The 230,686-nt window shown below is 33.1% G+C and carries 237 protein-coding genes, 12 pseudogenes, 1 riboswitch and 1 other annotated feature (2 of these 251 running past the window's edge); of the genes and pseudogenes, 127 read left to right on the top strand and 122 right to left on the bottom strand.

From position 1 onward, the window contains the following. The 4 genes from F0362_RS14060 to dltD form a co-directional block, all read left to right on the top strand. On the top strand, nt 1–81 hold the 3' end of the coding sequence (locus F0362_RS14060) for a dipeptide epimerase (protein ID WP_000704541.1). 966 nt of this gene lie to the left of the window's left edge; only the last 81 of its 1,047 coding nucleotides appear in the window; its start codon lies off the left edge, out of view; it ends in the stop codon at nt 79–81. A 45-nt stretch (nt 82–126) separates the two neighbouring features. Further along, nucleotides 127–1,128 (top strand): C40 family peptidase, encoded by a 1,002-nt coding sequence (locus F0362_RS14055; protein WP_000755463.1) that lies wholly within the window; start codon nt 127–129, stop codon nt 1,126–1,128. Nucleotides 1,129–1,148: 20 nt separating this feature from the next. Continuing rightward, entirely contained in the window at nt 1,149–2,771 is a 1,623-nt protein-coding gene (locus F0362_RS14050) for a peptide ABC transporter substrate-binding protein (RefSeq protein ID WP_149889836.1), read from the top strand. Nucleotides 2,772–3,115: 344 nt separating this feature from the next. Further along, nucleotides 3,116–4,297: a D-alanyl-lipoteichoic acid biosynthesis protein DltD gene (gene dltD, locus F0362_RS14045; RefSeq protein ID WP_149889835.1), complete on the top strand. Its 1,182-nt coding sequence runs from the start codon at nt 3,116–3,118 to the stop codon at nt 4,295–4,297. A gap of 40 nt (nt 4,298–4,337) precedes the next feature. Here the strand turns inward: dltD and F0362_RS14040 are convergent, their stop codons facing one another. Next, nucleotides 4,338–4,562 carry a hypothetical protein gene (locus F0362_RS14040; RefSeq protein ID WP_000558696.1) on the bottom strand — a complete coding sequence of 75 codons (225 nt, stop codon included), beginning with the start codon at nt 4,560–4,562 and terminating at the stop codon, nt 4,338–4,340. Nucleotides 4,563–4,809: 247 nt separating this feature from the next. Between F0362_RS14040 and F0362_RS14035 the strand changes: the two genes are divergently transcribed. Beyond that, the gene (locus F0362_RS14035; protein WP_002093687.1) at nt 4,810–5,016 is read left to right on the top strand and encodes a hypothetical protein; all 207 of its coding nucleotides are present in this window, start codon (nt 4,810–4,812) and stop codon (nt 5,014–5,016) included. Between the two features lie 159 nt (nt 5,017–5,175). Here the strand turns inward: F0362_RS14035 and F0362_RS14030 are convergent, their stop codons facing one another. Next, complete coding sequence (locus F0362_RS14030) at nt 5,176–5,781, bottom strand: undecaprenyl phosphate transporter UptA (protein ID WP_000952909.1); 606 nt, start codon at nt 5,779–5,781, stop codon at nt 5,176–5,178. Nucleotides 5,782–6,055: 274 nt separating this feature from the next. Between F0362_RS14030 and F0362_RS14025 the strand changes: the two genes are divergently transcribed. The 3 genes and pseudogenes from F0362_RS14025 to F0362_RS14015 all read left to right on the top strand — a co-directional run bounded on the left by F0362_RS14025 (nt 6,056) and on the right by F0362_RS14015 (nt 8,566). After that, nucleotides 6,056–7,171 (top strand): HD domain-containing protein, encoded by a 1,116-nt coding sequence (locus F0362_RS14025; RefSeq protein ID WP_000557836.1) that lies wholly within the window; start codon nt 6,056–6,058, stop codon nt 7,169–7,171. Between the two features lie 38 nt (nt 7,172–7,209). After that, nucleotides 7,210–7,707 (top strand): GNAT family N-acetyltransferase, encoded by a 498-nt coding sequence (locus F0362_RS14020; RefSeq protein ID WP_000383784.1) that lies wholly within the window; start codon nt 7,210–7,212, stop codon nt 7,705–7,707. A gap of 54 nt (nt 7,708–7,761) precedes the next feature. Further along, nucleotides 7,762–8,566, top strand: a pseudogene (locus F0362_RS14015) (metallophosphoesterase). Between the two features lie 174 nt (nt 8,567–8,740). Here F0362_RS14015 and F0362_RS14010 read toward each other — a convergent pair. Then, nucleotides 8,741–9,505: a DUF1836 domain-containing protein gene (locus F0362_RS14010; RefSeq protein WP_000447232.1), complete on the bottom strand. Its 765-nt coding sequence runs from the start codon at nt 9,503–9,505 to the stop codon at nt 8,741–8,743. 258 nt (nt 9,506–9,763) lie between these two features. Here F0362_RS14010 and F0362_RS14005 point away from each other — a divergent pair, with 258 nt between their 5' ends. Together F0362_RS14005 and F0362_RS14000 are read left to right on the top strand one after the other, a co-directional pair. After that, entirely contained in the window at nt 9,764–10,213 is a 450-nt protein-coding gene (locus tag F0362_RS14005) for a hypothetical protein (RefSeq protein WP_000914475.1), read from the top strand. Continuing rightward, on the top strand, nt 10,201–10,509 hold the full coding sequence (locus F0362_RS14000; RefSeq protein ID WP_000447764.1) for a YxcD family protein: 309 nt from the start codon (nt 10,201–10,203) through the stop codon (nt 10,507–10,509). The genes F0362_RS14005 and F0362_RS14000 overlap by 13 nt, the downstream gene beginning before the upstream one ends. 24 nt (nt 10,510–10,533) lie before the next feature. Here the strand turns inward: F0362_RS14000 and F0362_RS13995 are convergent, their stop codons facing one another. From F0362_RS13995 to F0362_RS13980, 4 genes are all read right to left on the bottom strand, one after another. After that, nucleotides 10,534–11,769 carry an NAD(P)/FAD-dependent oxidoreductase gene (locus F0362_RS13995; RefSeq protein WP_149889834.1) on the bottom strand — a complete coding sequence of 412 codons (1,236 nt, stop codon included), beginning with the start codon at nt 11,767–11,769 and terminating at the stop codon, nt 10,534–10,536. Beyond that, on the bottom strand, nt 11,766–12,098 hold the full coding sequence (locus F0362_RS13990) for a (2Fe-2S)-binding protein (protein WP_000087054.1): 333 nt from the start codon (nt 12,096–12,098) through the stop codon (nt 11,766–11,768). The genes F0362_RS13995 and F0362_RS13990 overlap by 4 nt, the downstream gene beginning before the upstream one ends. After that, complete coding sequence (locus tag F0362_RS13985) at nt 12,095–12,367, bottom strand: (2Fe-2S)-binding protein (RefSeq protein ID WP_000182283.1); 273 nt, start codon at nt 12,365–12,367, stop codon at nt 12,095–12,097. The genes F0362_RS13990 and F0362_RS13985 overlap by 4 nt, the downstream gene beginning before the upstream one ends. A 224-nt stretch (nt 12,368–12,591) precedes the next feature. Then, entirely contained in the window at nt 12,592–14,253 is a 1,662-nt protein-coding gene (locus tag F0362_RS13980) for a sigma-54 interaction domain-containing protein (protein WP_149889833.1), read from the bottom strand. A gap of 181 nt (nt 14,254–14,434) precedes the next feature. On the opposite strand from F0362_RS13980, the gene F0362_RS13975 reads away from it, so the two are divergent. From F0362_RS13975 to F0362_RS13945, 7 genes are all read left to right on the top strand, one after another. After that, the gene (locus tag F0362_RS13975) at nt 14,435–15,610 is read left to right on the top strand and encodes an NAD(P)/FAD-dependent oxidoreductase (RefSeq protein WP_149889832.1); all 1,176 of its coding nucleotides are present in this window, start codon (nt 14,435–14,437) and stop codon (nt 15,608–15,610) included. Next, a complete protein-coding gene (locus F0362_RS13970; protein ID WP_001257494.1) occupies nt 15,607–16,644 on the top strand; it encodes a proline racemase family protein in 1,038 nt (345 codons plus the stop codon). Before F0362_RS13975 ends, F0362_RS13970 begins: the two co-directional genes overlap by 4 nt. Next, a complete protein-coding gene (locus F0362_RS13965) occupies nt 16,641–17,582 on the top strand; it encodes a proline racemase family protein (RefSeq protein WP_001025531.1) in 942 nt (313 codons plus the stop codon). Before F0362_RS13970 ends, F0362_RS13965 begins: the two co-directional genes overlap by 4 nt. A 22-nt stretch (nt 17,583–17,604) precedes the next feature. Continuing rightward, entirely contained in the window at nt 17,605–18,501 is an 897-nt protein-coding gene (dapA, locus tag F0362_RS13960) for a 4-hydroxy-tetrahydrodipicolinate synthase (protein WP_001169442.1), read from the top strand. 18 nt (nt 18,502–18,519) lie between these two features. Beyond that, nucleotides 18,520–20,004 (top strand): aldehyde dehydrogenase family protein, encoded by a 1,485-nt coding sequence (locus tag F0362_RS13955; RefSeq protein ID WP_000958339.1) that lies wholly within the window; start codon nt 18,520–18,522, stop codon nt 20,002–20,004. A gap of 154 nt (nt 20,005–20,158) precedes the next feature. After that, nucleotides 20,159–21,649, top strand: a complete 1,491-nt coding sequence (locus F0362_RS13950) for an alanine/glycine:cation symporter family protein (RefSeq protein WP_000413791.1) — start codon at nt 20,159–20,161, stop codon at nt 21,647–21,649. 124 nt (nt 21,650–21,773) lie between these two features. After that, entirely contained in the window at nt 21,774–22,139 is a 366-nt protein-coding gene (locus F0362_RS13945) for a carboxymuconolactone decarboxylase family protein (protein WP_000431413.1), read from the top strand. On the opposite strand, the gene F0362_RS13940 is transcribed toward F0362_RS13945, so the two are convergent. Continuing rightward, on the bottom strand, nt 22,136–22,429 hold the full coding sequence (locus F0362_RS13940) for a ribosome small subunit-dependent GTPase A (protein WP_149889831.1): 294 nt from the start codon (nt 22,427–22,429) through the stop codon (nt 22,136–22,138). The genes F0362_RS13945 and F0362_RS13940 overlap by 4 nt on opposite strands. A gap of 61 nt (nt 22,430–22,490) precedes the next feature. Beyond that, complete coding sequence (locus F0362_RS13935; RefSeq protein WP_149889830.1) at nt 22,491–23,132, bottom strand: HD domain-containing protein; 642 nt, start codon at nt 23,130–23,132, stop codon at nt 22,491–22,493. Nucleotides 23,133–23,238: 106 nt separating this feature from the next. On the opposite strand from F0362_RS13935, the gene F0362_RS13930 reads away from it, so the two are divergent. The 4 genes from F0362_RS13930 (at nt 23,239) to ppaC (ending at nt 26,534) form a co-directional block, all read left to right on the top strand. Further along, nucleotides 23,239–23,742: a GNAT family N-acetyltransferase gene (locus F0362_RS13930; protein WP_001245264.1), complete on the top strand. Its 504-nt coding sequence runs from the start codon at nt 23,239–23,241 to the stop codon at nt 23,740–23,742. Nucleotides 23,743–23,899: 157 nt separating this feature from the next. Next, nucleotides 23,900–24,415: a DinB family protein gene (locus tag F0362_RS13925; protein ID WP_000915556.1), complete on the top strand. Its 516-nt coding sequence runs from the start codon at nt 23,900–23,902 to the stop codon at nt 24,413–24,415. A 372-nt stretch (nt 24,416–24,787) separates the two neighbouring features. Next, entirely contained in the window at nt 24,788–25,453 is a 666-nt protein-coding gene (locus F0362_RS13920) for a lytic polysaccharide monooxygenase (RefSeq protein ID WP_000753783.1), read from the top strand. Between the two features lie 151 nt (nt 25,454–25,604). Further along, nucleotides 25,605–26,534: a manganese-dependent inorganic pyrophosphatase gene (gene ppaC, locus F0362_RS13915; protein ID WP_000416867.1), complete on the top strand. Its 930-nt coding sequence runs from the start codon at nt 25,605–25,607 to the stop codon at nt 26,532–26,534. 272 nt (nt 26,535–26,806) lie between these two features. Here ppaC and F0362_RS13910 read toward each other — a convergent pair whose 3' ends face one another. Further along, nucleotides 26,807–26,995, bottom strand: coding sequence for a DUF4017 family protein (locus F0362_RS13910; protein ID WP_000789480.1), 189 nt, complete (start codon nt 26,993–26,995; stop codon nt 26,807–26,809). Nucleotides 26,996–27,311: 316 nt separating this feature from the next. Here F0362_RS13910 and F0362_RS13905 point away from each other — a divergent pair, with 316 nt between their 5' ends. Continuing rightward, on the top strand, nt 27,312–27,761 hold the full coding sequence (locus tag F0362_RS13905) for a DUF6884 domain-containing protein (RefSeq protein WP_149889829.1): 450 nt from the start codon (nt 27,312–27,314) through the stop codon (nt 27,759–27,761). A gap of 259 nt (nt 27,762–28,020) precedes the next feature. Next, a complete protein-coding gene (locus F0362_RS30945; protein WP_073990641.1) occupies nt 28,021–28,212 on the top strand; it encodes a hypothetical protein in 192 nt (63 codons plus the stop codon). Nucleotides 28,213–28,252: 40 nt separating this feature from the next. On the opposite strand, the gene F0362_RS13895 is transcribed toward F0362_RS30945, so the two are convergent. The 4 genes from F0362_RS13895 to F0362_RS30570 all read right to left on the bottom strand — a co-directional run bounded on the left by F0362_RS13895 (nt 28,253) and on the right by F0362_RS30570 (nt 30,949). Continuing rightward, on the bottom strand, nt 28,253–28,705 hold the full coding sequence (locus F0362_RS13895) for a hypothetical protein (RefSeq protein WP_149889828.1): 453 nt from the start codon (nt 28,703–28,705) through the stop codon (nt 28,253–28,255). Between the two features lie 137 nt (nt 28,706–28,842). Next, nucleotides 28,843–29,199, bottom strand: coding sequence for a hypothetical protein (locus F0362_RS13890; protein ID WP_000606238.1), 357 nt, complete (start codon nt 29,197–29,199; stop codon nt 28,843–28,845). A 286-nt stretch (nt 29,200–29,485) separates the two neighbouring features. Continuing rightward, nucleotides 29,486–30,109 (bottom strand): hypothetical protein, encoded by a 624-nt coding sequence (locus F0362_RS13885; RefSeq protein ID WP_000287721.1) that lies wholly within the window; start codon nt 30,107–30,109, stop codon nt 29,486–29,488. A 684-nt stretch (nt 30,110–30,793) separates the two neighbouring features. Next, nucleotides 30,794–30,949: a hypothetical protein gene (locus F0362_RS30570; RefSeq protein ID WP_000682737.1), complete on the bottom strand. Its 156-nt coding sequence runs from the start codon at nt 30,947–30,949 to the stop codon at nt 30,794–30,796. A gap of 274 nt (nt 30,950–31,223) precedes the next feature. Between F0362_RS30570 and recQ the strand changes: the two genes are divergently transcribed. The 3 genes from recQ (at nt 31,224) to F0362_RS13870 (ending at nt 36,087) form a co-directional block, all read left to right on the top strand. Next, complete coding sequence (gene recQ, locus F0362_RS13880; protein WP_149889827.1) at nt 31,224–33,341, top strand: DNA helicase RecQ; 2,118 nt, start codon at nt 31,224–31,226, stop codon at nt 33,339–33,341. Nucleotides 33,342–33,366: 25 nt separating this feature from the next. After that, nucleotides 33,367–33,747: a gamma-glutamylcyclotransferase family protein gene (locus tag F0362_RS13875; RefSeq protein ID WP_000274911.1), complete on the top strand. Its 381-nt coding sequence runs from the start codon at nt 33,367–33,369 to the stop codon at nt 33,745–33,747. A gap of 264 nt (nt 33,748–34,011) precedes the next feature. Beyond that, entirely contained in the window at nt 34,012–36,087 is a 2,076-nt protein-coding gene (locus F0362_RS13870) for a HelD family protein (protein ID WP_079519375.1), read from the top strand. Between the two features lie 132 nt (nt 36,088–36,219). Here F0362_RS13870 and F0362_RS30565 read toward each other — a convergent pair whose 3' ends face one another. Both F0362_RS30565 and F0362_RS13865 read right to left on the bottom strand, forming a co-directional pair. Next, complete coding sequence (locus F0362_RS30565; RefSeq protein WP_000882914.1) at nt 36,220–36,357, bottom strand: hypothetical protein; 138 nt, start codon at nt 36,355–36,357, stop codon at nt 36,220–36,222. Nucleotides 36,358–36,387: 30 nt separating this feature from the next. After that, complete coding sequence (locus tag F0362_RS13865) at nt 36,388–36,636, bottom strand: hypothetical protein (RefSeq protein ID WP_000358553.1); 249 nt, start codon at nt 36,634–36,636, stop codon at nt 36,388–36,390. 82 nt (nt 36,637–36,718) lie between these two features. On the opposite strand from F0362_RS13865, the gene F0362_RS13860 reads away from it, so the two are divergent. The 17 genes from F0362_RS13860 to F0362_RS13780 all read left to right on the top strand — a co-directional run bounded on the left by F0362_RS13860 (nt 36,719) and on the right by F0362_RS13780 (nt 48,808). Then, the gene (locus F0362_RS13860) at nt 36,719–37,051 is read left to right on the top strand and encodes a DUF952 domain-containing protein (protein ID WP_000629053.1); all 333 of its coding nucleotides are present in this window, start codon (nt 36,719–36,721) and stop codon (nt 37,049–37,051) included. Nucleotides 37,052–37,219: 168 nt separating this feature from the next. Then, nucleotides 37,220–37,567 carry a PadR family transcriptional regulator gene (locus tag F0362_RS13855; protein WP_000380297.1) on the top strand — a complete coding sequence of 116 codons (348 nt, stop codon included), beginning with the start codon at nt 37,220–37,222 and terminating at the stop codon, nt 37,565–37,567. Further along, nucleotides 37,554–38,561, top strand: coding sequence for an HAAS signaling domain-containing protein (locus F0362_RS13850; RefSeq protein WP_000052360.1), 1,008 nt, complete (start codon nt 37,554–37,556; stop codon nt 38,559–38,561). The genes F0362_RS13855 and F0362_RS13850 overlap by 14 nt, the downstream gene beginning before the upstream one ends. Before the next feature lie 74 nt (nt 38,562–38,635). Further along, nucleotides 38,636–39,148, top strand: coding sequence for a GNAT family N-acetyltransferase (locus F0362_RS13845; protein ID WP_000617533.1), 513 nt, complete (start codon nt 38,636–38,638; stop codon nt 39,146–39,148). 156 nt (nt 39,149–39,304) lie between these two features. Continuing rightward, nucleotides 39,305–40,081, top strand: a complete 777-nt coding sequence (locus tag F0362_RS13840; RefSeq protein ID WP_000450777.1) for a serine hydrolase — start codon at nt 39,305–39,307, stop codon at nt 40,079–40,081. Then, entirely contained in the window at nt 40,078–40,449 is a 372-nt protein-coding gene (locus tag F0362_RS13835) for a hypothetical protein (protein WP_098628185.1), read from the top strand. The genes F0362_RS13840 and F0362_RS13835 overlap by 4 nt, the downstream gene beginning before the upstream one ends. A gap of 34 nt (nt 40,450–40,483) precedes the next feature. Beyond that, complete coding sequence (locus F0362_RS13830) at nt 40,484–40,900, top strand: GNAT family N-acetyltransferase (RefSeq protein ID WP_000680422.1); 417 nt, start codon at nt 40,484–40,486, stop codon at nt 40,898–40,900. 35 nt (nt 40,901–40,935) lie between these two features. After that, nucleotides 40,936–41,340 (top strand): GNAT family N-acetyltransferase, encoded by a 405-nt coding sequence (locus F0362_RS13825; RefSeq protein ID WP_000288960.1) that lies wholly within the window; start codon nt 40,936–40,938, stop codon nt 41,338–41,340. A gap of 15 nt (nt 41,341–41,355) precedes the next feature. Continuing rightward, nucleotides 41,356–41,709: an MmcQ/YjbR family DNA-binding protein gene (locus F0362_RS13820; RefSeq protein WP_000994633.1), complete on the top strand. Its 354-nt coding sequence runs from the start codon at nt 41,356–41,358 to the stop codon at nt 41,707–41,709. A gap of 21 nt (nt 41,710–41,730) precedes the next feature. Next, entirely contained in the window at nt 41,731–42,438 is a 708-nt protein-coding gene (locus tag F0362_RS13815; protein ID WP_000650686.1) for a class I SAM-dependent methyltransferase, read from the top strand. Nucleotides 42,439–42,503: 65 nt separating this feature from the next. Then, on the top strand, nt 42,504–42,890 hold the full coding sequence (locus F0362_RS13810; RefSeq protein ID WP_001022591.1) for a ribosomal maturation YjgA family protein: 387 nt from the start codon (nt 42,504–42,506) through the stop codon (nt 42,888–42,890). 26 nt (nt 42,891–42,916) lie between these two features. After that, nucleotides 42,917–43,840, top strand: a complete 924-nt coding sequence (locus F0362_RS13805) for a phosphotransferase enzyme family protein (RefSeq protein ID WP_000389476.1) — start codon at nt 42,917–42,919, stop codon at nt 43,838–43,840. Between the two features lie 2 nt (nt 43,841–43,842). After that, nucleotides 43,843–44,352 (top strand): DNA topology modulation protein, encoded by a 510-nt coding sequence (locus F0362_RS13800; RefSeq protein ID WP_002106312.1) that lies wholly within the window; start codon nt 43,843–43,845, stop codon nt 44,350–44,352. Nucleotides 44,353–44,388: 36 nt separating this feature from the next. Further along, nucleotides 44,389–45,084, top strand: a complete 696-nt coding sequence (locus F0362_RS13795) for a formylglycine-generating enzyme family protein (protein WP_001091311.1) — start codon at nt 44,389–44,391, stop codon at nt 45,082–45,084. Nucleotides 45,085–45,158: 74 nt separating this feature from the next. Then, nucleotides 45,159–46,355, top strand: coding sequence for a macrolide family glycosyltransferase (locus F0362_RS13790; RefSeq protein ID WP_000101093.1), 1,197 nt, complete (start codon nt 45,159–45,161; stop codon nt 46,353–46,355). A 76-nt stretch (nt 46,356–46,431) separates the two neighbouring features. After that, complete coding sequence (locus F0362_RS13785) at nt 46,432–46,968, top strand: phosphatase (RefSeq protein WP_149889826.1); 537 nt, start codon at nt 46,432–46,434, stop codon at nt 46,966–46,968. Nucleotides 46,969–47,440: 472 nt separating this feature from the next. Beyond that, complete coding sequence (locus F0362_RS13780; RefSeq protein WP_001065212.1) at nt 47,441–48,808, top strand: lytic polysaccharide monooxygenase; 1,368 nt, start codon at nt 47,441–47,443, stop codon at nt 48,806–48,808. A 301-nt stretch (nt 48,809–49,109) separates the two neighbouring features. On the opposite strand, the gene F0362_RS13775 is transcribed toward F0362_RS13780, so the two are convergent. The 5 genes from F0362_RS13775 to F0362_RS13755 form a co-directional block, all read right to left on the bottom strand. Continuing rightward, nucleotides 49,110–49,574 carry a hypothetical protein gene (locus tag F0362_RS13775; RefSeq protein ID WP_000024959.1) on the bottom strand — a complete coding sequence of 155 codons (465 nt, stop codon included), beginning with the start codon at nt 49,572–49,574 and terminating at the stop codon, nt 49,110–49,112. A gap of 296 nt (nt 49,575–49,870) precedes the next feature. Next, nucleotides 49,871–50,374, bottom strand: coding sequence for an exosporium protein ExsF (exsF, locus tag F0362_RS13770; protein WP_000953228.1), 504 nt, complete (start codon nt 50,372–50,374; stop codon nt 49,871–49,873). A 650-nt stretch (nt 50,375–51,024) separates the two neighbouring features. Further along, nucleotides 51,025–51,459 (bottom strand): GNAT family N-acetyltransferase, encoded by a 435-nt coding sequence (locus F0362_RS13765; protein ID WP_001190886.1) that lies wholly within the window; start codon nt 51,457–51,459, stop codon nt 51,025–51,027. 114 nt (nt 51,460–51,573) lie between these two features. After that, a complete protein-coding gene (gene rpiA / locus F0362_RS13760) occupies nt 51,574–52,236 on the bottom strand; it encodes a ribose 5-phosphate isomerase A (RefSeq protein WP_149889825.1) in 663 nt (220 codons plus the stop codon). 4 nt (nt 52,237–52,240) lie between these two features. Continuing rightward, entirely contained in the window at nt 52,241–52,561 is a 321-nt protein-coding gene (locus F0362_RS13755; RefSeq protein WP_001125384.1) for a 2Fe-2S iron-sulfur cluster-binding protein, read from the bottom strand. 143 nt (nt 52,562–52,704) lie between these two features. On the opposite strand from F0362_RS13755, the gene F0362_RS13750 reads away from it, so the two are divergent. After that, nucleotides 52,705–53,391 carry an RNA polymerase subunit sigma-70 gene (locus tag F0362_RS13750; protein WP_000337530.1) on the top strand — a complete coding sequence of 229 codons (687 nt, stop codon included), beginning with the start codon at nt 52,705–52,707 and terminating at the stop codon, nt 53,389–53,391. 21 nt (nt 53,392–53,412) lie between these two features. After that, on the top strand, nt 53,413–53,994 hold the full coding sequence (gene clpP, locus F0362_RS13745; RefSeq protein ID WP_000991620.1) for an ATP-dependent Clp endopeptidase proteolytic subunit ClpP: 582 nt from the start codon (nt 53,413–53,415) through the stop codon (nt 53,992–53,994). A 44-nt stretch (nt 53,995–54,038) separates the two neighbouring features. Here the strand turns inward: clpP and F0362_RS13740 are convergent, their stop codons facing one another. After that, nucleotides 54,039–54,896 (bottom strand): glycine betaine ABC transporter substrate-binding protein, encoded by an 858-nt coding sequence (locus tag F0362_RS13740; protein ID WP_001227651.1) that lies wholly within the window; start codon nt 54,894–54,896, stop codon nt 54,039–54,041. Between the two features lie 171 nt (nt 54,897–55,067). Between F0362_RS13740 and F0362_RS13735 the strand changes: the two genes are divergently transcribed. Continuing rightward, nucleotides 55,068–56,273: a quaternary amine ABC transporter ATP-binding protein gene (locus F0362_RS13735; protein ID WP_000370604.1), complete on the top strand. Its 1,206-nt coding sequence runs from the start codon at nt 55,068–55,070 to the stop codon at nt 56,271–56,273. Further along, a complete protein-coding gene (locus F0362_RS13730; protein ID WP_001084772.1) occupies nt 56,266–57,102 on the top strand; it encodes an ABC transporter permease in 837 nt (278 codons plus the stop codon). Before F0362_RS13735 ends, F0362_RS13730 begins: the two co-directional genes overlap by 8 nt. Before the next feature lie 50 nt (nt 57,103–57,152). Here F0362_RS13730 and F0362_RS13725 read toward each other — a convergent pair whose 3' ends face one another. Next, on the bottom strand, nt 57,153–57,389 hold the full coding sequence (locus F0362_RS13725) for a hypothetical protein (RefSeq protein ID WP_000283217.1): 237 nt from the start codon (nt 57,387–57,389) through the stop codon (nt 57,153–57,155). 211 nt (nt 57,390–57,600) lie between these two features. Here F0362_RS13725 and F0362_RS13720 point away from each other — a divergent pair, with 211 nt between their 5' ends. From F0362_RS13720 to F0362_RS13705, 4 genes are all read left to right on the top strand, one after another. Further along, a complete protein-coding gene (locus tag F0362_RS13720; protein ID WP_001213777.1) occupies nt 57,601–57,777 on the top strand; it encodes a glycine zipper domain-containing protein in 177 nt (58 codons plus the stop codon). A gap of 116 nt (nt 57,778–57,893) precedes the next feature. Further along, complete coding sequence (locus tag F0362_RS13715; protein WP_002093704.1) at nt 57,894–58,379, top strand: HIT family protein; 486 nt, start codon at nt 57,894–57,896, stop codon at nt 58,377–58,379. Then, nucleotides 58,357–59,199, top strand: a complete 843-nt coding sequence (locus tag F0362_RS13710) for a PP2C family serine/threonine-protein phosphatase (RefSeq protein WP_002093707.1) — start codon at nt 58,357–58,359, stop codon at nt 59,197–59,199. The genes F0362_RS13715 and F0362_RS13710 overlap by 23 nt, the downstream gene beginning before the upstream one ends. 265 nt (nt 59,200–59,464) lie before the next feature. Further along, nucleotides 59,465–59,848: a DUF4181 domain-containing protein gene (locus F0362_RS13705; protein ID WP_000528453.1), complete on the top strand. Its 384-nt coding sequence runs from the start codon at nt 59,465–59,467 to the stop codon at nt 59,846–59,848. Between the two features lie 76 nt (nt 59,849–59,924). Here F0362_RS13705 and F0362_RS13700 read toward each other — a convergent pair whose 3' ends face one another. Next, nucleotides 59,925–60,770: an oxidoreductase gene (locus F0362_RS13700; RefSeq protein WP_001034822.1), complete on the bottom strand. Its 846-nt coding sequence runs from the start codon at nt 60,768–60,770 to the stop codon at nt 59,925–59,927. A 209-nt stretch (nt 60,771–60,979) separates the two neighbouring features. Here F0362_RS13700 and F0362_RS13695 point away from each other — a divergent pair, with 209 nt between their 5' ends. The 5 genes from F0362_RS13695 (at nt 60,980) to lpdA (ending at nt 66,303) form a co-directional block, all read left to right on the top strand. Next, complete coding sequence (locus tag F0362_RS13695) at nt 60,980–61,459, top strand: DinB family protein (protein WP_000233795.1); 480 nt, start codon at nt 60,980–60,982, stop codon at nt 61,457–61,459. A gap of 168 nt (nt 61,460–61,627) precedes the next feature. Continuing rightward, complete coding sequence (gene acoA / locus F0362_RS13690) at nt 61,628–62,626, top strand: acetoin:2,6-dichlorophenolindophenol oxidoreductase subunit alpha (RefSeq protein WP_149889824.1); 999 nt, start codon at nt 61,628–61,630, stop codon at nt 62,624–62,626. A gap of 17 nt (nt 62,627–62,643) precedes the next feature. Next, nucleotides 62,644–63,678, top strand: a complete 1,035-nt coding sequence (gene acoB, locus F0362_RS13685) for an acetoin:2,6-dichlorophenolindophenol oxidoreductase subunit beta (RefSeq protein WP_000198878.1) — start codon at nt 62,644–62,646, stop codon at nt 63,676–63,678. 27 nt (nt 63,679–63,705) lie between these two features. Further along, nucleotides 63,706–64,908 carry a dihydrolipoamide acetyltransferase family protein gene (locus tag F0362_RS13680; protein ID WP_149889823.1) on the top strand — a complete coding sequence of 401 codons (1,203 nt, stop codon included), beginning with the start codon at nt 63,706–63,708 and terminating at the stop codon, nt 64,906–64,908. Between the two features lie 15 nt (nt 64,909–64,923). Further along, a complete protein-coding gene (gene lpdA / locus F0362_RS13675) occupies nt 64,924–66,303 on the top strand; it encodes a dihydrolipoyl dehydrogenase (RefSeq protein ID WP_001038361.1) in 1,380 nt (459 codons plus the stop codon). Between the two features lie 61 nt (nt 66,304–66,364). On the opposite strand, the gene F0362_RS13670 is transcribed toward lpdA, so the two are convergent. Next, nucleotides 66,365–66,958 (bottom strand): hypothetical protein, encoded by a 594-nt coding sequence (locus tag F0362_RS13670; protein WP_000914451.1) that lies wholly within the window; start codon nt 66,956–66,958, stop codon nt 66,365–66,367. A 220-nt stretch (nt 66,959–67,178) separates the two neighbouring features. On the opposite strand from F0362_RS13670, the pseudogene F0362_RS13665 reads away from it, so the two are divergent. Next, nucleotides 67,179–67,810: pseudogene (locus F0362_RS13665) on the top strand (DUF4085 family protein). Nucleotides 67,811–67,906: 96 nt separating this feature from the next. Here the strand turns inward: F0362_RS13665 and F0362_RS13660 are convergent. Beyond that, nucleotides 67,907–68,404: a hypothetical protein gene (locus tag F0362_RS13660; RefSeq protein WP_000838463.1), complete on the bottom strand. Its 498-nt coding sequence runs from the start codon at nt 68,402–68,404 to the stop codon at nt 67,907–67,909. 250 nt (nt 68,405–68,654) lie between these two features. Between F0362_RS13660 and F0362_RS13655 the strand changes: the two genes are divergently transcribed. From F0362_RS13655 to F0362_RS13635, 5 genes are all read left to right on the top strand, one after another. Continuing rightward, a complete protein-coding gene (locus tag F0362_RS13655) occupies nt 68,655–69,440 on the top strand; it encodes a DeoR/GlpR family DNA-binding transcription regulator (RefSeq protein WP_149889822.1) in 786 nt (261 codons plus the stop codon). Continuing rightward, nucleotides 69,437–70,033: a GNAT family N-acetyltransferase gene (locus F0362_RS13650; RefSeq protein ID WP_000635700.1), complete on the top strand. Its 597-nt coding sequence runs from the start codon at nt 69,437–69,439 to the stop codon at nt 70,031–70,033. The genes F0362_RS13655 and F0362_RS13650 overlap by 4 nt, the downstream gene beginning before the upstream one ends. Next, entirely contained in the window at nt 70,006–70,344 is a 339-nt protein-coding gene (locus F0362_RS13645) for an NIPSNAP family protein (protein WP_149889821.1), read from the top strand. Before F0362_RS13650 ends, F0362_RS13645 begins: the two co-directional genes overlap by 28 nt. Before the next feature lie 462 nt (nt 70,345–70,806). After that, nucleotides 70,807–72,657 (top strand): sigma-54-dependent Fis family transcriptional regulator, encoded by a 1,851-nt coding sequence (locus F0362_RS13640; RefSeq protein WP_000881390.1) that lies wholly within the window; start codon nt 70,807–70,809, stop codon nt 72,655–72,657. A 115-nt stretch (nt 72,658–72,772) separates the two neighbouring features. Next, nucleotides 72,773–73,018 carry a DUF3977 family protein gene (locus tag F0362_RS13635; protein ID WP_000873854.1) on the top strand — a complete coding sequence of 82 codons (246 nt, stop codon included), beginning with the start codon at nt 72,773–72,775 and terminating at the stop codon, nt 73,016–73,018. Nucleotides 73,019–73,150: 132 nt separating this feature from the next. Here the strand turns inward: F0362_RS13635 and F0362_RS13630 are convergent, their stop codons facing one another. Beyond that, a complete protein-coding gene (locus tag F0362_RS13630; RefSeq protein WP_000799614.1) occupies nt 73,151–73,762 on the bottom strand; it encodes a TetR/AcrR family transcriptional regulator in 612 nt (203 codons plus the stop codon). 159 nt (nt 73,763–73,921) lie between these two features. Between F0362_RS13630 and kynU the strand changes: the two genes are divergently transcribed. The 5 genes from kynU (at nt 73,922) to F0362_RS13605 (ending at nt 78,391) form a co-directional block, all read left to right on the top strand. Further along, complete coding sequence (kynU, locus tag F0362_RS13625; RefSeq protein WP_000276279.1) at nt 73,922–75,208, top strand: kynureninase; 1,287 nt, start codon at nt 73,922–73,924, stop codon at nt 75,206–75,208. 2 nt (nt 75,209–75,210) lie between these two features. Continuing rightward, nucleotides 75,211–75,840 (top strand): arylformamidase, encoded by a 630-nt coding sequence (kynB, locus tag F0362_RS13620; RefSeq protein WP_000858202.1) that lies wholly within the window; start codon nt 75,211–75,213, stop codon nt 75,838–75,840. 32 nt (nt 75,841–75,872) lie between these two features. Beyond that, complete coding sequence (gene kynA, locus F0362_RS13615; RefSeq protein ID WP_000661948.1) at nt 75,873–76,712, top strand: tryptophan 2,3-dioxygenase; 840 nt, start codon at nt 75,873–75,875, stop codon at nt 76,710–76,712. A gap of 121 nt (nt 76,713–76,833) precedes the next feature. Beyond that, nucleotides 76,834–77,751: a serine hydrolase domain-containing protein gene (locus F0362_RS13610; RefSeq protein ID WP_000346271.1), complete on the top strand. Its 918-nt coding sequence runs from the start codon at nt 76,834–76,836 to the stop codon at nt 77,749–77,751. A 16-nt stretch (nt 77,752–77,767) separates the two neighbouring features. Next, nucleotides 77,768–78,391, top strand: coding sequence for a Pr6Pr family membrane protein (locus F0362_RS13605; RefSeq protein WP_001204118.1), 624 nt, complete (start codon nt 77,768–77,770; stop codon nt 78,389–78,391). Between the two features lie 201 nt (nt 78,392–78,592). Here the strand turns inward: F0362_RS13605 and F0362_RS13600 are convergent, their stop codons facing one another. Then, nucleotides 78,593–78,925, bottom strand: a complete 333-nt coding sequence (locus F0362_RS13600) for a YqzG/YhdC family protein (RefSeq protein ID WP_000811610.1) — start codon at nt 78,923–78,925, stop codon at nt 78,593–78,595. Between the two features lie 145 nt (nt 78,926–79,070). On the opposite strand from F0362_RS13600, the gene sleB reads away from it, so the two are divergent. The 6 genes from sleB to F0362_RS13565 all read left to right on the top strand — a co-directional run bounded on the left by sleB (nt 79,071) and on the right by F0362_RS13565 (nt 83,500). Continuing rightward, nucleotides 79,071–79,850 (top strand): spore cortex-lytic enzyme, encoded by a 780-nt coding sequence (sleB, locus tag F0362_RS13590; RefSeq protein ID WP_001249060.1) that lies wholly within the window; start codon nt 79,071–79,073, stop codon nt 79,848–79,850. A 15-nt stretch (nt 79,851–79,865) separates the two neighbouring features. Then, the gene (gene ypeB, locus F0362_RS13585; RefSeq protein ID WP_000943731.1) at nt 79,866–81,206 is read left to right on the top strand and encodes a germination protein YpeB; all 1,341 of its coding nucleotides are present in this window, start codon (nt 79,866–79,868) and stop codon (nt 81,204–81,206) included. A gap of 26 nt (nt 81,207–81,232) precedes the next feature. Beyond that, a complete protein-coding gene (locus F0362_RS13580; protein WP_000698005.1) occupies nt 81,233–81,829 on the top strand; it encodes a YhcN/YlaJ family sporulation lipoprotein in 597 nt (198 codons plus the stop codon). A gap of 107 nt (nt 81,830–81,936) precedes the next feature. Beyond that, complete coding sequence (locus F0362_RS13575) at nt 81,937–82,293, top strand: hypothetical protein (RefSeq protein ID WP_000976449.1); 357 nt, start codon at nt 81,937–81,939, stop codon at nt 82,291–82,293. Nucleotides 82,294–82,318: 25 nt separating this feature from the next. Further along, nucleotides 82,319–82,816, top strand: coding sequence for a GNAT family N-acetyltransferase (locus F0362_RS13570; protein WP_001020893.1), 498 nt, complete (start codon nt 82,319–82,321; stop codon nt 82,814–82,816). Between the two features lie 147 nt (nt 82,817–82,963). Continuing rightward, on the top strand, nt 82,964–83,500 hold the full coding sequence (locus F0362_RS13565; RefSeq protein ID WP_000158250.1) for a DUF1697 domain-containing protein: 537 nt from the start codon (nt 82,964–82,966) through the stop codon (nt 83,498–83,500). 42 nt (nt 83,501–83,542) lie between these two features. Here the strand turns inward: F0362_RS13565 and F0362_RS13560 are convergent, their stop codons facing one another. Next, nucleotides 83,543–83,947 carry a DUF2178 domain-containing protein gene (locus tag F0362_RS13560; protein ID WP_001080325.1) on the bottom strand — a complete coding sequence of 135 codons (405 nt, stop codon included), beginning with the start codon at nt 83,945–83,947 and terminating at the stop codon, nt 83,543–83,545. A gap of 209 nt (nt 83,948–84,156) precedes the next feature. Between F0362_RS13560 and F0362_RS13555 the strand changes: the two genes are divergently transcribed. Continuing rightward, a complete protein-coding gene (locus tag F0362_RS13555) occupies nt 84,157–85,326 on the top strand; it encodes a ParM/StbA family protein (protein WP_000025612.1) in 1,170 nt (389 codons plus the stop codon). 11 nt (nt 85,327–85,337) lie between these two features. Continuing rightward, nucleotides 85,338–85,673 (top strand): hypothetical protein, encoded by a 336-nt coding sequence (locus tag F0362_RS13550; protein ID WP_001257765.1) that lies wholly within the window; start codon nt 85,338–85,340, stop codon nt 85,671–85,673. Nucleotides 85,674–85,803: 130 nt separating this feature from the next. Here the strand turns inward: F0362_RS13550 and F0362_RS13545 are convergent, their stop codons facing one another. After that, a complete protein-coding gene (locus tag F0362_RS13545; protein WP_000136875.1) occupies nt 85,804–86,658 on the bottom strand; it encodes a BCA family alpha/beta fold macrolide esterase in 855 nt (284 codons plus the stop codon). Nucleotides 86,659–86,869: 211 nt separating this feature from the next. Between F0362_RS13545 and F0362_RS13540 the strand changes: the two genes are divergently transcribed. Beyond that, nucleotides 86,870–87,796: an NADP-dependent oxidoreductase gene (locus F0362_RS13540; RefSeq protein WP_000644559.1), complete on the top strand. Its 927-nt coding sequence runs from the start codon at nt 86,870–86,872 to the stop codon at nt 87,794–87,796. A 131-nt stretch (nt 87,797–87,927) separates the two neighbouring features. Here the strand turns inward: F0362_RS13540 and F0362_RS13535 are convergent, their stop codons facing one another. Continuing rightward, entirely contained in the window at nt 87,928–89,361 is a 1,434-nt protein-coding gene (locus F0362_RS13535; protein WP_000706569.1) for a MocR-like pyridoxine biosynthesis transcription factor PdxR, read from the bottom strand. A gap of 147 nt (nt 89,362–89,508) precedes the next feature. Between F0362_RS13535 and F0362_RS13530 the strand changes: the two genes are divergently transcribed. After that, complete coding sequence (locus F0362_RS13530; RefSeq protein WP_000234345.1) at nt 89,509–90,426, top strand: DMT family transporter; 918 nt, start codon at nt 89,509–89,511, stop codon at nt 90,424–90,426. 84 nt (nt 90,427–90,510) lie between these two features. Here the strand turns inward: F0362_RS13530 and secY are convergent, their stop codons facing one another. Continuing rightward, nucleotides 90,511–91,815, bottom strand: coding sequence for a preprotein translocase subunit SecY (secY, locus tag F0362_RS13525; RefSeq protein WP_000490108.1), 1,305 nt, complete (start codon nt 91,813–91,815; stop codon nt 90,511–90,513). Nucleotides 91,816–92,339: 524 nt separating this feature from the next. Here secY and F0362_RS13520 point away from each other — a divergent pair. The 7 genes from F0362_RS13520 (at nt 92,340) to F0362_RS13485 (ending at nt 110,779) form a co-directional block, all read left to right on the top strand. After that, entirely contained in the window at nt 92,340–92,855 is a 516-nt protein-coding gene (locus F0362_RS13520) for a DinB family protein (RefSeq protein WP_001091625.1), read from the top strand. A gap of 557 nt (nt 92,856–93,412) precedes the next feature. Then, a complete protein-coding gene (locus F0362_RS13515; protein ID WP_149889820.1) occupies nt 93,413–95,365 on the top strand; it encodes a bifunctional metallophosphatase/5'-nucleotidase in 1,953 nt (650 codons plus the stop codon). Nucleotides 95,366–95,709: 344 nt separating this feature from the next. Beyond that, a complete protein-coding gene (locus F0362_RS13510) occupies nt 95,710–97,413 on the top strand; it encodes a M4 family metallopeptidase (RefSeq protein ID WP_000799180.1) in 1,704 nt (567 codons plus the stop codon). Between the two features lie 483 nt (nt 97,414–97,896). Further along, nucleotides 97,897–100,467 (top strand): type I pullulanase, encoded by a 2,571-nt coding sequence (gene pulA / locus F0362_RS13505; protein WP_001223299.1) that lies wholly within the window; start codon nt 97,897–97,899, stop codon nt 100,465–100,467. 781 nt (nt 100,468–101,248) lie between these two features. Next, nucleotides 101,249–102,226 (top strand): SagB/ThcOx family dehydrogenase, encoded by a 978-nt coding sequence (locus F0362_RS13495; protein WP_001290973.1) that lies wholly within the window; start codon nt 101,249–101,251, stop codon nt 102,224–102,226. 32 nt (nt 102,227–102,258) lie between these two features. Continuing rightward, entirely contained in the window at nt 102,259–109,269 is a 7,011-nt protein-coding gene (locus tag F0362_RS13490; protein WP_149889819.1) for a non-ribosomal peptide synthetase, read from the top strand. Nucleotides 109,270–109,324: 55 nt separating this feature from the next. Then, entirely contained in the window at nt 109,325–110,779 is a 1,455-nt protein-coding gene (locus F0362_RS13485; RefSeq protein ID WP_000164819.1) for a pyridoxal phosphate-dependent decarboxylase family protein, read from the top strand. A gap of 88 nt (nt 110,780–110,867) precedes the next feature. On the opposite strand, the gene F0362_RS13480 is transcribed toward F0362_RS13485, so the two are convergent. From F0362_RS13480 to F0362_RS13465, 3 genes are all read right to left on the bottom strand, one after another. After that, on the bottom strand, nt 110,868–111,824 hold the full coding sequence (locus F0362_RS13480; RefSeq protein WP_000857948.1) for an alpha/beta hydrolase: 957 nt from the start codon (nt 111,822–111,824) through the stop codon (nt 110,868–110,870). 910 nt (nt 111,825–112,734) lie between these two features. Further along, complete coding sequence (locus F0362_RS13470) at nt 112,735–113,736, bottom strand: alpha/beta hydrolase (protein ID WP_000577689.1); 1,002 nt, start codon at nt 113,734–113,736, stop codon at nt 112,735–112,737. Between the two features lie 406 nt (nt 113,737–114,142). After that, the gene (locus F0362_RS13465) at nt 114,143–114,604 is read right to left on the bottom strand and encodes a GNAT family N-acetyltransferase (RefSeq protein WP_000140903.1); all 462 of its coding nucleotides are present in this window, start codon (nt 114,602–114,604) and stop codon (nt 114,143–114,145) included. Between the two features lie 480 nt (nt 114,605–115,084). Here F0362_RS13465 and F0362_RS13460 point away from each other — a divergent pair, with 480 nt between their 5' ends. Beyond that, on the top strand, nt 115,085–116,515 hold the full coding sequence (locus tag F0362_RS13460; protein WP_001010237.1) for an ABC transporter permease: 1,431 nt from the start codon (nt 115,085–115,087) through the stop codon (nt 116,513–116,515). 11 nt (nt 116,516–116,526) lie between these two features. Next, entirely contained in the window at nt 116,527–117,204 is a 678-nt protein-coding gene (locus F0362_RS13455; RefSeq protein ID WP_000447845.1) for an ABC transporter ATP-binding protein, read from the top strand. Between the two features lie 294 nt (nt 117,205–117,498). Here F0362_RS13455 and F0362_RS13450 read toward each other — a convergent pair whose 3' ends face one another. Both F0362_RS13450 and bla read right to left on the bottom strand, forming a co-directional pair. Then, the gene (locus F0362_RS13450; protein WP_000273228.1) at nt 117,499–117,681 is read right to left on the bottom strand and encodes a hypothetical protein; all 183 of its coding nucleotides are present in this window, start codon (nt 117,679–117,681) and stop codon (nt 117,499–117,501) included. 326 nt (nt 117,682–118,007) lie between these two features. Continuing rightward, nucleotides 118,008–118,940 (bottom strand): class A beta-lactamase, encoded by a 933-nt coding sequence (gene bla, locus F0362_RS13445; protein WP_000636871.1) that lies wholly within the window; start codon nt 118,938–118,940, stop codon nt 118,008–118,010. Nucleotides 118,941–119,174: 234 nt separating this feature from the next. On the opposite strand from bla, the pseudogene F0362_RS31420 reads away from it, so the two are divergent. From F0362_RS31420 to F0362_RS13415, 5 genes and pseudogenes are all read left to right on the top strand, one after another. After that, nucleotides 119,175–119,339 (top strand): annotated as a pseudogene (locus tag F0362_RS31420) (helicase); the annotation flags it as partial. A 218-nt stretch (nt 119,340–119,557) separates the two neighbouring features. After that, nucleotides 119,558–120,082, top strand: a complete 525-nt coding sequence (locus F0362_RS13435) for a DUF6843 domain-containing protein (RefSeq protein ID WP_001246652.1) — start codon at nt 119,558–119,560, stop codon at nt 120,080–120,082. A 32-nt stretch (nt 120,083–120,114) separates the two neighbouring features. Further along, the gene (locus F0362_RS13430) at nt 120,115–120,348 is read left to right on the top strand and encodes a hypothetical protein (protein ID WP_000979111.1); all 234 of its coding nucleotides are present in this window, start codon (nt 120,115–120,117) and stop codon (nt 120,346–120,348) included. 453 nt (nt 120,349–120,801) lie between these two features. After that, the gene (locus F0362_RS31415; RefSeq protein WP_079519526.1) at nt 120,802–120,942 is read left to right on the top strand and encodes an RHS repeat domain-containing protein; all 141 of its coding nucleotides are present in this window, start codon (nt 120,802–120,804) and stop codon (nt 120,940–120,942) included. Between the two features lie 258 nt (nt 120,943–121,200). Further along, nucleotides 121,201–121,650, top strand: a complete 450-nt coding sequence (locus F0362_RS13415) for an NUDIX hydrolase (RefSeq protein ID WP_001202617.1) — start codon at nt 121,201–121,203, stop codon at nt 121,648–121,650. A gap of 329 nt (nt 121,651–121,979) precedes the next feature. Here F0362_RS13415 and F0362_RS13410 read toward each other — a convergent pair whose 3' ends face one another. Together F0362_RS13410 and F0362_RS13405 are read right to left on the bottom strand one after the other, a co-directional pair. After that, on the bottom strand, nt 121,980–123,452 hold the full coding sequence (locus tag F0362_RS13410) for a sensor histidine kinase (RefSeq protein ID WP_001084880.1): 1,473 nt from the start codon (nt 123,450–123,452) through the stop codon (nt 121,980–121,982). Then, nucleotides 123,445–124,110, bottom strand: a complete 666-nt coding sequence (locus tag F0362_RS13405) for a response regulator transcription factor (protein ID WP_000800729.1) — start codon at nt 124,108–124,110, stop codon at nt 123,445–123,447. The genes F0362_RS13410 and F0362_RS13405 overlap by 8 nt, the downstream gene beginning before the upstream one ends. Nucleotides 124,111–124,551: 441 nt before the next feature. Here F0362_RS13405 and F0362_RS13400 point away from each other — a divergent pair, with 441 nt between their 5' ends. The 6 genes from F0362_RS13400 to F0362_RS13370 all read left to right on the top strand — a co-directional run bounded on the left by F0362_RS13400 (nt 124,552) and on the right by F0362_RS13370 (nt 129,580). Beyond that, entirely contained in the window at nt 124,552–125,244 is a 693-nt protein-coding gene (locus F0362_RS13400) for an HAD family hydrolase (RefSeq protein WP_149890059.1), read from the top strand. A gap of 198 nt (nt 125,245–125,442) precedes the next feature. Further along, a complete protein-coding gene (locus F0362_RS13390; RefSeq protein WP_000403457.1) occupies nt 125,443–125,811 on the top strand; it encodes a DUF4180 domain-containing protein in 369 nt (122 codons plus the stop codon). A gap of 134 nt (nt 125,812–125,945) precedes the next feature. After that, nucleotides 125,946–126,449, top strand: a complete 504-nt coding sequence (locus F0362_RS13385) for a MepB family protein (protein ID WP_149889818.1) — start codon at nt 125,946–125,948, stop codon at nt 126,447–126,449. Nucleotides 126,450–126,635: 186 nt separating this feature from the next. Continuing rightward, the gene (locus F0362_RS13380; RefSeq protein WP_000183393.1) at nt 126,636–127,403 is read left to right on the top strand and encodes an arylamine N-acetyltransferase family protein; all 768 of its coding nucleotides are present in this window, start codon (nt 126,636–126,638) and stop codon (nt 127,401–127,403) included. Nucleotides 127,404–127,685: 282 nt separating this feature from the next. After that, entirely contained in the window at nt 127,686–128,339 is a 654-nt protein-coding gene (locus tag F0362_RS13375; RefSeq protein WP_000110838.1) for a YdeI/OmpD-associated family protein, read from the top strand. A gap of 125 nt (nt 128,340–128,464) precedes the next feature. Next, nucleotides 128,465–129,580, top strand: a complete 1,116-nt coding sequence (locus F0362_RS13370; protein ID WP_000844376.1) for an NAD(P)/FAD-dependent oxidoreductase — start codon at nt 128,465–128,467, stop codon at nt 129,578–129,580. Between the two features lie 338 nt (nt 129,581–129,918). Here F0362_RS13370 and F0362_RS13365 read toward each other — a convergent pair whose 3' ends face one another. Next, complete coding sequence (locus tag F0362_RS13365; protein ID WP_000173573.1) at nt 129,919–130,176, bottom strand: hypothetical protein; 258 nt, start codon at nt 130,174–130,176, stop codon at nt 129,919–129,921. Nucleotides 130,177–130,313: 137 nt separating this feature from the next. Between F0362_RS13365 and F0362_RS13360 the strand changes: the two genes are divergently transcribed. The 4 genes from F0362_RS13360 to F0362_RS13345 all read left to right on the top strand — a co-directional run bounded on the left by F0362_RS13360 (nt 130,314) and on the right by F0362_RS13345 (nt 133,488). Then, nucleotides 130,314–131,744 carry a PQQ-dependent sugar dehydrogenase gene (locus F0362_RS13360; protein ID WP_149889817.1) on the top strand — a complete coding sequence of 477 codons (1,431 nt, stop codon included), beginning with the start codon at nt 130,314–130,316 and terminating at the stop codon, nt 131,742–131,744. Between the two features lie 122 nt (nt 131,745–131,866). After that, nucleotides 131,867–132,439, top strand: coding sequence for a YybS family protein (locus tag F0362_RS13355; protein WP_001079202.1), 573 nt, complete (start codon nt 131,867–131,869; stop codon nt 132,437–132,439). Nucleotides 132,440–132,466: 27 nt separating this feature from the next. After that, nucleotides 132,467–133,030 (top strand): GNAT family N-acetyltransferase, encoded by a 564-nt coding sequence (locus F0362_RS13350; RefSeq protein WP_000282923.1) that lies wholly within the window; start codon nt 132,467–132,469, stop codon nt 133,028–133,030. 77 nt (nt 133,031–133,107) lie between these two features. After that, the gene (locus F0362_RS13345) at nt 133,108–133,488 is read left to right on the top strand and encodes a nucleotide excision repair endonuclease (RefSeq protein WP_001048938.1); all 381 of its coding nucleotides are present in this window, start codon (nt 133,108–133,110) and stop codon (nt 133,486–133,488) included. A 58-nt stretch (nt 133,489–133,546) separates the two neighbouring features. Here the strand turns inward: F0362_RS13345 and F0362_RS13340 are convergent, their stop codons facing one another. After that, nucleotides 133,547–133,753 carry a hypothetical protein gene (locus F0362_RS13340; protein ID WP_000269008.1) on the bottom strand — a complete coding sequence of 69 codons (207 nt, stop codon included), beginning with the start codon at nt 133,751–133,753 and terminating at the stop codon, nt 133,547–133,549. A gap of 132 nt (nt 133,754–133,885) precedes the next feature. On the opposite strand from F0362_RS13340, the gene F0362_RS13335 reads away from it, so the two are divergent. The 5 genes from F0362_RS13335 (at nt 133,886) to F0362_RS13315 (ending at nt 137,673) form a co-directional block, all read left to right on the top strand. Further along, nucleotides 133,886–134,665 carry an undecaprenyl-diphosphate phosphatase gene (locus F0362_RS13335; RefSeq protein WP_070173295.1) on the top strand — a complete coding sequence of 260 codons (780 nt, stop codon included), beginning with the start codon at nt 133,886–133,888 and terminating at the stop codon, nt 134,663–134,665. 81 nt (nt 134,666–134,746) lie between these two features. Then, the gene (locus F0362_RS13330) at nt 134,747–136,069 is read left to right on the top strand and encodes an NAD(P)/FAD-dependent oxidoreductase (protein ID WP_149889816.1); all 1,323 of its coding nucleotides are present in this window, start codon (nt 134,747–134,749) and stop codon (nt 136,067–136,069) included. A 63-nt stretch (nt 136,070–136,132) separates the two neighbouring features. Continuing rightward, entirely contained in the window at nt 136,133–136,660 is a 528-nt protein-coding gene (locus F0362_RS13325; RefSeq protein ID WP_000409226.1) for a GNAT family N-acetyltransferase, read from the top strand. A gap of 16 nt (nt 136,661–136,676) precedes the next feature. Next, a complete protein-coding gene (locus F0362_RS13320) occupies nt 136,677–137,198 on the top strand; it encodes a YfiT family bacillithiol transferase (protein WP_000999060.1) in 522 nt (173 codons plus the stop codon). Between the two features lies 1 nt (nt 137,199). Next, nucleotides 137,200–137,673 (top strand): GNAT family N-acetyltransferase, encoded by a 474-nt coding sequence (locus F0362_RS13315; protein WP_001021465.1) that lies wholly within the window; start codon nt 137,200–137,202, stop codon nt 137,671–137,673. A gap of 119 nt (nt 137,674–137,792) precedes the next feature. On the opposite strand, the gene F0362_RS13310 is transcribed toward F0362_RS13315, so the two are convergent. Beyond that, nucleotides 137,793–138,170 carry a PH domain-containing protein gene (locus tag F0362_RS13310; protein ID WP_000522467.1) on the bottom strand — a complete coding sequence of 126 codons (378 nt, stop codon included), beginning with the start codon at nt 138,168–138,170 and terminating at the stop codon, nt 137,793–137,795. Nucleotides 138,171–138,349: 179 nt separating this feature from the next. Here F0362_RS13310 and F0362_RS13305 point away from each other — a divergent pair, with 179 nt between their 5' ends. The 5 genes and pseudogenes from F0362_RS13305 to F0362_RS13285 form a co-directional block, all read left to right on the top strand. Then, a complete protein-coding gene (locus tag F0362_RS13305) occupies nt 138,350–139,201 on the top strand; it encodes a patatin-like phospholipase family protein (protein WP_000789300.1) in 852 nt (283 codons plus the stop codon). Nucleotides 139,202–139,213: 12 nt separating this feature from the next. Further along, complete coding sequence (locus F0362_RS13300) at nt 139,214–139,585, top strand: YxiJ-like family protein (protein WP_000765928.1); 372 nt, start codon at nt 139,214–139,216, stop codon at nt 139,583–139,585. Between the two features lie 375 nt (nt 139,586–139,960). Further along, nucleotides 139,961–141,000 (top strand): annotated as a pseudogene (locus F0362_RS13290) (alpha/beta hydrolase); the annotation flags it as partial. Nucleotides 141,001–141,021: 21 nt separating this feature from the next. Then, on the top strand, nt 141,022–141,363 hold the full coding sequence (locus tag F0362_RS30940; RefSeq protein ID WP_253265941.1) for a DnaJ family domain-containing protein: 342 nt from the start codon (nt 141,022–141,024) through the stop codon (nt 141,361–141,363). 5 nt (nt 141,364–141,368) lie between these two features. Continuing rightward, a pseudogene (locus F0362_RS13285) lies at nt 141,369–141,767 on the top strand (YwqG family protein); the annotation flags it as partial. 723 nt (nt 141,768–142,490) lie between these two features. Here the strand turns inward: F0362_RS13285 and F0362_RS13280 are convergent. Then, nucleotides 142,491–142,892: pseudogene (locus F0362_RS13280) on the bottom strand (RidA family protein). 53 nt (nt 142,893–142,945) lie between these two features. Continuing rightward, entirely contained in the window at nt 142,946–143,719 is a 774-nt protein-coding gene (locus tag F0362_RS13275; protein ID WP_001165395.1) for a helix-turn-helix domain-containing protein, read from the bottom strand. Nucleotides 143,720–144,015: 296 nt separating this feature from the next. On the opposite strand from F0362_RS13275, the gene F0362_RS13270 reads away from it, so the two are divergent. Beyond that, nucleotides 144,016–144,978 carry an MBL fold metallo-hydrolase gene (locus tag F0362_RS13270; protein ID WP_149889814.1) on the top strand — a complete coding sequence of 321 codons (963 nt, stop codon included), beginning with the start codon at nt 144,016–144,018 and terminating at the stop codon, nt 144,976–144,978. A gap of 141 nt (nt 144,979–145,119) precedes the next feature. On the opposite strand, the gene F0362_RS13265 is transcribed toward F0362_RS13270, so the two are convergent. From F0362_RS13265 to F0362_RS13210, 13 genes and pseudogenes are all read right to left on the bottom strand, one after another. Further along, a complete protein-coding gene (locus F0362_RS13265; RefSeq protein ID WP_149889813.1) occupies nt 145,120–145,602 on the bottom strand; it encodes an NUDIX hydrolase in 483 nt (160 codons plus the stop codon). Between the two features lie 22 nt (nt 145,603–145,624). Next, nucleotides 145,625–146,755, bottom strand: coding sequence for a DNA polymerase III subunit beta (gene dnaN / locus F0362_RS13260; RefSeq protein ID WP_000394495.1), 1,131 nt, complete (start codon nt 146,753–146,755; stop codon nt 145,625–145,627). 30 nt (nt 146,756–146,785) lie between these two features. Beyond that, a complete protein-coding gene (locus F0362_RS13255) occupies nt 146,786–147,229 on the bottom strand; it encodes an NUDIX hydrolase (protein ID WP_000757645.1) in 444 nt (147 codons plus the stop codon). Nucleotides 147,230–147,383: 154 nt separating this feature from the next. Then, nucleotides 147,384–147,800 (bottom strand): GNAT family N-acetyltransferase, encoded by a 417-nt coding sequence (locus F0362_RS13250; protein WP_000706728.1) that lies wholly within the window; start codon nt 147,798–147,800, stop codon nt 147,384–147,386. Nucleotides 147,801–147,933: 133 nt separating this feature from the next. Further along, a complete protein-coding gene (locus F0362_RS13245) occupies nt 147,934–149,142 on the bottom strand; it encodes an L-lactate MFS transporter (protein WP_000815141.1) in 1,209 nt (402 codons plus the stop codon). A gap of 280 nt (nt 149,143–149,422) precedes the next feature. Next, the gene (locus F0362_RS30560) at nt 149,423–149,566 is read right to left on the bottom strand and encodes a hypothetical protein (protein WP_000653682.1); all 144 of its coding nucleotides are present in this window, start codon (nt 149,564–149,566) and stop codon (nt 149,423–149,425) included. Nucleotides 149,567–149,597: 31 nt separating this feature from the next. Beyond that, nucleotides 149,598–150,614, bottom strand: coding sequence for a serine hydrolase domain-containing protein (locus F0362_RS13240; protein ID WP_000288924.1), 1,017 nt, complete (start codon nt 150,612–150,614; stop codon nt 149,598–149,600). Between the two features lie 98 nt (nt 150,615–150,712). Next, nucleotides 150,713–150,979, bottom strand: a complete 267-nt coding sequence (locus F0362_RS13235) for a heterocycloanthracin/sonorensin family bacteriocin (RefSeq protein ID WP_001071376.1) — start codon at nt 150,977–150,979, stop codon at nt 150,713–150,715. 197 nt (nt 150,980–151,176) lie between these two features. After that, a pseudogene (locus F0362_RS13230) lies at nt 151,177–151,567 on the bottom strand (NUDIX domain-containing protein). A gap of 80 nt (nt 151,568–151,647) precedes the next feature. Further along, nucleotides 151,648–152,106 (bottom strand): GNAT family N-acetyltransferase, encoded by a 459-nt coding sequence (locus F0362_RS13225; protein WP_001102693.1) that lies wholly within the window; start codon nt 152,104–152,106, stop codon nt 151,648–151,650. 76 nt (nt 152,107–152,182) lie between these two features. Next, nucleotides 152,183–153,106, bottom strand: a complete 924-nt coding sequence (locus F0362_RS13220; protein WP_000416770.1) for a nucleoside hydrolase — start codon at nt 153,104–153,106, stop codon at nt 152,183–152,185. Nucleotides 153,107–153,269: 163 nt separating this feature from the next. Further along, nucleotides 153,270–154,631 carry a family 8 glycosyl hydrolase gene (locus F0362_RS13215; protein WP_149889812.1) on the bottom strand — a complete coding sequence of 454 codons (1,362 nt, stop codon included), beginning with the start codon at nt 154,629–154,631 and terminating at the stop codon, nt 153,270–153,272. Between the two features lie 138 nt (nt 154,632–154,769). Continuing rightward, a complete protein-coding gene (locus tag F0362_RS13210; RefSeq protein ID WP_000932797.1) occupies nt 154,770–155,684 on the bottom strand; it encodes a DMT family transporter in 915 nt (304 codons plus the stop codon). Nucleotides 155,685–155,834: 150 nt separating this feature from the next. Here F0362_RS13210 and F0362_RS13205 point away from each other — a divergent pair, with 150 nt between their 5' ends. After that, on the top strand, nt 155,835–157,268 hold the full coding sequence (locus F0362_RS13205) for a MocR-like pyridoxine biosynthesis transcription factor PdxR (protein WP_149889811.1): 1,434 nt from the start codon (nt 155,835–155,837) through the stop codon (nt 157,266–157,268). 45 nt (nt 157,269–157,313) lie between these two features. Here F0362_RS13205 and F0362_RS13200 read toward each other — a convergent pair whose 3' ends face one another. After that, nucleotides 157,314–157,844 (bottom strand): DUF4269 domain-containing protein, encoded by a 531-nt coding sequence (locus F0362_RS13200; RefSeq protein WP_000495195.1) that lies wholly within the window; start codon nt 157,842–157,844, stop codon nt 157,314–157,316. Between the two features lie 173 nt (nt 157,845–158,017). On the opposite strand from F0362_RS13200, the gene F0362_RS13195 reads away from it, so the two are divergent. Continuing rightward, a complete protein-coding gene (locus F0362_RS13195; RefSeq protein WP_000021721.1) occupies nt 158,018–158,479 on the top strand; it encodes a DUF2306 domain-containing protein in 462 nt (153 codons plus the stop codon). A gap of 108 nt (nt 158,480–158,587) precedes the next feature. Continuing rightward, complete coding sequence (locus F0362_RS13190) at nt 158,588–159,001, top strand: magnetosome magnetite crystal formation protein family (protein WP_061529776.1); 414 nt, start codon at nt 158,588–158,590, stop codon at nt 158,999–159,001. A 133-nt stretch (nt 159,002–159,134) separates the two neighbouring features. Here F0362_RS13190 and F0362_RS13185 read toward each other — a convergent pair whose 3' ends face one another. Together F0362_RS13185 and F0362_RS13180 are read right to left on the bottom strand one after the other, a co-directional pair. Further along, nucleotides 159,135–160,010 carry a glycerophosphodiester phosphodiesterase gene (locus F0362_RS13185; RefSeq protein WP_000724033.1) on the bottom strand — a complete coding sequence of 292 codons (876 nt, stop codon included), beginning with the start codon at nt 160,008–160,010 and terminating at the stop codon, nt 159,135–159,137. 46 nt (nt 160,011–160,056) lie between these two features. Then, the gene (locus F0362_RS13180) at nt 160,057–160,857 is read right to left on the bottom strand and encodes a GNAT family N-acetyltransferase (RefSeq protein ID WP_149889810.1); all 801 of its coding nucleotides are present in this window, start codon (nt 160,855–160,857) and stop codon (nt 160,057–160,059) included. A gap of 495 nt (nt 160,858–161,352) precedes the next feature. On the opposite strand from F0362_RS13180, the gene F0362_RS13175 reads away from it, so the two are divergent. Beyond that, the gene (locus F0362_RS13175) at nt 161,353–162,063 is read left to right on the top strand and encodes a hypothetical protein (protein ID WP_002038924.1); all 711 of its coding nucleotides are present in this window, start codon (nt 161,353–161,355) and stop codon (nt 162,061–162,063) included. A 58-nt stretch (nt 162,064–162,121) separates the two neighbouring features. Here the strand turns inward: F0362_RS13175 and F0362_RS13170 are convergent, their stop codons facing one another. From F0362_RS13170 to F0362_RS13090, 16 genes are all read right to left on the bottom strand, one after another. Continuing rightward, on the bottom strand, nt 162,122–163,417 hold the full coding sequence (locus F0362_RS13170) for an MFS transporter (protein ID WP_000533145.1): 1,296 nt from the start codon (nt 163,415–163,417) through the stop codon (nt 162,122–162,124). Between the two features lie 113 nt (nt 163,418–163,530). After that, a complete protein-coding gene (locus F0362_RS13160) occupies nt 163,531–164,754 on the bottom strand; it encodes a methyltransferase domain-containing protein (RefSeq protein WP_000703296.1) in 1,224 nt (407 codons plus the stop codon). Nucleotides 164,755–165,099: 345 nt separating this feature from the next. After that, on the bottom strand, nt 165,100–165,525 hold the full coding sequence (locus F0362_RS13155; protein ID WP_000472921.1) for a DUF4879 domain-containing protein: 426 nt from the start codon (nt 165,523–165,525) through the stop codon (nt 165,100–165,102). Between the two features lie 499 nt (nt 165,526–166,024). Beyond that, nucleotides 166,025–166,450: an ester cyclase gene (locus tag F0362_RS13150; RefSeq protein ID WP_000801762.1), complete on the bottom strand. Its 426-nt coding sequence runs from the start codon at nt 166,448–166,450 to the stop codon at nt 166,025–166,027. Between the two features lie 567 nt (nt 166,451–167,017). Further along, nucleotides 167,018–167,398 carry a hypothetical protein gene (locus F0362_RS13145; RefSeq protein WP_000584988.1) on the bottom strand — a complete coding sequence of 127 codons (381 nt, stop codon included), beginning with the start codon at nt 167,396–167,398 and terminating at the stop codon, nt 167,018–167,020. A 38-nt stretch (nt 167,399–167,436) separates the two neighbouring features. After that, nucleotides 167,437–167,910, bottom strand: a complete 474-nt coding sequence (locus F0362_RS13140) for a helix-turn-helix transcriptional regulator (protein ID WP_001030626.1) — start codon at nt 167,908–167,910, stop codon at nt 167,437–167,439. A gap of 243 nt (nt 167,911–168,153) precedes the next feature. Continuing rightward, on the bottom strand, nt 168,154–168,960 hold the full coding sequence (locus F0362_RS13135; RefSeq protein ID WP_000831953.1) for a DegV family protein: 807 nt from the start codon (nt 168,958–168,960) through the stop codon (nt 168,154–168,156). Nucleotides 168,961–169,159: 199 nt separating this feature from the next. Further along, nucleotides 169,160–169,666 (bottom strand): DUF3189 family protein, encoded by a 507-nt coding sequence (locus F0362_RS13130; RefSeq protein WP_000576345.1) that lies wholly within the window; start codon nt 169,664–169,666, stop codon nt 169,160–169,162. Nucleotides 169,667–169,745: 79 nt separating this feature from the next. Further along, complete coding sequence (locus F0362_RS13125) at nt 169,746–170,213, bottom strand: CcdC protein domain-containing protein (RefSeq protein ID WP_000353192.1); 468 nt, start codon at nt 170,211–170,213, stop codon at nt 169,746–169,748. A gap of 207 nt (nt 170,214–170,420) precedes the next feature. Beyond that, nucleotides 170,421–171,041, bottom strand: a complete 621-nt coding sequence (locus F0362_RS13120; protein ID WP_000275660.1) for a VanZ family protein — start codon at nt 171,039–171,041, stop codon at nt 170,421–170,423. Nucleotides 171,042–171,196: 155 nt separating this feature from the next. Next, entirely contained in the window at nt 171,197–172,222 is a 1,026-nt protein-coding gene (locus tag F0362_RS13115) for a serine hydrolase domain-containing protein (RefSeq protein WP_000598072.1), read from the bottom strand. 110 nt (nt 172,223–172,332) lie between these two features. Beyond that, nucleotides 172,333–173,571 carry an MFS transporter gene (locus tag F0362_RS13110; protein WP_000722090.1) on the bottom strand — a complete coding sequence of 413 codons (1,239 nt, stop codon included), beginning with the start codon at nt 173,569–173,571 and terminating at the stop codon, nt 172,333–172,335. A 65-nt stretch (nt 173,572–173,636) separates the two neighbouring features. Continuing rightward, nucleotides 173,637–173,894 (bottom strand) — a binding site (T-box leader). Between the two features lie 176 nt (nt 173,895–174,070). Next, a complete protein-coding gene (locus tag F0362_RS13105; protein WP_000549377.1) occupies nt 174,071–176,209 on the bottom strand; it encodes a penicillin-binding protein in 2,139 nt (712 codons plus the stop codon). 735 nt (nt 176,210–176,944) lie between these two features. Beyond that, nucleotides 176,945–177,544 (bottom strand): undecaprenyl-diphosphatase, encoded by a 600-nt coding sequence (locus tag F0362_RS13100; protein ID WP_001110144.1) that lies wholly within the window; start codon nt 177,542–177,544, stop codon nt 176,945–176,947. Nucleotides 177,545–177,807: 263 nt separating this feature from the next. Then, nucleotides 177,808–178,797, bottom strand: coding sequence for a zinc-binding dehydrogenase (locus F0362_RS13095; protein ID WP_149889809.1), 990 nt, complete (start codon nt 178,795–178,797; stop codon nt 177,808–177,810). Between the two features lie 189 nt (nt 178,798–178,986). Then, complete coding sequence (locus F0362_RS13090) at nt 178,987–179,493, bottom strand: GrpB family protein (protein ID WP_000372152.1); 507 nt, start codon at nt 179,491–179,493, stop codon at nt 178,987–178,989. 127 nt (nt 179,494–179,620) lie between these two features. Between F0362_RS13090 and F0362_RS13085 the strand changes: the two genes are divergently transcribed. Both F0362_RS13085 and F0362_RS13080 read left to right on the top strand, forming a co-directional pair. Beyond that, the gene (locus F0362_RS13085; protein ID WP_000651961.1) at nt 179,621–180,502 is read left to right on the top strand and encodes a serine/threonine-protein kinase; all 882 of its coding nucleotides are present in this window, start codon (nt 179,621–179,623) and stop codon (nt 180,500–180,502) included. Nucleotides 180,503–180,543: 41 nt separating this feature from the next. Then, nucleotides 180,544–181,845 carry a sensor histidine kinase gene (locus F0362_RS13080; RefSeq protein WP_002106283.1) on the top strand — a complete coding sequence of 434 codons (1,302 nt, stop codon included), beginning with the start codon at nt 180,544–180,546 and terminating at the stop codon, nt 181,843–181,845. A gap of 99 nt (nt 181,846–181,944) precedes the next feature. Here F0362_RS13080 and F0362_RS13075 read toward each other — a convergent pair whose 3' ends face one another. The 4 genes from F0362_RS13075 to F0362_RS13060 all read right to left on the bottom strand — a co-directional run bounded on the left by F0362_RS13075 (nt 181,945) and on the right by F0362_RS13060 (nt 185,240). Next, nucleotides 181,945–182,052, bottom strand: a complete 108-nt coding sequence (locus tag F0362_RS13075) for a YjcZ family sporulation protein (protein WP_000120182.1) — start codon at nt 182,050–182,052, stop codon at nt 181,945–181,947. A gap of 135 nt (nt 182,053–182,187) precedes the next feature. Continuing rightward, on the bottom strand, nt 182,188–182,988 hold the full coding sequence (locus tag F0362_RS13070) for an energy-coupling factor transporter transmembrane component T family protein (RefSeq protein ID WP_000552028.1): 801 nt from the start codon (nt 182,986–182,988) through the stop codon (nt 182,188–182,190). Further along, the gene (locus tag F0362_RS13065; RefSeq protein WP_098142144.1) at nt 182,981–184,681 is read right to left on the bottom strand and encodes an ABC transporter ATP-binding protein; all 1,701 of its coding nucleotides are present in this window, start codon (nt 184,679–184,681) and stop codon (nt 182,981–182,983) included. The genes F0362_RS13070 and F0362_RS13065 overlap by 8 nt, the downstream gene beginning before the upstream one ends. 10 nt (nt 184,682–184,691) lie before the next feature. After that, a complete protein-coding gene (locus F0362_RS13060) occupies nt 184,692–185,240 on the bottom strand; it encodes an ECF-type riboflavin transporter substrate-binding protein (RefSeq protein WP_001038217.1) in 549 nt (182 codons plus the stop codon). Nucleotides 185,241–185,379: 139 nt separating this feature from the next. Further along, nucleotides 185,380–185,495, bottom strand: a riboswitch (SAM riboswitch). A 151-nt stretch (nt 185,496–185,646) separates the two neighbouring features. On the opposite strand from F0362_RS13060, the gene F0362_RS13055 reads away from it, so the two are divergent. Next, a complete protein-coding gene (locus F0362_RS13055; protein ID WP_000978599.1) occupies nt 185,647–186,330 on the top strand; it encodes an aspartate/glutamate racemase family protein in 684 nt (227 codons plus the stop codon). Between the two features lie 49 nt (nt 186,331–186,379). On the opposite strand, the gene F0362_RS13050 is transcribed toward F0362_RS13055, so the two are convergent. From F0362_RS13050 to F0362_RS13020, 7 genes are all read right to left on the bottom strand, one after another. Beyond that, the gene (locus F0362_RS13050) at nt 186,380–187,558 is read right to left on the bottom strand and encodes a macrolide family glycosyltransferase (RefSeq protein WP_000932110.1); all 1,179 of its coding nucleotides are present in this window, start codon (nt 187,556–187,558) and stop codon (nt 186,380–186,382) included. A gap of 253 nt (nt 187,559–187,811) precedes the next feature. Further along, nucleotides 187,812–188,342, bottom strand: coding sequence for a signal peptidase I (gene lepB / locus F0362_RS13045; protein WP_000811461.1), 531 nt, complete (start codon nt 188,340–188,342; stop codon nt 187,812–187,814). A gap of 76 nt (nt 188,343–188,418) precedes the next feature. Continuing rightward, complete coding sequence (locus F0362_RS13040) at nt 188,419–190,545, bottom strand: peptidoglycan D,D-transpeptidase FtsI family protein (protein WP_000726031.1); 2,127 nt, start codon at nt 190,543–190,545, stop codon at nt 188,419–188,421. A gap of 219 nt (nt 190,546–190,764) precedes the next feature. After that, complete coding sequence (locus tag F0362_RS13035) at nt 190,765–192,552, bottom strand: PAS domain-containing sensor histidine kinase (protein WP_000994069.1); 1,788 nt, start codon at nt 192,550–192,552, stop codon at nt 190,765–190,767. Nucleotides 192,553–193,007: 455 nt separating this feature from the next. Further along, the gene (locus F0362_RS13030) at nt 193,008–193,859 is read right to left on the bottom strand and encodes a Cof-type HAD-IIB family hydrolase (RefSeq protein WP_000766360.1); all 852 of its coding nucleotides are present in this window, start codon (nt 193,857–193,859) and stop codon (nt 193,008–193,010) included. Nucleotides 193,860–194,036: 177 nt separating this feature from the next. Continuing rightward, nucleotides 194,037–194,615, bottom strand: coding sequence for a cysteine dioxygenase family protein (locus F0362_RS13025; RefSeq protein ID WP_000954447.1), 579 nt, complete (start codon nt 194,613–194,615; stop codon nt 194,037–194,039). A gap of 113 nt (nt 194,616–194,728) precedes the next feature. Then, complete coding sequence (locus tag F0362_RS13020; RefSeq protein ID WP_000378115.1) at nt 194,729–195,943, bottom strand: cytochrome P450; 1,215 nt, start codon at nt 195,941–195,943, stop codon at nt 194,729–194,731. 141 nt (nt 195,944–196,084) lie between these two features. On the opposite strand from F0362_RS13020, the gene F0362_RS13015 reads away from it, so the two are divergent. Then, nucleotides 196,085–196,582, top strand: a complete 498-nt coding sequence (locus F0362_RS13015; protein ID WP_000289114.1) for a PadR family transcriptional regulator — start codon at nt 196,085–196,087, stop codon at nt 196,580–196,582. A gap of 102 nt (nt 196,583–196,684) precedes the next feature. Here the strand turns inward: F0362_RS13015 and F0362_RS13010 are convergent, their stop codons facing one another. The 6 genes from F0362_RS13010 to F0362_RS12985 form a co-directional block, all read right to left on the bottom strand. Then, nucleotides 196,685–196,840 carry a DUF1540 domain-containing protein gene (locus tag F0362_RS13010; protein ID WP_000046090.1) on the bottom strand — a complete coding sequence of 52 codons (156 nt, stop codon included), beginning with the start codon at nt 196,838–196,840 and terminating at the stop codon, nt 196,685–196,687. A 73-nt stretch (nt 196,841–196,913) separates the two neighbouring features. Continuing rightward, nucleotides 196,914–197,543: a Vat family streptogramin A O-acetyltransferase gene (locus F0362_RS13005; RefSeq protein ID WP_001069238.1), complete on the bottom strand. Its 630-nt coding sequence runs from the start codon at nt 197,541–197,543 to the stop codon at nt 196,914–196,916. After that, nucleotides 197,533–198,816, bottom strand: coding sequence for an MFS transporter (locus tag F0362_RS13000; protein ID WP_149889808.1), 1,284 nt, complete (start codon nt 198,814–198,816; stop codon nt 197,533–197,535). The genes F0362_RS13005 and F0362_RS13000 overlap by 11 nt, the downstream gene beginning before the upstream one ends. Before the next feature lie 268 nt (nt 198,817–199,084). Beyond that, on the bottom strand, nt 199,085–200,320 hold the full coding sequence (locus F0362_RS12995) for a cytochrome P450 family protein (protein WP_000062110.1): 1,236 nt from the start codon (nt 200,318–200,320) through the stop codon (nt 199,085–199,087). A 159-nt stretch (nt 200,321–200,479) separates the two neighbouring features. Further along, nucleotides 200,480–200,884, bottom strand: a complete 405-nt coding sequence (locus tag F0362_RS12990) for a hypothetical protein (protein WP_000282699.1) — start codon at nt 200,882–200,884, stop codon at nt 200,480–200,482. Between the two features lie 142 nt (nt 200,885–201,026). After that, a complete protein-coding gene (locus F0362_RS12985; protein ID WP_000565713.1) occupies nt 201,027–202,031 on the bottom strand; it encodes a DUF1835 domain-containing protein in 1,005 nt (334 codons plus the stop codon). A gap of 298 nt (nt 202,032–202,329) precedes the next feature. Here F0362_RS12985 and F0362_RS12980 point away from each other — a divergent pair, with 298 nt between their 5' ends. After that, a complete protein-coding gene (locus F0362_RS12980; protein WP_000416832.1) occupies nt 202,330–202,542 on the top strand; it encodes a hypothetical protein in 213 nt (70 codons plus the stop codon). A 249-nt stretch (nt 202,543–202,791) separates the two neighbouring features. On the opposite strand, the gene F0362_RS12975 is transcribed toward F0362_RS12980, so the two are convergent. Beyond that, entirely contained in the window at nt 202,792–202,995 is a 204-nt protein-coding gene (locus tag F0362_RS12975; protein WP_149889807.1) for a hypothetical protein, read from the bottom strand. 628 nt (nt 202,996–203,623) lie between these two features. On the opposite strand from F0362_RS12975, the gene F0362_RS12970 reads away from it, so the two are divergent. Next, nucleotides 203,624–203,815 carry a hypothetical protein gene (locus F0362_RS12970; RefSeq protein WP_000369809.1) on the top strand — a complete coding sequence of 64 codons (192 nt, stop codon included), beginning with the start codon at nt 203,624–203,626 and terminating at the stop codon, nt 203,813–203,815. Nucleotides 203,816–204,006: 191 nt separating this feature from the next. On the opposite strand, the gene F0362_RS12965 is transcribed toward F0362_RS12970, so the two are convergent. The 14 genes and pseudogenes from F0362_RS12965 to F0362_RS12895 form a co-directional block, all read right to left on the bottom strand. Beyond that, nucleotides 204,007–204,423 carry a DUF3995 domain-containing protein gene (locus tag F0362_RS12965; RefSeq protein WP_000905313.1) on the bottom strand — a complete coding sequence of 139 codons (417 nt, stop codon included), beginning with the start codon at nt 204,421–204,423 and terminating at the stop codon, nt 204,007–204,009. Nucleotides 204,424–204,566: 143 nt separating this feature from the next. Next, entirely contained in the window at nt 204,567–205,340 is a 774-nt protein-coding gene (locus F0362_RS12960) for a DUF3959 family protein (RefSeq protein ID WP_149889806.1), read from the bottom strand. A gap of 207 nt (nt 205,341–205,547) precedes the next feature. Continuing rightward, the gene (locus F0362_RS12955; protein WP_000413657.1) at nt 205,548–207,938 is read right to left on the bottom strand and encodes an RNaseH domain-containing protein; all 2,391 of its coding nucleotides are present in this window, start codon (nt 207,936–207,938) and stop codon (nt 205,548–205,550) included. Between the two features lie 1,610 nt (nt 207,939–209,548). Further along, nucleotides 209,549–210,052: a hypothetical protein gene (locus F0362_RS12940; RefSeq protein ID WP_000343310.1), complete on the bottom strand. Its 504-nt coding sequence runs from the start codon at nt 210,050–210,052 to the stop codon at nt 209,549–209,551. A gap of 232 nt (nt 210,053–210,284) precedes the next feature. After that, nucleotides 210,285–210,518 (bottom strand): annotated as a pseudogene (locus F0362_RS31245) (hypothetical protein); the annotation flags it as partial. Between the two features lie 31 nt (nt 210,519–210,549). Continuing rightward, entirely contained in the window at nt 210,550–211,341 is a 792-nt protein-coding gene (locus F0362_RS12930) for an exosporium leader peptide-containing protein (RefSeq protein ID WP_149889805.1), read from the bottom strand. A 41-nt stretch (nt 211,342–211,382) separates the two neighbouring features. Then, nucleotides 211,383–211,915, bottom strand: a pseudogene (locus F0362_RS12925) (N-acetylmuramoyl-L-alanine amidase); the annotation flags it as partial. Further along, nucleotides 211,906–212,655 (bottom strand): annotated as a pseudogene (locus tag F0362_RS12920) (terminase large subunit); the annotation flags it as partial. The pseudogenes F0362_RS12920 and F0362_RS12925, both read right to left, overlap by 10 nt. 956 nt (nt 212,656–213,611) lie before the next feature. Beyond that, the gene (locus F0362_RS12915; RefSeq protein WP_001188942.1) at nt 213,612–215,576 is read right to left on the bottom strand and encodes a M6 family metalloprotease domain-containing protein; all 1,965 of its coding nucleotides are present in this window, start codon (nt 215,574–215,576) and stop codon (nt 213,612–213,614) included. A 330-nt stretch (nt 215,577–215,906) separates the two neighbouring features. Further along, on the bottom strand, nt 215,907–216,449 hold the full coding sequence (locus tag F0362_RS12910; RefSeq protein ID WP_149889804.1) for a site-specific integrase: 543 nt from the start codon (nt 216,447–216,449) through the stop codon (nt 215,907–215,909). After that, nucleotides 216,449–216,931 (bottom strand): ArpU family phage packaging/lysis transcriptional regulator, encoded by a 483-nt coding sequence (locus tag F0362_RS12905; RefSeq protein WP_000166148.1) that lies wholly within the window; start codon nt 216,929–216,931, stop codon nt 216,449–216,451. Before F0362_RS12905 ends, F0362_RS12910 begins: the two co-directional genes overlap by 1 nt. Nucleotides 216,932–216,958: 27 nt before the next feature. Next, the gene (locus F0362_RS30555; RefSeq protein WP_090863497.1) at nt 216,959–217,129 is read right to left on the bottom strand and encodes a hypothetical protein; all 171 of its coding nucleotides are present in this window, start codon (nt 217,127–217,129) and stop codon (nt 216,959–216,961) included. Between the two features lie 116 nt (nt 217,130–217,245). Beyond that, entirely contained in the window at nt 217,246–217,443 is a 198-nt protein-coding gene (locus F0362_RS12900) for a hypothetical protein (RefSeq protein WP_000901425.1), read from the bottom strand. Nucleotides 217,444–217,612: 169 nt separating this feature from the next. Next, nucleotides 217,613–218,074, bottom strand: a complete 462-nt coding sequence (locus tag F0362_RS12895; RefSeq protein ID WP_090863494.1) for a nucleoside 2-deoxyribosyltransferase — start codon at nt 218,072–218,074, stop codon at nt 217,613–217,615. Nucleotides 218,075–218,843: 769 nt separating this feature from the next. Here F0362_RS12895 and F0362_RS12890 point away from each other — a divergent pair. From F0362_RS12890 to F0362_RS30930, 3 genes and pseudogenes are all read left to right on the top strand, one after another. Further along, nucleotides 218,844–219,572: a hypothetical protein gene (locus F0362_RS12890; RefSeq protein ID WP_098831336.1), complete on the top strand. Its 729-nt coding sequence runs from the start codon at nt 218,844–218,846 to the stop codon at nt 219,570–219,572. 392 nt (nt 219,573–219,964) lie between these two features. Next, nucleotides 219,965–221,119 carry an exosporium leader peptide-containing protein gene (locus F0362_RS30740; protein ID WP_149889803.1) on the top strand — a complete coding sequence of 385 codons (1,155 nt, stop codon included), beginning with the start codon at nt 219,965–219,967 and terminating at the stop codon, nt 221,117–221,119. A gap of 79 nt (nt 221,120–221,198) precedes the next feature. Beyond that, nucleotides 221,199–221,305: pseudogene (locus F0362_RS30930) on the top strand (RNA methyltransferase); the annotation flags it as partial. A 145-nt stretch (nt 221,306–221,450) separates the two neighbouring features. Here F0362_RS30930 and F0362_RS12875 read toward each other — a convergent pair. The 8 genes from F0362_RS12875 to F0362_RS30550 form a co-directional block, all read right to left on the bottom strand. After that, nucleotides 221,451–221,906, bottom strand: a complete 456-nt coding sequence (locus F0362_RS12875) for a nucleoside triphosphate pyrophosphohydrolase family protein (RefSeq protein ID WP_090862955.1) — start codon at nt 221,904–221,906, stop codon at nt 221,451–221,453. A gap of 15 nt (nt 221,907–221,921) precedes the next feature. Further along, nucleotides 221,922–222,350 carry a hypothetical protein gene (locus F0362_RS12870; protein ID WP_090862957.1) on the bottom strand — a complete coding sequence of 143 codons (429 nt, stop codon included), beginning with the start codon at nt 222,348–222,350 and terminating at the stop codon, nt 221,922–221,924. A gap of 12 nt (nt 222,351–222,362) precedes the next feature. After that, entirely contained in the window at nt 222,363–222,617 is a 255-nt protein-coding gene (locus F0362_RS12865) for a hypothetical protein (RefSeq protein ID WP_090862960.1), read from the bottom strand. Nucleotides 222,618–222,631: 14 nt separating this feature from the next. Further along, complete coding sequence (locus F0362_RS12860; RefSeq protein WP_000761511.1) at nt 222,632–222,805, bottom strand: DUF3954 domain-containing protein; 174 nt, start codon at nt 222,803–222,805, stop codon at nt 222,632–222,634. 26 nt (nt 222,806–222,831) lie between these two features. Further along, nucleotides 222,832–223,026: a hypothetical protein gene (locus tag F0362_RS12855; RefSeq protein ID WP_000332432.1), complete on the bottom strand. Its 195-nt coding sequence runs from the start codon at nt 223,024–223,026 to the stop codon at nt 222,832–222,834. Nucleotides 223,027–223,041: 15 nt separating this feature from the next. Further along, nucleotides 223,042–223,692, bottom strand: coding sequence for a P-loop NTPase family protein (locus tag F0362_RS12850; protein ID WP_002050290.1), 651 nt, complete (start codon nt 223,690–223,692; stop codon nt 223,042–223,044). After that, nucleotides 223,671–223,943 carry a hydrolase gene (locus F0362_RS12845; RefSeq protein WP_090862966.1) on the bottom strand — a complete coding sequence of 91 codons (273 nt, stop codon included), beginning with the start codon at nt 223,941–223,943 and terminating at the stop codon, nt 223,671–223,673. Before F0362_RS12845 ends, F0362_RS12850 begins: the two co-directional genes overlap by 22 nt. 62 nt (nt 223,944–224,005) lie before the next feature. Then, nucleotides 224,006–224,173: a hypothetical protein gene (locus F0362_RS30550; protein ID WP_001293570.1), complete on the bottom strand. Its 168-nt coding sequence runs from the start codon at nt 224,171–224,173 to the stop codon at nt 224,006–224,008. Nucleotides 224,174–224,815: 642 nt separating this feature from the next. Here F0362_RS30550 and F0362_RS12840 point away from each other — a divergent pair. Beyond that, nucleotides 224,816–225,121 (top strand): WGxxGxxG family protein, encoded by a 306-nt coding sequence (locus F0362_RS12840; protein WP_149889802.1) that lies wholly within the window; start codon nt 224,816–224,818, stop codon nt 225,119–225,121. Nucleotides 225,122–225,532: 411 nt separating this feature from the next. Here the strand turns inward: F0362_RS12840 and F0362_RS12835 are convergent, their stop codons facing one another. Further along, nucleotides 225,533–226,063, bottom strand: a complete 531-nt coding sequence (locus F0362_RS12835; protein WP_000429651.1) for a hypothetical protein — start codon at nt 226,061–226,063, stop codon at nt 225,533–225,535. 271 nt (nt 226,064–226,334) lie between these two features. Next, a complete protein-coding gene (locus F0362_RS12830; RefSeq protein ID WP_090862969.1) occupies nt 226,335–227,432 on the bottom strand; it encodes a YheC/YheD family endospore coat-associated protein in 1,098 nt (365 codons plus the stop codon). A 130-nt stretch (nt 227,433–227,562) separates the two neighbouring features. On the opposite strand from F0362_RS12830, the gene F0362_RS12825 reads away from it, so the two are divergent. Further along, nucleotides 227,563–228,786, top strand: a complete 1,224-nt coding sequence (locus F0362_RS12825) for an ATP-grasp domain-containing protein (protein ID WP_097859392.1) — start codon at nt 227,563–227,565, stop codon at nt 228,784–228,786. A gap of 190 nt (nt 228,787–228,976) precedes the next feature. On the opposite strand, the pseudogene F0362_RS12820 reads toward F0362_RS12825, so the two are convergent. From F0362_RS12820 to F0362_RS12805, 4 genes and pseudogenes are all read right to left on the bottom strand, one after another. Further along, nucleotides 228,977–229,066 (bottom strand): annotated as a pseudogene (locus tag F0362_RS12820) (site-specific integrase); the annotation flags it as partial. Continuing rightward, the gene (locus tag F0362_RS12815; protein WP_000166178.1) at nt 229,066–229,548 is read right to left on the bottom strand and encodes an ArpU family phage packaging/lysis transcriptional regulator; all 483 of its coding nucleotides are present in this window, start codon (nt 229,546–229,548) and stop codon (nt 229,066–229,068) included. The gene F0362_RS12815 and the pseudogene F0362_RS12820, both read right to left, overlap by 1 nt. 27 nt (nt 229,549–229,575) lie before the next feature. After that, a complete protein-coding gene (locus F0362_RS30545; RefSeq protein ID WP_000866207.1) occupies nt 229,576–229,737 on the bottom strand; it encodes a hypothetical protein in 162 nt (53 codons plus the stop codon). 282 nt (nt 229,738–230,019) lie between these two features. Next, a protein-coding gene (locus F0362_RS12805) for a C1 family peptidase (protein ID WP_000097507.1) crosses the window boundary here: on the bottom strand, nt 230,020–230,686 show its 3' portion. Its footprint extends 134 nt past the window's final position; only the last 667 of its 801 coding nucleotides appear in the window; its start codon lies off the right edge, out of view; the stop codon is at nt 230,020–230,022.

Below are 230,686 nucleotides of genomic sequence, written 5' to 3'. Positions count from 1 at the left end.
CCGCTATGGTTAATGGAAGAACCGGAAGGAATGACTTACTCCGGCTCAAAGGTAAACCTTCATTCTAAAGTGAATATGTAATCTTAGAAGAAATGACTAGTAACTTACCTTTTAAGGAGGATATATATGAAAAAAGTAGGAACTGCATTATTAACAACTCTATTTATATTTTCATCGTTTACATCGGCAAATGCTGAAGAGAAGAAAGATAGCAAAGCGTTTATAGATGTATCTGCCGCAACGTTATGGACTGCACCTGATTCGTTACGGCCAATTGATGCACCGAGTGCAACAAATCCAGTTGATTTATGGAAATGGACGAAATCAATGACGCTCGATGAAAAACTATGGTTAACAAATGCAAATAAATTAGAAACGCAAGCACTACTCGGTCAAGAAGTAACGGTTGTTGATAAGAAAGGTGACTGGGTAAAAGTGTTAGTACACGGACAACCGACACCGCGAAATGAAGAAGGTTATCCGGGATGGATGCCGGAAAAACAATTAACGTATAATCAAGAGTTTGCAGATAAAACAAACGAACCGTTCGTATTAGTAACGAAACCGACCGCAATTTTATATATAAATCCTTCTGAAAAACAAAAAGCACTTGAAGTTAGCTATAATACGCGACTGCCGCTACTAAGTGAAGATAGCATTTCATACCGCGTATTGTTGCCAAATGGACAGAAAGCATGGCTACGAAAAAATGATGGAGCGGTTTACCGTTCTCAAGAGGATATTCCAACACCGACAGCCGATGATTTAATCAACACAGGGAAAATGTTTTTAGGTTTACCATATATATGGGCTGGTACAAGTGGGTTTGGATTTGATTGCTCTGGATTCACACATACGATTTATAAATCGCACGGTATTACAATACCGCGCGATTCTGGACCGCAATCAAGAGCGGGGGTTGCCGTTGATAAAGAAAACTTACAAAAAGGGGACTTAATCTTCTTTGCGCATGATCAAGGGAAAGGTAGTGTCCATCACGTTGGGATGTATATTGGTGATGGTAATATGATTCACTCACCAAGAGCTGAAAGATCAGTTGAAATAATCCCGTTAAATACACCAGGATATATAGAAGAATACGCTGGTGCTCGCCGTTACTTACCGTAAAAAATAGAGGGGGTTTGGAAATGAAAAAGGTAGTTCGCTACTCGTTAGTTAGTACTCTATTAGTTTCTTCATTTTTAGTTGGTTGCGCAAAAGAAAAAACAGTTACAAAGCCGAAAGATGAGAAAAAAGTATTGCAGCTACTAGAAACGGGTGAAATTCCATCATTAAATTCAGGGAAAGTAACAGATGCGATATCATTTAACGTTTTGAATAACGTAATGGAAGGGCTATTCCGATTATCGAAAAATGATGAAGTAATTGAAGCTGGAGCGCAAAAATATGAGGTTAGTAAGGATGGAAAGACTTATACATTTCATTTACGTGATGCGAAATGGTCTAACGGAGATTCAGTAACGGCTCACGATTACGTATATGCTTGGAAGCAGCTTATTAATCTAGATACAGCTTCTCAATATGCATATATTGCGTATGATGTGAAAAATGCGGAGAAAATAAATAAGAAACAACTAGGATTAGATGAATTAGGAGTAAAAGCAAAGGATGATAAAACATTTGTCGTAGAGCTGGAACATCCTGTACCGTATTTTACGAAACTACTCATTTTGCCATCTTTCTATCCGATTAATGAAAAATATGCGAAAGAGCAAGGTGATAAATACGGATTAGAAGCAAATAAAACGGTATATAATGGACCGTTTACATTATCAGAATGGAAACATGAAGCTAGCTTTACAATAAAGAAAAATGATAAGTATTGGGATAAACAAGAAGTGAAGTTAGATGAAGTAAACTATCAAATTGTTAAAGAAATTTCAACTGCGGTAAATTTATATGAAACAGATAAGGTTGATAGAGCGGTCATTTCTACAGAATTTGTAGATAAATATAAAACGAATAAGGAACTGAAACAATATACAGATCCAGTCATGTATTTCTTCCGTTTCAATGAAAATGTACCGATTCTTAAAAATAAAAATGCGCGTCTGGCACTAAGTACAGTGTTTGATAAGAAGGGCCTTGCGACTTCATTTTTAAATGATGGTTCTGTTGCTGCAAACTACTATGTACCAAAAGGGTTTTTAAAAGGGCCAGATAAGAAAGACTTTAGAAGTACAGCGGGCGAATTTAATAAGACAGACGTAAAACTGGCAAAAGAATATTGGGAAAAGGCAAAGCAAGAAACAGGAACGAATGCAGTAACGCTTGAGTTATTAAACTATGACTTAGAAAACTTTAAAAAAGTAGGCGAATATATTAAAGAACAGCTTGAGAAAAACTTATCTGGCTTAAAAGTAAATGTGAAATTACAACCACATACGCAAAAACTAGCGTTAGAGAAGAAAAAAGAATATGAAATGTCGTTGTCGCGCTGGTTACCTGATTATCCAGATCCGATGACTTACTTAGAAGTATTCCTTTCAGGAAGTACTGTAAATAATACAGGGTATGCAAATCCAGAATATGATGCGTTAATTAAGAAGATAAAAACTGAATTAGGTAACGATGAAAAAGCACGTTGGAAAGCACTGCAAGATACTGAAAAAATGCTTCTGGATGATGCAGTAATTGCACCGGTATTCCAGCGCGGTCTATCTTACTTACAAAAACCATATGTGAAAGACTTATATGTGCATCAATTCGGTCCAGCTACAAGCTTAAAATGGGCAGAGGTACAAAAATAAAGTGATGAAGAAACAGACTTCACGTATGTGGTGGTCTGTTTTTTTCTTATGTAATACATAATCGGATGAATTATAGACATTTCATTTGTTTTTTCGACGTTTAAAAATAAAATTATTACTAAAATTCCAGTGTGAAATTTATGTAGAATCTTGTATAATTAACGTGTTTCTATGGAAACATTTGCTTGCGCTATTTGTATAGGACTTAATAGAACAAGGAAGGAAATACATACATGTATATAATAGATAAATAGAATGGAACATGTATAGAGAAAAAGGAGAGAAAAGATGACGTGTCAAAAACAAGGGTTACAATTTAATAGTAATGGAATGAGGAATATTTAATGAAGATGAAGCATGCTTTCGGACCAATTATTTTAGCCTGTGTACTTTTTTTCATTGTATTGCTTATTCCGTCTAAAAGTTTAGTATCGCTAATTAGTGATAAAAAGATAGAAGATGCGGCAACGTCCTTACAAAAAGAAAAACTACAAAGTGTTTTCTTACAACAGAAAATGTTAGAGAATTCGCAGTATTTACCGATGTACGGTTCATCTGAATTTTTACGAATGGATGCATACCATCCATCTAACTATTTCAAAGTAAATCCAGCAGGTTTTACACCATTTTTAATTGGAACTGGCGGTACGCAAAGTTTAGCTCATATTTTAAATATGACGTCTACAATGGATGATTTGGAAGGTGAAAAAGTCGTCTTTGTTCTTTCGCCACAATGGTTTACAAAAACGGGTGTATCACAAGGAGATTTTACTAATAATTTCTCCAAACAACAAGCATATCATTTTATTTTTAATGATGACATTAAACCTGAAATGAAGAAGCAGATCGCGAAACGACTATTAGATTATAAAGTTGTGCAAAAAGATGATATATTAAAAAATTCATTAGAAGGTATTGTTTATAATGATACGAAACATAACATAAAAGCAGGTCTAGCCAAACCACTTGCTTATATGTACCGAAACATTTTAGATCATAGAGATTTATTTAATTCTTTATTTAAGATTGAACCGATGAAAGAGAAAACAAATATGGGACTACGTTCAATTTCTTGGGAGAATGCACGTAAACATGCGGAACAAGAAGGGCAAGCGGAGTCTACTACAAATACATTTGGAATTGAAAACCCGTATTACTATAAACATAATTTAAAGAAAAAATTAAAAGGCCTAAAAAATTTTAGAGCAAATGAATCGTATGATGAATCACTAGAATATGATGACTTACAAATTGTTTTAGATCTTTTCAAAGAAAAAAATGTTAAGCCACTCTTTATCTCTGTACCTGTAAATGGACCTTGGTATGATTACGCTGGTTTCCCGAAAGAACGCCGTGAAGTGTATTATACAAAGGTTAGAGAGCAAGTTGAGAAAGCAGGGTATCCAGTAGTCGATTTCTCTAGCCATGAATATGATAAGTATTTCTTAAAAGATACGATTCATCTAGGCTGGAAAGGCTGGATCTATTTTGATGAAGCTGTGCAGAAGTTTTATTCTGAGAAATAACAACTAAGAAACAGGAACGGCTATGAGCTGTTCCTGTTTCTTAATAAAGAGGATTTTGATGTGGGCAATTCGGAAATGCGTGTATATCTTGAATTTGTCTGAAATCATAATGTTTCATCGCGAACTGAGATTGGTAAAGGTATTCATACACATATAATTGGCCATCATGTGCTGAACATAATACCCCAGTAGTTCCTTGCCCATTCATGAAGGAAATGCCGATAGGGCGTCCAATTAAGTATGGTATTTTTTGTTGCCAGTGCATTGGGGGAGTCACTCCTTTTTGGGATAATATACGAAAGGAATGCCTAAATTGTTGCTTATCCATGTAAATATGGGGGCTTTTCATACAATTTCTAGAAGGTGTTATTAGGAGTGGGTTATAAATGGCGGAAAGGAATGAAAAATGAAGAAAGAAAATATTATGGATGAAAAGTTAAGTTTAATAGAATGATGTTAAGCATTGAAAGAGGGATGTGATTTCACATTTTATCGTTCGAGACGAGTTTGTAATGAAATATCGAATTTCTTATTTTCTAAGTACTCAATCTGTACCTAATGTTTCGATAGATGTAGAGCAAATGAATAAGGGTGCAAAAAGATATGCGAGATCATGTATTTCAAAAGAAGAACAATTAGATCAATTTAGTGTTACTCATAAACAATTAGTGGAGCAAATTGAGCGGATTCCCACCCGATATTTTTATAATGACTACTAATTTGATACAAAAAAAGTAAGATTAATTAATTACTTTTCATTACTCATTCAGCATGACTTGAAGCATAAAGAGGAAATAATACAATTTTTAATACATAGTCGAGCCTATAATAAAAACCGCTATAATTCTGAATGAATTTTTAGCGGTTTTTTTATTATCTTAAGCAAGTTTTTTACGTTTTTTTGTCCACTTTTTTATTACGAAATATAAAAGAATAAGTACGACGCCACCGATAGCGAATGATTTCACATACGGTCCAGCAATATCATTAATATTCTCCCAGTTTTCACCTAGTTTTTTACCTAAATAAATAAAAATAATAGACCAAGGGATGATTGCAAGTGCCGTTAACGTAGTGAAACGTAGTAATGGCATTTTTGTAATACCAGCAGGGATTGAAATCGCATGACGCACTACCGGAATGAAGCGAGCTGTGAAAATTACGCCAGTTCCGTAACGATTAAACCAATCTTCGGCAGCATCGATTTGTTTTTTATGAATGAAAATATATTTTCCGTAACGTTCTAATATAGGGCGTCCACCGTATCGTCCAATCCAATAAATAAAGATTTGAGCAATAACGCCGCCAATAGTACCAAATACAACTGCGCCTATAAATGAGATGCTACCATTGAATACTAAGTATCCTGCATAAGCGAGAACAATTTCGCTTGGAATAATCTCGATCATAAGTCCAAGCATAATGCCCCAATAACCTAATCCTTCAAAAAACGTTAATACTGAGTGAATAAAACTACTTAACATTGTTGCACCTTCTAATGTATGGATTTTTGAATATACGCCCTTTTACTTAATGATATAAAAGGTTCACTATGTGTAGATTATACCTTATTTATATAGGGGATTGCTATTTCAATTCTTTTATGTCTCGTATAAGTATTATAGTAAAGGATATAAGCCAAATTTTCATGCGGAAATAATGAAAAGTTCATTAAAAATTTCTCATATATTAATGAAAATAGACTGAAAATTAAGTATAATAATATAGGTTTTAATTTACAAAATAGGAGGAGAATGTATGCATGTTGCAGATCCAATTTATGGCCCAATCTCTATTCATGATATAGATATCCTTCAATTGATAGATACAAAAGCATTTCAAAGGTTGGCCTATATTAAACAACAAGGACATACTTATTTTTTACATGAGAACGCAATACATACGAGGGAAGAACATTCGATAGGTGTATATGTACTAGTAAATAAAGTGATTGAACACCTTACTGAGATTGGTGATATACATTTATCGAAATATGAACGAAAGCTAGTATCTACTGTAGCTCTTCTACATGATGTTGGACATGGTCCGTATTCACATTGTTTTCAGCAAATATCAGGTGAAGATCATGGTGAGTGGACGATACGAATCATTCAGGAGGATGAAAAAATACGCGCGATTTTAAACCAAACTCCTGGATTATTAGATGATGTAATGAAAGCTTTAACAGAAGATGGAGTTTTTCCAATTATAGATGAACTATTATTTAATTCATTAGGAATGGATCAATTAGATTTTTGGAATAGAGATTTATATTATTCCTCGCTTGAATTCGAGTGCTTGCGAATAGAAGGATTGATTGCTAATATGCGTTTTATTAACGGTAAACTGGTTATTGCAGAACAAGGAATCCCGTACATTGAACAACTAATGAAAATGAAAAAAGGGCTTTACAATAATGGCTTTGGCCATCCGTTTGTAGTAGGGAAAGACTTATTGTTGCAATCCATTTTTCAAAAGATAAAGGAGAAAAATCTTTCGTTCCATACTCCTGAGATACAAAATTTCTTTTATAAAAGAAAGCAGATAGAGATAGAGGACTTTCTTCCGTTACAAGATGAAATGATTATAAATGAAATAAAGTGCTTTGCAAAATCAGATGACATAGAAATAGCAGAATTAATCCATCTTTACTTCTCAGCAACTAAAAGTTTGTCATTTGAAAAAGGAATAGAGGGCGATTATAAAAAGGAAAATAGCACCGCAGTGGTAATAACTGAGAAAAAGGCTTACAGTTCATACGTAGGTGGTATTTATGTTTATAGTGAGGGGCAGCTAGATGACATTTTAGAAAAATCGAATTTCATTCAAGAGATAGTAAAATTGCCTAAAAAAGAATATGCGTATTTTTTTTAATTAGGTGTAGTAATTTGAAATGTAGATGAGGTGAAAATATGGATTGGCATGAACGTTTATTACAAATAGATGATTTATCAATTATATTAGAATGGTATAACAATGAGGAATTACAAAATATAGCAGATGTGAAATCATTTAAGCGATATACAATTGAAGAGCTTCGGCAGTATTGGACTGAAAAATTGTCGCGGTCTTATGCGAGCTATCATGTAATAGTAGTAGAAGATGAAGTAATAGGGAGAGTCGGATTAAAAAAGAAGAAATATGAAGATGCGTACATGATGGAATACTCTATCCTCATTGGTGTTTCGAATTTATATTCAAAAGGGCTTGGAACAGAGATTACAAAGTATTTTATTAGTAAATCATTTTTAGATCCTGATATAGAAGCTGTTGTATTACAAGTTAGGGAAGATAATAAGAGGGCCATTCGTTGTTATGAGAAAGCTGGATTTAAAAAAGAAAAATCGTATATAGAGAATCAAGTGAAAGTGTATGATATGCACAGAGTTAAGAAAGGAGAAACAATATAGAAAAATACACGCAGTTAATTCGGAATATAATGTTAATTTAGGGGGATGAAATACATGAAACATAAAATTGCTGTACTGGCAGATGTACATGGAAATGCAACTGCTTTAAAAGCAGTTATCGAAGATTCTTTGAAAGAAGGTGTGACTGATTATTGGTTTTTAGGAGATTTAATTATGCCTGGTCCTGGATCGAATGATTTATTTGAAATGTTAGATAGTGTTAACGTTGATACTTATGTACAAGGAAACTGGGAAGATAGCTTTCTTGACGTTCTTAATAAAAACATTGATATTGATAACGCAACCGATATTTATGTTTCTAGATTAGTTCAGTATCAATGTGAAAACTTGGATAAAAACTATATTAATCATATTAAAAATTTACCATTACATATAACAAAACAGGTTAATGATTTATCAATAAGTATTAGTCATAATCTACAAAATAAAAATTACGGAGGGGATTTATGGCCCACTAATAATCAAGAACAGTTTGATCGGTTATTTGATTGTGATTATGATATTGCGATATAGTAGCAATGATCAATTAATTATTAACCCAGGAACAGTTGGACAACCTTTTTACAAGTGGAATAAGCTAAACTCTGACTTACGTGCTCAGTATGCAATTCTTGAAATTGATGAGGCAGGGATTACTGACGTGAGGTTTAAAAAGGTTTTTTACGATGTAGAAAAGGAATATAAAAATGCCACTAATAAAAATCTTCCTTATATTGATTTATACCGTGAGCTGCTAGAGACAGGAAAAACTCATACGCATGATATTGAATTATTACAAGAAATTAATGATAAATATAATTATAAAAATGAAGTAATTAAGTTTATCGAGAAAATCTGATAGGAATTTAATAGAAAGAAATGAACATTGTTGAATGTTAGGTTAGTAATGATTTTTACATAATCAAGAGCTATTGTAGAACGAAACTTAAATGTAAAATGATTTGTGTAGTTTATATTGATTGAAAACAAGCATCCCCCTGTCATATACGTAGGACAGGGGGGTGCTTGTTTTTTACTGTTTCACATCTAAGTTTTGTAAAAATAACGTTGCTGTTACGTAACGTTTCGCTAACATTTGTACATATGCGGTATGTACAGAAAGGGTCGCAATAATAATAGCGTTACGAATTGCTTCGCGTTGTTCGTTATTAATTTGATCGAACTTGCTTGCGATTTTATCAGCTTTTTCTTTTACGATATTTTCAATTGTATGAACGGTATCTGTTGCATTTAATTGTAAGCAATTCCCTTGATTGAGTTCTTCAAATAGAGAAGAGTATGCTACATATAAATGAACAGGATTGATTAAATCATCACTTCGATCGGCTGGGTCATTTACAATAAGGCGTAATAGCTTACGAATGGATTCAAAATCAAGTGCTGTTTTTAAATCTTCGACAATAAATAGTAAGGCTGCTTGTTCAATTGAATATTTTTTCCCTTTTTGAGGAGAGCCAATCATTTCTTTTATATCTCGTTTCACCCAGTTTTGCATAGCAGTTACAGAGAAACTTGTGTTTTCAATCTGATTGCCAAGCGCAACTATTTCATTTAAAGAAAAACCGACATCAGTATCGTCAATTTTAATCAGCTTTTCAAAAATAGGTGAAAGTGCGGTAGTAATAAAAGCTGTAACGCTTTGTCCGCTTTCAATATCTTTTTTATGTGACTTTGCCCAAGCTTCTTGTAAAATACCGAGAGGCTTTTTCGTATTCCATCCTCTTAGTGATAGAAGAAGGGTAGCCATTTCGTTTCGTGTGAGATGAAATGTTTCCATCTTTTCACCTCCAAAATAATAAAAAGTTCTTATGAACTTATAATATGTTTTGTTTCATTTAAAGTCAATTCTGTTTTGCTTAATTTTTCCTTTGTGACCAAACTGTTGAAAGTAAATAATACTTGCATATTTCGACAAAAGTTCATATAATAAGTTCATAAGAACCTTTAAAATGTTCTTAAAAACAAATCTATCATTCTAAATTTACAAGAAAGATAGATTTCACATATATCTATATAAAAGGAGAATGGATATAATATGTTGAAAAAACTTGTAGCAGTAATGACAGCATTCATGGTTATCTTTGGAGCTAGTAGCTTCATGTTTGTAGATCACGCAGCAGCGAAGAGTTACAAATCTGGTAAAAAATCATTTACACCAAGTTCAGGTCAAAAGTCAAAAGTTGATTTAAACAAAAAAGACTCAAACGTGAATTCTCAAAAAACGAATCCAGATTCAAAAACAAAAGCAGCAAACACAGCGCCAAAAAGTAATAAAGGAAGCTTTATGAAAGGTTTATTACTAGGTGGTCTTGGTGGTTTACTAATGGGTAGCTTATTTGCAAATATGGGAGCTCTTGGTTCTGTATTAGCGTTTATGGTAAATATGTTAGTAATGGCTGGTATCGTAATGTTAGCAGTTCGTGCATTTAAATACTTCAAAGATCAACGTAAGAAAAAGGCAGATGAAGTAGCATGGAAACAATAAAAATTTCTGAGCAAGAGCTTATAAATGCGCTTTGCGTATATATCGCTGAAAAAAGACAAGTGGGTCCAGAAGAAGTATTAGTTGAACTAATGTATGATGATGAGTATGGTTTCTCTGCTGAAGTAGAGGTAAATGGTCGTCAACAAATTTTAATTCAAGCGAACTTAATCGAGGCACTACGCTTATTACTTGACAGAGAATACAATGTCAATTCATTCGCAGCAAGATTACAACTTGAATTAGATGATGAAGAAGGCATTTATGCATTAGCGAAATTTAATAACTCGGATGAGTAGTGAAAAGAGCTGTTGAGAGTAATCTCAGCAGCTCTTTTTAGTATGTGCATATGTGGTGGAATAATCACGCCAAATTTCATTCATCTTTCGTCTACCAGCATCAATCATTGGATTAAACTGAATCGCAGCATGATGGCGTACGGTGTGAACATGTTGGATTGCTTGTTGTAAGTGTTGTTCAACTGAATTTGATTTTATATTAGCTTGTTTTACGATTGAATATCCAGCGACACTCCCTTGCGCCATCGCGATTTTCCCACTTTCAATCCCAGTAATATTTCCGGCTACAAATAAACCTGGAAGAGAGGTTTCCATTGTTTCGGAATGGAGAGGGACGTGTCCACCTAATTCTTTGATGTAATGGAAAGGGCATCCAGCTACAGCAGCAAGCTCAGCAAGCGGATATAAACCTCCAGCGATACAAACGAAATCTGCCTCATATATCTTCTCTGATCCATTCATAATGTTTCCTTTAGAATCAATAGTAGCAACACGAACACCTTCAACTTGATCTGTTCCAATAATTTCAAGTGCAGCTTTCCGAAGATGAAGTGGTGTCCCGTTTATTTTCATTCCGTTATTTGGATAGAAGGTTAATCCGGCTTTTCGAATCCAATCATATTTCATAAAACGGCTACCTATACGCAAAAAAGCAGAAGGAGCGAGATGAGCTGCATTTAAAAGGGAGTTCAAAACTTCTTCTGGTTCACCCGCTTTTTGGCTTAACTCACTTTTTTCAGGTAGTACGATATGATCCACTTTAATTCCAGCTAATTGCAATTCATTTAAAATGGCGAATGATAAAATGTTAGCACCAATAATGATTCCTTTTTTTCCGACTTGCACGCGATGAACATTTGTCATAACTTGAGCCGCTCCAATTGACATAACTCCTGGAAGTGTCCAGCCAGGAAGGGGGATAGAATACTCCGCAGCGCCAGTAGCAATTAATACGAACGGAGCTTCTAACATACCGATATTTGTATGTACGAACCAAGAACTATCATCTTTATCTAAATTATAGACGGAAACACCGCACCGAATATCGACTGACAGTGATTCGGCTTCTTCGTAAAGACGTTTTGCTTCTTCAATTCCGTTCCACCATTCTCCAGTAGGCTCTTGATGTAACTGTCCTAACAATCTCCCGCCAGGTTTCATAAATTCATCAATAACAAGTACGTTAAGTCCAAAACGTGCACAAGAGATGGAAGCTGATAATCCTGCCGGCCCTGCACCAATAATAATTACATCGATCATCGCTTTTTCACCATCTCTCTCACGATATTTGGATGCTGTTTTCCGCTTTCAACAATCATATCGTTTTCTACAACTGTTAAGCATGCGCGTACATTCGTTTGATTATTTACTGTCACACGGCATTCTGAACAATGACCGATATTACAATAAATACCTCGCGGGTTCCCGCTATCTTCATGTACGCGTAGCGTTCGTATTCCATTTGCTAGCAGGGCAGCAGCAATTGTTTCATGCCCATATGCTTCATATTGTTGCCCGTTAAATTGAAAAGTGATGCGCTGACTATTATGTAAACTACCTAAAATAGGGTGATGTGTAATTCTACTCATTTATTATCACCTACTGCTCCAAAGGTAACAGCACGTATTGGTGGTTGATATTTTAACGGTATTTCATTAGGAGTTACGTCAGGATTTGCACTTTCAATCATTCGATCTAACATCATTCTACATGTGCGGCCACCGCAAAATCCCATACCGGCACGTGTTCTTAGTTTTAATTCTCTTGCCGAGCATTTATATTCAGCAATTGTCGATTGAAGTTGTCCGTATGTAATCTCTTCACAACGACAAACAATTAAGTTCTCTTTATTCGTCATATGTATTCCTCCTCTAGTTCGGTTTGCACAAATTATAATGCAAAAACTATGCCAATATAGAGGAGTTAAGAATTATCCCGCATTAACGGGCAGTAAGACCCCACCGCAAAATCCAGCGAAAGTAAAGAAGTTAGGAGGGGGATCAACTGCCCGTAAAAGCCTGATTGGTGAGGGCTGATAATCAAGTGGGGATGAACAAAACCCCCACTGATTAAAGTTTCACTTTATTGTAACCCAAGTTTTTTTAAACGATTATATAAAGTGGCTCGCGTTACCCCAAGTTTTTTCGCACATTCTAATTTATTCCCCTTTAAAATGTGTAAAGCTCTTTCAATTACTTTTTTCTCATGCTCAACCATCTCTTCTTGTAAAGAAAGAATCGTATGATTATTGCTGAGTAATAGGGAATGAGACGTATGATTGTCTATAGTATCATTTGTATGAAATGGTAAATATTCTTGTTTTATAATACCGTCTGTCGCAAATACGACGAGTCTCTCAACTACATTTCGAAGTTCACGAATATTACCAGGCCAATCGTAATGAAGTAGTTCATGCATAATGCTTGAAGGTAAGTCACGAATAGGTCTGTTATAGTTAATCGAAAAATCGTTTAAGAAAGAGTATGTTAATTCAATAATATCTTCTCGTCTTTCTCGCAGCGGTGGAATCTGTAAGCTAACTACATTTAAACGATAGTATAAATCTTCTCGGAAAGTTCCTTTTCGCATTTCTTCTTGTAAATCACGATTTGTAGCAGCGATAATACGGAAATCAATATTTATTTCTTTCTCTCCACCAACTCGATAATACTTTCTTTCTTGCAATACACGTAAAAGTTTCACTTGCATATCGAGAGGCATTTCACCTATTTCATCAAGGAACAAAGTACCACCTTGAGCGAGCTCTATTTTACCTTTTTTTCCTTTACTATTCGCTCCAGAAAACGCCCCACGTTCATATCCGAATAATTCACTTTCAAATAAAGCTTCTGGAATTGCGCCGCAGTTAATTGAAACGAAAGGCGCCTTTGCTGCCTCACTTGCTTCATGTATTGCTTTCGCAAATACTTCTTTTCCGACACCGCTTTCGCCGAGTATTAAAACGGTTGATTTCACTGAACAGACCTTTCTAGCTAATTGAATAGTCCTTTGTATAACAGGGCTTTTTCCATTCATCGCGAGGAAAGGATCGGATGTATCTTTATATTTTGCTACTTCTTGCTCTAATCGGTGCATTTCATGTGACATATTAAATAGTTTTTCATTCAATACAACTTGATTTGTCACATCTGTTTCTGAAACGACTGCTCCTATAATTTCATCGTTACAGTAAACGGGGTTTGAATTTATTAATACGAACAAATCAGGACGAGGCTGATGGAATTGAGCGATTATACTTTTTCCGTCATGCAATGATTGCAAGATTTCCAAGTCTTTATAATCAAAAAAACGAGTAATTGGTTGTCCAATAATTTCATTATGATTAACCGAAAAGATTTTTTCAGCACCATCTGTCCACGTACGGACACATTCTTTTTCATCAATGACTGTAACAGAAGAATCAGTCGTTTGAATTACAGTGTTATAAAAAGATTGTAGCTCAGTGTAAGACTTATAAAGAAACGGAATCATTTGCTGAGCCGTTATACAACATATTGGCTCTTCGTTTTTGTTAATGATGACAACGGCTAATGCATGTGAAAGTGCATCAATTAAAGTAGTGAACGAGTCGTCCTCATATATATAGCCGCAACTATATTCTTCTGTAGTAGAAGGGAGGTAATAAAATGTCCCATCTACTGTGTTAATGTGTTTCATGCTACTTGTACAATCGATAGACAAAATTTTCATAAACTCTTTGATTGTTGGAAATGAAAATGTCATAGCGTCCTCCTGATATGTATAAAAATTTAGACAGTGATAAAAAAATAATACACCTATTTACGATAAATTTAAAATATTTTTACAAATAAAAATATTATTTATAAAAAGTGTATATATGTAGAGTTGGCACGTCAATTGCATAAAAGAAAATGAGAGATGTAAGTGAAAGGAGGGGTGTTTTGTGAGGCACTGTGACGTTTTAATAATAGGTGGTGGAATTATAGGATGTTCTATTGCATATTACACTTCAAAATACGGAAGAGACGTAACAATCATTGAAAAAGGTGAGTTTGTCAGTGGGACGTCTTCACGATGTGACGGAAACATTTTGGCGATTGATAAAGACCCAGGGTTTGATAGTCAAATGTCATTAGTAAGTCAAAAATTAGTAACAGATTTAAGTGAGGAGTTGGAGCACTCATTTGAATATAGGGCGCCAGGAAGTATTCTAGTCTGTGAATCAGACGAAGAGATGGAGGCAGCGCAGCAATGGGTGAATCGTCAAAAAGATGCTGGGTTACCGTTTCGAATGCTTGATAGGCAAGACATAAGAGAGGAATCACCATTTTTTGCGGATGATTTATTGGGTGGTTTAGAATGCGCAACTGATTCTACTGTAAATCCATATCTCCTTGCATTTTCACTTCTAGCAGAGTCGAAAAAAATGGGTGCGAAAGCGATTAATCATACAGAAGTAAAAGAAATGAAAAGAGATATAGACGGCTCCTTTATTGTAGAAACGACAAATGGGACGTTTACTGCGAAGCAAATTGTGAACGCAGCCGGTGTGTGGGCTCCTAAAATCGGGCAGATGTTAGATGTAAATATTCCAATCGAACCGAGAAAAGGGCATATTATTGTAGCCTCAAGGCAACAACATGTAGGTTGCCGTAAAGTAATGGAATTTGGTTATTTAATTTCTAAATTTGGCGGAAAACGAAAAGTGGATGCTTTAACTGAAAAATACGGGGTAGCTCTTGTATTTGAACCGACAGAAAGCCAAAATTTTTTAATTGGTAGTAGTCGAGAGTTTGTAGGATTTCATACGAGAATTAACAACGAGGTTATTAAATGCATTGCGAACAGAGCAATTCGTTTTTATCCGAAAATGGCAGATATGATGGTGATTCGTTCATATGCCGGCTTACGTCCGTGGATAGAAGATCATTTGCCAATTATTTCACGAGTGGATCATATTCCAAATTATTATATTGCAGCTGGACATGAAGGTGATGGAATTAGTCTTGCGGCAGTTACTGGGAAAGTGATTGAAGAGTTATTAAATGAAAAAGAAACAATTATTCCTATTGAACCACTTCGTTTGAGTCGTTTTACAGAAAGGGTGTTAAACGGATGAGGTCACAAAAAGTCTTTACGACGATTGATACACATACGGGCGGGAATCCAACGAGGACATTAATTAGCGGCCTTCCTAAGCTAATTGGAGAGACGATGGCAGAGAAGATGTTACATATGAAAAAGGAATATGACTGGATTCGCAAATTGTTAATGAATGAGCCGCGTGGTCATGATGTAATGTCTGGAGCATTGTTAACAGATCCATGTCATCCTGAAGCTGATATAGGCGTTATATACATAGAGACAGGTGGATATTTACCGATGTGTGGTCACGATACAATTGGTGTGTGTACAGCTTTAATTGAATCAGGTTTAATTCCAATAGTTGAACCGATTACTTCTTTAAAGCTTGATACACCAGCCGGCTTAGTTGAAGTGGATATTACTGTTCAAAATGGAAAGGCGAAAGAAGTTTCATTCTGTAACATACCAGCTTTTTTACTGAAAAATATTACTGTACAAGTCGAAGGAATTGGAACTGTAGAGGCTGATATTGCGTATGGAGGAAATTTTTATGCCATTATCGATGCGAAGTCAGTTGGTTTAGAGTTAGTACCAGAAAATGCATCCATAATTATTGATAAGGCGATTCATATTCGAAACTCAATAAATGAGAAGTTTGAAATTATTCATCCAGAGTATTCGTTTATAAAAGGATTAACACATGTTGAATTTTATACAGATCCTACTCATAAAAGTGCGCATGTGAAAAATACAGTTGTTGTTCCGCCAGGAGGAATTGATCGATCTCCATGTGGTACAGGAACATCAGCGAAGTTAGCTGTATTATACGCTCATAAAAAAATCGACATCGATGAAGAATTTGTTCATGAGAGTATTGTAGGTTCACTATTTAAAGGGTGTGTCATGAATACAACATATGTAGAAAATATTGAAGCGGTAGTAACAAAGATTACCGGCTCAGCTTGGCTTATGGGGATGCATAGATTTTTCTACAATGAAAAGGATTCACTGAAAGAAGGCTTTTTGCTAATTCCGCCGATGGAACATGAAACGGAGGATGTAAAATGAACATTCAAAAAATGTATACAGCAGTAGATGTGCACGTAGCTGGCGAAGCGTTTCGTGTAATAAAGGACGTACCATGCAAATACTACTACAGTTTAGAACATTTAAATGAACAATTTTCAGGCGAATTAGCAGAAGAAATGCAGCTTTTATTAAATGAACCACGTGGTTTTATTGGGTTAAATGGATGTATTGTCGTTCCTTCTATTCATAAGGAAGTTGATGCAGCTGTGTTATTTTTTAATCATGAAGGAACCATTCCTCTTCATTATGGAGGTATTGTCGCAGTAATAACGATGTTACTAGAAAGTGGATATTTAAAAAAGAAAGAGTCTAATCAATACAAAATTGAAACGCTATCTGGAATATTTTCAGTTCATGCCTATGTAGTGGATGATGAAGTGATATCGGTGTCGTTTGAAAGTAAACTATGTTATATGGTTGAGAAAGATTTGAAGATTGGTAATATACGTTACTCTCTTATACAGGCTGATAAAGTATATGCAATTGTAGAAAAGGATACGTATCCACCAAAAATTTGTATTGAAAATATCTCTGAATTAAAGAAATGGGGAGAAGCTACACTTCAAGCGATACAAAAACAGTCGCTTATAAAAAGACTTATTTTAGTAGATTCTTCGCAAACAGAAGAGAAACATATAAAGTCGATTACATTTCATGAAGATAACTTTATTGTCCGTTCTCCGGGCTTTGTTTCTACTATTGTGTCCTATGTACATGCGTTATTTAATAATGAGTATATAACGGATAAACCTTTTAAAAATGAAAGCATATTTAATAGCTTTATAACAGTAGAAAAAGTGAAGAAAGAAGAACTAGGATATATTTTCCGTTTTGAGAGTAGAGGTTTTATTACAGGGATGCAGACGTTTCTATTAGACCCTACTGATCCATTTCCAACAGGTTTTTTATTAAAATAAAATGTTAAAGGGAGAGATAAATATGCAAAAAATTAAAGGAGCATTTCCAGTATTAATAACACCAATGGATGAATTTCAAGAGATTGATTGGAAAGGTGTAAAACAAAACGTAAACTACTTTATTGAGCAAAAGGTAGCTGGAATTATTATTAATGGAAGTACAGGGGAGTTTGTTAGTTTATCAAAAGAAGAACGATTTAACATGGTAGAAACAGTATTAAAAGAAGTCGATGGCCGTATTCCAGTCATTGTTGGAACTGCAGCAGAAACGACGAAAGAAACGATTGAATATACGAAACATGCAGAAGCACACGGAGCGGATTGCGCATTAATTATAAACTCTTACTATTGTAAACCAAAGGAAGAGGAAATTTATTTTCATTTTAAAGAAATCTCACACGCTGTAAATATACCAATTATGTTATACAATAATCCATTTACTTCTGGTGTTGATATGAGTACAGAGCTAATGCTTCGAATTGGAAAAGAGTGTGAAAATGTTACACATATTAAAGAGTCTAGTGGAGATATTCGTAAAGCAAGAGATTTAGTAAGACAAGGCGAAGGTGCTTTTCAAGTTTTCTGCGGATCTGAAGATTTAGTTATGGAGTCTTATTTAGTTGGTGCCTCGGGATGGGTTTCAGTTGCAGGAAATATCGTACCAGGACTCGTTACGAAAATGTATGAGCATTTTCAAAATGGTGAATTAGAAAAAGCATGGGAGATAAACGATGCGATTTTACCGCTTTGTGAATTTCTTGAAGGATCAGGGAAATATGTACAAATTGTTAAACGGTCAATGGAATTACACGGGCAAGTTGGAGGACCTTCTCGTTATCCGAGATTAGGATTAACTGAAGTAGAAGATCAAAAGCTTCAAACGATATTATCCGAAATCGCAGCTCATGCAGCTGTTTAAATAGGGAGGCGTGTATATATGTTAACGACAAACATTGAGCTAAAATCAAAAGTGAAAGCGTTTTTAAATGAAGAAATTAAAATGTTTATTAATGGTGAATTTGTTCCTTCTATTAGCGGGAAGACGTTTGAAACATATAATCCAGCAACAGAGGATGTTCTAGCTGTCGTATGTGAAGCACAAGAAGAAGATATTGATGTCGCAGTAAAAGCTGCGAGATTGGCCTTTGAATCAGGCCCTTGGACAGAAATGACTACTGCTGAAAGAGCACATCTTATATATAAACTAGCGGATTTAATTGAAGAACATAAAGAAGAATTAGCACAGCTAGAAGCATTAGATAATGGAAAACCATATCAAGTAGCACTTGAAGATGATATTGCAGCGACGGTTGAAAACTACCGTTATTATGCAGGTTGGGCTACAAAAATTATCGGACAAACAATTCCGATTTCAAAAGATTACTTAAATTACACACGCCATGAACCAGTTGGTGTTGTAGGTCAAATTATTCCGTGGAATTTTCCGCTCGTTATGTCTTCTTGGAAAATGGGAGCTGCACTTGCAACTGGTTGTACGATTGTATTAAAACCTGCAGAACAAACACCTTTATCGTTGCTATATACAGCAAAACTTTTTAAAGAAGCTGGTTTTCCAAACGGTGTTGTAAACTTTGTACCAGGTTTCGGCCCTGAAGCAGGAGCTGCGATAGTAAATCATCATGATATTAATAAAGTTGCTTTTACAGGATCTACTGTTACGGGAAAATATATTATGCGTCAATCTGCAGAAACAATTAAACATGTAACGTTAGAGCTTGGTGGTAAGTCACCAAATATCATTTTAGAAGATGCTGATTTAGAAGAAGCGATTAATGGTGCATTCCAAGGGATTATGTATAATCATGGCCAAAATTGTAGTGCGGGATCCCGCGTATTCGTTCATCGGAAGCATTATGAAACGGTAGTAGAAGAGTTAGTAAAAAGGGCAAATAATATTAAACTTGGAGCTGGGATGGAAACTGATACAGAAATGGGGCCACTCGTATCTAAAAAACAACAAGAGCGTGTGCTGCATTATATTGAACAAGGAAAGAAGGAAGGTGCTACTGTTGCAGCTGGTGGTGAACGTGCATTTGAAAAAGGCTATTTTGTTCAGCCAACCGTATTCACAAATGTTACTGATGATATGACAATTGTTAAGGAAGAAATCTTTGGACCGGTTGTCGTTGTACTTCCATTCGATTCAACAGAAGAGGTAATCGAAAGGGCAAATCACTCTTCATATGGACTTGCAGCAGGCGTATGGACACAAAATATTAAAACAGGACATCAAGTTGCCAATAAATTAAAGGCAGGAACAGTATGGATTAATGATTATAACTTAGAAAATGCAGCTGCACCATTTGGTGGATATAAGCAATCTGGTATTGGGCGCGAACTAGGTTCCTATGCGCTTGATAATTATACAGAAGTGAAGAGTGTTTGGGTTAATATTAAGTGAAAAACTAGTTTGTGAGAGTCTTGCAGACGATTAATAGTGAGATAAAAGAATGATAAAATAGTATGAGAAGCGGACAACTGGAATGTGGGATAAAGGTTGTCCGTTTTCTTATATAAAAAATTACTTTTTCAAAAGAATGATAAGGGGGATTTGGATGGAAAAGTTAGTAGAGTGGTTAGTGGGGCAAGTATGGAGTATAGGTTTAGTTGTTTTCGCATTAGGAGCAGGAGTGTATTTTACCATTGCGACTCGTTTTTTACAGATTCGTTATTTTAAAGAGATGATTAAGCTACTTTTTGAAGGGAAAAGTTCAGAGACTGGAATATCATCCTTCCAAGCATTTTGTTTGGCTCTATCAGGAAGGGTTGGAATAGGTAATATCGCAGGGGTAGCAACAGCAATAGCTTTTGGGGGACCGGGCGCTGTATTTTGGATGTGGGTGATGGCACTTTTAGGAGCCGCTAGCGCATTTGTTGAATCAACATTATCTCAAGTATATAAAAGTAAAGTAGGAAATGAATATCGTGGCGGTACACCATATTTCATTGAGAAAGGTTTAAAAATGAAATGGTTTGCAGTCATTGTAGCGGTAGTTGTAACACTTTCATACGGCGTTTTATTACCAGGTATTCAATCGAGTAGTATCGCTGTTGGATTTGAAAACTCTAACGGTATTAGTAAATATGTAACAGGTATATTTTTAGTTGTGTTACTAGCAGCGATTATTTTTGGGGGAGTAAAAAGAATTGCTGGTGTGTCACAAATGTTAGTACCTTTTATGGCAATTGGCTATGTAATTGTTACATGCATCATTTTAATTTCAAATGTAACAGAAATTCCAAGTATGTTTGCTTTAATTTTCTCAAGTGCATTTGGTGTAAATGAAATGTTTGGCGGGATCGTTGGTGCAGCAATTGCATGGGGTGTAAAGCGAGCGGTGTTTTCAAACGTTGCAGGTGTTGGAGAGGCAACATATAGTTCGGCTGCTGCTGAAGTATCGCACCCTGCAAAACAAGGGTTAGTTCAAGCGTTTTCTGTATATATCGATACAATTGTAGTTTGTACAGCGACAGCGCTTATGATATTAATAACAGGTATGTACAATGTTATACCTGAAGGGAAAAGTGCAATTGTACAAAATATAGGCAATGTAGAAGCAGGTCCTATTTATACACAACAAGCAGTTGAAACTGTTATGACTGGATTTGGTCCAATATTTATTTCAATCGCAATCTTCTTCTTCGCATTTACAACTTTGCTTGCTTATTACTATATCGCAGAAACGACTCTCACTTATTTAGATCGTGGATTGAAATATGGATGGTTAAAACCAGTTTTAAAAATTGGATTTTTAATTATGGTATACATCGGTAGCGTAGAATCAGCCTCACTTTTATGGAATCTTGGAGATTTAGGAATCGGTAGTATGGCATGGTTAAACCTTATTGCAATCCTATTATTAAGCAAAACCGCATTAAAAGTGTTAAAAGATTATGAGGCGCAGAAAAAAGAAGGGAAAGATCCAGTATTTGATCCTAAAAAAGTAGGAATGGAAGGTTTAACGATTTGGGAAGAGCGAAGTAAAGAGGGAGAAAGGAAAAGTTCTAAAGAAAAAATGTCGGTGGATGATGGGCTGAAACTGTAAACGTGTAAATTTAAAAGTTTAATAAACTGAAAATTCTTTCTATTTTTAAAGTGAGTATTTGTATATATCATTCATTTTATCTCATACTAAAGTAAGTGTAAATAAAATGAATGGAGGATATACGATGGAAAATCAACAATTTGGCTCTATAAATGATGTATTACTTCATTACAAAGAAGGTATTGGGAATTTCACACAACAAATTCCTGAAATTGCAGAAACCTATAACGCTTTTACACAAGCGTGTTTTCAGGAGGGTGCATTAACTAAAAGAGAAAAACAGCTTATTGCATTAGGGATTAGTTTAGCAACACAAGACGAATACTGTACGATTTATCATACAAAGGGATGTATTGATCAAGGATGTTCTGATAAAGAAATTTTAGAAGCTTGTGGTGTTTCGACCGCGTTTGCTGGCGGAGCTGCAATGAGTCAAGCAGTAACTTTAGTACAAGAGTGTATGGTGGAATTAAAAAATCAAAGTCATTAAACTAGAAAAAGTTTCAATTGCTTCATATAGTCGATAGCTTTTGTTTTATTTCTTTGCTTAGAAACATATTGTGCCTCGTTTAAATGTCTATAATAATTTTTAAATATTTCTTCAGAAAGAATTCCATCAGACATGGCTTTTTTAACCGCGCATTGTGGTTCATTTGTATGTGAACAGTTAGAAAATTTACATTTCCTAGAGATATCAACTATATCTTCATATCCAATATTTAAGTTACCTTCATGATTTATTAAGTCAAATCCTATTTTACTAATAAGTAATCCCTCCACTTTTAAATGAGTTTTTTAGAAGCATACTTACAAATTGTATCGTTTTTAAGTTATGATTGTTTTAATATTCTGTATTCTTGCAAATTGATTTCTCTACATCAGGGAGAAGGGTGTATATGCTCTTCCCAATTAAAGATTCTAATTCATTCTTAATTGTATAGAATCCTTTCCAATGTAACGAAGTATGAGAGGTTGTGCCATGACGTAAACCAACAGAAACCAATCTTCTTTCAAGCGTAGTAAAACCATCTGCATCAGCGAGAGCGTCGCAAAGAGTAATTACTTTATTGTATAAGTCATAGTCACTATGTTCATTCAATATTTCAATTAACCGGCTTTTCATATAATCAGGAACAAGGCTCCACTCTGCTGCGATATCTATATGCTCATTTTTGCAAGGAAATGAATGCGTCACACATATAACGGCGTTTCCTGTATACCCTAAATCATTCATATACATGTAACCATCATAGGAATGAATAACAGATTTAGTAAAACCTTTATATCTTCCTATATCATGCAGGAGAGCGGCATTATATTCTATATCAACATCTAAGTCATACCCATTTTTTATAAGTTCTACAATTATTTTTTCAGTTGCATTGGCAACATGAATTGAATGTTCGAACCAAGGACCTGGGTTTTGTTCATATGCCCAATCCAGTAATTTTCTTGCGTATTTCCTGTCTAATATATATTTCATATAGTGATCCTTTCTCTAAAAAATCGTATCTTAATTAATTTCATCTTAATATTTAATTATTCCTGCTATAAAAATTGTTAAAATGAAAACAAAAGGGGGAAAAGTAATGCGAAATTTAGTAATTGAAGAAATGAAGCAACTAGAAAATGAGATTGAAGATCTTTCTAAACTTTTGACAACGGTTGTAGATGATGGGGCATCAATTGGTTTTTTACCTCCACTGGAACAAAAAGAAGCAACAAATTATTGGCAAGCGGTATTAGCACCAGAAGTAATATTGTATGTTGCTAAAATAAACAATGAAGTGGCAGGAAGTGTTCAATTACATTTAGTTACAAAGCCTAACGGGACCCATAGAGCTGAGATTTGCAAGTTAATGACTCATCCGAATTTTAGACGTAACGGTATTGGACGTTCACTTATGCAAAAAGCAGAGGAAAGAGCGAAACTAGAAAACAGATCTCTTTTAGTATTAGATACTAGAGAAGGAGACCCTTCCAATAGATTGTACAAGTCATTAGGCTTTCAAGAATCCGGTAAAATACCAGGGTATGCAATTTCTCCGGATGGTGAGTTAGATGCAACGGTTATTTATTATAAAATGATTTAGTTTTTTCTTTTCATTCTTTAACTTCAAATTGAACGTTCAATTTGAAGTCCAGTTTATATAAGAGTTTAACAAGTTTTTAAGAGGTAGTATTAAAATAGGGATTTTGAAGCCATTTGGTGAATAGTAAATGTTAATCTAAAAGATGGAGGTTGCTGTGATGTTGAAACTGTTTCAATATAACTGGCAAGTTCGTGATGATTGGTTTACATGGTGCGAAGACATATCGGCTGAAGAACTAGTAAAGAAACGGGTCGGTGGGTTCGGCAGTATACTACATACCCTATTTCATATTGTAGATGTGGAATATATGTGGATCTTAGGGTTGCGCGGTGAATCAGTCCCTGAGGAACCAGTGTTTGAAGAGTATGCCAGCTTACAAAAAGTGAAAAATCTTTCAGCTCAATACCACGAGAAAGTGAAGCCGTTTGTGACTTCTTGGACAAATGAAATGGATTCTCGGAAACTTTCAAAAGCTGACTTCAAGGAAGAGCCGATTAGCTCAAGAGACGCACCAATTAGGCGCCGAGTCATTGAATGTACAAACGGAGAGTTAATACGTCATGTCATTGTCCACGAAATCCATCATATCGGCCAGTTATCTATATGGGCACGTGAGATAGGAAAGGAGCCAGTTTCCGCAAATCTGAGAGGGAGAGGGCTATTTGATAACTAGACTACCTTTGCCAAATTCGTAATTGCACGCTTTAATGGCACAAGGATCAAGTAATAATCAATCTTTTTCAAAACCCACTTTTTCTATTTATTATTTTATCCAGGTTTATAGAGTTAATGTAATCAAACTTTTTTAAGCGCTACACTGTGATATATAATTGTAAGTAGTTAACAATAAAACGACAAAATAAATAATAGATGTGATAACTGGTAATTAATATACGTGAAGAATTGATATTGTTGTAGTTAAACGAATTTGAGAAAGTTTTTAGAGGGTTCTTTTAGTAATGCTCTTCCACTTATAATGGATGTAGAGAAGATGACTAGGCAACTATAGTTATTTTCGTTTCATTTTTGGGAAGGGGATGAAAGAATGAAAAAGACAAGTTTACAAAAGATGAAAAAGGTTATGTTAAGTGGTGGGATATTACTTACGGGATTATTAACATTTGGATTTTCAGAAAAGGCTTCAGCTCATGGGTATGTAGAATCACCAGCGAGCCGATCTTATTTATGTAAGCAAGGGGTAAATGTAAATTGCGGTCCAGTTCAATATGAACCACAAAGTGTAGAAGGAATAGGCGGCTTTCCGCAATTAGGACCTTCTGATGGACAAATTGCAGGTGCTGGTCATTTTCCTGCTTTAGACGCTCAATCAGTGGATAGGTGGAAGAAAGTTACGTTAAACGGCGGGACGAATACATTCAAGTGGAAACTAACGGCTCCTCATAGTACGAAAGAATGGAAATACTACATTACAAAGAAGGATTGGAATCCAAATATGCCTTTAACAAGGTCTAGTTTAGATATAGTGCCGTTCTATGTGAAAAATGATGGCGGAGTTAGACCGGGGACAACAGTAACGCATGAAGCAAATGTACCAACTGATCGTAGTGGCTACCATCTTATTTTAGCTGTTTGGGAGATTGCGGACACTGGAAATGCATTTTATCAAGTTATTGATGTGAACCTTGTGAATAATGGTTTAAATTCCAATTTTGCATTTAACAATGCAGTGCAAGTTCCTACACTATTTTAAATTAAATATACATTTTGATCATCTAATTCATTTTAGATGATCTTTTTTATGAAAAATATAGAGGAAAGTACAATTATTTATAAAAAATTCGGGTTTAAATATTGTCATATTTGCTTCTTTAAGATATCCTTTTCATGAAGAGGTGGAAAACATGGAAAAAGTACTAGTTTTCGGGCATAAAAACCCAGATACAGATGCAATTTGTTCTGCAATTGCTTATGCAGAATTGAAAAAAGAATTAGGAATGAATGCTGAGCCTGTACGTTTAGGCGAAATCAGCGGTGAAACTCAATTTGCGTTAGACTATTTTAAAGTAGAAGGACCGCGTTTTGTTGAGACAGTTGCAAGCGAAGTGGACAACGTTATTTTAGTTGACCATAACGAGCGTCAACAAAGTGCTAACGATATCGAATCTGTTCGTGTGTTAGAAGTAATCGATCATCACCGTATTGCTAACTTTGAAACAAGCGATCCTATTTACTACCGTTGTGAGCCAGTTGGATGTACAGCTACAATCTTAAACAAAATGTACAAAGAAAATGGCGTTACAATTCGTAAAGAAGTTGCAGGTTTAATGTTATCTGCAATCATTTCAGATTCTTTATTATTCAAATCTCCAACTTGCACAGAACAAGACGTAGCAGCAGCTCGTGAATTAGCGGAAATCGCTGGTGTAGATGCAGATAGCTATGGCTTAGAAATGTTAAAAGCTGGTGCTGACTTAAGCGGAAAAACAATGGAGCAATTAATCTCTCTTGATGCTAAAGAATTCCAAATGGCTAACGCGAAAGTTGAAATTGCACAAGTAAACGCTGTCGATACTAACGACGTTCTTGTACACCAAGCGGAACTTGAAAAAGTTATCTCTGCAGTAGTAGAAGAAAAAGGGTTAGACCTATTCTTATTCGTTGTAACTGATATCTTAACTAACGATTCTGTCGGTCTTGCGATCGGTAAAGCAGCAAACGTTGTTGAGAAAGCATACAACGTAACATTACAAAACAACACAGCTACATTAAAAGGTGTTGTATCTCGTAAAAAACAAATCGTACCAGTATTAACTGAAGCATTCCAAGCTTAATACTATTCAGTACTGATTAACAAAAAGGACAAGTAGTCGGATGGCTACTTGTCTTTTTTATTTGTTACATAGGATACTGGTATGAAAATAAGGACAGCATTAGCTATCCTTATAACTGTTTATTCCGCATTAACGGACAGTAAGAGCATTACCTCAAAGTTCAGCGAAAGTAAAGAAGTTAGGTGAGGGATCAACTGTCCGTAAGAGCCCGATTGGTGAAGGCCAATAATCCGTGGGGGATGAAGAAAACCCTCACGGATTAAAGTTTCACTTTATTCGTAAGACTTTTTCCTGTTTATATAAAATGTAAAAACAGCAGTAATGAGGAAAATGGGTATTGCGTACGCTTGCCCAACAAACAACTTCCAACTAATAGAATTATAGCCTTCAGATGCTGGAACAATCATAACAATAACACAAACGATAAAATAGACGAATAGTGCAGGGATAATATTTTTCATTATTGTTCACCTCCTTTAAAAAACAATAAAATAAACATATTCATATATTAAAATTTTTGTGATTCGTTTTAAAGATTAAGCTCACAAAATGTTTATGAAGTAGTATTATATTTGTAAAGAGTGCAGTGTACTACGTAGATGTAGAACGAAAAAAATTGGACTATGCTTCTGAAAAGAAGTGAAATATGAGTGGAAATCGATATAAATATGGTAAAATATTCAATTGTGACGTTTGGAATTATTATATAGTATTTTGCGAGGGAAATGTATGAAATAATTGATTTAACATAAGGAAGAAAAGAGGTAAAAAATATAGATGAAAAGATTATGTATAATCCCATGTGGAAAGAAGAAAATCTGGGATAAGTATGTAGATTATGGACCTACTGAGGCGAAGAATGTATATATTAGTCCTTTCGGGAAAGCATGTCAGGCGTACGCAACTGAGTTTTTTGATGATTGGGTTATTTTATCAGCAAAGCATGGATTTTTAAAGCCGAATGATATTGTACAAGAAAACTATGATCTTGCATTTGATTCGAAGAGTGATGAAGTTATTAGTATAGAGCAACTACAAAAACAGATGATTGATAAAGGTTTAATACAGTTTGACGAAATTGTTTTGCTTGCGGGAAAGAAGCATAAAAAAGAAGTCACAAAGTTATATCCAGAAGAAATCATTACATATCCGTTAGAAGGATGTAAAGGGATCGGGTATATGCTGCAGAGGTTGAAAGGAGCTGTGGCGGAGGTAAAGGAACTATAGTAGTGGTGTTTCATATTTAGTTAACGTAGTAGTTACCTATTATTATGAACGAGAAGTAAGAAAATATACATGAATGTAAAGCCCAAGCATTGGGCTTTTTTATTTGCAATATTTCCTACGAATATTTAATAGAAAATTTTTAAGAAAGTGTAATACTTAAAAAACTATTGTTTAAAAGTAGAAAATAGACTAGTAAACAAGCCTTTTTCTACTTTTAAACATAGAATATTATGAATTCTATTGAGGAGGAAGCATATTCATGGGGAATCATTGTCATTGTGGACGTTCATTTTGGGATGATTTAATGTTTGGAAGATGTAGATGTAAACGCAGGGACTGTGACGAATGTTGCTGCAAAGAGAAACCGAAATGTGATTGTGACGAGTGTCGTTGCAAGGAAAAGCCGAAGTGTGATTGCGAAAAATGCCATTGTAAACAGGAAGGGTATTAATAATAAAAGAGTACTTTACGTACTCTTTTATTTTATGAGTTTATATTCCATCTTGAACTAATTTTTTTTCAATTTCCCATGTATCTCGCTTTTTAATTTTTATAGCTACATTAGTTCCGCCAGATTCTTTATAAAAAATATAGCCATTGTTTGCGTTTACGTATGTTATTGGTTCACTTATGCAATCTCGTGAACAAGATGTATTAACGAGCTCAAGTAAGGATAGTTCGCTCGGTTCGGTTTTACTTTCAGCTATAACGGCATCAATGTTTGTTTTACGATAACCTTGTAAATTCACATGGAAAATCTGTTCAATTTCTCCTGTAATGCTAGTATTCATTACTTCTACTGAATTCTTTTTTTCTTGAAGAAATCCATTTTCATAAAGTAATTTTGTATATCCAAGCCAGGCGATTAAAACTAGCATGATAAACATACTAGACATTTTTAGTGTTCGAAGTCTTTTACTAACAATTGTTTCTGAGTATTTCATTCAGTCTAATCCTCCAATGTTTTTAATTTAAAGTATGCCTGGATACATACATTTAGAAGAGGATAGAAGGCAACAAGTTGTTGATTCAAAAAAGAAAACATCAGAAGTTAGATGTTTTCTTTTTTGAATGATTATTGTTATCTGTTCGTTACTTGTTTCATAAGCGGTCTTATTTCTTTAACAGGTGGTTTTTTATCATAGGCATCAACGTAAGAAAAGTAATAATTTAAATTTCTAAGAAGTCCTTTTCCTATTTTAGCGCTTAAAAAGGGGAATACTTGTCCAGTATAATCATCGAGAGATTTACAGTAGTATTTTTCATCTAAATATATACTGTATTTACAAGTGAGTTCTACTAATGAGTTACCTTCATCATCAATTACCTCTTTAGAATCAATAATGTCTATTAATGCAAATTTTTCATTCAAATACACTTTCTTCTTTTTCTCGTGTTTATTTGTGAGTATAAATACGAGACCAATGGCGTTAATCAAACTATTTCCTCCTATAAAAAACGGATATAAATAAAATATATCGATATACGTTAAATGTAAAGAGGAGAGGCGAAATAACATTGAGAGAAAGCTAAATAAGCCGATTTTTTTTTGAAATCGGCTTATGCTTATTTTTATCCCGCATTGACGAGAAGTAAGAATCACACCTTGAAATTCAGCTTAAGTAGAGAAGTTAGGCGGGAGATAAAATGCTCGTGAAACCCTGATTGGTCTGGGTTAGTAATCGGTGGGGATGTACAAACCCATCACTGGTTAACGTCTCAGTTTATTGAAATACTTGCGGGAATTGTTTTACGATTGCGTTTGTTATCATGTCGGCCATTTCTAATGCTTCTTTTTCAATTTTATCGTAAAGTTTTATTCCTGCTTCATAATCTTTATTTAGGAAGGCAAGCGCTTCTGCTTTCGTTAGTGCTAAATGTTCATAAAACATTTTTCTAAATTCCTCTTTATCTATATATGGATTGATACTGTGAAGAAATTCAGTAATTTCATCACCATTAGCGTACCATTTCTTCTCTATAGCGGCAGCTGCATTTTGATCACCAGCTTTTGCGGCTTTCACAAGATCGGCTGCAATTACTAAATGATCTTTAATTAATGCACTATATTTCTTTACTGCATCCTCGCCATAGAAGGGCTCAAGTGATAGTCCCATATGTGTTGCGTTTTGTAGAAGCCGTCCAACAGTAACGTTAACATCGGGTAAATTAAAGACAATACTTATAATAGCCAATCTCGTCCAAGCGACGTGTTGTTCCCATAAAGAACGCATATATCCTTTTAAAAAATTCTCGTTTTTACTTATTCGGTAGTTACGTACGGATAAATCATAGTTTACATAAGGGTTATGATAGGGGGAGTAATACGATTGCCAATAAGAATACATAAAAAGTAACACTCCTTTGAACATGTATAACTCAAAGTATGATAAAGATTTATTTTTAGTTACGTGTCCTAGATAATTTTCAGGTAATTTGAAATGGAGAAATTCGATAAATGATGTTGTGATATATATAAATAAATTGAATATAAAGTAAAAGAGGCTCTGCAAGGGAAGTTGCAGAGCCTCTAAAGGGTATTGCCGAGATGTCGGACTCGACTACGTAATATTATCATAAAATTCTTTTAAAAAAACCTGGTAAATGTGTCCAAATAAAAATGGAACTTTAATAAAGTCAAAGGGACCTGCTTCCCGCGGCAGGCCCCATTAACTAGATAATGTAGATGAGCAAAAACTCATCTGGATTACTTTTATAGTAACAAGTAAAATGCGTTTTGTGTATTGAGAAAAAAGAATTGCATAATTACATGTGAACAATTTATATTTTACTTTTTATGATTATCATGAATTGTTGGGATTTAAATCTGGTTATAAAATGGAGAAAAGACTTGGAAGTGAAATTGAAGTGCACAGAAATATGTAATCATGAAAAAGACCTGCTATTATGAGCAGGTCAACTTAAGGGGTTTATCCAACAGATTATTATATATGGTAGCAACTGAATTGTAGTAAGTCTATACGTTTCATATTGAGAAAACTTCTGTGGATGATCTATTTTTTGCGCATATATTAACGTCTAAAAAGTTGAGAAAGAAAATCAAAAAAATTTCTATAAGAAAATAATGGCTGGTACTTATAATATGATTCATATTTCCACGCATCATTATTAGAGAATTGGAGTTGTTTTGTTTTTGCTTTGATGGAACTCATATTACGATGCTTCATATAATAACCTCCTGCATTTATATGTATACGATTAGTAGTATTCAAGAAAGGGCAATAAAATGAATATTTAAATTGAAATGCTTTCTTCATGTGTAATGGATGTATGTTTTAAATGTTGTGAAACATACAAAACACCGATGCTAATTAATATTAAATACGAGGTGAAATATAGAATAATGAAAAAATAATAAGCACTTATTCATCGCTTTCAAGTCGCATAAGTGATGATATAATAGAAGTAGATGAAAGATAAAGAAAAGCAGGTGAATCTTTTTTGTTTACAAAAGCACAAGAACTTTTAGCGTCTTATTTCGGTTATTCGTCATTCCGAAGAGGGCAAGATGAAACAATTAAAAATGTATTAGAGGAGAAAGATACAGTTTGCATTATGCCTACGGGCGGAGGTAAGTCAATTTGTTATCAAATTCCCGCATTAGTATTCGAAGGAACGACGTTAGTAATATCACCTTTGATTTCACTTATGAAAGACCAAGTAGATACACTAATACAAAACGGTATATCCGCTACGTATATTAATAGTTCTATTTCAATGACAGAAGCTAATCATAGAATTCAATTAGCGAAACAAGGGCATTATAAGTTACTTTATGTCGCTCCTGAGCGTCTTGATTCAAGGGAGTTTGTTGATCAACTTATCGATATGAAAATCCCGATGATTGCGATTGATGAGGCGCACTGTATTTCGCAGTGGGGACATGATTTCCGTCCAAGTTATTTACATATACATCGTATACTAGATTATCTCCCAGAAAAACCGCTCGTATTAGCGTTAACAGCGACAGCAACTCCGCAAGTACGTGATGATATTTGCAAAACGCTTGAAATTAATCAAGAAAATACAATTATGACAACTTTTGAGCGTGAGAACTTATCATTTTCTGTCATTAAAGGACAGGATCGTAATGCTTATTTAGCGGATTATATTCGTCAAAATCAAAAGGAATCAGGGATTATATATGCAGCTACTAGAAAAGTAGTTGATCAGTTGTATGAAGATTTAATGAAAGCGGAAGTTTCGGTATCAAAATATCACGCTGGTATGAGTGATCATGATCGAAATGAGCAACAAGAACTCTTTTTACGAGATGAAGTAAGTGTAATGATAGCGACATCTGCATTCGGAATGGGTATTGATAAATCGAATATTCGTTACGTTATTCATTATCAGCTGCCAAAAAATATGGAAAGTTACTATCAAGAAGCAGGGCGTGCTGGTCGTGACGGATTAGATAGTGAATGTATTTTGTTATATTCTTCTCAAGATGTGCAAGTACAACGCTTTTTAATTGATCAATCAACAGGAGAATCACGTTTTTCGAATGAACTTGAAAAATTGCAAAATATGACTGATTACTGTCATACAGAACAATGTTTACAATCATTCATTTTGCAATACTTTGGAGAAGAACCGAAAGAAGATTGTGGACGCTGCGGTAATTGTACGGATGACCGTGAGAGCATCGATGTGACGAGAGAATCACAAATGGTTTTATCCTGTATGATTAGAACGAACCAACGATTTGGAAAACAAATGATTGCACAAGTATTAACTGGATCGAAAAATAAGAAAGTTATTGAATTTAATTTTCATACTTTACCAACGTATGGCCTTTTATCAAACCGTAGTGTAAAAGAAGTGAGTGACTTTATAGAGTTTTTAATTTCAGATGAGTTAATTGTAGTTGAACATGGTACGTATCCGACATTAAAAGTAACGGGAAAAGGGAAAGAAGTATTACTTGGTAATGAGAATGTTCTACGAAAAGAACGAGTAGAGACGAGACAAATCGTCCAAGATCATCCTTTATTTGAAGTGTTGCGTGAAGTACGTAAAGAAATCGCACAAGGAGAAGGTGTACCTCCGTTCGTTATTTTCTCTGACCAAACATTAAAAGATATGTGTGCCAAAATGCCGCGAAATGATTCCGAACTGTTAACAGTAAAAGGTATTGGAGAACACAAACTTGTGAAGTATGGCTCGCACTTCTTACAAGCAGTTCAGCATTTTATTGATGAAAATCCAAACTATGTAGAAACAATTAAGACAGAAGTTGTTTCTGAGCGTAAAAAATCAGGAAAAGCTTCAGTGAATTCTCATTTGGAAACGTATGAAATGTATAAACAAGGAATTGACCTAAATGAGATTGCAAAAGAACGTGATCTATCAAGACAAACAATTGAAAACCATTTAATTCGCTCTTTTGAGGATGGGATGGAAGTAGATTGGCAAAGTTTTGTACCAAAAGAGTATGAATCTCTTATAGAAACTGCTGTACAAAATGCAGAAGGTGGTTTGAAATCTATTAAAGAACAGCTTCCAAATGAAGTGAGTTACTTTATGATCCGTGCTTATTTACAAATAAGAAAGTAGAGACATATAAAGGGGATAGGGATTTATGTATCATGTTTTCGTTTATGGCACGTTAAGAAGAGGGCAAACGAATGCTCATTATATGCAAGGTGCAACATGCATCGCAGACGGAGCATGGACGTATGGGGAATTATTTGATACAAACGAAGGATATCCGGCCATGATTTGTTCTAATGAAGTAAAGGTATATGGGGAAGTTTATGAAGTAAATGATGATGTTTTGCATAAGTTAGATGAACTAGAAGAATATACAGGTAATGCAGAGACTGATTTATATGACCGAATAACGCAAACAGTGTATGTTGCTGATACGGAAATACATGCGTATGTGTATATTGCTCAGGATAAAAAGATGTTAAAGAAAGTGATTGATTCTGGGGATTGGCTTTTATATCAAAAAGTATAATAAAAGTAACTATATAAAATTGGAAAGCAGATAATGAAATATTTCATTATCTGCTTTTTATTGTTTCTTTTAATTGAACTTCTCAAATTAATAAAGAATGTTTTAAATATGTTATATCGAATTAAAGCAAAGCAGAGTAGGGATTAATGGTTACTCTTTTATATTTTAGAAAATTCTCACTAGAACTATTGACTTTGCGAATGGATTTTTAATACAATTGTATTTCGACTGAAAAATTAGAACGGACAGGAGGGAATCGTCGAAATGAGCAACATATTTGAAGATGAGTTACAAAAAATGAGGGATACTTTACATACGATGGATGATCAATTAGAACAGCTTGAAAAAATCCCGGTTTATTATGGAGAAGATTTTAAAGAGCAAATTCTTGAAAGCATGAGGGAGTCAAATAGACAGAACTTACGTATCGGTGTGGAAGAGCCGTATTTTGGAAGACTAGACTTTCAAGAGGATGGAAAAGAACAAGTTATGCCGATTTATATCGGTAAAGTAGGTGTTTCAGATAAGGACACGATGAAACCAATTGTTATCGATTGGCGAGCGCCTGTCGCAAGTATGTTTTATTCATTTACCGGTGGAGAAGAACTAGCGTTTTATCAATCACCAGATGGGTTAGTTGAAGGTGATGTGTATTTAAAACGAAACATTTCCATTCGTAAAAGAGAACTTGAACGTGTTGTTGATACATATGTGAAAGGAAATGAAGATGTATCGCATGCCGATGATTTTCTTCTATATCGATTAGGTGAGAATAAAGATAATAAACTAAAGGATATTGTTTCAACGATTCAATCGGAACAAAATGATATTATTCGAGCGGAAAGAAATTTACCATTACTTATTCAAGGGGTTGCAGGGAGCGGAAAGACAACAATCGCTTTACATCGCCTTGCTTTTTTAATTTATGAATACCGTGAACAGTTAGAGGCAGAAAGAATGATTGTATTTGCTCCGAACAGCTTGTTTTTAGATTATATTTCGAGTGTACTGCCTGAATTAGGGGTAGGGAATATTAGTCAAACAACGTTTCCAGATTGGGCATTGCGTACGTTAGATGATTCAGTGAAACTAAAGCAAACAGAAGAGAAATTGAAAGAAGCATTTTCAATTAATCGTGATGAAAGTAAGGTAATGCTCGGTAAATTAAAGGGTACACTGGAATTTAAGGCGTTTATTGAAGAGAGAATGATTCAATTTGAAAATGACTTAGTTCCGCCAAAGGATTTTGAGGCGTGGGATAAAGCGATTATTCCAGTAGAAGACATTAAAAAATGGATGCAAGTTGAATATAAACATTATCCACTAAAGAAAAGAAGAGAACGTTTAGTAGGCCGCATGAAGCGCTGGATTGAAATTGAACTTAAAAAGTTTGGGGAAACGAACGAGAAAAAATTGCTCAAAAAAGAAGCGACTAAGAGATTGAACACATATCTGAAGTTTTGGCCAAAAATGAGTGCTCTTTCACTGTATAGTTCAATATTGAAAAGTAAAGAAATACTCGAAGTTTTACCTGAAGAACTTGTTAAAGAAACAGAAAAGAGTTGTCGTAAAAAAGAAGTGTATGTAGAAGATTTACCTGCCTTAATTTACATCCATCATCGCATAACAGGTATTGAAATCGGTCAGAAGTTTCATCATGTCGTTATTGATGAAGCGCAAGATTTTTCGCCATTTCAAGTGTATGTATTAAAAGAAATTACACTAGGTAATTCTTTCACTATATTAGGTGATTTATCGCAAGCGATTTATGATTACCAAGGAATTGAAGATTGGAACGCATTTAAGGAAGTATTCCAAGAAACAGGTTATTTTGAATTGACTAGAAGTTATCGTTCTACAAAAGAAATTATTGAATTCGCAAATGAAATAATTAAAAATGCAGAAATACCAGTGGGGCTCGCAACACCAGTTTTCCGTAGCGGTGAAGACGTAAAAGTAATCCATGCAGAAGATCAATTCACTGAAGTTTTGAAGACAATAAAGCATTTGCAAAATGCAGATGTAAAAACAATTGCAGTAATAGGTAGAACAGATGATGAATGCCACGATATGTATGAGAAATTAACGAATGCAGGATTGACGGTAAATGTCATTGAAGCAAATCAAAGTAAATATGAAGGTGGTATTTCAGTAGTACCTGTATATTTAGCGAAAGGTTTAGAATTTGACGCTGTAATTCTAATGGATGTTGATGAAGAACATTATAAAAATACAAAGCATGATGCGAAGTTAATGTATGTCGCATGTACGAGATCACTGCATGATTTATGGATTTTCCATAGCGGTGAAGCGTCGCCTTTAATTAAAGGATTAAAATAAATGTAAAAAGAGGATTTTCTAGTAGGGTATGAAAATCCTCTTTTTTATATTTAAAAGCTAGATGAATTAACGACCTGAGCGGTTATTTAAATAATATAATAAAGTAAAAAAAGTGCAATGGAGTTATATGCATTAATATGTGCGTTTAAGTATAAATCTTGGTGATGGAAGTGTTTCTTGTTCTGCTTCAAAATACGCAACTTGATTTGTAATTGAGTATAGAATAGAAGGCATTCCCATTCCAACAGCAGCCTCTAATGCGTCCAGCAAAGGGAGTGTTTTTCCATCGATTTTTGTGTCCTATGATATGGCGTAACAAGAATCAACAGCCCCATGTTTTTTTAACAGATCTCCTATATCAATTGGACAAGAATTAGGCTTAGGAATTTCAATCATATATTCTTCACGTAACGTAGTTCTGTAATTATGGCAAAGTCGACCGATCGCATCTTTACGTTTTTTTGAAGAAGAAAGCTCAAATAGTACTCTATTTTGAAGGCGCTTAGTAAAAAATGATTTTACAATGATCTCTTCTAATTTTTTATCCATTAAGATTCTCCAATCAACTAATCATTTGTTGGAAATTTTAGTGTTATTATATCATTACATATATTAAAAAAGGGGAAAAGCTATGATTACAAAAGTAATAACAAAAAGAAAATGGGAAATCGCAAAAACAACTGGAGAAATTCATGAAGAGTCACTTATAAAAGAGGGGTTTATTCATTGTTCATTATTTGAACAAGCTTTAAAGGTTGCAGAAAAACATTTCTTTCATGAAGAAGAGGTTTTATTACTTACAATAAATCCATCCTTGTTAAAAGCAGAAATAAAATATGAACTTGCTTCAAATGGTCAAGAATACCCGCATGTATATGGAGTAATCAATGTTGAGTCGATTGTAGGGGTTATCCCATTTCCTAAAGAAAAAGGAGAGTTTATATTACCAGAGGTACAAAGTTAAGCGTGTTATAAATATATAAGTTAGCTAGAAAAGCACAAATCGTATAGTTTGTGCTTTTTTTATCCGTTTTTTGGTAAATGATAATTGTTTTTGTCACACGAATACTGTACGATACATAGTATAAAACACATACTGTATGACATATAGTAATAAAAATGAGGTGGGTGAATGGATACTTTATTAAATTCATTAATTACTGAGTTAAGAAGAGGGACATTGACATTAGCGGTTTTAAGTCAATTAAGAACGCCGCAGTATGGATATTCACTTGTCCAATTATTGGAGCAATCAGGGATTACAATTGATCAAAGTACTTTATATCCACTACTTCGTCGATTAGAAAAGCAGAAACTAGTTACGAGTAGTTGGGATAAAACGGAGAGTAGACCTCGTAAGTATTATGTTTTAAGTGAATATGGACTAGAGATATTTTTACAATTGAAAAAGGAGTGGATAAAGGATTCGAAAGAACTTTATAACCTATTAAAGGAGGAGGACGAGAATGAGTTTGATTGATATGTACGTCCAAGAAGTGGCGAAGAGATTACCTGAAAAAAATCGTGAAGATATTACGCTTGAGCTACGGTCGACAATAGAGGATATGTTACCAGACGATTATAATGAAGATGATGTGAAGAGCGTTCTCGAAAAATTGGGAAGTCCGGTTTCATTGGCTAATGGGTATTTGGATAGACCGATGCATTTAATTGGACCACGTTATTTTGATGTATATACGACGTTATTAAAAATGATTATACCAATTGCAGCTGTTATCGCACTCATTGCAATGGTTGCAGAAAATTTTATAGGCTATACTGGTAATCAAGTAGTATTAGATGTTATTTTAAAATTGATAGGTAAAGGCATTGGGGAAATTGTTGAAGTAGGCCTCCATGTGTTTTTCTGGTTGACACTTGTATTTGCTGTTTTAGAAAGAACTGATAAAGAAAAGGATCCACACCCATTAACAACAAGTTTAAAAAAATGGACGCCAGATGATTTGAAAAATATCTCGTATATCCCGAAGAAAAAGGCAATCTCAAAGTTTGAAGTTTTTGGAGGTTTAATGTGGACAGCAATATGGGCTACCCTTTACTTTTATGCAAACCATCTTGTAGGCGTATATAATGGTACGGAAAACGGACTGAAGTTTATCGCGCCAACGTTTAATCAAGATGTTTTACTTCAATATTGGCCGATTATTTTGGTTATGATCGTTTTTGAAGTAGCTATATCTCTTTATAAGTTAGTACAAGGACAATGGACGAAAAGATTGGCAATCGGAAATGGTATTCTTCAAGTAGTCGGAACGATAGTATTCATTGTAATTGTAGTAAATCCACATATATTTAACGAAGGATTTATTACGTATTTGGCAAATGTGTTTACTATTTCCCCAGAAGGATTTAAAACGTGGTTAGTTGGCGGTGGAATTATCATTTATACGTTGTCCGCTGCGATTAATATATTTGATGGTTTCCGAAAAGCAAGTATTCGTATGTGGAAATAAAACAGAAATTTCGGTAAAATAAAATTATTAAAAAGATAGCGAAAGAAGATTAACATTAGGAAAGGAAGAAAACGATGATCAGGGAAGCAACGAAAAGAGATGTAGCATATATTTTAGACATTTATAACGATGCGATACTTTATACAACAGCTGTATATGCATATAAACCTGTAACCCTTGAAAATAGAATAGATTGGTATGAACAAAAAAAGGCTGATGGCTATCCAATTTTCGTATACGAACTAGATAATAAAGTAGTAGGATTTGCGACATTCGGCTCATTTAGAGCGTGGCCTGCTTACAAATATTCAATTGAACATTCTGTGTATGTTGATAAGGAATATAGAAAAAATGGAATTGGCTCCTCTTTGATGGAAAAATTAATCGCAACCGCAAAAGAAAGAGAATATATGACCTTAATTGCTGGAATCGATGCGGAAAACGAGAAAAGTATAGCCTTGCATCAAAATTATGGATTTGTTCATGCCGGAACAATACAAAAAGCTGGTTATAAGTTTAATAGATGGCTAGATTTAGCCTTTTATCAATTGGAGCTTAACGGGCCTGAAAATCCTATAGAAGATTAGAAGTTTTTCGTGAAAATGAATGTTTTAGGTAGCAAGGAGTAATTCATGCTACCTTTTTCTAATTGTCATTACAAATATAACCTGTCAAAAAAGGTTTTTTATATTCCATATTGAATTATTAGAAGGTGATATAACGATGTGAAAAGAGGAATGGAAATGGAAACTGTCATTCAAAAAATGAAAGAGATACAAGTTGGTCATGTAGGAGTAGCTATTTATTCTACAAAAAACGAATGTATAATTATTTCATATAATAGTGAATTATATATTCCATTAGCATCGGCAGCAAAAGTAGTAATTGGATTTGTAGCAGCACAAATGGTGAAGGAAAATAAACGTAATTGGAATGATATACTTCATCACATTAAATTTCATCCACATGAAGATAGTGCACAGTTATATCCGCATCTACAAGGAAGAAGTACTTTAACACTTAGTAAAGCAGTAGAAGTGATGATAGCTTGTCACGACAGTTATATTGCTCACTCGGTTGTAAAGCACTGCGGTGGATGGGATGCTGTGAAAATAAATGCTCAAACGTATTTTTCAAAAATTTATATACAAGAGAATGCTAGAGATGAGAAAAATGTTGGAGAATTAAATCAAGTTCTTTCGCTTTTAGTACATATTTTTCAAGGCTATAAAGTAGAACCAGCAGTATGGGAACCAATTATCAATGGAATGGTAAGACAACAAGGGGATTATGAAAGTATACCGTATTTTCATTTAGCTCATATGACAGGTGGATTGCCCACAGCTACAATAAATATTGGTATAATGGGAATGTTTAACGAATTCCCGTTTCTTTATGTAATTGGGGGAAAAGATTTACCCGAGCGAGTTCATAATATAGAGGTTGATGAAACTATTGCAACAGCTTTGAAATACATTTACAAAGCATATAGTGAAAGCATGCTAGGAGTGAGCGATTGAAACGAAACTTAAAGACTTCAACAATTATTATTTTAATTGTAACGATTATTGCTCTTGAAGTTGGAATCGCACTATATGATCACAATTTGTCATTAGATACCATTTACTTTGCAGCGATTCTTATTTGTATTGTATTGCTTTTTGGTACACGTGTTTCTAAAGAGAAAGAACGTACATCGAAACAGAGACGAAGAAAAACGGCTCTAATATTTTGGCCATCTATAATAATGTTAATTATTAGTTTTGCAGTTATAAGTTATGTACGAACAGGCTATGTCTCTGTACCTGGGATAATTGGTTTTTCGTGTTTTGTTACATATGGTGGATTTGTATTCATTAGTATTTTAAAAAGGCGGAATAAAAATTAGATGTAATTTACTAAGTTGAAAGGAAGAAATATATATGAAACACATAGAGAATGGTACTCGTAATGAAGGAGAATACATTAGAAATAAAGTCATTCAATATAATATGTCCATCTTAACAGATGAAGTAAAGCAGCCGATGGAACAAGTAAGCCTTGTAGTGAAAGATGAGGAAGGAAAAATCTTTGGCGGCGTAACAGGAACGATGTATTTTTATCATCTTCATATCGATTTTTTATGGGTTGATGAATCCGTTCGTCATGATGGTTATGGAAGTCAACTGATACATAAAATCGAAGACATTGCGAAGGAAAAAGGATGTAGACTCATATTACTAGATTCATTTAGTTTCCAAGCACCGGGATTTTATAAAAAGCACGGCTACCGAGAATATGGTGTCGTTGAAGATCATCCGAAAGGGTATAGTCAACACTTTTTAGAAAAGAGATTATAATAATATTATGTATACTAGTTGATGGGAGAAAGAATATGTACACGTATAAATTACAACATGAACGACCAATTTGTGCAGAGAAAATAAAGAAGCTTTACGACTCTGTCGGTTGGTGGCCAGAAAGAAAAGAAATCGATATTGAAAAAATGTTAAAGAATAGCATAGCAATTGGGGTATGGAAAGAAAATGAGTTAATTGGGTTTGCTAGAGTCGTTTCAGATGGTGTTTTTCGAGCGTACATAGAAGATGTTGTCGTACATGAAAGTGTAAGAAATAAAGGCATTGGAGAGAATATGCTTACAATGTTACTGGAAGAGATATCTCATATTGATATTGTTAGTCTATTTTGCGGAGAGAAACTCATAAAGTTTTATGGGGAACAGCAATTTAAAGCGACGAAGCAAATTGTGATGCATCGTAATCAAATAGTGAAAGAATAAGAGGTGCCATTTAAAATGAATGCAACGAGAGCATATTGTTTATCAAAAAGAAAAGCGACAGAGGATTCTCCAAATGGCTGGAGTGCAACATGTATGAGACTCAATAATAAAATATTTGCGATAGTGAACCATGAAAAAGGTGAAAAAGCTGCAATTACATTAAAATGTAATCCTGAGCTCGCTTTACGAATAAGAGAAGATTATCCAGACACAATAATTCCAGGGTATCATATGAATAAGAAACATTGGAATACAGTGTATATACATAAGGGAGTAGAACAGGAGCAAATTAATAAAATGATCGATTGGTCGTATGAGTTAGTACTACAATCATTTTCAAAGAAAAAGCAGCAAGAGTTAATGGATTAATATGTATTAGGGGTGGATATAATGAAAGACGCAGTCAAAGATACGTATGATAAATTAGCGAGTACATATAAAGAAAATGTAGATTTGGCAAATCCATATAATAGTTATTATGAAAGACCTGCGATGATGGAGATTATTCCAAGGGAACTAGAAGGGAAGAGAATACTAGATGCTGGGTGTGCCGCTGGATGGTATACTTCTCAATTCGTAGGAAGAGGGGCTAACGTTACAGCAATTGACATAAGTCCTGAAATGGTAAAAGCCGTAAAAGAAAGTATGGGAGAAAAAGCAACGTTCCTTTGTCACGATTTGCAAGAAACATTGCCATTTGAAAATAATACGTATGATATCATTGTAAGTTCGTTAACTCTTCATTACTTAGAAAATTGGACGCAAGTATTTCAAGAGTTTCAGCGCGTATTGAAGCCGGGTGGAGAACTTATATATTCCGTTCATCATCCTTTTATGGATTTCACAAAGTTTACATGTGAAGATTATTTTGAAAAACAATTATTAGTAGATACTTGGGTTAAACCAAATATTACAATAGAAGTTAGTTTTTTTAGGAGGTCGCTCCAAGACATAATCAATGAAACAACAAACTATTTTGTATTAGAAAAAATAGTGGAACCGAAGCCGATTGAAAAGATGAGAGAAGTAGACAGAAAATCATATCATTATTTAAGTACAAATCCACATTTTCTTATTATGAAAGCAAGTAATAAATAGCTAGTAAAATGATTGTATTTTACTAGCTATTTGCAGTTTTACATGATGAATTAGGAGCTTTTGAAATGAATATAAAACGAAATCAATTACTATATGTAATGTTTACTATAGTCGTTATTATGTTAGGTCTTAGTTCTAGAAAATTTGCTTTTGCGTTACCTCATTTATTAAATGATTACTTAGGTGATGCTTTATGGGCATTAATGATTTTCGTTGGATTCGGATTTTTGTTTCCTAAAATAGAAACGAAGAAATTAGCTTTTATGAGTTTAATTTTTTGCTACGGGATTGAAATTAGCCAATTGTACCATGCACCTTGGATTGATAATATTCGTGCAACGACTATAGGGGGACTCGTTTTAGGTTACGGATTTTTGTGGAGTGATGTAGTTGCTTATACAATTGGTGTTGGGATAGGAATGCTTTGTGAATTTATGTTACGGAAGAAATAAGTGAATTTTAAAAGGGGTATTTGTATATGGAGGATATATTAGAAATTGCAAAGTTTTGGTTTGAAGATGAAGATATCACAACTATTGAAGTTCAACCAAACGTAACGAAGATTTACTGTAATAATAAAGCGTATATTTTAAAGGAAAAGGGATCGATAAAACATTTTTTAGTTGAACTAAATGTATTAGAACAGCTTGATGAAAAAGGAGTTAAAGTACAAAAACTAGTAAAAATGAGAAATGATGAAAGGTACGTATTTTATAAAGAGAAGTATTATTGTTTGTACGAATATATTGGTGGAAGTGTACTAGAAATAAAAGATACAGAAAAGCTAAAAGAGCTAGGAAGTACAATTGGAGAGAAGATAGCTAATTTACATCAAGCACTATATTCAATGAATAGTGCTAACGAGTTAATAAAAAGAGAATTGTATAAAGTGGTATACAAATGGGCCTTACCAATTTTAGAAAAGAATGCATCTGTCCATCGGAATGTCGTTCGAAAAATGGATCAAATACGTACAGTTTTGAAGGAAACGGTTCACCCACTACCAAAACAAATTATTCATCGTGATATGCACTTATCGAATGTGATTTTTCATGACAATGAATTTCAAGGATTTATAGATTTTGAACTTTTAGAAAGCAATGTAAGAGTATTCGATTTATGCTACTGCTGTACAAGTATATTAAGTGAGCTATTTAGTGATGAAACAGGAAGAGGGAAATGGTTACATATTGTCAGCAAAATCTTTGAAGGATATTATAAACAAAGCATTTTAACGAGAGAAGAACTACAATCTATTTGGTATGTCATGCTTTCTATTCAAGTTATCTTTATTACTTATTTTGTTCAGTTACCAAATTTATTAAAGTTGAATGAAGAGATGTTCTTCTGGATTTTTGCAAATAAGGAAGATATTGAAGAATCTATAGTAAGGACCGTATGAATATGAAAAAAATCATATTAATTGGTTCTGGTGGTTCAGGAAAATCTACATTAGCAAAGCAGTTAGGAAATAAACTAAATATTAAGGTGCATCATCTTGATGCATTGTTTTGGAAAGCGAACTGGGAAGGTGTTCCTCGAGAAGAACAAAGAAAAGTTCAAAAAAACTTAATTAAAGAAGAAGAGTGGATTATTGATGGGAATTATGGCGGGACGATGGATTTAAGACTGAATGCAGCGGATACAATTATCTTTCTTGATATTCATAGAACGATTTGTGTTTATCGTGCTTTTAAAAGAATTGTACAATATCGAAATAAAACAAGACCGGATATGGGTGCCGGATGTGAAGAAAGACTAGATTTACAATTCTTTAAATGGATATGGGAGTATCCGAATAAGAAAAAACCTGCCATTTTAAAAAGACTAGATCAATTAAGTAAAGGAAAAGAAGTGATTATTTTAAAATCTCCAAATGAAGTGAAACGGTTTTTGAAGAAGTACGATAAGTAGTTAGATTTTAAAAAGAAGTAATATGGGGGGATACTATTGAATACATTCATTCGCTCGATTGATTCTAATATGATGGAAATTCCAGCAGGAGAGGTAGTATTAAGAGATGATCGAATAAAAAAAGAATGGCAAGTTCAAATAAAACCATTCCTTCTTGCAAAGTATGCTGTAACAATGGAAATATATAATGCCATTACAAATCCTACATTAAATAATGATAAAGATAGTAATAAACCAATTGTAAATATTTCATGGAATGATACAATTGCTTTTTGTAATTTACTTTCTAAACAAGCGGGATTAACAGCGTATTATTCTATTAGTGATGATGGAAAAAAGGTTAGTTGTAATATAGAATCTGACGGCTACCGATTGCCATATGAGGCAGAGTGGCAATACGCATGTAAAGCAGGTACGACGGGATATACATATGGGGAACTTCAGAAAATAGCGTGGTATAATGAAAATTCAATTGGACAAATTCATGACGTCGGTAAAAAAGAGCCGAATGCATGGGGACTTTATGATATGTTAGGAAACGTTTGGGAATGGTGCTATGATTTGTATGATGAAAAAGTGTACGGATCGTACCGAATTTTTCGTGGTGGTAGTTGGGCTGAAGCAGCTAGAGGTTGCGGTGCGACTTGTCGCCGTCGTAGCCATCCTACATTTCATATAGACGATCTCGGTTTTAGGCTTGCTAGGTCAATTGAGCAGGAAAATGATACATAAAATACCGTGAAGAGTATGGAAAATATCCATACTCTTTACAACATAGAAATTTTAAAATGTAAGGAGTATTTTGAATGGCACGTATTTTATTCATTAACGCTGGATCAGAAGGACATATAAATCCAACATTACAAGTTGTAGAAGAACTGATTTCTCGCGGTGAAGAGGTCGTTTATTTTTCAATAGAGGCTTTCAGGGAGCGTATTGAGAAGACAGGTGCTACTGTACGAACAATAGATGATCAAAAATTTATACAAGCATTTCTTTCCGGTGGTCGAAATTATTTACAGGAAAGAATAAACGGCCTTCTACATACAGCAGATATTGTAATACCTAGTGTTTTAGAGCAAATTGAAGGAGAATATTTTGATTACATGATCCACGATTCTATGTTTGGCTGTGGTCATTTAATTGCCCAAATTCTTAATCTTCCGGCCATAAATTCCTGTACATCTTTTGCGCAGGATGAAAAATCATTTAAACAAATGTTAGACCATCTTTCTAAAAATATCCCAGTGGAAGTGCAGAATAGAATATATAATGATTTTCAAAACTTAACTAGAGAAATTGCAGGGAAATATGGTGTTGAAATAAATTCACCGTATGAAGTTTTCTGTAATCCAGCACCGCTTACTATTGTGTATACGATTAAGGAGTTCCAACCTTTTGGTAATACGTTTAATGAAACATTTAAATTTGTAGGTCCATCTATTTCTGCACAAGGGGAAAATGAAGATTTTGATTATACTTCAATTGAAGAACAAAGCCTGATTTACATTTCACTAGGTACTGTTTTTAATGAAGCAATTAATTTTTATAAACTTTGTATGAAGGCATTCGAAAATAGTAAACATACAATTGTTATGTCTATTGGTAGTAAAACGAAAATAAGTGATTTAGGTGATATTCCTAAAAACTTCATTGTGAAAAACTATGTACCGCAAACTGAACTACTTACATATACAAAATTATTTATTACACATGGCGGGATGAACAGTATGCATGAAGGACTATATAACGGAGTTCCACTCGTTGTAATTCCGCAAAATGCAGATCAGCCAGTAATCGCAAAGCGAGTAGAGAGTCTCGGAGCAGGAGTTAAATTGCAAATGCAAGGATTAACTGCGGATAAACTTAGTAAAAGTGTAGAAATAGTATTAAGTAATCCATCATATAAAGAAGCTGCTTTGAATTTGAAGGAGTCTCTCCGAAAATCAGGTGGGTATACGCAAGCAGTTGATGAAGTTTTTAAATTTACTGGCCGGTATTAAAACTATATATGTGAAAGGGTGTCTATATTAAATGATGTAGACACTTTTATGTTATATGAAGCGAGGAATTAATTATATGGAAAGAATGAAGGTATTAAATGTGAATTTTGAAGATATGACAGCTACACCATTTTTTCAAGTGGAGGCAAAAAATAGAATTAGATTCGATATAGAATTATTTGAGGGGAATTTGAGAAAATTAAGAGGACTACTGACTGAACTTTTTAAAAGCCCCGATACAATTGACGTTTCATTTACTTCCGGTTATATAACATATGGTAAAAGTAAGAGAGTAAATGAGAAAACAAAAATTGGAAGGTTCATGAAGATTAAAAATTGGACCGAAACGCAAGTAGACGTTGATGATCTTGAAAGTACAATCATATTTACTACGATTAAAGGTGTCAATGAAGATGAAGTATATAAATATTGCAAGTATGTCGTTAGTGGTGGTCAGCAAGCGTATATTTCTTTTTATAACGATACTTATTTGCTGTATATAAGTACAGACGTAATTGACATTATTTCACCAGATACAAGTTTAATAGAAAAATTAAAAATCCAATACTATGACGAGTATGACAAGTTTTATGAGACTATTTTGAAACATTAAGGATTATTCGCAATACATAAGTAATTTCACGTACCCAATAGATATATATATTGAATATGGAAATGGAAGGGTGTTTCAAAAAATTTAATCTCACATTACTATGCATATCAAGTTGATTAAGAAATATTTCGAGAAGACTTGGTGCAATCCATCCGCTTATACAAAATGCTTTTATATGGCCTTTTTTTACAAGATTTATAATTGCTATTGCGAACTTTTACTTTATAATTTTAAGATGTAGTTTTATGTGTTAGTAATAATTTCACTGTTTCTGCACAACTTCTGCACGTGTTTAGGTAATTTCTATGTCATGATATATTCAGTAAGTGAAATATATCACATGGAATGAAATATTTCTTTACTACGGTGTATGCATAACTTATGCATACATCACTACAATATTGTCTCGTGTTATTCTTTTACATCAAAGCCCACATTACACTACGAAGTATAACAAGAAGGGGACATGAACATGAATAATCGAATTTTAAAACATCTACAGAACATGAAAATGAACAAAAAAAGTCTAGGAGCTGTTGCATTAACAGCGGGAATTATCGGCACGACACTTATTCCTCAAAATGCTTACGCGCATGGTTTTGTTGAAAAGCCTGGCAGCCGTTCCGCTTTATGTAGTCCAACTTATGGTGCACTAAATGTAAACTGCGGAAGTGTTATGTATGAACCACAAAGCTTAGAAGCACCAAAAGGATTCCCGCAAGCTGGTCCAGTTGATGGACAAATCGCTTCTGCAGGCGGAAAATTTGGTGGTATTTTGGATCAACAAACAGCGGATCGTTGGTTTAAAAATACAATCACTGGCGGAGAAAATACGTTTACTTGGAAGTTTACAGCGCCACATTTAACAAGCAAATGGCACTACTACATTACTAAAATAGGCTGGAATCCAAATAAAGCACTAACAAGAGCAGACTTTGAGCCAATTGGAACTGTACAACATGATGGTTCCGCAGCTTCAAATAATGTAGCACACAAAATCAATGTACCTACGGATCGTAGTGGCTACCATGTGATTTTAGCTGTATGGGATGTAGCTGATACAGCAAATGCGTTCTATAATGTAATTGATGTAAATCTCATCAATAATGTGAAACCAGACACAGAAGCGCCAAGTATTCCAAATGGAATTCAGACACAAAAAGTAACAGCGAATAGTATAGAACTAACATGGAACACTTCTACGGATAATGTAGGAGTAAAAGGGTATCAAATCTTCCGTAACGGAGAGATGATTGACACCGTACCAGGCACTCATTTTATTGATAAGAAATTACAACCAAGTACAGAATACTCTTATACTGTAAAAGCAATTGACGCAGCTGGCAATGTATCGAAAGAAAGTACAGCGCTTACAGCAAAAACAACAGTTGAGGCTCCTGATACAGAAGCACCAACACAACCAAAAGGATTACATAGTATGGGAACGACAGCGTCAAGTGTGGACCTAATGTGGAGTCCATCTGACGATAATGTTGGTGTAGACCATTACGATATTTATAGAGAAATAGAAGGAACAATGAAAAAAATCGCAACATCTAATACGACTTCTTATATGGATAATAATTTACTCGCTAATAAGACTTATAAATATGTAGTGAAAGCTGTTGATGTAGCTGGAAATGAATCCGTACAAAGTGATATATTCACAATTACTACAAAAACTGAAAGCGTTTCATATGGAGAGTGGGATGCAAAGAAAGCGTATAAAAAGGGTGATAGAGTCCTATACGAAGGAAAAGTGTATGAAGCCGTACAAAATCATCAAGGAAATGGGGATCCAAACTGGATTTATGCTTTATCCTTATGGAGAGCAGTGTAAGTTTTACCTCAAAATGAAATAAAAGATAATGGGCTTTGATGCAAAAAAAGGAAGCTTGAGAATTCACTTTTCTGCTTATAAAAAAGACGACGTATTCAGCGTCGTCTTTTTTATAAATTTTACTTTCCTCCATTAAATGATGATAAGTCCCGTAATTAAACAAAAGCGTTAATATAATAAAAAAGGAGAAATGAGAAATGTATAGAAAAATCGTTGAGTATGATTCTAAAATGTTTTTAAAAATGTGGTGAGTGAAAAAAAGAACCCTTTATAAAAGGGGTTCTTCTGGTGAGTGAATCTATTAATTGCAATCTTGATAATATTCATCACATGAATCGTTATTCTCGTTACAGCAAATACAAAATGTTTTTTGGACAAATAAACTAACTATACTAGTAGAACCTTCCTGTTTTGTAAGAGTAAGACTTTGAAAATCTTCAACTTGAAATATTTTTGTTTGAACAGGTTGTAATGTTGTAGTAATTGGGCGGCTAGATTTTCTTGTGAGAATAGTTACTTGAACGGGTGCACTCATGCCGACAACGAATAACTGAATTAATGTTTTATTATGATTGTTTGTAAAATCCTCGAATACAGTTTGTGGAGCAGTGGTTTCAAGGAAAACAGATACAGGTATATTTCCATTTGCATTTTCTGCAGAACCAGCAATTGTATGGGTTTCAATAAAACAGTTATTTTTTTGATCGTCCGAATGTGATTGTTTTTTATAATATTTTTTACCATCTTTATAAAAATAATTTGCCATACTTATGTTACTCTCCTTTCTTTGAGATATCAATATATATTATTAAACAAAAGGAAAAAGTGCTTGTACAAAAGGTTAACATTCGCTATCGTAAATAATTGAAAACGCTATTTGATATGTATATAATTTGAGAATGTTTTAGTTTTTAAGTAAAAATAAAGCACACATTAAAGTGTGCTCCTATGAAAGCTTTAAATTTGTATGACTAAATAGTCACCATACAATAAAATATGCTTATTTAATATAAATGTGTGTCGAATCTATAATAATATATTTCGGCTCACATTGCGTTTTTATTACCGAATTTGTGCAACCGTTAACGCTGCCGAACGAATGTCTACAGTACCAATTACTTCAACGGGTACAATTTGAATTAAATCACCAGGGTTTAAGTTAATGAGAATGACACCACTGGATACATCAACTTCACCAGTGCCAAAAATATTAGAACGGACTGCGGTTCCAGATCCTGCAATAATATTAGTTGATGAGTTTAGTGTCAAGAAAAATCGTGCTGCTTCCGGTGCTACGGGAACATTATCAAGGCTAATTGTTAGTGTATAACTAATTTGATATATACCAGCTATTTGAATTCTAATACCAGTTCCAATACTAATTGTATCATTTATTACGGGAACGGTAATATTAGGATTTGGCCCTGTACTAGGTAATAGTAGTGGGGTGAATAATGTTGCAAATTGAGGTGAAGTAGCATTGAAAGCAAAACCAAGGGCAGGTAGTGTACTAGGGGCTTGTGCACCACAATTAAAGTGCGTGAATTTACGACTAGATGAGAGCATATTTTCACTCCTTTCTTTCATTTAGATAACGTAAGTAATAATCTCACGTTTTGGACAAGCATAATACAATATATGAAAATTTATAGTACAAAGTGCAGAAGTGTTACTATTACGGATAATTTTTAATTTTATATAGAAAAAAGCAGCTAGCCGAATTAGCAAACTACTTGGTAGGTTTTTAAAGAGAAAACAGGAGAATATTGACGGGATATAGATCTTTATTCAGAGGGTTCAAATACCATTAAAGAAAAAATATAGCATACCGCATTCCAAATCATGCAATCTAAATAATTGTAAAGGTTATATATTATAAAATCTATATAAATAGTCCTCTTGAAAAATGTTGAAATTGGCTAGCAATACAGGGGTAGGTGTAATAGTATCAATTTTAAATTTTATATAGAAGTCACTATTAGGTACATGAATGTATGACTCTCAATACATGGGGATTAAATTTTTTGTACAAGAATTTCATCTTGCGGGTCGTTGTTTTTAATAACTCGAAAGCGGTAGGAACATTATACTGCCAGCAAATTGAAAGTTTATAGATATGATATTAGAATATCCACCAAAAATAATTCAAAACGAATAAGATACAAAAAAGGTTACTATAAGAATACTTCATGTAAATTCATATAGTAACCTTTCTATTATGATAATACTTTCGTCATAAGTATATGTGGAATGCTATCTTCCATAAATACATTGGAAGAAGTTTGATAGTCTAATTTTTTATAAAATCCTTCAGCTTGTGTTTGCCCGTGTAGTTTCACTTTTGTAGCTTTTTTACTACGGGCAATTTCTTCTAACGTTTGAATAATTACTTTACCTAATCCGTATGTACGATAATCTTTTAAAATACAAATGCGTTCTAATTTTCCGGCACCATCAACAAATCGTATACGACCTGTACCTACAGGAAGCTCATTATAATAAACTAAAATATGTTTACATTCTTCACCGATTTCATCAAATGTATCGAATTCATCTTCAAGAGGAACACCTTGTTCTTTTACAAATACTTCTTTTCGAATGTGAAAGGCAGTTTCTAAATCTGTAAGTTTTGTTATGAGTTTGGATTGCAAATTGTTCAGTCCTTTCTAGTGTAATCAGTTTTTGTTTTCATAGTATATCATAATAAATAGCTATAAAGAGAAGAAGAAAATAATAAAAAGCCGACTTTAAAAAGTCAGCTTTCATTATAGTTCCTTTATCCCGTTTTTAGTACCGATAATCGCTTTCCTTGTCATATTTATAAACAATCCTGAATCAACTACACCAGTAATCATTTTTAATTGTTCGTGTAAATTAGCAGGGTTAGATATATAATTAGGAAATATACAATCGATAATCATGTTATTATTATCGGTAATAAAGGTTTCATTATTTTTTATACGTAACGTTGTTTGACACCCTAAAGATTGAACTTTACTTTCGGTTTGTTTCCATGAAAAAGGGATAATTTCAACAGGCAATGGGAAATTACCTAAACGAGCCACAAGTTTTGATTCATCAGCAATAATAATGAGTTCTTTAGAGGAGGAGGCAACAATTTTCTCACGAAGTAATGCGCCACCGCCGCCTTTTATAAGCTGTAAATCGGAATCAATTTCATCCGCTCCATCAATTGTAAGATCAAGACTTTGTACGTCGTTTAAAGAAATCAGGGGGATGTTTAGTTGCTTTGCTAAAGCTTCAGTTTCCTTTGATGTTGGTACAGCTTGAAAGTATAGCCCGTCTTGTACAAGTTGACCTAATTTTTGTATCGTCCAATATACGGTAGATCCTGTGCCTAGTCCAATGTTCATTCCATCTTTTACAAAGTTAGCAGCATATTCGCCAACAAGTTGTTTTAAATTCATCATTTTACTCCGCTGGGCGTGGACCGGTAGCTAATCCTGAATTTTCAACTGTAAGTACCGGACGAACGACTATATCTTTATGTACACGCATTTGACAAGATAATCGTAAATGATCTTCAATCCCTTTTTCTGTCATCGCATTTTTTTCATTCGCACTCGCTTCACAGAAATCACCCGCTATAATTTCTACTCTACAAGTTGTGCAACGTGCATTTCCACCACAACGATGAAGAATGTTTACACCGTTATCTTCAATTGCTAATACTAACTTTGTTCCTTCTTTCACATCAAAAGTGCCAGCACCTTCAATTGTTAATTTTGGCAAATTTGTTCCTCCTCACGTAAAATTGTACATAACATATTTATGACCGCGAATTATTGAATATAAACATTATTTTTTTTTAAGTCCCGTAACTTTTTTGTTTCATCAATCGTTTATTAAGTAAGCGCTGAAAAGGAGTGGTTATTTTGTGCACAAAAGTAACGCAATTGTTTAAGAAACATATCGATATGAATCATTCAAATATAAATTTTTTGATTGAAAATTATGCAGAGTTAAAAAGGTATTGTACGTTTTTAACGAAAAACAGATGGGATGGGGAAGATCTCGCCCAAGAAACAGTTTGTAAAGTTCTTCAAAAATATAGTAATAAAGATATTTGCATGACACTTGTATATAAAATAGCTAGAAATCGTTGGTTAGACCAGATAAAGTCAAAATCAGTTCATGAAAAAATAAGGGAACAAATTACTTTCGAAGAACCACATGAAAAAATTGCAGATTTGCATGAAATGGTAGGGAAAGTATTATCTTCATTAAATGTACAACAATCCACAATTTTATTATTAAAGGATGTTTTTCAATATAGTATCGCTGATATCGCTAAAGTATGTTCTGTATCGGAAGGAGCAGTGAAAGCTTCTTTATTTCGGAGTAGAAATAGGCTGAAAACTGTAAGTGAAGAAGGGCTAGAAATCGTTGAATTCACAGAAGATATTGATATTGTTGTAACGTCTATTCGTGAAGAAAGGCCGGAATTGTTAACTAAGCTTCTTCCAACAATAGATTTTACGAAGTTACCAACTAAACAACCTGTCTTATTATTCAGTGCGAAAAACCCTTCTTCCTACAGTTGTATGCTTTGTGCGGCATAACAATTATTGGAGGGATTTAAAATGAATGCAATTCCATATGTAGTAGAGCAAACGAAATTAGGAGAACGTTCCTATGATATATATTCAAGGTTATTAAAAGACCGAATTATTATTATCGGTTCAGAAATTAACGATCAAGTAGCGAGTAGTGTTGTAGCTCAATTATTATTTCTAGAAGCGGAAGATGCAGAGAAAGATATATATTTATACATTAATAGCCCAGGCGGATCAACGACAGCAGGTTTTGCAATATTAGATACAATGAACTTAATTAAACCAGACGTGCAAACACTTTGTATGGGATTTGCAGCATCATTTGGTGCGTTGTTACTCTTATCAGGTGCAAAAGGAAAACGATTTGCATTGCCTAACAGTGAAATTATGATTCATCAACCGCTTGGTGGTGCGCAAGGGCAGGCAACTGAAATCGAAATAACAGCAAAAAGAATTTTAAAGCTAAAGCATGATATTAATAAAATGATTGCAGAAAAAACAGGGCAACCGATTGAAAGGGTAGCACATGATACAGAAAGAGATTATTTTATGACTGCAGAAGAAGCGAAGGAATATGGGATTGTAGATGATGTTGTTACGAAAAAATAAGATAAAACAGGCTAGAGAATATGCGAATTCTCTAGCCTGTTTTATTAATCTTTTATCCATTCATCAACTAACGATTGATTCTTTTCAATCCATTTTCGTGCTGCTTCTTCTGGATCTTTCGTTTTATTTAGCATGACCATTAATGTACCAAGCTGCTCATCGTTCATTTTCCATTTATCAAAGTATTTCACAATATCCGGATGATCTTTTTCGAAACCTTTACGAACGGAGTAATAAATGTCATCTTTTTCACCATATACTTTCTTAGGGTCTTTTAAATATTTTAAATCAAATTCTGAAAAACCCCAATGAGGATTCCAAAGCGTAACAGCGATTGGTTTCTTTTTCGTATATGCCTTTTTTAATTCACTCATCATCGCAGCTTCTGAAGATTGGACAAGTTTTAGTTTAATATCATATTCCTTCATCGCCTTATTTGTTAAATTCATTAGGCTGCTGCCAGGTTCGATTCCGACAATTTTGTTATCTAGTTCATCTTTATGTGCATTTAAATCCTCGATACTGTTTATGTTTTTCAAATAAGAAGGAACGACAAGGCCAAGCCCTGTACCTTCATACCATTTTGATTTTAAGACAATGTCATTTTTATATCGATCATTTAATGGTTTATCCGTAACAGGCAGCCATACTTCTAAATTTGCATCAACATCACCACGAGCGACACCAGTCCAAATTGCCGCTTTTTCTAAATACATGAGTTCAACTTTGTAGCCTTTTTGTTCTAATAACACTTTCCACATGTTTGCAGTTGCAATATTTTCTTTCCAACTTGTTACACCAAGTTTAATTTTTCCTTTCGAATTTGCATTTGTTGCATTACATGAGGTGAAAATCATAGTAATAAATAATGCAAGGCATATAAGCCATATTTTCTTTCTCATTGAAAACCTCCTAAGAAACGTTTGCCTTTTTAATTAAATGTATAAGTAAGCATTCTTATTATGAACGGAAACGAGAATTTTAAAGAAATCTTATGAATGTCATTTTTATGTAATATTTCTTTGTAAAATCGCAACACTATGTAAATAGATGGGTAGAAAAGGAGTAGTGACATGGATAATACAAAGGTGCGTGTTGAAAACGTAACAAAAGTATTTGGGAAACACCCGCAAAGAGCCCTTTCCTTATTAAAAGAAGGAAAAAGCAAATCCGAAATTTTAAAAGAGACCGGAATGAATGTTGGTGTGAAAAAGGCAACGTTTGAAGTATTCTCTGGAGAAATATTCGTTATTATGGGGCTGTCGGGTAGCGGGAAATCAACGTTAGTACGCATGCTAAATCAATTAATTAAGCCAACCGCAGGTCATATTTACATAGATGGTGAAGACATCGCAACTATGGGGAAAGAGGAATTACGAAGAGTAAGAAGAACGAAAATGAGTATGGTGTTTCAGAAGTTTGCTCTATTTCCGCATCGTACTGTTTTACAAAATGTTGCATACGGATTAGAAATACAAGGAGTTCCAGTAGAAGAACGAGAGAAAAAAGCGTTAGAGTCACTTAAGTTAGTGGGACTCGATCATCATAAAGACAATTATCCAAGTCAACTTAGTGGTGGGATGCAACAGCGAGTTGGTATTGCGAGAGCGCTTACGAATGATCCGGATGTTTTACTTATGGATGAATCATTTAGTGCATTAGATCCGCTTATTCGAAAAGAAATGCAAGATGAATTGTTAGAGCTACAAGATAAAATGGAGAAAACAATAATATTTATTACTCATGATTTAGATGAAGCACTTCGAATTGGAGATCGTATTGCATTAATGAAAGATGGAGAAATTGTTCAAATTGGAACGCCTGAAGAAATTATGATGAGCCCTGCTAATGAATTTGTAGAGAAATTTGTTGCGGATGTGAATTTAGGAAAAGTAATTACGGCGGAGTCTATATTAAAACGACCGGAGACTTTATTAATTGACCGTGGACCTCGTGTGGCACTGCAAATTATGAGAAATGCGGGCGTTTCTACAGTATATGTTGTAAACAAAAAGTATGAGTTTTTAGGTATATTAACCGCAGATGATGCAAGTAAAGCAGTACAAAAACAGTGGCCGATTGCTGATTTATTACTTAACGATATTCCGCACGTTTATTTAGATACTTTACTTGAAGAGACGTATGCAAAAATGGCAGAGATGAAATATCCGTTACCCGTTATTGATGAGAAGAAAAGGTTAAGAGGAATTATTAAACGTGAAAGTGTCATTCAAGCTCTTGCAGGTAACATTGAGGAAGAGGTGAAAGACGATGAATAGTATACCGCGTATTCCATTAGGGGAATGGGTCGACTCGTTTGTTGCAAGTTTATATGAGAACTTTGAAGGCTTGTTCCGAGGATTCTCTTATATTATCGGTGGATTCGTTGATTTACTCACTAATTTTTTAACAATAATACCAGCTATATTGATGATTATTATACTATGTTTCCTCATTTGGTACACAACGAGAAAATTATCTTTAGTTATTTTTACACTCATCGGATTGTTATTTATTTTAAATATTAACTATTGGGCACAAACGATGCAAACATTAGCGCTCGTACTTACGTCTGTTATTATTTCGATTATTGTCGGAATTCCAATCGGTATTTTAGCATCTCAAAATGAGCGTTTCTCAAAGTTTTTAAAACCAACATTAGATTTTATGCAAACAATGCCCGCATTCGTATATCTCATACCAGCGATTACATTTTTCGGAGTAGGTGTAGTACCTGGCATAATTGCATCAGTAATCTTTGCGATGCCACCAACAATCAGATTTACAGACTTAGGAATTAGACAAGTTCCGGAAGATTTAATTGAAGCAGCGAATGCATTTGGATCCACAGCATCACAAAAACTATTTAAAGTACAATTACCACTCGCAACTGGGACGATCATGGCCGGAGTGAATCAAAGTATTATGCTTTCGTTATCGATGGTTGTAACAGCGTCACTTGTAGGAGCACCAGGACTAGGAGTAGATGTGTACCGTTCTGTAACACAAGTTAATATCGGAATGGGATTTGAAGCGGGACTAGCCATTGTTGTCATCGCGATTATATTAGACCGCATTACACAAGGATTTCACCAAAAAAGAAAATAACAAAAAAAAACACACTTTATTATACAAAGTGTGTTTTTTGTTCGAAAAGATTACATACGAACAATAACAGAACCGCCAGCTGGTGCACAAACTTGATTTTTTTCTTGTTCCATTGATTTTATTAATTGATTATTTTCTTCGATTAATGAGATTAATTTCGCTAATTGGCTTTCAAGACTTGCGATGCGCTGCATCATATATTGAGAATCGTGATGCAGTGTATTTCTTACGGGATGGGGGGAGTAAGCATATTGTTGATTTATATTTGGATTCCAATGAGGATACATTTGAATCGTTCCTCCTTCAATGAATAACTGATCTTTCTTATAGTAAATGCCTATGTAGATGTAATGGTGACTTGAAAATTCTTTCATATAAAGAGGATTAAATAGGGGGAATGGAAAAATAATAAAGTACATTTTTTGGAAATTTTCAAGTGGGATAGAAAATATATTAGGAAATAGCAACATTCATGTAAATATTATATTGGGAGAAATGATGAGAGGAGATGCTATTTTGGCTAATAATAAAAAAAGAAATAATGCAATGACAATTGGTGTCGCTATAGGCGTTGTAATCGGCGTAGTACCTGGCTTATTTACTGATAATGTAGTAATTGGAATTGCGATTGGGATTGTAATTGGAATGGGGATTGCGGTTTTGAAGAAGGAATGAGGTGCAAATTATTAAAATGAAATAATGTAAAAATTCCTAATTAAAAAGATTGAATTTTCGGAATAAAAAACCTGTTTTTTCCTTTTTTTATGATATTATATATAAAAAGGATGGTGATGGATATGTCAATATACAATCCAGCAGAACAAAACTGCTTCATTTGTGAAAAACATAAAGGAAACATTATAGTTCCAGGTGACGCTATTTATGAAGACGATCTTATATACGTTGGACATGTCCATTGGGATACAGAAGAAACATATCTCGGTTACGTAATGATTGATATAAAAAGACATGTACCTGGTCTTGCTGAATTAAATGAAGATGAGGCGAAAGCATTTGGACTTATAACAAGTAGAATAAGTAAAGCGCTAACAGAAAACGAAGGTGCAGAACATATTTACACGTTTGTTTCGGGTAATGGTGTACCGCATTTACATATGCATATTATTCCCCGTTATCCGGATACACCAAGAGAATTTTGGTCGCCTACTGAAGTAGCAAATTGGACTGGTGCACCATATGGAGGTTCTGAAGAAATTAAAAAACTATGTGAAAGAATACGAAAGTATATGGTAAATGAGTATGCATACAACAAATAATAACCAATATTCATGGGTTGGAAATACGGAAATGTGTTTAGGGGAAATCTCAGTTAAGCAATATGATGACATTGTACTTGGTAAATACGGTGGGAATATAAGTGCCGGAGCAAAAAAGAATGAAGACGGTGCGTTAGTTTGGTCAAATGATGATTGGGAATTTGCAGCTATTTTAGACGGGCATAATAGCGCAGAAAGTGTTGATTTAGTTATACATACAATCGAAAAAGAATATGAAAATATAAAAATAATGATGAATGAACGAATTGAAACAGTTTTTCAATCAGTTGCAAATCATATACTTACAATTTTTCAATCCTCCTCATTTAAAGAAAAGTGCAAAAGAGTTAAAGGTGAAACAGCTTTTTTACTATGTGTAAGAAAAGAAAACTATATATGGTGGCTATCTATTGGAGACTGTCTCGTTTATGTATTTCATGATGAATTACATAAATTAGGGCAATACGCACTAAATCAACGTCATTTTTACGAATGGATTGGCAATGTAAATACATTTGAATTACCTGTACCTTGCTATTCATCAGGAATTCGTGAATTACGTACTGGCAACAATCGAATTGTAATGGTGACAGATGGGGTATTAGAATGTGGGGAACGTCGTTATGAAACGCCATTAAATCTGTATAACGATATGAATGAAAATAAGATAGAGCTTAAAGAAAATGTTCACAATGTTTTAGAACACGTGCATCATCAATTGGGGCGAGATAGTGCAACAATTATTAGTTGGGATGTTGAAAATAAAAAGAATGCTACGTATCCGAGTGATCAGCCGGAGAAAATGAAAGTAAGAAAATAAAAGGAGGGGGGTCCGTCAATTATAAAAATGGCTCTATTAATTTTATAGGTACTATCCATATTCGATTATGAAAGAATAGCAAGAAAAAAGTTAAACATCCTGAAACAAAAAGGATGAGAAATAGATTGTTGTTGTACAATACATAAAACATGTCTTGATAAAACTACTATTTAAGCATAAAGAAAATGAAAACATTATCGAAACATGGAAAAATTATATAGTCTACTTTATTAAAAATATAATTAATTTAATAGGAGGGAATGCAATGGGCAACTCTACTATTTGGATTATAGTTATTAGTATGATAATTGGAGGATATTTTTTAGAAAAGTTTTTAAGAAGAAAATTAAATATGCCAAAGGGCAATGTTTGGATATATAAGCATGTAAATAGTTTACATGTAAAATTAGAAATAGGTCTTTTTATCGTATATCTTATATTAAGTTTTATTTATCTGTTCAAAGCAGAAAATGCTAATATAGGAATTGTTGTACTTATTTATTTTGGAGCAATTTCCTTATTACGCGTATGGATGGAATGGAAGTATAACAGAGAGACAAAGGAATATATTCTTTCTATAATTGGATTCTTTGCATTTGTTTTTATGGTTTCAATGTTGTTTTATTTTGATCCTCTTTCTACATATTGATATCGTTTGGGTTTTTAATGATGAATATTTAATAAGAGTAGCTACCATTATTTATCTTGATAGCTACTCTTTTTATTTACATCTTCCTAAAACTCCTCAAAACAAGAAATTCCCACAATCTCCAAGGAAGAATCTTCTTCGCAAAAATCATAAATTTTACACCTTTTCCAATTGGATATCGTAAATTAGTACGCTTTGCTTCAGCAATTTCAACGATTTTATTAGCAACATCTATTGGATTACCAAATGTATCACTACCGCTATTAATATGTTTTTGTATTTTATCCATATATTCTTTGTAAGGAGATGTTGTACCAGATTGGTTTTCAGCTAGTTGTTTACCAACCTCCCATATGTTTGTGTTATAAGAACCTGGTTCAAGTAAAGCAACATCAATTCCGAAAGGTTTTACTTCTAAGCGAAGGGATTCACTCCAGCCTTCTAATGCATATTTTGAAGATACATAAGGAGATAAACCAGGGAATCCAACTTGGCCGCTAATGCTGCTTATATTAATGATTTTTCCACTTTTTTGTTCTCTCATATATGGTAAAACAAGCTGAGTGATTGATATAGCGCCAAAAAGATTCGTTTCAAATTGTTTACGATATTCCTCTACTAGAATTTCTTCTACAAATCCTCCATTTGCATATCCTGCATTGTTTATAAGGAGGTCTACTCTATTAATTTCTTTTAAAAACACTTGGAAGTTATGTATAGAGTTTTGATTTGTTACATCTAATTGTTGAATTTTTATGTTTTGTTGTAAGTTTAGTTTAGTAGCTTGAGATAGTAAGTTTACTTGTTTTTCAAGGTTTCGCATTGTAGCAATGACAATATAGTCTTTTTTTGCTAGTTCAAGTGTCGTTAATAGTCCGAATCCACTTGATGCTCCTGTAATAACCGCGATTTTTTTATTCATTGGTCGCTCGCTTTCTTTTTCTTTTATCATAACGAGTTATAGGAATAAAATCTATTAATGATACATGTTGTTTTAATAAGATTATATGATAAAGTGCTTTAGTTTTTTCATTTATATATGTATTGGAATGATTTAAAAAGGGAATTGTGTAGACTCAGCGTATATAGAGAAGTAAGTATTATATAAGCCAATGAAATGAGGGGAAAAAAATGGTCCATGTGAAAGACGTATTAGCAGATCAGTTGTTAGCAAATGCGAATGATCCTAGTTGGTATATGCCATTTTCAGATGCAGTGAAGGATTTATCAGAGAGAGAAGCTTTCTGGAAACCGAATGAAGAGAGTAATAGTATAGCAGAAATTGTACAACATTTACTGTATTGGAACTCAACGTGGCAAACTAGGTATAAAGAATCAAATGTTAATGCGGTACCCGCTATTGGTGACAATAACAAAAGCTTTATGCTATCAGATAATCAAACATTCGAAGAGTTAAGGGAAAAATTATTAGAGAAATTGTTACAATGGCAAAATCTCATTAATGAAGACAAGGTTGAAAGTGATGTAGTTGGATTTCCTGTATCCGCGAAGTGGTGGGAAGTGCTAGGTAATGTAACTACTCATAATGCGTATCATATTGGTCAAATTATTTACATCCGGAAACTACAAAAAAGTTTTGATAGTGAATAAGCGAATGATTCTCTAGTAAGGTGAACAAAAGTGGACAAAACGAGACAGCTGTCTCGCTTTGTCCACTTTTTTATTTTTAAAAAGAAGAGAAAGTCTATTAAATCAAGGTTAGAATTTGGCACGCTTCTTGCAATATAATAGATGAACAAGAAAATAGGAGGGCTGGACATGTTAAAAACAACTGAAAGTAAAGGGAATGAAATTACGAAAGAACAAGCTCGCTGGATGTATGAAAAAATGTTAGAGATTCGTAAATTTGAAGATAAGGTACATGAATTGTTCGCGCAAGGTGTTTTACCAGGTTTCGTTCATTTATATGCTGGAGAAGAAGCGGTAGCAGTTGGTGTATGTGCCCACTTAACGGATAGTGACAGTATTACAAGTACACATAGAGGTCACGGACATTGTATTGCAAAAGGTTGTGATTTAAATGGTATGATGGCTGAACTTTTCGGGAAAGCGACAGGATTATGTAAAGGTAAAGGCGGTTCCATGCATATTGCCGATTTAGATAAAGGAATGCTTGGTGCGAATGGCATTGTAGGCGGGGGTTTCCCACTTGCTTGCGGTTCAGCATTAACAGCTAAATATAAAGGAACGAAAGATGTAAGTGTTTGCTTCTTCGGTGACGGAGCAAATAATGAAGGAACATTCCATGAAGGGGTTAATTTAGCGGCGATTTGGAAGTTACCAGTTATTTTTATCGCTGAAAATAATGGTTACGGTGAAGCAACTACATTTGAATATGCTTCAAGTTGTGATTCTATTGCTGATCGTGCAAAAGCATATAACATTCCGGGAGTTCAAGTAGATGGAAAAGGTTTACTAGCGGTATATAAAGCAGCGGAAGAGGCTGTTGAACGTGCACGTAATGGCGGTGGCCCAACTTTAATTGAATGTATGACATATCGTAATTACGGCCATTTCGAAGGGGAAGCACAAATGTATAAAACCTCAGAAGAAAAAGAAGAACATTTAAATGAAAAAGATGCGATTGTGAATTTCCGTAAGCATTTAATTCATGAAGGTTTATTAACGGAATCTGAACTTGTTGATATGGAAAAAGCAGTAGACGAAGCAGTGCAACGATCAATTGATTTTAGTGAAAATAGTCCATATCCAGAGGATGAAGAATTATTAAAAGATGTATACGTTTCTTACAAATAAGAGGAGGGTGAAAAATAATGACTAGAACAGTAAGTATGTCAACTGCTATCAATGAAGCGATGAAAATATCAATGCACCGTGATGAAAATGTAATTTTAATAGGTGAAGACGTTGCGGGTGGTGCACAAGTTGATCATTTGCAAGATGATGAAGCGTGGGGCGGTGTTCTTGGCGTTACGAAAGGGCTTGTACAAGAATTTGGCCGAAATCGTATTTTAGATACACCAATTTCTGAAGCTGGTTATATGGGAGCTGCGATGGCAGCGGCGGCAACGGGATTACGTCCGATCGCTGAATTAATGTTTAATGATTTTATCGGTAGTTGTCTTGATCAAGTTTTAAACCAAGGTGCAAAATTCCGTTACATGTTTGGTGGAAAAGCAAAAGTACCAGTTACAATTCGAACGATGCATGGTGCTGGATTTAGCGCAGCAGCTCAGCATTCTCAAAGTTTATACGCGTTATTTACGAGCATTCCAGGTATTAAAGTTATCGTTCCGTCCACCCCGTATGATGCAAAAGGCTTATTATTAGCGGCAATTGAAGATGATGATCCAGTAATCTTCTTTGAAGATAAAACACTTTACAATATGAAAGGTGAAGTGCCAGAAGGATATTATACAATCCCTTTAGGAAAAGCAGATATTAAACGGGAAGGCTCTCATATAACGATTGTCGCAATTGGGAAGCAAGTTCATACTGCGCTTGCGGCTGCGGAGCAATTATCGAAAAAAGGACTTGAGGTAGAAGTTATTGATCCACGCTCTTTATCACCGCTTGACGAAGATACAATTTTAGCATCTGTTGAAAAAACAAATCGTCTTATCGTTATTGATGAAGCAAACCCAAGATGTAGTATCGCAACAGACATTGCAGCAATTGTAGCGGATAAAGGGTTCGATTTATTAGATGCACCTATTAAACGAATTACAGCACCACATACACCAGTTCCGTTCTCACCACCACTTGAAAAACTATATTTACCAACGCCAGAGAAAGTAATTGAAACTGTATCAGAAATGATTGGGGACCGTTCTTTATTGAATGTGTAATGAAACGATGAGAAGGGAGAGAGAAATATGGCTGTAGAAGTTGTAATGCCGAAATTAGGAATGGCGATGAAAGAAGGTATTATTACGAGTTGGAATATTAAAGCTGGTGATAATGTAGCAAAAGGTGAATTAATTGCTAGTATTAATTCTGAAAAAATCGAAACAGAAATAGAAGCACCCGCTGATGGAACGGTACTGGATATAACTGTAAGTGAAGATGAAGGAGTTCCACCTGGTACTGTAATATGTTACATCGGAAAACCAAATGAACAGGTATCGGTAAATGAAACCGTAAATGCTACAGAAGAATCAATACCGAAAGTAGAACCTCAAAATGTACAACATCCTGAACCGTACGCGGAAGAAAGATCAAAGAAACAAAGAATAAAAATATCTCCTGTAGCAAAGAAAATAGCAACAGTTGAAAATATTGGAATTTCCACATTAATAGGAACAGGTCCTGGTGGGAGAATTACAAAGGCAGATGTATTAAAAGTACTTGAAGAAAAAGTTGCTACCCCAGAAACGTTTGTAAAAGAAGAAAGTAAAGTAATTCCTGTTACCGGTATGCGGAAAGAGATCGCAAATCGGATGCAAGCAAGCCTCCAAAATACCGCACAATTGACATTAACGATGAAAGTAGATGTTACGGATTTAGTTGCTTTACATAAAGAAATAGCGGAAGTTGTACAAAAACGGTACGATAACAAACTAACCATTACTGATTTGGTTTCTCGTGCTGTTGTATTAGCGCTTCAGGAGCATAAGGAAATGAACAGCGCTTATATAGATGATGCAATCCATCAATTTGAACATGTTCATTTAGGTATGGCAGTAGCGTTAGAAAACGGCTTAGTCGTTCCGGCTATTCGCTTTGCAAATAATCTATCTTTAGTAGAGTTATCTAAAGAGATTAAAAATGTGGCACAAAAGGCACGAGCAGGTAGTTTAAATAGTGATAATATGCAAGGAACGACATTTACAATTAGTAATTTAGGAAGCTTTGGTATCGAATATTTTACGCCAGTATTAAATACACCTGAAACTGGTATTTTAGGTGTAGGTGCAATTGAACATGTTCCAGTATATAAAGGAAAGAAAATAAAAAAAGGTAGTATGTTACCTTTAAGTTTAACATTCGATCATCGTGTATTAGATGGTGCACCAGCAGCTGCATTTTTACGCACAATTAAACAATACTTAGAACAACCTGTAACAATTCTTTTATAAAGAGAAGGTGAGAGAATGAATAAATTAGTGGTTATTGGAGGCGGACCTGCTGGATATGTGGCGGCAATTACCGCAGCTCAAACTGGGAAAGATGTTACTCTTATTGATGAAGCTGATCTTGGTGGAACTTGTTTAAATGTCGGGTGCATGCCTACGAAATCTTTGTTAGAAAGTGCTGATGTATACAATATTGTTTATCATGCTCAACGTTTTGGTGTACTAGTAGACAAACAAAGTATATCAATTGATTGGAATCAAATACAGACGAGAAAATCACAAATTGTTGTGCAGCTCGTACAAGGAATACAATATTTAATGAAGAAAAATAAAATTAAAGTTATAAAGGGGAAAGGGAAATTTGAAACGGATCATCGTCTACGAGTTACGCAGAGGAATAAGGAAGCGATAGTGGATGTTGAACAATTCATTATAGCGGCAGGTTCAGAACCTACTGAATTACCTTTTGCTCCATTCGACGGGAAATGGATTTTAAATAGTAGTCATGCGATGTCTCTTGAAAACATACCAGCTTCATTACTTATTGTTGGCGGTGGCGTAATAGGTTGCGAATTTGCCAGTATATATAGTCGTCTTGGAACGAAAGTAATGATTGTTGAAATGGCACCGCAATTACTACCTGGTGAGGATGAAGATATCGCAAGCATTTTAAGAGAGAAACTAGAAAAAGATGGTGTAGAAATTTTCACAGGAGCAGCTTTAAAAGGATTAAACAATTATAAGAAACAGGCTTCGTTTGAATACGAAGGAAGTATGCACGAAGTAACTCCAGAATTTGTTCTCGTTTCTGTTGGTAGAAAACCTCGTGTACAAGATTTAGGATTAGAAAAAGCAGGAGTTCAATTTTCAAATAAAGGGATTACTGTAAATGAGCATATGCAAACGAACGTATCACATATTTACGCAGCCGGTGATATTATTGGAGGAATACAGCTTGCTCACGTAGCCTTTCATGAAGGAACGACAGCGGCATTACATGCGAGCGGAGAAGATGTGAAAGTAAACTATCGTGCTGTGCCTCGTTGTATATACACAGCTCCAGAAATAGCTAGCGTCGGTTTAAGTGAAAAAGGTGCAAGAGAACAATATGGTGATATTATTATCGGAGAATTTCCTTTTACAGCGAATGGAAAAGCTCTTATTTTAGGAGAACAAATGGGGAAAGTAAAAGTCATTGTGGAACCTAAATATCAAGAAATTGTAGGGATTTCTATTATCGGTCCTCGTGCAACTGAACTAATTGGTCAAGGCACCGTAATGATTCATACAGAAGTTACCGCTGATATTATGAGAGGTTATATTGCAGCACATCCAACTTTATCTGAGGCAATTCATGAAGCTTTATTGCAGGCGATAGGACATGCTGTACATGTTTAAATGAAAATATAATAAACCACTATTCTCTAAATGAATGAGAGAATAGTGGTTTGAATTTTTACTATTTAATTTCAATAGCTGAAGTTATATCGTTCCAATCAGCAGCTAAATTAGCAGTTTTACCATACCAATCAGCGTGTTTAAATAAAACACCTTTTCCATATCCTTGTGTAGAAGTATGCTCCCAAAGTGTCGTTGAATAACTTGCAGAAGGTGACGCTGTACTTACAGAAGAAATTCTGTCGTTCCAGCTAGATGGTAAGTTTTTAAAGCCGCTACTCCAGTAAATATATTGGCCACCTTTATCTTTATGTTCATAAAAATCAGTACTACCAGCACCACTACCTAAAGGATTAATTTTATTTTTAAGTACTTTTTTATCCTTTTCAATATAAGCATCCAATGTTTCTCTACTAGTAAAACCATAAGCTAGCCAATCTCCATTTTCATTTTGCTCTGGTAATACCATAGTAATTTGGATGTCTTTCTTATCCTGATCACTTAATTTTGCAAATGAAGTAACATTCTGTTCATCCACTTTTAAATAATCAAATGACTTAATTGTGTTACCTTTTTCTTCAGCACTTGCTACGCCTAGTCCGCCAGTTAATGCAAAACCCGCTACTAATGTTCCTGCTACTAATTTCTTCAACATATAACCATCCCTTTTTGTTTAGATTTTTGTACAGGTGAATCTTGTACAACTAAAATGTATTCTAATTTCTTATTTTTGTAAATATTCTGAAGTTTTAGAAAAAATAGGCGGAATATTTACATTTTTACATTTTTTTTTTAGAAAAAATGATTATTGGAATGATATAATAAGCGGATACATTGCTTTTCTTGGATGATAAAATGTTTTAGGAGAGATGTAATTGAAATATTTCACAAAAGATTGGTATAAAGAAATGCAAATTTCAGGATTTGTGCATTTCATAGAGTCAATAGAAGAATGGAAAGACATAGATCCCGATTATATACAAAGTTTGAAAGACGAAGTAGAAGAAAGGAAAGAAGATTTATTACACTATCTTCCTGAAACACTACATCCATACATTCATAACAACATGTTTGATTCAGTATTCTACCTAATGAATTAAAGAAACTTTTGTTAGAGTGGACAGCAGATTATGAGGCAAGAATGGCACAATTAGATCAATCATACTTAAAACATTTTAATTCCATTAAGAAAAAACTTCCGTCTCATGTCGCTCAGCTACATGAGATGTCACTACATGATAGTGTGATTAAAGTAGTAAAGAGAAAATCAGAAGATACTTTGTCTATCGTATTAGATTGCAGTGGTACTTTTAGTGAATTTGATAAACTTGAAGTAACTTTTATAGGAGTAACCAAGAGTTCTATGCCAGAAAACTTTGAAAGTGCTTGGTGGCTATATCATGAAATAGCTCTTACTGAAGATGGTTTTGAACTAGGTGTTTTATTTGACTGTCCATTTAGAGAAGTGACGATTTGGGCAGCAGATGTATTCCTTGAGAAAAAATGATTAAGTTACATGTATATTAACTAATAATAAAGAGAATTCCTTTAGATGGTATTTACAAGTTCAACAATAAAAAAACAGTCAATAAAGACTGTTTTTTTATTTTGATGCTAGATTCCCAAGCTTCCAATATGTATTTGTTAATGGAGCAACTTTACTATCAATATACAAATACATGTTATTTAAGTCTTTAGGAGAAGTTTTCATTTCAAATACAACGTCAGTAGTTAAAGAAAATTTGTGTGGAACATTTTTATAGTGCTCGTCATCTATCGGATGAGCTTCACCTTCATATTTCTGACCAGTTTTTTCATCTTGTATGAAATATTTTATTTTCGAAAGATCAATAGTTTGTCCATCGTCTCGAACATTATTAATCATAACACGAGTAGTAAGGCGCCACTCTTTGTCTATTTTTTCAAATTTTGCATTTTCAACTGTTGCTCTATAGTATTCGTTTTTAACTATTTCTCCATAGTGCATTGCATTCTTTTCGAGAGCGCTCTTTTCTTGTTTTGGTGTAGTATTGCTATTACATCCTGTTAATATTCCTGTAAATAATAATGCTGTACATGTCGTTTTGATTAATGATTTCATAGTAATTCCTTTCTGTATTAAAAAGTAAAACATAGGAATAATTTTACATGAATAAGGAAATAAATAGAAGTCTTTTAGTAGAATATACAAATGTGCATTTATTTTATGTAAAGTTAACAAAATAGAAAAAGAGAGAAAACCTGCATAAAGACGGAAGAAAAAGGATTGAAAATATTGTGAAACGGAAGAAACGTGCATATAATTAACATAAAGTTCAAATTTCTGAATCTTCAATAACGGTGGTGATAACATGTTTACTGAAGAACGTCGGGAGAAAATTTTAGAACTACTTAGTACAGATGGAAGAGTAATCGTAAAAGATCTTGCGGAAAGATTTGATATGTCTATTGATTCTATAAGAAGAGATTTGTCTATTATGGAAAAGGATGGTTTATTAAAAAGAACGCACGGAGGTGCAATTGAACTTACGCGAGTGAGAAACTTAGCTGCGGAACCAGCTAAACGTTATAGTGATAGCTCAATATATGAGGACACAATTGCAAGAGTTGCGGTATCTTATATAAAAGAAGGTGATTCAATTTTTATTGGTGGGGCTTCCGTTCATAATGCGATGCTGAAATATTTACCGGAAGTATCATTTACAGTTATTACGAATTCTATAGAAATAGCTGGTTATCTACGAGAATATAAGAATATTGATACGTATTTAATTGGCGGAAAAGTAAAACCTTCAGGGAATATTACTGATACACTTGCCTCTGAATTGATAAGTAGATTTTCTATTGATCTTTATTTCTCTACAGGTGGAGGCATTTCATTACAAGGTATTAGTACTCCAACACCTGAAGTTGCTTATTTTAGTAAAAGAGTAAGTGAAATTGCTAGAAGAAATATTTGTTTAGTTCCGCATAATAAACTTGGAATAGATTGTTTTATAAGAGGAGAGTCTCTAAAAGAAATTGACATTATTATAACTGACGAAGAGGCTAGTAAAGAAACTGTTCAGGACTTTGAGAAACAAGGTAAACAAGTTGTAATAGCGCCATTATATTCATTTGAAAGGAGTTTGACATGATTGTAAAAGAGCAAAAGTTTCATATAAATGGATTAACTTATACAATTCGTTCTGCAGCTGAGAAAGATGCTGAGCAGTTATCGAAAATTAGAGTTCAGATTGATGGAGAAACTGAAAATATGGATAGAGATGCTGGAGAGGGATTTATAGATAATCTAGGGTTTCAAAAAATAATAAAAACAGATATTGAAGAGACGAAGAATCTCTTTTTAGTTGTAGAAGTGCACAATCGAATTGTTGGATTTTCAAGATGTGAAGGATCAAATTTTAAGAGATTATCTCATAAAGTGGAGTTTGGCGTTTGTATTTTAAAAGAGTTTTGGGGATATAGAATGGGTAAGAGCCTATTACAACAATCTATTAAATGGGCTGACGAAAATGCAGTAAATAAAATATCTTTACAAGTATTAGAGACAAACGAGAAAGCTATTCATCTTTATAAAAAATTAGGTTTTGAAGTAGAAGGCATTTTGAAAAATGACAAAAGACTATCGGATGGAAAGTATTATAATACGGTAGTGATGGGAAGGTTTACTGATACTTTTCATAAAAGAGGTGAAGAAGTATGTTTTACAGAAGGAAGTACTATGTAGTGAAAAATGAATTCATAGAAGTATTTAATGATCATTTCAATAACACAAACTTACCTAATCAATTAAAGCATGGTTCTAGGCTAATAGGACGCTGGATGAAAGATAATAAGAATGGTACGTCTGAAGTATTTGCCAAATGGGAATATGATAGTTATGAACAGTATAAAGAAATAGAATCGAAAATTAGAAGTGACGAGAGGCATGTTAGAAGAATACATGAATGGTATGAAAACCATGGCGGGAAAGAATATGTTTTACAGGAGTACATAGTAGAGATGAAAAATGAAGAGTTAGTATGTACTGTAAAGTAACAGAGGGGTGAGGGATAATAGAAATTAAAACAAAATTATATTTTAGTTTAGCATCCACTATTTTCTTTGCAGCCGTGATTGTTTTCTTTATAAATGGTAATCCACAAAAATGGTTTTGGTTATGTATTTTCTTTGCGTCCATTATACAAAATATAGTGCTACTAAAAAAGAATAAAGAAATGCATTAAGATATTCAAATTATTAACATATTTGTGTCGTCTTTCTAGTTGTATTGAAAACGCTTTTATTCAGTTTTATAATAAAAGTATGTTTTATAAAGTGAAACTTTAATCAGTGGAGGTGTTATTCATCCCTCACTAATTATTAGTTAAACCAATCAGGCTTTTACGGGCAGCCTGACCCCCACCTAACTTCTTTGCTCTAGCTGAATTTTGAGGTGGGGGTCTTACTGCCCGTTAATGCGGAATAAATCTCCAAAACAATTAAAAGGGAGATGATACAATGTTAGCTTCACCGTTTTACTTACACACATGGAAAAAGTTTATTGATAAAGGAGTCCTTGATTCGAACCGTATAAACGAAAGAATTTCAGAGTCATGGCATCGATGTAAACAAGCAAATGTGAATCCTCATATGAATAAAGGTCAGAAAATTTTGTCTTCTAACATTTTTCAAGAACAAAAGAAAAAGAGTGAAATTTTCCTTGATATAGCATTACCTCAAATACAAAATATGAGAAAAACCATTGATGAACTACAAATGATGGCATTATTAATCGATCCAGATGGTTATGTTCTATCCTTAAGTGGAAATAAACAAACGTTAAAGCGAGCGAAACATATTAATTTTATTGAAGGTGTAAAATGGACGGAAGCAGCTGTGGGGACAAACGCAATAGGAACAGCATTAGAAATTGAAGAAGCTATTATGATAAGTGGTACTGAACATTACTCCGTGGCATCTCATAGCTGGAGTTGTGCGGCTGCTCCCATTCATAACGATGACGGGAAATTAATTGGTGTTCTAGATTTCTCCTGTCCAATTGAATTTTCGCATCCATATATGCTCGGTATGGTAACTTCAATTGCACATGCGATAGAACGTGAATGTAGCATAAGAGTTCATCAAAATGAATTACACTTAATTCATCGTTTTTTAGATGTCATTGATAGTGATGAACAAGTAGTTATTTGTAATCATCGTGATGTTATCGTTTCTGCGAGTAAGAGCGTTCGGGAACGAGTAACTAATTGGTCAAGAATGAAACTTGAAGATTTAATGCGCTATGGATTGGAAACTAAATTAGAGATACCAGTATATAGTAATGAAAGAATGATCGGGAAATGTATGTATTTAAAGGAAAACAAACAAATGAATACATATTCTGCTTTCACATTTATAAAAGGAATTACTTTTTCAGGAGTTACCGGGACAAGCAAAGCATTTCAACACACACTAGAAGAAATTAAGCTTGTTTCACCGACTGATGCTAGTGTGTATGTATGTGGTGAGACAGGAGTAGGAAAGGAATATGTTGCGAGAGCGATTCATGAAAATAGTCCAAGAAAAGACGGGCCCTTTATAGCTGTTAACTGCGGTTCTTTGCCTAAAGAATTAATGGAAAGTGAATTGTTCGGTTATGCTGAAGGTGCGTTTACAGGTGCGCGACGTCAAGGATATAAAGGGAAATTTGAACAAGCGAATGGAGGAACATTGTTTTTAGATGAAATTGGTGAAGTACCATCAGAGATGCAAGTAGCATTATTGCGTGTTTTACAAGAACGCACAATAACTCCAATAGGAAGTTCAAAAGAGGTACCAGTAAATATTCGTATTATTACTGCCACACATAAAGATTTACTACGGTTAGTAGAAGAAGGGAAATTCCGTCAAGATTTATATTATCGTTTGCACGTTTATCCGTTATATGTTCCATCGTTACTAGAAAGAAAAGAGGATATTCCATATTTTATACAACACTTTTGCGAACGGAAGAATTGGAATGTTGTATTTCCAAAGAGTATTTGCAATCAATTTTTACAACATACATGGCCCGGAAATATTCGAGAACTAGTAAATGTATTAGAACGCATTTACATTTTGTCGCAAGGGCGGGAAATATGCGAAAAACAAGTCGCTTTTTTGTTACAAACAATGATGGGAAATCAACAACAACTTGAGTTACAAGTTGAAAATAAAACAGAACATACATTGAATTTTCGCGAAAAAATACAGCGTGATAGCATGATTGAAGCATTACAAAAGACAAACGGAAATGTTTCGTTAGCTGTAAAACTATTAGATGTACCCCGTAGTACATTTTATAAACGAATGCAAAAATTTAATCTATAAAAGTAGATTTTTGTAATCTGCTTTTTCTTTTTGAGCTCATGTTCTGTCGGAATGTGCGCTTCCCAGGGAAATAATAAAGTAGTTAGACGGGAAATTCCCTAAAGGAGGTTAGTATGTGAAGTATATTGAAATTGGTATCGGGAATAGATGGTTCGTTCGAACAGAGACCGAAAATACAGACGGTACTGAATTTGAGGAAAAAGGAATTGTGAGACCTATTTATTTTGAATCATTTTATGTCCGTGTTTGGTTTCGGAAAACGTGTTTTATTTTTGATACGAAAGAGGGCTTTAAGAAAGTAAGGAAAAGTAGAGCTGAGTATAAGTTTATTATTGGAATTGTGAGTAGGTTAAAACAATAAAATAAAACAGGTTGTATTCTTATGATTATAATAATCACATACATACTCGCAATTATTATAATAGGCTATTCCATTTATAGTTAGAATGATGATTTTAAGAAAAAATAGCACACTTTAAATATGTGAAGTGCGCTATTTATATAATCCCGTTGTATACATCTCCGTTAATGTATACACTATTTCTTCTAGTTTTACTTCTTTGTTATTTTGTACAATAGTCCAAAGAAACATTTCATTCATTGCGAACCAACCGCGTGCCACGAGCTCTTTATTTAATTCAGGATGCGCTAATCCACTTTCTTGAGAGTAAGTAATATCCTGCGAAATACTTTTTATAAAGCGTTCGCGAATCTCACCCCATTTTTGACGTATCTCTTTTGATAATCCGATTGCTTCTTCGACAACTTGCAAAATAGCTCGTTCTTCTTCTGCTAATTGTAGGAATGCTCTAACGTGATTTTGAATCAAGTCACGTGCTGCTGCTTTCGTTTGAGGGAAGAAAGAGCGCCCAGCAATATTATAAAAACGATTCATAACATCTTCCATTAACACGATAAGGAGATCATCTTTGTTTTTAAAGTATACATATGCTGTTCCATAACCAGTTTCTGCATGTTTAATAATTTGCGTGATTGTCGTTTTCTGAAATCCATTAGTAATAAAAATAGTGTAACCCGAATGTAATAGTTTCTTTTTTGTTTCTAAGGAGCGGTGTTTTCTTGTTGAAAGAGTAGTGTTTTTCAAAGAATCACCTCTTTATACTGAAATATCTGAAAATATAATTGTATTGTAAAAGAAGATAGTATGTAAAGTCAACTGACATAATATCATTGACGTTATATCAACTAAGGTGATATATTTCAATTAGTTAGAATAAAAAGAAAATTAAGAGAAGGTGACACCATGTATAAAGAACCATTTCAACCAACTTATGAGTATGCGCTTGAGTGTGATAAACATGATGAACTGAAAGATTTTCAAACTGAATTCTATAAAAAAGAAGGAACTATATATTTAGATGGAAACTCATTAGGACTACTTTCGAAAAGAGCAGAAAAATCGTTACTTACTTTACTAGATTCATGGAAAGAGTATGGCATTGATGGCTGGACAGAAGGCGAACATCCATGGTTTTTCCTTTCGGAGAAATTAGGTGAACTGACGGCACCTCTTATTGGAGCTTTACCAGAAGAAACTATTGTAACCGGTTCCACGACTGCGAATATACACCAAGTTATTGCGACGTTTTATGAGCCGAAAGGAATACGTACAAAAATTCTTGCGGATGAATTAACTTTCCCGTCAGATATTTATGCACTTCAAAGTCAAATTCGTTTAAAAGGCTTAGAGCCAGATGAGCATTTAGTAAGGGTGAAAAGCCAAGATGGTCGAACACTTTCTGAAGAAGATATTATTCAGGCAATGGAAGATGATATCGCTTTAATTTTATTACCTTCAGTCTTATATAGAAGTGGTCAAATTCTTGATATGAAACGTTTAACAGTGGAAGCTCATAAACGTGGCATTCATATCGGATTTGATTTATGTCATTCAATTGGTTCTATTCCACATCATTTTAAAGAGTGGGATGTTGATTTCGCTGTATGGTGCAATTATAAATATTTAAATGCAGGGCCGGGTGGTGTTGCAGGTCTTTATGTAAATAGTAAACATTTTAATAGACTGCCAGGATTGTCTGGATGGTTTAGTTCTAGAAAAGATAAACAGTTTGATATGGAGCATACATTAACTGCAGCTGATCATGCAGGTGCTTATCAAATTGGTACACCTCACGTATTAAGTACAGCACCGTTAATCGGTTCTCTTGAAATTTTTAAAGATGCTGGTATGGAACGTTTACGTAAAAAGTCTTTACATATTACGAGATACATGCTGGATTTAATTGATCATGAATTAAAAGATTTCGGATTTACAATTGGAAACCCGTTAGAGGATGAAAAACGAGGTGGACATATTTATTTAGAGCATGCGGAAGCAGCGCGTATCTGTAAAGCACTAAAGGCAAATGGAGTAATTCCAGATTTCAGAGCACCAAATGGGATAAGACTTGCGCCAGTAGCTTTATACAATACGTATGAAGAAGTATGGAAGTCTGTTCAAATTTTAAAGAAAGTTATGAAAGAGGAAGAGTATAAACAATTTGAAAATAAACGAGAGGTTGTGGCATAAGAATGAAAACATCAAAGTGGATTGATATTTCACAGCCATTAAATAATGATATTGCAACTTGGCCAGGAGATACACCGTTCTCGTATGAAGTTTCATGGTCAAAAGAAGAGAGCGGTTCAGTAAACGTCGGAAAGTTAACGATGAGTATTCATACAGGTACTCATATTGATGCGCCTTTTCATTTTGATAATGACGGAAAGAAAGTAATAGATTTAGATGTTCAAGTTTATGTCGGACCTACGCGAATCATTGACGTTTCTAATCTTGAAAGCATCGGAAAAAAAGAATTAGAAAGTTTTCATTTAGAAGGTGTAGAACGACTATTATTACGTACATCTTCACATGGTAAAGCAGAAGAATTTCCAGATGTGATCCCGCATTTACGTGCTGATATTGCACCGTTTCTTTCTGATAAGGGAATTCGTTTAATCGGAGTGGATGTACCATCAGTTGATCCGTTAGATGATAAAGAACTAGCAGCACATCATCAATTGTTTAAATATGGAATTCATATTTTAGAAAATGTCGTACTAGATCATGTAGCAGACGGCGATTACGAATTAATTGCATTACCACTTGCGTTAACAGATGCAGATGGAAGTCCAGTTCGAGCTGTCATTAGACCAATATAAGTAGAAACATATAAAAGGGGTGTTTGACTAATATGAAAGAAAATGAAAAGGTAATTATGGAAAAAGGGATTCACACGGATTTTAAGGAAAATATGACGTATGGTGAGTATTTACAATTAGATAGTTTACTATCTTCTCAAAAGAGATTATCAGACCATCATGATGAAATGTTATTTATCGTTATTCACCAAGCTAGTGAGCTTTGGATGAAGCTTATTTTACATGAACTAAATGCAGCAATTGAATCGATTAAAAACGATAAATTAGCACCGGCATTTAAAATGTTAGCACGTGTATCAAAAATTCAATCGCAAATTATTCAATCTTGGGATATTCTTGCGACATTAACGCCATCTGAGTATATTGAATTCCGTGATTCACTCGGTCAAGCTTCAGGCTTTCAATCGTATCAATATCGAATGATTGAATACGCACTTGGTTATAAAACACCACATGCATTAAAGATTTATGAAAAAGATCCAGAATTACACGCTCGTCTTCATAAAGCGCTACACGCACCAAGTTTGTATGATGTTGCGATACAGGCGCTTGTTAAAGAAGGCTTCCCAATTCATAAAGATGTGTTAAATCGTGATATTACGCAGCCTTACGAAGAAGATGCAACTGTAGAAGCGGCTTGGATAGAAGTGTATGCGGACGTGAAGCAATATTGGGATTTATATCAGCTTGCTGAAAAATTAATTGATATCGAAGATTGGCTACAACAATGGCGTTTCCGTCATATGAAAACGGTAGAACGCATTATCGGAAATAAAATGGGAACTGGCGGATCTTCAGGTGTATCTTATTTAAAACGAGTACTTGATCAACAGTTCTTCCCTGAACTTTGGAATGTTCGTACGAAATTATAGGAATAAGCTTGTCAGCTAATTATAGCTGATAAGCTTATTTTTTTATTTGAGCACAATTATGTTTTAATAAAAGGAACAAGATATAATAAATGAAGTAACTATTTTAATGGAGGTAAGATTTTTGGATTTTAAGCAACTACAAAATAAATTTGAAAAGAAAAAAGTGAACACATTTCTTATTTATCAAAAAGGGGAATTAACAACTGAGTATTATAAAACACCCGAATGTGCAAATAACTTATATAAAATAAATTCGATTACAAAAAGTATCGTATCTTTATTAATTGGTATTGCAATTGATAAGGGCTATATAAATGATATACATACACCGATTACAGAGTGGATTGAAAATGTACCTGGGGAGAAACATGATTTAACGCTGTATCACTTATTAACAATGACTACTGGTGAGGATTGGAAAGAGTTTGGAAATGGAGTAGTATTCCCAAACGACTTTGTAGAATCAGAGAACTGGGTACAGTACATATTAGAAAAGCCAATAATTGAAGAACCTGCTACAAAAATGAATTATAATTCAGGTTCTTCACATTTACTTAGCTATATTATTCAAGAAGCTACTGGGATGTCGACAGAGCAGTTTGCGAAAAGATATTTATTTGAGCCATTAGAAATTAGCGAATATGAGTGGCAACAAGATCCGCAAGGTATATATGTCGGCGGCTTCGGTATGAAAATGAAATCTACCGATTTATTAAAATTAGGAAAATTATGTTTGCAAAATGGATATTGGAATGAGAAAGAAATTGTATCAGCGAAATGGTTAGAAGAGTCAAGTAGGGCGCAATTTGAAACATATGAACATGTTGGCGCATATGGATATCACTGGTGGGTATTACATAACGAAAGATTTCACATACCGTATTGTATATATTTCGCTATGGGGTACGGCGGACAATACATCGTTATCATTCCTCAGTTAGAAGTAGTAGCTATTATAAGTAGTCATATGCCAAAACGTGGGCTCGTTCCATTAAAATTATTTATTGAGCATGTACAGGGAAATTCCAATTATATATAAGAAAAGGAGGGAATGTATGAGGGATGAAAAAACTTTATCTTTATTTAGACTATGTTTAAGTCTTCTAGCATGTAGTGCCATTATTACGCAATTCATAATCAGGGCACAATTGAAACCGTTCAATCCAGTTAATTTTTTTAGTTTCTTTACGATTGAAAGTAACATTTTAGTTGTATGTATTCTCCTTTTAAGCAGTATCGGAACAGCTACATTTGGTCGCTCAGAACAATTTAGTATACTTCGAGGTGCGGCAACGGTATACATACTTACGACAGGACTCATTTATTTTTTGCTATTAAGAGGATTAGAAGAGTCACTTCAAACGGCAATACCATGGGTAAATACAGTGCTACATTATATCATGCCGATTGCAATGCTTTTAGATTGGATTTTAAATCCACCTATTAAGAAAATCACTTGGAAACAATCTACAAGCTGGCTCTTATTCCCGTTTTTTTACGTTGTATATAGCTTAATACGTGGCCCAATCGTGAATTGGTATCCATATCCGTTTTTAGATCCAAGAATAGGTGGGTATGGTAAAGTACTTTTATACAGTATAGGGATAGCGGTTGTAATTGGCGCTATTTGTATATTGGTAAGATTTTTAGGGAATCGAAACTTTAGGAAAGAATTTTAGAAATGCAAGGAGCCCCACTGTTTCCGTTTTTAACAGTGGGGTTTCATTTTATCCCGCATTAACGGGGCAGTAAGACCCCCACCTCAAAATTCAGCGAAAGCAAAGAAGTTAGATGGGGGATCAACTGCCCGTATAAGCCCGATTGGTTCAACTAATAATCAGTGGGAGATGAACAACCCCCCCACTGATTAAAGTTTTACTTTATCTACTCGTCTTCTGAAACGACAACTTTATAAATTTCTCTGTCTTCGTTTCAAATTCTACATCAACAAAAACACCATATTCTTTTCCATCTTCACGTAGCCACAATTTAAACTTTTCAACAGTTATTTGAACCGTTTTTGGTTTTCTACCTATATGAAGATAATCAACAATCTCTGCTTTCGGATATTGTTCTTTCGTCTTTTCTACAGCAAGTTTACCCCATTTTGCATAAGGCGGTTGTGCATGAACAATCGATGACCCGGTATATATATTTAAACATGTTGTTAATAAAAGAATGACGAATGCGATACGCTTTAACAATTGCTTCATAATGAACTCCTTTTCTCCTTTTTGTATATTGTTTACATATTCTTTCAACGATATAAGTTTGGATTTTTTTGTCTTCTTTACATAAAAGCGAGGCTTTTACAAAACATAACCAAGAAATCATTTCTGTAATTAAGGAGGGAAAATTATGCGCCAAAAAGCTATTTTTAAAATAGTAGTTTTACTTGCGTTCATAGGACTGTCTTTAATGGTCAGTAGTATACAACTAAAGAATGTAGAAGCTTTTTCTAATCAAGTCATTCAAAGAGGAGCATCCGGTGAAGATGTCATTGAACTACAATCTCGTTTGAAATATAACGGATTTTATACAGGAAAAGTAGATGGTGTTTTCGGATGGGGTACATATTGGGCACTTCGGAATTTTCAAGAGAAATTTGGACTACCTGTTGATGGTTTAGCGGGTGCTAAAACGAAGCAGATGCTCGTAAAGGCAACAAAGTATGATAAGTCGACTGCGAATAAAGGGACGACAACGAATAAAGGAAATAGTGGTGGCACTGCACAAGAAAATAAACCACCACAAAATAAAGGGACAAATGTTCCGAACGGTTATTCCCAAAATGACATTCAGCTCATGGCAAATGCAGTATATGGAGAATCACGTGGTGAGCCGTATTTAGGACAAGTTGCAGTAGCTGCAGTTATTTTGAACCGTGTTACAAGCGCATCATTCCCAAATACCGTTTCAGGTGTAATCTTTGAGCCGAGAGCGTTTACAGCGGTGGCTGATGGACAAATATATTTAACGCCAAATGAAACAGCGAAAAAAGCGGTTTTAGATGCGATAAACGGCTGGGATCCAACAGGAAATGCTTTATATTATTTCAACCCAGATACTGCGACAAGTAAATGGATTTGGACTCGTCCACAAATTAAAAAAATTGGTAAACATATTTTCTGTAAATAGAGCGGAGGTGGGACAATGTTAAGAGGTATTATCATTGTATTATTAACAGTTGGTGTAGTTGGAACAGGATATTGGGGCTATAAAGAGCACCAAGAGAAAAATGCGGTTTTAATTCGAGCGGAAAATAGTTATCAACGAGCATTCCATGATTTAGCATACGAAGTTGATTTATTACACGATAAAATTGGTACAACACTTGCGATGAATTCACGCTCATCTTTATCACCTGCATTAGCAGATGTATGGCGTTTAACATCTGAAGCTCGTTCAGATGTAGGACAACTCCCGTTAACATTAATGCCGTTTAATAAAACGGAAGAGTTTTTAGCAAATATCGGTGATTTTAGTTACCGTGCAGCCATTCGTGATTTAGAAAAAGAGCCGTTAAATGAACAAGAATATAAAACGTTGCAAACTTTATATTCAAATGCGGGAAATATACAAGATGAACTAAGGAAAGTACAACATCTTGTTTTGAAAAATAATTTACGCTGGATGGATGTTGAAATGGCACTTGCATCAAATCGCGATCCAGCAGATAACACAATTATTGATGGATTAAAAACTGTAGAGAAAAACGTAACATCATACTCTTCTACAAACTTCGGACCGACCTTTACAAGTGCACAAAAAAATAAAAAAGGTGGATTTGAAGCAGAAGGAAAGGCAATTTCTAAAGATGAAGCAGCAAAAATCGCAAAATCATTTTTAAATTTAAAAGGAAATGAAAAAGTCGATGTAGAGAAAAGTGGAAAAGGTGCGAAAGAATCATTCTATAGTGTGAAGATTAAAGACTCTGCAACGAATAATGAGTTTTACATGGATATTACCGGAAAAGGCGGATATCCAATTTGGGTAATGAATAATCGAGAAATTAAAGAACAGAAAATTAGTTTAAATGATGCAGGAAGTAAAGGATTGACGTTTTTAAAGGATCATAAGTTTAATAATATGGAGCTCTATGATAGTTCTCAATATGATACTATCGGCGTGTTTACTTATGTAGTAAATGAGAATGGCGTACGGATTTATCCGGAAGCAATCCAAATGAAAATTGCTTTAGACGACGGATCTATCGTTGGATTTTCTGCAAAAGAATATTTAGCATCACATCAAAAACGAACAATTCCGTCTGCCAAGCTAACTGCAGCAGAAGCAAGGAAGAAAATTAACCCTGATGTGAAAGTGATGGAAGAGCGAAAAGCAGTTGTAGTAAATGATTTGCATAATGAAGTACTTTGCTATGAATTTGTTGGAACGTTAGGGAAAGATACGTATCAAATTTTCATCAATGCGAATAGCGGAGCAGAAGAAAAAGTGAAAAAAATGCAAGCTGTTGAAAAAATTTATGATTAAACCTTAATAGTAAAGTGGTGAAAAGAATGAAAATCCTAATATATGTGTTGATGCTTTGCTTTTTTATAACTGGATGCAGTATTGGAAAAAAAGACAATCCAAATGAAAAGCCAGAACAAAAAAATGTCTCAATGAAAAATGTTAATTATACAAACAAATCAAATAAGCCAAATGAAAAAGCAGCGGATCATTTAGCATCTTTAGCGGCAAGTGTGCCAGGTGTGAATGATGCAACAGCAGTAGTTGTTGGAAAATATGCTATTGTAGGTATTGATGTAAAAGCGAAACTAGACCGAACTCGTGTTGAGTCAATTAAGTACTCTGTTGCAGAAAGTTTAAAAAACGATCCGGATGGTGCGAATGCAGTCGTTGTAGCTGATGTTGATACGTATGAACGGCTGAAACAAATTGGAAAGCAAATTAAAAAAGGGAAAACTGGCGAAGGTATACTGGATGAATTAGCAGCAATTGTTGGCCGCGTGATGCCACAAGTTCCGAATGATATGATTGAAAATAGAGAAACGAATCCAATTAAAGATAATGACAAGCAATTACCAAAAGATGAAGAACAAGAACTAAGAAAAGAACAGAATGACCAATCTAATAATCATTTGAATAAGTAAAATGAGCCTCGTACTAAATTGTACGAGGCTTTTTAAATATAATATTAAATATTCAGTTTATTTTTAAGGGAATATATGGTTTAATTATTGTGGGAGGGACAACTGTTATGATGAAAAAAAGTGCATTTATTTTATGTGGTTTCTGCCTAAGTTTCAGTATGACAGCCTGTGAACAAAAGAAAGAAGTGAAAAAGCAAACAGCGACTTCTTCTACTGTGATGGAAAGTCAGAAGAAAGAATTTATCAATATAAATCATTTCTCAAAAATAGATGAAGGAATGACTTATACAGAAGTGAAAGATTTAATCGGTTTTGAAGGAAATTTACTTATAGAAGAAGGGGTAGAACATTCTACACAAATTAAACAAATTTTTGCTTGGAAGGGGAATAATCCAAATTCATTTGTTGAAATTACATTTTTGGATGGAAAAGTGCATTCTAAATCACAGCAAGGTTTAAGTTAATTTGATAAAAATGGGAGAGTATAGCATGAACATACATACTGGGGAAATACAATTAGTTCCGTATAAGGAGACGTATAAAGAAATTATACAATCATTTACTTTACCAAGTGAACAAGTTCAATTCACATCAGATCCAGGCGAATTATTGAAAAAAGCAAAAAGCGATCGCACAAAAAATGTAATTGTTATTTTAGATTACAACGGGGTACCTGTTGGTCTTTTCGCATTACAAACAGGCGAAAGAGTACAAGAGTTCACAGAGAATGAAGATGCTTTACTTTTAACATCATTTTCTATAAATTATAATAAACAAAGAAGAGGATACGCTAAAAAATCATTGGCATTATTAAAAGATTTTGTAAAACGTTATTTTCCAATAGAAAATGAAGTTGTACTTGCTGTAAATGAAAAAAATATGCCAGCACAAAAGTTATATGAAAAAGTTGGCTTCGAAGATAGAGGCTTTAGAAGAATGGGACCGATTGGTCAACAAATAATAATGCATTTACCTATAATAAAATAACGGGATAGAAAACTTACTCTTGAACATTCTTGTAGTAAGTTTTTTTTATTTTGTGCTATGTTAGTAAAAACGAAAGTCGGTATCAAAAAAGATAAAGGTTTCAATATATATAGTTGAAAGGTCAATGAATATGCGAGGAGTAATGATATGACAATTTATATTGCGTTACTAAGGGGAATCAATGTAGGTGGACATAAAATAATCAAAATGGCAGATTTAAAACGATTGTTTGAATCAATAGGATTAAAACAAGTGAAAACATATATTCAAAGCGGTAATATCGTGTTTGAATCTAAGGAAGATATAAACGCTCTAAAAGTAAAAATTGAATTTGAAATTAAAAAGGAATTTAATTTTGATGTTCAAGTCATCCTAAAAACAAATGAAGAATTAATAAATACTATAAAATATTCCCCTTATAAGGCGGATGCTTTGTTAGAAGGAGAAAGTATACACGTTGCCTTTTTAGCTCATCCATTTTCTGAAGATGAGAGGAAGCAGTTACTTATGTACAAAAGTGAACTTGAAGATTGCTATATAGATGAGAAGGTTGTATATTTGTATTTCAAAAATACCATTCGGAATTCTAAATTAATGAACCAATTTCAGAAGTTACATACACCAGCTACAGTAAGGAATTGGCGAACTGTTAATAAATTAAAAGCAATTGTAGAGGGTATGTAAATATAAAAAGATGAGGTTTCTATATATAGAAAACCTCATCTTTTATTTATATTGTTTTGCAACTATGAGTTCGACAATAGGATAAATAAAGAATGAAGAACAAAGTGCGATAAACAGTGGTAGGTTTTTAACTCCATCTAAATTGGAACCCATAGAAAAACCTTCCGAGAAGAGTAATAGAAGGAACAATACAACTACAAGTACAAAATACGCGATTTTAAAGCTTTTATATGTAATTTGCTGTCCCATTTCATCCTGACTTTCTTCTGATACACCGTGGGGATCTCCCCATGTAATATGATTGATGAGGTAGCTAAGTATTAAAGCGCTTGTAAAAATTGTTCCACCTAAAATTACACCTCCATTGATGTATTTATAAGCTCCGTGTATAAGTATTCCGACTAATGATAAAACAATTGTTATTAAAATGAATTTTTTACGATTCATATTAGAACAACACCCCCACGATTGTAAAAAACTCTTTCCATTTATAGTATAAAATTGGAAAAGGTTCATGTCAAATACTTTTTACAAGCAAGGCGAAGGTATATAGTATTTTGTTTTAATGATAAATAAAAAATTACATTACATTTGAATGTAAAAGAATAGGCTCGCATATATTTGGAAGGGATGTCAGATTAATTTAGGGGGTAGTTATGTCTATACTTTTAAAAGCTGGTGCAGATGCAGGAAATAACGGTTTGAAGTTAATGGTGAAAGGGCAAGACCCTATTTTTATTCCGAGTATTTATTCTTTATATATAGGTGAGCCTACAGGATTGTTAGATGAGGGGGATGTGTCATTATCTGAATTAGAAAATCATATCGATGTGACCATTAGTTCTCCATCGCTAATGTTAAATAATGTACGGTACATCGTTGGAGAAAAAGTCATTCAAGATCAATTAAAAGGTACTGAAGTGGAGAAGAAATCGAATAAGTCGACGGATGAGCTAATGGTTATTACAATACTATCGGGTTTAGCAGTAAGTGCTATGCGTCAAAGTCCAACTTCTAGTCATATTAACATTCGATATGATTTATCTGTCGCTCTTCCTATGCAGCTTATTACACAAGAAATAGCTGCCGAAAATGCAAAACGTTATATGGGAAATCATAAAGTTGTTTTCCATTATCCGAACGGTCGTGATGTTACTATTAATGTTTCTATTGAGTTTTGTAAATGTCTGCCTGAGGGCGCTTCTGGGACGTGGGGCATTGTATATGATGAAGAAGGAAATGTTGTGAAACATAAAATAGAATGTGAACAAAATCAAATTTCAGAAATAGATTTTGTTGATAAAACTTTATTGTCTTTTGATATTGGAGCGGGGACAACAGAAGAAGTTGTTTCGTTAGGGGTAAATTTCCGTCCGCAATTAAGTAAAGGATTATCGTACGGTGTAAAAGAAACGTTACTACAAATTATTACGAGATGGAACCGGAAGTATCCAACAAAAACGATTGACAGTATTACAGAATTCAATCAAATTTATTTAAATGATAAACATCCTAGGAATGCATTATTAGTTGAGGAATCACAACCAGCACTATTAGGATTAGCGGCGCGTGTCGCAACAGATATTATTAACAAAATTGATGATATGAAAGACGATCCATACGTGTTTATTTATGGCGGGGGCGCAGTTATCATTAAAAATAGCTTGAAAATGATTTTAAAACAAAAAGGGCGTTTAACAAATGTAATCTTTGTCGATAATCCATTATTTACAAATGCAAGAGGATTATTGGTCTACACTTGTTCGCCAAAGTATAGAGAACATAAACAAAAAGAGTTAGGGTTTACAAACTTAACGATAAGTTAGTTGGTGGCAACATGCGATCTAGGCGATATAAACGTGGTGATCGAGTGAAAATCAATATTCATAAATCAGTATCACCTGAAATGCTTGCATGGCTTAATAAACAATCAAACCCAACTAATTTCTTTTTCTTTGCAGCACAGCAATTATTTAAACAAGTAGGAGATATTGATGTGTCAAAAACTTTACCAAATAGCCATGTTTTCTCATTATATATGGAGCCCTCATCCTTATTAAAAGTCGAAGTAAATCCTTTTAAAAACGTACCACTAGAAGCGAATAAATCCACCGAAAGTGTAAAAAAAAAATCATGGGAATCTGTTGATCAATTAGATTGTCCATTTTTTTAAACATAGAAAAATATAGGTAAGCCCATCACTATACATATGGATACAGTGATGGGTTTTTGTTAGTGTACCACTAGTCCAATAAATAGAAGGGGCACAATACAAATTTGTGCCCCTTCTATTTATTATTTATCTATATTTTAGATGTATGTTCTGTTACTGCTTGAATAATGTTTTTCCAGTCATCAGGATGATTTTCATGTCCTGCTCCTTCAAGAGTTAAAAGTGCTGAGTTTGGAATTTCATCAATAAGTGCGAGACCATGTTCAAATGGTAGTGCTGTATCGTCAGTTCCGTGAATTACTAATGTGGGTGCTTGTATGGAGCTAAGTACACCTTCATAAGCATCATCACCTTGAAGTAAAGCGTGATTAAACATACTTAATAGATTGTTAGCCCTTTCTATTTCGAGTTTTACTTGTGTATAAACTCTGTTTTCATCAAATGAACGTTTTGAGCCGCACAATAGACGAGAGCCTGTAACTAAATACTCTGTCACAGCGTTTTGATTTGACCAATCTAAATTTGCACCATTTGCGTGATGTATTAAAATTCTTTCATCCATCGGAGGTAAATCGCGAGTGTTGTTATCTGAGCCTATAACACTTGTTGCTAGTAAAGTTAACGTTAAAATTCTTTCAGGATGTTTTACAGCGGCAATTTGAGCAATCATGCCACCTAATGACATACCAAATAAGTGCGCTTTATCAATATGATAGGCATCCAGCACCCCAATTGCATCTTCAGCCATAGTTGTTACCGTATAATTGGAAGTTCCAGGTTCGTATGTAACAGAGCGTCCTACATCACGGTTATCAAAGCGAATGACAAATTTCCCTGTGCTAGCTAACTGTTCACAAAATTCTTCATCCCAATAAACCATTGAACACGTAGCTCCCATAATTAATAAAATTGCTGGATTATTAGGATTTCCAAAGCTTTCTGTACAAATATCAGTCCCGTTTGTTTTAATCATCTTTTCGGTCATAGTGTTATCTCCATTTCTTTTGGATTTTATTACAAACATAGAAAATAAAATTCTGTATGATTCTAAGATGTACACAAAATTGAATTTGGAACTCACATTAATTAATAGCGTAGCATAAATACCACCTCTAAACATGTTTATTGTCATTCAAAGCAAAAAAATTTGAAAAATAATTGTAAGTTATTAAAATAAACAGCAAGGAGGAGAGGAAATGAAAGCAATTGTTATTGATCAATATGGTAGTGTTGAAGAACTAAAAGAAAGACAAATTTTAAAACCAGTTGTTACATATAACGAGGTATTAATACGCATTCTCGCAACATCTGTTAATCCAGTTGATTGGAAAACTAGAAAAGGAGACTTACAACAACAATTGCAATTTTCATTTCCAATTACTTTAGGGTTAGATGTAGCTGGAGTTATCGAAGAGGTTGGAGAAGAGGTAGAAGGTTTCAAAATAGGAGATAAAGTGTTTACGAAACCTGAAAATATAGGGAAGGGATCTTATGCTGAATTCATTGCGGTAAAATCAGATTTAGTAACTTATATGCCTACTAACCTAAGTTTTGAAGAGGCAGCTTCTATTCCACTCGCAGGACTTACTGCTTGGCAAAGTCTTGTAGATTACGCAAAAATAAAAGAAAATGACCGAGTATTTATTCACGCTGGAGCTGGTGGTGTCGGAAGTTTGGCAATCCAAATTGCAAAATCATTTGGAGCTTTTGTTGCAACTACTGCAAGTGGTAAAAATGAAGAATTTTTAAAGGATTTAGGAGCGGATCTCGTTATTGATTATAAAAAAGATAAATTTGAAGAGCTACTATCAGATTTTGATATTGTATTAGATACAATCGGTGGCGAAGTACAAGAAAAAAGTTTTCAAATTATTAAACCTGGCGGTGTTCTAGTTTCGATTGTTCATGAACCAAATTATAAAATGAAAGGGATAAAATCAGGATTTTTATGGCTAAAACCAAGTGGAAAACAATTAGAAGAGTTATCAAATTTAATTGTACATGGAAAAATCAAACCGATCATAAGTAAAGTTGTGTCACTTAATGAAGAAGGGGTTAGAGAAGCTCATATTTTGAGTGAAGGGCAACATGTTAGAGGTAAGATTGTAATTAAAGTGGAATGATGATAGCCGCTGTATATTGACTTGTAGTGAATAAAGATAAATTGGAGTACTCCATAATTTTATAATACCCCAAAGTACTTTTATTTTGGGGTATTAGCTTTTCTTAGTTTGATGGGCTAGTGAACATACTTTTAAAAATTAAAGTTTCGTATTGTATCATGTAATTTCTCTAATCCAATCGCCATATCTTTTTCATTTAACATGGAATAGCTAATTCTTAATTGGTTATTATTTGTATCGTTATTTAATAGACAAGCTGTTCCAGGTAAAAAAGAGACATCTGCTTCATTTGCTTTTTGTAATAAGTTAAAAGGATCAATTGTATTAGGAAGTGTAATCCATAAATTAAAGCCGCCATTTGGTATTTTAAAGTGTATTTCTTTTAGTGGCGATAATATAGCGATTGTTAAATCGCGTCTAATTTGTAAAGCGGTGCGTAATTTTTCTAAATGATTTTTCATACGTTCTGCACGTAAGAAAGGAAGTAGTGCTTTTTGCGTTAATAACGGGCTACCGATATCCATCGAACCCTTCACAGCATATAACCATTCAAAAATAGGCCCATCGGCTATAAGTGCAGCGATACGTAGTCCAGGTGCTAACGTTTTACTAAAACCTTTTAAATATATTACATGACCATTCGTATCAAAACTTTTGATTGGAGGAGGAACTATAGCATCCTCAAAATATATTTCTCCGAAAGAATCATCTTCAATTATAAAAAACTCATATAACTCCGCTAGTTCTATAAGTTCCAATCTCCGTTCTTTACTCATTACTGTACCTGTTGGGTTTTGAAAAGTAGGATTCACATATAACAAAACAGGATTCTTTCTTTGACAAAGGTCATCTATTAAGTCTGAGCGAATGCCGTTTTTATCAAGACTAATAGGTATAATCTGCACTCCTTTGTTGAGAAAAACATCAAGTGCTGCGCCATAACAAGGGCTTTCTACTAATACTATATCTCCAGGTTTTAATAATGTTTGAGCGATCAAATCAATTCCTTGCTGGGCACCACTTGTAATTAATAATTGAGAGGGGTCTGTCACTAATTTCTGATGTTCTTTTAGATAATTAACTATTTCAACTCGAAGTTCATAATCGCCTTGAATAGGTCCATAAGTTGCTAGTAACATCGGATTTTTATCCAGCAATTTGTGCATTTCGTCTGCTAGAAATGGATTTGGTAATAGACGTGGATATAAAATCGCTTGTGAAAAATCATAATATTTTCGGTGTTGATTCATTGCATATTGAGAACGCATAACATTAATAGTTTTCGTTTGTTGCCATTTATAAGGAATAGTTTTGAATTCTTTCTTTACACGTTTATATATATAAGCGCCTTTTCCTTGCTCGATGCGTATATATCCTTTCGTTTCTAGCTGCTTATACGCCTTACGAACAGTCAATAAGCTAATTTGTAAATCTTCGGCCATATAACGTAATGATGGAAGGGAGTCACCATATGAAAGCATGCCACTTTGTACTCTTTCAACAATTTGCATATATATTTGTTGATAATACGGTATGTTGGATTCTTTCCGTATTACAATCTTCATGGCTTCACCTTGTTTCTTTTTTATTTAATTAAAGCGAAAAAAAGAAAGAGAATCAACTACAATTTGATGTAACTGTTATAAGCATAGATACACTGTTATACACGAAACCCTCTATACTCATGTTAAGAGTAAAAAGGAGGAAGAAAAATGGTCATTTTCAATTATATTTTAGTATGTATTATTTTCGGCACAACATTTTTAACGATAAAAATCGGAATTGAAGCAGGAGCGCCTCCATTATTTTCAGCAGGAATTCGTTTCTTTTTAGCAGGAGTAATCTTGATGTTTATATTTAAGTTGAAGCGAAAAGAAATTATGCCGCATGTATTTTCAAAACGTATTATGTATGCTGGCTTTTGTTTAACGTTCATGACATTCGCATCTTTGTACTGGGCTGAACAATATATTTCTTCTGGGTTAGCTGCTGTACTTTCTGCAACAGGTCCTATGATGATTTTATTATTACAAGCAAGAAGAAATAAGAAACAATTGCAAAAGGAGCAATTTTTCGCTTTAATTATTGCGTTAATAGGCGTTGTTTTTGTTTCTTTACCAGGAATGCATCAAGAAGTAAGTTTCATATGGAGTATTGCTTGTATTATTTTAGTAGTAGGGGAGTTATTTTACGGAATAGGTTCTATTCGCTCAAAAGAAATACTTTCGGATTTACGAAGTGTATCACCATTTCTTATTAATGGTATTCAAATGTTTTATGGAGGGATTTTGCTACTAATCGTATCATTCATAGTAGAGCAGCCGAATGTAACTGTATTAACCTCATGGAGCGTACAGTGGCCTATTTTATACCTCATATTTATCGGATCAATTGGTGGGCACGGATTATATTACTGGCTTTTATCAAAAACAAATCCTGTATTCCCATCGACGTGGTTATATGTATCACCATTAATAGCAATTATTGTAGGATATATTGTATTAGGAGAACCATTAAATCCTGCAATGGGTATAGGTGCTTGTTTCATATTGATAGGTGTATTTTTGGCCAATCGTTCAACACTACGGACTTATTTCAAACAAGGACGGTTATTAGAGAAGGAAATGTAGTTGGATAATGTAACGGCCCTGTATATTATCGGGCTAGTAAAATCAAAAACACAGCTGGGAAAATAACCAACTGTGTTTTTATAATTAATTCACTTTTTTAATAAACCCTTTGTAATGACGTTTCACAAGTTGACTTTCTAACGTCTTCATTGTTTCTAGTGCTACACCGACGATAATAAGTAAGCTTGTACCACCAATTTGAGCAGAAGGTGGTAACGTAGCAATTTTCGTAAATACGAGTGGTAATATTGAAATTGCACCTAAGAAAATTGCACCGATAAATGTTAAACGGTATAAAATTTTGGTTACATATTGCTCTGTCGCTTTACCAGGACGAATACCAGGAACATAACCGTTTTGCTTTTTCAAATTCTCAGCCATTTGTTCAGGATTTACTTGAATAAATGCGTAGAAGTATGTGAAAGCAACGATAAGACCGACATAAAGCGTCATTCCAATTGGGTGTGCAAAATCAAGGTTTGCGACTAACCATTTGGATACGCCTGAATCAGGGAAGAGCTGCGCAATTGTACGCGGCGTCATTAAAAAGGCTGAAGCAAAGATTACTGGAATTACACCAGCACTATTTACTTTAAGTGGTAAATGAGTGTTTTTTGCTCCTTGATATGGATTGTTTCCTGATACAGCTTTAGCGTATTGAATGGGTATTTTACGAACAGCTTGTTGAATGTAAATGACACCAACAACAATCGCTAAAATTACGAGTCCAATTAAAACCATTTTTATTATGTGCATGAATAATTGATCGCCTGCATTTTGAAATTGTTGCAAGTAAATTTGATTAGCAACATTCGGAATTGCCGCAACAAGTCCTGCGAAGATAATCATTGAAATCCCATTACCAACACCATTAGCGGTAATTTGTTCACCTAACCAAAGTAAAAATGCAGTACCTGCAGTTAAAACTGTCGCAATAAATAAGTATGTAGTCCAGCTTTGATCTGTTATTAATTGTCCACCTGCTATATTATTAAAACCATAAGACATCCCAATGGATTGTATGAATGCAAGAATGATTGTAAAGTATCGAGTAAATTGAGCTGACTTCTTACGGCCCATTTCACCTTGCTTTGCCCATTCCGAAAATTTAGGTATAACGTCCATTTGTAGTAATTGTACTATGATGGAAGCTGTAATATATGGTGTAATACCTACAGCGAAGATCGAGAAGTGTTGCAATGCTCCTCCACCAAATACGTTTAGCATACCTAAAACGTTGGCTTGATCTTGTACCTTTAATACCTCTGCGTTAGTATGAGGAACTGGAATAAATGTGCCAATTCGAAAAACAATTAGCATCGCTAGTGTAAAAAGAATTTTGTTTCTTATCTCAGCTACTCTCATGAAATTTGAAATCGTACGAAACATTATGTCGCCTCCTATATTTTTATCAGTTCAAAACTGATTATTATATCCCGATGAAGTAACCACAAACCTCCTTCCGCATTAAATTCATTTGACAAATGGAATTTCATACATTTTGCAGTTTTCACGGATATAAAAATATAAGGTGTTATACGAGCGACCTATTATCTTTTCGTAATCATTCAATACCCATAATATATCGAATAAATTAACAAATGTACATACATACGCATGAAAAATGAATAAATAGGGTGATTTTTTACATTTACTTAATGCTAGATTGATAATTAGGAACGTTTTACGTAGTTGTATCGAAAGGATTCAGTGGAAAGTATTATGGTGTAACTGTAGCACATGAAAACCTCAAGGATTTTGAGAAAACGCATATATTTCGTCGTGAATTAGAGAAACTATTAAAGCAAGAAAAGATTTGATTGAAATAGTAGTGAAGGAAAATCTTTTTTCTATAGAGAATATTTCTAACGTAGGAATCTAAGTATGTAGGTTCTAATGAAAGGAGAATTCACATGAATACATTTGTAAATGACAAGTTTGATGAAACGAGAAAGCAATTATTTGAGGAAATTACTTTGTTAAGTGATGCTCAATTTAATAGAAAACCAGATCAGGATAAATGGAGTATAGCACAAGTTTGTCATCACTTAGTTTTATTAGACGAGAGAGTTATAACAGTTATTTCGTCAGGATTAAAAAAGATGGATAGTATCCAAAATGAGCGTAAAGAAATTCACGCTATTGTATTAGATAGATCGATAAAATTTATAGCTCCAGAAATGATTGAACCAAGTATAGAAACATTTGAAGTACAGCAAATGATTGATTTGTTAAACAACGCTAGAAAAGAATTGATGCGTTTCCTGCGTACAATAGAAGATGAATCTATATTAGCGAAAAAATCAGTGATGCATCCAGCTCTTGGAGAATTACTTCTAGATCAGTGGATAGAACTGATCTATTTGCATGAACAGCGTCATATAGAACAAATTAAAGAGATAAAATTGCTTTGTGAAGTTGAAAAGTAAAAATCATTATCTTTTTATTGGGCGATTTGGGATAGTATCAAGGGTTCGAGTGATAAAATTCAAATCCTGATTAAAATTATGATGAATGTAGTTGAACGCAACTAATAAGCAGAAGAAAATACGAAACTAGCAGATCTTACTCCTGAAGAGGAAACGAACATTCGAAAAAAAACTGAATCCGATTTGCTGTATAAGTGGAACCCCGTCTTAAATGAAGAGCGGGGTTATTATTTTTGGAAGTGATCTCAGTATTTTCATATAGAAGGAAGTAAATTGGTAATGAAATCCGAAAATGAGTTATATGTCCAAAATTTTGAAAGCACATATACATCTACCGTTGGTTTAGCGCTCTTCACACGTTGGAGGAAGAAGTATTTTGTTAGAAAACGATAACATACTATTCTGTTAGGGGAAATATGCATTTGATTCTCTATATTTTCACAGTAAAACCACCTCCAAAATTATCTTTTGTAGTTGAATTTTTCCGAATAATAAGTTACATTTTTAAAGTTCAAGCAACTTTATGCCAGTACAAAAAGGGGAGAAATATTGTTATTATGCAAAAAATGAAATGGAAGAACTATGTATGCTATTTTATTATTCTTATGCTTCTTGTAACAGCAGTAACAGTCAAACCAGCTATTTCTAAGGCTGAGGAATCTGATGTTAACATTACATTGTTAGGTACTGCAGATATTCATGGTAGATTTATGCCTTGGGATTATGCGCTTGATGGAGCAAATATGAGTGGAAGTTTGACGCAGCTTTATACGGTTATAAAGAAGGTACGTCAAGAAAATCCAAATACCATATTAGTAGATGCCGGGGATGCAATTCAAGGAAACTCAGTAGAATTATTCAACGATAAGCCACAATCGCCAATGATGGTAGCGATGAATACAATGGGATATGACGCCTGGGCATTTGGAAATCATGAATTCAACTTTGGATTAGATACATTGAAAAAAGTTAGTGAGCAATATAAAGGAAAGACGTTAGCAGGAAATATTTATAAGGAAAATGGAGAGCGTTTTCTTCCTGCATATACGATTGTTGAAAAAGGTGGAATTAAAGTCGGGATTATTGGTATGAATACACCAATGATTAGTGATTTTGAAAAAGGGACAGATCATTTGGATGGTTTAGTAGTGAAAAATCCAGTAGAAGAGACAAAAAAGGCAATTAAAGAATTAGAAGGTAAAGTAGATGTAATGGTAGGGGTTATGCATATGGGACTAGAAAATGAGAATGGAATCCCAGGTACTGGTGTTCAAGATATTGCGAATGCTTGTCCGGAACTAAGCGCTATTTTTGCGGCTCATATGCATAAACTTGTAAAAAAAGAAGTTGTAAATGGCGTAATTATTACAGAACCAGATAAATATGGAACGCATATTTCACGTATTGACCTTACTTTTACAAAGCAAGATGGAAAGCTTGTTTTAAAAGATAAAACAGCTACCGCTATACCTGTAAAAAATGCTGATGGAACAACAGTATTATCTGATTCTGCACTTGAAGAAACATTAACACCTTTTCATGAGTATGCAAGAGGAGATGCAAATGTTGTAGTTGCTCAATTAAAAGGGAGAAACCTTGTTCCTGAAAATGAAATAAAGGGTATTCCAAGTGTGCAGATTCAAGAGACACCTTTATCAGATTTCTTTCATGAAGTTATGCTCCATTACAGTAAAGCGGATGTAGTAGCCCATCAAATTGATAATGATTCTGCCCGTTTGGATATAGGGCCTATAAAGAAGAAAGATATTGCGTATAATTATCAATATGCTTTGGGAGAAATTACAGTTTACAAGATAACTGGAAAAGATTTAAAAGACTATATGGAATGGGCAGCAGGATATTTTAACTCATCTCGTGCCGGAGATGTAACAGTTAGTTTTGATAAAAACCGTCGCGCGTCTAAATACAGTACGAATGATTTCTTTGGAGGCGTAAAATACGAAATTGATTTAACAAAGCCATATGGTAGTAGAATTACAAATTTACGCTCTATTCGTACAAATAAACCGATTAAAATGAGCGATGTTATGACGCTAGGAATGAATGCGTATAGAATGGAGGCTCTACAGGCAAAAGGGGGAGCTTTAGAGGGACGTAAATTTGAACAAACTTGGTCATCTAAACAAGAGAATGCATTCGGAGAAACAGGTGGAACCATTCGTAACCTTGCTATTACGTATTTAAAAGAGGTAAAGAACGGTGTATATACGCCAAAAGTTATGCGTAATTGGAAAATTACTGGTGTAGATACACATTCTTCAGAGCATAAAGCTGTAGTTGATCTTGTAAATAAAGGGATTTTAGAAATTCCAAAAACAGAAGATGGAAAATATACAAATATAGCATCTATAAATACTAAAGATTCAATTACAAAAGAAGAGATTGTAGCACTCTCGCAAAAAGCTAATATTAATCCAAATCAGTTTAATCATACAAAGACAAAAGGTGAATTTTATAAAAAACTTAGTAGGATTACTAAAAAAATATAAATTATAAGGTTTCTTATAGTAATTGTTATTTTAATAGCATTAAACCCACTCTTACAATAGTAAAGAGTGGGTTTTTATGTTGTTATTTAGATGTAAGTGTACTTTTATTAGAATAAATATAGGTAATTAATAACTAACCAATTGGATGAGCGCTGCCAAAAAGGATTCTTTTTTTATTCAAATTAATGTACTTATGTGTTCCGTTAATTATTTACAATATTGACCACAATTTATGTAATTTTGCATAATATTACATAAATTTTGTATTTTCTCTTTTTTTCGACATAAATAGACAGTATACTTTGTACAAGCTTTCTATTTCAAAAATTATACGAGGTGAAAAAATGAAAAACACAAAGACATTAACTAAGGTAGCATTAACAACAGGATTAGCTTTAACAGCTGTGGCACCATACGGAATAGGTCATGCAGAGGAAACAGATCAACTACAAGTTCAAATTCAGGAGGAATCGTTCCGTTCGGGTGAACTTACACAACCGTCACAAAAGGCACCAGAAAATGTAGTAAAGGATGCACTTAAGGAGAAAACAGAACAAGCTCTGTCCCAAAAACAAGTCAATGGAGAAACAGGAGTAGATTATAAAGTTCTTCAAAAACGTGATTCGTATGATGGGACTACACTCGTACGTATCCAGCAAACATATGAAGGAAAAGAAGTATATGGCCATCAATTAACCGCACACGTAGATAATAAGGGGGTTATTAAAAGTGTTTCAGGTGATAGCGCGCAAAATTTAAAACAAGAAGAATTGAAAAAAACTATTAATCTATCAAAAGATGAAGCAAAACAATATATTTTTACGAAGTACGGGAACGATATCAAGTTTATTTCTGAGCCAGAAATTAAGGAAGTTATTTTTGTTGATGAAAATAATGGACAAGCTAGCAATGCATACCAAGTTACATTTGAAGCTGCAACACCAAACTATGTTTCTGGAACTTATTTAGTAAATGCGCAAAATGGCAATATGTTAAAAAATATGGTACAAGAATCTAACTTAAAAGCAAGTGAAAAACTAGTTGGGGCCTTAAAGGAAAGTAAAAAAAGCAGTCTTACATCATTAACTGGAACAGGAAAAGATGATTTAGGTATTTCTCGTTCATTTGGTATTTCTAAACAAAGTAATGGCAAATATGCGCTTGCTGATTATACAAGAGGGCAAGGAATTGAAACTTATGATGTGAATTACAAAGATATTACTAAAGAAGAAAGCTATTATCCTGGTACATTAGCAACTAGTACTTCAACAACATTTAACGATCCAAAAGCAGTAAGTGCTCATTACTTAGCAACAAAGGTATTTGATTTTTACAAAGATAAATACAAGCGTAATAGTTTTGATAATAAGGGACAAAAGGTAGTTTCAGTTGTACATGCTTGGGATTCTGAAGATACGAACGATCCGAAAAATTGGCAGAATGCATTAAGTGCTAATAATGGAAGTATGCTTGTATATGGCGATCCTATCGTTAAAGCATATGACGTAGCTGGACATGAATTTACACATGCTGTTACTTCTAGCGAATCTAATCTTGAATATTACGGTGAATCTGGTGCAATCAATGAGGCACTATCTGATATTATGGGAACATCTATTGAGAAATACGTAAATAACGGAACATTTAACTGGACAATGGGTGAACAAACCGGATCTGTTTTCCGTGATATGGAAAACCCAGCTTCTGTGCCATCTTCACTTGGAGTACCTTATCCAGATGATTACAGTGAATTTAACGATTTTAATGGCTGGGATCAAGGCGGCGTTCATTTTAATTCAAGCATTATTAATAAAGTTGCGTATCTCATTGCAAAAGGTGGAACTCATAACGGAGTAACTGTTAAAGGAATTGGTGAAGATAAAATGTTTGATATTTTCTATTATGCAAATACAGATGAGTTAAACATGACTTCTAATTTCAAAGAATTGAAGTCTGCATGTATTCGAGTGGCAACTAATAAATATGGAGCGAATACAGCTGAAGTTCAAGCAGTTCAAAAGGCATTTGATGCAGCAAAAATTAAGTAAGTTAGAAGTATTATTTTCATTCTTATATTAATACATTATGAAAAACAGCTAATGTCACTTTAAGGATATTAGCTGTTTTTTTACACAGCAATGCATTATTGATAATAAACTTACTAAGCGATAATTAGGCTGTCTATCTTCAATACGTTGCGAATAATATATAAGGTTAAATGTATATAAAAACAGAAAATTAATAATATATTGACCTCTTGATAGAAAGTGCTATAGAATGAAAACGATAACAAACGATTGCTTTAAAATGATTTCCCTGATCTTTTAGTATTTATAAGTATATAAAGGCATAAAAAATCTATTTTTTTAAGTTTTAATGCAAACGCTTTCGTATTAAAAGGTCATTGAAATACATATGTGAAAATAGCCAATATGGAGGTGAAGTAAAAGAGATTTCTAGTTTAATTTAAGCAGTGTAATTTATACGAGCATAATAAATCGCTCGTACTATTTAAAGAAAGGGTGTATGTGGTGCGAATAACAAAAAGATTAATTAACAAATCAGTTTTATTACTTACTATAATCGTTATGTTATCATCTGTTTTCTCTTTTCAGAATGTGAAGGCAGTTTCAAATTCAAAAACAACTGAAATTATCGTTCATTACAAAGAGCAGTCTGGAAACACAAAAGACTGGAATCTTTGGATGTGGGGAGAAAATGCAAATGGTAAATCATATGAATTTACTGGTGAAGATGAATTTGGAAAGTACGCAAAGATTAAAATAGATGGTGACTATAATCGTGTAGGATTTATTATTCGTACGAATGAGTGGGAAAAAGATGGTGGCGATCGTTGGATTGAAAATATAAAGGACGGTCGTGCTGAAGTATGGATTCTTTCGGGTGATGAAAAAGTATATAACTCTAAGCCTTCTTCAGATCTCACAATTCAAAAAGCTACTATTGATAGTTTTAATGAAATCACTGTAACGACTAATGTTCCTTTTAATAGTAAGGAACAGAAAATTGAAATTGAGGGCATTAAAATTAAGGAAATTAATCCTTTTGATAAAAATGGTGGAGATATTACTAATAAGGTGAAAATAATTACAGAACAGAAAATTGATTTAAAACAGACATACAAAGTTAAAATAGAAAACTTAGCTTATATGAATACTGAAATCGGTAAAGTCATTCGTAGCGAAGAGTTTGATAAATTATTTTATTATAGTGGTAACGATCTAGGGAATATATATTCCCCGCAACATACAAAATTCCGTGTATGGGCTCCTACTGCGAGTGAAGCAAAGTTAGTTACATATAAAAAATGGAACGATAAAATAGGTACTGAAATAAACATGCAACAAGGTGAAAAGGGAACTTGGAAAGCAGAAATTAAAGGGAACCAAAAAGGTCTCTTTTATACGTATAAGGTGAAAATTGGGGATAAATGGACTGAAGCAGTTGATCCATATGTGCGTGCTGCTTCTGTAAATGGAGATAAAGGTGTAGTCATTGATTTAAACGAAACAAATCCGAAAAAATGGAAAGCAAATAAAAAACCGGAATTTAAAAAACCGGAAGATGCTATTATTTATGAATTGCATGTACGCGATCTTTCCATCCAACCTGAAAGTGGCATTAAACAGAAAGGAAAATATTTAGGGGTAACAGAAAAAGGAACAAAAGGGCCTGAAGGTGTAAAAACAGGACTTGATCATATGAAAGATCTTGGTGTTACGCACGTTCAGTTTTTACCGATATTTGATTATGCATCAGTCAATGAAGAAACTTTAAATGAACCACAATACAACTGGGGATATGACCCGAAAAACTTCAACGTCCCAGAGGGCTCCTATTCTACAAATCCATATGAGCCGACTGTTCGAATAACTGAATTAAAGCAAATGATTCAAGTGCTACATGATAATAATCTTCGTATTGTAATGGACGTAGTATATAACCATATGTATAATGCGGCTGAATCTAATTTTCATAAGTTAGTTCCAGGTTATTATTACCGATACAATGAAGATGGAACATTTGCAAATGGAACTGGAGTAGGAAATGATACTGCTTCAGAACGAAAAATGATGAGGAAGTTTATGGTTGATTCTGTCACATATTGGGCAAAAGAATACAATTTAGATGGATTCCGTTTTGATTTAATGGGCATTCATGATTATGAAACAATGAATGAGATACGTAAAGCTGTTGATCAAATTGACCCTTCCATTATACTGCATGGAGAAGGCTGGGATTTAAATACACCTCTTGCAGCTGAGTTGAAAGCAAATCAAAAAAACGCGGAGAAAATGAAAGGGATTGCTCATTTTAACGATAATATACGTGATGGATTGAAAGGTAGTGTATTTGAAGAGAAAGAAAATGGTTTTGTAAATGGAAAGCAAAACATGGAAGACCGTATTAAAAAAGGCATTACAGCAGGCATTGACTATGATACAAATTCGTCTACCTATCAAGATCCGGAACAGGTATTAACTTATGTGGAAGCTCATGACAATCATACATTATGGGATAAACTTGAGTTAACTAATCCAGGTGACAGTGCAGAAGTGCGAAAACAAATGCACAAATTGTCTTCTTCAATTTTATTAACATCACAAGGAATTCCATTTTTACATGCAGGGCAAGAGTTTATGCGCACGAAATATGGTGATCATAACAGTTACAAATCTCCTGATTCAATTAACCAGATGGATTGGTTACGCCGTGCAGCATATAATAATGAAGTAGATTATATGAAGGGCTTAATAGATTTACGCAAAAAGTACCCAGCTTTTCGAATGACATCTACTGAGCAAATTAAAAAGCATATATCATTTATAGATGCTCCCAAAAATGTTATAGCTTATTCAATAGATGGAAAGGGCAATGGGAATAAAAATGAAAACTTTATGGTGGCTCACAATGCAAATAGAGAATCCGTTGACATAACTTTGCCATCGAAAGGTCCTTGGAAAGTACTAGTAGATGGTAAGCAGGCAGGTAGTAAAACACTTTATGTTGTCCATAATAATAAAATTAAAGTTCCTGCATTAAGTTCATTCGTTTTAAAAACAGCGAAACCGATTAAATAAAAGCAAGTCATGTGGAAGTATATACTGAATTGAGTACATGTAATAAGGATTGTACATGCAAAAAGCGAAGTGACGGTTATTTTCACTTCGCTTTTAAAATTAAATTAATATAATTTCACATACTGTAATTATATTACAATTTAATAAAGGAAATAGACAAGAAATTATTTCTATTGTAACAGTAGGAGGAGAAGATATCTTTGTATTAATTCCTACAAATCGTTTAAAAAATAGCAAAGATGAAAAAGTATATGGAATTAAAATAGAGAAAAGACACCATTTAAGGTGTCTTTTCTCTATTTTAAATACGATATGTTAGTAAATAACTTGTATGTAAAAGTAAGTTGCATTTTCACACTAACTTCAAAAGAAAAATATTAAATTCTTTTCTTAAGCTATATGTAATAAATCTCATTAGAAAATTTTATTGCTATAACAAATAAAACTTTCTCAATATTATTGTGTTTAATAACTATATCCATCTGCTTTCCAATCCATTACAATAATTTCACATTGGAAATACACGAATATTCTCAATGTTCTAAATGGTTTATACCTTATAGGATTACTATGGGAAAGGATGTGAAATGTCTAATAAAAAAATATTTTTTATGATGAAATAAAAAATTTTAATGAAGAAAAAGTTATTTTATTATTCTCAAGCTTTATTGAAGTACATGTATTTATAATCACTTCGAGACAAGAGGAAGAATCTAAAAATTATTTTTGTAGATTAGAAAAGTGTATTTGAAAATTAAGTTAAAAGTTTATGGAGGGTTATATGAGCGAGAAAATTTATTATTGGTCTCCTATTAAACATTGGGAGAAGTTGCATAATGAAGTTTTGATAGGGGAAATGAGATTTACAGGTATTCTGTCTGAGTGGTTTCCTGAGTTTTATTTTTTGACTCAAAAAGGTGTGAAAATTAGTGAACTAGTAGAACGCTTTTCTTTAGGAAATGTAGAAGAGACACAAAAAACAATAGAGCTTATGATAAAAAATCGTGTGTTAGTAAGTAACATATTACACCCAAGAGAAGTATTTTCCACACAAGAAAAGATTTTTCCAAATCCATATAGCGACCAGATTCGCTTTTCTAAAGAATATTTAGATATGTATATGAGTGAACAATTGAATCGAACGCACGTTTCTGCGCGACCAGCCGAAATTCAACTTGAAACAACAAATGAGCTACCAACTATAATCAAGGAGCGTAGGTCTTGTCGCCAATTCGATATGAAAAAACATATTAGTTTTTTAGAATTTTCCCAATTCATATCAACTCTAAAACAGGTTAGGAAAGAAAATATATACTATCATTACGCAAGTGCAGGCGGGCTCTACCCTATTGATATCTTTATTTATATAAAACCAAAACGTATAGAAGGTATGAAAGCTGGATTTTATTATTATAACCCATCAAAAAACTGTCTTGTGATTGTAAATAATATTGATCAAGTAATCAAAAGTGATCATGAGTTAATTAACCAAGATTTATTTACTCAGTCTGCCTTTTCAGTTTATTTGGTTTATAATGCGAACGCTTCCATCCCAAAATACGGTTCAGATGGATATTTATTTGCTTGTATTGAGTCTGGTATTATCACTGCTACCTTAAATATGGTGGCTGAGACTTTGAATTTAGGCGTTTGTTCAGTTGGTCATATGAAATTTGAAGAGATTGAGCAATTTTTATGTTTGGATAGCCATCAAGTATTTCTCCATGGGCTTGAAGTTGGCTTGAAAATTAACGAATAGATGAAATGAATATTAGGGGGATAAAGATAAAAATGCACATTAAAGATCGAAGTTCGATTCATGAAAATAAAGGGGTAGAGGCGTTTTGGAAGGAGCAGTTATCTTCCGAGGTTCTCGATTTTTCTGTATTTAATAGCGGTTACCAACTAAATAAAGAAAATCCTTGCGAGCACGTTCAAGTCATAATGAATGTAGAGTTTAGTAAAAGTATACAAAAAGTAAGTAAGTCTCAAGATTTATTATTATTTAGTTGGTTACAGGCCACGTTAAGGATTTGTTTGGCACACTATACAGATCAAGAAAAAATTACTATTGGTATTCCTGTAATTGAAAAAAATCTTGAACAAAGCGAGAATCTTAATAAATTGATTCCTTTAGGAAGTGAAATCCATCCTCATCACAGCTTTAAAGAAGTAGTAAATCAGATTGAACAAGCGACTTTATTCGGGTATGACAATCAGAGTTATCCACTTTCTGAATTATTAGCGAAACACCATTTAACTCCTTTTCAAATTGTTATTGGGATGGAAGGATTACATAATAAAAATTCGATAGAAGAATACGCAGAGAATAATTTAGCCATATGGATACGAAGAAAATGGAATGAAATACATAATGAATTTGAATTTCAAATTTCTTTCAAGTCTCATTCATTCTCTTCTTTGCAACAGTTTGCAAATTCATATCTTTATGTTTTAAAGCAAGTGTCAACAAATTCGAATTTGGCTGTGAAAGATATTTGTATCATTTCAGAAGAAGAGAAAGAGTTGCTAAAAGAATTGAATCAAGGTCAGGCGGACATAGAATTGTCTCAATCATTTCAAGATTTGTTTGAGAAGCAAGTATCAAAAACCCCAGATCAAATTGCTGTTGTTTGTAATGATCAATCTTTGACATATAGAGAATTGAATAAGAAAGCAAATCAATTGGCTTCTATTCTTCAAAGTAAAGATGTTTCGACAGAAAGTATTATTGGGGTTATGGTGGATCGGTCATTAGAAATGATCATTGGTATGGTGGGGATATTGAAAGCCGGAGCAGCATATTTACCAATCGATCCTAATTATCCAAATGAACGAATTGAATATATGTTACAAGATAGTCAAGCAAAATGTTTACTGAGCAAGCGAACAGAAGTAGAATTGCCACAATTTGCGGGTGAAGTGCTGTATCTTGATGAGGGGCATTTCTTCCAAGGTGAAGAAAGTAATTTAGTTCGAGAAAGTCATCCTAATGATTTGGCTTATGTTATTTACACATCAGGATCGACAGGAAATCCAAAAGGAGTAATGGTGGAACAGAAATCTCTTGTCCATTTTTTAAGTGTAATGAGAGAAAAAGTAAAAGATAATCATTCATTCTTGTTTCTTGCTAGTGTATCTTTTGATATTTCCCTGTTAGAAATATGTCTTCCTTTAACTCAAGGTTCGAAAGTAGTTATTGCTACAGAGGACCAGTTTGCAACAAAAGAATTGGCTCATTTGGTCAAAGAGCATAATGTGGATCTATGGGAGTCAACGCCATCGCGAATGGAAGTTATTTTGAGTGATCCAGAAGGGGCAAATTTTCTAAAAGATTTAAAATCTATTTTGTTAGCAGGAGAAGCATTTTCCATTGATTTGGTTGAAAAGATTCAATGTATTAGTGAAGCAACGATTTTAAATATTTATGGTCCTACAGAAACAACTATTTGTGCAACAGTAAAGGATTTAAGCACTGCCAAAGAAGTTACGATTGGAAATCCCAATCCGAATTATCATTCCTATATATTGAATAAGTATGGTCAATTAAAACCATTTGGAATTCCGGGTGAACTCTGCATTGCTGGCGTGGCGGTAGCACGAGGGTATCTTGGTAAACCTAAACTGACAGATGAAAAGTTTGTACAGAGTCCATTTATGGTAGGAGAAATGATGTATCATACGGGTGATCTTGTTCGTTGGTTGCCTAATGGGGAGCTTGAATATCTAGGTCGAATGGATCATCAAGTGAAAATTCGGGGGTATCGGATTGAATTAAGAGAAATCGAAAGTCAGTTAAGGGAGTATCCAGAAATAAACCAAGCTATTGTTGTTGATCAAGTATATGGAAATAGGAAATTATTAGCTGCTTACTATGTATCGGATAATAAGGTCCCTTTTGGTGAAATCAGAAAATATTTAAGTGATAAATTACCTGAGTTCATGATTCCTGAAAAAATGATTCAGGTGGAAGAGATTCCGTTGAATCCAAATGGGAAAGTAGATAGGAAAAGGTTATTGGATATAACACAAACTGATTATGTATCAATTCCATACGTTGCCCCGCGCAATGAAATTGAACAAAAATTGGTGCATGCATGGGAAAAAGTTATGGAGATTGAGGGAATTGGTATTCATGATAATTTTTTCGCACTAAAAGGAGAATCGATTAAAGCATTACAGGTAATAAATTTATTAAGAAAAGACTGTTTGAAAATAAGTACAACAGATTTTTTTAAGCACCCTACGATTGCTCAACTTAGTTCTTGTATAGAGGTAGAGCATAAAGAGGAAAGGTTTGAAAATAGACCAACTCATGTTAAAAATTTGTCTAAGCCATTTCCCTTAACAGAAGTTCAGACAGCGTATATGTTAGGAAGGAATTCACAGTTTGAATTAAGTGGTATTTCACCTCAAACATATTTTGAATATGAAACAGAATTGGATATCAATCGTCTTTCAAAAAGTCTTCAAAAGGTAATTCATCGTCATCCAATGTTGCGAGCTGTAATTTTATCAGAGGGAAAACAGCAAATATTAGAAAGTGTTCCTGATTACGAGATTGAAATAGTGAGCCTCATAGATTTAGATGATGGGAAACAAAATGCTCGCTTGCGAGAAGAACGTTCTCGAATGACTAACCATGTATTCCCTTTGGGGCAATGGCCTTTGTTTGAATTAAAAGCCTTTCTTGTAAAAGAAGACACGTATTTATTATGTTTTCGATACGATGCTTTATTAATGGATGGAGCTAGTATGAACATTGTTGGACAGGATTTGTTTCATTATTATTATAAACCAGAGCAAAGATTAGGACCTCTATCTTTTGATTTTCAAGATTACATGTTTATTTATAATGAAATGGAACAAAGCACAGAATATAAAACAGCAAAAGATTATTGGACAAGTAAGCTTCCTGATTTTCCATTTGCGCCTTCCTTGCTGTTAAAAAAGGACCCGATAGAGATTGCTATTCCTAAATTCCAATCACTTACTAAAATCCTAGACAATGAAAAATGGACAAAGCTACGAAAGTTAGCACAAGAGAAAGAAGTAACTCCTTCTGCTCTGCTTTGTACAATATATGGTGATGTGTTGGCATATTGGAGTAATCAACATCGATTGGCAATTAATTTGACTGTATTTAACCGTTATCCTGTTCATGAAGAAGTAGAGAAAATTGTGGGAGATTTCACTTCACTCATCTTGTTGGATATTGATGTAAAACCAGAGCAATCTTTCTTTACTAGAGTAAAAGAAACGCAATCTACTTTATTAGATGGCCTTGAACATCGCCATTACGATGGAGTTAATTTCATTCGAGATTTTACTCGATATCATCAAATGACGCCAAAAGCAGTTATGCCAATTGTTTTCACCTCGATGCTAGCAGGTGCGGGTGCTTTTGCTTGGGAACAGCTTGGTTCACTTCGCCATATTCATGCTCGGACTCCACAAGTGTATTTGGATAATGTGGTAATTGAAAAAAATGGAGAGTTATTAATTAGCTGGAACTATGTTGAAGAATTGTTTGATGTTGATGTGATAGAAGCAATGTTCGCCCAATTTGTTGACTTATTGGAACAATTGGTGAAACAAAGCGACGTAACATCTTTGCAGATGAAAGAATCGGATCAAACTTTAACTGAGCAATACAATGAGACAACAGAAAAAATACCTTCAACTACTCTGTATCAATTATTTACAGACCAAGTAAAACGCACACCGGATGAAGTAGCAGTGGTTTTTGAACAAGATTGGTTAACATACTCGGAGCTTCATAAGCGTTCCAATCAAGTTGCGCACTTTTTAAAAGAACAAGGAATTGGTCTAGGTGACAAAGTTGGTCTTTTAGCACAAAGACGAGTTGAGACAATTGTTAATATGATAGGTATTCTAAAAGCGGGTGCCGCGTATGTACCGATTGATCCTGACCATCCTTTAGATCGTCAAACATATATTTTAGAAAATAGCACATGCAAACTTTTATTAGAAGCTAGTCTTTATGAAGAAAGGCATTTGTCATTATATACAACAGAAGATATGCCTGCCATTGCTGGTCCGGAAGATCTTGCCTATATTATCTACACTTCAGGAAGTACTGGAAAACCGAAAGGAGTAATTATTACTCATCAAGCGGTTTCAAATACAATTCAAGATATTAATCAAAAATATCAGGTAAATGAAGATGATCGTACTATTGGTATTTCTTCCATGTGTTTTGATCTATCTGTATACGATATTTTCGGAACTTTGAGCACAGGTGCAATGTTGGTAATGATTCGTGATCCAAGAGACATGCAAGAATTAATCCGTACTGTCGAACGTAGAGGAATTACAATTTGGAATACAGTGCCTGCAATCATGGATTTGGCATTGGAGCAAGTAGGTTCTCATTTTGAACATTCTTCCTTGCGTTTAGTTTTACATAGTGGAGATTGGATTCCACTTTCTTTACCAGAAAAAATAAAACGACATTTTCCAATTGCAGAAGTAATTTCACTAGGAGGAGCAACAGAAGCATCGATTTGGTCAATTTATTATCCGGTCAATCAGGTGGCATCACATTGGAATAGTATTCCATACGGGATGCCTTTGGCAAACCAAACGTATTATGTGTTGAACTATGAAAAGAAAATGTGCCCTGTTGGTGTAATTGGGGATTTATATATCGGGGGAGTGGGCCTTGCTAAAGGATATTTAAATGATGAACAGAAAACAAATGAAGCATTTGTATCACATCCTGATTTTGGTCTTATATACAAGACAGGAGACTGTGGAAAAATGCATCCTGAGGGATATATTGAATTTTTAGGCCGACAAGATTATCAAGTCAAAATTCAAGGATATCGAGTAGAGTTAGAAGAAATCGCCCATTGTCTTCTCACTTACAAACAAGTCGAACATGCAGTAGTGATTGATCAGACAGATGAGTATGGAATAAAATTTTTAGTCGCATATGTGGTAACTGAGCAAAATATTAGCACAACAGAACTACGAAAGCATTTGCGAGATCACTTGCCAGATTACATGATTCCTTCTTATTTTGTTTATTTGGAACAATTGCCCTTGACTCCAAACGGGAAATTAGATAGAAAAGCACTCCCTACTCCGGCGAAACAAAAAAGTGAAGTATTTATTGCTCCAAAAACTGAAATGGAAAAAATATTAACTAGTGTTTGGCAAGAAGTACTCAAAGTAGATCGGATTGGAATAAATGATCATTTCTTTGCCTTAGGTGGAGATTCGATAAAAGCTATTCAAGTTTCCGTCAGACTGTATAGACAAGGATTTGAGCTAGAACCAAAAAATTTATTTTCATTTCCTATATTAGGAGACATGGTTCAATTTGTTAAAAAGCTAGAATATCTTCCAAATTCGCAAACAAGTGATGTAAACAAAATGAACGATAATAAAGTTACATCACTAGATGTTAAAGATAAACAGCTTAATCAACATACACTCATCAAAATACAAGAAAAAATGCCCGAAATAAAAATAGAACGTATTTACCCATTGGCACCTTTCCAGGAAGTTATTTATGAGCATGCTGCGACTGAACCTGATACAAATGCATATTTCGAACAAACAATTTGGGCACTTGAGGGGGAGCTGGATATTAATCTCTTTATTCAGTGTTTCCAACAATTAGTTGCTCGTCATGATTCTCTAAGAACCATAATTGTGCAAGATGAACAAGCACAACCTTGGCAAGCTGTTCTACAAGATGTTCAAATGATTTCAGAGATAAAAAACTTGATTGAGATGACGAAACAAGAACAGCAAGAATTCCTAGACCAGTGGATGAATGAAAATTTAAGTCAAGGATTCAAAAATGATGAACTCATGACCCGTCTCTGTATATTCCAACTAGGTAATAATGAGCATAAGGTGGTTTGGAGTTCCCATCATCTATTATGTGATGGTTGGAGCGTCAGCATTTTGATAGACGAATTATTCCAGCTCTATGAAACAATAAATGCGGGAACTACGGCAGAGTTACCTATGGTGAAACCTTTTGAGACATTCATAGATTGGACTGTAACACGTGATCATGAAAAAGCACGTCATTTTTGGCGGGATTATTTATCAGGATACAATCGGAAAATTAGCATTCCTAAAAAGAAAGTACCAACTCAAAGTGAAGGGTTAAATTTCACATTTAAGGATTTAACATTAGATAAGGATTTGACTAATCAGTTACAGACATTTGTAACTAAAAACAATATAACTATGAATTCGGCATTACTGGCTGTATGGGGAATATTGCTTGGCAAATACAACGGAGTGAGAGAAGTAGTATTACCTAATCTAGTATCAGTCAGACCTCCCGAAGTAGAAGGGATTGAAAATATGTTCGGTCTGTTCACAAATGTTTTGCCTATCCGACTAGCATGGACAGAAACGCAATCTTTTGTGGACTTCCTGCAAAAAGTACAACTAGAAACATTGAAATGTAATGAGTATGCATACTATTCATTTGTTGATATACAAAAACAAAGTGAATTAAAAAATCAGTTGACTGACCATCTTTGGGTTTTTGAAAACTATCCGACTAACCCAGCTATCTTTTCTTCAAATGAAAACAGAAATTTTGCCATCACAGATTATGAAGTTGTTGATGAGCCGCATGTAAAGTTTGGAATTATGTGCTTCCCTGAAGAGAAACTTACAATAAAGTTTGGATATGATCAAACCGTATATGAAGCGGAAAAAATACAGGAAATATTGAATCACATCCATCAGTTAATCAACACAATTCTTCAAAATCCAATACAGGCAATCGGTGATTACAAATTATAAAAAATAAAAAGGCGAGCAAGAACTCGCCTTTTTAAATAGAATAGGAGTAAACCAAATGACAAAAAACTTGCAGTTATCAGCCGAAGAGATGCGTCAGTTAGGATATCAAGCTGTGGACTTGATTGTTGATCATATGAATCATTTAAAAAGTAAACCAGTTTCGGAAACAATTGATAGTAATATTTTTAGAGACAAGCTAATTGAAACAATTCCAGAAAACGGATCCAACCCAAAAGAGTTACTTCATTTTCTTAATAACAATGTGTTTAATCAAATTACTCATGTGGACCATCCTCATTTTATGGCTTTTGTGCCAGGTCCGAATAATTATGTTGGTGTAGTAGCAGATTTTTTAGCAAGTGGGTTTAATGTATTCCCTACAGCTTGGATAGTAGGTGCAGGTGCGGAACAAATTGAATTAACGACAATCAACTGGTTAAAATCAATGCTAGGATTCCCTGATTCAGCTGAAGGGCTATTTGTCAGTGGCGGTTCCATGGCTAATTTGACTGCACTTACTGTAGCGAGACAGGTCAAGTTGAATAATGACATAGAAAATGCGGTTGTGTATTTTTCTAACCAAACTCATTTTTCTGTAGATCGAGCACTTAAAGTATTAGGTTTTAAAAATTCTCAAATTTGCCGAATTGAAACAGATGAAGATTTAAAAATTTCAGTTAGTACTTTAAGAAAGCAAATAAAAGAAGATCGATTAAAAGGAAAAAAACCATTTTGTGTTATTGCTAATGCAGGGACAACGAATTGCGGAGCAGTTGATGCTCTTAATGAATTGGCTGATCTCTGTAGTGATGAAGATGTATGGCTGCATGCGGATGGGGCTTATGGAGCTGCAGCAATTCTTAGCGAAAAAGGAAGGGAGTTGTTAAGTGGAATTCATCGTGCCGATTCTTTGACGTTAGACCCGCACAAATGGCTTTTTCAGCCTTATGATGTTGGTTGTGTACTTATTCGAAATAGCCAATATTTAAGTGAAACATTCCGTATGATCCCAGAGTATATTAAGGATACAGAAACTAATATAGAAGAAAAAGTGAATTTTGGGGAGCGTGGAATTGAACTTTCTCGTAGATTTAGGGCATTAAAGGTATGGCTTTCTTTTAAAGTATTTGGAGTCACAGCTTTTCGCGAGGCAATTGATCATGGCATTATGTTGGCTGAACAAGTTGAAGAGTTTTTAAGGAAAGAAAAAGATTGGGAAGTGGTAACACCTGCACAGTTAGGAATTGTTACTTTTCGTTATATTCCATGTGAGCTAACATCTACAGATACAATTCATGAAATAAACAAAAAACTGGTGGAAGAAATTAATCAAAGAGGATTTGCTATGCTAAGTACGACTAAATTAAAAGGAAAAGTAGTAATTCGACTTTGCTCTATCAACCCAAGGACAACAAAAGAAGAAATAATTCAAATCATGATGAACATAAAAGCATTGGCAGAGGAAATAAACACATCGCCTAAACATCTTATATCCGTTTCTCAACCTTGATATATTAGGTGAATTTTACACATTAATAGCCGATTCTAAATGAGAATCGGCTATTATACTATTTACGAGTGTTTTTCTTGTATAGGGATTAAGCCTCAACCTTAGAGACTCTTTTGAAACCGGTCTTTACTGCTTGTACCATTTCGTTTACAGCGTAAATAGATACATCGGCATTTTGATTTAACCCTTCAAACCAGTGATAGGCATTTGGATATAAATGAAACTCGACATCAACACCAGCTTGCGCTAGTTTGCTTACATAGGTTAATGTTTCACTGCGGAATGGATCTAATTGGCCAACAAATGTGTAAGTATATGGTAAGTCACTATAATCCTCCGCTCGGGAAGGCGCTGCATAGGCAGGGATTTTATCCGTTCCATACATTTCTCCTAAATACATTTTCCACCCAGCTTCATTTGCTTTTTGGTTCCAAACAAATCCCTCTTTAATTTCATTCGCTGAAGGTGTATTATTTCGGTCATCAATCATTGGATATAGTGGCATTTGTAAACAAATTGAAGGATATTTTCGATCTCGCGCTAATAATGATAATGCTGCTGTTAGTCCACCGCCAGCACTTACTCCTGCAACCCCAATTCGATTCGAATCAATGTTTAATGACTTTGCATTATCAGCGATCCATTTTAAAGCTGAATAACAATCCTCAATTGGTGCTGGGTAAGGGTGTTCAGGTGCTAAGCGGTAGTCTACAGATACGACCACACAGCCAGCTTCTTTTGCAAATCTCATACAAGTATCATCGTTATCATCTATAGAACCTAAGATATAACCACCACCATGTATCCATAATAAGACAGGTAAAAATTCATTATTTGATTTTGGACGATAAATTCTTAATGGTAACGGATTATCATCAGGTCCAATAATGATTTCATCAGTTAACGAAAGGGATTCATCAACAACGGTAGGTGGTCTCATTTGAGCTATTCCTTCTCTGATTGATTGCAAGTTTTCCGGGCGTAAATCGAGATCTGGAAACATCTCTAACCCTTGTAATAACTCTGGATTTACTCTTGTTTTCATTTTAGCACCTCTATTTGTAATTGTTTTCGAATAAATGAAGTGTATTCTAAGTAGTTTAATTGTGAAAAAACATCACAATTAAATTGTAAATTGAATATGTCTTAGCAGTCAACAGAATATTCGGAAATTAGAACCTTTCTCAAGAAGGAGTTTCATGCAACCAGTAATACAAGTGATTAATTTAGGAGTAAAGTGTTTTCATGTCGTTGTAGTTATTTACAAGTAGTTTTCTAATTGAACCAAGAGGTGATCCGTTTTATTTTAATGGCATATTGCAACGGATACATGTTCGAATTCATATTCGGAAAGGATTAATACATTTGTATTCCTTAATATATAATTTAAGAAAATACTCATGGGCAGGCATTAATATAGGAGAACAGTACAAATTAAAATAACTGTTTAAAAAAATTCCTTTAATTTGGTTAGAAAAGGAGTAAATTCTTTTTTCCTTATATAGACTCATGAAGAAGTATGAAAATCAGAATTTATAATTCAAAAGCCAGCTTGAAGTAATTGCAATAATTACTTTGGATAGTAATCTTAAAAAAATAAAAAAAGAGAAGAACTCACCAATGTTCTTCTCTTTTTTATGTGTAATTAGGGTTTCCATAATTGTAGATATGGATGGTGTAAATGAATGGATGAATAACTTACTCTTAAAATTATAACAGAACAAATAAAGCATTTTATATGTAATATTGCATAAACAAGCTAAACAACAATAATATCTGGTGAATAAGTAGCGCTTTTCCATATGGCGAGTTTATTTCATAGTTTCTTCCTAAATTCTATATCATTTTCCAATCATGCAAGGTTAAGGGAGGTGACAATAGAAAGATTTAAAAATGAGCTCAGTATAAAATAAAACATTATAAGTATAAAATCCTGTACTTAGTAATCTCTTGTTTTAAAGCATGACATTGGGAAAGTGTGGGGAGTTCAATCGATTCTGAATAAAATTGATAGTATCAGTTGCAATTTTTTTACGTTTAAGAACAATCCCAGCATGCCCACATGTATAAATATATCGAGTAGGTTTTTCCCAAGATGCCCACAAGTAGTCCGTATCCTCACGGTGCACATATAGATCGTGCTTGCCTGAAATTAATAAAATATTTTCTTTTTTCACTTTTGGTAATGCTTGACTCGGTTCAGTGATTTTCCAATAATCTATTAAATCATTATACGTTACACCATGATGTTCCAAATCTTTTCTAATGAATTTACCTGGATTTGTCTTCCAAATTGAATATGAAAGTCGATTCGCGTAGAAAATGGATGCCAATACATCAATGTCTGATTCAACAAGAGCTGTTAGGTTTGTAATAACCCCACCTAAACTGATTCCTATTAAAATCAAGGGACCATTTTTATTTGCTTTAATCCATTTAATCAAAGTTCGTAAATCAGCTACCGCTTGTCTAGTGGCTTGTACAGTTCGTTCAATATTAGCACTTACCATGTACTCTCCACTGAATAGGGATTGGTTGGGTTTTCTTTCAAAATGATAGGGTAGAGTAAAATAATACATATTCCACTTCAAGTTAGTCATATGGTCGTGAAATATTTTTTTTACACGTTCGTTAGAATCCATTCTCCAACCGTGAACGAAGATGACATGAGGTGCATCTTCGTTTTCATGTAAAAATAATTCCCCAGTTACAGAATCGTTGCGTGAATCACCAGATTGAACCGAGCTTTTATATTTGAACTTTCCAACCATGTATTCCTTTTCTTGCTTTGCATGCTTAATGTTAAAATGAATATTAGATGGTTGTACTTTATAAAAAAATTCTATATCCTTTATATCTAGTGCGGTGTTAGAAAGAGAAGTATATTGAAACTCTCCACTTCTTTTTTTGTGCAAATCATACAAGGCGTATCGATCAATGAGTTTTGAAAAAATCAAATTAACTTCCTCCAAAATACATATTGTTTAAAACATGGACAAAATTTATGTTTTATTTATACTGTAAATTAAATTTAAAATATTTTTTTCGTCTAATAGTACGTGCTTGAATTATAAATCCAGGTGATAAATTTGTATATTATATTATAAAACTAACAATAAAATAAAACCATAAATAATTTATACTACAATTTAAAAGACAAGTTAATATTCTCATTTATATGAGAGAACATTAACTTGCTTATTTTCGTATCAAAAGATACACCGTTTGAAGTAATGTAATTTAAATGATGAACAATGTATCAATTAATATATTTTATTCAGTGATAGTTACTATAGTTTTCGAAGCCGGTAGTCAATGAACCTTACAATATGCATCTTTTGGGTATATAAATAACAATATTCATTAAAGAAAAAGTTTTAATCCTTCATGAGAATCTTTAAATCCTAATTTCTTATAAAATTGCAACGCTTCCTGTCGTTCTTTATCTGTTGTTAACTGTACTAAATGACATCCCCGCAATGTAGCCCGTTGAATAGCCCATTTAATAAGTTTAGTTCCTATACCTTTACCACGTTTTGATGAGACTGTCCGTACCCCCTCAATAGTAGCTCTCCAACCCCCTTGACGTGCAATGTAAGGCGTAAATGTAATTTGTTGAAGACCAACAATCTCCGTCCCATCACACGCTACAATCAACTCATTATTTGGATCACAATCAATAGCATGAAATGCTCTTATATAACTATCAGGGAGTGGTGTTTCATAGCGCTCTCTTTTATTGCCTAAAACATCATCAGCAAGCATTTTTACAATATCATCTAAATCATCTGCCGTAGCAATCCTAAATGTTATAGTTTCTGTCACTATTAAAAAACCTCCTTAATGTATGCACTTGTTACTTTTATTTTACTTGTTTAAATACAATAGGTTAAATTATAAAATATTATGAGTCTCTATAACTTTTTCTTATAGATAACATAAAAGCCTAACTTATAAAATGATATATTAGGCTTTTTAACACAATATTATTATTAAAAAATCCGACCAACTTCAATAAAACGCCATATTCATTAATGGATTTTCATATTTAACAAACCACATATAACCATTCAAATAGGGTGCTTTTAATTAGCTCTATAGAAATTACATAATAAGCATAGATTTGTAAGCTCTCATTCAATGAATCTTAATATATATGGACTAGCTCCTTACCAATATTCTTCACCAAAGTCATTGAATAACTACACATAAACTCCTTATATCTCTAGATAAACTACCGATTAGCTCCATATAGACTCTAGATAACCTATATAGAATATAAGTTATCAAGGAGGTAAGAAAAAAATGAACTTTATGAAAAGAGCAATTCTCAGTATGAAAAAAAGAGTAGGAACATCATTAATTTTGATGGCAGTCTTCCTAATCGTTACAAATTTAGTGTTGGCAGGATTTACAATCCAAAATGCATCAAAAAAAGCTGCGGATGCAGCAAGAAAAAAACTAGGTGCAGATGTTACTTTAAGTCTTGATTTTGACAAATTAGGTCAACAGGCTCAGGAAACTGGAGAGATGCCTAATCCACCGAAGCTCAACACGAAAGAAGCAGATCAGTTAGCGAAGTCAAAGTATGTAAAAGACTATAATTACATAAGCAATACATTCGGAATCTCGGATGGACTTAAACTAGTAGGAGCTTCAGAAGGAGAAGAAGAAGGAAAGGGTAAAGCGGGAATGGCGGCTGTACGAGGCGGTTCAAGCTCCGGTACAGAAATAGATATGAATGCTTCCTTTATGATTGAGGGAGTTCGCAAGACTGCATTACAAGAAAGCTTTAAGAACGGAAAAAGTAAAATCATTGATGGGAAACCAATTACAGAACAGATGAAAGATCAGAATGTAGCTTTAATGGAAAAACGATTAGCGGAATTAAACAATTTGAAAGTAGGAGACAAAGTTAAAGTGCAATCAGGGGATAAGAAGGAAACCCTCGAGGTTGAAATTATCGGTATTTACGAAACGAATGAGCAAGCAATGGGTCAACAGGCCCCTCCTATAATGGATCCAGCTAATAAACTATATATGCCGCATTCAACTATGAAAAAATTTGAAGTAGATCAAGGTATAAGTAGCATTCAAGTCGTGTATTTCTTGAAAGACCCACAAAACATTGAAGCATTTAAAAAAGAAGCAAAAAAATCTAAGATTAATTTTAATTACTATAAATTAGATGCACATGATTCATTGTACAAACAAATGATTGGGCCTATCGAAAATATCTCATCTACTTCTCAAATGATTATTTATATTGTATCAATTGCAGGTGCGATTATATTAGGATTAATCATTATGTTATCGATTAAAGGACGTCGTAAAGAAATGGGGATTCTATTGTCCATTGGAGAAAAAAAGTGGAAGCTGATGGCGCAGTTCGTAGTAGAAGTAGTATGTATCGCTATTTTAGCTTTTGGATTATCCATAACAACAGGAGCTAAAGTTTCTCAATATATAGGGGATAATTTACTTTCAAGTGAAGTTGCTACAGCAAGCGAAGAAACAAACAACCCGCAAAATGGGACTGTAATGATGTCTGGACCTGGTGGAACTGTACAAAATCAAAAAGAGGATCCGATTGATAAAATTGATGTAAGTGTAACAGGAGAAGATGTAGGCAAAATGGGAGGGATAGGACTAGCTATTGCTATATTAGCAACGCTTCTTCCAGCATTATCAATTCTACGTTTAAATCCAAAACAAATTCTTTTAAAAGATGAATAAGGAGGATCAATATGGAAACGATTTTACAATTTAAAAATTTGGATTATTATTATGAAAGTAATGGGAAAAATGTAGCGATACTAGATAATGTTAATTTTTCTTTTCAAAAAGGGCATTTCTACACAATTTTAGGACCATCTGGATCTGGTAAAACCACAACTCTGAGCTTAGGTTGCGGACTGGATGTCCCTAAAAATGGTTATGTCCTGTATAATGGAAAAGATATTCGAAAAATTGGTTTGGATCGATACCGCAATCAACATGTATCTGTAATTTTCCAATCTTATAATTTGATTACCTATATGACTGCTCTTCAAAATGTCCTAACGGCAATGGAAATTACAGGTGTTAAAGTGCAAAATAAAACTGCAAGGGCATTAGAATTATTAGAAAAGGTAGGACTCACAGAAGTAGAAGCGAAACGTAACGTTCTGCAACTAAGTGGCGGGCAACAACAGCGTGTAGCAATTGCTCGAGCATTATCTTGTAATGTTGATTTACTGATTGCGGATGAGCCAACAGGAAACCTCGACGAAGAAACGGCAATGGATATAATAGAACTGTTTCAAGAACTTGCACATAAAGAAAATAAATGTATTATTGTTGTGACGCACTCACAGGAAGTTGCTAAAAAATCTGATCGTGCAGTTTATTTAAGTAAGAAGAAGTTAGTAGTAAATGAAATTTAAAATAAACACTCTAGGTTTTTAATTCACATAATATTAAAAAAATATTTCTTCAAATATTAATAATTGATATACAATAAAACCAAGCCATAATCAAAATGGTCTCCCTGTATTGAATGTTAAGATAGTTTGTTGTTCCTTTTTTAACAATATTAAAAAAAGAACTTGTAGAATATTCTACAGGTTCTTTTTGTTATGACCGGTTAACTATATCAATGAGGAATTATATATGAAAAACAGGACATTACCTAGATATATGATCTAAATACCGTCCTGTTTAATTGTTTATCTGTATAGTTATTGAAGAATTAAACCTACAATCATAATGAAACTAAATACTATCATCCAACCAAACGCACAATAGCCGAAAATTCTAATCCATTTAGGTAATTGATTCATGTTAACTTTATTTGTGGGAATTCCTTGCATAGAAAACATCATTTTTTGATCTCTATCCCTATTATTTTGTTGTTCATACATAATATCATCACCCTTCAAGAACAATTGTGTTTATAGTATATCAGTCTGGAGATAATTAAGCACAGAATATTCGACAACTATAGTGAATAAACGTGTATTCCAGTGCTGCATACTAAATTTCAAAAAACTAAAATTGGATTACTCAAAAGCTATATATAAAGTATTTGCTCATTTAAAACATAATCACCCTTTTAACAAGAGATGCTTATTATTTGGTATTGAATAATTTAAATACATTCAATGATACTTCTTAGCGTTTATATACGTAAATGTCTTTCAAACGATATGTACCGTAAAGTAGGAGCAGCTTACATTTATGACTATTATTATTTATTCGTTACTTTTAAAACATCTAACACTATTTTCGTTGCATCTGCAATAAGCTTATCATCGTACTTCGCATCCTCTTTCGCATGATTAGAAAGTATCGCAAGAATAATTGGCTTCTTATTTGGTGGCCAAATGATTGCGATATCATTCCTTGTTCCATAAGATCCAGAGCCAGTCTTATCGGCTACTTCCCATTCTCCTGGAACTCCAGCACGAATTAAGTTGTCCCCCGTAGTATTTCTTTTCATCAAATCTATTAAAAAGTTTCGTTTCTCAATTGAAAGTATATCGCCTAGCGCGTAGTCTTGAAGACTAGTAGCTAATGCCTTTGGGGTACTAGTGTCACGAGTGTCTCCTGGCTGCACTTCGTTTAATTCTGGTTCAAAACGTTCAGGATTTGTGACAGTATCTCCTATTTCTCTCAGTGATTTTTTGAATTCACTTGGCCCACCTAATTGCTTAAGAATAAGATTTTGTGCAGTATTATCGCTATATCGAATGGAAGCATCCGCAAGTTCTTTCAAAGTCATACCTGTATCTATATATTTTTCAGTAATTGGATTGTAATTCACAAGATCTTTGCTAGTATACTTAATTCTTTGTTCTAAATCTTCTATTGATTTCTTTTGTAACAGTGCTCCAACAGCAAGTGCTTTGTGGGTAGATGCGTATGCAAAACGTTCATCTGAACGATAAGTAACAGTTTGATTCGTACTTGTGTCCAATGCATAAATACCAAGTTTAGCATCATATTCTTTTTCAAGTTTAACAAAAGAATGATTACTTGTATTTTCTTGTTTTGTTTGTTTCGGAGGTTCGGATTGAATATTACTATTGGAACAGCCTATAAGCGTTACACATGAAAGTAATACTACAGGTAGCATCTTTTTATAATGCGAAATGTGAAAAAACTTCTTTGGAACGATCATACATTTTCAACCTCTTTCAAGAATTTATGGATTTTGTATTGGTATTTTACATACCAATACAATTAACAAATGTACAGGATAGGACTCATCTTGTATTTCTTGCATTACAAAAGGAGAGAACTACCAAGAACACCTTTTTATACGTAATAGACAATCTAAGTAACACATTTGTTCCATTTATGAGTACGGTTTTTAATATATCCATTAATTTTATTTATAAAAATCACAAAAACAACAAGCTCCATCACAATATCATCGGAAATATTATCTAAAGACGATGATTTTTCAAATGGCTTTTATCCTAGACGAATTAATGTCATGTTGTGGCTACGCAGATACATTGCTGACCATCTGCACGTTTGGAAGCCTGAAGACCACTTTATCTTTAGTAAACAATAAGATTTACAAAGTGAGAAACAATGAGAGGATTCCTTTTTTTCAACTAAAGGAGAGCTTTAGTTTATGGGACCTTCCTTAGTCTTTCTTTTTAGGGAATACCACATCACCATCAAGCTAAGGAAAGCTGTCTTTAAACCAGAAACTTATTCTATCCAAGGAAATATATTGCATTATATAATAAATACTATACCATTCTTACAAATAACGGGAGAGACTCTATGAGAAACGTAATAATTTATTTCGGAATCTTTTTTATGATTGTATTAAGCGGTTGTATCCGATTTGGAAAAGACACCACAAATACGATTTATCTCATTCCTGAAGCGTACGAAGGAGATTTAGTGGTACTATACAATGTACCTGGAGCGGAATTGTTGCCAGAAGAAGATGGTTTTCGTGTAGTTACATTCACCGCAGACGGAACCGCAGTAACATCTACAGCCGATATGAAATATGGTACGGTCAACGATACCTATTACACGGTAAACAAGGAAGGGAAGCGCACAAAACTTGACGAGAACTGCATACGCGCTGGTTCAAATGGAAGCACTACTGAAAACGTTGGTGAAGAAAATGAGCACACTTTCCCATATGCAAAATTTGAAGTTACACAAAGTTCATGCTCACAAAGCTTTTCATCAAATGGAAGAGAAGTACCAGAAAATCAAGAACATCCTGTAGAAAATAAGCTGCGGGACTTACTGGCACGTGTAAAAGAGCAGTATATGAAAGTGAAAAGCTAGATTTTTAAATTTTAAAAAGGGTGAATTGATGAATGATGTTAGGGATAGGATTGATTGTGTTAGGCATTTTAATTGTTAGCATTGTATCTTACCGAGAAATAAAAAAAGCAGGGGGCGTAACCTGGATCGAAATTGTATTCTATCCCTTTGGATTATTAATAGGTGCGCTACTAGACCACTTTGATCTACCAGAGTTTTTAATCCTGTTAGGTTTACTATGTATTGTATTTGGTAGCTGTATGGTCATGGGCGTCAATATTTTATAAAATTGAGAGTTAAGCATCTGAATCAGATGCTTTTTTATTTTATTCTGTAATTCTTATTTTTAATGTCTTGTATGGTGAAGACTAAGGCACATAGGGATAGCAATGCAAGTATAAAGCTTAACCAGTTAAATGTACTGTCCATAATAAGTATTGAGATGAAGATGCCATAAAAATAAATTAACATCGCAATAAAAAGATATGCATCACGTTTTAAAGACTTTAAAGTTCCTATTCGTTTCACCTCTACTTTCTGATGTTATGTTACAAAAAAGAACCCGCACATCTGCAGATTTTCCAGATTATGATTTTTAAATATGTAACTCAGTTCTAACGATATAATATGTTGAGTTACTAAAAAAATCAAATATAAAATTGAAAAAAACTTTTATAAATCTTAATGCGTTAGAAATATAGGGCGAATCTTTACGAACTGTTTCCTATGAATACGATTCTATTAATCAATTAAAGAAAGAAACATTAGCAGATGGAACGATCAATGCGTATGGATATGATGGATTCGGAAACCGTACGTGTGATATCGTTGTAATTCTTCTGCAAATGGTAGTAGTTCATATTGAATCGAGGGATTCATAAGAAAACGTCATCCTTTCTAATTTATCTTGCTTAGAAAGGATGAAGCTTTTGAGGGTATTAAAACCTCTTGAGTTGATGGAAATGTATGGTGACCCCCGTTTATGAAAAATAAAATTCTTTAAAAATGGAGAGCCGCGACCATAAACCTGCATTATTAATGTAGAATTGTGATGTCGGCTCTTTATTCACTAAAATGGCAAGTTAGTGAATAAATTGTTCATATGTATTTAAAGCTTATTTTCGGGAGGAGCTTAAACAATGAGAGCACCATATCAAGTATTGATTTTTCCTTATATAAAAACTGATGATTCCATTCGATATGCCATTTTTAACCGAAGTGATTATGGTTATTGGCAAGGAATAGCTGGTGGTGGAGAAGATGGTGAGACTCCTATTGAATCAGCAAAACGGGAAGCGTTTGAAGAGGCTGGTATTATAAGAGAATGCCCATATATAACATTAGATTCTGTGTCGTCATTACCAGTAGAGGATGTAGTTGGAGGATTCCTTTGGGGAGAAGAAGTTTATGTAATAAAAGAATTTTCTTTTGGAGTTAAAGTTCCTACAAAAAATATTTCATTATCTAAGGAACACTTCAATTATAAATGGTTATGCTTTGAGGAAGCAGTAACCCTTTTGAAATGGGATAGCAACAAAACAGCATTGTGGGAATTAAACAAAAGGCTATTAAAACAATTAAAGTGCTAGCTAACAAAGACGTTAGTGGAACAAGAATTGAGCAATTTAAAAAAGCTTTGCCACACTTCAAATGCAGCAAGGCTTTTATTTTTCTTAGTGTGGTTTTTTTCTGATTTGCGGTCTGTACCTCAACATCAATGGTAATAACTATAGGTTTTCTAAAACCAACTAGTGATCAAATCCATTTAAGGATTTTATATATATAATTGTTATGCTAACTCCAAAATCAAATTATAAAATGAACTATCCTAAACTTGAATCAATTTCATAATCTATTTCCACTATAATGATTTCATCATAAGTTTATACTTACTACAAAAACAAATAAACTCGTCCTACTAAGAGGGGAGTTTATTTGTTTTTTGTTTAGATAATGGAATGTTCATACAAAATTGCACACTATGTTCCATATTTTTTATAGAATACTTTATATCTAGCGTTTCAAGAATTTGTTTCACAATATACAGTCCTAAACCGCTTCCTCCAGTATTTCGATTCCTTGATTTTTCAATTCGATAAAACGGTTTGAAAATTTGTTGTATATCTTCTTCTTTAATATTGACACCTGTATTCATAATTTGCATTTTAATTTGACCTTGTTTAGAATCCTTACTTAACTGTATATAAACTTTTTCATTATGTGGTGAATACATAACCGCATTATGGATAATATTTTTACATGCTTTTTCTAAAAGAACATAATCTGTATAAACGGAAAGATCAGAATCAATTTCTTTTATTATTTGGATGTTTTTTTGTGAAGCGAAAAATTCGAGATCTTTTGTAATTGTATTTATTAACTTTGAAAGATTAACTTTTTCTACTTTTAGTTTAAAGGTATGTTGTTCTAATTTCGATACGCTTAAAATTTCACGAACTAATTGTTCCATACTTTCAATAATTTGACGATTCTTCTTTAAATATTGATCGCGATTTTGATAAGGGCCAATATTGTATATCATTCCTTCTAAGTATCCTTTCATTACAGTAAGAGGGGACTTTAATTCATGTGCTACAATCGTAAAAAACTCTCTGCGTTTTGTTTCTATTTCTCTTTCTTTTTCAATATCATTTTTTAATTGTTCATTTGCTTTTTTTAAATCAAACATAGCTTGTTGCAAGTTAATAGACATGTCATTCAAACTATTAGATAATTCTCCTAACTCATCTGTAGAGCGAACCTCAATTTTTTCGGAGAAATCTAAATTTGCCATCTTTTGTGCACCTTCATTAATATAAATAAGTGGCTTTGTAATAAACCTGGAATAAAAATAAGCACTCCCTATACCAATAACGAGCACAATGATACTAATATAGGGGAGAAAGCGTACTAAAACCTGTGAAGCTTCATCAATCGGTTGAAATGTAGCAAACACTACAAGCGTTAAACTACCATCTTGAAATTGAATTGGTTTCGTAACGTTATATGAATTGCTAAGGGTACTTGCATTCTCGAATCGTGTTGCTTTAGTAACTACTGTTTTTTGCGTACCACTTTGAATAAAAGAAAATGAAGGAGAGTAAATAATTATTCCTTCTTTATTTTGAAGATAAAGCATCGCATTATTTTTTTTGGCGTATTCATCAAAAAGTGGTATCGCATCTTGAAACGTAAGATTTTTAGATTTATCAATGATTTCGTTTATCCCTGTTTGAAGTTGATCTGTTTTATATTGCTCATAAAACGTCGGAAGAAAGAAGTATAAAGTTAAATAAATCAATATTGCAAAGGATAATAAAATGAGAGATGTAGTCATAAAGAGTTTATAAGTAATTTGCTTCATTTTCATGAGTTTCACAATACTATTCATCAATTTTATATCCAATACCCTTTATTGTTTTAATATAAGGGATAGCTAATTTTTTGCGTAGGTTTTTAATATGTGTATCGATTATTCGTGTTTCTCCAAAATAATCGTAACCCCAAACCTTTTCAACGATATTTTCTCTTGTGAGTACTTTTCTCTCATTTTGAAATAGTAGTTGTAGAATTTCAAACTCTTTTGTCGTTAATATAATTTCAACGTCATTTACATATACTCTATATGCATCCACATCAATACGCACTTCTTTAAATATCAAATGATTATTTACATTTTTATCATAACTTCTTCTAAGTACAGCTTCGACTCGTCTAATCAAAACATGAAATGAAAAGGGCTTTGTTATATAATCATCGATCCCAAGGTCGAATCCTTTCATTTGATCTTCCTCTTCTTCCAACGCAGTTAGCATAATAATTGGTACGTTTGACTGACTTCGAATCATTTTAGAAACTTCAAACCCATTAAGATTGGGCATCATGACATCTAGAAGAATTAAATCAAATGATTGATTATTAAATTGTGTCATACCCTCTAGTCCATCTGAAGCGACTACCACTGTATAATGCTGTGTCATTAAAAATTGTTTAATTAATTCCTGAATTTCTTGATCGTCCTCTACCACGAGAATATGATAGTTTTTCATAATATCACCTCTGGTAGTCATTATAGCCGTACTATCTGGAGTTTATGTGGAGATACAATAGGAACTTCATAGGACGTTTAACGTATTAGCTTCATTTTCAAGAATGTGTATTCTCCAAAAAAATATTATTAGCCATATTCCGTTTTATGAAAAAATAATTGTATGCTTGAAAGAACTTATCGTATGAAAAGCTGAACGATTTATATTTCTAAAAAACTAATGTATAATATTGGGAACTACATGTGATTTCTTAAACTGTGTGAACATATACTTTCGCTACTTACTAGAAGGGGAAACGGAAATGAATTTCAATAAAAAAAAGCTAGCGAAATTATAGAGTGTACGTCACAAACTTTAGAGTTTTTTTGCTAATTTAGTAAACGCTTAAGGTGTGAACTAAGGATTATTTAAATCATCCGAGAAAGGTTGTGAAATTATTTGATGGGTTATAAAGCGATGCTGTTTGATTTAGATGATACATTACTTGATAGGGATAAAGCAGTAGAGGCATTATTTTTAATTGTGTTAGAAAAGTGTTATGAAAATGTAGATGGTGCGGCTAAAAGCAACATGTTACAGAAATTCAAAGAATACGATAAAAGAGAATATGGCATAAGTAATAAAACGACAGTTTTAGAATCATTGTTTGATGAATTCACACCAAGGTATAGATTGCCACGCAATTACATCCAAGATTTTTGGAATAATAATTTCCCTAGATGTTTTTCAATAGACCAAAATACTATTCATTTCTTAAATCAAATAAAGAAGCACTTTAAAGTTGGAATTATAACAAATGGATCAACTCAGAGGCAAAAAGCTAAAATATTTAACACGAATTTAAATAGGTATTTTGAAACAATTATTATTTCTGAAGAAGTGGGATTTAGTAAACCTGATAAACGTATATTCGAACTAGCATTAAATGAGCTAAATTTACAACCGGAAAATACTTTATTTGTTGGGGATGACTTAGAAAAGGATATTGCTGGTCCTCAAAATGCAAATATAAAAGGTGTGTGGTTTAACCCTCAGAAAATCAAGAATACTACCAAAATACAACCATATGCCGAGATTAACAATTTGGATAGTTTGTTAAGTTATGTTACTCCACAATATTTTTATAACAAGTAAAAGAAATTATATATATATTCAAAAATACAAAAAAGAAACTATCATTAATTTCATTGACCGTATTAGTAATAAAAAATAGATATTTACAATAAAAAATAGAGGCGATTTTAATAGCTGCGGCTAATTTAATCTATGATTAATACGAAGTTTTGTAAAACAATTTTACTCATACTGTGTAAATTATAAAGGGGTGGGACTATGGAAATAAAGAAAGTAGTAATCGATGGAATCAATATTGCGGTCATTAGAAACGATAAGGTATTAATATCGGATGTTCAGTCTGCATTAGATACTATGGCAACAGTTCAATATGATGTAGATGCGAAACATATTATTATCCATAAATCTTTAATAAGTGAAGATTTCTTTGATCTAAAAACACGGCTTGCGGGCGATATCCTTCAAAAGTTTATAAACTACAAGGTAAAGATTGCTATCGTTGGGGATTTTTCTATGTACACTAGTAAAAGCTTAAAAGACTTCATTTATGAATGTAATAAAGGTAATAATATTTTTTATTTAGCAACTGAACAACAAGCAATTGAAAAATTGGGTACATTGAAATAATCTAGTCAACCTGCATAATCATATTCCACTAAAATAACCCTCTTTTTCACGTCGTTATTACTATATATTATCTACACGATATATAAGAACTAACGTTTGTGATAAACTAAAAGGTGGATAAAGGGGGAGTTTACTTGAACAACTTTAATGATATCATTCAAAATTTAAATGACATAGTATATAAACCTAATAACTTAATAATCACTAATCTAAAAGAAGAAAGACAAAACTCAGAGTATGCTGGGGCGTTATTTCACTTAAATAACAAAACGATACGTTTTAGAGTATCAAAAATTACTCCTAACAAAATTGGTCAATTTGTTTCTTTTTGGGAGAAAAATGAAAACATGCAAAATCAAGCGTTTTCTTATGACGCTGCTCCTGACTTATTAGTTATCACATGTATTAATGATTATAAACTAGGACAATTTATTTTCCCGAAAGAGATTCTTCTTGAAGAAAAAATATTAAAAACTCAAAGTCAAAAAGGAAAGATGGCTATGAGAGTTTATCCTATATGGGATAACCCTGTTAGTAATCAAGCTAAAAAGAGCCAAATGTGGCAACTTCAATATTTTATTGATTTAAGTAATATTAATAGTGTATCCATAGACAAACTATTACATTTATATTCGTAGCATCCCAGAGTAAATAAGAGGCATTTTAATGATGCCTCTTATTTTAATTTCTTATATTAGGTTATCTTGTGAATTAGAATTTTTGTACCGGTACAGTTAATCGGAATGTACATTGTTACAGTACCTCATCACATATACAATCAGCATATATTATTTTAACTTATAACTTATTAAGGAGTGCTGAATATGACAAATTTACAAGACCAACTCTTTACAAGATTAAACCTTGAAAAACGTACTGAAATAAAGTTTGAAGAATTAAGTACAATACTCTTTGCATTTGCTCACACAATACCGTTTGAGAATTTAGATGTTATAGCAGGTAATATAAATGCAATTTCTATGAAAAACTTACAAGAGAAAATTTTAACTAGTTCCCGCGGTGGGCTTTGTTATGAATTAAATACTCTTTTTTATTATTTTTTAAAAGATAGTGGTTATGATGTACAACTCGCACTAGGTACTGTATATAAAAATGATATAAATGCTTGGGCACTTGAGGACGGACATATAACAATTATTTTAAATAAAGATAACGTACAGTATTTAATTGATGTAGGTATAGCTTCGTTAGTACCTCTCGTTCTTGTACCTTTTACTGGTGAGTCTGTTTCTTCAAAAAACGGTTCGTACCGGGTGAGACGAAAAGATACGAGTAAAGGCAATTATGTTCTAGAAAGAATAGATGTTGATGGAGAATGGAAAATTTGTCATGCTTTTTATACTCATATTATTGACGAGACAGTAGTAAACGATGTTCAAAGAAGAGTGGTAGAAGATGAAAAGTCTATTTTCAATAAAGGACCAATTGCAGTAAAGTTGACGAACGCTGGCCATATCTCTTTAACGAATTCTAGTTTAACTGAAATGATGTATGGAGCAAAAACTAAGCGTGAAATTACAGAAGATCAATATAGAGAGCTTTTATATACTTTATTTGCTATTGAGTTGTGATTATACAAATAGCCTGTTCTTATTCGGAATCGGCTATTTGTATAATTTTTGGTTTAAAAGGTTTTCTTCTAATGTTTTTAATGTTTCTGCAGCCTCTTCATATGAATTAAAAACTGGTTCTTTTCCATCATCCTCTTGTAAAACCAGCTCTTCAAATAAAGATTTTTGTTCTTTTGAAACAGAATAATACTATTTAAAGTTTGATTTTCTAACTAGATATAATACACTAGAACAGTATAAAAAAGTATGTACAATGAATTTCGAATGTAAAGGAAGATTATTATGTCAGTTATCGATAAATTGAAACTTGATAAGTATACGAATATGGTTGTTATTAACGAACCAAGTGATTATGACATTTTCACAGGTAAAGAAACTGCATTTTCAAAAGAACACGATGCTATTTTTATTTTTGTTGAAACGCTTGATGAAATGGTGAAACAAACGAATTTTATTATTAGTAATGAAGCATTATTACTTGAAAAAGGTTATGTGTTTTTCGCATATCCGAAAAAAGGTAATGCTCGTTACAGTACGTTTATTCACCGTGATGAGATGTTTCCAGCATTAAGCGTTGGTGAAGATGGATATGTAGGAGAAAGCGAAATTAAATTTGCTCGAATGGTAAGTATGGATGACGTCTTTACTGTTGTAGGCTTAAAGCGTGAAAAGAAAAAAGCGACGAAAACGCCTGCTATGAGTCAATGTGTTGCCGATTATGCAGATCGAATTAAAGATGTTGAAGCTTTATTAGCTAATCATCCCAATGAACTTAAATTTTATCAAAGTTTAACTCCTGGATATCAAAAAGATTGGGCACGTAATTTATTTTCTGTGAAACAAGAAAAAACACGTGAAAAACGTTTTGAGAAAATGATTGAAATCCTTTCACAAGGCTATAAAACAATTGAATTATTCCGTAAGAAGAAAAAATAACGATTAGGAAAGTCACAATGATGAAACAATTAATTGCGATGAGTACATTGAAAAAAGGATTCCTTCTATTATACTTAAGAATGTTCTTATATTTATATAATTAGTAAAGAGAAAAGGTGTTTGAAATGAAATCGTATATTGTAGTTGGATCTGGAATTTTAGGAGCGTCTACTGCTTATCATCTGGCTAAGGCTGGTGCGAATGTTACTATCATGGATCGCCAACAATTAGGGCAAGCAACTGATGCAGCAGCAGGTATAGTATGTCCATGGCTTTCACAACGTCGTAATAAAGCGTGGTATAAAATCGTTAAAAGCGGTGCACGTTACTATTCTTCGTTAATTCAACAATTAGAAGAAGACGGTGAAACGGATACAGGTTACAACCGTGTAGGTGCAATTAGTTTACATACTGACGAGAAAAAACTAGATCAAATGGAAGAGCGAGCTTATAAACGACGTGAAGATGCACCAGAGATTGGTGAAATTACGCGTTTATCAGCTGAAGAAACGAAAAAATTATTCCCGGCATTATCAGAAGAATATAGTTCTGTTCATATTAGTGGTGCTGCAAGAGTAAACGGAAGATTATTACGCAACGCATTAATAAGCGCTGCGAAAAAACATGGTGCAACTTTCATAAAAGGAGATGCAGTATTAGTCCGTGAAGGGAATCATATTACTGGAGTTAAAGTAAATGACGAGACAATTTTAGCAGAAAAGGTTATTGTAACTGCTGGCGCATGGGCGAACGAAATATTAAACCCATTAGGAATTAATTTCTTAGTTACGTTCCAAAAAGGACAAATTGTTCACCTGCAAATGGAAAATACAGCAACAGAAAATATGCCTGTTGTTATGCCGCCAAACGATCAATATATATTAACGTTTGATAATGGTCATGTTGTAATTGGTGCAACACATGAGAATGATACTGGTTTCGATCACCGTGTAACTGCAGGTGGTTTACATGAAGTATTCCATAAAGCGTTAGCAGTTGCACCTGGCTTAGAAGATGCTACAATGCTTGAAACGAGAGTAGGATTCAGACCATTCACACCAGGATTCTTACCTGTTATCGGACCAATACCTAACTTTGAAGGAATTCTCGTTGCGAATGGATTAGGAGCTTCAGGTTTAACAGCTGGTCCATACTTAGGAGCAGAACTTGCTAAACTAGCGCTCGGACAGCCTATTGAATTGGATTTAAATGATTATGATGTTGCTGGTGCAATTGAATGATAAAAAAGATTAGGAGCGAATCCTAATCTTTTTTATTTATAAATATTTTCTTGTAATTATATCACTACCAATTTCAAAACGGGATATTTTGAATAAATGAAACCGTCAAAATAATTGTCGATGCGGAACCAGCAGATAATAAAGTTACGATTTTTCGTCCATTCTGTTCTTTTGAAGGTTTTATAAGTTCTGTAATCAACACAATCCATATTATAATAGAAACTATAGAAATAATATTTATAGACATATGTAACACACTCCTTCTTGTTTTTACATGGACATTTCTTCTTTTATAAAATAAAAGCAATCTGACAAGAAAATATGTATAGCGTTACAAATTAGTATTTTCCTGTCAGACCACCTTTTTTAAATAGAAATACGACTGATAAAATGATAACAACAGCTTTCAAACTGCCCCAATATGGATAAACAGCATGATCTGTTAAACTAGCATATTGAAAAATATTCTCTAAACCGAAAATCCCAATTATGACCGCTAAAAGAAAAGCAGCTTTTCCAATAGTATTATTACGATAGATGGTAAATAAATATAGTGCAAATATAAGTGGTACTATGATTTGTAGTAAAAGTGTCATAAGTAGTCCCCCTAGTTTATTTATAATTATATTATATGCAAAATTGTAATAAAAAGGAATATGAGTTAATTGATACTAATAAGACTACTCTAATCATACTCTTCTATTAAATAAAAGAAAAAGGGGTGGACAGTTAATTGACTAAAGTTAAGATTCGTTTACGGCCCATTGTTCATAATATAAATTTACCAACTGTAATAAAAACAGCCATAATTCCAGGTGAATCGACCGAAAGATTATTCATCGCAACTCAATTAGGAGAGGTTTTTTACATAGGAAACGGTGTTATAAAAACATTTTTAAATATTCGTCCACGAATTATTAAATTAGGTACATTTGAAGAAGGTGTTGCTAGTAGTGGATATGATGAGCGAGGATTGCTAGGACTTGCGTTTCATCCTCAATTTCATCATAACGGTTTATTTTATCTTCATTATTCAGTAGCTGGAACTCAAGGACCTGGTGCACTTTCTGAACAATTTAAACCGAATCCGTGTGACCCTAAAACGTTAAACTTAAAGTGGGTTAATAGAAATACGCAATATGATCATATTGATACAATTGAAGAATGGGTTTTACAATCAAATGGTCAACCTCAAAAACGCAGAACATTACTTAATATAAAACGCCCATTTTTTAATCATAACGGAGTAAACACTTTAAACTTTTCTCCTGAAACGGGAAAACTTGTTTTTACAAATGGAGATGGTGGATCGGGATATGATCCATTTAATTTAAGCCAAGATGATTTAGAAATAGCAGGTAAAATAATTGAAGTCGATGTAAGTAAAAATACAGTCATAAATAATCCTCCAGTAGTTTCGCGCTTTAATGAACTTCCTTTATCTATACAAGAAACACTTACAGTAATTGCGAAAGGTATTCGTAATATAACCGGTATTTCATTCCAAAGGTTTTATAATCAATATATTAAATATGCAGGTAATGTCGGACAGGATATTGTAGAGTCTATTTTTTCATTTGTTCAATATAAACCGATACCGGTTACCAAACTTGTTCAAACGCATGCAATGAGATTCACTCCCAATCAAGATGGGTTTATTAATTTTGGTTGGAGAGGATGGGAAGGAGAATTACCTACTTCTTTTATAAGGCACTGTTCTGAGAATCCTACTTTGGATGAGAGAACAATGGCTTATTATAATGAAACAATAGAATTATCCGCCAAGCGTATTCAGCCACTAATTAGTTATTTTCATAAAGACCCCAGACCAGATAAGTTTGGCGGAACTTCACTAACAGGCGTTCAGCCATATATGGGAACTGCAATCCCGAATTTAAATGGTAGTGTTGTATTTAGTGACCTTGCTAGGAAAGAAGAGTCTCGTCCTCCAGTTAAAGGTGTTTTAGCATATACTAGAGCCGGTACAGACGGTAAACATAATGACTTTCATGTTATTGAAACTAATTATGATTTTGGTACGCAAGCAGCTTATTATATGAGTTTAGGAACAAATTTGGATCAAACTAGGTTATATTTAGGAGTTTACGATTCTATGAAAGTAACTGATTTTAACAAAGGTACTATTTTTGAAATTGTTCCTTGATACGATATAAATTCTCAGATTCATTCTTTTTAGAATTGGCTATTGTATAGTGATTGTTTTCTAGAAGAAGGTAACAAATAAACAATAAGTGTATAAATTAGATATCTTTAGGGGGTATTTCGATGAATCGGTTTGTACGTTATTTGTGTCAACTTATGATAGAGAATGATGCGAACTATGTTCATAAAAGAAAATTGTCCCTTGCAAATAAGATAGTCATTACAGCTTTAATGAGCGCTTTGGCCACCATGTTTCAAGCAGCGGGTAATTTAATTCCAGGTATAGGATTATTCATTAGTCCTTTTGCGACGTTACCAATTTTTTTTGCTATTTTCTACTCCATTCGTGAGGGAGTACTTTCTTATCTTCTTACTATTCTCCTATTATTTATTATTGAGCCGAGTGAACTAATTGTATTTCCCTTTACTACAGGCTTATTAGGTATAGCCTTAGGGCTTTCCTTTAAACAATTCAAGAGAAGAATTTGGGTGGTTTCCTTTTCTGCGATTTGTCTACTTATAGGAATTATGATTGTTCTAGATATTTTCCGTTTTCCCGTACTTGGTCCTATTATTCATACAACTATGGATATAAACATTATTTTATCAATATTTATACTGAGCTTTCTATACTGCTGGATCTATGCAGGGCTTTGTAGAATATTGTTGAATAGAGTATATAAAGTCTGGTTTTAACAATCGTATAGAATGGAGAGTTAAAACATGTATAACGTTGAAATTAGGAGACCGAATTCGGATGATTTAGAGGAACTTCACTTGTTTTTCCGTATAGTTATTACGGATACATATAAAAATGAAGGATTATCACAATTATTGGGTGACATAGAAAATGAAATTAACTTGAAAAAGCAATATTTAAAAGATGATTTTGATAGTAATGGAGAAAATCGTTACTTTTTATTAGCGATAGATACAAATAACGATAAAATGATTGGAACAATTGAAATTGGTCCAGCAAGTACATTGATTACTAGTTGTACAGGCGGTGTACTTAAGGATTTGTATGAAATAGGAACTGTATTTATACTTCCTGAGTATCAAAGAAAAGGTATAGGGAGTTTACTATTACATGCAATGTATCTTACATTACTTAGCAGAGGAATAACAGAATACTGTTTAGATAGTGGATACAAAAAAGCACAAAGTATATGGACAAAGAAGTTTGGAGAACCTAGTTATGTACTGAAGGATTATTGGGGAAAATCAAGTGATCATATGATTTGGAAGAAGAGTTTACATGATACACCTATAATATTTGAATTATAAAATGAAATATGCCTCTGGACATAGCTTTTCTTACGTATGTATGCTATTATTTATCTTTATAATAAAAGAGGACGTGAATGAACTTGATTAAAATTAATATTCCTGAAGCTGATGTTTCAATTACTGAACGTAAACAAGTTATTAAAGGAGACGAGGCAATCATTACTCCAATTAATGGTTTTATCGATTTCCACTTGTTCCCTAGAGATAAAGGCGGCATTTTTATGTTTTACAATATTAATGACGAACTGCTTTTCGTAGGTAAAGCTCGTAAAATTAGACAACGTATTAAAAAACACTTTGAAGACAATGTTTCACCAATTAAAAATCATCGTGACGAAGTATACCGTATTGATGCATGTATCGTAGAAGATCCAACAGAAAGAGAAATTTACGAAACATATATCATTAATGAATACAAAGCAAAATATAACGTTGATAAAGTATTCTATAAATAAGCAACATAAACGAAAAACAATCCTAGCATTTATACTGGGATTGTTTTTTTATTTATCTTTATTCTTCATTTCTTTCTCCTTTTTTAAAATAATTAGCAGCAATTAAACAGAAAACCCCTATAAATAAAATTATTATTCCGAGCGTTTTATGTTTTCCTTCAAAGAAAGGAATGTCTGAAATAACATTAGTCATACATAATCCTAAAAACACAAGGATAGGACCCACCCAAAGTAATACATTGCCGAATTTTGTATGCCTCCACATATTAACCCACCTCGACTCTCTTTACATATATATCCATAATTTAAAAGTAAATTCATAGAGAAATATAGTTTTTTTCATATCGAAAATTTAACCTTCATATATTGGTACAAGCAAACGAGAAAGGAGACCATCATGAATTGGTTAGAAGCATTTATTTTAGGTATAATTCAAGGATTAACAGAGTTTTTACCGATTAGTAGTACAGGGCACCTTTATTTAGGACGGCATTTGTTTCAATTAGATGAAGCGGGATTGTTTTTAGATACGATGCTGCATATTGGGACTTTGCTTGCGGTGTTTATTTATTACAAAAAAGAATTTATATATTTAATGAAAAATCCATTTTCAAAGCTTATGTTATTACTTATCGTTGGGACGATACCTGCGGTTGTAATCGGTTTATTATTTAAAGACTTCTTTGAAGATATTTCAAAAACAGGCATTACCATCGGTTGGGAGTTTTTAGTGACAGGCTTCTTTCTATATATGGCCGATAAACAAAAGGATGGTCGTAAAAAAATGGACGACATTACATATAAAGATGCATTTATCATTGGTTCATTTCAAGCGGCTGCTATTTTCCCGGCAATTTCTCGATCTGGAATGACGATTGTCGCTGCTTTATGGAGAAAACTAGACCGTGAAACAGCAGCATACTTTTCTTTTTTATTATCTACGCCAGCAATAGTCGGAGCAATCATCTTGCAATTTATAGATGTTTTTCAAGGGAAAGCAGAATCTATTTCTAGTACATCATTAATTGTCGGAACGTTATCAGCAGCTTTCTTTGGTTACATAGCAGTTTCATGGATGATTCAATATTTAAAACGTCATTCCTTAAAAGTATTCGCGTATTACGTATGGGGATTAGGTATTTTAATTTTAACGTTGCAATTTACTCATGTATTTTAATTATAATGATAAAGAAGCAATGTAATTAAGGTCCTGTTTCATTTATACACGACAGGATCTCTTTTTATTAAGGGGGAGAATATGTTTAATAAGGCTATTGTTATTGGTGGAAGTATGGCGGGAAAGTTTGCAGCAAAGGCATTATCAACTTCTTTTAAAGAAGTAATCATTTTAGAAGTCGGTGACAAATGGGATGGAAAAGCTTCAAGAAAAAGAGTTCCACAAAGCGATCATCCTCACGTGTTATTAAAAGGTGGAGAAAAAGCAATTGAAGAATTGTTTCCTACTATTACGAATGAATTAATAAAAGCGGGCAGTATTATAAATAACTTTACGCGTGATTTGAAATGGCATCAATTTGGTCTATGGAAACAACCATTCATAGGGGAAGTTCATATGATTCAACAAAGTCGTCCTTTATTAGAATGGCATATTCAAAAACGAATTGATCAAATTTCAAATATTACTATTACATATAAAACATTGGTTAATGGGTTATTAGTAGATGGGAAGCTTAACAAAGTGTGTGGAGTAAAAGTTAAATATTTAGAGACAGGCATGCAAGAAGAAGTTCATGCAGATATTGTAATTGATGCAAGTGGATTTGGTTCAAAAAGTATGGAGTGGCTACGAGAATACGAAATTGAAGTACAAGAAGAGAAGGTTCGTATCGATTTATTTTACGCAACAAAAATGTTCCACCTTAAAGAAAATGAGGAGTTAGACTGTTGTAATATGCTAATGTCTCCGAGTTTCCCTGAAAACCCTTATGGCGTTCTTATTCAAACGATTGAAGATAATCGTTATTTTGTTACTTTCAGTGGATACGCAAATGAGAAAGCACCACAAACAGATGATGAGTTTTATGATTTTGCTGAAAACCTATCAATTTCTAATGTTACAGACTTCCTAAACAAGGCTGAGGGAATTACTGATATAAAGACATACAAAATTCCCTATCAAGTACGCCGGCGATTTGATTTAGTTAACAATGTACCAGAAGGGTTGTTAGTAGTTGGAGATGCACAATGTCGTTTTGATCCTGTTTTCGGTCAAGGTGTTTCAGTTGCTGCTATGGAAGCTCACCAATTGCAATTACTTTTGCAAAGTAGAAAACAGCTCGATAAAACATTTACACAACAATTTTATAAAAAGACAGCTGACATAATAGAAATCCCTTGGGATATGACAACAACGGAAATATCACGTCACCCGCAGCTAAAGAGAGAATTAACTACGAAACAAAAATTTCAGCTATGGTATACGAAACAAATATATCGACTTTCCGCAAGTGATTCTGATGTTTATATTCGGTTAGTACGAGTGATGAATTTAATTCGTAGTCCATTTCACCTTTTTCATCCGAAAGTGCTACTAGCTGTATTACTTAATCGAAAGAAATAGCAGGAATATAATTGATTAAAAAAGAATGTATAACAGTTAGTAAATCAAGAAGGAGAATACGGGATGGAAATATACATAGAGCAACTAAAAAAACAAGATGCTGCGGATTTATTTACGTTTGAACTTACGAATAAATCTTTTTTTGAAACGATGGTACCAAATCGTGGTTCGCAATATTTCGATTTTGAATATTTTCAAAAACTATTAGACGATTTATTAATAGAACAGGCAGATGGAAATTCTTATTTTTATTTAATTCGTAATGAAGAAAAAGAAATTGTAGGACGAATTAACTTAGTAAATATAGATACCGAAACTCGAATCAGTTCGTTAGGTTATCGAGTCGGAGAAAAATTCACTAAAAAAGGAGTTGCAACAGCAGCTGTAAAATTAATTTTAGACGTAGCGAAAAATAATGAAATTAATGAGGTTCATGCTAAAACAACGACTAATAATCTTGCATCACAAATTGTACTAGAAAAAAGCGGATTTTCTTTTAAAAATGAAGCAGATACAACTTCTGTAGAATTAAACGGAGAACGTGTAAATTTTGTACATTATATTTGTAGAACTACTTTGTGTTCAAAATAATAGGGGGGACTTATTCATGAATGATTTACGTTATCCAATTGGCCAATTTACATACAAGCGTCCTATTACTGAGGAAATGATTGATAAATGGATTCAAGAAATTGAGGATGTACCTACTGATTTAGCAAAGGCAATTAAAGATTTAGATCAGAAGCAGTTAGACACACCGTATCGCGTTGGCGGATGGACAGTTCGTCAAGTTGTTCATCACGTTGTTGATAGCCATATGAATAGTTACATACGCTTTAAATTAGCACTAACAGAAAAGAATCCAACTATTAAACCGTATAAAGAAGAAAAGTGGGCAGAATTGCCAGATTCGAAACTACCTGTAGATGTTTCACTAGTAATGCTAGATTCATTACATAAAAGATGGGTTAACCTTTTATATTCATTAGAACCTACTGATTTAGAAAAGACATTTAATCATCCTGAATCTGGTGAAACAAAACTTGCTGTTGCAATTGGATTATACGCATGGCACGGTCGTCATCATACAGCACATATTACTTCATTAAGAAAGCGCCTAGATTGGTAAGATGAATATTATACTAAAAAGAGCAACTGAGAAAGATGCAGTGGACATATTCACAATGCAAGTTACATCATTTTATCCGTTATTAGAGAAGTACCAAGACTATGAGACGAGTCCAGCGAATGAGCCGATTCAACGAACGATGACAAGAATTAAATACCCGAATGGTGGATTTTATAAAATTATCGTAGATGGTCAGTTTGTCGGGGCAATATGTATATATTACAAAGAAAAAACAAATCAATTTTGGATAAGTCCTATGTTCATACATCCAGGATTTCAAGGAAAAGGAATTGCTCAAAAAGTATTATTATTAATTGAGGAGATGTTTCCTGAAGCGATAAGTTGGGAACTTGCTACTATTTTAGAAGAAGAGAGAAATTGTTTTTTATATGAAAAGATAGGTTATAAAAGAACAGAAGTTATAAAGAAATTAAATGATAAAGCTACACTTATTTATTACAAAAAAGAAAGGTAAAGCATTAGAAATACGCTTTACCTTTTTATGTTAATAGAGATTAAATATACAAATACTTTGTATATACTTCCAAAATATTCGGGTTAGTAATTTCATAAATGAATAAAAATACAAAATAACTATTTTGTCGTATATGTTACTAACGCTTTTTGAATGCTTAAAATACTATCGTCACCTTTAAATTCTTTTGCAATTGGATCATCCATACTAGACACCCAAATTTTAAGCTCTGCATCTAAATCAAAATGCCCAGCTGTTTCAATGCTAAATTGTGTAATACTTTTATAAGGAATAGAATGATACTCTGTTTTTTTACCTGATATTCCTTGTTTATCTACTAAAATAAGACGACGATTTGTAAATACGATTAAATCGCGAATTAATTTATAAGCATGCTCAACTTTCTCATCGTCTAGCATAATCTTCTCTAAATCACGTTCTACACTTTCTGTACTCGCATTCGATGCATTTCCTAAAATACCGCTAAATAAACCCATATGAAATTCCTCCTTTAATATATGTGGGATGTGTTACTTATATTGTACCATGCTACTTACTAAGAAATTATGACATTACTTTAGTAGTTTCTGGTTATTGTTGCAATTCGATTATATAACCTCATCTTAAAATCTTATGCTAATATGTAAGTAAGAAAAAAGGAGTAGAGGGATATAGCATGAAGAATATTGGTTTAGTATTAGAGGGCGGAGGAATGAAAGGTTTATATACTGCAGGAGTACTCGAATATTTCATGGAACAAAACTTATTCTTTCCGTATGTAGTCGGTGTATCTGCTGGAGCGTGTATGGGAGCAACCTATTTGTCACGTCAAAAAGGAAGGAATAAGAAAGTGAATACAGAGCTAGTAGCAGATCACAGATATATATCTTATCGAAATTTAATCAGAAAACGTGAATTATTTGGTATGGATTTTCTATTTGATGAAGTACCAAACAAAATTGTACCGTTTGATTTTCAAACTTTCCTACATTCAAATGAACAGTTTGTAATTGGAACGACCGATTGCGATTCAGGACAGGCTGTTTATTATAATAAACAGGAACATGGAAATGATATTTTAAAAATCATTCGTGCATCAAGCTCTGTCCCGTTTATAGCACCTGCTGTAGAATACGATAATCGAAAGTTGTTAGATGGAGGGATTATAGATCCTATACCAGTTTTTAAAGCGCAAAATGATGGTTATGAAAAGAACGTTGTTATTATGACAAAACCAGAAGGATATGAGAAGCAGCGAAATAAATTTTCTGGCCTGGCTAAAATTTTATATAGAAAATATCCGAAAATCGCAGAGACTTTAGTAGAGCATTATCGTTTTTATAATGAGACGATATCTTATATGAATCAAAAAGAACAAAAAGATAATTTTTATGTTATTCAGCCTAGCGTACAACTTCCTATAAGCGGAATAGAAAGAAATAAGGAAAAGCTTGTTAATCTATATAATCTTGGGTATATCGATGCTCAATATCACTATGAAAACTTATTAAATTGGATAGAGAAATAAAGGAGTGGGTATTTGAAGTTAGGAAAACAAATTATGTTTAATGAATTGCAAAAAATGCATAGTCCTCTATATAAACCATTTCCGAATTGTGACATTCAAAAAATACGGAAAGATTATAAAAATATGTTCACAGAAGATGATTGTATAAGCGCTGATTTAAATTATTATTGGATGCATACAGCAGGGACTTTGAGTTACGTACTTAATGAAAACGAAAAGGAGATTTCGTTTGAGCAAATAAAGTGGCTGAGAAAATCATTTTTCGAATGGTTTCCGCAATATCGTTTTATAGAAACAGAAATTGTGAAGTATCCCGTTTTGTATAGAAATTTCATGAATTATGAGAAAGCGCGAAAACTATTACTATATTATCTTACTGAATAAAAATTAAAACGTACAAGTTATGCTGCTTGTGCGTTTTTTTTCATAAAAAATACAATTTTAATACCTTGTTTATATAGGGATTCTAATACGAAGAAAGAAGTACATATAGAATGATGTAAGGGAGGGAGAGGCGCTTAGATACCGTTTTCCTTTAATCCATTATCCACCTCGAATATAGTTAGTTATTTATGATAAAATATTTCGAGTGAAATTAAGTACTTATTATATCCAGTATTAAATAAGTTAAGCCAGGAGGAACAACAGTAAAATGGAAAACGTATCAAATCTAGACAAATCGGAATCAATAAAATCTTTACAATCAACAATTCGTAAACTTGAAAATGCACTGTCACAAATGACTCAAAAAGATGCAAATACTACATTAGTGAAAAAACGACTTTGTTTATGTATTCGGAAGTTTTCCTGGTTGGGATCTGTCTGTAAATCAATTAAAACGATTTTTTCAGACAGATATTTGGTATGAAACGTTTAGGACGGATAAGAGTTTTATTTCAACGTACTATTTTTCAGTAAACGATTTTTTCAAAAATGATTGGATAAAGCGTAGTGGACAGTACCAACTAGACCAATTTAATGGAAATACATTTGGAGAAGGTGCCAATAAAGCGTCTATGTTAAACACAGGAATGGAAGTGCAGTATAGCAGTCGTTGTCCTTCAAAACATTATCCATCCGGAAAAATTGAAACATATTCTTTTCATAGTACGATTTTAAATAACACACGTAAAATTCATATTTATACGCCTCATGATTATTCTCACACTTCACATCTTCAAGAACTTCTCATTGTATTTGATGGGAATTCATTCATTAATAACCTTTCAATCGCAAGAACACTCAATTATTTAATTCACACAAAAGAAATCCCATCTTGTATTGCTGTTGCTATAGAACCAGTTGATCGGCTAGAAGAGCTAACTTATAACGATAAAATGAATATATTTTTAACAGAGGAATTACTGCCGTGGATTCATGCTAAGTATCGTGTGCATCAAGACCAAGACGCGAAACATACAACAATTGCCGGTTTCAGTCTTGGTGGCTTAGCAGCTTTTTATGCAGCGCTTCAAAATCCACATGTTTTCGGGAACGTGTTGTCAATGTCTGGATCCGTACATTGGAAAAAGGATGGTTATGAAAATCAAATTCCTTGGACTGAAAATCAAATTTCATCTATAGATTTCAATACGAGTCAACCTCATTTTTACATAGCAGCAGGAGAACTTGAAAACAAACCTCTTTTAACGGCTAATAGACGCCTGTATAAAGCTTTAAAAGAAAAAGGACACCAAATTATTTATGAAGAGTTTCAAGGCGGTCATGACGGTGTTTGGTGGCGAGAAAAGTTATTTGATGGGTTGAAAGCATTAAAACCTACAAAAACGCTACTATAAAATATAAAGGGGAGAGATTTTATGAATCAAGAAGAACTAGATAAAAAACTAAAAAAGCAAGAGATTTTAGTAAAAGATGAGAAAGTTTGGTCCTATACGTATGAGGATCATATTAGTTCTATCGTTAAAGAAGCAGAAAAGAAAGGGTCTTTTGATAATTTGCCAGGTAAAGGGAAACCTCTAAATCTAGATAAAGATCTTTCGTATAATCCTGAAAAACAACTGTATAGAACTTTGGAAAATAATCATGTTTTACCTAGGTGGATTGAGCTTTCAAAGGAAATTGATGATTTAAAAGAAAGGCTAAAAGAAACTACAAATACTGCAGAAGTAGCGGATTTAATTCGAACTCTTACACTTTAGATTCAGAGGATTTTATCATACCTGAAGCAGCAAAACTAAAGTTTGAATTGAATTATCAACCAGTAACATCTAGAGATTATCGATTTGAAATGATTTTTAACGATAACATTGATTGGGAAGAAATCGTTGATAAAGAAAACAATACAGAATTAGGCGAACTGTATGATGATTTATGCGAAGATCAAGGGCATAAAATTGGTGGTTATCCATTTTTTACACAGACAGATCCAAGAGAATGGCAAGAAAAATACAAACAGCATGATGTGTTATTGCTGCAAATCGATACAGACGACTCATTAAATATTATGTGGGGAGATTCTGGTGTTGCTAATTTCTTTATAAAGAAAGATGATTTGTTAAATCTAGATTTTTCCAATGTTATTTACAATTGGGATTGCTACTAAAAAGATATATATAATCTAATAGCAAGTTAAAAAATCTTCCTGAAGGCGAGGAGGATTTTTTTATGTTACAAATAAACGTTATGTTAACTAGCGTATAGAACAATAAGCGCATTAAAAGTCAAGCGTAAATGATAGAAATAACAACAAATAAAGTAAAGCTGTAAAACGTGTGTAAATAGCAATAAATTGAATAAGTAAAACATAAAATAAAATTATTAATTTATATTTTGTATAGAAATAATTTTTATGCAGAAAAATTTCTTGTCGATTAAAAATGATTTGGATTCGTTAAATCTTAAGCAATTATTGATTAGGATTTGCTATGATTCATTTAAAGCAAAATAAACGATAAAACTGTAGAAATTCATATAGATTAGATTTTATGGGAATCTCACTGAAAATCTCCGTTTTGTCTCATTAAGTATAGTTTACTTGGTTTTTGATACCTGTAAACACTTTGTTTCTATAACTGCCTATAATATATATTATGTCAACTAATAAAAAGTAATAAACTTATTAAATATTAGTATTTTTATACTCCCCTTTTCTTTGTTTGTACGTGATTGATTAGTTCGTTACTTTTAAATCAGTGCAATTTGTTTGACTTTGCATTTATAATTTATATGTTCTTGAAAATGCTTTTTAATTAAACAACAAATAAAAAGCAACTTGTTTTAATTAAAGAACAAGTTGCTTTGAGAATGATTAATATATGTTTATTTATTAGTTTGCTACAGCAATTGCTTCGATTTCAATTACTAATTCGTCGTGAATCAGTTTGTTAACTTCTACAGCTGAACTTGCTGGTGGATTGTTTGTATTGATATATTGATATACTGATTACATATTTCTCTATCTATGGCCATTTTTGAAATGACTGTTAGAAAAAATGTTAATTTTATAACCTCATTAAAGTTTAATCCGGAAGATTCAAAAGTAGTCTTTATATTTTCAAATACTTGTCTTGTTTGTAAACTTAAATCGTTAATTCCAACTATTCGACCATCAGTATTTATAGCGATTTTTCCAGATATATACGGTCCGTTTGGTGTTGCTAACCTCGACTATATGTGAATATCCAAAAGTGGCTGGCATCGTTTCTGGATTCAAAAATTTCTTTTGCAATAAACAATCTTCTAATATGTTATATCATAAAAGAATTCTTACTTATTAGTATATTATTCTTCTTTTTGCTGAAAAATAGTGTTTTTACGCTCTAAATACAATCCTTTATCTTTATAAATCCACTTTGAAAATTTATTAACATTTTCTTTACCACTAAGGTATATGCGATATTGTTTTACTTTGTCAACAAAACTCAATTGGAATTTATTATTCTCAAGTATACCTTTAAAAGAATTCATAAAATTATATGATCCACCAACGAAGCTAACAAAGTATTTATGAGAGTTTACATGTCCATCCCCATCAAAATACCCACGAACAAAATGATGTAAATATTCTTCTGGTACAAAAGGAAATTCGATGTTACATGATTTACACGGCATGATTCCGTGTATGTTCATAATGTCGTCTTTTATTGTTTTACTATTAATGTTTAGCATATATACGCCAGTTTTTTTATTTTGGTAAAGTGGCTGGTTTGTGTTTAATTCTTTTTTAATATCTTCTAAAATGTCACTTTCTTTTTGTGAGATACTGACACATTGGTTTTCTTTTTGGATTACACCATCTGCTGCTATAAACCCTAAAATATAAGACATGTTATTTGACCAAGTTTTAAAATAATCTTCTTTTAGGTCATACTTCCTCTTCCAACTACCTATAGCTCGTCTTGGTACGTTATTGTCTTTTAAAACCATACGAATATACCTTGCAGACACATTAGCAAGTATAGCAATTTCTGAGGTACTCTTCCCTTCTGCATACAGCTGGATGATTTCAGATTTTGATAGTTTGCATTTTGACTTCTTTTTTCTCTCTATTTGCATCTACATCCTCTCCTTCCTATTGTTCATTAGAGACATATTCTCTTCTATAACATACAACGAAACATATGTTCTTCGATTCTTATAAGAGGAATTTTACTAAATTAAAATAATTTACATTTACTTCATATTAGTTTTATCTGCTGCTGAATAAATTTCATTTTATATATACGAATAACGAATTTGACGAATTTATGAAATGTACTGCATGTAAGATGAAAGGTAAAATGATATAGTTTAAACTACAAATAGCTACAATAACAACATACGTATATTGTTAAACGTAAAAAGGAGAACCAATGAATAAGAAATATACAAATCAAATTCATACTGATATGAGTTTTAAACCGAAAGATATTATAGGTTTAATGACGGATTATTTTAAAATGAAATCAAAGCTACGTCCTATAAAGGATTTACCTATCGTTTTATCAAATAAAGACTATGAATCTTTAGAGAGTGTTACATGGTTTGGCCATTCTGCGTCTCTTTTAAAAGTAGAAGGTAAAAAGCTGTTATTAGATCCTATGCTTGGTGATGCCTCTTCCCCATTTCCTATTTTTAATAGTAAGCGGTATAGTGGTGCGTTTTCTTTAGAACGTGAAGACCTTCAAGAAATTGATGCGATTATCATTTCACATAATCACTATGACCACTTAAATTATAAAAGTATTATGGAGTTAAAAGATCGTACGAAGCATTTTTACGTTCCGACGGGAGTTGCACAATATCTTATTAAATGGGGTGTTTCACCTAGTAAGATTAGTGAGCATAAATGGTGGGATGAAATTACGTTTGATACTATTAAGTTAGTATGCGCTCCTGCAAGGCATTTCTCTGGACGAAGTATGACAGATAGAGATCGTTCGTTATGGTGTTCATGGCTTATTCTTGGTCAAGAAACTAAAGTCTTTTTTAGTGGTGATAGCGGATATGCTCCTCACTTTAAAGAGATTGGTGATAAATACGGTCCATTTGATCTTACTTTAATGGAATGCGGGCAATATGATACACGTTGGTCTGCTATTCATATGTTGCCAGAAGAGACGGTACAAGCTCATATTGACGTTAAAGGAGAATTACTACTTCCGATTCATTGGGGTGCTTTTACATTAGCGTTGCATGAATGGAGCGATCCAATTGAACGTGTTACGAAAGAAGCAAAACGTTTAGGAGTTACAGTTGCAACGCCGCAAATTGGTGAATCAATTACATTAAAACCTACAAACTATCTTTCATCAGCTTGGTGGCGCGAAGTTTAATTGTATATGTAAAAAAGAGCGAACCTTTTTATAAGGGATTCGCTCTTTTTGTAATTAGGTTTCTTTGCATTTAAGCGCACCTATTAGTTAAAAATTATCCGCTCTTTTATGTTAAAAGATTTACTTCTTTAAAAATATTTCTTAAATAATAACCAATTCTTCATTCCTATAATCTATTAATTTATGATTAGATAATACAAAATTGTGCTCTAATATGAATTCATTATGAAGTACTTCAGGTAATAATTTAGGTAACATCTCTCCTACACCGTAATTATAGTCGCTTAATATCCAAGACACACTTTTCCAATCTAAAATCCCTTCGGATACTTTTTTAGGTGTATCATATGTAACTTCATTTTGTAGTTCTACCACATAAACATACATGCCACCAGAGTATGAAGAGTCTTCCCACTTAACAATTCCTTTAAATTGAATTTGATTTTGCTTAACATCTATATCAGTCTCTTCGTTTATTTCACGAATTGCACTTGCTAAAGGTGTTTCTCCCGGTTCTATCTTCCCTCCTACCCCGTTCCATAATCCTTTTACAGGGTCATATTCTCTATTCAGCACCAGTATTTCTTCATTTCTTTTTATGAAGCATAAAGTGTGCTTGTGCATAATGTAAGTCCTTCCTTTGTTCCTAATAAGCTCTTACTGGCGATATAAGATGTACTGCGGCAGATTGCTCTCCTGCTTCGATTAATATCGGTCTCATTGAACCACCAAAACTTAAAGTAACCATTTCTTCTGTTATTGCCCTTAAAGCATCTACCATAAATCGTCCGTCGAAAGATATATTTAATTGTTTTTCACCTTGAATCGCATCTACTTGTTGTGTTTCAGCTATTTTACCAATCTGAGAAGCGTTAGAAGAAATTTTAATTGTGGATTCATTGATGATTTCTAAGTTGACGTTGTTATTTGCCCATTCACTTGCTAATAAGCTCGATCGATCTACACCTTGTAAAATCTTTTTTCTTTCTACGTTAATAACCGTTTGAAATTCATTTGGAATGAGATTAGATATATTAGGATATTTCCCTTCAATGAGTCTTGAATATAACGTAGTTGTTCCGAATGTAAAAATAACGTGACTGTCTGAAAGGTATATGTATACGAATTCCGTATTACTGTTCATTAATTTTAGAAGTTCACTAATAGTTGCGCTTGGTACGATACAATTTGCTTTCGCATCTGAAGAAATTGGCGTTTCACGTATAGCTAGTCTATGTGAGTCAGTAGCAGCGCAAACTAATTTATTGTGATCTAACTCTATATGTACTCCGGTGAGAACAGGTCTGGATTCATTTTTAGCTACTGCAAAAACAGTTTGTTTAAACACTTCAATCAATTGTTCTGTTTCTACTTGTATTTCTGCATGATCCCCTATAAGTGGTACATTCGGAAACTCATTTGCTGGAAGTCCATTTAAGTTTAATGTGATTTCTTCTGATTGTATCGTAATGATTTGCTCATTTTTACTTTTTATTACTATATCACTTGGCATTTTCTTTATAATTTCAATGAAATATTTTGCAGGTACAACAATAGTTCCTGCTTGTAATATAGTTGCAATCTGTTCGTCTTCGATTGAATTAGGTATAAATTTTTTAATAAAAACATTCGAGTTACTTGCGATTAAAGTAATTCCAGATTGATCGGCTGTTATTTTGATACCAGATAATATAGGAATTAAAACTTTTGTAGATATAGCTTTACTTACTTCTGAAAGTGCTTGAGTGAAATGTTTGTGACTAACGATAAACTCCATTTTTTCCCCGCCTTAAATGAAATAATTTATTTATAAAGATTGATGAACGATTGTTCCGTTAAAAAAGTAAGGTACTGTTTCTTTCCTTTGTAAAAAATCTAGTAACTGTTCAGGTATACGTAAATACGGTGCTGCTATATGTAATTCCATCCAAGTAATCTCTTCGATTTCTTTTGGACGGGATATATATGTCTCTCCGCCGATTATTTCACCTAAAAAATTAAAGAAAATGGCATGATGGCCTCTCTCCTCGAAAAAGGCTTCGCTTATGGAACAAATCCCCTTTACAGTTATATGTAGCCCTGTTTCTTCTTTTACTTCTCGAATGACTGCCTCTTCTAACGTTTCCCCAAATTTAACTGAGCCACCTGGTAATGTGTAATAAGACCCATTTTTTCCTTTGTTTTTTACCATTAAGATTTTTTCGTTCGTTTTATCGTACAAAAGCGCGTATGTAACATTAACCTTTTTCATATTTACCCCTTTATTAATAAGAATTTTCTGCCTCTATTTCATTTTACCAGATACATACAAATTAAAAAGAACGTATTTTGATATAGATGATTCAAAATACGTTCTTTTTAATTTATTGAATTTTATATATTGAGATTAATTAATTCCATACACTTTATAACCTTTTCTCTAAATAATAATGATTATGTCCTTTTGGATGATCTTCACTCACTCCAATGACTATAAATCCATGTTTTTTATAAAAATCCGGAGCTTGAAAGCTAAACGTATCTAAGTTGATTAGCCTACATCCTTTTTCAATTGCAAATTCTTCGATAAGTTTTATTAATTTACTTCCGTATCCTTCGTGTCTGCATTCTTCAGAAACCCATAGGAAATCAACATGTACATGGTGCCAAAATGTTATAGCTGTTATCCCACCTACTATTTCCTCTTTTTCATTTTTCACTATAAAACTAACCTTTTCCGAAGGTGTTTTCTCTTCATTTGAAAGATGTTTTTGATTATATTCAATTACTTTCTCTCGTATGTAATCACTATCTTCTTGAACCCATTGCTTTACTATCTTCATTTTACATATCACACTCCTTTTATTTTATCTATTCCATTTCATAATTGTATTGTCCTGTCTTTACTAATCAATGAAAGGAGCATAGTTAACGTTGTAATGAAAAAGAGCCCTACGATAAGGCCTCTTTTTAAAACTAAGCTATTTTTCGATGTAACTGCTTGATTTCCTTTTTCTTCTCGACATTTGGCGGACGAATTAATATAGAAATAATGAAAGAAATCGCACATAAAACACCTATTGTAATAAAGGTTGGTTGAAATCCACCAAGTAATGCTCCAATGAATGAACCTGCAAGTGCACCAAATCCGAAACCTTGATATACAATCCCGTAATTTGTACTATGATTTTTTAAACCGAAGAAATCTCCGACAATGGCTGGGAATATTGTAATATTACCGCCGAAGCAAAAGGCGACACTTGCTACACAAGCAAAATAAATCCCGTAATTTAATGGAATGAAACTAAGAGTAAAGACGGATACTCCAATAATAATAAATGTTGCAGAGACAATTTTCATTCTACCAATTTTATCTGATAACGTTCCAAGAATGATTCTACCTACTGTATTAAAGACTGCAATCATTGCGACGGCGTTAGCGGCGGTTGCTGCGCTAAGTCCAACGAGTTGTACGCCGATATCTTTTACCATACCGATTAAGTACAGACCACCCATACACGATGTGAATAACATGAAAAACAATAGATATACTTGTTTCGTTCTCATCATTTCACGTGGCGTATAATCATTGTGTAATGTTTCTGTTACCGTATTACTTACAATCGCTTCACGTAAGAAGAGCGATCCGATTAATACTAAAAGTAAGACGATAATGCCCCAATATAAAAATGCTTGTGATACACCTAGGCTATCGATAAGATTTCCGTTTATATATCTAAAAATTAAACTGCCCATTCCATATGCTGAAACAGATATTCCAGAAATAAGTCCTTTTCGATTTGGAAACCATTTAATTAAATTAGATAGTGACGTAATATAAGCTGTTCCATCCGCATACCCAACAACAACACCAGCTAATAAATATAGTAATGGTAAGGAAGAAACTTGTGAACTAAGTATTAAACCGAGTCCTAGAACAATTCCTGCAGTAGCGATAAGTTTACGAAGTCCTAATTTTCGCTGCAACTTTGCTGCAAACAAGGTTGAAAATGATAAAGAAAAGCTTGTTATGGAGAAAGTTATCGCAACTGAATTGAGATTCCATCCGAACTTACTTACAAGGGGTTGATTAAATAAACTCCATGTATAAATTGTTCCAAGGCCAATTTGAACAATGATTGTACCTAGAACAATTAATAGCGGATTTATAGAAGTTTGTTTCATACTAACTGTCCCCTTCTTTTATCTTGACATGAATTTTCACAGTTAGTATATCCATCATAAATTGCAAGATACTGTACGAAAAATGGAAATTAAGTTTATGTACACAAAAAGACACTTCATCATGAAGTGTCTTTTCGCAGGTTATATCAGATACATTTAAAGAAAGCTTTGTTAAGATAAGCCATTTTCAAGTGCTTATGTATATATGTTATCAAATATTTTCTTACATGTGATGGGACTTAAGACGTATTTTTTATTCGTCATATAGTCGGATGAGAAATTAATATTCGATTTCATCAAAATCTTTCGGCTGCGGTACAGTTTGCATGTTAGCTGCATCTTTCGGATCGCTAAAAATCGCATTTTGCTCTGTATTTACATCTTTTATATTTTGCTTTTTATCTTTGCTCACTTTATCTTTCAAATTCTTTCACTCCTTTTTGTTATAGGAGTAATTATGCCCTATTACAGCTAGTAAATGTATCGGCGACTAAATTGCTAAATTCACGTAAATAATATAAGTAATTATCACCGCCGTAGTTATATCTTTTATTGTACATTTTCGCAACAACTACATTATACTCAGGTATTACTAAAATGGTTGGTCCAGTAATTCCTAATATTTGATACGAACCTTTTGGAACACGTTCACCAAGTTCACTTAATTGTTTTGGTTCATTTTGAACGAACCAAAACAACCCGTTTTGTGGTAGTTCATTATTTTTATAAGCTGGACTCTGCAAGCTAGTAGCAATTTTTATAACTTCTTTTGGAACAACTTGTTTACCATTTATCATGCCTTGATTTAAATGAAGGTTGCCCCAATAAGCAAACTCTCTAGCTGAGACAAACAGGTTTTTTTCGGTACCGTCATCTACTGTACCGACCTCACTGATCGCGTCTTCATTTGGATTATTAACAACGTTAACTAAATTTTCATTTTGCTGTATTCTCCATCCTGTTTCTTGGAAATTAGCAGGAGTAAATACACGCTCCTTTAACAATTCAGGAAAACTTTTATTATAAAGCCGATAAATGAGATGCGTCATCATTCTTACATTAATATCTCTATATGCCCAATCTTGTCCAGCTTCAAATTCACGGAAAATTGTCCCGTCATCCGTTTCTCCTAGACCGTGTGAATGAGTTACTAAATGCCTAATCGTTGTTTTATCAAGTAATGCAGGATCGAAGTCTTTAAAATACTTTATCGCTTCATCATCAATAGAGTTTATTTTCCCATCATAAAGCGCATACGCTACCATGAATCCTAAATAACTTTTTCTCGCAGAAGCGACGTTGAACTGTGAAGATGCTGTTACTTTTTTACTAGTAGATGTATTTGAATGATATCCACTATAATGCTCTAGTACAATTTTGTTATCCTTTATAATACATAGTGCTGTAGCAGAACTATGATTTTTTTCTTTTATATTCTCTACCCAAGAAATCAACTTTTCGTATGTATACAAATAAATCCCCCTTAATACTCATAAAAAATCACAACATGAAAGAAAAGTATTACTATAAACACCTTTCTTTCATGTGAAATATTATTGATTTTCTATACTTAAATGATCCACCAGTTCCAGCAATTAAAGCAACTGAAACATCCTGCGCAACCTACACATCCGCCGCAACGTCCTGCACAACCACCGCATCTGCCGCCACATCCACCACAGCGTCCACCACAACCTCCGCATCCACCGCAACGACGTGCATCGTCTTGAATATAATAGTATGGATATTGATTTTGTTGTTGATCCCAGTAAACTACATTACCAGATTGATAATCATTAAGGTTTAATGATTGTAGTTCTTGTTGAAACTGATTCATTACGAACCCCTCCATTTATAAGTAATTCCGCCCAAATGTAAAAAGTTTATATATTTTTGTAAACCAAATAGAAACAAAGCTACAGACTAAATACGTACATCAACAAAATATGAACTTACACTAGGTGATGTACCTTGTTTTTTAGCCTATTTTCTTTATATCCTTTCGAAGGACGTATTTACTATACATAGAGTGATTTAAAAATTACTTATCCAACAATTTAGTAGTTCATCATTTAATTTTCTTTCTAGTAATTCTTTAACGGAGGGCATTGGCATGATTTTATAAGTTTTTAAAGATTCTTTACTATAATCTATCCAATGAAATGCTAAATGAGATTCTCTAGAATTTGGTGGTAAATCAATTTGTAACTCTTTTGAAGATACTTCAAAAATGTGGTTGATTTCATGATGAAGTATTTCTTTATCTTGCCATTGGTTTTCTATAACTCCTAAAAATCGTTTTATACTGCAGTTTACTTCAAGCTCCTTCTCTTAGTTCTCTTATTAATGCATTCTCTGCTGATTCCCCAATTTCAACATGGCCGCCAGGTAAAAAATAGTGATGCCCAATATATTCAGCAATCAATAATTTTTCATCTTTCTAGTCATTCACTATTACCTTGATTAAAGTAGTTATTTTCATTTCACGCTAATACTTAATAAAAGTTAAACAAATAAACGATATACTTGCTCACCGTCATAATCTTGCCCTAATGGTTGAAAACCGTAATGTTCATATAGTTTCTTTGCAGAGATATTCTCTTTATGTACTGTTAATCTAATTTCTTTACACGCCTTAAATTTATTTTTTATTAAATAAATGCTTTCTTGTAATGCTGATTTTCCATAACCATTGCCTTGCTGCTTTTGATCAATAATAAACCCGTTTATCCAATACATATTTGATGTCTCTCTTACAACCGCATGCATAATAAAACCAACCATAAGATTACTAACGTATATAGCAAATGGTATGTACTCTACATTGTCACCATCTGGCTTTATATATACTTTAGCAAGTGAAACTGCTACGGCGGGGACAAATTTCCTTTGATCTTCTTTAACTTGTAACTGTAATGCCTCTTCCCAATTCTCTCTCGTAACAACCTTTAACTGGACATTCAATATTGTAAGCTCCTTTATAAAGAGGATATATTTTTATATTCAACGTAGTGAAATAATTCCCTTTTTCGACAACAGCTTATAACATGATTTTTATAAAATCTTGAATAAATTTTTGTTCATCTATTTCTAATGCTATACGGGCCCCTTTAGATATTGAGCTAGGGCGAAAATCAGCAAATGTTTGTCCTTTCGTATCTCCGTATGTATCTACATTCACTGTACGATGCGCAAATTCAAAAAAACTTGGGTTAACTAATCCACTTATAGCAACCACATCATGTAGCAAAGGCCCTTCGATAGATGGATTAAGTTTTTGGTATGCAGATAAATAGTAATCATACATCGGTTTCATTATCGTATGAAATGGATTCTTTGAATTAGCTTGGATATAATTAAATACATTTGGAGTTAACACAGCTTTATTTGTTACATTTAAAGGGAATATGAATAAATTCTTTGCTTGCTGAAAAACAATTTTACTTGCTATAGGATCTCCATACACATTTGCCTCTGCTAATGGAGTAACGTTTCCTACTTCTAAAAAGACACCACCCATGAAATATATTCCTTTTACATTTAGTATTAAGTCATTCCATAAATTAAAAGCAATCGCTAATGAAGTAGATCTTCCTACATCAACAATTGTTAAATCTTTTCCATACTTTACAAGAATTGCAGCAATACTACCAAAATTATATATCGGAATAGATAATACGCTTTCTGGAACATGTATGGGCCCTAATCCTTCTAATCCATGAATTTCAGGATAGTACGTTGAAATTTCTTCAGTAAGTGGTTTTGTTGCGCCGCTAATGACAGGAATGTCTTGCCTATTTGCTAACTGTAAAATATACGCCGCATTATGTGCAGCATGTATATGCTCAACATTTCCATATCCAGTTACAATACCGACAATTTCAATTTCGGGATGCAGTAAACCATACATAATGGCAAATGAGTCATCAATTCCTGGATCTCCAAAAAATAATACTTTTTCCAAGAAATACTCTCCTTCCATAAAAAAATAAAGCAAACAATAGTTATGTATATGAAAAATGCAAGTATATCTATGCAAATTTTAGAATGGATAATGTGTTACGGGATATTAAAAAGGAACTAGCGCATGCTAATTCCTTCTCCCAGCTAACCATTATCAAATTCTATTATTTATCATATCCTTCATACATTTCATCATTTATTAGATTTTGTGTTTCTTTATCATCAGGTACAGGCTTCCACCAATTTCCCGTAATAAATAGCATCGTTAATAAATTATAACTATCACTAAAATAGCTTTCTCGCTTATTCTTCATCCAATCCCAACCACTATTTACCCACTTTTGATTATTATTACTCGTTATACTTGCAGCAATAAATGGTGAAACGAATACAGCAGTTGAATAACTACCAATATTTGATCCGTTTAATTGATAGCCATCCACAATTTTAGAAGGATTTCCATTCGTCTTATTTTGAATCCATGAAGAGACTTTATCAGAGATGACTTTACTTCTTTTCTCGCCGTACATCGCATAATCCATTACAATTCTTAATGGTACCCGACTAGCATTGTAATAATATGAATTTGTATATTTTGACTCATCTAAGAAATCTTTAGGTGCGGGTTGTGGTGGATTTTTTACAACAAAATCTGAAATAAGCCCTGTATTTGGAGAGTACTTATTATTAAATTGGGTATATACATCGTACAAATTATTAATAACAGTAAGCCAAGTTTTATCACCTGTAAATTCATAAAATGCTCTAAGGTGTGACATCATCCAATCAGATGGCCTCGTATCAAGTGAACTTTTAGAATCCCAATCTCCTAAATTTAGTCGGTTATTATTCGTAACATTACTAGTTTTAATACCTTTTGTAATCATGTTTTGTGCTTCTTTCAAATAATTAACTGATCCATTTGATCCCCACTGCTTATGAGCAAGGAGAAGTGAATATGCAATATCTAAATCTCCATCAGTAGCAGAATCAAAATGTCCTTGTGCTTTTTTATTATCTGCTACAACCCACCCCATTAAATTAGGATTTTGAGAGCTTTTAAAAGTTCTTGCTGTTTTAAATAAACCGTCATAGATTTTTTGGGCATTCGAATCATAACCAGCCATTAATACTGTAATTACCATCCCATACCCTTGTCCCTCTGAAGTTCCAAGTGGCTTAAACCCATCGGCATCACCCGTAATCTCTCCTTTTACATAATAACCACCAGGTAAAGAAGATAAATCATTTTTCAAATATTTCTTTTTCCAATTATCGTAGTAACTTATTACAGAAGCATTTAAGCTTTCCTGTGTAACATGATTCGGTTTTATAACACCTGCATAATTAACTTGCTGAGGAAATGGTTTCATTTCTGTTGCAACAGCTACTTGTTGATTCATGACAGGGATAGAATGTTGTACTGAACTATCCGTTACATTTGCTGCAAAACTAGAATTAGAAACACTAGCTAATCCGATACCTATAATAGAAAGGCATATAAAAATATTTCTTTTTCTATTCATTATGTTGTCATCTCCTTTTAAAATGTTTACTACATAAAATGTAACATACAATATTTAACTGAAATACAAAATATTATATTTATCAACATAAGAAAGAAACTATATCAAAAAGTATCATAAAATCATTATCTAATTAAGTTATATCGATTTATTGTTTACTAAATTCCTATGTTTTTCTTTTCTTACTACTCGTATATGAGCAATCAATATCCCAAGTATAGTAATCCCACCTCCAATTACAGAAATAAAAGTCGGTACTTCACCTAACCATACCCAAGCTATAAAGCACGCAGTGACTGGCGTTAAATATAGAGAACTTGTTGCCTCGGAAGCACCAGCACGAGATATAATATACGCTAAGGCAAGATACGGGAGTACTGTTGGAAATAAGCCTAAATATATAACACTCACATTCACTTCAAGAGGAGCTGCTAGTGTTTCTGTATAAATTCCCGGTAAGAAAATAAGCATACATACAGTGCTAGATAAAATTGTATATATGGTAAATGGCAAAAAGCCGTACTTTTTCAAGTAAGAAGTTTGGAAAACGAAAAATAGGCTTTCTGAAACGGCTGCTAATAATATAAATAATCCTCCACTATTAAATTGAATAGAACCTCCTTGACTAAATGATATGAGAGCAATTCCAATAAAACTAATTACACCACCGATCCAGCCATTTAATTTCATTTTTTCATTCAAAAAAACAGAAGCAAGAATTGCCGTCACTATTGGAGTGACTGAAATTATTAAACTTGCAGATCCAGCATTTACTGTTTTTTCGCCGTAGTTTAATGCAATGTGATAAATAGTAAACCCTAAAGCACCGAATATAAAAATCGCTGGAATGTCTTTCAAATCAGGTAATCGCAGTTTGTATATAAAGGAAAACACAAGAAGTATGAATGAAGCGATTAACAAGCGTAGTAAAGTAAGATGTTCAGGTGTGTATGATTCAAGCCCCATACGAATTGTCGGAAATGCAGTTCCCCATATTAGAATCGTAAAAGCGTGAGCACATATGATTTGTAAATCCCATTTTTTATTAAGCATGTTTTCTCTTCCTCTCCAATAAACCAACCATTTTCAAATTGCCAATTATTTCTTTTCATCATATTTAATAGTTGATACAATGTCTTCAACCAGTTATTTATCGAAAAAACCAACCACTTTTCATTTTTAAATAAACGAGGGAGTTTTTATATGACAATCGATAAAAAGGTGCCCAAATATCGGCAGATAATAGACTATATGAAAGAAAAAATTGAAAACGGAGAATGGCCAATCGGAAGTAAGATTCCTAGCCAGCGGCAGTTAGCAAAGTTATTTCATGTAAATCGGAGTACTGTAATAACTGCGCTAGAAGAGCTTATGGCTGACGGCTTAATTCAAGGGCAAATCGGGGCAGGAACAATTGTTATGAATAATACGTGGTCCTTATTAGCAACGAATCCCCCGCCTAATTGGAGTGAATATGTAAAGGCTGGTATTCATAAACCAAGTAAGGTAATGGTACGTGAAATAAATGAAGCAGAATCAAATAAAACACTTAGCCATCTTAGTAAAGGCGAACTTGCCCCGCATCTTTTCCCACTAGAAACGATGCAATCCATTATGAAAAACGTTAGTGAGGAATTAGATTATTTCGGATATGAGGAACAAAAAGGTTTTTTTCCGTTACGTAAAGCAATAAGTAATTACGTAAAATCGTTTGGAATACACGTATCGCCTAACTCTATATTAATCGTCTCCGGTGCATTACAAGCATTACAATTAATATCAATTGGTCTTTTACATAGAAAATCAACCGTTTTACTCGAACAACCTTCTTACTTATATTCACTTCATGTTTTTCAATCAGCAAATATACACCTATCTGGTATAGCGATGGATCAGTACGGGATTTTACCTAGCGATTTATTAACATGCACTAAATATAGTCAAAAGAAAAATATTTTATATTCTATTCCTTGTTTTCAAAATCCAACAGGGATATTAATGTCTGAAAAGCGCCGGAAAGAAATATTAAAAATATGTGAAAAAGAACAGTTACCTATCATCGAAGACGATATTTACCGTGAGTTATGGATTGATGAACCACCTCCAGCTCCTTTAAAATCGATAGATAAACATGGACATGTATTATATGTTGGTAGCCTCTCTAAAACACTAACTCCAGGACTTAGAATTGGATGGATTATCGGACCAGAACCTGTGATTGATAGATTATCAGATATAAAAATGCAAACAGACTATGGATCGAGCTCTTTATCTCAAAGAGTTGCTGCTGAATGGATAAATAAAGGTTTTTATGAAGACCATGTAGCGAACGTAAGAACGCATTTAAAAGAACGAAGAAAAATGATGGTACAAGCTTTACATATGTATTGTGCAGACATAGCAACTTGGGATATTCCTAGTGGTGGATTTTTTATATGGCTAAAGGTTGTACCTAACATTCCGATGAAGAGACTATTTTCAGAGGCACTATCAAAAGGGATTCTTTTAAACCCAGGACGTATTTATGAAGAAGAATCAGATCAATGTATACGTTTATCGTATGGATATGCTTCTCCAGAACAAATAATTACCGGGATAAAATTGTTAAGTGGATTAATCCGTAAGTTAATGATATAACAAAAATCCTCTTTTATTTATAAGAGGATTTTTTGTGTACCTTATTTACCACAAACGCATTTCCTGTCCCAATAAAATAAGTTCTTCATAAGGATCTCCGTCAATTTTTAATACTTGAGCAAAAGCTAGTTCTGTTTTTATCCCTTGTTCTTTTAAGCGAATAATTTCTTCCCTTATATGTGGATTCTGCATTAATATCATGTGCTCAACAATCATATGTTTATATGCATTTTGGCTACGCACTGGCTTAGGTTGGGCAAATAATTCAAATTCAAAACCTTCAAATTTAAAATTCACCTTTATTGATTCAGTATTTTTAATTTTTTTCTTTTTTATTTTGAATCCTTCATAAGAACCATATAAAGATCTCATTTCCTGTTCAAAAACATCAAAGTTATGTACTTCCATTACAATATCTAAGTCAGATTGAAGAGTATCAATTCTTATAGGTATTGTCCCACAAAGAACGGGACTATACAAAGCTAAATCCTCCATTATGTTTAATGTATTCAAAACATCATATACTTTTTGTTGCTTGTCATTCCCTGATTGTAAATATGTAATAGATGTAAACATGGAAGTCTCTCCTTCATTTCACGTAATACGTGACTCACTAAATTCAAGAAAATTTGTCCGTTTAAATTTGTTCTAAGAGTACCTTTATTTCAATATATTAAGACGAATAAACAATATGTTTCAACTTTTCTCCTATACTGCAATACTATAAAAATAAAAAAGGAGGAATTATTATGAGCATTTTCAACATTCTTTTATCCATACACATTTTATTTGGAACAATATGCTTAATTACCGGTATTGTAGCGATGGTTGCTCAAAAGAAGAAAGGTAAACATACAGAATGGGGCGAAATATATCATGCATCTTATGTTGTTATCACCCTTACTGCAATCATATTGTCCATAATAAATTGGGATAAAATCGCATATTTATTTTATGTAGCAATTTTCTCTTATTCATTTGCGATTTATGGCTATATTGCAGGAAAAAAGCGTTGGGAAAATTGGATTCGCCACCATATTAGAGGCATGTTAGGCTCCTATATCGGTGCCGTTACCGCACTTTTAGTAAACGTCGGAATTCATATTCCTATTATTAATTTACTGCCGCCTATATGGTTTTGGTTTTTACCTACTTTAATCGGTATTCCTCTCGTAGTCAGTGTATCAAAAAAATATAAAAAGCGTAGTTAAAATTAGTTACATTTTGATTACTTTCTAGTTCATTTTTATTCCATGTTTCCTATGATATAATGGGTTGTATTGTTTTTTACCATCTACATTAAATATAGGAGGATTTTGATGATACTATCACAAGATAAAAACATTAAACTAGCGATACATGGAATTACTTTATTATCTTTCTTGGCCTTTTTCCTCTTTGGTAATACACTTTTCTTTATACCGCTCATACTTTATTTCGTTTTCAAATCACAAAGTATAAAAGAAGTGAATCTAGAATCAGCCCTTTTTCAATTTGGAGTATGGCTCGCTGTATTTCTTTGGAACTTCGTAGTAGTCCGTACGCTCATGTTTTCCTTATTACACATTGACTTGAGTACAAATTCCTTGTTTGTTATTTTTGGAACAATTCCACTATATATAATACTTTTAGCTGCTATAATTTTAGGACCAATTAAAGGGATTTTATATGAATTACAAAATAAAGAGTTTCATTATCCTATTGTTTCACGATGGGTGCATAGAACTAAATAAAAAGAATCCAATAAAGTTATTGGATTCTTTTTATTTTCTCTTTTGCATAGTTATTTAAACTTCGGCTCAATGTATTCAATGATATTACCATCATGAAAACAGCCATATATCATTTCCTATCGGGTAATTCTTTTTATTTATGATTTTTTAAATCCAATATTGAATGTAAACGATCCGGATAATTAGTAAACATCCCGTCGACTCCCCATGAAAGTAACTTTTTCATATCTTTTTCATTATCTACTGTAAATGGATGAACTTCTAATCCGTGTTTCTTTATTTTCTTTACGTAAGCTGAATCAATATATTTGTAATTCATACCAAGACCTATGCAGTATGTTTTATACTTTTCTATCTCTAATTCATTTAATTGAACTGACTTTTGATATGATAATAATTGTACTAGTGGGATATTAGCATGTAAACTATGAATCTTTTGCAGACTTTCTTCACTAAAGGATTGAATAATAACTTTATCACTTATTTGGTAGTACTTTATAATTTCTAATAGCTTTTCTTCCATACCCGGATATTCATCTGGTGACTTTGTTTCTATATAATAATTAGCATTATGCCCAAACATTTCTATAATTTCTTTTAACTTTGGAACTTTAGCATTTTCAAATTCTTTCTTTGCTAAATTCGGATATTTTTCATTGAAAAAAGAGCCTACATTTAGTTGCTTCATTTCTTCTAATGTATGTTCTTTTACTAACCCTTTACCGTTTGTTGTACGGTTTACGGTTTCATCATGCATAGCTAGTAAATGTCCGTCTTTTGTCATTTGGAGATCAATTTCTATGTAATCCCCCTTCAATTGTTGGCCTAATTTATATGCTGCTATTGTATGTTCTGGTGCATACGCAGAAGCGCCTCTATGTGCGATATTCTTTATATGATTTGATTGATTAATAGCTTTAGTGTATTTATGTTCGTTTATTTGCCGAAAAACAAAGATACTTATTACTATGAAAAAACAAATGATTGTAATTAGAGATATTTTTTTCATAACGGTATGTTAACTCCTATATTTAAAACAATTTGACTTGTATGATTTACTCAAATAAATGTCGATTTTCAAAAACAGTCATTCGTCCAACAGCTTGAAAGCCCGACTTTTTATAAATATTGATTCCATCAGGTGAAGCTTGTAAAACGCAATAAGTATTTTTTAATTTCTTTGCTTCTTGCAGCAAGAAGTTAAACATAGTAGAACCAAATCCTCGTCCTCTCATCTCTTCTTGAGTTGCTATGTCATAAATACCAATACTATCTTTTGTACAGACCAACGAACCAACAGTTACAACTTCATCTTTATACATACCTAAGTATAGTTTCATATTTTCACTATTCCATAAATCGAAAGAAGAAATTTGATTATAGAATGATTGTACATGTATACCTTCCTCTGATGTACCGAATAGATCAGCTAGCGTTTCTCCAAATCTTTGTATTTGTCCGAGCGAAGATGCTTGTTGAATTGTAAAGCCTACTGGCGTGTCTATTGTTGGAGAAATTGTTTTTAAGTCTGCAACCATCGCAATACTATGTTCTGCTTCTTTTAAACCAAATTTTAATAACTCGCTCTTAATAGTCTGCCCTTGTTCTTCATCCCAAAGCCAAACACACATTGGAAACTTCTTTTGATTATAGTATTCTACCTCCTTATTTAATTGCTTAGCTCTATCTGTTACATTATTGTTAAGTAAAGTAATGATATTAAATGTATCTGCACGTAAACCACAGTCGACAGCAATGTAATCCTTCGTTTCTTTTACATTCATTCCTTGCACAAGTCTAGCAATATATGAGATTTTAAATGTAAAATTATCTAATAGTAACTGTTTATAATTCATAAATTGTGCTCCTTTCATAAAAATTAGTATCCGAACTCTTTGATTTTAAATATAACACATAAGTTATTTACCTTTTTCTATAAAAATATCTCTTTAATTTATGCTGGATAGCTTAAAAGAATTAAAAATGATATAACGTTGTCGGAATGAAAAAAGTGGTATATAATAAACATTAACATTACTAGTAATTATTTTAGGTATTCCTAGAATAAAGGAGCGATACATATGAAAATTACTATTTATTTCGGAAGTCATGAAGATCAAGATGTACGTACTATGGACTGTCATTTAGATGTAGAAGATACAGAAGAGATTGTTTCTGTATCATAATATAAATAAACGGGATAAACCCTATTCCCTACAGCGTTTAAGACACCTTTTACAGGTGTCTTTTTTGTTGTTTTTTTCATCAAAAACCCTTTACTTTAGAGTGTTTTAATAGTAAAATATACATATACGAACAAATGTTCTTTTACTTTAATTGTACATGAAGGGATGATTTTTACAATGGCTCAAGCAAAGCGCAGAGGAAGAAAAAAGCAAACACCTATTATTTCAAATACAGGCTTTATCGGCTCTGTCTTTATTGATACATTGGAGTTACAAAAGAAATCCTATTATTTCGCTCGTAAAAAACTTCAAATTGTTCATCATGTACTTGATGGTCTATCTGGAGCAATGAGCGCATTATTTAAAGAACATAATATCACTGCATATATGTCATGTGTGTATTTACATAACCAAAAGAAAATCGGCTTTGTTCTTTCAACAAAACCTTTTGAACAAAGTGATGGTGTGTCTTATTTTATAAATTATTTGATCGAAAAGAATTTTTATGGTAACGAAGATGTAGAATACCAAGAAGTATTTAATACAGGTTTTATCGGTGTAGTATTCGCCGATTTATCTAGTATAGATCGCTTTAATTTTGAGTTTGAAATGGGTATGTTAACAAAGTTAATGAAAGATATGATTATTCCCGTTAAAGAACTCTTTTTACGCCATAATGTACCGGCTTATATCTCCACTTCTCATTTAGATGAGCAAAACAAATTAGGTTTCGTACTTTCTGTAAAACCGTATGATGAACGTGCAGAAGCAGATTTATACTTTGAAATGTATTTAAAAGAGCGTGGATTATTTATTGGTGATGAAGAAGATGATATTGATAAGATTGTTATTAGAAAGACAGCTGAATTACGATAAAAAAGCGCAGGATGATGATCCTGCGCTTTTTTATCTGTAACAATATCAAATAGTTACGTTAAACACTATAATCTTTGGAATGAATTTCTAAATTGAACTTATTTGAATAAGCTTTATTCAAAATAAGAAATACTATTCCTCCTGCAATTGGAAGCGTGTAGGCTGGAATATAATTTAATAATAGACCTGATAATGCCAGTGCTATCGGCTGCATCATTTTACCTATACTTAATCCAATACTGAGCACTCTTCCCCTATATTCATCAGGAACTTCTTTTTGCATGAAATAAATTAAAGGAATATCAATTAACGCTATTATTAGCCCGAAAGAGAACATAACAACACAATACGTAATAACGCATACAAAATCATTTGCTTCAAAACTTTTGAATAAAACTGGAATTCCTGAAATAATCATAAAAACTGCCAACATTGAACTTAGCTTTTTCAAAAGATAAGAGTAAGAAAAACGATTAGTTATCTTTTTCACTAAAATTGCACCAATTATCATCCCTACTGGAAAAGTTCCTTGAATGATACCAAATTGCTTCGAACTAAGATTGAGAACTGTGTTAATAATGTATGGTAATGGAACAGTTACAGCAAATCCTAAGAAGAAATTAAGCGAAATTAAAATATGAAACGTATTCTTTAAGCTTTCCCTCTCCATTAAGTAAAAGTATCCCTCTTTTATATCTTTAATAAAATTAATTTCTCTTATTGAACATTCCTCCTTTATATCGTGCCCGAACAATTTAAAGTGAATAAACAGTATGGATATGCCAGAAAGGATAAATGAAATACCGTTTATCATTATAAAAAGTTTTATGTCTACAACAGCAAAAACGATACCACCTAACATAGGACCGAGAATTAAAGATACAGAATCAATAATTTTACTTATAGAATTAATACTCATTAGCCTCTCTTTAGAGACGATATTCGGTTTTGCGGATTCTAATCCTATTCCAAAAAACGTTGTAAATACTGTTAAAAGAAAAGTAGTAGTATAAATGATGAATAAGTTTAATCCATAATTACTGCTCAATGTATAAACAGTAATTAATAAGCCTCCACTTAGTAAATCCATACAAACGACCAGTTTCTTTTTATCAACTTTATCTGCGATTACACCTGCAAATGGATTCATAACAATCATTGGAATCGTTCCTAAAATAAGCGTAATTGCGAAATTCCATGCTGATCCGGTTATTTGTAACACATATAATCCTAATGCGAAACTATAAATAGAGCTACCAAATATTGATACTGTTTTCCCAAATGAATAGAGATAAATATTTCTTAGTTCTTGAGTACTTTGCTCATTTTGTGAATGTATTCGTAAACGTCCCATAACTCTTTCCTCCCGTTTAACTTTGTATTACATACAGTGTAAGTTCTCGGGTCAACCCAATATCAATATGCTATTATTAAAAAGTTTTAAAAGAAAAATAAAAGAAGATGGGGTTAACCCCATCTTCTTCCGAAAAATGAATATGTATAAATTTCTTCTCCTTGAACGAAGAAATTTTCGTATTTCCCGCCTCTTTCCAAATAATTAGAAGTTCTTTCATCAATGGTTTGAAACTGTAGTTTTTGAATTTCTCCCTTAACTTTTGAAGAGGTAAAATTCTCTCGTAATCTAATTGATATATGACTATGTATGCTGAAATTTTTAAATAAAATATATGAGCTTAGCATATAACACTCTGGCTTAAAAAGTGGATTTAATTCATGCAACAAAAAGTTTTTATGCTCAAAACTATAATTACTTGTACCAGACTGATCAATGACAATATCAGCAGAATAATTCTGAAGAGGTATGTTTAAAAAGTCGGCACAGATAAATAGAATGTTTCTTTTCGGGTTTCTTCTTTCAATTACATCTTTTAAAAATAAAAGTTTATTCAAATCTCGATCAACAGCAATATATAGGCAATTTCCTGGTAGTTCCTCATAAATATTTCGTAAAAAGAACCCAATACCAGATCCTAAATCAAGTAGTATTTTTTCATTTAAATCTAGTTGCATTAGTTTCTTTTTCGCCCATTCTCCTCCTCTTTGAACATTTTCCAAAAAAGCAGTATCAGTTTCATGGATATAATCCGAAATAGAATCTTCAAGTGATGTCTTTTCATATGCTTTACATGAGTTTCCCGCTGTTAAAACCCCTGAAATAATCGCGTATTCTTCACCACAATTACAAATTAACTTTCCCTCAACAATTTGATTCTTATTGATAATGCCATCTTCAAGAATCAAATTTCCGTTACACTTAAAACACTTAAATACATTAAGTACGTTTAAATCTATCCCTAAAATTGAATTCGAAATTTTAGTTTTTATAGATAAATTATTTAACGCTTTCTTTAATTTATCTTTTTGTTCCTCTAAATTTTTTATTTCCTGTTCAATCTTTTCATATTTCAATTTAAATAAAGATTGATAAAAAGTATTTTTTTCGTAATCTATAGATTTCCCTAAATTTTTATAAAGAAAAAGATCTTTAATTTCATTTAAGCTAAATCCTAGCCTTTTGTACTCTAAAATAAGTTCCATATCTTTTTGACAATACTCATCAAAAAAATAGTGCCCACCTTTCTTTTCAGGAATAATGAGACCGAGGTCTATATAATGTCTAATCGTATCTACACTTACAGTATTTACTTCTGCAAACTTACTGATTTTCATACTATCACTACCATTTATATATTTGTTTATACATACTTCTTTATTATTTTAAAAAATCCTTTCATCTCCCTATACAAAATTATTTATGGTATGAAAAAGATGTAATTCATTTTAGGGTTCCGTCACATACTCATCCAGCTAAGCTTATATAAGTTTAGCTATTCTTTTTTAATCTTGAATTTTGGCGTAAGTACTACAGTCTTTTTCTGTTCTCATTGAATTGGAATATGCAAGGTTACGTACTTTAACTATAGAGGACTTGTACTACCCGTTCCTATCAATTTCATAGACGTTTAGGATGTTGTTTTATGGGAAGTGTTCTTGCTGTGCGAACGTTTTCAAAAATTATTGAATATAAATTGACGTACGCATTGTATTAAATGGTGCGTTTATAGATGTTTTTTGGTATTCAAATGTTCCTTGTTGATGTCCAGACGCATCCCATTTGTAATACCAGCCAACGATTGGTTTTCCGCCGATTATTGTGGATCCAATACTTTTTACATTAGAACCATTCATTTTAGTAAATGGATTTTGACCGTATCCCATCTCTTTCGTTGTAATATATAAGTATTTTCCCCCGTGGTTACGTGTTGTGCTAAAGCTGTTTTGGTTAATTGTTTCTACTCCGCCCAGCTCAGACTCTACTTGTACGACGTTTAGTGAAGTAAGTGGAGCTGCAGGTCCAGCCGAAGCTTCTGTTGCCATTCCTAACCCAACGAACGCTGTGATTGCTAACGATGAAATCCCTAGTGCTGCTTTTTTAAACATAAAAAACATCCCCTTCCATCTATTGTTTTCTCTTTCATTGCCAATATAATCCTAATAATCTTATATGTAAATAGATTGTAACTGTATAAATATTAGTGCGAATATTCTATTATATGTTTCTACAATTCTATTACTTAATATGAATAACTTACAGTGTAAAACGAAATACACATTACAACTTGATTCTATTATTTTCATTGTTAGCTAGTCTATCCCGAATTTAAACCGCATGAACAATTATTGCTATTTTTTGGGTTCATAAACAGGTGTCTATGTTTGTTGTTACCATATAATAAAGTTACACTAAGCTGATGTCAGTACACGTAGAAACAATAAAAAAGAGCATATTTTAAAAGATTTATTAATACATGCTCTTTTTTTATTAATTTGAATGAATCTTTCAGTAAAAAAGTGCATTGATTTGTATCCTTTATGTAATAGAAATACTCGTTTTAAAAATCTTGTTTTTGTGCTTTTTACTATTATTCTTAAAGATAATTTATTGAATGTTCTTATTGTACTCTAATTGATTTTGAATTCCTGATCTATCAATTTGAATCCAATACTCTGAAATTTTCCCGTTTTCAATTCTATATACCGCACTTGCTATTTGAGTTATAGGGAGGCCTGTAGGTTCGTATCCATCTATTTCTCCTATGTGTGTACCTACTTGCTTCCAGCGTACATATACTTTACTATCTTGTACTAATAATTCTTGAATTTCTAAAGAGAAATTTCCATATACTTCTATCATCTCTCTTACATGCTCAGCATAATCTTTTGGCGATCTGTATACTGTTTGTTCCTCTTCAGATATAACTTGATGTGCCAATACTTTATCTGCCATATATCGATTTGAAAAGTCTGGATTATTCCCTGAACGCACTTCTTTGAAGAAATTTCTAACAATTAGTTCTGGTTTCATTAAACATCCCCCTTAAAAATAAATCCAATACTAATATCACCTGAATGTATTAGATAAGTGTTATATTACTCATTCTCACTCTTTCTCAATAAGCATGTCAAGTTTGTAGTGTTGGCATGCAAATTGTAAACTCGCTTATGCTTTGTATTCTTCCGTTCATTCTTGAAAATTTCTAACAACTCGTATTTACCATATTTTATATCCCATATTCCTAAGCTTCTTTATTCTAGAATGTTTTTACTACACTATTTATTTTTTCTTTTTCCCTTGCAGGAACAACTGTGATAACATTACCTTTATCATTTAAAGTCAGAGTGTGTAGAAATTACAGATAGCTATCGATATGCTACCTACTACGTACTGGATGAAATCAAACGTTTATGTGCAATCCAGCTAATAGGGAAATGATTCATGTGAAAAAGGAGATGCTATAGGTACTATAGCATCTCCTTTTTATGTACTGATTCATAAAGAAAGACAGCGATTCTTCCTCTACCTTTGTTGTGCTATCTTTTTTGGATTAAGTCACCATGTAGCAGTAAATAAAAATGAGCTTAGTTTAAAAAACTAGTTGATATACATGGAATCAGGTACAGACATTAAAACATAAAAAAGGTCTCCTACTATTCCACTAGTAAAAATAATAAATCCCATATTACGTATTCCTTTAATTTTTGACCGTAATCCAATGATTCCAGCTAATAGCCCAGTTAAAGAAAATAGAATCCAGTATAATTCTGTAGGAATATCAAGAAGTTTATTCTCAGAAATCCCCATTCCCCAAAAAATAAAAGGCAGTACGACAAAGGAAAGGCTAAGTAATCCTAGTATACTTACGAGTAAGTTACGATGTTTAATCCCATTAATAATTAAATACAATCCTCCAAAAAATCCGCATAACACGAGATAAGGCATATAGTAGATCCAAAGTAAACTCAAAATGATCATATGTAATTCCCTCCAATTTTTCTGCATTCTCTATAATTTTAAGGGGTTATTTGACTGTCTGAATTCGTTGCTAATTGATTCATTTGATTTAGCGCTTCTTCTAAATCAAATGAATTAAACCAACGGTAATCCTGTTTGTCTAAAATACGATAATGCTGACTAATCAGATTTTGTTGTAAACGAAAGTTCCCTTTTTCTTGAATCTGTTTCCACCAGACTTTTCCTCCCAATGTTTTTTCTTTGAAATTGCTAGTGCTACTGTGGGCCATTGTTTCGATTACTACTAATGGATCATCCCCAAGAGCATTCTGTAAAACTTCACTATCTCTAAACAATGCACAAATAGCAATGGTGTTGGTCCAGCCTGCATTCGTTCTCCCTTTCTCAATTTGAACAAGCGTTTTTTTGGATATCCCGAGAATTTCAGCCATTTTATCTTGCGTATATCTTTTTTCAGTACGTATTAACTTTATTTTCGTTGAAATGAGTTCAATTGTATGATCTTTATTCACTTTCTCTCCTCCAAAAGTAACTAATGTTTTATTTAGTGTAATTTTACACTAAAATAATCCCGTTTTCAACTCGATCCTCCCTAAATCTTGTAAGAAATAATCGGATAAGCCATAAAAGAGCATTCCACAGTTTTCTATGAGGTATTGAGGAATTATCGATTTCTAAGCTCGATGGAGATTTGGCAGGGGTCCATTTCATTTTAATTAAATAAAAAACCCGTGAATCATTCACGGGTTTTTTATTTAATAACTAATTGCTATTGTTCCCTCACCTGCATGAACAGCAAATGAAATCGGTAATGGATATAGTTTGAAGTCCATTTCAGGGAATGCTTGTCTTATATCTGAAATCCATTCTTCAGCTCCATCTTTGTCATTAGCATGGAACATATGAAGTACTTTAGGTAATTCTTTTTCAAGCTCATTTTTAATATATTCTCGACATTTTTGGATTTTACGAACTTTCTTTTCAAGTAAAAGTTCGCCGCCTTTTACTTCTAATATTAAGTTGACACTTAATAAACTTCCAAGTAAAAATTGAACTCCCTTTACACGTCCACTTGCATACAAACCTTTTAAGCTCTTTGGAAATACATGAAAAGGTCTTCTTTTTTCATCTACTAATGTTTTGTGTATATCTTGTAAAGTCATACCATCATTGTATAACAATTTCGCTTTTCTAATTAGTTCATCCATTGGATAACTTGTCGTTTCACTGTCTAATACCGTTAATGGGAACCCAGCCATTTCTGCAGCTAATTTCATGTTTTGATAGGTTCCACTTACTTTTCCGCTAATAGCAACTGCAAATCCTTCTTCATATTCTTCTTTGCATTTCGTAAATAACTCTACCATTTCCCCAATGTTAGGTTGTGATGTAGTGACTGTCTTACCTTCGTTTAACGCATTATAAACACGTTCACGTACACCTTCTTCACAATCTTTGTACGACACACCATCAATAATAACCTCGATTGGGATAACAAAGTTATCTCCTTCTGTTGTAAAACTCGCAGTTGTACTATCAGTAATCCAAGCAACACGCTTCATGTTGTTCCTCCCTTAATTCAATTCCTCTTTTCTAATTTTTCTATATATTTATGCTATGAAAAGAGAATATCCCTGTAATAGTAACAGGACTTTATTGTTTTGGCTATAGTAGATGAAAATTAAATGTGACTATTTCTTGTCTGTTTCACCAATAAAAAAAGAAAATCGGAGCATATGTCCGATTTTCTTCTTCCATACATTATTTAAAATTTTCATTATCTAAAATTACAACATAATCATTCGTCAATCGCCCAGCTTCTTTCGTATAACTGACAAGCCTTTGTATGTTATCACAACAAATTTTTGCTCCCCATACGAGTAAGGGTACGCCGATAAAATCGATATGAAACCTCCTAGAAAACAGACCACCAAAAGTCATTGGTAAAGGCACTGTTGGTGATGTATTAGAAAAAATAATCTTTTCATGGCTTTCATAATGTTTTTGTAGAATCTCTCCTAAATGCTTCATCGCAGGTACAACGACTTTTGATGCGCCGCATCCAATCGTATATACAGGATTGCCATTTTCGTCTAATCCATGAAAAATAATTTTCCCCATATCTTCTGTTTTTAATTTATTGAAGTACTCTACATTTAATATTTCTTCTTTCGTTAACTTCCGATCAGTTGGTAATTTATTTAAATGATACGCTGCAGCTAGTGAAGTTGTATGTGTACCACCGAAGTCTGTGTAAATGAATATCATATTATCATCCCTTGTTGTAAATGTTCAATGTTATTTAGTATTACCGTTCATAGCATTGTTAAACAAGGGAAGAATGAAATTACGCTTTTTGTGTTAAATCATTATATTTTTTCCAAATATAATATCTTCTACTGATTACAGTACCTAATGTGATACATAAAAAGGCATTCGTTACAATCGTTAATGTTTGATGCGTACTGCCAGAAAACATACTCTGCTTAATCACAACTTTTGCACCTAAAATAACAAGTAGAATAATTGTACTTAACCAATTTCCCTTTCGTAATACATGACCTGTTTCACTATCTAATCGAAATGTTAATGCTTTTCCCCTAATAACCCCAAGACCCAATCCAATACCGAGCATTGCAACAAATAGTAGTACTTGTAATATATTTAATTGTCCCATATGAATAATGGACTGGATTGTTACGAAGCACAGCAAAGCCGGAATGATCCAAATACGATTAATATTCACTTTATATTCCTTACTTTGCATTAATATAATTATAAGAATAACAAGTAGAATAACAAATAGAATATCCATTAAGAGTCCTCCTATATACTTGTTTGCCTTTGAAAATTATATTCGCCTCTTTTCATCCCATACTTGAAATACGATAGCTACTTTAAAGTGTATAATGTGGAATGTAATTTCCCATCAATCTTACTCATTAGTTATAAAAATAAAAAGACATACTTATTACTCGTACGTCTTTATTATTACATTCATAAACTCGTTTAACCTTTATCATTACTTAACATCTTTAGAACTAGTTTTATCTACTACTTGCATGTTAAATGTAGCAGCTAGCTTTAAAGTGATTTTATAAATAAAATAACCAACAATAGAACCTAGAACGTTACAGATCACATCATCAATATCAGTAATACGTGCCCATCCACTAAATAAAGACTCAATTAGTTGTAATAATTCAATACTAACTGATATGGTAAATCCTAATAAAATAGTATTTTTAATCTTTTTATATGTATCCCATATAATTGGTGCTAAAAAACCTAAAGGTATTAATAATAAAACGTTCCCACCAACATTTCTTACGATTAGACCGATCATAAATAGGACATCACCATCATAAGCACTTCCTATTTGACCAATATCCTTAAAAATTGATGCAAAGGGAATAATATTAACTGAACGACTAAGATTTTCAGCACTAGAAGGAAAACCAATTGGTAAAGGAAATAAAGTTACGGCAACAACCATACAAATGTATACTACGAATAGAAAACGAATTAATTCTTTCCACCAATTTACATGTTTTTTATTTTTCATCCCAATTAAAATACTTCGTACAATTAAATAGGAGATGACTCCAAAAACAATAAACATACTACCGTTTAATATATACAAATTTTTCCCGCCTCTTTAATATTACATATAAATATCGATATACAATCATAAAACAGTGTTAATCAATTACAGAAAGTCTTCATTTAATAATTAAAATGAAGACTTATACAGAGTACATTTCAAGGCAGATGCAATTATGAACTCTTTTAACTTTTTCAAAAATATTTTTCTAGTTCTTTCATTAATTTTTCAGGTCCTGCTCCTTTATTCGAAGGAATAACTAATGTAATTCCTAAGTCTGGATAAACAGCCGAGCGAAAACTAACACCTGGATCATAGCCCATTATATGATATTTAAAAATATTATTTTGTCTTGTTTCAATCCATATTCCATAGCCGTAAAACTGATTATTATTTACTTGAATGTGAGGAATTAAAAGTAAATTAGTATATTCTTGGCTTAATATTTCATAGTTAAATAATGCTTCCCAGAACTTAAGCATGTCTGGTGCGGTAATATAAGCACCGCCATCAGAACCACCTTTTATCGGTATGGAATATGCATTTGTTCTCCATTTTTGGCTATTTACATCTTTTATATATCCAAGAGCGGTGTGCTTTGGTAATGTATCTAAAGAGAAATAGCCGGAATCATTCATGCCAATTGGATTCAATATTTTTTGCTCTATATATTCCGCAAACTCAAGTCCTGTTTGCTCTTCTATTATTAATCCAAGTAAGATAAAGCCTGCATTGTTGTAGTGAAACTTACTTCCTGGTGCAAACATCATATTATTGTTTTGAAATAATGGTAAAAAGTCTTTTAAACTTTTTAAAAGGTACATAGGTGTTTGCTTCCAAAGATCCTCAAAGTTATCCATTATACTTTCGTCAAAATAATCTGGAATACCAGAACTATGTGTTAAAAGTTGGTGTATTGTAATATCATCATTGAAGTTTGGAAATTTAATATGTAGACAATCTTTTAACTTTGTATGAAAAGTAATTACACCTTTTTCAACAAGTTGACAGATGCCGATTGCAGTGAATAATTTACATCCTGAAGCAATTCCGAATTTTGTTTGTAGTGTATTGTTTATACATTCACTTCTATTTGCGTAACCAAACGCCTCTTCATAGATTAAGTTTTTTTCTTTTTTCACTAAAACTACCCCAGAGAAATCTATATTCCGATACATCTCTTTTACAATTTTGTCTATTTCCCCTTTTGTTTTTATCACGACAACCACCCTTGTCTTTCCTTATTGTTCTTTCCCCTTATTATTTTTCCATATAAAGGGGAAAGAACCCTTTAATTGAATACGATAAATTATTAATAAGAACACAAAATTCATTTCGAATTTATTGATTCATCGGAACCCCACTTAAATTGTGATGGTAATAAAGTAAATACACACAATACGATAGTTATAAACAGCATTCCTAATGTTCCTACAATGACTACAAGTTGTATAGAAATGAATTGCGTTGCAACAGCGGACAATATTGTAATAAAAATTGTTACTACTGCAATAAAGAGCCCATATATACTCCCAATCCGTCCCATCATATGAACAGGAACGTTATTTTGGTAAAATGTATAATACCCTGTATTTGCATATGCCATAGAGAAAGATAAAATAAGAAATCCGGTAGCAGCTATTAAAAATCCACTTGAAAAAGCGTAGATTAAATATCCGAGTGCGATGAATAATGATCCTATCCCAATTAGAAATGAAGGTGCTAATCTTTTTGATAAAATTGTATTTGTTATGGCGCCTAAAATACAGCCCGCTCCACCAATACTTACTAAAAAGCCATACTCACTATCTGTTAACAATAAAATTTCTTTCGCAAATGATAATTCAAGTGAATCAGTTGCGGTAGCTAGTACCATCATTCCTTGGAATAAGAAGTACACACATACGACATACACATGTTTTTTACTAAAATTTATAACAGTGTTCCAATCTTTTTTTAATAGTGAAATAGATATTGTATTACTAGGTGAATGAGAATCTTCTTTTTTATCAAGATTAGGTAAAAGTAGTGTAATTAATCCTGATAAGAGAAATGCTATAGTATTCATATATATAGTAAACTCTGGTGTACTCACTATTAATAAAGCTCCCGCTACCGCCGGACCAATTAAAAATGCACCGGATGATATTAAGCTACGTAGTGAATTGAAACGTTGTCTTTGCTCTACTGGAATTAATTTCGTCATATACGTCATAGTAGTCGGCTCATAAATCGCGCTGGCCATACTTATAAAGAATACGAATACATAAACAATCCAAAGTGATGGAAGTACAGGTAACATAGCAATACATATTGCACGATATATATCAAGGTGTATCATTAATTTTCGTTTATTTAAACGATCAATCATACTTCCTGACCAAGCGTTTGTAAATAAAGCGGCTAGTGGCTTAATTACATATAAAGTAGCAACAGCTAAGGCTGAGCCACCCATATTATAGACAAGTACATTCAGTGCTATCAAGTAAATCCATGCACCTAAATTCGCAATACCAACTCCAGACAGTAGTAATAAAGGATATTTCCAATCTTTAAGTATTTTTTTCACTTTAGGTCCCCGCTTTCCATATTGTTTTAAAACAATAAAAAAATCCCACCCCCAAGACTTATAGTCTTAGGGACGAGATTTATCATCGCGGTGCCACCCTAGTTTATTAATATGTCGCCATATTAAACTTATCAGGTACTGCATTGTTTTCATGCTTATACCGTAGCTCTATAACGGGAGCTCCCGTCACACCATCCTCTTATAAAAGATTCCGATGTACTGCTCAGAGGCTTGGTTCAATAAAGAATTTTTGCTCCTTTTCAGCTTTATGGAGCTCTCTGTGAAAAATTCATTTTATTTACTCTTCTCTTCACTGCATTTGATTTTTTCCATATTATCACATATATATTTAACTGTAAATAATAAATAATTACATATTTCAAGTTATGCCAATGTTAACAGTCTTATTTATTATTTTTTCTAAAAATTACGGTGCGTGAAATTACTAGAATCTCTAAAAAAAGAGCCTCTTATATATAGGCCCTTCACAATGTCCAAATTAATTCGTATTTGCCTCTACTAACGGTTGTAGCGGTGGTTCTAATTCTAGTTTTAACGTATCACCTTCTTGTAAATCTTTCCCTTTTTCAATACTTTGATTTGTTACATAACCCGTCCCTGAAGTTTTTAAATCTAATTTCAAAAGCTTAGAGAAATACATAACATCACGCATGGACCAACCTTTTATATTTGGCATTTTTGCGTTATTTCCTAATAGAAATATACGATCTCCTTCACTCATTACCTCACCAGACTGTGGGTATTGTTTTATTATTTTTCCTTCTCCTAAAATAACCGGCTGTAGCTTCTCTTTTTCTGCACTTTTTTCTACTGTCCCCATGGATTGATTCACATAACTTTGTACTTTTAATTGAGATTGCTTCGTTGCATCGACAATTTGTTTTTCTGTATATGGTTTCACCTTTAAATATTCTAAACTATTTTTTATAACTGGTTTAAATATTTCAGCAAGAGGCTGAGCTCCATACTCGTCTCCCTTTAATTTTGGCTGCTTAATAGCTAAGTATACGATTAACTCTGGGTCATCAATTGGAGCCATTCCTAAAAATGAAAAAATATAATTTTCTTTCCCTTCCATATATCGTCCATTTTCAGGGTTCGGAATTTGGGCTGTTCCTGTCTTACCCCCAATTGGATAACCATCCACTTTATACATTGTACCAGTTCCTTTTGAAGACGTAATAACGCGCTCCATTAAGCTTCTTACCTTGTCCGCTGTCTCTTTTTTTATCGGATTCCCAATTTCTTTCGGTTGATTTTCCATAATAACTTGTTTGTTTGTTGGATTTACAACTTTATCAACGATATATGGTTGCATCATTTTCCCGTCATTTGCTATTGCCGTAGCGGCTTGTATTAATTGAATAGGAGTGACAGTGGAACCTTGCCCGAAAGAAGTTGTAACTTGTTGGATTTGTGTGTTTAATAATAATGTATTTTTACTTTCTCCGGGTAAATCTATTCCTGTTTTTTGATTGAAACCAAATTTATTCATATATTGCTTAAATTTATTGGGTTTTAATAACTGATCTTCTAAAATAGAAAAAGCTACATTTGACGATCTTTCAAAGCCTTCATCAAATGTAATTGAGCCCCATCCAAATCCACCATTATGATCCTTTATATCTGTTGAACCAACCGAATATTTTCCTGATTGAAAATATTCTTTCCCGTTATATACACCTTCATTAATAGCAGCAGCTAACGTAAACACTTTCATTGTTGAACCTGGTTCATATGCGTTTGCAATTGGATCATTTAAAAAGTATTCGATATCGCCTTTATTAGGATTATAACTAGGCTTACTAGACATCGCTAAAACCTTACCAGTTTTTGGATTTGCAATAATTCCTATTAACATAGAAGGATCATAGTGTTGTTGTGCTTTGTTCATCGCTTCTTCTAAAAAACTATTAATTTGCTTATCAAGCGTAAGATATACGTTATTTCCATGTTTAGCAGGTTCTACTTTACCTATGTCATTTGTAAGTGGGATACCTTTTCGTGTTCCTACATATTCTATATTCCCGTTCGTAGAGCGCAAATATTTATCCAAACTTTTTTCAAGTCCAAATTTCCCTTCCGTATTTCCTTTATCATCTGGTCTAGCAAAACCAAGTATATAGGATGCAAAATCTTCATTTGGATACACTCTTGCTTTTTCAGGCATAAAAGATACACCCGGTATTTTTAATTTCCTAATTTTCTCCTTCGTTTCTCTAGATAAGTTCCGACCAATTTTTCCAATTTCAACTTGTGTGCGTCCTTCATGAAAATTTTTTATTACTTCCTCTTTATCAATTTCAAGTACATCAGCTAATTGTTGTGCCGTTTCATCACTATTTTTCACTTTATCTTTTCCTTTTAAATTCACAACAACTCGATACGTTGCGGAATCTTGTACTAGTACCTTTCCAGTTTGGTCATAAATTGTGCCACGGTTTGCTTCTAATACTCCATTTTTATTATGTTGTTCATTCGCGAGATCTTTTACATCCACATTATGCACGACTCCTACTGCTTGTATATAGAATATACGCAAAAGCATAGTAAGAAACAAAACAATAAAAGCAACCATCATATAACGAGCACCTTTATTCGTTTGAAGTTTATGCATATTTATCTCCTTTCATTTGTAATTGATTCCTGCGAAGATGCGCTTTAAAATATGTAGTTTTTGTTTTATTTTCGATACTATATGTTTCGAAGTTTTCTGTTTAATCCCTTTAAAACAAAACCAACTATTATTATTTTGGGTTTAATTTTATTCATTTATAGTACGGTATGTGAAATTAATGAATATTCAAATAAAAATACTTTTTTTAAAGTTAGCTTTCCTTTATCGTGTAAAGAGAGACTAAAAACCTTTATTTGCTATATAGATAAGTAATTTCTTCAAGTGTTTAACATGAATATTATAATTGGAAAAATAAGGTTGTCTAATGATAGTATTATTACAATAGATTTTTAAACGCGTCGGGAGGTGTTGTTTTGGAGAAGGAAGTAAAGAGCGAAGTAATTAAAATTATAGCCGTGACTGTTGTAGGTGTAATCCTTATATTATCGATACCGTATCTTTTTAACTATTTTTCGTAACCTGGCTGTTATTATATATAATGTAAAGCTCTCCTAAATAAAAAAATTTGAGATTACCGATAATAATGTTATTATTACACCCCCTACTGTACTCATATTTCCTACATTATTTACTCTAACTACTTGTTGACAATCATCAGTTTTTTCTACATTTCATTTCCAATACCATTCTTTTATTCAATAAAAAAAGTTCCCCCTATTGATACCCAAGGTGGGAACTTTTTTAAACCAAACTTATAAATAGTAGATTTTAACCCTAAGCTATATGGTTATATTTTGCTAAAAAAGGAATTCGTTTTGCTACCAACGCATACATTTTGAAAACGATTTTTGCGATTGGTTCAAATATTCGTTTATTCTGCAACAACAAGCTGCTTGTTATAATTGTTATTACAGCGGCACCAATTACATCTAACGGGAAATGAACACCTACATACAAACGTGATATGCCAACTAATACCGCCCAAATAAGCGCTATATATTTAAGTTTTTCTCCTCTAAGCATAAAGACGAACGCAATCGAAAATACAAGTACAGAATGATCGCTAACGAATGATGAATTTTCTGCATGTGGTACTAATTGATGCACATCATGTGCTATAAACGGACGCGGATGGTAATATACCGCATGAATGAAAACATTTACTAATAATGCAATCATTACAGAAAGTGTCGTATATAACACTGTGTATTGTTTTCTTATCGCTTTCTCTTTTTTTCCATTATGAAACCATAAGATAAACATAAATAGAATCGCCACATATGCAGCACTATTTGTAATAACAATCATTACCTTATCTAATAGTGTAGATGTACCAGCTAAATTGTTTATCCATTGAAATACTGTGTAATTCACGTTACTCTCTCCTTAATTTTTCTCATCGTACTTAAAATAAAGATACGAGTTTACTTGATTTACACAGTATACAACATTTAGTCACATTTGGATTTTCACTTTATTTGTTTTTACTATTTTTCATTTTACAATTATGTAACTATTTACATACGTTAAAAATATATAATGTTAAAAAACCTTTCTAAATAACAAAATTAAAAATCTATACATGCATAAAATACATACCATATTGATATAAAAATATTAGTTGTTAAATCATATTTTTATTCCATACGTAGAGCGATATTACCAAATTGTTCGCCTTGTTCCATACGATTTAATGCCTGAATTGCTTCTTCTAACGAAAAACTTTTATCCATAATTGGTTTAATTTTATGTTTTTTTATAAACTGAATCATTTCATTAAATTCCTCACGGCTTCCCATAGATGTTCCCATAATATCGATTTGATTATAAAATAATGCACGTAATGGCAATTCAATTTTCTCTCCTGAGCTTGCACCAAAATTAACAATTCTTCCATTTGGTTTTAATACATCAAAATATTTTAAGAACGTCGCAGGACCAATACTATCTATAATTAAATCTACTTTTTCTCCTTGCAAGCTCTCTTCCCAATTTCCAGAACTATTAAAAGAACAGTCTGCACCATATTTTTCAGCAATCACTCTTTTGTTCTCTGACCTTGAAGTAACACTTACTTTTGCGCCAATTGCTTTTGCAAATAACATGGAAAAGGTTGCCACACCACCGCTTATTCCTGGAATTAAAACATGTTCACCGCACTTCAATCTCCCCTTTGTAAAAAGTGCTCTATATGCAGTTAATGCCGGTAATGATAGAACACCGGATTCTTCCCAAGTAAGATATGACGGCTTTTCCACTACATTTTCAGCTGGTACAATTACATATTCAGCAAACGTTCCATCTTTCGGTCCACCTAACACTTCAGGTAACTCTGGCACATTAGCAATACTATCCCATCCAATACTAGGATTAATAATAACCTCGGTATGTAGTGAAGTATTTGAAACCCCTTCTCCGATTTCTGTAACAATGCCCGATCCATCTGATCCTATTACTAATGGTATATCCATTTCTTTTCTATTATTTATTATAAATAAGTCTCTATGATTTAACCCTGCAGCTTTTAACTTTACTTTTACTTCACCAGCATTAGGAGTTAATTCAGATAAAATTTTATATTCTAACCCCTCTAATCCTTTTTTATATTGATGTATAATTGCTTTCATTGTTTCATTCCCCCTTAATATTTTTAATGTACTAGAAACATTGAAATAAATAAAACAATCTGTCTCCAATAAATAGAAAGAAAGTATATTTTTATGACAAAACAGAACATCCTTCCTTTTAAAAAGCAAAAGAAGGATTTATCAGTACTATTTTCAAAACTATTTAGATAAAAAACTGTAAATTTAACTTTAATTGATTCTAGCCAATTCTATTATATTTCGAATAAATGGCGCTTTTGCATTTGTATACGACACACGATCAAAAGGATATGTAGCTGCAAGCCCCTCTTTTAGTTCTCTATATTCTTTACGTGCCCATTCATGTTTTTTTAGAAAGTCTCGAAACAAAAGATTATTTCTCCATTCCTCGCTATTATAAATATAAACATGCAAATGATGAGTACCCGCTCTCCATTTCCCCTTTCTGAAAAACCGCCAACTTGGTGTTTCTTTTGGGACATACTCATATCCAATTTCCGAAAGGATATGAGTCCACTTTTCGGTAATTTGTAAATCCGTTACGCCAATCATCATATCAATAAGAGGTTTAGCGCCTAACCCTTCTACGGCAGTGCTTCCTATATGTTCAATAGCAACAATTTCTTCCCCTAATAAAGAATTAAATTTGTATCTTTCCTTTAAGTATTCTTCATGCCAGTCTTTTTGATAGGATTTTATAATAATTTTTTGATCCATTTTATTTGCCTCCTAAAAAGCTTTTATCATTATATTTATAAAATTTCATGTTATTAATATAGGATTTTCACAAAATATGTCGAATATTAAAACATACAACTTTATTATAATAAATGCGAGGTACATTATGAAAGATATTCCAGTTGAAATTCAGTTGAATCAAGTAACATTACAATTAAAAGAACATCATAATTTTGATTGGCTTTTGAAATTAGGAACTGTATTTGCCGTTTTTGACCAACAAGATTCGGGTAATATATGTTTTGGTGTAGAAAAGGATGGTCATAAGAAATTTGTTAAATATGCAGGAGCACAAACAATTGCATATAATGGAACTCCAGAGGCCGCTATTGAAACATTAATAAAATCGGTTTCCCTTTACGATGAATTAAAACATGAATCACTAATAACTTTAATTGAACACTTTCCAGTACATAATGGATATGTTTTAATATTTGATTGGTTTGATGGGGAATCGCTTCACCCACATTGGAGTTTCCCACCTTCTGAGAAATATAAAAATCCAAACTCTCCATTTTATAAATTTAGACATTTAACTGTTGTGGAACGAATTTATTCATTAAATGCGATTTTTTCTTTCCATGCTCATGTAGAACAGAAAAACTATGTAGCTATAGATTTTTATGACGGTAGTATTTTACATAATTTTAGTACAAATGAGACGAAGATTTGTGATATTGATTTATACTCTAAAAAACCATACATAAATAAAATGGGAAGACTATGGGGTTCCTCTCGTTTTATGTCTCCTGAAGAATTTGAGTTAAACGCTATAATTGATGAAAAAACAAATGTATTTAATATGGGCGCGGTAGCTTTCGCACTTTTAGGTGGTGAAAAAGATCGTTCCTTTATAAAATGGGATGCAAGTAAAGAATTATATGAGGTTGCCTCTCGTGCTGTGAATGAAAACCGTGCAGAACGGTATACATCAGTAAAAGAATTTTATGAAGCATGGTTAAAAGTATCTAGTGCTAAAATGATATAAGCTTATATTTTTAAAACAAATATAGAGTTTATACTTTTATCATGTATAATACATATGAAATGGAAATTCAGAATGACGAGGCTAATATTATGGACTTTGTTTATATTAATCAAAATGTATTAAATAATCTTCTTTACATTTTAAGTAGTATATTTATTTTTTATTTTATATATGATAACAGGCGCTATTTGAAGAAATATAAAAGACTGCTTATTATTCTTTGTACGAGTATCCCACTTATTTTATGTATGAGATACCCTATCTATATGGATGAAAGTTGTATTCATGATTTAAGACAAATCCCAGTAATAATAGGTACACTTTATGGTGGATTCCCTGTCGGCATTATATTGTTTACTATTTTATTAATTACAAGAGTTTTATTTTATGGATTTAACATGTTAACAGTTATCGTTTATGGCACAATGTTCATCATAACAGCATTCGCATCTACAAAATTTAATAGATACAATAGAAAGGTTAAAGTAGCTTTTGCTATGTTTTTAACTTTTTTCCTAGCAATATTTACAACTGTGATTGTACTAACATTATCAGAATTTGAAGTAAATAATTTATATATTATTTATTTCATATTATTACCGACTACTTTAATGTTATTTATTGTTTATTTTAATGAAGTTTTAAAAGATGCAGTATTTATGCGCTCAAAATTAATTAAAATGGAAAAGATGGAGATCGTTAGTCAACTTGCTGCTAGTATATCGCACGAAGTAAGAAATCCCTTAACTGTCGTAAAGGGATTTACACAACTTTTAAAAACACCAAATTTATCTCCTGAATCAAGGGACGAATACATTGAACATATACTTGAAGAATTAAATCGTGCGCAAGAGATTATTGATGACTATTTAACGTTTGCTAAACCAGCACCAGAAAAACTAGATCATATTTCAATAGACCAAGAGTTAAATCGAGCTATTAATATGATATTGCCATTATGTAATATGAATACGATACATATTACAAAAGATTTCTCAAAGGCAACCATTGTTGGTAATAAACAACACTTTCAACAATGTTTTTTAAACTTAATAAAAAATAGTATTGAAGCAATGCCTAATGGTGGTACCTTAAATATATCCTCCACTATAAGCAATAATAAAGTTATAATACGAATTGAAGATAGCGGAATTGGAATGTCACAAGAGCAAATTAACAGGTTTGGCGAACCTTATTTTAGTACAAAATCAAAAGGTACTGGTTTAGGTACGATGGTTGCTGTTAAAATTATTGAAACGATGCATGGTAATTTAAAAATCCAAAGTACCGTTAGTAAAGGAACGGCTTTAACGATTACATTCCCAAAAGATAAAAATATATAACAAAGAAAAAAGGAGCATAATAGCTCCTTTTTTCTTTGTCTCGATACATAAGTATCTTCTATGTTTTTTAAGTTTACATTTGTGAAGACTAATTAAAAATTAGTATCCTCCGCCCCAACAGCTGCATCCTACAATTATTAATAAAATGAATAACACAACTAATAAAGCGAAACCTCCACCAAAACCACAAGAACCACCGTAACTCATATTTTTTCCTCCTTTTGGTTTGAAAACTAATAGGTAGTTGATCATTTTAACTGGTTCGTATTATACATTATGTATATATCCCTTTTTTGAGCATGTCTACTTAAAAATAAGTAAAAGCACTCGATTGCGAGTGCTTTAAAATGGATACCAAAAGTTTTGAAATACATTTAGTTTTAAATATACTGCAACCATTAAAATAAAAACACCTGTAAATAAAGCAATGAAATCACCACTTTCCGCTTTACTTGTATAGAACCACGTACGTTTATCCTTCTTTCCAAACCCTCTTAAATCCATTGCATTTGAAACGGTATCGATTCTTTCTAGAGAATGAATGATTAGCGGCCAGAAAATTAAAATACGGTTTTTCATACGAATCCATAAGCTCGCTTCCCCTTTTTCAAAAGCTACTCCTCTCGCTTCTTGCGCATGTTTAATAATTTTATATTCGGACTGAATATCAGGTATATAACGTAGTGCAATATTTATTGCATATGTAATCTTATAATGAATACCAAGTTTACTTAAGCCACTTACAAATTCACTTGGATCTGTCGTGTAAATAAAGATAAGTGTAAATGGTAACAACGTAAAATATTTTAATGAAAGTGTAACTGCATAAAATAATGTTTCATATGTAATTGTTGCATAACCAATATGTAAAAACGAAGTATACGATCCAGTTAATTCAGATCCATGAGTCGGTGTAATTAATAAAATCATAACAGTGTTTAATAAACTAAATGTAAATATAACAGTAAAAATAAGTAAAATTTTACGAAGTGGAATTTTAGCAAGTAAGAGTCCGATACATCCAAACATAAATAAAATTAGTAATATGCGAAAATCAAAAAACATAAAAGTAAGCGTCATACAAAATATAAACAAAACTAATTTCACAGCCCCATCCATACGACGAAAATACGTATTATGCATTTTCCTCCCTCCTACTAACATCGCAATAAAGTTCCATAAACTTTTCTGGACATGAAATTTCACTAAATGTAACAAGCTCGAATAAAGAACTCTCTCTTAGATTGGCTCTTTGTAACGTTTCTTTATGTCCTAATACAGTAGTTGCAGTATTATCCGCAATGATTTCTCCCTCATGTAGAACTACCGCTCGGTCTGCATATTCTAATGCTAGATTCATATCGTGTGTTATGAAAATAAAGGATATTCCCTTTTTAGCCAGGTTTCTAATAAATGACATAAACTGTTTATAATGATAATAATCTTGTCCAGCCGTCGGTTCATCTAATATGATAAGTTTAGGATTTGTTGTTAATACAGATGCGATAGTTAATCTCTTTTTCTGCCCATAGCTTAATGCCTGAATTGGCCAATTACGAAATGGATATAAACCACAGATTTTTAATGATTCTTCAGCTCTATAGTTAACTTCTTTCTTAGAAAACTTTTTTAATTTTAATGTGAATGAAACCTCTTCTAAAACAGTAGGTTGTGTAATCATATGATTTGGATTTTGCATCACATAAGAGATCATCTCCCCACGCTTACGAATAGACCAAGAACTAATATTTTCTCCATCTAATAAAATCCCTGCATTACTTGTTTTATTTATACCAATAAGACTGTGAGCTAATGTTGATTTTCCAGCTCCATTGTGTCCTAAAAGAGCGATAAGTTCTCCTTTGCTTATCGAAAAATTTATATTTTTCAATACTCTTTGTCTATTAGGATAGGAAAATGATAAATTCTCTACTCTTAATAATTCTTTATTTTTAGTAGCATCTTTAAAAAAAACTTGCTTCTCCATCCATTCTTTTAAAACGCCACTAATTTTTTCCTTTTGAATTTTTTCCAGTGGATATATTACGGCATTATTACTATCAAAATGTAATCTCTTTAATGCTTCAATATAAATCGGCTCCCTTAAGCCAATACGAGGCAATATATTTGATGCTAATATTTCTTCCGAAGTCCCTACCGTAATGACTTTACCTTCATCAATTAAAATCATTTTATCTATATCCAATTTTAATATTTCTTCTATTCGATGTTCAATAATTACAATTGTTTTATTAGTTTGTGCATGTATATCTTTCATAAGTTCTATCGTATGTATGGCGCTTAGCGGATCTAAGTTTGCTAAAGGTTCATCGAACAATAATATATCCGCATTTGTTGTTAAGAGACCTGCAAGAGAAACCGTTTGTTTTTGTCCTCCTGATAATTCATGCGGACTTTGTTTACGAAAAGTATGCATCTTTACCTTTGTTAATGAGTCTGCAACACTCTTTTTCATATCATCTTGATTTACACATTCATTTTCTAAATAAAAAGCGACATCTTCTTCTACTGTAAGGCCAATAAACTGAGCATCTTGATCTTGTAATATTGTTCCTACATGCTTACTCTGTTCAAAAATACTGCCTTTCCTCGGGTCTTTACCAGCAATTAATACGTTACCAGTACTAATCCCTTCATACGAAAATGGGATTAGCCCATTAATACAATGAGCTAATGTCGACTTCCCAGAACCGCTTCGTCCAGCAATTAGTACTTTTTCTCCAGGGTTGATATGAAATGTAATATCTTTCAAAGTAGGCTGCGCAGCATGCTTATATTGAAAGCTGAATTCTTCAAACGAAATAATTGGTTGCATGTTAACATCCCTACTTTTCAATTTTTAAATGTGTATGTTTTTTATTCGATTTTGCTAGGCCAATTGTAATCGGTAATCCAAGAACTAAGAAAATAATAACATCAGCAATGGTTGCCCCTAATACTTGTATAACAATTTTGTCAAACGGTTCTCCCATCACGATAATATCGAATACCCCAGCAAATATAATAGCAATGACAATACCTACTAAACCAGTAATTGCTAAATAAGAAATATCTCCCTTACTAAACGACCCATTTTTCACATTAAACCCACCTCTTTTTTGAATGAGCCCCATCGCAAAACCAATAATTCCTGAGCTCAGAACCCAGCCCCACCAAATCCCCCCACCAGAGATCGTATCTGTTACGGTATGACCGATAAGTCCTATTAACAGTCCTGCTACTGGACCAAATAACGCTCCAAAAATGGTTAATATAGCTAATCCAGGTTTAATAAATGTATTTGGTGCAATAGTAAATCCCCAAAGTCCTAATATCCCATATAAAGCTGCTCCGATTCCGATTGCTACTACTAACTTTGTTGATAATTTGTTCATTTCAATTCTCCTCTCAAATTAGTCAGCTTTCATTACTCTATATTTATTTTAATAATGAATTATGCATCGACACTCCCTTTCTATACAACAAAAAATGACCTCTTACATAAGAGGTCATTTTCTTTCACGTGCAAGAATCCTCTTATCTTTCAAAAAACACATCGTGTCCTCTGCGGAATTAGCACCTTCCTATGAATGCACATAGGGGTTGCTGAGGTTTCTTAGGGCCGTTCCCTCCACCTCTCTGGATAAGTATTAATTTGTAATTCGTATTATGGCACTAAGAAAGATAAATTTCAACACTTTTCTAATTATTTTTATTTTTTATTAAATAGTGTATTTAAATCATTGTATTCTTATCGGAATTATGAAATAATGGATTCGAAATTGTTACAAGGGGGAATGTATGATGAAAGTAATTGGTTTAATTGGTGGGTTAAGCTGGGAATCTACATCACTATACTATAAACATATTAATACGCTAACACTCTCTCAATACGATCAAAATGCGAAGCTCGTTTTATATAGTATGGATTTTGGAGAAGTAACTACTTTATTACAAAACCATCAATATGAAGAAGTAAAAAACGAATTAGTCACAGTTGCTAAAAAGGTTGAAAAGTCCGGGGCGGAATGTTTATTAATGTGTTCAAATACAGTCCATTTATTTGCTGAGGAAGTAGAACAAGCAATATCAATTCCACTTCTTCATATCGGTGATGTAAGTGCTAAAGAAATGGTAGAACAGAATATAAAACGTATCGGACTATTAGGAACGAAACAAACGATGGAACAAGATTTTTATACATCACGACTAGCAAAATATAACATTGAGACAATTATCCCAAATGACGAAGAAAGAACTTTTATCCATCACGTCATATTAAACGAATTAAGTAGAGGCATTATTTCAGAAACTTCAAGAGAGAAACTAATACAAATTACCAATTCATTAATTCAAAACGGTGCGGAAGGTATATTACTAGGCTGTACTGAAATACCATTACTTATTTCCCAAAATGACCTTACTGTTCCTGTTTTTGATACTGCTTTTTTACATGCAAATACTGCTGTACAATTTGCTGGATAATAATATACAAGCATAAAGGTAGAGCCTCTATGCTTGTATATTGTCCGAACTATTTATTTAAAAGAGCATCAATAACTGCAATGGCTCTTTTGGAACCACCACACCCTAAAAAACTTTCATTCAGTTTTCGAATGCCATGTTTATACTTTTCATTTGAAAGAACGTCTGTTACCGCCTCTTTTAAAGTTTGCACATTAACATGCTCTTTCAATAATCTATGTGCTGCCTCAAGTTCAGTTAATCTTTGCGCTATCATTGGTTGATCTTTATCATGCGGTATTATCACAAATGGGACATTGTAATGAATTGCATCGTGTACACTATTCATTCCACCATGTGTAATAAAAACATTTGCTTCACTTAATATTTCTGATTGAGGTACGTAAGGGGATATAATAAAATTGTCTGGAGCTTGCTTAATTTTTGAAATATCATTTCTATCACCGATCGCCATTACTACAATCCCTTCGAAATTTGAAAAAGCATCAATACAAGTATTAAAGAATGGCTCGAGCCCTTCAAGAAGTGTTCCCATTGAAATATAAATAACTTTCTTTTTTGAAAGCAATTCAAGTGGAAACTTTATATTTGTTTTGCGCTTTATCATACTCGGCCCAATAAAAACATTCTTTTCTCCGAACGAATCGCTATTAGGTTGAAAATAACGACTTGTATACACGAGACTAATGTCTCCCTTATTTTGCATAAATTGAAGATGATTTTTGGGCTTTACTCCAAATTCATGTTCCATTTGATACAGTAATTTTTCAGAGAGTTCATCGGGTTGGAATTGTTTTTCTGCATTTGGATGAAAAGGCAAGGTTTCCAATACTTCTGGTGGAATTAAAAATATAGGAGAGGAAACTATGCCTGGAACTTGTAAATATTCCTTTACTAACTCTCCAGCACCAAATATATCATAAACTACGAAATCAAAATTTATGCTTTTACATAATTCTTTCGTAATTTCTAATATATATAAAGAAGTTTGAACATGTACATGAAAGAAAGTTGTTAATCCATAGGAAGTTTCATTATCAATAGAAATCTCCTTTAATAAATCCGGATGAGTATGTACAATAGCTCCCAAAACTTCAAGCCTTTCCTTAAAGTTTTCCGTTGTAATATAGTGTACCTTATCTCCTCTTTCAGTAAAAGCCTTTACTAAACTTAATGTAGGATTTACATGTCCCTCTGCAGGAAAATTAACTATTAAAATATTCAACACGTATTTCTCACTCCTTACAATTCAATGTTCTTATTAATCGTACTGTAATTATTACAAGCAATCTTCCCCTAATAGTCCCAATTTGCTTACTACTTTAGGTTGATAAATAATTATTATTCATCGGAAAAGGCATCTACATAAGTAGATGCCTAACTGTGATAAGGAGTGTTCTGTGAGGTTAGGATAAGCTTTTCTGCTTGTCCTATGCTATCAATATATGAATTATTTTATAAAACGTGAATAGTTAATAGAATTATTTTAACCATTTTATTTGATCAAATGGATAATATACCATTTTTACTTTACCTATTATATTTGACTCATCAATTAGTCCAAGCGTATTCCTACTATCTTTACTATGATTTCGATTATCACCTAACACAAATAATTTATGCGTGGGAACTTTCATTTCTCTAAAGTTTGAAAAACGATTTGATACTTGTGACATATCTAACTGTATATACAACTCATCTCGTTTTTTGCCGTTAATATATACCACATCGTTTCTTACTTGTACATTATCCCCTGGTAATCCAATAATTCGTTTCACGTAGTATGTAGGCTCGTCTTCTTTTTTTATTATTACAACATCACCATGATGAAAAGAAGAAAAATAGATACTAGCCTTATTAACTAGTATTCGATTATTTTCATTCAAAGTAGGTTGCATTGAAATTCCTTCTACCATACAAAATAAAAATGACTTATTAATAAAAAGAATGCCTATTATAATTAAAATATAGCTGCATATTTTTCTCCAATCTTTTAGAATTAATTGCTTCATATATACCTCATTTCTAACCTATTCGTATGTAAAAACGCCTCTAGTTCATATAAATGCTAGAGACGTTTCGTATATATTAATTCTCTTTAGAGTCATAAGTTTTTGGTGCTTCGCCAGTTAATCGCTTATTTTTCAAATCAAAATAAGCATCTAAAACTTCTTTCCCAATATCAGAGTTAATACCAGACTTATCATTTATAACCCATGGTACTACAACGGAAAATGCTACTTCTGGATCATCATATGGCGCATATCCTGCTAATGTTAAATTATAGCATTCTCTACGATCGCCTTTCTCATTTCTCCCAATATCACTTTCTCCACCGTATACAGTCTGTGCAGTTCCTGTTTTGCCAGCTGGTTTATACGGTGCTTTTTGGAACGCCCTTACTCCCGTTCCATCCCCTTCTTGGAATACTCTTCTAAACCCTTCTTTTACTTGATTGATATATTCTTCTTTCATATCAATTCTATTTAAAACAACAGGTTCTATTGCATGCATCACTTTACCGATTTCATCCTTTTGAGCGGTTTGTTCTCTAATCTCTTGAACAATTTGTGGTTTCATTCGATAACCGCCGTTTGCGATAGTCGAAATATACTGTACAAGCTGAAGTGGTGTATACGTATCATACTGTCCAATCGAGTAGTCTAGTAAGAAACCAGGTTGATTATCTTTTTTACCAATTTGTCCAGCTGTTTCGTTCGGTAAATCAATACCAGTTGGAACACCTAATCCAAATTGCCTGAAATAATATCTCATTTTATCAAAATATTCCTGTTTAATATTTAACGAACTATTTTTCACATAATCTACACCTGCAATTTTCAATGCTGTATTAAACATATAAACGTTTGAAGAAACTTGTAACGCCCTTAGATCATCAATATTTCCGAACTCTTTCCAAGACTTTTTTTCCTTAGTTCCTTTAAACTTCATTGGTGCATCATAAAAATATGTACCTGGTGTTATAGCTTTCGTTTCAAATCCTGTTAATACTGTTGCACCTTTAACAGTTGATCCAAGCTCATATGAACTTGTCATCGTACCTAAAGCATAATCTTCTACTTCCGTTTTTCCGTCTTTTTCTATAAGCTTTTTCCCAGCCATTGATAATACTTGGCCGTTTTTCGGATTCATCATTACAACGAAAGCACGGTCTAACATTGATTCTGAACCTTTATATGCCTTTAATATTTTTTCTATGCTCTCTTCAACTTTTTTCTGTAATTCCATATCAATTGTTAACGTTAAATTTTTCCCACTTTTCCCCTCAGAAACTGTTTCCATTCTCATTGTATTTCCTTGCTTATCAGCTACACTTCTCACTTCTTTTTTCGAGCCGTGAAGCACATCCTCGTATTGCTGCTCAATGTAACTTTTCCCTATCCTGTCATTTCGGCTATAATCACGCACTAAATAATAATCTAATCGTTCACGTGGCAATCCTTCATCAGCATTCGAAACGTTTCCAAGGACTGAACGAAATAAGCCATCATTTACATAGTGTCTCTCCCAATCAACCGATGCGTCTACCCCTGAAAGATTTCCTAAATTTTCACTAACTTTTGCATATTCCTTTTCACTCACATCTTTTTTAATAATTTGAGGAGCCATTTGGTAACCTGCAGTCATTTTACTTTTAATAGCTAACACTTTTATATCTTGAGCTGTTAACTCTTGAAGATTTTTATCTGTAACACGCTTTCTTCTTAAATCTTCTATTTTCTTATCTAGGTCTTTACCCGTAATATCTTTTTCCCTAAACTTGTCTATTTCTTTTTTTGATATTAAATTTTGTGCGAGTTTTGGATTTAATTGCATCCAAAAATCTTTCTTATCCGTCTCAGTTAACTTGTCTATATCTTCTTGCGGCATTTCAATTATTTCCTCAAGTTGTCTTGCAGTTTTTAGTATATCTTCTGATTTTACACCTTTCATCTTTGTATACGTAATCGTGCGTAAAGACTTATTATCAACAACTGGATTCCCTTCTCGATCAAATATTTTCCCACGCGGGACAGAAAGACTCACAGTTGCCTTTTCTCTCTTCTCTACTTCATTTTTATATGTCTCTCCATCGACAATTTGTACTTTACCTAACTGTATAATCATGGCAGAAAATAATAAAAATACACAAAAGAATAAAATATTTAAGCGCATCGGTATTGCTCTACCACTCTTTTTCTCTTTCTTTTTCACCTCGTCATAATCTCCTCCTTACAACATTTTTAATACTTTTAGGCTTTCTATATTAAAAGTAATGTACAATTTCCACACATTACTTTGTACGCATATAAATATAACGTTCAAAACTTAATAGAAATTAAAACAAACATAAAGAAAAGGTAAAGTTTACTAAATTAAATATAAAAATACCCAATAACAAAAGCTTAGCTTTGTTATTGGGTATTAAGTATTTTAAGATTTAATATTAGAACGTATTGAAATACATCTATCATCACAATTTGATAGAGATTGTTTACTCTGCATTTTTGGCAAGTAAATCGTTACAGTTGTCCCGACACCAACCTCACTCATTATACTTATTGTTCCTTGATGACTTTCAATAATTTTATAACTTAACATCAATCCAATACCGGTACCTTTTTCTTTCGTACTATAAAAAGGTTCACCTAATCTTTTAATTCTTTCTTCAGGTATTCCTATTCCTTCATCTATTACACTAATAATGACACCATTTTTATGTATTTCTTTTATATGAATTGAAATTTTCCCACCATTTAGCATTGCTTCAATTGAATTTTGCAAAATATTAATAAAAACTTGTTTCAATTGATTTTCTGAGCATTCAATGATTATCTCTTCGGAATCTGTAAATAGTTCAACTTGAATATTTGTCATGATTGCTTTTGTATTAATTAGTGATACGACATTTTTAAAAATTTGATAAATATTTTTCTTTTCTGTATTTATTTCATCAGTTTTAGCAATCGACAAAAACTCTTGGAGAATTGCTTCTATTCTTTCTATTTCGGAAAGCATAAGGTCAAAGTATTTCTCTTGATCCTCTTTATTAATTTGGAATAACTGTATAAATCCTTTAATTACAGTTAATGGGTTTCTCACTTCATGAGCTACACCGGCTGCTAATTGACCAATTGCCGCAAGTGTATCTGATTTATTTAGCAATTCTTCTGCCTTTTTCCGCTCTGTAATATCGCGGACAATGATCATAATTTTATCTTGTAATAATGGTAAACATCTAGCTTCAAAGAAATCAATACTTCCATTAATTGTTAGAGGATATTCTACAATTACATTCTTTCCTTCATCTTTCAATTGGCGAATTGCTTCTTGAAATTGCTGTGCTACTGGAGACGGTAATATTTCGTAAAACTTTTTTCCCATAAAAGCTTCTGCGGGCACGTAAAATTTTGTAGGGGATCCTGCTTTATAATCTATAATTGTCCCATCATCTTTTGTTAAAAAACATAAATCTGGTAAAGCTTTGAAAATTAATTCTAATTCAGAGGTTTGTTGTTTTAATTGCTCTTCTATTGCTTTTAAATGTGTAATATCTACCCCAACAGCCCAGTAACTAAATCCTGTTACAGGAAATTGCTCTGATATATTGGACCACATTATCGTTTTAATTTCTCCATTTTTACATGTTAAACTCATTTCCCAATCTCTAAAATTTTTTCCACGAGTCAAAAATTTATTTTGTATTTGATGGCGATAATTATGGTCAGGATACAGTAATTGAAGAGCGTTTGGATTCCCAATTATTTCTTCAGCAGTATAACCTGTTACAATCTCGCATTCTCGATTCCACAAAACAAAATCTCCATTATAGTCAAGCGCATCAACCATAACAGGCATGTTTTGTAAGATCGTATGTAGTTCTTCCTCTTTTCGAGAAAGTAACGATATATTTTTACTTTGAACTTCTTTTTTCACCCCAGTTATAATAAGGTTAGAAAGCATTTCAAAATATTTTTGGCAATTGAAAATTTCGCTTCGTTTGGACCATACAACAAAAGATCCTAAATATTGATTGTATAAGAAAAGGGGGATTTCAATTTTTGGAAGTTTACATACTTTCATTTCATTAATTCCAAATGAAAATATACATTCGTTTTCAGCATCAAGAAGTTGATGTGATATGTTGGTTAATTTATAAAATTGTTCTGCCATGGTTTCTATTGTACTCACATCAATAAGTTCCATTAGCCGCGCATTCATTCCTTTTTCACCTCAATATGTAAAATTTATACAAATTCAAAATTCATACTTCTTCATTATACGAAGAAAGTGCTCCTAGGTATATAGCTGTAGAATAATTATTCAAACAAATTCTATTTTTCAATTAAAAACAGAAAATAATATGGGAATGTTATGCGCTGCTAGTAGAAGTATAAAGTGAAACTTTAATCAGTGGGGGTTTTGTTCATCCCCCACCTAACTTCTTTGCTTCCGCTGAATTTTGAGGTGAGGGGTCTTACTGCCCGTTAATGCGGGATAAAAATATAATAATCATAAAATTCACAAAAAATTCACAACTTTCATGAAAAATATAAACATTTATTCCAATATATTCTATATAATGAGGTGTAATAAGGCTTCTATGAATCTCATAGAATACCTTACCCCTAATAAAAAGAAAAAAAGAATCTTTTTGGATTCTTTTTTTCTTTTTATTACATTACATATTTATATAAAGCATGTGCGACACCATGTTCTTCATTTGTTAACGTTTCGTATTTACACATCGCTTTTATTTCTTCAACTGCATTTCCCATTGCAATTGATATATTTGCTTTCTCCATCATAGAAACATCGTTTAAGCCATCGCCTATTGCTACAGTGTTTTCAACTGGAATATTAAGATGTTCTGCTAAAGTATATAATCCATTTCCTTTTTGAGCATCTCGATGATTAATCTCTAAATTATGCCAATAGGAAGATGTAATAGCTAAATCCGTATTATGCAGAAACGTTTCTTTTAATTTTTTTAATTTCTCTATGTCATAAGAAAACGGTAAAAGTTTATGCACATGTATATCCATTTCTACAATTGGTTTACAACTTTCTGTGCTATGAAATGCTGTATGCTCAAGGTATAATGCAGCAATCGTTTCTAACTCTTTCAAATCGAAATTTCCTTTTGCATTCTTCACATACTCGATTTCATTACGTACACTCTCTACTCCATAATCGGGTACATACACACCTTTATTAGTATAGAGCTGATAATACAAACCATTCTCTTCAAGATATTCTACAATCTCAAGTGCCTGCATATTTTGAATTGGATATCTCTTCATCATTTTTTTATCTTTATATATAAGCGCACCATTTTCTGCGATAATCGGACACTCCAAACCAACTTCTAACAATAGTCGTTCAATATCCACAATAGAACGTCCTGTACAAATTGCTACAACATGGCCAGCTTCTTGACATTTTCGAATTGCTTCTGCATTCTCTTTACTAATCATTTTATTCCCTGAAAGAAGAGTTCCATCTAGATCAATTGCGATTAATTTCATTATTTCTTCACCACTTTCTATAAATACACGAGTTTTTATTAAATAAAAGGTATCGTTTTCATACGAATCTCGTGAAGTACTCCTTATTTATAATTTATGAAAAGCGTTTCAGGTCAAGAAATAATTAAAAATAAAATCCAAAGCTGTTCTTTTTATAGAAAAGCTTTGGATTTTATGCTATGAATTATAACTAATATATTTTGTCTCACACATATATACATTTTTTTCTTCTGTTGGGATATATACTTTAAACTTTTCTAAACGCTTTCCGTATATATGAATAGTGATTACGCTTTCATTTTCGGGTATTTCTAGAATATGACAATCAGCTGGTGGAATTACTTTATCTGTTTCGCCTTCTCCCAAATAAAGATTTCCTGTATGTGTTAAATAAGAAAGTGAATTTCCAAGCTGCTTCGTTTGAACAAAGTTCTGCACCATTATCCTTCCTGAAAAAACGCCTTCTACTCCCCATGTACCATCATGATCATGTAATGGTGTAGATTGTCCATCTTTCCATACGAGAGCTAATACTTCAAAACGTTTTAATGGATCTTCATACAGTAAGTGTCGTGCATATTGAGCCGAATTTGACTTCTGTTTATCTAACGGAAGCCATGTTTTCTTTTCTAAAAGTTCTTCTAGTAATGTTTCAATTTTACACACGATTTCTTCTTCTAATAAATCACCATTTATTAAATCAGTTACAGCTTTAATAAATGTTTGAAACGTTTTACTCCCATTGCACGTTAACATAAGCATCCTCCTCTACGCTTTTTTCACACACCTCCATACTATAAAACACACCAAAATTTTACAATTGAGAAATAAAAAAACAAGGTACAATACAATGTACCTTGTTGAACGTTTTATTGAGTTTTTAAGCGAATAGGTAAATATTTTAAAGTTTGCTCATTTTTCAATATACATCTTTCTAAATTAAAAGATGGAGATAACTCTATTTTTTCGAAAGCATTTATAAAGGTACTTAATGCAATCTCCGCTTCTAAACGTGCAAGCGGTGCCCCTAAGCAAAAGTGCGGACCTTTACCAAAGGTTAAATGTTTTTCATTTCCTATGCGGTGTAAATTATACTTAGAAGCATGTGAGAATTTGTTCTCATCTAAATTTGCTGCACTAACCCATGCAACAATCATTTGATCCTTTTTCATTAAAGGACCAAATATGTTTGTATCCTCTGTAATCCTCCGAGCTAATGTAACAGGAAAGCGATAGCGTAATACTTCCTCAATCGCTTTTGCAACTAATTTAGGTTCTTCTCTTAATTCTTGATAAATTCCAGGTGAATCCACTAAAAAGCAATAAAAACTATTAATAATTAAATTTGTAGTCGTTTCATTACCAGCTGCTAATAAACCTAATGAAAAAGTTACAATTTCTTCATCGGTTAATCTTTCACCTTCATATTCAGCTCGTATTAAATCTGAAATAATATCATCGGTTAAATGATATCTTTTTTCTTGAACGATCGGTAAAAGATATGCTTTAAATTCATTTAATGCGATCCCTTTCTCGGCATCCAGATCATTAAACTTTTCTTTACTATACGGCATAAATAAAATATCAGACCATTCTTTAATTTGTTTACGGTCTGTAGTAGGTACTCCCAATAGGTCTGATATAACGGTAACAGGTAAAGGTGCAGCAAATTGATTAACAATATTAACTTCATCATACTTTTTTATATTTTTTACAAGTTCGTCTGCAATAGCTTGTATACGAGGTTTCCACTGTTCTAAACTTCTTGGAGTAAATGCTTTAGAAACAATTGAACGTACGTTACGGTGTTCTGGCGGATCTGTAGAGTTTATATTTATTCTAGTTTCTAAAGGAGGGATTGCGAATTGTCTCCGCTCCCTTCTACTTGAAAATAAGCGATAGTCTGATAAAACACGATTCACGTCCTCATATAAAAAAACATTCCAAACATCTTGCTCTTCATCATAATGTACTTGGTGATTATCCCTCATAAATTGATACCATCCATACGGGTTCCACAGCTCTTCTTTTGTTTTTAGCTTTGAAATTTCATGAACTAAAATAACATTTTCAGGTGAATCCATAGTTCTTTCCTCCCTTTTCTTTTACAATAAAAGTGATAGGTAGGTAATTCAAAGTTGTATAAACTAACATATGTTATTTTAACATATACATAGCAAAACTTTTCAAATGAAAACTTGAGAAATATATGAGGAGGCTTTTTTATGTATGTTGATATTTTATTACTTGCAGAATTAACAACAGGGCCAAAACATGGCTATGAAATAAAGAAAAATATTCAAAATCGGTTAGGCAATAATTTTGAATTAAATCATAACATGCTTTACCCTACTCTTCGGCGTTTTGAAAACATGGGAGCCATAATGAAAAATGTACAGAAACAAGTCGGAAAACCAAACCGAAATATGTACAATATAACAGAAAGAGGAGAAGAAATTTTTTATGAAATGTTAAGAGAATTCCCCGAAAAAATTGCGACAAACAACACTGAGGTCCTTGTACGTATCGCGCTTTTCGACAAACTTGATTACGAGGCTAGAATAAAAATTTTAACTACGCGCCAAAACGTTCTTCAAAAACAACTTACAGCCATCCAATCCCGTGACGTTGTCTCACCTTTTATTACAGAAGTTGTTGAATTTACTAAATCACGTATTGAGCATGAACTACGTTGGATTACATCACTTATGAAGAAAATATAAAAAAATAACAGAAAAAGTTAAAAATAATGAATGAAAATGAGATTTATTATCAATACTAGTATTAATAAAAGGGCAACCACGATTTGGCTACCCTTCAAAAATTTACAATTCTGGATCGAAAGTTTTGCAATCTGTTTCTTCCGTTGTAGATGCTTGTTTCCCTTTATGACTAACTACATAAATTGCATCTGCACTACATTTATTACCGTTAGCCCAAAATTTACAATTGTTTACTTCACATAAAACGTCTTGTGCCATAGTATCACACCTCCTTGTTCTATTATCATTAACAAAATTCGGAGGTATGATACTCTTTGTCATCTATTTTTTATTACCTTTTTAGCTTTCTTAATGTTTCTATATGCCCTCGTACAATAGCATCGATATTTTCAGTTATCTTTTCAATGTCAAAATGCCACCATTGAATTTGCAATAATTCTTCTATTATTTCATTTGAAAATCTCTCTTTTATTTTATTTGCAGGGTTTCCACCAACAATTGTATATGGTGCGACATCTTTAGTCACAACAGATTTCGCTGCAATGATTGCACCATCTCCTATTTTAATTCCGGGCATAATCGTTGTATCCATACCAATCCAAACGTCATTTCCTATAACTGTATCTCCTTTATACGGTAAATCAGACAAATCTGGTGTAAACTTCTCCCATCCATTCCCAAAAATATTAAACGGATAAGCTGAAAATCCATCCATTCGATGATTCGCTCCGTTCATAATAAAGGTAACTCCAGATGCAATACAGCAAAACTTGCCAATGAAGAGACGATCTCCGATAAATTCATAATGATATAATACTCGATCTTCTAATGTTTCCCCATGTTTCGCATCATAATAAGAATAGTCACCAACAAGTATATTAGATTTCGTTATTGTATTTTTTATAAAATGAACGTTTTGATTTCCTTCAATTGGGTATTTAACGTTTGGATTAGGATTCATGTTGCACAGCACTTCCTTTACCATTCATTTCACTTTCTACTGCTATTACTGGCTTTAAATTGTATATAGGTAAAATAAACAATAATCCAATAACAAATAGTAGAGCCGTCCCCTCGTACATCATACTTAACGAAAACATCTCCTTTAATGAACCAGCAATACTCATCGTTACTACCATTGAACCGGTGAACAGTGGACTTAAAATGCCATTTACTCTACCAATAAAATCCGTATCGCTATTTTGTATAATAAGTGTATTAATACCTATTTGAATACACGGTAGAGCTAACCCACTAAAAAGTTGTGCCGTAAGTGTCACCCATAAATTTGTGGAGTAACCAATTATACCAATTCCAATAGCCTGACCAAGCATACCTACGATTAACATTTTTTGCGGCGCAACGTTTTTTGCGAATACCATCGCTAAAGCTCCGCCAACAATCATCCCTGCGCCATTTACTGTTAGTAACCATTGTAAACTCTCTTTTGATAACCCTAACTGCTCAGTTACAATAAATATGCCTAGTGGCTGAATTAAGCCTATTCCTAGTCCTGCTGTCATAAAACATAATCCAAGTAAAGTTAATGCTTTTTTCTTTTTGACGTATTTAATACCATCCTTCATTTCCTGCAACAGCGTGATGTCTTTCTTTTCTGCTTCGTTTTCAAGATCTTTTGGAAGAAATAACAATACACCTGCAGCAAGTAAAAACGCGATACCTGTTATAATGATTGAAATATAAATTCCAAAACTATGAAAAATAAATGTTCCGAGAATTGGTCCTAACACCATAAATATCGCAAAAATCGTTTGATATATCGACATTGCTAATTGAATTTGTTCCGTCGATAAGTGTTGTTTAAACAACTTCATTCCAGATGGTTGAGAAAACTGCGAAAGGATTGCAGAGATTAGCGTCACAAAAAACACAATTTTCCACGTTCCAAACATAAGTGTAATTAATATAGCGAATACTGAAATAGAACTTAACGTTTCACACCATATCATTGTCCTCTTCGGCTTCCACCTATCAGCAAAAGTTCCACCAATGAATGAGAATATAAAAATCGGGGCGAATTCAGCAACTGAAATCATTGATATAGCGAAAGCATCACCTTTCGTCATTTCCATAACATACAATAATACCGCAAAGTTTCGAACCCATATTCCTATTTGTAAAAATAATGCTGATGCAAGAATTCCCTGTACAAATCGATTTTTCAATACTTGTGATACCCCATGATTTTGTTTCGGTTCTATAGTCGTCGACATAAAAAAGCCTCCTATTTCATGTTCTGAACAGGAGGCAGCACAAATCATATGAAAAGACTATATTTTTCGCAGTGCGAAACACATCCCTTTTCTATATATGTACATACTAATCCTATTCAGAAGAATATTTCGTTTTTTAACGAAGATCTCTTAAAAATAGAATTAGTTGATCATTGGGATAGTTTCACCCTTCCGTTTCGAATTTAAATTACACATACATACTCTATGTAAAACATTTTCAATGTATGCATGTCTCATTTTAACTATTCTAGAAAGTCAAAGGCAATTCCTCTAAAGAACGCATTAAATAATTTCCTTGCCATTTAATATCTTCACGATCGCCCTTTATTTGTAGTTCAGGCATTCTTTTAAACAGAGTAGTAATAGCAATCTTTGCTTCTAACCTAGCAAGTGGAGCTCCTAAACAGAAATGACTACCATGTCCGAAAGCAATGTGACGGTTATTCTCACGCATAATATCAAATACTTCTGGGTTTTCAAATACTGTTTCATCACGGTTTGCGGAAGCTAATGCGATAATAACCATATCTCCTTTTTGGATTGTTTGGTCATGAATTTGAAACGGCTCAGCCGCCCATCTTGCAGTTGTCACCTCAACTGGAGAATAATAACGCAATCCTTCCTCAATAGCTGAATCAATTAATTTCGGATTATCTTTTAATAACTGTAATTGCTTCGGATTTTCAAGAAGTGCTAATACCGTATTTGTTATTAAATTCACTGTTGTCTCGTGTCCGGCTACAATTAATAACATGATCATTGAATATAGCTCTCGAGCACTAAGTTTCTGCCCTTCATTTTCTGCAAGTATTAACGCACTAACCAAATCTTCTTTTGGATTTTTTCGTTTTACATCAACTATATATTGAAGATATGTAATAAACTCAGATAGTTGTTTTTCGGTTTCTTTTATTTCTTCAGGTGTTTCTGGCGATGCAATGACAGCATGAGACCAAATTCTAAATTTCGCTTGATCCTCTTTTGGAATTCCAAGCATCTCACTTATTACAATAATCGGTAATGGGAATGAATAATCATCCACAAGATTTAATGTACCTTTTCGCTCTATTTCACTTATTAAATCATCCGCTATTCTCTGAATTCTTCCGTCTAACTGTGAAATCATCTTCGGTGTAAAAGCTTTTTGAACTAAAGATCGTAAACGACTATGGTTAGGTGGGTCCGAATTTAACATGTGCGTTGTTAAATGATCACTATTGTCAACGGAAAGATACATGTTCTTTGTATCTTGAGGAAACACATTTGCCTGATCTTTTTTTAAGCGATTATCTTTTAAAAGCGGCAAAGCATCTTCATATCTTGTAATGAGCCATTCTTTACCGATTTCAATTTGATTTACAAATAATATAGGCTGCACTTTTCTCGATTCTTTATAAATTTCATACGCATCTTCTTTAAACTGAGCTGAAGCTAAATTAATGCCATCCTCTATTCTTAGGCCCACTTTGTTTTTCATTGACATTGCATTCCCTCACTCTCACTTGTTTTTGAAAATCAACCAACATATGCATTATACTCTAATAAAAACGTGAAAATTGTAAATTTTTAATTAAAATCTTACTTCGTATATTGAAAAATAAAAAAGTGAACGAGTAAAAGTATTCTACTCGCTCACTTTTCTTTATGCGAAGCACATAAAGTTACTAATTTGTTGATATCGGTAACTTACTTTACGACGGCGACCACCTTGCCAAGTATAACCTGAAACCCCGTTTCTTCTTACCTCAGTTGGAAAGAACCATAAATCTCTTCCGAAAGGCCCAGATCGATGTAAACGTAAATAGCCCCATCTTCCTAGACAGTTACACATCCATGATTTCATATTACCTGCTTGTGCAGGAGAAGCAAATGTGGACGGTAACGACGGAGCTTGTGACGGTGGTGGTGACGTTGGAGCATCTTCCGCATCATCTGGTCTGTAATCTTCTTGTTCAATATCTCTCACTTCATTTGTAGATTCATAACCGTAGTTTTGTGGATTATAATACATCCCTTGATCATATGGATAGTTTTGTTGATTATACATATTAACAAATCACCTTCTTTTCATTTCCTTTAACATTCATATGTAATTCGTTAACTATAGGAAGCTTATGTATAGCCTAAATTCAATTGAAAAAAGTTCGCATTTTAAAAATACGAACTTTTTCATACACTGGATATATTTATTATTTTTTTAACTTCACACTATAAAAACGCATTTGATCTAATGAACCTTCATATTCAAATACTTCTTGCTTAATTAATTCTTTCAAGCGATATTCCAAAAACGTATCCCCAACCAATTGATCTGCAAGACCAAGTGCTTCACCTATTACTCTCGGAGCTTTATGAAATTCTTTATCTGCTCCTACATTTTTTGCACACTCAATAATGAATTGATCAAAATAACCTTCTTGTACAGAATGCACTTCATCGTCTTTCCAAACTCTTAAAAACTCCATGCTTTGCGATAATATGTCCCACTCATGTGCAAACTTCATTCGCTTCTCTTCAGTTAAATACGGAAATTCCACAAAACGTTTTAGAAAAAGAGCTAAAATTTCAGGAGATAATTCTCCAGTTCCACGAATATCATAATCTTGTTTTAATATTTCTCTACTCGCTTCAGAAGTATTTATAACACGAATATTTTTCTTATCTTTTAATTGAGCAATTGCAAAACAAAGTCCTACATGCTCATGGGCATTATCCGCCTTCCAAATGGTAATCGGTGTTTCATTCGGAATTGAATGTAGCTCTTCTAAAGTCTCCTTAAATCTTGGTAAATACTCTTCTTCAAAATAACAATCATAAGAAGTTAAGTTATTTAATAACCACTGTGACCTTTCTAATTGACCTTCATTCGTATGTAATTGATGTATGGGACCAATTGAAAAGAATTCAGAGTATGAAACAACATTCTCCTCGTGTAATCCTTCTTGTTTCAACATATATTTTAAACATCCAGCTGTTGAATCATCAAAGGCAATATGAATGTGTGTACTTTCTTCTAAATTCTTTTCCTGAGTTGTATGACTCGTCAATTGCTTAGGGATATTCGTTAAATTTTTTAGCATATCTTCGCTATAATTACCGTCTAATACATCTAACTGTATGAGAATACTTTGAAGTAAATGTTTTGCTTCATCTTCATACATATCCTCAACAACATTTTTAATTTTATCTATCATATAAATCCCTCTATTCATTTCTAAAATAACGTAGATTATAGTGTATCATTTTAGTCTAGATGTTTAAAAGTCTTTTTAAAGCCAAATCGTTTATTACACATATTGCTGCAACCATCTAAGTTTTTAACAAAAGCTTTCTCTATATTTCTCTCAATCTATAGATCTATAATGTTTTTTGCTTTCTCCTTATCTATCTCCCAAAATCACATTAGTTGCTAAATATTTTTTAAATACTTTGTAAATCTTTTTATTTAAATGTATAATTATATAGAAAATAAAAAATACAGGAGCAATATGAATGGAGAAAGTACTTACTAATTATAAACATTATTTAAAAAATTGGAGATTTATATTTATTTGTATATTACCTGCTGTCGCTTTATTGTATACATTCGATGTCATCTTCGAACTACTGATTCACCAAAATTTCTATTTGTCTAATTTAATTATTGCTATTATATTAACCATAATATTTATTAACGTTAAAGATAAGTTTAAAATCAAAAGTTAATGAAAACTATAATTGAAACGAAACCTTTATGAAGCTACATTTTTCATAAAAAATAAGAGCACCCTGCTATTGGATGCTCTAATGTGATTAGAGGTTTTTTCTGAGTATGTAGTAGAAAAGACCTTTCTATATCCATTCATTCTTGATAGCCTACATGATTACTATTAAAATCTGCTCATATATTCATTGTACAATTACTTTATTTATAAACAAAAAACATCCCCATGGATGTTTTTTATCTAATTACCTTTAAACTTCCATAAATTTAGTAGGTACACCAATTTTTTCAACTACGGAAGATATATTAGTTGGGTTAATCATTACATTTTCAATACAAACTAATTTATTTTCTAATAATCCATTCTCTGTAGTAATAAGCTCTTCAAATCGTTCTAAAGTCATTGAGAACTTGTGCTCACTTCCACCATTCATGCTAACTTTTACATATTTCATAGTGTCACCGCCTCTCTTAATTATCTATAATTCGCTAAGAATACGCTTACATCCTTTTATTAAAACGTGGATTTATCACTTTTATTACTTTCCACTACACGTTTGAAATAATTTGCAGAAAAACAGATACTATACACCGTCTGTTCTATTTATTGAAATTATAATAAAATGTTTCTAGCATTCTATATCTTTGGAAAAGATTATATAATAGTATTGATTAAATAATAGGAGTGTTATGAATGGTTGATATAATCCGACTCTTAATCATCATACTGATTGCAATTTTTTTATTTTCATCAATTATTATGGAGTTTAAAAAACCTCAAAAAAGTATGTTTTGGTTCTCAATTGAAGTCTTGTTTCTGCTGGGAATCGTACTTTTAATGAAAGAATTCTTCTTCAAACTTTCCGCATAACCTCTTAAGTAAAACATAATATTCCATCAATAACGCAGGATAAATTATGATTTTTATTTTTTTCACTGAATTTAAGAATTTAACTTCCAATAAGTTATCCTTTATATATAACTACTTTATATGCTTCTGCTAATTACTCTTTTGTGTATTATCTATCATCGAGACTAGAACAAGCATGCCTTGTCATATATTAGATAAGGGATGTGATAACATTGGATAACAATAACAATCAATTTGTTTTTCATGTAGTCAAAAGTTCGGCAATTAAACGATTTATAATTATCGATATAATCGCTGGAACAGGAATTTATTGGACCGTAAACTTTATTTCTTCAAATGCATTACTCGCAATTATTAGTTGTATTTTAGGGACCAAAAAAATGAAGAAAATGCATCATTCATAGAAGTAATAACTAAATCCCAATTCATTTCTTTCAAATATAAACATTCTATTATCTTAATTAAATAAATAAGCTCCCTAATAACCGATGTTTACAATCACAAAAAATAAGAGGTTTCTGATTGCACAGAAACCTCTTATTTAATATCCGCATCTTTATTTACTAAATACATTACATGATTATCTTTCCTAAGTTCACTTTATAATTGATAATAAAAAGGATAATGATAAAAATGCACAAAGTGGTATATATAAAACAGTATCCATTCTAGCAAACTGCGTACCTTTTTTTCGTTTAAAGATACCAAAATAATGAAACTCACCAATTACTCTTATGAAAAAAACAACCATACAAACCCAGGATCCCATTTGAACAAAAATATTTGGAACTGCGAAATGAACAATATTTGCTTGTTGTAATAAAATCATTGCTGCCATACTTAATAATAACGCAATGCACAATGTCATTCCTGTACCTGGTGTAAACGCCTTTTCTCCAGCTTTAGTTGGAATGACACTATTTGTCGCCCACTTACCCCCGAAAGCCCAATAAATATGTAAAAAACTAACTGAAAATAATATACAGACAGAAATATATGCAATAATAAGCATTTTGTCCTCCCATTATTTTATTTAAGTCCTCAACTTTAGAATATGCTATGAAATTCTCATTGGCAATCTATATTTAATTACATAAAAAACCTTTAATAATTTATCAATTTAACGATAAATCATTAAAGGTTTACTGAAATTTATTATGCATTATACCTATTTCTACGACGTTCCATCCTCGTTTGTCCTTGAACAGTATCTTCTTTATATTGATCTATTTGCTCCGACATTTCATATGTTGCAGCTGGAGCTGATTCTTCGTAATTATGCTTACGTATTTTTTCTGGCGTTTTACGTTTAGAACCTTTTCCACCAAACTTAAATAATTTCATCTTAAATTTCGGTAATCTTGGAAGTGGCATCTTAAATGATAGTTTTTTGCGTTTCTTTTTTTGTTGAAATAGATTTATATTTTCTTTATTATCATCCTTCTCTTTACGGTGTATAAACGTCGCAAGTAATCCACCTAATATAAGTCCTCCAGCTAAGAGTAGAAGATATACGTAATTGCTTGTCACTAAACTCGTCATACGCTCAAGTATGACTAACGACTGTACTTCTTTTATATCCCATAATAAAGCGGCCCATAATGAGAATAAACCTAAAGTAAGCCCGTATGTACGAAAGCGAAATATACAAGGTATTAAAGCGATACAGGCGGCAATTTTGGCATTTGCTATTATAGCACTTGTTGAAATATCCTGATTCCAAATAACTAACAGTAGTGTTATAAATGGTGCATATGCTATCCAGCTACAAATACGTGAATATATCTTTTTTGCAAAGTAACTACCGAAACTAGTAAAAAATAAAAGTCCTCCAATATATAAAGATTGTTCAAGAGGGATTTGCTTTAACATTCCTGCAATTGGAAAGAGGCCGCTCAGTAGCATTAATAATACATCTAATTTCTTCACAATTCCCCATTCCTTTCAAATTTCTATTAAGTTTTAAAATTAATTTTCCATGTGATTCAGTTTTTGTATTTCTAAAAAACATCTTAATCCTGAATGTTTATAAAGTAAATACAAAATAGAAAAGATACATGACAAAGGATAGCTATATTTACATGAACAAATGACAAATCCTGATCAGTATAACGAACAGGATTTATTTACTATTATTTAAATTAGCACTATTGAATCTTTCTTTTCTCTCTTTATTACATCAACATCTAATTCATCATCGAATTCTTTAAACTCTCTTGCATCTATATCAGTGGCATAACTCTTTATTACTTTAGCCATATGCATAGAATATGGCATATGCACATTTTTTTCCGGAAGTATACTTGAATTACAACACATGAAATGTATCATTTTAGCGATATATTCCCTTTCTACATGTTTTACACCTAATGGTAGAATTTCAAGTATATATTGTTGAATTGTGTCACTACAATTTAATCGATATTCACCAGTGCTATAATACATCCCTGTTTGATCCGCATATAATCCAGTTCTATCCATATCATTTTCACGATCTATTACAACAAAGCTTGGTACATCAAAAGCAGTATTTATTCTTATAACGTTTAAATTCGGAACCTTTAATATATCTGGAATAATCTCAGGTGCAATATCTATATTAATTTTTTCATTTTGCAACTCTTTAATCCAATATTTTCTCAAATTCGCATCTACAATGAAATAAACTTGTTCATTTTCCTTTTGCGCATGTTGTAACATTCCCATTAATGTTTCAGATACAAATTCCTTAAAACGGGCACCCACATCATTTCTTTTTGATGGTTGTGGTAAAAATACATTATGTTTATTTATTTGTAATAACATATAGTCGATCGGTTGCCACTCCGAATCCGTATCCCCATATAATTTATATGATATTTCTTTACCTTTTATTTTTGAAATAATAGGTAAGAAATCAAACTTCGAGATTCGTTCAACTGATAAATTGACATATGTACAAGGTAAATTCCTCTTATTCCAATTGCCTTTCAAAAATCCTTTTTGTTCTAATAAATTAAAAATACTAGTTACAATTGTTTCACGAGATACACTTTGACCTATAAATAAATTAATAAATGTTGAAATACGTTTTGTTCGTGCAAACCCTTCACGAATAATTTGTTTCGGATCAATCTTCTCTCTTCCATCACACTTCTTCATTGCAATTAATGCTAACGTCGTATCACTTCGCTTACCTGCCGTAGCATGAACTGCTTTTACAACATCATCTACAAGATTTGTTTTATATTTTTGGCAATACTGCATTTTATATGGATTTTGTAACACTTTTTCCATATTAAATCTTACAATCTTTAATAATACTGGTGAATCTGCATTTACTACATAAGATGTTTCTCCTATTTTAGCTAAAACTATTTCACTATCAAATAATGCTTGTTCTATTTCCAATACTATATTTTCGGACCAAATTTCTAATGTTATGGTCTCTAATCCTTTTGGTGCAAATAAAGGAAATAATTCATTTTCATTATTTGTTGCTACCCTTTTGCATTCTGGCAGTAATGTGAAATGAGAGAATTTCCGCTGAAATTCTTTAAATAGATATCCTTTCTCCTTTACTTTTATACCTAGCTTTTTTTTAGTACCTTGCACTTTATATATTCTCTCATTATACGGAAGTAATACTCTTCTATTTGTTCCGACAATATAATCTTTCGGATATTGGACAATATGGTCTAATTCAATTTCTCCACCTATTTGAAAATCATCTTTTAATGTTCTAAATAACTTAATCCATTTCATACCGTTTGTAGCTTGTTGTACTTTTAACTTTACAAACCGCATTTTTTTATTATCTGATGCAAATTCTGAAGTAGAAATCAATATCATGCCTCGTTTTCGTCGCAAAAGTAAAGGGATATCGGGATGGTTATATTCTTGGTAGAATCTCCGAATACCTACTGTAACCTTTAATAATGGAATATTCTCACCACCACGAGTTATACATTCAAATCGGTATACATAGGCGAAAAAGTCTTGTGTTTTTTCATCTTTAATCGGCTCTGACATTGCCTCACAAATATTTTGTGATCGAAGTGGAGAAAAATAGATTTCTTCATTTTTATTCTCAATTCGTATAGGTTGTACACAAAAAACATGTGAAATTAATGCGGGTACCCATTTAGAAAACGTTTCACTATCATGTAATACTGTTACATTCGAAATCAAATCGTCATGCCATTCATATTTTGGCGGTTCCATTAATTGATTCGGTTTCCAATCATGAATGACCTCATACCAACTTTGAAATATATAATCAAGTTGTTCTTGCCTAATTGGTTCTTTTGACACAATCCATGGCGTATTTTCATTTAATACATACGGATTATGCTGAATAAACAATATATCAGAAAACATATCATACAATCTTTCATTTAAACGCTTTAACTTACTAGTTAATAAAAATGTCTTATAATGTATCTCTACAATGTCTAGCCATTCAATAGGAAAATATATAAATGAGACATGTTCCTTTAAAAGTGGCTCTACTATATTTTTAAATGTTAATAACCGTAATTTTTCCATGTATTGAGTACTTCCTCTCTTCATTTGTCTTGATTATCAAAAAATGAGAAATAACAATTACTTAATCTAATCAATTTAAAACTAACTATCTAAAAGAAGAATTTAAAACTATTTATTAGAATAATACATTATTAAAGAAACACTTTTAAAAGTTACACGTAATTATCATATACATCACCCCTAACATCTCAAACATATTACGTACACATTATATACTATATATTTATATACTGTATTTATATTTTACAATAATTTTACAAAAAACAAATATAAAAAAAGTATTGCCTATACTTACTAGCAATTCCTCTATTCTTTATCCAATTACGTCTCACTTTATTAAGCCTAAAAATGGTGATTTACCACGTTTAGACAAATACTTCTTCGAAAATACAGTGTTTTATAACGAACAACCGTATTGTGAATTAGTCAGCGCTCAATTTTTCGAATTAGACATTTCACCTTGTCCTACAGAATTAAACTAGCCATTTGTAACTAATAGAATTTCTTATTGTTCAAAATTGACCTACTTAAAAATTAAGTTGATGGACATGCGGTCTTACCCTTATTAGTATGACTAATAATGCTATAATCACTCATATAAATCCTGAAACCAGTAAAATTTTAGTTAGCTTCTCACATATAAATTGGACAAGCATACGCTATTGTATACCCCCCACTCATAGAAAGATAGAATGTATTAATTTTCTCAATTCACTAATGGAAAAACCTTAATAAAAATATCTTCATATTTATCGAATATAGTTTTGAATTCTTATAAACTATATAATTTTGGAGTTGGTTCATACGTTACAAAAAACTGATCGTATTATCATTATGGTCCCTCCACTTTCACAAGTGTTTGTTACATTTTTCTCATCATTAGGAGAACCTATTTCATCACAAATTTTGTCTAATACATCTCCATACCCTGTATCAATGTTTGCACTTAATGAACTTGAAAGTGAATTATTTGAAGTCGAGTTAAAACCAATACCACCGCATTAAATCCAGGTTCAATTGGACCTACCGGTAATACGGATCTACCAACATTAATTCTTACCGATAGGGTAATTGACACTGGCGTACTTACTATTTCTGGTGGAGCAACAAATACAATTACCTTTACTATCCCAATCACTTTAATAACAACCGCGACTATCGAAGTTTCAGCATTTTAATAAAATTTTATTAACCAGCCTATATTTTTTAGTACGTACACTCTCAAAAACTTATTATGGACTTCTAGATATATCGGGTATCAAAATTCCTTGAATACATTATCTATCTTTCATATCACGAATGATTTTATGAGTATTCAGTATTAGTGTTTTCTATATGATTAAGTCTATATTTGAAGGTGACATATCAGCGATATTTTTTATCTATTTCTTATATGTGTTAGTAAGTTCGTTTGCAAACTTGTTAGCACTTTTTATAATTATTCCATTAATCATATATAAGAATTTTTATAAATGAAGTAAATTTCTTAGGACATGTATTCGTTTTACAAATGAAAGAAGACATCTCCTAAAATTGGAAATGCCTCTTTTAAATTAATAAAACAATTTTGGTTGTATTTCTTTATTTTGATCAGTTTTTTCACCAATAAATTATGTAGTTTCAGTACTTGTACTACAACTTGTCGAGTATAAAATCGGTATACCGCATATTGCATCATTCATTACATCACGAAAAACTTTTGCAGCGACTTCTGTGAAAGTTTGACACAGATTAGATATATCATCATTAAAAAACTGTATTACTTCTGCAGAAAAAACTGGAAAAACAACATTCGCTCCACCCGAGAACTGCGGCTGTACAACAACTTGTACAAGTTCAAAAGCGTCTAAAGGATAAGGAATTGGATTTACAATCCCATCCCCAATAACACTAACAATAATAGTTACATTGCCAAATTGCACTGTAGGTTTAAGAAGTGTAGCTAATGTAATCGCTTTTTCAAAATCCGTAGTTTGTACTAAAATAATAAAATTTCCATCAGTCGGTATTAGCGGACCTACTGTTACAGTTGGATCAGCTCCTACTGAATTTCTAAGTTCATTAAAATATGTGATCCATGGCGGTGAAAGTTGAGGTTGTATATGCTCGTCCATTCTTTTTCCACCTCCTTTTGTAATTCTTAATAAGATAATATGGATAAAACTCGATAGTGTATTAGACATATATATTATTTTTCACTATTATTTTCATAAACTTACCATATCAATTTGGGAATTTTGTACGCTTAGAAAACCATTTAGACACATTTACCTAATTATTGTACGCCAATAATATAGTTGTGGAGAATTTACAGATAGAGGATTTAGAAAGAGCAAGAGGACACAGCTAATTAATCATGAAGATACATTGTGTTAGATGAGTAAATACATAGGCTTCATTTGTAGTAGTATAGTATGTTTTTCCTTTACTGTTATGTACTTTATACTGTGGCGAACCATTGACACTCACTTTTGCATCAATTATAAATCCCAATCCTGTATCTACAGAACCAGCTCCATCTTTATCCTGCTAAGATGGAGCATTATAGAAACGTAGATTGTCTACTCTGCTTTTTAATCTATTAGGAACAGATACTTCTGAAAGAAATCCACTATATCGTAGCAGGAGTTATATTCACAGCTGTAATTTTACAAGTTGAAATAGCAAACCTAACAGTTGTAGTTGGATTTATAGGTAATGTCCCTAGTACTATACCAAGTCCCGTTTGTTCCACGTTAAAATCCGCTGCAATAGCACCATTACTTGCTAAAAGACTCACTGTAGATCCAATAAACGCATCCAGTAACTGTCTAATTGGTCGTTCACGACATTCACACTCGCATCCTACATCGGTAGGTGGAAGTAATGTTATAGGTGGTCCTGGTGGTAAAAAACCTACTCCTGTTACATCAGAAATATTGACCACAAAGGTTGTAGTGCCATCTGTAACTGTAACTAAAAAATCATTCACGGAAGTGATAGTAAATAGAAAGAAAAGTGGGGGCGTGTTGGGTGTGTCTGCAATAGTGCCAAGAATAACAGTTTCTCCAATAAGTTGTTGTAAAACGCTTTGCATAGGTAAAACACAGCAATCACAAAGACAACCTTCAGTTGCTCCTGTCGGGCCTGTGTCTCCTGTTGGACCCGTTCCTCCCGTTGGGCCTGTCCCTCCTGTTGGACCGGTTCCTCCCGTTGGGCCTGTCCCTCCTGTTGGACCCGTTCCTCCCGTTGGACCTGTCCCTCCTGTTGGACCCGTTCCTCCCGTTGGGCCTGTGTCTCCTGTTGGACCGGTTGGTAAAGTAAATGGTGGGATTGGGGGAAGTGTAGGGCCAATTACATTTGGATTTAATGCATTTGCTTGAAGTATCCCATTTATCTTTTGTATTTCATTTTTATCAAACACATAACTACCTCCTATGATTGTACTATATTGTAGTAATACAGTTATCTTACATACACATAAACTTCATTAATCGTAATATAATATGTTTTCCCTATACAATGGTGCACCTTAAATTGTAGTGAACCGTCCATATTTACCTTTCCTTCAATTGTATATCCCTCACCTGCATCTACGAAACCTGCCAAGATGGAACATCATAGAAACGTAGATTATTAACCTTAGAAACCACACGCTTCCCTACAATAGATGAATCAGCTGTACTTTTCTTATTAAACTTCACATAAGATGGATCGTTCTTAATCCACTGATCCCCACCAAGGTATTTCGTTACATCATAGTGAGTCCATAATCCTTTTTCTACAGATAATCTACGGTCACGTAAGATTTTAGCTAGTAACTTAACATATTTATCATAGCTGCGTTTGAATTTTGTATAGTCCACTGTTTCGCATAACTCTACATGTACAAATCGTTTATTAGCAGCAGTACCTCCACCATAAGCAATGGACTTTGTATCTGCGATTTGGATTATTTCATTCCAGTCAACCGCATAATGAACGAACGCGTTTCTCCATCTTCTTCAAAACCAGTACGCATTATCTCTTCCCATGAAGCTACAGACTTTGTTAGGTCTGTTTCGCGATAATTCATCCGTTTTGTTATAAATTCTTCACGGTTTGAAGGATTATTTTCTAATTGTTTATATTGAGTTAATACCTTTTTAAATAATTGTTTAGCGTAAGAACTTCTCGGCTCGCTGAACATAGGATTTGCTTTTTCCCACACATCAGGATTATCAATTTCTTCTGGATTATCGATCTTGCAGATGAAGGGAAACAATGGGTCTTCTAAATCTTTGCCTTTTAGAATATTCATCGCTCGCTCTTTCGTCTTGTCTAAGAACCCATCGCGAACAAAACCATCTGTACCAATAAAAAATTCTCTAGCATTTGGCACTTTTCCAAGTCCACTAGAGAATACATTTACTACATCAAAGTTTTCATATCGATGTATTTCATCGTAAATAACACAACCGTCACGAAGTCCATCCTTAGAACCAGCATTAGATGTATGATATTGCATAATGCTTTGAGTATCGTTACTCAGTATCTCTACCTTAGTTCGATAAAACATATCTTCTAGTATTTCTTTTCCTTTAATAGCATCATAGACTTCACGAAAAGAAACTTTAGCTTGCTTCTCGTTGTTAACCACAATTGAAACATTGTAGCGTTCTATCCCGTGTAGTGGACTAATAAAGAAATGACATAATGATGAAATCAAACCATTTTTACCGCCACCACGAGCCATCATATTTATTCCACCTAATTCCTTTAAAATTGTTGAATTTGTATTTTCTACAAAACCTCTATATCCAGGTGGACTACCAAAAAGAACAACTGCCGATTTAAGGTCAAATTGGAAGTCTCCTTTTACCCTCCATTCTCTTTCATGTGTCCAATCAATAAAATTCTCTTTATCGTCTAAATTTAAATTTACTATCCGCCACCATTCATCTCTTGGAAGAAGATTCTTAGCAATTTCTTTTTTTTCATACATTACAGGTCTGCCACCTTTGGCATACACATAAGCCTTCGGAAAAGCTATACCGACTGCAGTGTACCTCATTTGAGACCCGTCCTTTGTTCGCTCCTGTTCGAACAATATATTTTGACATACACTATGTAACGGCATGTCCTGAAAACATACTGCTTTATTATCTCCAATTATATACCCCGACTGCGTTGTACTTCCCAATAACTTCTTAGAAGTCAATATTTCACCAAGAACCTGACTTGCTGTTTTTAATTGCCCTCCGTTTTCATCATATATACCTTTTGTTAAATGAACTAAAAAAGCACTTAGATCTGTTCTATGACTACTTCGCTCTTCCCACTGCTCACGAGTATATCCCATGACCATCCTCCTCTTTAAATATTTTATATCAATAAATCTTATTATAACACTTCAACTGACTTACCCATATCTTATATTGTGTGTAACTGCCCCCTTCGCTGAATCCCTTGGTATCATTAAATTTATAATCCTTTCTTTTTTGAGTTACATAGTACAAAATTTATGAGTAACTGTAAGGAGTACCACCACATTGCTATCAAGCTAAAAATATGAATTTTATCAATCCATATTTTTCTTTTGCATATTGGCTAGTATAGAACAAAAAGATTATCAAATGCTGAGCGAACTCTCAGCAGATGATAACCTTTTGAACTAGCGTATCAATGATTTAATTAGATAACCTCACAAATATATTATTGAACCACTCCAAATACATTAATTTCAGCGGCACTTGTCCATGGATTGTTGTTTACCTCGCTTAATGCACGTAGTTTAATATAACGACCTGTCTTGTTTGCAAAGCTGACCTCTTTCAAGTTAGTATTGTTTGCAAAAGCACCTATGGATACCGCTGTTCCCCAGTTTACTCCATCACTACTGACGTAAAACTCATAGTCCTTAATCGTTCCGTTAATTTGGCCGTCTTGCCTTGGCAAGTAGCTGAATTTGGAGAGGTTATAAGTTGCACCTAAATCAATTTGAATCTCGTGCGGCATTGGAGCTACGGGGCTCCAGTTTGTATGCCAAAATGTGTCTTTGTTTCCATCAAAGGCATACGTACCTAAATTGTACCAATTATAGCTATCTACATATTTTAGTGTCCAGTTTGTTTGCGGAATTAAACTAGCTTCTTTTGTTGTGACTGCTACATTCATAGCAGAATTACTTGTACTTGTAGTTGTAATCGTTACTCCTGATTTTTCTCCCGTATAGGTATTACTATTCGGATTGGTGTCTGGACCAAAGGAAGCAGCATGATTTTGATTCGTGTAATAGAACGGGTCTTGGTATTCACTGACTGATTGCTCTATATCAATGAAGGGATGAGGATCACTGGAATTATTATTCATGGATTCATCAATATGCCAAACCGCAATACCACCAGAATTTGTTGGTAAGCTCGCATCATACCCAACCTTTGCGCGATTCTCAACTAAAAAATACGTATTATCCTTTAAAGGAATCTTTAACACATTATAGTTATTTGGAATCGCATTTAGAGTAAAGTTATTAGTGGTATTTACTACATTTGGTGTTACAAATCCTAATTTTACTTTTGACCAAGCATCCATATGACCGGGTGTAGCTCCATAATCTTCTCCTTGAAGATTATTCCAAGATCCATTACCCATTATACTTAGGCTACCCACACGATTATTATCACCATATAGATCTGGAAGACCAAAGGAATGACCTAACTCGTGCGCAGGGATACCAATCGTTGCCATATGACCATATTGTTTTTCACCCTGCGCCGTATACATGCCTGATACAGTAACACCATCGTGATTTGTATTGGGAGCATACGACTGATGTGCCCAAATATAAGGAAGTGGGGCACCAGGAGCAGCCTGTTCATTACCAGCAAGAAAACTTACAATGTAGAAGCCATCTTTAGAGTCAATGACTTGATCATTATTAGTATCAAGACTAGCAAAATTCACTTGAGAATCAGCTTTAGCCAGTGCATCTGTTATAACCGTACCCATACTTTTTCCCGATGTACTCGGATGAGCGTAATCTAATTTCACTTTAACTACTCCATCATTTTGAGTACCATATGTTTCAGGAGCTGGAGTTATCTGTACTTTTCCGTTACTTACTTCATTATAGTAATTCTTAACTGACTTTTGATTTGTAGAAAAGAATTTGTTACTCCAGTCGTTATCGTTATATGCAATATCAACATCTGTAAACCCAATTAACAAAACAAGTAATTTTTTGGTTCCTACAACTGGAGTGACAGTTCCATCAATATTTTTTGGTGATTCTTTTTGTAACTTATTCATGTGCTCCTGTTTTTTCTTTGCTTGAGGGTTGTATTTTTTTATCCACTTATTCAAATTATCCTCATTTACCGCCATTGAAGGCTTCTTATCGATTTTATATTTTGTACCCGTTGATTTCAGTTCATCTGATGTAAGCTCAGCGTAATTCCAATATCCCTTCTGATCTTGTAAAAGTATGTCGCCATCCTTTGTACTTACCCAGTGGAACCATTCATCTCCATGTAACGAGCCTTCAAAAGTTTCGCCTGACGGCTGCTTCATTTTGACAACTCCCTCGTATGCTGGTGCGGCAAAAGCGTTCGTTTGAACATACAAAACACAAATCAAAGAAAAAACGGACATGATCAGGAATTTTAAAATTCTTTGCATAAACTTTCCCCCTTTTTCAATTGTGTGTGGAATATTCTGTTGATAGCCAGACTAGATTCATACATGGAATAGATTGAAAGATACATTTGTATAACACTAACAGAATACCTTTAATTATAATTACAGGAAATTGAAAAAATGTTAATTTTTTATCCAGATAAATATTTTCTCAAGATTATCCAATAAAACAAGATTGATAATGGTAGTCCTTCAGAGAACTAATGATTTTCTGTCTAAAATGTGTCTTAACGTAACATTCATTTTTTTGATATGGTAATCCAATCGCAATTAGACTAAGGTTTTAAACTAGCGCAAAAGAAAAACCAATGATTAAATTTTAACCCTAGTCATTGCCTTATCCATTGCATCTTGATTTACACCTATATAACGTAACGTGACCTTCTCTGACGAGTGATTAAATATCTCCATGAGCAATGCTATGTTTTTCGTTTGCATGTACATGTGATACCCGTAGGTTTTTCTCAACGTATGTGTTCCTATTTCATCTAATCCAAACTCCGCCGCTGCTCCGCTTAATATCTTATATGCTATACTACGACCAATTGGACGATTCCTACCTTGTCTACTTTGCAATAGGTACTCATTATCTTTCCTTACCTCAATAAACCATTTAAGTTCTCTTTTCAGTGCTGCAGTAATTTGTATTCGTTTCTGTTTCCCTGTTTTCTTTTCTCTCATAGATATATGACTACCTTTGACATCTCCTACCCTCAGTTTCAAAATATCAGAGATTCTCAGGCCAGTATTAATACCTATAATGAAGAGGATGTAATTACGTAAGCTCTTTTCCTTAAAATACTCTTTTAGTTGCTGTATTTCTTCTGGATCACGTATTGGTTGAACGAAGTTCATTATTCATTCCCTCCAGTTCCTTCAGTTTCATAAACTTCTAATCTAAGAGCAAAAGCTAAATTATAAAATGCCCTGGACTTCCAACGGCGATATGTACGTTCAGCCATTCCAATTTCGTTATAAACCATATAATCACATACGGCTTCTTCGTCTAAATAACGCTTATTTATAATGTCTCTCTGAATCTTTCCTGCATAACTATTACCTAAGCGACTTAAAAACTGATTAATACGGAATGACATTAACTCCAACCACTCTTCATGCTCACTTTGTTGTAAATTAGCGATTGCTACATCCTCTAAAGGCTTCCCTACTGTATAAGTTGGACCGTGTTCTCTCATTTCATAAGAAGGAATGACTTTCATTTCTTTACGAATCATTCCGAACTGTCTATATATACGCACACTTTCAAGAACACCTTCTAATTTCTCTTGCGTTGCTGCTCTATCAATTTTTGGTAAGAAAGATAATTGTTTAGTCATGTAAGACCACTCCTTTTTATTTTTTAATTATTTTTGTCTTAAAGCTCCACGTCTCCGTTCATAACAAGGTCTATGCATCCCCATCAAATACTCAATTTCATGAGTACTAAATTTCTCTTTTCGCTTTTTCTTGCCTTTCTTCTTTGCTGGTTTTGATTGCTTTTTCCACTCACGTAGCTGATTCTTAAATACCTTCATTTCCCCATCTCCCTTTTCAAAATAAAAAGGACACCTATTCCTAAAACAGCTTTAATTGCTGCTTTAATGAATTGGTGTCCTCTAGTTTTCTAGCCGGACTTTATTCGATTTTTATCTTAAATATCCCAATAGTCACTATTAACATCATTAGTATATTTGCTGATTTCCTTCTCTTTCCCACACTTTTCACATTTATAATAACTAACTATCCCCATCTTACCGGTTTTAAAATCTTCACTGTCTTGACTTTTAATAAGTTTATATCTATGTATACATTTAGGTTCTTTTAATTTATCCAACCAATTTCCTAACATAAATTAATCCCTTTCCTCTCGAAGATAATCTTTCTATTCCCATCCTCTTAAGAATAACTTAGAAAAGATGTCCAATCAATGTAACGTGGTAGCTTGTTTTTCTTTAAACAAAAGGATTATTTTGTTGAGTCTTTCCAGTCTCTTAATACATCTAAGAGACTGGAAAAACTCACTCCAGCGGCCCTTTATATGGAATACGTGGCATATTAATGAAGTCATACGTCACAATATCTTCTACATTTGCCAGATAGGCATGTAAGCTTTCAATTAACATAAGATTAGGTATACTTTCTTTTTCTTTTATCAAAATAATAGGCTTTTGGAATGCATATGCGTAACCAAGTTCAAAAGCCGTGCCACTATCTACACATCCATTCACAAAATCATGAATTGCCACTACTACATCCGCTCTTCTTAAATATTTTAAATCGTTATGAAAAACTACAGTTCTCCACTCCGTAAATCCAAAAGTTAAATGTTCATGTTGATAAAACTTAGCTGAAAAAATATCTGCAACAAAAGGATTGCTACTAAGGGCTCTTTCTAGCCTCTTTACCCTGTTAAGTTGTTCATCATTAAAAAATGGACTTGCTATAAATACCCTAACCACCCTGGTATCCTTTTTATCCATACCACCTATACCTCCTTTCGCTCTTATAAACTTTAAATATTCAGTGCATTACATAGATATTATCGTTTACTTAAAAATTATGAATATCTATCCCTTGAATAAAACTTAAAGTTCCGTTCTTTATAAAATAGTCGTTATAAAATGGGTCTCGTCAAGAGGGCACTTTACTAAGTGCTCTTTTTATGTTCCAACTTAATAAAATGAAATTTTTATTTAATTTATAAAATAAAACTGCTTGTCCACTTCAACCCATTCACCATCGTATATTATCTAACTACTATGATCGTATAATTCTTCTTGCATTTTCCATTCACTTCGATACATTCTTTAATTCCCCTTAACAATCTTTAAACTTCCATATAATTACATTCCGACTTCGTGATTTGCTTTTTGCAACCTTTACCTCCTATGGCGAGCAATCATAGAAGGTAAAGGTATGAATGAAGAAAATATTGTTTTACATGGAGTTGCTGTTGAATCAAGTTTAATCGATTCAACTCTCATATCTATTCTTCGTCATTCACTTTACCAACAGGAGCAACAGGTTCAACGATATTGATTTAGGAAGCGGACTCCCTTATATATATATTAATAGCTTTTTGAAGTGAACCCATGTTCCTTATATATTATGGAATGGGTTTATATTTGTGACATAAGGGCTTATTTTTTTATTTATTTTAATTTTCAAGGGCCTTTTTCTTATACTTGTTTGTTAACCAATTCATAAGTTGTAGTGTGTAAGTGGGTGAATGATAAGGATGGTGTAAAAATGAGTGAATTTAAAAAGAAATTTCATATTCCATGTGAGTGTTTTCTCCCCCCTGTACCCCCACCTCAAGTTGGACCAACCGGGCCGACTGGACCTACCGGGCCGACTGGACCTACCGGGCCGACTGGACCTACCGGGGCTACAGGAGTTACAGGACCTACGGGACCAGCTGCTACGGCATGTTGCCCATGTACGAATGTTCTTGATAACCCTGGATTTGATGAACCTGCAACACCAGGTACTCCAGTTCCAGGATGGATTGTAACGGGAAATGTTTCAGAAGTAGGATTTCCAAATGCGCACAGCGGTCGTTTTCTTCCAAATGGATCCTTGAGTGCTTTAGCTGTTTCTATTGGACCTGGAGGAATTATGACCCAATCTGTTGATGTGGGCGAAGGTTGTTGCTTTACCCTTTCTTTTGCTGGGGATATAAGAGATGGAGCACTCCTTGTTGCTTCTGTATCGTTTCCAGAACTTGGTCAAGGATGTCCTCCTAACCCTACAACACTTGGACCATTAAACATTCCGCACATTGTACCTGTTGCAAATCAACAACAAGCTGGCTTCCAACATTATACCCTTGTTGTGTGTATACCTGCTGATGTAACTACAGCATGTATTAGTTTCCAAAACTTAGCTACGGGTGGAGAAGGCGCAACAGCTTTTGTTGATAATGTTGTATTCCAACCTACTGGTGGACCTTGCACTTCATGTTCACAAAATTTTTAATGCATTAATATATCTGAAGCTTTTCGTTTTTCTAGCGAATCCAATAACTATTAAAGAAGGGCCCCCTGGCTCTCTTTTCATATTAGAAAATCACCATATGCGCCCATATATTGAACGTATCCCTTTATGATCAACATACGAATGATATTCACCTTTATATAAGCTATACTACATTAGATTCACTATTTCATCCCTGCGTAAAATATGAAACTATTGAGCAGTTAGCTTTTGCTAGCTGTTCTTTTCCTGTAAAATAACGCTTTTGTTTAGTTCTGAGTTTTAAAATTAGATTAGAAAAATTTGTTCTTATTATCTCAGAATATAATCACACCCAATTCATATCATGCATCTATTGGGTATTATCAGATATTCTAAGAAGGGATGATATACATATGACTAGAAAAGATAAATTCAATCGATCACGTATATCTAGGAGAGACAGATTTAATTCGCCTAAAATAAAATCTGAAATATTGATTTCTCCAGACCTAGTCGGACCTACATTCCCACCAATCCCATCATTTACTCTGCCGACTGGTGTCACGGGACCTACTGGTAATACGGGGCCTACTGGCATTACCGGACCTACTGGTGACACTGGGCCTACTGGCGATACTGGACCTACCGGTGATATTGGACCTACTGGCGACACTGGACCTACCGGTATCACTGGACCTACTGGCGACACTGGACCTACCGGTATCACTGGACCTATTGGCGACACTGGACCTACCGGTATTACTGGACCTACCGGCGACACTGGGCCTACCGGTATCACTGGACCTACTGGCGACATTGGACCTACCGGTATCACTGGACCTACTGGCGACATTGGACCTACCGGCGACACTGGGCCTACCGGTATCACTGGACCTACTGGCGACATTGGACCTACCGGTATCACTGGACCTACTGGCGACATTGGACCTACTGGTATCACTGGACCTACTGGCGACATTGGACCTACCGGTATCACTGGACCTACTGGCGACACTGGACCTACCGGTATTACTGGACCTACCGGCATCACTGGACCTACTGGCGACACTGGACCTACCGGTATTACTGGACCTACCGGCGACACTGGGCCTACCGGCATCACTGGACCTACCGGCATCACTGGACCTACCGGATCCACATTTAACATTAATTTTCGTGCAGAAAAAAATGTTGCACAGCCTTTTACTCCTCCTGCAGATATTCAAGTATCGTATGGTAGTATAATATTTAATAATGGTGGAGGGTATTCTTCAGTAACGAATACATTTACAGCTCCTATAAATGGGGTCTATTTATTCAGTGCCAGTATAGGATTTAATCCAACCTTAGGTACGACTTCTACTCTAAGAATAACTATAAGAAAAAATTTAGTATCAGTTGCTAGCCAAACAGGAACAATTACTACTGGTGGTACACCTCAACTTGAAATTACAACTATTATTGATTTATTAGCTGGCCAAACAATAGATATACAATTTTCTGCAGCAGAAAGCGGAACTTTAACTGTAGGTAGTAGTAATTTTTTTAGTGGCGCATTATTACCATAATGAAAATCTTAAAATATATTATCCTTACAATTGGATGGATAACATTAGCAACAATCTGACATACAGTATTCTTTAATTAATTCCCATTAATATGATAGTTTTTACAATGCCGAAACTATCATATTAGTTAAAGACATTTTCAACAAAGATTTCAACATATACCAATACCCCTTAAATTCCCTTTAAAAGATAATCATTTTTCGAATCACAGATTCATAATTATTACAGAGAAACTTAAGCTACTTACGTAAGTTTCCTCATAATACTCCTGTGAATTGAAGTTGGGCACTATTCTAATAGTGCTTTTTTTCTACAAAATTCAAATTTGATCTTACTTCACATCAATACGTTTTTGACTAGCTTCCCTGCTAAAACCATTTGGATATCTTTTTTCCAGTTTAGAAATGTTCATTTGTGCAATATCTTCTAAGGTATATCCCATTTCGTGAGACATGATTGCAATGTAATACAAGATGTCTCCCAACTCTAAAGCTAATTTATGAGTATTCCCGTTCTCTTCTTCTGGACAATGAGCCGGATCAAATCCATGACCATGAAATATAGCTTTTTTTACGATATCAGCAACCTCACCAGCTTCTCCCGTAAGCCCTAATGCTGCATTTAAAACACGTCCACCGAAATCATTATTTGCATTCCATGTACGTAATGTTGCTTCCTGATATTGATCTAATTCACAGATTTGATTGATATTCAGTACAGCTTGTCCACCCTTTGATTCACTAACTAATTTAGTTGTTGCATATACACCATTTTCCATTACTTTCATTTCCATCTACTCCCTTTAACTAATATTTTTCTTTGCTTTTTTATTCCTAGCTGGTGTTGTAGCTGCTTTCATTGAATCCCATCCGTAAGTTGCTACTCTTGATCTAAAAGTACTAGCACTAATCCCATTTTCTTCAGCTATCTTAGCCCAATTTTTTCTATCATTTTGTTTACGAACAGGAATAATCGCTGCTTCTTGTGGATCCCATCCGCTATTGACTCTCCCATAAAACGTACTAGGAATAATTCCGTTTTCTTTCGCTACTTGTAATAACTTGTTGAATTTCCCTTCGCCAATATGCCAGTATGCTCTTGGCGGTATTGTTAACGCTTCTTGTAATTCCCATCCATATGTGTAAACTCTCATGTAAAGAGCTCTTCTACTAATACCATTAGATTTAGCTACTTCATATTCTTCATTAGTTAACCACCGATTTAAGGTCATTTGTTCCCACTCCTAATCTAGTGCCAAAAATTCAGCTCTGTTACGCGTCGAATGAATTACCCTAATCTTCAGAATACCTTTACCATGCTCTTCTAACGTTGCATTCCAAGCTTCAGCTTCACTCCTAGCATGAAAGCAATCCATCTTTTGCCGTTCCTCTTTATCATAGAAATGCACTTCATAGCTTGGATTCAAAAACTTTTCACTGGTACTTATCGCGCTATAGTTAAAACTGCCTATAACATCATCAATTGTTAATCGCTTCATAATCGCATCCCCAGTTATTTGATTTTTTCTGTGATTGTAGTTGATACACGATCAACTTTTCCGCCTTGCCAAGTAATTACTTGTTCTCCGAATCCTGTTGCTGGAGGATTCAGCGGAGTAACCTCTCCATTTTTAACTACATAAATTTTATTATCCGTAACATCAATTTCAATTTTCGCAAGCTTCATACGACTGAAATCCTCCTTTTTTCTTGTTAGCTAACTTTTTGATGTTGATTACGTTGTAACTCTTGTTTCATTAGCTCGAATTTTATTAACCATGCTTCCCAGCGCTTTTGGTTTTCCTCTTGTTGTTGCTTTGCTACTTCACACTTACAACCGTTTGTTTCAATTACACCTGGATAAGTTTCTTTACGAATAATTCCTGTACCATTACATATTGCACACATGTTTATTCCTCCTTATTAGAAACCTAAATTTGCAAGCCTTTGATCAGCTGTTGTGAATTTCAAAACCTCTGAATCACCTAATAAACGACTAACTGTTTTAGCATCATATTTATTAAAAAGTTGTTTTCCAGTAAAGTTTGTAGTGGTAAATGTACTCATTCCTTGTCTAGTATTTGATACTGCATATAAAAGACGTTGAATGAAATCCGATGCCTGTCTATTCGAATCAGTTAACCCGCTTTCTGCACCAAGATCATCTAATACAACAAAATCAGCTTGTCCAATTAATTGAACAAAATATTGAAGAGTATATTTGCCGCTCTTATCATCGAAAGAATCCATAATCAACCTTGTTATTGTTTCTAATTCAACATATAAACAACTTTTCATAAGATGATAGTTTTCTTCTTCCTGACTGATATCCCAGAAATATTGATTTAATTCATGAAGCATACTGTATGCTAGGAATCTTTTTCCCGTCCCTTGATTTCCTGTAAATACAGCTTTTCTTGTTTCCCCATTCTTTAAATCTTCCAAAATTTCTTCTACAGTTTTCTTATGACTATTCGTTTCATCACATCCGATTCTGTAATCTGATAATCTTGAAAGAGGGATTTTTTCATTTGTAATAACACTAGTTTTTTCTAGTATGTTAAATTTCTGCAAGCGATTAATCTTTTTATAGTGAGCATTAGCCTTATGAGATTTAATAACTCTTCTATTGGAGTTCGTTCGATATATTCAATAGAATAGAGCATGTGTACCCCATCATACAGTTTGTAATTTTCAAAACGATTAATATCTATCTTCGCTCGCTTGTATGTTTCCTCGTGAGGTTTTAGATCTTTGTTATAAGCTGCTTCATCCACAGCTTGAAGACCGAGTACATCAATCTTATTTTGTAAATCGTTATCCATCTACCCTCACCCCTTATCTTTTTACATAATAAAAAGCACCCGAATGGATGCTTAAATTAAACTTATTCATTATCAATATCTTTACTTTCATCATTAACTGATTTCGGGTCTAACAAGCTTCCTATATCAGGCGGCAAAGTTAACTCTATACCAGCTACCGGCTGATTATCCTCATTAAAATAATACTTCTTTATCTTATTCAATTCTTCATTCTTCTTATTTTCACTCATATTACCCCGCCTTTTATGTGTGATATTAAACACTTTACTTAATATGTACATTAAGAAAGGTAATATACTATTTTTTCATTATGAAGGGGCAACTGTGCACCAACTTCCCTTTCATCATAATTTTATAACTATAAATCCGGTAAATGAAGTTTTATTCTTCTTCCAACCACCTAATGTTGTTTACATTTATCTACACAAACATTATTAAGTCCCTGGAAGAAGAGCAAAAGACCTTCTCCGTTTACACAACGTGAATTGCAATTGAATGTGAAAACAAGAAACAACTGTTCATCCAATCTACACCCATCGCCACCGGTTATGACGATCCATTTTCAGTTATAAGGAATTTTGCGAGCAATGTTTTCCGTCATTTCTCACAATACAAATATATCACTTTGATTTCAAAACAACCGGCACATTTACTGCCAAAAAGCAGTCATGAATCTGCCACTTATTTTAATTCGCTAATAACCTTTATTTCCCTAGACTACTTTAATACAACAGCCATAAAGAATCGATTGAAATTTATTTAGGTATTATGCTTGATCTGATTGTAGAACATGTACATGGTTTTATATATTTTCAACCGAATATTGTCTAAAGGAACTGGAGACATTATTAAATACGAAAGGAGGGAAAATCATGAAGAAAAAACTTTCATCTATTTTAGGTGCCCTTTTACTAACTATTACGGTTTTTGGTACAAGCGTCCATGCTGAATACGATGGATATAATACGAATAGAGTTAACGATAATAATATTACAACTCGAATTAATGACTATAACACAAATAGAGTTAATAATGATGTGAGAACTCGAAATGTAAATACGACAAATGATTTAAATGATAATCGTAATAAAAATAATAATTGGACTTGGCTTGGTTTATTGGGACTACTAGGATTATTTGGTCTTAGAAAAAAAGACAAAGATCCAGAAACACGTTAATGTAGAACATTGTATTTAATTTTAAAAGATATTTATTTATCAAAAGAATGCAAAATGAATACATTATGAATCGCCTTTAATAAGGCGATTTTTTATTTTTTAAAATCAATAACAATCACATAAAAACGGATACAATGAATTTCTTAACTTGATGGTAATGGAGCATTACTTCCATTTGACGAACTACGCTTCTTTTTATGCCGTTTCTTCACTTACCCATATTTTATATTGTGTGTAACTAAGCCAAATGCTATAGCCCTTATTATTCATTGTTTCATATCACTTACCTTTTTGAGTTACACAGTACGATAAACATGGGTAACTATGAAGCAATAATCTTGTTCATCTCCTATCTAAAACTTGTATTTCCTTAAAAAAAAGAAGCTGTAAAATAACTACAGCTTCTTTTTTTTAATCGCATTTTTCTATTTGGTCGCCTTCTTCGCCTGCATTTACTGCCGAACTATCCGTTCCTCCTCCTACTGCATGTTGCTGTTTAGTATTAGAACTTTCGATAGCAGCGTTGGTTCCAGCTGCACTGTCATCTCCACCACCACTTGCCACTTGAGTAGCACTAGCCTGTTCCTTACGGGTTTTATTAATTTGATTATTGATGACAATTACAAATTCTTCCTCTTCATTCGAAGTTTCTTTTTTCATTTTATGCGGCTCAATCTGGTCCCCACTAATTCCCTTATTTATGGCTTCGCCTCCCGCGCCCACCGTTTGTTGCTGTCGGGTATTCGATGAATCTATTGCTGCATTACTTCCTGCTGCACTATTTTGTCCGGCTCCACTGGCAATTTGTGTTGTATTTGGTGCAAATGTTATCTGATTATTAATGACAATGACAATTTTTCGTTTACCAGCAAGATTTCCCAAATTAATTTCTTCTCCATCTTTTTTTACAAATCGAAACGTGATTTCTTCATTGTTTTCCATGTTCTCCCCCCTTTGTAATATTAAATGACTGGAGAATGATAATGGATTGGACAAGCGTATTTTTTTATAAATATGTGCCCCCGCTCACAATGAAGGATGTATTATCAGATTCCGGTATTTTGCTCATTTGAGGTACGTCGACTTGACGACAGTCCAACATCCGCCAAATTTCGGGATGCATAGAGAATAATCTTACAGGAGATATAGAAAGAGAGATTAGTAGAAACATTGGTATATAAAGGTTTCATTTTATTTTTCTACTTTCCTTTTCTTATTTAGATCTATCAGCCAAATATCTAGCGTAGTGAATTAAATTTCTAGCTACATCTAATTCAAGATTAAATATATTAGGTACCCCTGGTCTCCAATTCACCTCAAATAACCACAATTTTTGATCTTTATCAATCCCTACGTCAATTCCTAGCTCATCAAATAATACATCCCTAAATAAAGAATTAAAATGGTTAGAAAAAGTTACTGCGAATCGTTCTAAATACCTTTTAATATTATACCAATCGTTATCAAACTCCGATTTTAAAAAAACATCTAAATAAGTACTATAACCACCCTTAGCCATATTTGATACAATACTTCCTAATGGACCTATTCTCGGGAATATAGAAGTAACAACCCACCTACCTTCCCCATTTCTTTGAACATGCAATCGAAAATCATAAACATGACCAGATTTCATTTGACATGAGATAAACTGCTGAACTATGTATCCTTGCTCTTGAATTTTATCCAATATAAAGCTCCGTAATTGTTTTTTATTAATAGTTGAAATTTGTTCTGACTCATTCATACTGTAATCTATTCCATTTTTTTCAATGAAAACAATACCACTACCTTGATGTCCAGAAATAGGTTTAATAATAATTTTTTCATAACAATTAATCAAGTCAAAAAACTTATTAACATCATTTAATTCATAAAAAGGAATAAGATATTGCTTAAATTTTTTTGCTCTATTTATTCTGTTATATACACTTAATTTATTTCCAATTGAATGACTTGTAAAAGGAACTTTGTCATGCAGATAATCATAGATTTGCTGAGTTTTATCACTAATATGAACACTTGCATTATAAATAACATCTGGAAAAGAAAATTCTTTTTCAATCCATTTACCATTTTCATAAGTTTTACCTAAAATCTTCTTCGTTTCTAAATTTACTTTCCCTAAAGTGAAATAAAAAAAATCCACACCTTCAGCTTTAGCTACAGCAGCGTAAGTATATGCTTTCTTTACGTCATTCGGATCTTTCCGATGATGAAGCATACCAATTATAGTCATGTTAGTTCTTCTTCCCTTCTTTCTAAAAATCTTTTTCAAAAAAAATATCAAATTCATTATATATATATTCATGTTCTCCCTCATTCAACCATTTTTCGAAAAATCCGGAACAAGCTTAACCTCATTTTAATATTCTACCTATAGAAATAATAAACCTGAGGTTTTATAAAATGATAAATGATAAAGGTTAAGGTGACATAAAATGGATACTATCGTTTTCATTGAAACAAATAAATCCGGATCAAGTAGGGAAGCAATCAAAGCAGCTGAAAAACTTAATTTCTTTACTGTTTTATTAACTAAAAAAACAAAATTTATTAATGAACGCACTATATTCCCTGATGTACATCAGATGATTTTCACTGATATAAATGACTATGATAATATAATTACAACAATTGAAAAATTGAATAAATCAGGAAAAAACATAAAAGGGATTTTTAGTTTTATTGACCCTTATGTTTATATGGCTGCACGTTTATCAGAAAAATTTTGCTCAAATATTGTATCTACTAAAGCTATCCATCATATGGAAAACAAAATATTAACTCGTAATGTACTTAAAGATTTACCAATCTCACTCAACTATTCAATTTACAAACCAACAGAATCATTATCATCTTTTTTTAAAAAAAATAATAAGATAAATTTCCCTCTTATTGTGAAATCCCCTAAATCAACAGGATCAAAAGATGTATTATTAGTAAAAAATAAAGATCAATTAATTTTATCTATACAAAATCTTTTAAACAAACTACCTAATGAAGAGATTTTACTTGAAGAATATATAGATGGACCTCAGTACTTAGTTGAAATTTTAGTTCAAGATGGAAAAGTCCATATTATAGCAGTAATTGAACAAGAAATTACATTTTTTGAACGATTTATTGTTACTGGTTATTCTTTACTAGGAAGGGTAGAAAAAAGACTATATAATAGTCTTTTCAATGCAATTAATTCTGTTATTCAGGCTTTTAATATGAAAAATGGAGCGTGTCATCTAGAACTCCGGAGAATAGATAATGTTTGGAAATTAATTGAAATAAATCCCAGAATATCAGGTGGAGCAATGAATGACATAATTGAAATTGGGCATGGAATTAACTTAGTGCAAGAGACTATTCGGTTAATGTTAGGAAATAAACCTTCACTAGTAAAAAAACATTATAAATATGTGTACGCTCATTACCTAACAGTTAAATCTACAGGAAAACTAATTCGAGTTACAGGAAAAAATCGTAGTTCTAAATATCCTGGTGTAGAGAAAGTTTTTATAAAACCTAAAAAAGGAACTACCTTAAAACCACCTACATCAATGGGACATCGATGTGGATACGTTTTAGCAGCAGCCGATTTTAAAGCAGAAGCTAAAAAAATAGCTTTAGAAGCAGCTAAAGAAATTTCATTTGAAATCCAAGAAGAATAAGAACAACTTATATACACCAACAGATAAAAATATAATAAAAATCATATTTCATATAATTCTAATTATCATAATCTATCATTATTCATAATAAAAAAAGTCACTACTTATCTATTTTTATATAAGTAGTGAGCTTTTTTATTATGAAATTTTAATTTATTTACTAAATAGATAACTGCAAAATGATTTCTTACAAAATATTATTACGTTCATTGTTTTCCTTCAGATATTCTTTAATTTGTTGTATTTGCTCCGGATCACGTATTGGTTGAACGAAATTCATTATTCAATACCTCCCGTTTCTTCTGTCTCGTAAACTTCTAATCCAAGTGCAAAAGCAAGTTTATAAAATGCTTTATACTTCCAACGTCGATAAGTACGCTCAGACATCCCTATTTCGTTATAAACCATGTAATCACATACGTCTTCTTCTTCTAAATAACGTTTATAAATAATATCTCTTTGAATGCTTCCTGCACGTCCGTTCCCTAATCGATTTAGAAACTGATCAATACGTACTGACATTCTTTCAAGCCACTCTTCTCGTTTGCTTTGTTGAATATTTGCTATAGCAACATCTTCTAACAGCTTACCAACTGTATGTGTAGGACCGTGCTCACGTATTTCATAAGAAGGAGTGACTTTCATTTCTTTACGCATCATCCCAAATTGTCTATGTATACGTACACTTTCCAACACACCTTCTAATTCCTCTTGTGTCGCTGTTCTATCAATTTTTGGTAAGAAAGATAATTGTTTAGTCATGTAAGACCACTCCTTTTTATTTTTAAATTACTTTTGTCTTAATGCTCCACGTCTGCGTTCATAACAAGGTCTATGCACCCCCATCAAATCCTCAATTTCACGAGTACTAAATTTCTCTTTTCGTTTTTTCTTATTTTTCTTTTTCGATTGGTTTTTCCATTCACGTAGCTGATTCTTTAACACCTTCATTTCCCCATCTCCCTTTCCAAAATAAAAAAAAGGACACCTATTCCTAAAGCAGCTTGAATTGCTGCTTTAATGAATTGGTGTCCTCTAGTTTTCTAGCCGGACTATATTTGTTTTTCGTTCACTTAAAATACCAGCTTGTATAAAAATATTACTCATATCTTTTTCCGTTGTAGGTAACAAACCTGACTCCCTTTATTTCCACATCTTTTTCAAGCTCTTTTATACTACCCGTAACATGTATAACGTGTTTTATTGTTTCCATACTTCCACTTCTTTATCTAATTAACGACCTGTCCACATATCTTGTACAATTCCATTTTCAAATAATTCATATGGGAAATAACAATATCCTTTATCTCCCCACTCTTCTCCCCAGCTGTTTCGAATAATAACAGTTTTCTTATTATCATCATATCCAGCAGCACAAACAGCATGTCCTGCCTGTTGACCATCTTCAACAATTACATCATCTGTTCCTGATACCGGAACTATACCAGTCTTTTTAACTTCTTCTGACATAAAAGATTTTGGCACAGCAAATCCAAGTACAACAACTAATCCATGGGCAAGTGCAGCCTTTAATCCCGATAAATCTTGAATACGATGGTAGGTTCCAATTTTATAAAGCGTTGCATCTGATTCAGCCTTTGGTGATGGCTTATCTCTAAAATTCTCAGTATAAGGAAAATCCTCTTCAGGACATACCCCAATTTTTTTAAGAACATCCATACCATCACGAACATTCGCTCCGCTATCTTCCTGAATATGTCCTTCTATTTCTCGCTCATGATAATATAAAAACAAACGAGATAAGCAAGTAAATGGACGACCTGATTGTAATAATAGGTATTCTCTTAACCCTGAAACAATTGCATTCGCCGTACAAGAACCTATATTCCATTGGTTTACTATACCTGACATTTTAGGACGAAGATCGACTTGCGTTGGC

The sequence above is a fragment of the Bacillus sp. BS98 genome (assembly GCF_008432245.1).
Classification (GTDB): Bacteria; Bacillota; Bacilli; order Bacillales; family Bacillaceae_G; genus Bacillus_A; species Bacillus_A toyonensis.
Note: the sequence above shows the minus strand (reverse complement) of the source record. Positions and strands in the feature narration are given on the sequence as shown.

Excerpts from the sequence above, each read along its gene's own strand:
- F0362_RS14055 (WP_000755463.1), top strand. The coding sequence starts at position 127 with ATGAAAAAAGTAGGAACTGCATTATTAACAACTCTATTTATATTTTCA.
- F0362_RS14050 (WP_149889836.1), top strand. The coding sequence starts at position 1,149 with ATGAAAAAGGTAGTTCGCTACTCGTTAGTTAGTACTCTATTAGTTTCT.
- dltD (WP_149889835.1), top strand. The coding sequence starts at position 3,116 with ATGAAGATGAAGCATGCTTTCGGACCAATTATTTTAGCCTGTGTACTT.
- F0362_RS14040 (WP_000558696.1), bottom strand. The coding sequence starts at position 4,562 with ATGCACTGGCAACAAAAAATACCATACTTAATTGGACGCCCTATCGGC.
- F0362_RS14035 (WP_002093687.1), top strand. The coding sequence starts at position 4,810 with ATGAAATATCGAATTTCTTATTTTCTAAGTACTCAATCTGTACCTAAT.
- F0362_RS14030 (WP_000952909.1), bottom strand. The coding sequence starts at position 5,781 with ATGTTAAGTAGTTTTATTCACTCAGTATTAACGTTTTTTGAAGGATTA.
- F0362_RS14025 (WP_000557836.1), top strand. The coding sequence starts at position 6,056 with ATGCATGTTGCAGATCCAATTTATGGCCCAATCTCTATTCATGATATA.
- F0362_RS14020 (WP_000383784.1), top strand. The coding sequence starts at position 7,210 with ATGGATTGGCATGAACGTTTATTACAAATAGATGATTTATCAATTATA.
- F0362_RS14010 (WP_000447232.1), bottom strand. The coding sequence starts at position 9,505 with ATGGAAACATTTCATCTCACACGAAACGAAATGGCTACCCTTCTTCTA.
- F0362_RS14005 (WP_000914475.1), top strand. The coding sequence starts at position 9,764 with ATGTTGAAAAAACTTGTAGCAGTAATGACAGCATTCATGGTTATCTTT.
- F0362_RS14000 (WP_000447764.1), top strand. The coding sequence starts at position 10,201 with ATGGAAACAATAAAAATTTCTGAGCAAGAGCTTATAAATGCGCTTTGC.
- F0362_RS13995 (WP_149889834.1), bottom strand. The coding sequence starts at position 11,769 with ATGATCGATGTAATTATTATTGGTGCAGGGCCGGCAGGATTATCAGCT.
- F0362_RS13990 (WP_000087054.1), bottom strand. The coding sequence starts at position 12,098 with ATGAGTAGAATTACACATCACCCTATTTTAGGTAGTTTACATAATAGT.
- F0362_RS13985 (WP_000182283.1), bottom strand. The coding sequence starts at position 12,367 with ATGACGAATAAAGAGAACTTAATTGTTTGTCGTTGTGAAGAGATTACA.
- F0362_RS13980 (WP_149889833.1), bottom strand. The coding sequence starts at position 14,253 with ATGACATTTTCATTTCCAACAATCAAAGAGTTTATGAAAATTTTGTCT.
- F0362_RS13970 (WP_001257494.1), top strand. The coding sequence starts at position 15,607 with ATGAGGTCACAAAAAGTCTTTACGACGATTGATACACATACGGGCGGG.
- F0362_RS13965 (WP_001025531.1), top strand. The coding sequence starts at position 16,641 with ATGAACATTCAAAAAATGTATACAGCAGTAGATGTGCACGTAGCTGGC.
- dapA (WP_001169442.1), top strand. The coding sequence starts at position 17,605 with ATGCAAAAAATTAAAGGAGCATTTCCAGTATTAATAACACCAATGGAT.
- F0362_RS13955 (WP_000958339.1), top strand. The coding sequence starts at position 18,520 with ATGTTAACGACAAACATTGAGCTAAAATCAAAAGTGAAAGCGTTTTTA.
- F0362_RS13950 (WP_000413791.1), top strand. The coding sequence starts at position 20,159 with ATGGAAAAGTTAGTAGAGTGGTTAGTGGGGCAAGTATGGAGTATAGGT.
- F0362_RS13945 (WP_000431413.1), top strand. The coding sequence starts at position 21,774 with ATGGAAAATCAACAATTTGGCTCTATAAATGATGTATTACTTCATTAC.
- F0362_RS13935 (WP_149889830.1), bottom strand. The coding sequence starts at position 23,132 with ATGAAATATATATTAGACAGGAAATACGCAAGAAAATTACTGGATTGG.
- F0362_RS13930 (WP_001245264.1), top strand. The coding sequence starts at position 23,239 with ATGCGAAATTTAGTAATTGAAGAAATGAAGCAACTAGAAAATGAGATT.
- F0362_RS13925 (WP_000915556.1), top strand. The coding sequence starts at position 23,900 with ATGTTGAAACTGTTTCAATATAACTGGCAAGTTCGTGATGATTGGTTT.
- F0362_RS13920 (WP_000753783.1), top strand. The coding sequence starts at position 24,788 with ATGAAAAAGACAAGTTTACAAAAGATGAAAAAGGTTATGTTAAGTGGT.
- ppaC (WP_000416867.1), top strand. The coding sequence starts at position 25,605 with ATGGAAAAAGTACTAGTTTTCGGGCATAAAAACCCAGATACAGATGCA.
- F0362_RS13910 (WP_000789480.1), bottom strand. The coding sequence starts at position 26,995 with ATGAAAAATATTATCCCTGCACTATTCGTCTATTTTATCGTTTGTGTT.
- F0362_RS13905 (WP_149889829.1), top strand. The coding sequence starts at position 27,312 with ATGAAAAGATTATGTATAATCCCATGTGGAAAGAAGAAAATCTGGGAT.
- F0362_RS30945 (WP_073990641.1), top strand. The coding sequence starts at position 28,021 with ATGGGGAATCATTGTCATTGTGGACGTTCATTTTGGGATGATTTAATG.
- F0362_RS13895 (WP_149889828.1), bottom strand. The coding sequence starts at position 28,705 with ATGAAATACTCAGAAACAATTGTTAGTAAAAGACTTCGAACACTAAAA.
- F0362_RS13885 (WP_000287721.1), bottom strand. The coding sequence starts at position 30,109 with ATGTATTCTTATTGGCAATCGTATTACTCCCCCTATCATAACCCTTAT.
- F0362_RS30570 (WP_000682737.1), bottom strand. The coding sequence starts at position 30,949 with ATGAAGCATCGTAATATGAGTTCCATCAAAGCAAAAACAAAACAACTC.
- F0362_RS13875 (WP_000274911.1), top strand. The coding sequence starts at position 33,367 with ATGTATCATGTTTTCGTTTATGGCACGTTAAGAAGAGGGCAAACGAAT.
- F0362_RS13870 (WP_079519375.1), top strand. The coding sequence starts at position 34,012 with ATGAGCAACATATTTGAAGATGAGTTACAAAAAATGAGGGATACTTTA.
- F0362_RS13865 (WP_000358553.1), bottom strand. The coding sequence starts at position 36,636 with ATGGATAAAAAATTAGAAGAGATCATTGTAAAATCATTTTTTACTAAG.
- F0362_RS13860 (WP_000629053.1), top strand. The coding sequence starts at position 36,719 with ATGATTACAAAAGTAATAACAAAAAGAAAATGGGAAATCGCAAAAACA.
- F0362_RS13855 (WP_000380297.1), top strand. The coding sequence starts at position 37,220 with ATGGATACTTTATTAAATTCATTAATTACTGAGTTAAGAAGAGGGACA.
- F0362_RS13850 (WP_000052360.1), top strand. The coding sequence starts at position 37,554 with ATGAGTTTGATTGATATGTACGTCCAAGAAGTGGCGAAGAGATTACCT.
- F0362_RS13845 (WP_000617533.1), top strand. The coding sequence starts at position 38,636 with ATGATCAGGGAAGCAACGAAAAGAGATGTAGCATATATTTTAGACATT.
- F0362_RS13840 (WP_000450777.1), top strand. The coding sequence starts at position 39,305 with ATGGAAACTGTCATTCAAAAAATGAAAGAGATACAAGTTGGTCATGTA.
- F0362_RS13830 (WP_000680422.1), top strand. The coding sequence starts at position 40,484 with ATGAAACACATAGAGAATGGTACTCGTAATGAAGGAGAATACATTAGA.
- F0362_RS13825 (WP_000288960.1), top strand. The coding sequence starts at position 40,936 with ATGTACACGTATAAATTACAACATGAACGACCAATTTGTGCAGAGAAA.
- F0362_RS13820 (WP_000994633.1), top strand. The coding sequence starts at position 41,356 with ATGAATGCAACGAGAGCATATTGTTTATCAAAAAGAAAAGCGACAGAG.
- F0362_RS13815 (WP_000650686.1), top strand. The coding sequence starts at position 41,731 with ATGAAAGACGCAGTCAAAGATACGTATGATAAATTAGCGAGTACATAT.
- F0362_RS13810 (WP_001022591.1), top strand. The coding sequence starts at position 42,504 with ATGAATATAAAACGAAATCAATTACTATATGTAATGTTTACTATAGTC.
- F0362_RS13805 (WP_000389476.1), top strand. The coding sequence starts at position 42,917 with ATGGAGGATATATTAGAAATTGCAAAGTTTTGGTTTGAAGATGAAGAT.
- F0362_RS13800 (WP_002106312.1), top strand. The coding sequence starts at position 43,843 with ATGAAAAAAATCATATTAATTGGTTCTGGTGGTTCAGGAAAATCTACA.
- F0362_RS13790 (WP_000101093.1), top strand. The coding sequence starts at position 45,159 with ATGGCACGTATTTTATTCATTAACGCTGGATCAGAAGGACATATAAAT.
- F0362_RS13785 (WP_149889826.1), top strand. The coding sequence starts at position 46,432 with ATGGAAAGAATGAAGGTATTAAATGTGAATTTTGAAGATATGACAGCT.
- F0362_RS13780 (WP_001065212.1), top strand. The coding sequence starts at position 47,441 with ATGAATAATCGAATTTTAAAACATCTACAGAACATGAAAATGAACAAA.
- F0362_RS13775 (WP_000024959.1), bottom strand. The coding sequence starts at position 49,574 with ATGGCAAATTATTTTTATAAAGATGGTAAAAAATATTATAAAAAACAA.
- exsF (WP_000953228.1), bottom strand. The coding sequence starts at position 50,374 with ATGCTCTCATCTAGTCGTAAATTCACGCACTTTAATTGTGGTGCACAA.
- rpiA (WP_149889825.1), bottom strand. The coding sequence starts at position 52,236 with ATGAATTTAAAACAACTTGTTGGCGAATATGCTGCTAACTTTGTAAAA.
- clpP (WP_000991620.1), top strand. The coding sequence starts at position 53,413 with ATGAATGCAATTCCATATGTAGTAGAGCAAACGAAATTAGGAGAACGT.
- F0362_RS13740 (WP_001227651.1), bottom strand. The coding sequence starts at position 54,896 with ATGAGAAAGAAAATATGGCTTATATGCCTTGCATTATTTATTACTATG.
- F0362_RS13735 (WP_000370604.1), top strand. The coding sequence starts at position 55,068 with ATGGATAATACAAAGGTGCGTGTTGAAAACGTAACAAAAGTATTTGGG.
- F0362_RS13730 (WP_001084772.1), top strand. The coding sequence starts at position 56,266 with ATGAATAGTATACCGCGTATTCCATTAGGGGAATGGGTCGACTCGTTT.
- F0362_RS13725 (WP_000283217.1), bottom strand. The coding sequence starts at position 57,389 with ATGTATCCTCATTGGAATCCAAATATAAATCAACAATATGCTTACTCC.
- F0362_RS13720 (WP_001213777.1), top strand. The coding sequence starts at position 57,601 with ATGAGAGGAGATGCTATTTTGGCTAATAATAAAAAAAGAAATAATGCA.
- F0362_RS13715 (WP_002093704.1), top strand. The coding sequence starts at position 57,894 with ATGGATATGTCAATATACAATCCAGCAGAACAAAACTGCTTCATTTGT.
- F0362_RS13710 (WP_002093707.1), top strand. The coding sequence starts at position 58,357 with ATGAGTATGCATACAACAAATAATAACCAATATTCATGGGTTGGAAAT.
- F0362_RS13705 (WP_000528453.1), top strand. The coding sequence starts at position 59,465 with ATGGGCAACTCTACTATTTGGATTATAGTTATTAGTATGATAATTGGA.
- F0362_RS13700 (WP_001034822.1), bottom strand. The coding sequence starts at position 60,770 with ATGAATAAAAAAATCGCGGTTATTACAGGAGCATCAAGTGGATTCGGA.
- F0362_RS13695 (WP_000233795.1), top strand. The coding sequence starts at position 60,980 with ATGGTCCATGTGAAAGACGTATTAGCAGATCAGTTGTTAGCAAATGCG.
- acoA (WP_149889824.1), top strand. The coding sequence starts at position 61,628 with ATGTTAAAAACAACTGAAAGTAAAGGGAATGAAATTACGAAAGAACAA.
- acoB (WP_000198878.1), top strand. The coding sequence starts at position 62,644 with ATGACTAGAACAGTAAGTATGTCAACTGCTATCAATGAAGCGATGAAA.
- F0362_RS13680 (WP_149889823.1), top strand. The coding sequence starts at position 63,706 with ATGGCTGTAGAAGTTGTAATGCCGAAATTAGGAATGGCGATGAAAGAA.
- lpdA (WP_001038361.1), top strand. The coding sequence starts at position 64,924 with ATGAATAAATTAGTGGTTATTGGAGGCGGACCTGCTGGATATGTGGCG.
- F0362_RS13670 (WP_000914451.1), bottom strand. The coding sequence starts at position 66,958 with ATGTTGAAGAAATTAGTAGCAGGAACATTAGTAGCGGGTTTTGCATTA.
- F0362_RS13660 (WP_000838463.1), bottom strand. The coding sequence starts at position 68,404 with ATGAAATCATTAATCAAAACGACATGTACAGCATTATTATTTACAGGA.
- F0362_RS13655 (WP_149889822.1), top strand. The coding sequence starts at position 68,655 with ATGTTTACTGAAGAACGTCGGGAGAAAATTTTAGAACTACTTAGTACA.
- F0362_RS13650 (WP_000635700.1), top strand. The coding sequence starts at position 69,437 with ATGATTGTAAAAGAGCAAAAGTTTCATATAAATGGATTAACTTATACA.
- F0362_RS13645 (WP_149889821.1), top strand. The coding sequence starts at position 70,006 with ATGTTTTACAGAAGGAAGTACTATGTAGTGAAAAATGAATTCATAGAA.
- F0362_RS13640 (WP_000881390.1), top strand. The coding sequence starts at position 70,807 with ATGTTAGCTTCACCGTTTTACTTACACACATGGAAAAAGTTTATTGAT.
- kynU (WP_000276279.1), top strand. The coding sequence starts at position 73,922 with ATGTATAAAGAACCATTTCAACCAACTTATGAGTATGCGCTTGAGTGT.
- kynB (WP_000858202.1), top strand. The coding sequence starts at position 75,211 with ATGAAAACATCAAAGTGGATTGATATTTCACAGCCATTAAATAATGAT.
- kynA (WP_000661948.1), top strand. The coding sequence starts at position 75,873 with ATGAAAGAAAATGAAAAGGTAATTATGGAAAAAGGGATTCACACGGAT.
- F0362_RS13605 (WP_001204118.1), top strand. The coding sequence starts at position 77,768 with ATGAGGGATGAAAAAACTTTATCTTTATTTAGACTATGTTTAAGTCTT.
- F0362_RS13600 (WP_000811610.1), bottom strand. The coding sequence starts at position 78,925 with ATGAAGCAATTGTTAAAGCGTATCGCATTCGTCATTCTTTTATTAACA.
- sleB (WP_001249060.1), top strand. The coding sequence starts at position 79,071 with ATGCGCCAAAAAGCTATTTTTAAAATAGTAGTTTTACTTGCGTTCATA.
- ypeB (WP_000943731.1), top strand. The coding sequence starts at position 79,866 with ATGTTAAGAGGTATTATCATTGTATTATTAACAGTTGGTGTAGTTGGA.
- F0362_RS13580 (WP_000698005.1), top strand. The coding sequence starts at position 81,233 with ATGAAAATCCTAATATATGTGTTGATGCTTTGCTTTTTTATAACTGGA.
- F0362_RS13575 (WP_000976449.1), top strand. The coding sequence starts at position 81,937 with ATGATGAAAAAAAGTGCATTTATTTTATGTGGTTTCTGCCTAAGTTTC.
- F0362_RS13570 (WP_001020893.1), top strand. The coding sequence starts at position 82,319 with ATGAACATACATACTGGGGAAATACAATTAGTTCCGTATAAGGAGACG.
- F0362_RS13565 (WP_000158250.1), top strand. The coding sequence starts at position 82,964 with ATGACAATTTATATTGCGTTACTAAGGGGAATCAATGTAGGTGGACAT.
- F0362_RS13560 (WP_001080325.1), bottom strand. The coding sequence starts at position 83,947 with ATGAATCGTAAAAAATTCATTTTAATAACAATTGTTTTATCATTAGTC.
- F0362_RS13555 (WP_000025612.1), top strand. The coding sequence starts at position 84,157 with ATGTCTATACTTTTAAAAGCTGGTGCAGATGCAGGAAATAACGGTTTG.
- F0362_RS13550 (WP_001257765.1), top strand. The coding sequence starts at position 85,338 with ATGCGATCTAGGCGATATAAACGTGGTGATCGAGTGAAAATCAATATT.
- F0362_RS13545 (WP_000136875.1), bottom strand. The coding sequence starts at position 86,658 with ATGACCGAAAAGATGATTAAAACAAACGGGACTGATATTTGTACAGAA.
- F0362_RS13540 (WP_000644559.1), top strand. The coding sequence starts at position 86,870 with ATGAAAGCAATTGTTATTGATCAATATGGTAGTGTTGAAGAACTAAAA.
- F0362_RS13535 (WP_000706569.1), bottom strand. The coding sequence starts at position 89,361 with ATGAAGATTGTAATACGGAAAGAATCCAACATACCGTATTATCAACAA.
- F0362_RS13530 (WP_000234345.1), top strand. The coding sequence starts at position 89,509 with ATGGTCATTTTCAATTATATTTTAGTATGTATTATTTTCGGCACAACA.
- secY (WP_000490108.1), bottom strand. The coding sequence starts at position 91,815 with ATGTTTCGTACGATTTCAAATTTCATGAGAGTAGCTGAGATAAGAAAC.
- F0362_RS13520 (WP_001091625.1), top strand. The coding sequence starts at position 92,340 with ATGAATACATTTGTAAATGACAAGTTTGATGAAACGAGAAAGCAATTA.
- F0362_RS13515 (WP_149889820.1), top strand. The coding sequence starts at position 93,413 with ATGCAAAAAATGAAATGGAAGAACTATGTATGCTATTTTATTATTCTT.
- F0362_RS13510 (WP_000799180.1), top strand. The coding sequence starts at position 95,710 with ATGAAAAACACAAAGACATTAACTAAGGTAGCATTAACAACAGGATTA.
- F0362_RS13495 (WP_001290973.1), top strand. The coding sequence starts at position 101,249 with ATGAGCGAGAAAATTTATTATTGGTCTCCTATTAAACATTGGGAGAAG.
- F0362_RS13490 (WP_149889819.1), top strand. The coding sequence starts at position 102,259 with ATGCACATTAAAGATCGAAGTTCGATTCATGAAAATAAAGGGGTAGAG.
- F0362_RS13485 (WP_000164819.1), top strand. The coding sequence starts at position 109,325 with ATGACAAAAAACTTGCAGTTATCAGCCGAAGAGATGCGTCAGTTAGGA.
- F0362_RS13480 (WP_000857948.1), bottom strand. The coding sequence starts at position 111,824 with ATGAAAACAAGAGTAAATCCAGAGTTATTACAAGGGTTAGAGATGTTT.
- F0362_RS13460 (WP_001010237.1), top strand. The coding sequence starts at position 115,085 with ATGAACTTTATGAAAAGAGCAATTCTCAGTATGAAAAAAAGAGTAGGA.
- F0362_RS13455 (WP_000447845.1), top strand. The coding sequence starts at position 116,527 with ATGGAAACGATTTTACAATTTAAAAATTTGGATTATTATTATGAAAGT.
- F0362_RS13450 (WP_000273228.1), bottom strand. The coding sequence starts at position 117,681 with ATGTATGAACAACAAAATAATAGGGATAGAGATCAAAAAATGATGTTT.
- bla (WP_000636871.1), bottom strand. The coding sequence starts at position 118,940 with ATGATCGTTCCAAAGAAGTTTTTTCACATTTCGCATTATAAAAAGATG.
- F0362_RS13435 (WP_001246652.1), top strand. The coding sequence starts at position 119,558 with ATGAGAAACGTAATAATTTATTTCGGAATCTTTTTTATGATTGTATTA.
- F0362_RS13430 (WP_000979111.1), top strand. The coding sequence starts at position 120,115 with ATGATGTTAGGGATAGGATTGATTGTGTTAGGCATTTTAATTGTTAGC.
- F0362_RS13415 (WP_001202617.1), top strand. The coding sequence starts at position 121,201 with ATGAGAGCACCATATCAAGTATTGATTTTTCCTTATATAAAAACTGAT.
- F0362_RS13410 (WP_001084880.1), bottom strand. The coding sequence starts at position 123,452 with ATGAATAGTATTGTGAAACTCATGAAAATGAAGCAAATTACTTATAAA.
- F0362_RS13405 (WP_000800729.1), bottom strand. The coding sequence starts at position 124,110 with ATGAAAAACTATCATATTCTCGTGGTAGAGGACGATCAAGAAATTCAG.
- F0362_RS13400 (WP_149890059.1), top strand. The coding sequence starts at position 124,552 with ATGGGTTATAAAGCGATGCTGTTTGATTTAGATGATACATTACTTGAT.
- F0362_RS13390 (WP_000403457.1), top strand. The coding sequence starts at position 125,443 with ATGGAAATAAAGAAAGTAGTAATCGATGGAATCAATATTGCGGTCATT.
- F0362_RS13380 (WP_000183393.1), top strand. The coding sequence starts at position 126,636 with ATGACAAATTTACAAGACCAACTCTTTACAAGATTAAACCTTGAAAAA.
- F0362_RS13375 (WP_000110838.1), top strand. The coding sequence starts at position 127,686 with ATGTCAGTTATCGATAAATTGAAACTTGATAAGTATACGAATATGGTT.
- F0362_RS13370 (WP_000844376.1), top strand. The coding sequence starts at position 128,465 with ATGAAATCGTATATTGTAGTTGGATCTGGAATTTTAGGAGCGTCTACT.
- F0362_RS13365 (WP_000173573.1), bottom strand. The coding sequence starts at position 130,176 with ATGACACTTTTACTACAAATCATAGTACCACTTATATTTGCACTATAT.
- F0362_RS13355 (WP_001079202.1), top strand. The coding sequence starts at position 131,867 with ATGAATCGGTTTGTACGTTATTTGTGTCAACTTATGATAGAGAATGAT.
- F0362_RS13350 (WP_000282923.1), top strand. The coding sequence starts at position 132,467 with ATGTATAACGTTGAAATTAGGAGACCGAATTCGGATGATTTAGAGGAA.
- F0362_RS13345 (WP_001048938.1), top strand. The coding sequence starts at position 133,108 with ATGAACTTGATTAAAATTAATATTCCTGAAGCTGATGTTTCAATTACT.
- F0362_RS13340 (WP_000269008.1), bottom strand. The coding sequence starts at position 133,753 with ATGTGGAGGCATACAAAATTCGGCAATGTATTACTTTGGGTGGGTCCT.
- F0362_RS13335 (WP_070173295.1), top strand. The coding sequence starts at position 133,886 with ATGAATTGGTTAGAAGCATTTATTTTAGGTATAATTCAAGGATTAACA.
- F0362_RS13330 (WP_149889816.1), top strand. The coding sequence starts at position 134,747 with ATGTTTAATAAGGCTATTGTTATTGGTGGAAGTATGGCGGGAAAGTTT.
- F0362_RS13325 (WP_000409226.1), top strand. The coding sequence starts at position 136,133 with ATGGAAATATACATAGAGCAACTAAAAAAACAAGATGCTGCGGATTTA.
- F0362_RS13320 (WP_000999060.1), top strand. The coding sequence starts at position 136,677 with ATGAATGATTTACGTTATCCAATTGGCCAATTTACATACAAGCGTCCT.
- F0362_RS13315 (WP_001021465.1), top strand. The coding sequence starts at position 137,200 with ATGAATATTATACTAAAAAGAGCAACTGAGAAAGATGCAGTGGACATA.
- F0362_RS13310 (WP_000522467.1), bottom strand. The coding sequence starts at position 138,170 with ATGGGTTTATTTAGCGGTATTTTAGGAAATGCATCGAATGCGAGTACA.
- F0362_RS13305 (WP_000789300.1), top strand. The coding sequence starts at position 138,350 with ATGAAGAATATTGGTTTAGTATTAGAGGGCGGAGGAATGAAAGGTTTA.
- F0362_RS30940 (WP_253265941.1), top strand. The coding sequence starts at position 141,022 with ATGAATCAAGAAGAACTAGATAAAAAACTAAAAAAGCAAGAGATTTTA.
- F0362_RS13275 (WP_001165395.1), bottom strand. The coding sequence starts at position 143,719 with ATGCAAATAGAGAGAAAAAAGAAGTCAAAATGCAAACTATCAAAATCT.
- F0362_RS13270 (WP_149889814.1), top strand. The coding sequence starts at position 144,016 with ATGAATAAGAAATATACAAATCAAATTCATACTGATATGAGTTTTAAA.
- F0362_RS13265 (WP_149889813.1), bottom strand. The coding sequence starts at position 145,602 with ATGCACAAGCACACTTTATGCTTCATAAAAAGAAATGAAGAAATACTG.
- dnaN (WP_000394495.1), bottom strand. The coding sequence starts at position 146,755 with ATGGAGTTTATCGTTAGTCACAAACATTTCACTCAAGCACTTTCAGAA.
- F0362_RS13255 (WP_000757645.1), bottom strand. The coding sequence starts at position 147,229 with ATGAAAAAGGTTAATGTTACATACGCGCTTTTGTACGATAAAACGAAC.
- F0362_RS13250 (WP_000706728.1), bottom strand. The coding sequence starts at position 147,800 with ATGAAGATAGTAAAGCAATGGGTTCAAGAAGATAGTGATTACATACGA.
- F0362_RS13245 (WP_000815141.1), bottom strand. The coding sequence starts at position 149,142 with ATGAAACAAACTTCTATAAATCCGCTATTAATTGTTCTAGGTACAATC.
- F0362_RS13235 (WP_001071376.1), bottom strand. The coding sequence starts at position 150,979 with ATGAATCAGTTTCAACAAGAACTACAATCATTAAACCTTAATGATTAT.
- F0362_RS13215 (WP_149889812.1), bottom strand. The coding sequence starts at position 154,631 with ATGAATAGAAAAAGAAATATTTTTATATGCCTTTCTATTATAGGTATC.
- F0362_RS13210 (WP_000932797.1), bottom strand. The coding sequence starts at position 155,684 with ATGCTTAATAAAAAATGGGATTTACAAATCATATGTGCTCACGCTTTT.
- F0362_RS13205 (WP_149889811.1), top strand. The coding sequence starts at position 155,835 with ATGACAATCGATAAAAAGGTGCCCAAATATCGGCAGATAATAGACTAT.
- F0362_RS13200 (WP_000495195.1), bottom strand. The coding sequence starts at position 157,844 with ATGTTTACATCTATTACATATTTACAATCAGGGAATGACAAGCAACAA.
- F0362_RS13195 (WP_000021721.1), top strand. The coding sequence starts at position 158,018 with ATGAGCATTTTCAACATTCTTTTATCCATACACATTTTATTTGGAACA.
- F0362_RS13190 (WP_061529776.1), top strand. The coding sequence starts at position 158,588 with ATGATACTATCACAAGATAAAAACATTAAACTAGCGATACATGGAATT.
- F0362_RS13185 (WP_000724033.1), bottom strand. The coding sequence starts at position 160,010 with ATGAAAAAAATATCTCTAATTACAATCATTTGTTTTTTCATAGTAATA.
- F0362_RS13180 (WP_149889810.1), bottom strand. The coding sequence starts at position 160,857 with ATGAATTATAAACAGTTACTATTAGATAATTTTACATTTAAAATCTCA.
- F0362_RS13175 (WP_002038924.1), top strand. The coding sequence starts at position 161,353 with ATGATTTTTACAATGGCTCAAGCAAAGCGCAGAGGAAGAAAAAAGCAA.
- F0362_RS13170 (WP_000533145.1), bottom strand. The coding sequence starts at position 163,417 with ATGGGACGTTTACGAATACATTCACAAAATGAGCAAAGTACTCAAGAA.
- F0362_RS13160 (WP_000703296.1), bottom strand. The coding sequence starts at position 164,754 with ATGAAAATCAGTAAGTTTGCAGAAGTAAATACTGTAAGTGTAGATACG.
- F0362_RS13155 (WP_000472921.1), bottom strand. The coding sequence starts at position 165,525 with ATGTTTAAAAAAGCAGCACTAGGGATTTCATCGTTAGCAATCACAGCG.
- F0362_RS13150 (WP_000801762.1), bottom strand. The coding sequence starts at position 166,450 with ATGAAACCAGAACTAATTGTTAGAAATTTCTTCAAAGAAGTGCGTTCA.
- F0362_RS13145 (WP_000584988.1), bottom strand. The coding sequence starts at position 167,398 with ATGATCATTTTGAGTTTACTTTGGATCTACTATATGCCTTATCTCGTG.
- F0362_RS13135 (WP_000831953.1), bottom strand. The coding sequence starts at position 168,960 with ATGAAGCGTGTTGCTTGGATTACTGATAGTACAACTGCGAGTTTTACA.
- F0362_RS13130 (WP_000576345.1), bottom strand. The coding sequence starts at position 169,666 with ATGATATTCATTTACACAGACTTCGGTGGTACACATACAACTTCACTA.
- F0362_RS13125 (WP_000353192.1), bottom strand. The coding sequence starts at position 170,213 with ATGGATATTCTATTTGTTATTCTACTTGTTATTCTTATAATTATATTA.
- F0362_RS13105 (WP_000549377.1), bottom strand. The coding sequence starts at position 176,209 with ATGCATAAACTTCAAACGAATAAAGGTGCTCGTTATATGATGGTTGCT.
- F0362_RS13095 (WP_149889809.1), bottom strand. The coding sequence starts at position 178,797 with ATGAAAGCAATTATACATCAATATAAAAAAGGATTAGAGGGGTTAGAA.
- F0362_RS13090 (WP_000372152.1), bottom strand. The coding sequence starts at position 179,493 with ATGGATCAAAAAATTATTATAAAATCCTATCAAAAAGACTGGCATGAA.
- F0362_RS13085 (WP_000651961.1), top strand. The coding sequence starts at position 179,621 with ATGAAAGATATTCCAGTTGAAATTCAGTTGAATCAAGTAACATTACAA.
- F0362_RS13080 (WP_002106283.1), top strand. The coding sequence starts at position 180,544 with ATGTATAATACATATGAAATGGAAATTCAGAATGACGAGGCTAATATT.
- F0362_RS13075 (WP_000120182.1), bottom strand. The coding sequence starts at position 182,052 with ATGAGTTACGGTGGTTCTTGTGGTTTTGGTGGAGGTTTCGCTTTATTA.
- F0362_RS13070 (WP_000552028.1), bottom strand. The coding sequence starts at position 182,988 with ATGCATAATACGTATTTTCGTCGTATGGATGGGGCTGTGAAATTAGTT.
- F0362_RS13065 (WP_098142144.1), bottom strand. The coding sequence starts at position 184,681 with ATGCAACCAATTATTTCGTTTGAAGAATTCAGCTTTCAATATAAGCAT.
- F0362_RS13060 (WP_001038217.1), bottom strand. The coding sequence starts at position 185,240 with ATGAACAAATTATCAACAAAGTTAGTAGTAGCAATCGGAATCGGAGCA.
- F0362_RS13055 (WP_000978599.1), top strand. The coding sequence starts at position 185,647 with ATGATGAAAGTAATTGGTTTAATTGGTGGGTTAAGCTGGGAATCTACA.
- lepB (WP_000811461.1), bottom strand. The coding sequence starts at position 188,342 with ATGAAGCAATTAATTCTAAAAGATTGGAGAAAAATATGCAGCTATATT.
- F0362_RS13035 (WP_000994069.1), bottom strand. The coding sequence starts at position 192,552 with ATGAATGCGCGGCTAATGGAACTTATTGATGTGAGTACAATAGAAACC.
- F0362_RS13030 (WP_000766360.1), bottom strand. The coding sequence starts at position 193,859 with ATGAAATTAATCGCAATTGATCTAGATGGAACTCTTCTTTCAGGGAAT.
- F0362_RS13025 (WP_000954447.1), bottom strand. The coding sequence starts at position 194,615 with ATGTTAACGTGCAATGGGAGTAAAACGTTTCAAACATTTATTAAAGCT.
- F0362_RS13020 (WP_000378115.1), bottom strand. The coding sequence starts at position 195,943 with ATGGATTCACCTGAAAATGTTATTTTAGTTCATGAAATTTCAAAGCTA.
- F0362_RS13015 (WP_000289114.1), top strand. The coding sequence starts at position 196,085 with ATGTATGTTGATATTTTATTACTTGCAGAATTAACAACAGGGCCAAAA.
- F0362_RS13010 (WP_000046090.1), bottom strand. The coding sequence starts at position 196,840 with ATGGCACAAGACGTTTTATGTGAAGTAAACAATTGTAAATTTTGGGCT.
- F0362_RS13005 (WP_001069238.1), bottom strand. The coding sequence starts at position 197,543 with ATGAATCCTAATCCAAACGTTAAATACCCAATTGAAGGAAATCAAAAC.
- F0362_RS13000 (WP_149889808.1), bottom strand. The coding sequence starts at position 198,816 with ATGTCGACGACTATAGAACCGAAACAAAATCATGGGGTATCACAAGTA.
- F0362_RS12995 (WP_000062110.1), bottom strand. The coding sequence starts at position 200,320 with ATGTCAATGAAAAACAAAGTGGGCCTAAGAATAGAGGATGGCATTAAT.
- F0362_RS12990 (WP_000282699.1), bottom strand. The coding sequence starts at position 200,884 with ATGTATAATCAACAAAACTATCCATATGATCAAGGGATGTATTATAAT.
- F0362_RS12985 (WP_000565713.1), bottom strand. The coding sequence starts at position 202,031 with ATGATAGATAAAATTAAAAATGTTGTTGAGGATATGTATGAAGATGAA.
- F0362_RS12980 (WP_000416832.1), top strand. The coding sequence starts at position 202,330 with ATGGAGAAAGTACTTACTAATTATAAACATTATTTAAAAAATTGGAGA.
- F0362_RS12975 (WP_149889807.1), bottom strand. The coding sequence starts at position 202,995 with ATGAAATATGTAAAAGTTAGCATGAATGGTGGAAGTGAGCACAAGTTC.
- F0362_RS12965 (WP_000905313.1), bottom strand. The coding sequence starts at position 204,423 with ATGCTTATTATTGCATATATTTCTGTCTGTATATTATTTTCAGTTAGT.
- F0362_RS12955 (WP_000413657.1), bottom strand. The coding sequence starts at position 207,938 with ATGGAAAAATTACGGTTATTAACATTTAAAAATATAGTAGAGCCACTT.
- F0362_RS12940 (WP_000343310.1), bottom strand. The coding sequence starts at position 210,052 with ATGGACGAGCATATACAACCTCAACTTTCACCGCCATGGATCACATAT.
- F0362_RS12915 (WP_001188942.1), bottom strand. The coding sequence starts at position 215,576 with ATGCAAAGAATTTTAAAATTCCTGATCATGTCCGTTTTTTCTTTGATT.
- F0362_RS12910 (WP_149889804.1), bottom strand. The coding sequence starts at position 216,449 with ATGAACTTCGTTCAACCAATACGTGATCCAGAAGAAATACAGCAACTA.
- F0362_RS12905 (WP_000166148.1), bottom strand. The coding sequence starts at position 216,931 with ATGACTAAACAATTATCTTTCTTACCAAAAATTGATAGAGCAGCAACG.
- F0362_RS30555 (WP_090863497.1), bottom strand. The coding sequence starts at position 217,129 with ATGAAGGTATTTAAGAATCAGCTACGTGAGTGGAAAAAGCAATCAAAA.
- F0362_RS12900 (WP_000901425.1), bottom strand. The coding sequence starts at position 217,443 with ATGTTAGGAAATTGGTTGGATAAATTAAAAGAACCTAAATGTATACAT.
- F0362_RS12895 (WP_090863494.1), bottom strand. The coding sequence starts at position 218,074 with ATGGATAAAAAGGATACCAGGGTGGTTAGGGTATTTATAGCAAGTCCA.
- F0362_RS12890 (WP_098831336.1), top strand. The coding sequence starts at position 218,844 with ATGAGTGAATTTAAAAAGAAATTTCATATTCCATGTGAGTGTTTTCTC.
- F0362_RS30740 (WP_149889803.1), top strand. The coding sequence starts at position 219,965 with ATGACTAGAAAAGATAAATTCAATCGATCACGTATATCTAGGAGAGAC.
- F0362_RS12875 (WP_090862955.1), bottom strand. The coding sequence starts at position 221,906 with ATGAAAGTAATGGAAAATGGTGTATATGCAACAACTAAATTAGTTAGT.
- F0362_RS12870 (WP_090862957.1), bottom strand. The coding sequence starts at position 222,350 with ATGACCTTAAATCGGTGGTTAACTAATGAAGAATATGAAGTAGCTAAA.
- F0362_RS12865 (WP_090862960.1), bottom strand. The coding sequence starts at position 222,617 with ATGAAGCGATTAACAATTGATGATGTTATAGGCAGTTTTAACTATAGC.
- F0362_RS12860 (WP_000761511.1), bottom strand. The coding sequence starts at position 222,805 with ATGAAGCTTGCGAAAATTGAAATTGATGTTACGGATAATAAAATTTAT.
- F0362_RS12855 (WP_000332432.1), bottom strand. The coding sequence starts at position 223,026 with ATGTGTGCAATATGTAATGGTACAGGAATTATTCGTAAAGAAACTTAT.
- F0362_RS12845 (WP_090862966.1), bottom strand. The coding sequence starts at position 223,943 with ATGGATAACGATTTACAAAATAAGATTGATGTACTCGGTCTTCAAGCT.
- F0362_RS30550 (WP_001293570.1), bottom strand. The coding sequence starts at position 224,173 with ATGAGTGAAAATAAGAAGAATGAAGAATTGAATAAGATAAAGAAGTAT.
- F0362_RS12840 (WP_149889802.1), top strand. The coding sequence starts at position 224,816 with ATGAAGAAAAAACTTTCATCTATTTTAGGTGCCCTTTTACTAACTATT.
- F0362_RS12835 (WP_000429651.1), bottom strand. The coding sequence starts at position 226,063 with ATGGAAAACAATGAAGAAATCACGTTTCGATTTGTAAAAAAAGATGGA.
- F0362_RS12830 (WP_090862969.1), bottom strand. The coding sequence starts at position 227,432 with ATGAATATATATATAATGAATTTGATATTTTTTTTGAAAAAGATTTTT.
- F0362_RS12825 (WP_097859392.1), top strand. The coding sequence starts at position 227,563 with ATGGATACTATCGTTTTCATTGAAACAAATAAATCCGGATCAAGTAGG.
- F0362_RS12815 (WP_000166178.1), bottom strand. The coding sequence starts at position 229,548 with ATGACTAAACAATTATCTTTCTTACCAAAAATTGATAGAACAGCGACA.
- F0362_RS30545 (WP_000866207.1), bottom strand. The coding sequence starts at position 229,737 with ATGAAGGTGTTAAAGAATCAGCTACGTGAATGGAAAAACCAATCGAAA.